Here is a 189,401-nt window from a genome sequence, read left to right on the forward strand (position 1 = left end):
CCACCAGGCCGGCAGCACCATGGGCGAGATCGTCGCCTCGGTGCAGCGCGTCACCGACATCATGGCCGAGATTTCCGCTGCTTCGCAGGAACAGAGCGCGGGCATCGAGCAGGTCAACCAGACCGTGGTGCAGATGGACGAGACCACCCAGCAGAACGCCGCACTGGTGGAGGAAGCCACCGCCGCCGCACGTGCGATGGAAGACCAGGCCGCACAGCTTGCAGATGCCGTGGCGATCTTCCGGCTCGACAACCAGGTCTCGGCCGCGATGCAGGCCGTTGCCGCGCGGGTCGAGCCGGCGAGAGTCACCACCGTGGCACCTCCGCAGCCAAGCCGTGCGGCAGCACCTGCACCGATACCGCCACGTCGCAGCAGCAACGCCAGCACCTTCGCCGCCAGCGACAGCGACTGGCAGGAATTCTGAGACCCACCCGCGGCGGCTTCGGCCGCCGCCCCCGCCGATGGACACGTCCCCCGTGCAAAGTCCTACCCCCATCGTCACCGGCCCGCGCGAATTCGAGTTCGCCGACCGCGATTTCCGCCGCGTCTGCGACCTGATCTACCAGCGCGTGGGCATCGCCCTCGCCCCTGCAAAACGCGACATGGTCTATGGCCGCCTGTCGCGCCGCCTGCGCACGCTGGGCATGCGCAGCTTCCAGCAGTACCTGGACCATCTGGAGCAGGAAGATGGTGACGAGTGGCAGGCGTTCACCAACGCGCTGACCACCAACCTGACCTCGTTCTTCCGCGAACCGCACCACTTCGACAAGCTGCGCGAAGAACTGCAGCAGCGCTCCAGCCGCACGCCGTTGCTGCTGTGGTCGTGCGCGGCGTCCACGGGTGAAGAGCCCTACTCGATGGCGATCACCGCGTGCGAGGCCTTTGGCACCCTGAAGCCGCCGGTGCGCATCATTGCCACCGACGTCGATACACAGGTGCTGGCCACCGCCGGCCGCGGCGTCTACAACATCGATCGCGTCGCCAGCCTCGATCCGGACCTGCGCCGCCGCTACTTCCAGCGTGGCAGCGGCCCCAACGAGGGCCAGTGCCGCGTGCTGCCTGCGCTGCGCGAGCTGATCGAATTCCGCCCATTGAACCTGCTCGCCCCGCGCTACGACGTCGGTGGCCCGTTCGATGCGTTGTTCTGCCGCAACGTGATGATCTACTTCGACAAGCCAACCCAGCGCGCGATCCTCGGCCGGCTGGTACAGCACCTGGCCGATGACGGCCTGCTTTACACCGGACACTCGGAGAACTACCTGCACGCCGCCGACCTGATCCAGCCCTGCGGCCGCACCCTTTACCGCCGTGCGGCGAAGGCCGGCGCATGAATGCTTCGCTGCGTACCGACGATGTGATGCGCTACCAGGATGCGCGCTTCCAGACCATTGCCGCCAAGCTGCTGCCGACCCAGTACCTGGTGGTCGATGACACCACCGCGCTGACCACCACCCTGGGTTCGTGCGTGGCCGCCTGCCTGCGCGACCCGGTACTGAAGATCGGCGGCATGAACCACTTCCTGCTGCCGGAAGGCAACGCCGGCGACGGCGCACCTGCGCGTTACGGAAGCTACGCGATGGAACTGCTGATCAACGACATGCTCAAGCGCGGCGCACACCGCAAGCGCATCGAGGCCAAGGTGTTCGGCGGCGCCAACGTGCTCAAGGGCTTCACCAGCAATCCGGTCGGTACCCGCAACGCCGAGTTCGTGCGCCAGTACCTGCAGGCCGAGCATATTCCGATCATTGCCGAGGACCTGTGCGGCATCCATCCGCGCAAGATCTGGTTCTTCGCCGATACCGGCCGCGTGGTGGTGCAGCGCCTGCCGCATGCCCACGAAGCCGAAGTGGCTGCCACCGAATCGGCGGTGCGTGCACGTCTGTCCAAGGCCCCGGTCACCGGCGGCGTGGAGTTGTTCGAATGACCCTGACCGGCAACGCCCCCTGCCGGGTCCTGATCGTCGACGACTCTGCCGTCGTGCGGCAGATGCTCACGGAAATCCTGTCCAGCGACCCGGCCATCGACGTGGTCGGCACCGCGGCTGACCCGCTGTTGGCGCGCGAGAAGATCAAGCGCCTACTCCCGGACGTGATCACCCTGGACGTGGAAATGCCGCGCATGGACGGGCTGGCGTTCCTGGAAAACCTGATGCGCCTGCATCCGCTGCCGGTGGTGATGATTTCTTCGCTGACCGAACGCGGCGCCGACACCACGCTGCAGGCGCTGGCACTGGGCGCGGTGGACTTCGTCTCCAAGCCCAAGCTGGACGTCGCACGCGGCCTGCAGGGCTACGCCGACGAAATCATCGCCAAGGTGAAGATGGCGGCGCGCTCGCGGGTGCGACCGCTGGTGCGCGCGGCCGCCCCGAAGCTCACGCTGGACGCAGCGCCGGCAACGCGTGCTGCCTCGCCGCAGTTCCGTACCACCGACCGCCTGATCGCGATCGGCTCGTCAGCCGGTGGCACCGAAGCGCTGCGCGTGGTGCTGGAAGGCATGCCTGCCGACGCGCCCGCCGTGGTGATGACCCAGCACCTGCCGGCCAGCTTCAGCAGCGCCTTCGCCGAACGCCTGGACCGCCACTCGGCCATGGCTGTGCGCGAGGCCAGCGACGGCGAAGCGGTGCTGCCCGGCCATGCCTACCTGCCACCCGGCGGCAAGCACCTGCGCATCATCCGTGACGGTGCACGCTGGCGCTGCCGCGTCGACGACGGCCCAGCGGTGAACCGGCACAAGCCGGCGGTGGACGTGCTGTTCCGCTCGGTCGCGCAGAGCGCGGGTGGCAATGCCATCGGGGCCATCCTCACCGGCATGGGTGACGACGGCGCACGCGGCCTGCTGGAAATGCGCCAGGCCGGCGCGCCGACACTGGTGCAGGACGAGGCCACCAGCGTGGTCTGGGGCATGCCCGGTGCAGCGTTCAAACTCGGCGCCGCTGAGGAACAGGTGCCACTGGAACGGATTGCCGAGCGGCTGCTGGCGCTCGCTCGCGGCTGATAGCGCGCCCCGGCTCAAGGACTCCGCGGGCAGTAGATCCACGCCATGCGTGGATGACTTTGTAGAGTCGAGCCGCGCTCGACTCATCGCGCATCGCACGAACAGCAGCCAAGCATGGACTCGGCGCTACAGGCCATCAGGCAACAAGAAAAGGTGCCGGCTTTCATCGGGGTTCTTCGTTTCAAGGTGCCGGCTTTCATCGGGGTTCTTCGTTTCAACGCGCTACCCGCGTGTGTGCTTTGATAGCGGTATTGCACAAGGAATGCTGCACATGATCAAAGGCATATGGAAGGCCGCCCTGGCGGCCGTACTGCTTTCATTGCCACTGGCACCCGCCAGCGCCAGTGGCGATCTGTTCTACTTCGAGGCCAAGCAGGGTGATGTGTTCTTCATGCTGATGCTGGTGGGTCGCGAAGATCCCGGCGCGGTAAGCGTCAGCTGGAAAGGCCCGTCTATCCCGCCGTACCCCAACGTGCATCGCCGCTACTACATCGAATTCAACCGTGCAAAGCGCCAGGCCTACGTGCGTCCACTTGACCGTGATGGACTGCCTTGGTTCGAGATGGATGTCTCCGGTAAGAGCGGCAACGTGCTGATCGGCGGCCGTCGGCTGGAAGGCAGCGCAGACTGGACCGTGCAGTAGCGCCGGAAGCCTGAGCGTTGCGTTGTTTCCAACACGCCCAGATTTTCCATTTGGATCGCACCAGGCTCCAGCCATACCAGGCAGTCAATGGTCCGACTATTGGCTGGGACGAGGATGCAGACGCCCCAGAACGGTCCCGTCGAGCTTGATCAGCTCCAAGGTCTGATCTGTCTTCAACGTCTCAAACAGACCATCCGGTCGAGAATGAATCGATAGAAATCCCTGTTCGAACAGCGTCGTTTCTGTGTCCGGGTCAAGAAAATTAACCGTAATATCACCGGCACTGTTTCGCTCACGCACTGAAACCAGGCCTTTCGAAACATTCACGTAGCCGTAGCGGGGCGCCAGCCTCCACCGCCCCGACTCATCCAGAAGACCCCAACGGCCACGTAGTGAGAGCGCATAGACTCTTGTTCCATCCGCCAAAAAATCCGGTAAGGGATCATGCAGCGTGAAATCAGCCACCGCATTGCCACGCAGATCGAGTATGTGATACCCGGGGTCATATCCCGGCCGTTCGAATGCCGCGACCAGATTCGGACCCAATGGTCTTATTCGACGGTAGCGAGGAGGAATCAGCCAAGCACCCGTAGCATCTATTACACCCCATCCTCCATCGGCTTGGGCCAACAGCAGTTGGTCATCCAGTCCTTCCGCGGTTTGAAAAGGCGCAAGTCGGTAGTACAGGGAAGACGAGATGCTGCCATCTTCCAGCATCATGAAACGCACCCCCGCTTCGCCGGGCTTTTGATACTCGACGATCCTGCGGTTCAACGGATGCAGGCCTGCAGCGCGTTGCAGGGAGCGCAGCGACCCATCCAGGCCTACAACGTATTCATCATCTTCCGAACTGAAGATTACATACCCCACTCGTTCAGCGAACTCATCTGTCTTCATACAGTGGCCTGCAGGCGTCGGAAACATCAAACCCGCGCGCGTGAAATGCAGGCACTGGCCGTCTTCGGCTACCGCAGAAAGCAGGTACCCACCCCGACCAAACTTGAACCGATATCGACCCATGGGCGCCACTTGCACCCCGTGGGGATCCAGCACCGTGTCGTTCCCGCCCTGGGTGGCGAGCGCGAAACCCGAACTGTTGAAGGTCATCTGATCGTAGTCCTGGCGCCCTATGCCTGCCAGTGATCGATCAACCAGGCCAAAGTGGACACCATCGCGCGAAGCGATGGCCACTTCCCCCTCATGACCCACGGGACCAAAGCTACCAAAGACACTGAAAACGGGACCGGACCTGCCCTTTGCGTCAAGGAAGTGGGTCGTGCAGCGCCGCTTTTCACTGTTGCAGAGTTCTACAGCCGGGTTTCCTGCCCAGGACGCCGAGCGCAGGAGATCGATCTCGCCTTTCTCCTCAAACCGACGCACCAATCGGCCTCGTGCATTGAAGAAGTCGATTCGCGTGTACGCCTTGGGCGGGCTCCGCAGCAATACCTTGGCTTCGATCATCCCGTTGCCATGTACCTCAACCGAGTCGTAATGCGCTTCAAGGACGATACGCCCTTCTGAATTCATGACGCCCCTGTTCTCCCCCCTTTCGAAGACCGCCACCCCATTTTTGAAGGGGCGGAGGTATTGCATTCCCCGATGCTCGACCAGTTGCCGGCCCGTGCCATCCAGCACCACGCAGCGACCCTCATGACAGAGGCTGTGGCGTGTAGTCCTGTCGAGACGGGGCGGCGGCTTGATAGACAGCGGCATCGCAGACGCCGGCGTTGCGCCGACCGATGGCGCCATGGTCAGAAGTACGGAGGCCAGCAGAGTCCCGAAGGCCTGGGTGATGACGCTGCGGCGATGGGCAGGGCTGGGAGTCGTCAGCAGAAATGAATGGCGCATCTCAGGCAAGACCCGAATGGTGGGCATCCACGGTAGGCGCCATGCGTCGCCAGAGACATACAATTTGTCCGAAAGTGCCCTGTCCACAAAAAAACCCCCGGCTTTCACCGGGGGTTCTTCGTTTCAACGGGATGCCAGCCAGCGGCCGGCACTACCGCATCAGGCAGCGACCGTGCTGGCCACGTCCTGGTATTCCTCGATCTGGTCAAAGTTCATGTAGCGGTAGATCTCCGCACCATTGGCGTTGATCACGCCGATGTCCGCCATGTACTCCTCCTTGGTCGGGATGCGGCCCAGGCGCGAGCAGATCGCCGCCAGTTCCGCCGAACCCAGGTACACGTTGGTGTTGCGGCCCAGGCGGTTCGGGAAGTTGCGGGTCGAGGTCGACATCGCGGTGGAACCCTCGCGGATCTGCGCCTGGTTGCCCATGCACAGCGAGCAGCCCGGCATTTCCATGCGCGCGCCGGTAGCGCCGAAGGTGCCGTACACGCCTTCCTTGGTCAGCTCCGAGGCGTCCATCTTGGTCGGCGGGGCCACCCACAGGCGGGTCGGCAGGTCACGCTTGCCTTCCAGCAGCTTGGCAGCGGCGCGGAAGTGACCGATGTTGGTCATGCACGAACCGATGAACACTTCGTCGATCTTGGCACCGGCCACTTCGGACAGGGTCTTCACGTCGTCCGGGTCGTTCGGGCAGGCCACGATCGGCTCGTGGATGTCGGCCAGGTCGATCTCGATGACGGCGGCGTACTCGGCGTCCGCATCCGGCTCCAGCAGCTGCGGGTTGGCCAGCCACGCTTCCATCTTCTCGATGCGACGCTGCAGCGAACGCGGATCCTGGTAACCCTCGGCAATCATCCACTTCAGCAGGGTGATGTTGCTGGTCAGGTACTCGATGATCGGTTCCTTGTTCAGGCGCACCGAGCAACCGGCCGCCGAACGCTCGGCCGAGGCGTCGGACAGTTCGAACGCCTGTTCGACCTTCAGCTCCGGCAGGCCTTCGATTTCCAGGATGCGGCCGGAGAAGATGTTCTTCTTGCCCGCCTTGGCCACGGTCAGCAGGCCCGACTTGATCGCGTACAGCGGGATCGCGTTGACCAGGTCACGCAGGGTCACGCCCGGCTGCATCTTGCCCTTGAAGCGCACCAGCACCGACTCCGGCATGTCCAGCGGCATCACGCCGGTGGCCGCAGCGAAGGCGACCAGGCCCGAACCGGCCGGGAACGAAATACCCACCGGGAAACGGGTGTGCGAGTCACCACCGGTGCCGACGGTGTCCGGCAGCAGCATGCGGTTGAGCCAGCTGTGGATCACGCCGTCGCCCGGGCGCAGCGAAACGCCGCCACGGGTGGAGATGAACTCCGGCAGGGTGTGGTGGGTCTTCACGTCCACCGGCTTCGGGTACGCGGCGGTATGGCAGAACGACTGCATCACCAGGTCGGCCGAGAAGCCCAGGCACGCCAGGTCCTTCAGCTCGTCGCGGGTCATCGGGCCGGTGGTGTCCTGCGAGCCGACCGAGGTCATCTTCGGTTCGCAGTAGGTGCCCGGGCGCATGCCCTGGCCTTCCGGCAGGCCACAGGCGCGGCCGACCATCTTCTGCGCCAGCGAGAAGCCCTTGCCGGTATCGGCCGGCTGCACCGGCAGGCGGAACAGGTCGGTCGGGGCCAGGCCCAGCGCTTCGCGCGCCTTGCCGGTCAGGCCACGGCCGATGATCAGCGGAATGCGGCCGCCGGCACGCACTTCATCGAACAGCACGTCGGACTTGACCTGGAACTCGGCGATCACTTCGCCGTTCTTCAGCGCCTTGCCTTCGTACGGGCGCAGCTCGATGACGTCGCCGTGCTCCATCTTCGACACGTCCAGCTCGATCGGCAGCGCACCGGCATCTTCCATGGTGTTGTAGAAGATCGGCGCGATCTTGCCGCCCAGGCACACGCCACCGGCGCGCTTGTTCGGGATGTACGGAATGTCATCGCCGGTCCACCACAGCACGCTGTTGGTGGCCGACTTGCGCGAGGAACCGGTGCCGACCACGTCGCCGACGTAGGCCACCAGGTGACCCTTTTCCTTCAGCGACAGGATCTGCTGGATCGGGCCGCGCTTGCCGTCTTCTTCCGGGGTGAACGGCGCATCGTCGCGCTTGTTCTTCAGCATCGCCAGAGCGTGCATCGGAATGTCCGGGCGGGTGGTCGCGTCCGGTGCCGGCGACAGGTCATCGGTGTTGGTTTCGCCCGGCACCTTGAACACGGTGACGGTCAGGCTCTGCGGCACTTCCGGGTTGCTGGTGAACCACTCGGCATCGGCCCAGCTCTGCAGCACGGCCTGGGCGTTGGCGTTGCCGGCCTTGGCCTTTTCCTGCACGTCATGGAACGCATCGAACACCAGCAGGGTCTTCTTGAGGCCATTGGCGGCAATGGTGCCGACGCTGGCGTCGTCCAGCAGCTGCACCAGCGGCGCAACGTTGTAACCGCCGAGCATGGTGCCCAGCAGTTCGGTGCCGCGCTCGCGGCTGATCAGCGGGTTCTGCTCGCTGCCCAGGGCGATCGCCGCCAGGTACGACGCCTTGACCTTGGCCGCGTCATCGACGCCGGCCGGCACGCGGTGGGTCAGCAGGTCGAGCAGGAACTCGGCCTCGCCCTGCGGCGGGTTCTTCAGCAGTTCGATGACATCGGCCGTCTGCTGCGCGCTCAGCGGCAGCGGCGGGATGCCAAGCGCAGCGCGCTCGGCGACGTGGTGGCGGTAGGCTTCCAACATGACAACTCCCGGGTAATGCGTAGGTTGAAAAATCAAAAGTGGGCTCAGGCGTGCGGCACGATCAGCTTCAGGCCCTTGAAGTAGTCGCGGTAAAACGTATCGTTCCAGGTGATCAGGCCATCGCACTGCAGCAGTGCGTGGGCGCCGACCATGAATTCGTCCAGGCTGCGGCGGCTGCCGCCACGCTGGCGATGACGACGGTGCATCTCGCCGGCGCGCAGCGCCGACTTGGCCTCCATCGGGTTGAAGTGCACGCCCATCTCTTCCAGTGCTTCGAGCACTTCGGCACCGCCGCGCAGCGATGCGCACACTTCGGCGAGGGTTGCGCCACAGACCACCACGCGGCCACCGACCAGGCTCTGCCGGAGGATGGCTTCCACGGCATCGGCCTGCGGACCATTGCTGAGCAGCTCGACCAGCACCGGTGAATCGACGGCGATCATCACGGCTTACTCCTCGTCACGCACCGCGCGCACCGCCGCGTCGGATGACTCGAAGCCGTCCAGCGCGAACTTGCCGCGCGCCCGCGAAATGGCATCGTCAACACTCTTGCGCAGGATGATGCGGCTGCCGTCCAGCTCGACCTTCAGCAGCGTGCCCTTGGTCAGGCCGAGGGCATCACGCACCGCCTTGGGCAGGGTGATCTGTCCGCGTTCTGCAACAGTGGCTTCCATCGGTAGGCCCTCCAGAGTATGCACAAATTATACATACTTCCCCGGGCATACTTCCACCCTGAACAGGACCGGCGCCCCGCCAGCCCTTGCCTCGCAAAGGATCGGCCACAAACGTGACATACGCCATACACCTTCCCCTGTAGTCTGGAACCGATGCCGCAGGCCGGAGCCCGGCCCGGATGAATCCATTCAGTCTGGAGTTCATACTGGGACGACCGGGGCCGTCAGGCCCGCGGCGACCGCAAGCAGGCCCGCCCATGCGCGGGCCACTGCAAGCCATCCGCAAGAAGGAGTCATCCCGCATGAGCGATTCGTTCTCCACCCGCAGCCAGCTGAACGTCGGCGGCAAGACCTACGACTACTTCAGCCTGCCCACGCTGGGCCAGCGCTTCGATATCTCCCACCTGCCCTACTCGATGAAGATCCTGCTGGAGAACCTGCTCCGGCACGAGGACGGCGGCATCACCGTCGGCAAGGACCACATCGAGGCCGTGGCCCGCTGGAACCCGGCGGCCGAGCCGGACACCGAAATCGCGTTCATGCCCGCGCGCGTGGTGCTGCAGGACTTCACCGGCGTGCCCTGCGTGGTCGACCTGGCCGCGATGCGCGACGCCGTCGTCAAGCTTGGCGGCAAGCCGGAGCAGATCAATCCGCAGATTCCCTCCGAACTGGTCATCGACCACTCGGTGCAGGTCGATGTGTTCGGCAAGCCCGACGCGCTGGACCTCAACGGCAAGATCGAATTCCAGCGCAACCAGGAGCGCTATGGCTTCCTGCGCTGGGGCCAGAAGGCCTTCGACAACTTCAAGGTGGTGCCGCCCAACACCGGCATCGTCCACCAGGTGAACCTGGAAAACCTCGCCCGCGTGGTGATGACCGCGGACAAGGACGGCAAGGCGGTGGCCTATCCGGATACGGTGTTTGGTACCGACAGCCACACCACCATGATCAATGGCATCGGCGTGCTGGGCTGGGGCGTGGGCGGCATCGAAGCGGAGGCCGCCATGCTCGGCCAGCCGTCGTCGATGCTGATCCCGCAGGTGGTCGGCTTCAAGCTGACCGGCAAGCTGCCCGAGGGCGCCACCGCCACCGACCTGGTGCTGACCGTCACCCAGATGCTGCGCAAGCTGGGCGTGGTGGGCAAGTTCGTCGAGTTCTACGGTGACGGCCTGCAGCACCTGCCACTGGCCGACCGCGCCACCATCGGCAACATGGCCCCGGAATACGGCGCCACCTGCGGCATCTTCCCGATCGACGCCGAATCGCTGAACTACCTGCGCCTGTCGGGCCGCAGCGAAGAGCAGATCGATCTGGTCGAGGCCTATGCCAAGGCGCAGGGCCTGTGGCACGAGCCGAGCAGCCCGCACGCCCAGTACAGCACCACGCTGGAACTGGACATGGGCACGGTGAAGCCGTCGCTGGCCGGCCCTAAGCGTCCGCAGGACCGCGTGCTGCTGGAAGACGTGCAGAAGAACTACCGCGAAGCGCTGGTCGGCATGACCGCCAACCGTGACAAGCGCAACGAGGACGTTGCCACCTTCGTCAACGAAGGCGGCGGCGCCGCAGTCGGCAACGAGCAGCTGGCCAAGGGCTTCGCCGACATCGAGATCGAAGGCCGCAAGGTGCGGCTGAAGGATGGCGCAGTGGTCATCGCCGCCATCACCTCGTGCACCAACACCTCCAACCCGGCGGTGATGATCGGTGCCGGCCTGCTGGCCCGCAACGCGGCCGCCAAGGGCCTGAACCGCCAGCCGTGGGTCAAGACCTCGCTCGGCCCAGGCTCGCGCGTGGTCACCGACTACCTTGAAAAGGCCGGCGTGCTGAAGGAGCTGGAGAAGATCGGCTTCTACGTGGTCGGCTACGGCTGCACCACCTGCATCGGCAACTCCGGCCCGCTGCCAACCGAAGTCAGCGCCGGCATCGCAACCGGCGACCTGGTGGTGACCTCGGTGCTGTCGGGCAACCGCAACTTCGAGGGCCGCGTGCACCCCGAAGTAAAGATGAACTACCTGGCCAGCCCGCCGCTGGTGGTGGCCTACGCCATCGCCGGCACCACCGACATCGACCTGACCACCCAGCCGCTCGGCACCGGCAGCGACGGCCAGCCGGTGTTCCTGCGTGACATCTGGCCGAGCAACAAGGAAATCGGCGATGTCATCGCCGCCACCATCGGCCCGGAGATGTTCAAGCAGAACTACGCCGATGTGTTCAAGGGCGATACCCGCTGGAACACCATCGCCTCGCCGGACGGCAACCTGTACGAGTGGAGCGACGCCTCCACCTACATCAAGAACCCGCCCTACTTCGATGGCATGACCATGCAGACCGGCAGCATCGACGACGTGCACGGCGCACGCGTGATGGGCCTGTTCGGCGACTCGATCACCACCGACCACATCTCCCCGGCCGGCAACATCAAGAAGGACTCGCCGGCGGGCCGCTTCCTGCAGGAACGCGGCGTGCAGCCGGCCGACTTCAACAGCTACGGCAGCCGCCGCGGCAACGACGACGTCATGGTCCGCGGCACCTTCGCCAACATCCGCATCAAGAACCTGATGTTCGGTGGCGAGGAAGGCGGCAACACCCTGTACTACCCCGCCGGTGGTGGCCAGCCGGAGAAGCTGGCGATCTACGATGCGGCCATGAAGTACAAGGCCGACAAGGTGCCGCTGGTGGTGCTGGCCGGCAAGGAATACGGCACCGGTTCGTCGCGCGACTGGGCGGCCAAGGGCACCCTGCTGCTGGGGGTGAAGGCGGTCATCGCCGAAAGCTTCGAACGCATCCACCGCTCCAACCTGGTCGGCATGGGCGTGCTGCCGCTGCAGTTCCGCAACGGCGAGAACGCACAGACGCTGGGCCTGGACGGCTCGGAAGTGATCGACGTCACCGGCCTGCAGGACGGTGCAAGCAAGCGCGCCACGGTCACCGCTACCAGGGCCGACGGCACCAGGAAGACCTTCGAGGTGTCGGTGATGCTGCTGACCCCGAAGGAAGTCGAGTACTTCCGTCATGGCGGCCTGCTGCAGTACGTGCTGCGCCAGTTGGCCAGCAAGTAACGAAAAAAGGGCCGGATCCTTGCGGGTCCGGCCCTTTGCGTTTGCGATGCCCCCTTGTAGAGCCGAGCCTGCGCTCGGCTGCTTCTGCGCCAACAGCAGCCGAGCATGGGCTCGGCTCTACAGAAGCACTCAGCGGCGTGGCGCATCCGGGTCGGTGCGCAGCGCCTTCAACAGGCCCCACATGTAGAACGCCAGGGTGAACGAGAACGGCAGGCCGCACAGCACGACCGCCGTCTGCATCGCGCTGAAGTTGCCGGCCAGCAGCAGGCCGACGCTGGCCACGGTGATGCCGGCGGCCCAGAACACGCGCAGCCAGATCGGCGCGTCATGGCCATCTTCGACGCCATCGTCAACACGACGGGTGCACAGGTTGGCGATCATCAGCGTGCCCGAGTCGACCGGGGTCAGGAACAGCACGAAGCCGATCACCACCGCGGCACCGGCCACGTATGGCGCGCCGGGCAGGTATTCCAGCAGCTTGAACAGCGTCATCGCTGCATCGTGCTGGGCCACCTCACCCAGGATCGCCTGGCCATGGTTGAGCACCAGGTCGATGGCGGTGTTGCCGAAGATCGACAGCCAGGCCAGGGTGAAGCCGAGCGGGATCAGCAGCACGCCCATGATCACTTCGCGGATGGTGCGGCCGCGCGAGATGCGCGCCACGAAAAGGCCGACGAACGGCGCCCAGGCGATCCACCACGCCCAGTAGAACAGCGTCCACGACCCCATCCATTCACGGCCCTTGGGATCGTTGAGGTACATGTCGAAGCTCTTGCGCACGAACGCGCCGAGATAGTCGCCGGTGTTCTGGATCAGGCCGTCGAACAGGTGCAGGGTCGGGCCGGTGACCAGCACGAACAGCAGCAAGCCGCACAGCAGGCGCACGTTGAGGTTGGACAGCCAGGCAATGCCCTTTTCCACGCCGGCCACCACGCCGACGGTGGCCACCACCATCATCACCAGCACGATGGCCACCAGCACCTGCGGCGTATCCGGGATGTGGAACAGGTAGACCAGGCCGGACTGCACCACCAGCGCGCCGATGCCGAGGTTGGTCACCATCGAGATCAGCGTGGCCAGGATGCCGAAGCCATCGACCATGTCGCCGATGCGGCCATGGATGCGCTCACCGAAGATCGGGTACAGCGCCGAGCGCAGCGCCAGCGGCAGGTCCCGGCGGTAGGCGAAGTAGCCCAGTGCCACACCGACCAGCGCGTACAGCGCCCAGCCGTGCAGGCCCCAGTGCAGGAAGGTCAGCACCATCGCCTCGCGGCCGGCGGCCACGGTGCCGCCGGGTTGCCCGGGCGGATGCAGGAAGTGGTCCAGCGGCTCGTAGGCGCCGTAGTACAGCAGCGCGATGCCGATGCCGGCCGAGAACAGCATCGAGACCCAGGCGACGTAGCCGAAGGCCGGTGATTCCTCGTTGTGGCCCAGGCGGATGCGGCCATACGGCGAGAACGCCAGCCACAGCACGAAGCCCAGGCACAGCACGATCAGCAGCATGTACCACCAGCCGAACGCGGCCGACACCTCGGCCTGCGCCCATTGCAGCCAGTGCTCGCTGGCTTCGGGATAGAGAACGGTGAGCAGCCCGAGGATGCCGATCGACACCGAGGAGCTGAGAAAGACAAAACGGTTCAAGCGCAGGGGCGAACGCTTGGGATGAGCCAGGGAAGACATGGGGTCGTCTCATCAAGTCCGAGGGAGCACATGGGCGGGGCCGGACCGGTAAACCGGGCCCATGGCGTGGGGCGCGAGCGCATCCTAGGGTTTATTGATTGAACGTTCAATCAATAAAAAGCATAATGGCGGGCAGCCCGATCCTTCGGGTCGCAAACCGTGGAGAGACAATGCCGAAGAAAGGCGTGGAACCGGTACGGCGCGAACAGCTGATCCGGGCCACTTTCCAGACCATCGACGAGATCGGCATGGCCGATGCGACCGTCGCCACCATCGCGAAGAAGGCAGGGCTGTCCAGCGGCATCGTCGCCCACTACTTCGGCGACAAGGACGGCCTGCTCAATGCGGCAATGCGGCAGATCCTGCGCGAACTGAAGGACGCCGTCGCCCGCTACCGCGCCGAGGCCAGCGATGACCCGCGCGAGCAGCTGCGTGCCATCGTCGATGGCAACTTCGACGACAGCCAGATCAACGGTACCGCGATGCGCGTCTGGCTCACCTTCTGGGCCGCCAGCATGCATCAGCCGGAACTGGCCCGGTTGCAGCGCGCCAACGACCAGCGCCTGTTCTCCAACCTGTGCCACCAGTTCAACCGCCTGCTGCCCCATCCGCAGGCCCGCCTGGCCGCCCGTGGCCTGGCCGCGATGATCGACGGCCTGTGGCTGCGCGGCAGCCTGGTCGGCGGCCAGTTCAACGCCGAGAAGTCCCGGCGCATCGCTTACGGCTACATCGACTTCCAGTTGCAGGCTGCCGCGCTATAAGCGCTTCAGCACCCGCCCCCTTCCAAGGAGTACGCCCCATGACCACCCTGCCCGTCCAACAGCTCTACATCCACGGCCAGCGCGTCGATGCCACCAGCGGCAAGACCTTCAAGACCGTCAACCCGGCCACCGGTGAGGTGATTGCCGAAGTGCAGGTTGCCAGCCAGGCCGACGTCGAGCGCGCCGTGCAGAGCGCGGCCGAGGGCCAGAAGGTCTGGGCCGCGATGACCGCGATGGAGCGCTCGCGCATCCTGCGCCGCGCCGTCGAGATCCTGCGCGAGCGCAACGACGAACTGGCCCACCTGGAAACCCTGGACACCGGCAAGGCACTGGCCGAGACCACCACCGTGGACATCGTCACCGGCGCCGACGTGGTCGAGTACTACGCGGGACTGGCCACCGCCATCGAAGGCATCCAGCTGCCGCTGCGCGAATCGAGCTTCTTCTACACCCGCCGCGAACCGCTGGGCGTGGTGGCCGGCATCGGCGCCTGGAACTACCCGATCCAGATCGCCATGTGGAAGTCGGCCCCGGCCCTGGCCGCCGGCAACGCGATGGTGTTCAAGCCCTCCGAAGTCACCCCGCTGACCGCGATCAAGCTGGCCGAGATCTATACCGAAGCCGGCGTGCCGGCCGGCGTGTTCAACGTCGTGCAGGGCCCGGGCCGCGAGATCGGCCAGTGGCTGACCGAGCACCCGGTGATCGAGAAGATCTCCTTCACCGGCGGCGTCGCCACCGGCAAGAAGGTCATGGCCAGCGCCGCGTCCTCGTCGCTGAAGGAAGTGACCATGGAACTGGGCGGCAAGTCGCCGCTGGTGATCTGCGATGACGCCGATCTGGACCGCGCCGCCGACATCGCGGTGATGGCCAATTTCTTCAGCTCCGGCCAGGTCTGCACCAACGGCACCCGCGTGTTCGTGCCGCGCAGCATGCTGGCCGCATTCGAGGCGGCCGTGGTCGAGCGCGTCAAGCGCATCCGCATCGGCGACCCGATGGCCGCCGAGACCAACTTCGGCCCGCTGACCAGCTTCCCGCACATGGAAAACGTGCTGCGCTACATCGAGAGCGGCAAGGCCGAAGGCGCCCGCCTGCTGACCGGCGGCGGCCGTGCCACCGAAGGCGCGCTGGCCAACGGTGCCTACGTGCTGCCGACCGTGTTCTCCGACTGCCGCGATGACATGACCATCGTCAAGGAGGAGATCTTCGGGCCGGTGATGAGCATCCTCGCCTACGACGACGAAGACGAAGTGGTGCGTCGTGCCAACGACACCACCTTCGGCCTCGCCGCCGGCGTGGTCAGCAAGGACATCAGCCGCGCCCACCGCATCATCCATCGCCTGGAAGCCGGCATCTGCTGGATCAACACCTGGGGTGAATCGCCGGCCGAAATGCCGGTCGGTGGCTACAAGGAATCCGGCGTCGGCCGTGAGAACGGCATCTCCACCCTCGGCCACTACACCCGCATCAAGTCGGTGCAGGTCGAGCTGGGCGACTACGCCAGCGTGTTCTGACCGGCGCGCCGCCAGCCAGCACCCTCGTCCGGCCACCGCGCCGATCCGACATTCCGCCGCGACGCCTGCCCGCAGTGCGCCGCGGCCTGCAGGAGACACCCATGAGCACCCATAACGAGTACGACTACATCATCATCGGCGCAGGCTCGGCCGGCAACGTGCTGGCCACCCGCCTCACTGAAGATGCCGATGTCAGCGTGCTGCTGCTGGAAGCCGGTGGCCCGGACTACCGGTTCGACTTCCGTACCCAGATGCCGGCCGCACTGGCCTTCCCGCTGCAGGGCAAGCGCTACAACTGGGCGTACAAGACCGATCCGGAGCCCTTCATGAACAACCGCCGCATGGACTGCGGCCGCGGCAAGGGCCTGGGTGGCTCGTCGCTGATCAACGGCATGTGCTACATCCGTGGCAATGCGATGGACTACGACAACTGGGCCAGCATGCCCGGCCTGGAAGACTGGACCTACCTCGACTGCCTGCCCTACTTCCGCAAGGCCGAAACCCGCGACATCGGCCCCAACGACTACCACGGCGGTGACGGCCCGCTGCGCGTGACCACGCCCAAGGCCGGCAACAACGAACTGTTCGCTGCGATGGTCGAGGCCGGCGTGCAGGCCGGCTACCCGCGCACCGACGATCTCAACGGCTACCAGCAGGAAGGCTTCGGCCCGATGGACCGCACGGTGACCCCGAAGGGCCGTCGCTCCAGCACCGCCCGTGGTTACCTGGACCTGGCCAAGCCGCGCCCGAACCTGACCATCGTCACCCACGCGCTGACCGACCGCATCCTGTTCTCGGGCAAGCGTGCGGTAGGCGTGCAGTGGCTGCACAACGACCAGCCGCAGCGTGCCACCGCCCGCCGCGAGGTGCTGCTGTGCGGCGGCGCCATCGCCTCGCCGCAGATCCTGCAGCGCTCGGGCGTCGGCCCGGCCGACCTGCTGCGCAGTCTGGACATCGACCTGGTGCACCACCTGCCGGGCGTCGGCGCCAACCTGCAGGACCACCTTGAGATGTACCTGCAGTACGAGTGCAAGAAGCCGGTCTCGCTGGCTCCGGCGCTGAAGCTGTACAACCAGCCGGCGATCGGTGCCGAGTGGCTGTTCCTGGGCACCGGCATCGGCGCCAGCAACCAGTTCGAGGCCGGTGGCTTCATCCGCAGCGACGCCGAATTCGACTGGCCGAACCTGCAGTACCACTTCCTGCCGGTGGCGATCAATTACAACGGCTCCAACCCGATCAAGGCGCACAGCTTCCAGATGCACGTCGGCTCGATGCGCTCGCCCAGCCGTGGCCGCATCCACGTGCGCTCGAAGGATCCGCGCGAACATCCGAGCATCCTGTTCAACTACATGTCGCACGAGCAGGACTGGCGCGAATTCCGCGCGGCGATCCGCATCACCCGCGAAATCTTCGCGCAGCCGGCGCTGGCCCCGTACAGCGGCCGCGAGATCTCGCCGGGCAGTGCACTGCAGACCGACGCGCAGATCGATGCATTCGTGCGCGAGCATGCCGAGACCGCCTACCACCCGTCCTGCTCGAACAAGATGGGCCATGCCGACGACCCGATGGCGGTGGTCGATGGCCAGGGTCGCGTTCACGGGCTGGAAGGCCTGCGCATCGTCGATGCCTCGATCATGCCGCAGGTGGTGACCGGCAACCTCAACGCGCCGACCATCATGATGGCTGAGAAGCTTGCCGATGTGATCCGTGGCCGCACCCCGCTGGCCCGCAGCACCGCGCCGTACTACAAGGCCAACGGCGCACCGGTGCGAAAGCAGGGTTGACGCAGGCGGCCCGCTTGGGGCCACGGTAGTGCCGGCCGCTGGCCGGCATCCGCCGGATCGCCTATCGAGCGCAGATGCCGGCCAGCGGCCGGCACGACCCAGCAAAGAGGCCCTTCGGGGCCTCTTCGCGTTTTCCCTACGGCGGGGTATGCTGCAATGACCGGCCGTTGTCGATACGCTCAGGGTCGGAACCTAATACATCACGATTCCTGGAGGGGGAATATGAGTCTGGATCGTCCCTGGCTGCAGAGCTATCCGAAAGGCGTTCCCGCCGAAATCGACGTCAACGAGTTCCATTCGGTAGCTTCGGTCTTCGACGCTTCCGTCGCGAAGTTCCGCGACCGTCCTGCCTACTCCAGCTTCGGCAAGGTCCTCACCTATGGCGAGACCGACGCGCTGGTCAATCAGTTCGCGGCCTACCTGCTGGGAGAGCTCAAGCTCAAGAAGGGCGACCGCGTCGCCCTGATGATGCCCAACTGCCTGCAGTACCCGGTGGCCACCTTCGGCGTGCTGCGCGCCGGCCTGACCGTGGTCAACGTCAACCCGCTGTACACCGCGCGCGAGCTCAAGCACCAGCTGGTCGATGCCGGCGTGACCGCGCTGGTGGTGGTCGACAACTTCGGTGACACCGTCGAGCAGGTCATCGCCGATACGCCGGTCAAGCACGTGGTCACCACCGGCCTGGGCGACCTGCTTGGCGCCAAGGGCGTGATCGTCAACTTCGTGCTGAAGTACATCAAGAAGATGGTGCCCAACTACCATCTCAAGGGCGCGGTGCGCTTCCGCCAGGCGCTCAAGATCGGCAGCCGCCACAGCCTGCCCAAGGTCGAGATCGACCACGACGACATTGCGTTCCTGCAGTACACCGGCGGCACCACCGGCGTGGCCAAGGGCGCGATGCTGACCAACCGCAACCTGATCGCCAACATGCAGCAGGCCTCGGCCTGGATCAGTGCGTCGGGCATCGAGATGGGCAAGGAGTGGATCATCACCGCCCTGCCGCTGTACCACATCTTCGCACTGACCGCGAACGGGCTGGTCTTCATGAAGTTCGGTGGCTGCAACCACCTGATCACCAACCCGCGGGACATGAAGGGCTTCGTCAAGGAGCTCAAGTCGGTGCGTTTCACCGCCATCACCGGCGTCAACACGCTGTTCAATGGCCTGCTCAACACCCCCGGCTTCGACACGGTCGACTTTTCCTCGCTGAAGGTCACCCTGGGCGGTGGCATGGCGGTGCAGCGTGCCGTGGCCGAGCGCTGGAAGAAGGTCACCGGGGTGACCCTGGTCGAGGCCTATGGCCTGACCGAGACCTCACCGGCGGCCTGCATAAACCCGCTCACCCTGACCGAATACAACGGCTCGATCGGCTTGCCGATCCCGTCCACCGATGCCTGCATCAAGGACGACAACAGCGCCATCCTGCCGCTGGGCGAGGTCGGCGAGCTCTGCATCAAGGGCCCGCAGGTGATGAAGGGCTACTGGCAGCGCCCGGAGGAAACCGCCAAGGCGATCGATGCCGACGGCTGGCTGCATACCGGCGACATGGCGAAGATGGACGAACACGGCTTCTTCTACATCGTCGACCGCAAGAAGGACATGATCCTGGTGTCCGGCTTCAACGTGTACCCGAATGAAGTCGAGGACGTGATCGCGATGATGCCGGGCGTGCTGGAAGTGGCCGCGGTCGGTGTCCCGGACGACAAGTCCGGCGAGGTGGTGAAGGTGGTCATCGTGAAGAAGGACCCGAACCTGACCGCCGAAATGGTCAAGGAGCATGCCCGGGCCAACCTGACCGGCTACAAGCATCCCAAAATCGTTGAATTCCGAAAGGAGCTGCCGAAGACCAATGTCGGCAAGATCCTCCGTCGCGAACTCCGCGATACGCCCGCCCAGTAAGGGTTTTCGGCAATTTGAACGGCACCGGGCCCGGGGCGGAAACGTCCCGGGCCCTTTCGCATGCGACGCCCCTGGGGCGGTGTAGCATCGCCGCGTGTGTGGACCGTTCGGCCCGCCGGCCACCCACCTGACACTGCGGGCCGCATGCCGAGGACCCTTCCATGAGTACCATCGAAAAGCTGCCTTCAAGCGGCTCACCGTTCGCCACCATCCGTACCGAAGACAGCGCCGACGGCGCTGCCCACTGGCTGTTCATGCACGCCGATGCCGCCACCGGGATCCGCCCCTGCTGCCGCAAGGACATGCTCGACGAAATGTGGAGCTACATGGCGGCCATCACCCGCAGCCCTGCCGAACGCCACAACGGAACCTTGCGGCATTTCGTGCTGGCCTCCGATGCCGTCGCCTACAACCTGGGCGGCGACCTGGACCTGTTCACCCGCCTGATCCGCGAAGGCAACCGCGACCTCCTGCTGAACTACGCCCAGCGCTGCGTGGAGGGCGTGCACCACCTGCATACCGGGTTCGGCGGTGATGTCCGTTCGATCGCGCTGATCCAGGGCGACGCCCTCGGCGGTGGCCTGGAAATGGCCCTGGCCTGCCACACCATCGTCGCCGAGGAAGGCAGCGGACTGGGCCTGCCGGAGGTGCTGTTCGGCCTGTTCCCGGGCATGGGCGCCTATTCCTTCCTGTGCCGCCGGGTGTCGCCGCATCTGGCCGAGAAGATCATCCTCGACGGCCGGGTCTACAGCGCCGAGGAAATGCATGCGATGGGCGTGGTCGACGTACTGGTGAAGAAGGGCGAAGGCCGGGCCGCGGTGGAAGAACTGATCCGCCAGCAGCAGCGCACGCCGCAGTCCTATCTGGCGATGAACGCCGCACGCGCCATCGCCCAGCCGGTCAGCTACGACGAACTGCTGGAGATCACCAAGGTATGGGTCGATTCCGCCCTCGCACTCGGCGACCGCTCGCTGCGCACCATGGATCGCCTGATCAAGGCCCAGACCCGTCGCGCCAGCCTCGACGCAGCCTGATTCATCCCTCCCCCAGGATGGGTTCAAGCCCGGTTGGCCACCGGGCTTTTTTTATGGACCATGCCGTGGTTCAGCGCGCCTCGCCATCGTCGGCAGCGCCGCGCAGCCGGCGTTCGGCCCGTGCCTCCAGTGCACGCCGGCCTTCCTTGATCGCCTCCTGCAGGATGCCCAGGCGCGTGCGCCATTCGGTCTTCAGCTGCCAGTCGGCCATCCGCATCAGCTCGCCGGCACGGTTGGACGCGCGCATCAGGCCGAGGTTGCTGGCCACGCCCTTGATCGCGTGGGATTGTTCGCGGAACACATCCCACCGCGTGGCCTCACCGGCCTGCTCGGCCTTGCCCATGCAGCCCGCCACGTCCTCCAGGCATTGGCGGATGAACTCACGTTCGAAGCCCTCGCCCATGCCCAGCGAGGCCAGCTCGTCCAGCACGCTGCTGTCGAGCACCCCATCCTGCAGCGCCATCGGTCGCACCACCGGTGCGGCCATGGTCTTCAGCTGGGCGTTGCTGGCGATCTCCGCCAGCGTATCGAGCAGGCGCACCGCCACCACGGGCTTGGCCAGGAACGCATGCGCCCCAGCCTGGGTACAGCGCTGGATCGCCTCGGGCGTGACATCGGCGCTGAGCACCAGCACCGGCGTGCGCGGTCCGCCGCCGGCCTGCATCACCCGCAACTCCTTCAGCATGTCCAGCCCGCTCATGCCCGGCATGTGCAGGTCGACAATGACCGCGTCGAACTCACTGTCGGCCAGCGCATCCAGCACCGCCTCACCGCCATCCACGCACAGCACGCGATGCCCGGCCTTCTGCAGCAGGCGCTGCAGGACCATGCGGTTGGCCTCGTGGTCGTCGGCCACCAGGATCTGCATGCTGCGCACGCGGGCGCGATGGCGCAGGAACGGGTCGGCAAATGCGATCACGTTGCCGCCCGGCCCCACGTCTTCGTCGCCGGTCAGGCTCGGCACCGCACCCGGCACCTGCGGCTGCGGCGGCGCGAACGGCAGCTCGACCCAGAAGTGGCTGCCGCGAGGCGGGTTTTCCAGATAGCCGATATCGCCGTCCATTGCTTCGACCAGGCCCTTGGCGATGGTTGTGCCCAGCCCGGTGCCCTCGTGGCGACGCGCCATGCTGACGTCAGCCTGCTCGAAGGCATCGAACAGCCGCGCACGCATGGCCGGGGCCACGCCGATGCCGGTGTCGAGGATGTCGAAGCGCAGCCGCACCGCGCCACTGGTATCGGCCTGCACCACGCTGACACGGATTTCGACCCGGCCGTGATCGGTGAACTTGACCGCGTTGCCGGCCAGGTTCAGCAGGATCTGCCGCAGGTGCCCGACGTCTCCGCGCACGCGTGGCGGCACGCCATCGGCGACCTTCACCCGGTAATCCAGGCGCTTGGCCTTGGCCTGCGGCAACAGGATCAGCCCGATCGCCTGGATCACGTCGGCCACGGCGAAGTCTTCGGCCACCACGCGCAGCTTGCCGGCCTCGATGGCCGAGATGTCCAGCACTTCCTCCACCAGCGCCAGCAGGCTGCGCGACGACGCCTGGATGGTGTTGAGGCACTCGCGCTGCTCCTCGTCCAGGCGCGTGGTCGCCAGCACTTCGGTCATGCCGTTGAGGCCGTTCAACGGCGTGCGGAACTCGTGGCTCATGTTGGCCAGGAAACGGCTCTTGGCCTCGCTGGCACGGCGCGCCTCGGCCATCGCTTCGGTCAGCTGCCGCAGCAGTGTCGAGAAGTACAGCGGCACCGCCGCCAGGCCGAGCCAGAGGCCGATGGCCAGACGGAAATTCTGTTGCCAGTAAGGCGTCAGCAGCACCGTGCAACCGAAGCTCACCATCGCCATCGCCACCGCCACGTACAGGTAGTGGTTGCCGAAGCGCATGCCGTTGCCGACCGTCACCCACATCACCACGATGTAGACCCAGGCCAGGGGCTCGCCCATCTGCACCATGCCGGCAGCGATCAGGCCATAGTCGGCGAGCATGCCCAGCACGCGGCGGGGATCGGAACGCGCCGGCCGCCACAGCAGCCAGCCGAACAGCAGCAGCGACAGGCTCAGGCCGGTCAATACGATCGCCAGCACGCCCACGTACTGCGTGTGCGGCAGGTCGTGGCGCGGCGCCGGCAACAGCACATAGGCCAGGATCAGGCTGATCAGGACAATACGGACGATCTGCTGGCCGTGTTCGCTGTCCTGGCGCTGGGACAGGCGCAGCCGCAGCCGCGACAACAGCCGTTTCACGCGCCCAGCCCCGGGCGCGCGGACGCCATCGAATGCTCGGCGCAGATCTGGTCCAGCTGTTCGCGGCCGCGCAGCAGCGCGTCCACGCATCGGGGATCGAACAGCCGGCCACGCTGGGCGTAGAGATAAGCCAGGGTGGCTTCCATGGTCCATGCTTCCTTGTACGGACGGGGCGAAATCAGGGCGTCGAAGACATCGGCGACAGCCACGATGCGCGCTTCCAGCGGAATCGCATCGCCGACCAGCCCATCGGGATAGCCGCTGCCGTCGTAGCGCTCATGATGACGCAGTGCGATCAACGCGCCAACCTGGATGAAACGATTCTGGCTGCCGCTCAGCAGTTCATGGCCAATCCGCGGGTGCCGGCGCATGATCGCCAGCTCCTCCTCGTTGAGCTTGCCCTGCTTGAGCAGCACCGCATCGGGAATGGCAATCTTGCCCATGTCATGCAGCGGCGCAGCCATTTCGATCAGGCGCACCTCCTCCTCGGGCAGCCCGAGCTGTTCGGCAATCAGGCCGGCCACACGTGCCATGCGCTCCAGGTAGGCGCTGGTGCCGGCATCACGGAACTCGATCGCGCGCGCCAGCCGCGACAGCGTTTCGCGCTCCCGCTCTTCGACCTCATGCATGCTGGCCAGCAGGCGCTGCTCCAGCGACAGCGCCCGTTGCTTCACGTTCTCGGTCTGCTGGCGCAGCTGCAGCAGGTTGTAGCAGCGCGCACGCAGTTCGCGCGGGCGGATCGGCTTGACCAGGAAGTCGATGACCCCTGCTTCCAGTGCCGCCTGCCGGATCGGCTCGTCACCGACCACGGTGATCAGGATCACCGGAATGTCGCGGTGCTTGGGCAGCCGACGGAAACGACGAGCGAATTCCAGCCCGTCCATCTCCGGCATGCGGTAATCGAGCAGCAGCAGGTCGACCGGATGGGCTTCGCACCAGGCCAATGCGGTCAGCGGATCGCCGAAGTCATACACGCTCAGTTCCGGCGCGATGTCTTCGATGACGTGACGCAGCATCGTCCGGGCGGAAGTCTGGTCATCAACGATGACGATATTCAACGCGTACTCTGCCTGGTTTTTCGACCACGCTGGATCATCAGCAGGCGAGGATACTCTGCCGCTGCGAACGCTCGCACCCTGCATCGGCCTGACTCCCGTGTCGTGCATCCCGATTCATGATCGTCATCACAATGTGAAGCGGACTCCCCACACCGTGCCTTCCCCTGACGCCGATCAAGCCATAACAGGCGTCAAGGTAGTGCAATTACGATACGCCGAGTGCGGGACGCGTCAATCGCGCCGTCTCGTTTCGGGACGGCGCGCACAAACGGGAGTCAAAAAGGTGACTTACTGCTCCGGACGCATGTACGGGAACAGCAGCACATCGCGGATCGAGCTGCTGCCGGTCAGCAGCATCACCAGACGATCGACGCCGATGCCCAGGCCGCCGGTCGGGGCCATGCCGTACTCCAGCGCACGGATGTAGTCGGCGTCGTAGTGCATGGCCTCGTCGTCGCCACCTTCCTTCGCGGCCACCTGGGCCTGGAAGCGCTGGGCCTGGTCTTCCGGGTCGTTCAACTCGGAGAAGCCATTGGCCAGCTCCTTGCCGTTGACGAACAGCTCGAAGCGGTCGGTGTAGCCCGGATCATTGTCGTTGGCACGGGCCAGCGGCGAGACTTCCACCGGATGGTCGGTGATGAAGGTCGGCTGGATCAGGGTGTGCTCGACGGTGGCCTCGAAGATCTCAAGCAGCAGCTTGCCCCAGCCGTAGGACGGCTTGACGCGGATGTTCAAGCGCTCGCAATGGCGCAGCAGCGCGTCACGGTCGGTGCAGTCGGCAACCGAGATTTCCGGGTTGTGGTGGCGCACGGCTTCGTCCATGCGCCAGCGGCGGAACGCCGGGCCCAGGTCGATCTTCGCACCGTCCCACTCGACCTCGGTGCTGCCGTTGACCGTCTTGGCCACGTCACGGATCACGCCTTCGGTCAGGTCCATGATCTCGTTGTACGTGGCATAGGCCTCGTACAGCTCCATCATGGTGAATTCCGGATTGTGGCGGGTGCTGACGCCTTCGTTGCGGAAGTTGCGGTTGATCTCGTACACGCGCTCCAGGCCGCCCACGGTCAGTCGCTTGAGGTACAGCTCCGGCGCCACGCGCAGGTACAGGTCCAGGTCCAGCGCGTTGTGGTGGGTGGTGAACGGCTTGGCCGCCGCGCCGCCGGGGATGTAATGCATCATCGGCGTCTCGACTTCCAGGAAGTCGCGGTTGTCCAGCCACGCACGCATGGCGCGGATGATCTTCGAGCGCTTGATGAAGACCGCGCGCGACTCCGGGGTGACGATCAGGTCGACGTAACGCTGGCGGTAACGCTGCTCGACGTCGGCCAGGCCATGCCACTTGTCCGGCAGCGGGCGCAGCGACTTGGTCAGCAGGCGGATCGACTCGGCCTTGACCGACAGCTCGCCGGTCTTGGTGCGGGTCAGGCCGCCTTCGACGGCGATGATGTCGCCCACGTCCCAGCCCTTGAAGGCGGTGTAGGCATCGCCCAGCACGGCCCCCTGCAGGAACAGCTGGATGCGGCCGGACTCGTCCTGGATCTGCGCGAAGCTCGCCTTGCCCATGATGCGCTTGGCCATCAGGCGGCCGGCCATCTTCACCTGGCGGCCGTTGCCTTCCAGCGCCTCGGCGGTCCACTGTCCGGCATCGGCGAATTCTTCCTGCAGGCGGCCGGCGAAGTCCTCACGACGGAAATCGTTCGGGTACGCGATGCCCTGCCCACGCAGCGCTTTGAGTTTCTCACGGCGCTCGGCGATCAACTTGTTCTCGTCGACGGGGGGGGTATCGGTAGCTTCGCTCATGGATCTGCGGGAATCGTGTAGTGAGGGGGGATGCAGCGCCCGGCACAGCCGGTTGCCCAGCATACCAAAACCGCCCAGCCCCAGCCGGGAGAGGGGTCAGATCCCTCTGCTGCGCAAAGGGATCTGACCCCGCCCGGGCCCTCACCTGGACTCTGGATGTCTACCCGTTGCCGGGGAACGCCTGCCGCAGCTCGTCCACCAGCACCCGCTGGTTCTCCGAGTAATCGACCGGTACCGACACCAGGTGCACCCCGCCCTCGTTGAAGGCCGCCTGCAGGGTCGGGATGAACTGCTCGATGGCGGTCACCTCGTGGCCCTTGCAGCCGTAGGCCTCCGCGTACTTCACGAAATCCGGGTTGCTGAAGGTCATGCCGTAGTCGGTGAAGCCATCCACCGCCTGCTTCCAGCGGATCATGCCGTAGGCGCCGTCGTTGAGGATCAGCACCACCAGGTTCAGGCCCAGCCGGCGCGCTGTCTCCAGCTCCTGGCTGTTCATCATGAATCCACCGTCGCCACACACCGCCAGCACTCGTCGTTGCGGGTACAGGATCGAGGCCATGATCGCCGACGGCAGGCCCGCGCCCATGGTCGCCAGCGCGTTGTCCAGCAACAGCGTGTTGGCCACCTGGGTGCGGTAGTTGCGCGCAAACCAGATCTTGTACATGCCGTTGTCCAGCGCCACGATGCCGTCCGGCGGCATCACCTGGCGCACGTCGTGCACCAGCCGCTGCGGGGTGAACCGGGCCTCTTCGGCACGGTCGGCCAGGTGCTCGAGGATGGTCGCGCGCAGCGGCAGCAGCGCAGCGGCATTCGGCACCGCGCCTTCGATGCGGTCGGCCAGTTGGGTCAGCGAACGGCCGATGTCGCCGATCACCTCCACCTGCGGGAAGTACACCTGTTCCACCGCCGCCTGCGAGTAGCCGATATGGATCACGGTCGGCCCACCCGGGCGCATCACGAACGGCGGCTTCTCGGTGACCTCGTGGCCGATGGTCACGATCACGTCGGCCTGGTCGATCGCCATGTGCACGTAATCATGCTCGGTGAGCGCTGCGGTACCCATGTACAGGCCCGAGCCCCCGGCGACCGCGCCCTTGCCCATCTGCGTGGTGAAGAACGGAATGCCGGCGCGCAGCACGAACGCCGACAGCGCCTCGCTGGACTGCGGCCGCGACGCCGCCGAAGCGATCATCAGCAGCGGACGCCGGGCGTTGCGGATGGTCTCTGCCGCCCGATCCAGCGCTTCCGGGCTGGCGATGGGACGATCCACCGCGTGCGGCGGAACCAGCGCCACGCCTTCGACCTCATCGGCGGCGATGTCTTCGGGGAGTTCCAGCAGCACTGGGCCCGGGCGCTCTTCCTGGGCGACACGGAACGCCTCGCGGACGATGGTCGGGATGGTGCGTGCCGAGACGATCTGCCGCGCCTGCTTGGTCAGCGGCTTCATCGTGCCGACGATGTCGACGATCTGGAAGCGCGCCTGCTTGCTGGCGACGATGCCCTTCTGGCCAGTGATCATGATCACCGGCCACGCACCGAGCAGCGCATAGGCGGCGCCGGTGGTGAAGTTGAGCGCGCCCGGACCGAGCGTGGCCAGGCACACGCCCGGCTTGCCGGTCAGGCGGCCATAGGTGGCCGCCATGAACACCGCTGCCTGTTCGTGGCGGGTGATGACCAGCTCGATGCTGGAATGGCGGAGCGACTCGACCACGTCGAGGTTTTCTTCGCCGGGAATACCGAAAATGCGCTCGACGCCTTCGTTCTCAAGTGCGGCGACGAGCAGATCTGAACCCTTGGACATCGGATGCCGTCCTTTGTGCTGGACTGATGGTGGATCGTTGCAGGAGGAATGAGAGCCGCGCGTCAATGCTTGTCGAACCACACTGTCTGCGCGTTGACGAATTCACGGATGCCGAAGTGCGAGAGCTCGCGGCCGAAGCCGCTCTTCTTCACGCCGCCGATCGGCACGCGAGGGTCTGAAGCGGAGAAGCCGTTGACGAACACGCCGCCGGTCTGCAGCCGGCGTGCCAGCTGCATCGCTCGGGCGCGGTCGCCGGTCCAGAGGTTGCCGCTGAGGCCGAATTCGCTCTGGTTGGCCAGTTCCACCGCATGGTCGGCATCGCGGGCGCGGCTGATCGAGGCCACCGGCCCGAACGTTTCCGTATCAAAGGCCTGCATGCCCGGCTCCACGTCCGCCAGCACGGTGGGCGCATAGAACGCGCCCGGGCGATCGAGCTGATGGCCACCGACAAGCAGCTGCGCGCCTGCGTCGACCGAGGCGCGCACCTGCGCGTCCAACTGTTCCAGCAGGTCCTGGCGTGCCATCGGCCCGATGCGGTTGGCCGGGTCGCGGCCATCGCCGATGGTCAGTGCCTGCACCTTCTGGCAGAACTGCGCCACGAAACGATCGTAGACCGCGTCTTCGACGATGATGCGCTTTCCGGCGATGCAGACCTGCCCGGTGTTCTGGAAGCGCGAGGCCACCGCCGCATCAACGGCGGCGTCCAGATCGGCGTCGGCCAGCACGATGAACGGATCCGAGCCACCCAACTCCAGCACCACCTTCTTCAGCGCCTGCCCGGCCTGGGCCGCGATGCTGCGGCCTGCGGCCACGCTGCCGGTCAGGGTCACTGCGGCGATGCGGTCATCGGCGATCGCGCGGCTGGTGCCCTCGCGGCTGATGTTGGCGGCGATGAAGGTGCCTTCCGGCAGCCCGGCATCGCGCCAGGCCGCGTCGAGCAGCTGCGCGGTACCGACGATGTTCTCGGCCGGCTTCAGCAGGAAGCCGTTGCCGCCCATCAGGATCGGCACCGCCGCACGCATCACCTGCCAGTACGGGAAGTTCCACGGCATGATGCCCAGCACCACGCCCAGCGGCAGGTAGGACACGTAAGCCTTGTCGTCGGGCACCTGGGTCGGTTCGTCGCGCAGGAACTGCGCGCCGTGGTCCGCGTACCAGTCGCACAGCACGGCACATTTCTCGATTTCGGCCAGCGCTTCAGCCTGGACCTTGCCCATTTCGGCAGTGGCCAGCGCGGCCAGCTTCTCGCGGTCACGCCGCAGTACGGCGGCCATCGCTCGCAGTACGTCTGCGCGCTCTTCGAGGCTCTTGACGCTCCAGGCCGCAAAGCCGACCTGGCCGCGATCGAGGATTGTTTCCAGCTCGGCATCGGTGGCGAAGGGATGGCTGGCGATCTGCTGGCCGGTGGCCGGATCGCGGGAAATGGCGGTGGTGGGGGCAGCGGACATGCAGGGCTCCTGTTGTCTCGGCAACGGGCAGCGGCCCGTCTTCTGCACAGGAATGTGGACCCGATTGGCGGAGGCAACAAGGCGTCTGCTTATCCTGTGACTTGCACTTACCTGCCTGAATGGGGCTCTTGGCAGGGCTGCGCCCTGCACCCGCAGAGGCTTCAAGCCAAGCCAAGGCAACGGCAACGGCAGAAGCTGGCATTCCGTGGGTTGGCGGGGCGGGTCCGGTTGAGGGGGACGCTGCAAGTACATCCATGTAAGCTCGGTCGCCGCATCCATGCGGCTCACGCCCCCGCAACCGGACCCACCCCGCCTTCGACAGAGTTCTGCGATCTGTCGGGAATACTCTTGGGATCTGACCCCGGAATTTCTTTCGATATCTGACAGATGTGTCGACCAAGGTCGACACCTACCAACGGCCGCGCGAAATTTGTCTGAGGCGGGGCGGTGTGGGTTGGCAGGACCGTTGGCGCCATGGATGGCGCCATCGAGCCCCCATGGACGGGTTTACGGCGTGTCCTGCCAACCCACACCGCCCCGCCATCCCACCGAATGCCCGCCTTTGCTGTTGCCGTTGCTTCGGCCTCTGCGGGTGCAGGGCGCAGCCCTGCCGAACACCCCCTACTTCCGCGGCAGGTAGGTCACCAGGGACAGGTCATGCCGGCTCTCCGGCACCAGCGCCACGTACTGCAGGTCCAGCAACCCGCGCGTGGGGTGGTTCAGCTTCTTCGCCCCTTCATCGAACCGGCGCACGTCGTGCTCCGGCCACCACTGGCGGAACTCTTCGCTGTGCGCGGCGATGTCCTCCACCAGCGCCAGGAACGGCGCCTTGTCCGGCGCCTGCGCCATCGCCGCGCGGAAGCCGGCCAGCAGGCCGCGGGTCATTTCTTCCCAGTTGAGGATCAATGTGCGGTATGGCGGGTACAGGAACATCAGCCGCAGCGTGTTGCGCTCATGCGGCGCCAACTGGCTGTAGTCCACGAACAGATCGGCAATGGCCGGGTTCCAGGCCAGGATGTCAAAGCGGGTGTTGCGCACGTAGGCCGGGATCGGCTGCATCGCCTCCACCAACTGGCGCAGGCCATCGGTCACGCTCTCGTCCGGTGACTCCAGCGGCACGCCGTAGCCGGACAGCGCAAACGCATAGGCGCGCTCGTCGTCGCTCATGCGCAGCACCTGCGCCAGCCGCTCCAGCACCTCGGGCGAGGCGCGCACTTCACGGCCCTGCTCGATCCAGGTGTACCAGCTGACGCTGACCCCGATCGCCAGCGCGACTTCCTCGCGTTTCAGGCCCGGGGTACGCCGGCGCCCGGCCGGCAGGCCGAGCGTGGCGGGGTCGACACGGGCGCGGCAGGCCTTGAGGAAGCCGCCGAGTTCCTTGCGTTCACTTTCGCTGCGCATAATCGGCCCGTCCTACCCTTTGTAGCGTCGAGCCATGCTCGACGCGTCCGCCAGCTCGCGAAAAGCAGCCGAGCGTGGCTCGGCTCTACAAAAAACCAGTTCAGCCACCCTCGGCGTTGCGCGCGAGGGTGATGATCTCCACGCAGGCGCGTCGATCAGGCATCGACGCGCTTGGAGCCCACGGCCAGGCCGGCCTTCAGGCTGGCCTCGACGAACTCGTCCAGGTCGCCGTCCAGCACCTTCTGCGTATCCGAACGCTCGATGCCGGTACGCAGGTCCTTGATACGGCTCTGGTCGAGCACGTAGTTGCGGATCTGACTGCCCCAGCCGATGTCGGACTTGGTCGCTTCCACCGCGTCCTTCTCGGCGTTGCGCTTCTGGATCTCCAGCTCGTACAGCTTGGCCGCCAGCATCTTCATCGCGTTGTCGCGGTTCTGGTGCTGGCTGCGGCCGGTCTGGCAGGCCACGACGATGTTGGTCGGGATGTGGGTGATACGCACCGCCGACTCGGTCTTGTTGACGTGCTGGCCACCGGCACCGGACGAACGGTACACGTCGGTACGCAGGTCGGCCGGGTTGATGGTGATGTCGATGTTGTCATCGATCTCCGGCGACACGAACACCGAGGTGAAGCTGGTATGGCGGCGGTTGTCCGAGTCGAACGGCGACTTGCGGACCAGGCGGTGCACGCCGGTCTCGGTCTTCAGCCAGCCGTAGGCATAGTCGCCTTCCACGCGCAGCGTGGCGGACTTGATGCCGGCGACGTCGCCACCGGAGACTTCCATCAGCTCGGTCTTCCAGCCGCGCGACTCGCACCAGCGCAGGTACATGCGCAGCAGGATCTCGGCCCAGTCCTGGGCTTCGGTGCCACCGGCACCGGCCTGGATGTCGACGAACGCGGCCGCATTGTCCATCTCGCCGGAGAACATGCGCTGGAACTCCAGCTTCTCCACGTGCGCCTGGTGCTTGTCCAGATCGGCAACCACGGCCAGTGCGGTCTCCTCGTCCTGCTCGGACTCGGCCAGCTCCAGCAGTTCGGTGGCATCGTTCAGGCCATCGAGCACCGAGGCGATGCCGCCCACGGTCTTTTCCAGGCTGGAACGCTCGCGGCCCAGGTTCTGGGCGTACTCGGCGTTGTTCCAGACATCGGGGCTTTCCAGCTCCCGCGTTACTTCTTCAAGACGCTCTTTCTTGGCGTCGTAGTCAAAGATACCCCCGAAGCGACAGCACGCGATCAGTCAGATCGGTGATGCGCTGGCGGACAGGATTCAGTTCGATCATGTCGGCGGTTATGCATTCAAAAGATGACTGGTAATGATACCGCAGGCCGGGGATGCCCGGAATGAGGCCTCACCCTGCCCCCAGCGCCTGCCGCAGCAGCGGCAACTGGCGCCGGCTGCAGGGCACTTTCGCCCCGTCGGCCATGTGCAGCAGGGCCTCGCCACCGTCCAGCGGCTCGATCGAGCGCAGCTGGCCGCGGTGGATCAGCCAGCTGCGGTGCGGGCGCAGGAACTCGCCCGGGTCCAGCCGCTGCTCCAGCGCCGCCATGGTGATCCGCAGCGGATAATCGTGGCCGCGCACCCGCAGGTTCACGTAATTCCCCGCCGCCTGGGCGTACTCCACGTCGGCGGTGGCCACCAGGAATTCCTTGCCCAGCTTGCGCACCAGGAAGTGCTGGGGGCGCTCGACCGGCTCCACCGGCGGCCCGACGTCGGGCTCGGCCAGGAGGCTCGCCTCGCCCTGCCTGCGCCTGCCGAACCAGCTGGCAAAGTGCTCAAGCGCCACGAACATCGCGAACGTGCGCACATCCTTCAGGTACTCGTAGGCAAAACGCTCCAACAAACCGGCATCGTCCTGGTAGCGGTAGCCCAGCCACGCGTAGGCCACATGCCGCAGCAGGATCATCCCCGCCACATGCAGCAACGACCAGCCGACACTGGCCAACAGATACAGCGGCAGCCGCCGCGCCCAGGTGTCAGCATGCAGCGGCCAGCGCTCGCAGCCCCACCACAGCAGCGGCAGGGTCAACAGGACCAGGCCGAGGCTGCTGAACTCCCAGACCATTGGCTCCCACAGCCCGAGATCGGCGCCGCGGCGACTGGCGTCCATCACTTCCACCAGCGCATTGGTCACTGCCGAGGCCGACAGGATCGCCGCCCATACCAGCAGGCGGGTTGAAGTACGCCAGCGCGGTGGTCGGCCCTGGGTCATTGCTGCATCCATGTCGTTGCGGTGCTCCAGCCTGCCTCAAGGGACCAAGGGTAGCGGCTCCATTGGTCCCACCACCCCCGCCATTGGTCACTGCGCGGGTTCCGGCGGCCCCTCGGCAGTGGCTGCACGGGCCGGGCGGCGTCACCTTGGCTCGACCTTCCGGCACACCACCACCATGACCCGACGCCACGACATCGACGCCCTGCGCGTGTTCGCCTTCGCCCTGCTGATCCTCTACCACACCGCCATGGCCTACGTGGACGACTGGGGCTTTCACCTCAAGAGCGTGCATACCGCCGAATGGCTGCAGTGGCCGATGCTGTTCGTCAACCGCTGGCGGATGTCGCTGCTGTTCCTGATCTCGGGTATCGCCATCGCCCTGATGCGGCCGGAAGGCAGGTTGCTGCGCTTCGCCGCCCTGCGCACCTGGCGGCTGCTGCTGCCGCTGCTGTTCGGCATGTTCGTGATCGTGCCGATCCAGCCCTACTGCGAAGGCGTGGCCAACGGCCTCGTGGCGCCTGGCTTCGGCCACTTCCTGCTGCGCTACTGGCAGGTGCGGCCGTGGCCGGAAGGCAGCTTCGCCGGCTGGCAGTACGGCATCACCTGGAACCATCTGTGGTACCTGGCCTATCTTTGGAACTACACGCTGGCCTTGGCCCTGTTGATGCCATTGCTGGGAACGGCGGTGGTTCGCCGCGCGATGGCGCTCTGCGCAGCATCGCCTGTGCTGCTGATCGGCCTTCCGTCCGCCCTGCTGCTGGCCTGGGTGATCTGGCTGGAGCCGATCTACCCGTCCACCAACGCCCTGCTCAGCGACTGGTACCAGCACGCGAAGTACGCAACGGTATTCCTGGCGGGCTACCTGCTGGGTCGTGAGCCGGTGTTCTGGGAGCGCGTGGTCGCCCTGCGCCGCACCACGCTATGGCTGGCACTGGCTGCCGTTGGCTGGTATCTGGGGTTGCGCATCCTCGGCCAGGTGCTGCCCGCCGATTCCCCGCTGCGGCAATGGCCCGAACCGTTCTGGGACCTGCAGGGCCGGGCCAGCCAGTCGCTGTACGTCTGGACCGCGCTGCTGAGCATCCTCGGCTGGGGCAAAGTCTTCCTCGACCGCCCGTTCCACTGGCTGCCGTACTGCACCGAGGCGATCTATCCGTGGTACATGCTGCACCAGAGCCTGATCATCGCCCTGCTGTTCTGGCTCAAGCCACTTCAGTTGGGCCCATGGCTGGAACCGGCGCTGCTGCTGGGTGGCACCGTCGGCAGCTGCCTGCTGATCCATGAGCTGCTGATCCGCCGCGTGCGCTGGCTGCGGCCGCTGTTCGGCCTGCGTGCGAATCCGCCAGCGTCGCCGGTTGCACACGCTGCTCGGTTGTAGAGCCGAGCCCGCGCTCGGCTGCCTCTGCCATGAGCCGAGCATGGGCTCGGCTCCATACCAAAGCGGTCGAGCAGGCCTGACTCCACATACGTCCGGGATCGATCAACGCACCTCGAACTCGCCCACAAGCACGGTCTCCGCGCGGTCCTTCAGCCGCATCGTCACCATCTGATCCTTCTGCTTGGCCGTGCCCCAATGGGTGGTCAGGCGCAGCATCAGGGTCGTAGCACCGGTCACCAGCTGCTGGCGGCTGCCGAAATAGTTTGCCTCCACCTTGTACTTGCCGGGCTTGGCGTTGCGCAGCGAGAACTGCTCGGGGCCGTAGCCGCCGGTGAAGTCCTGCGACATCTGCCCGCCCTGGTAGGTCAGCCGGTTGCCGTAGTACGCGCGCTCGCCGTTCGGGTCGGTCACCCACAGGTCCATGTCGCTGTTGTCGGCGTCCCACGACAGCACCACGCGCAGGTCCAGCGGCATCGGCTGCAGCAGGCGCGGGTCGATGCCGGTGGTATCCAGCCGGGGCGTGCTGCCGGCCACCAGGTTGGTCAGCTCATCCAGTGCAATCAGGGCGATGCCATCGAAGCGGCTGTCCCACGGCCGCACCACCACCTGGTACAGCGGCGCCAGCGCCTGCTGTGGCTTGCCTGCCGCTGCCAGCGCCAGGCCCAGGTCGCGGAAGCTCTGCGGTTCTTCCTGGCCCATCGCCAGCACCTGCTCGAATACCGGCACCGCCAGTGCGGGCGCGTCGGCCTGCATCAGCCGGTAACCGAGCACGCGCAGCAGGTGGCGGTTGTCCAGATCCATCTCTGCCAGATTCGACAACACGCGCAGTGCCAGCTCGCGCTGGCCCTGCTCCAGCAGCAGGTCGGCAACATCGAGGAAGAACGCGCTGCTGTCGGCATGGGCATCGCGCTCGGCCAGATAGCGGCCATAGAGCTGCGACGGCGGCCCCTGGCGCAGGCGCCGGGCGATGGCCGAGTCCGGCTGCCAGGCCGCCAGCTGGATGCCGAGCTGGCCGTCGTTGGCGGCCAGCTCGGCATCGACCGTGCCGCCGGTGACCACAATCGCATCCAGTGCGTTCTCCGACGCGGGCGCCGGACGACGCGCGCGTGCGCTGCTGGCCTGCATGCGCTGTTCTGCCGCTGCGGCCATCGGTGCAGGCGCGGGCGGTGCCGCGGGCGCAGGGGCTGCCAGCATCGCCACGGGGGCGGATTCGGCTGCAGAGTCTGCGGATGCAACCTCCAGCACCATTTCCTTGGCCTGCGGCGGCGCATCCTTCGGCCAGCTACGGCTCCACCACTGCTGGCGCTCCTTCCAGCGGGCGGCCACTTCATCCAGGCGCTGGCGATCAGCAGCGGCGCGATCCCTTACCTGCACTGCAAACCTGGCGTCGTACTCGGCGCGCAGCCTGCCGGACGGACGGATCGCATAGCGCAGGTAGTCCTCCAGCGTCTCCAGCACGATCAGCGAGGTATCCGGCCCCACCACGCCAAACTGCTGGGACAGGCGCTGCATCGCCTCGCGGTTGCCACGGCGGTCGGCGGCCAGCTGCTGCAGGCGCGCCTGCGCCCACAGGCCGGACAGCAGCTCTCCGTCGTCGCTCTTCTGCGTGGCGGGCAGCGCCTGCCATTCGCCGCCACCCACGCGCACCCGCATCGGCACACCGTCGGCCGCCAGTCGTGCATGCAGCCACAGCCAGCCCTGGGCTTCACTGCGACGATCGATCACCACGTCCTGCACGCCGCGCCCCGCATCGACCTGCACATCCAGCGGCGACGACAGCAGCGCGCGCGCCGCCGAATCGACATCCTTGCCCAGCGCAACGAAGCGGCCGCCATGCGCCTCACTCCAACCACGCAGCCGCACGACATCAGTGCGCGCACCGGCACTGCTGACCGCAAACAGGCGCTGATCCGGCGCCATCGCCGGCAGCTGTTCCGGCCCATAGGTCAGCAGGCCATCGCTGACCAGCAGGTATTCCTTCACGCCCGGCTGCGGCTGCCACTGTGCCAGCGCGCTGGCACCGTCCGGGCGCACGGCCTGCAGGGCTGCGCGCAGTTCACTCCAGTTGCCGGCGCGGATGCGGAACCGGCGTACCGGCTCGGCGCGGTCGCGCAGCACGGTCAACGCCACGGTGCCGTCACCCAGCGCTGCGAAGTAACGGTCCAGCAGTGCGAACTCGCGCGTGCGATCGCGCTGGCCCGCCGAACCGGAGCCGTCCCACAGCAGGCCGATCTCCCTGGGCAACGTGCGCGGCGTGCTGCTGGCCGCCACCGGCAGCTGCGCCAGCAGGTAATGGCCGTCCTGCCAGGGCGCCACCTGCACCTGTGCCTGGCGGGCTGCCGGCAGGCTCCACTGCAGTTGCTTCGGCAGCTGCGCGCCCTTGCCTTGCCACTGCAGCTGGCCCGCGCTGATGCGGAACGGCGCCGTACCCGCAGCGGTCGCGTCGGGGGCCTGCAGTTTCAGTTCAACCGTGGCTGCAGCGGCGGCAAACTGCAGTGGCAGCGTCCACTGCCAGCCTTGGCCGGCGAAGGCCAACGGCTCGCGAATCACCAGCTGCACGCGCCGGCTACCGCCGGCCGGCAGCGGGTAGATGCGCAACCGGAACTGGTTGCCGGCGGTCTGTTCCAGCAGGCCCGGGTCGACGCCGCGGCGGGCGATCTCCTCGAACACCTGGCGGCCGCGGTCCTTGGGCACAGGCACCGCGTCACGCATCTCGCCGTTGATATCCAGCGCGAAGCCGGTGATCTGCTGGCCATCAGCCAGCGGGAACTGCAGCTCACCCTCCAGCACGCGCCGGTTGGGGTTGTGGAATTCCAGGGTGATCCGGGTCTGGGCGATGCCGGCCTGGACCTCGCCTTCGATGCGGGCGTGTCGTAATTGAACCGGCTGCTCAGCCGCCGGCGCGATCAGCAGCGGCGTGGCGGCCTGCGGCCGGGAGATCGTCGGCGACTGTGCGCCAACGGGCCAGGCCACAAGGGCCAGCAACAACACAGTGCAGCAACGGGCGAAGACCATGACCGGACTCCAGTGGGATCGTGGACCTTTGAACGCACCAGCAGCCGTAACGGGGTTGGGAAACCCAAAAAGGGGACGGAGGGGATTAAGTCGCAACTGGCAAACGAGGCAAAAGCGGCTTAATCCCCTCCGTCCCCTTTTTCTATGCGCTCAGGCAGTGCTCCACGATCAGCTGGATGGCGCTGCCGCCGCGATAGTCGTCGCAGGCGAGACGATAGGCCAGGTGGACGTGACGTGATGGCGCGTTGCCGTGCCAGCCGCCGAAGTGGATCGCGTTGATCGTGCCGGGCACGCCCGGCAGGCGCAGTTCCAGCTTCAGGTGACGCTCCTTCAGCACGCGCCAGTTGGCCACTTCGAAGTGGCCATCGAACAGTGGCTCGGGGAAACCCTGGCCCCACGGCCCGGCCAGGCGCAACGCATCGGCGTGGCGATGGTCCAGCTCGTCCGCGGCCAGTTCGCCGTCGCTGAGCACCTGCTGCTGCAGTGCCGCCGGATCGAGCATTTCCAGCACCACCGCGACGAAGGCGGCCTTGAAGTCATCGACGTGGTCACGCCGAAGGCTGAGCCCGGCCGCCATGGCGTGGCCACCGAAACGTTCGACCAGGCCCGGATGGCGCGCATCGACCAGCGCCAGGGCGTCACGGATGTGCAGGCCGGGAATGGAGCGCGCCGAGCCTCGCAGGGTGTCGGCGCCGGGTTCGGCCGGAGCGAAGGCGATCACCGGGCGATGCAGGCGATCCTTCATCTTCGACGCGACCAGGCCGACCACGCCCGGATGCCAGTCAGCATCGAACAGGCAGGCCGCCACCGGTCGCTGACCGGCCATGTCCAGCACCACCCGGGTCAACGCCTGCTCGGCGTCATCGGTCATCGACTGCTGCACGGCGCGCCGTTCCGAATTGATCTGCTCCAGCGTCTGCGCGATCTCGCGTGCCTGGCGCGGGTCTTCGGTCAGCAGCAGCGCGATGCCCAGCGCCATGTCTTCCAGCCGGCCCGCGGCATTCAGGCGCGGGCCGAGCGCGAAGCCGATGTCGGTGGCTGTGAGGCGCGCGGCATCACGGCCGCTGGCTTCGATCAGCGCACGCAGGCCGACACAGCCCTGCCCCGCGCGCAGGCGGCGCAGGCCCGCGCTGACCAGTGCGCGGTTGTTCGGATCCAGCGCCACCAGGTCGGCGACGGTGCCGACCGCCACCAGGTCCAGCAGCGTGGTCAGGTCCGGCCCCTTCCCATCGGCGAAGACGCCGGCCTCGCGCATCTGCCGGCGCAGCGCCATCAGCACGTAGAAGATCACGCCGACGCCGGCCAGCGACTTGCTGGGGAAGGCATCACCGTCGAGATTGGGATCGACGATGACATCGGCCGGCGGCAGCTGCGGCCCCGGCAGATGGTGGTCGGTGACCAGCACCTTCCAGCCGCGCGCCTTGGCCGCGGTGACACCGGCATGGCAGGCAATACCGTGGTCGACCGTGACCAGCAGGTCTGGCTGCAGCGTGGCCAGCTCTTCCACCAGCGACGGTGACAGGCCATAGCCATGCACCATGCGGTTCGGCACCGCGTGGAAGACGTGTTGCGCGCCGAGCATGCGCAGGCCACGCACGCCGACCGCACAGGCGGTGGCGCCATCGCAATCGAAATCGCCGACCACCAGGATGCGCTTGTCGTTGGCGATGGCCTCGATCAGCAGACCCACCGCATCATCGATGCCGGTCAGCAGCTCAGGCGCGTGCAGATTGCCCAGCTTCGGCTGCGCCAACTCCGGTGTAGCTGCGCCACGGCTGGCATAGAGCCGCGCCAGCAACGGCAGCGTGCCGTCCGGCCAATTGCCGGCTATTACCGCATCGCGGCGGCGGATCGTTGGCGTATCAGAGGCGGGCTGCGCAGCATCGGCGGCAAGGGACATCGGCATCGCCGGTTACGAAAGACCCGCACATCATAACGTGCACCGCTCCCCCGGTCGGCTGCCGCTGCTGACGAGGCACCTTGGCTCTCCGGCCAGCAGCATTTGGATTTCACGACCGCATCTTCCACGCTTGCCTGCCCTGGAACGGACTTCCATCCATGACCCGCACCCTGCTGACCGCGCTGATGGCACTCACCGTGGCCCCGGCCGCCCACTCCGCCACGCCTGAGCCCAGGCCCGGGGTCGAATTCGAACACAACGACTGGTCGCTGGCCTGTGACAACACCCGCACCTGTCGCGCCGCCGGCTACAGTCCGGAACAACCCGGCAATCTGCTCAGCCTGATGCTGGAACGCGCGGGCGGCCCGGGTACGAAGGTGCTCGCGCGGCTGCGCAATGGCGAGGATGGCGAAAGCGCGACGCCGGCCGGGGCGCTGCGCCTGCGCCTGAACGGCAAGGACCTGGGCCCGGTGCGCGACACGGGCGACGGGGACAAAGTGTTGTTGCAGCAGGCACAGACCGATGCACTGGTCGCCGCACTGCCGCGCCAGGCACGCATCGAGATCATCGACGGCAAGGGCAAGGCGTGGCCGATCTCCGACAGCGGTGCAGCGGCCGTACTGCTGAAGATGGACGAGGCACAGGGCCGGCTGGGCACGCCCGGGGCGCTGGTGCGGCGTGGCGACAAGCCCGAAGCGAACGTGCCTGCGCCCTTGCCGGTGCCGGTGATCATGCGCGGCACGCTGGTGGCACCGCGCGCCTCGGACGCGGCGCTGGCGAAGGCACCGGGCCTGCGCAAGGCGCTGATTGCCAGTCTGCCGAAGCCGGATGAGTGCGGTCGCCTGAGCGATGGCGAGGAAGATGAGATCGAGATCCAGCGGCTGGACGCCCAGCATGTGCTGGCAAGCACCCGCTGCTTCGTGGGTGCCTACAACATGAGCAACGCCTACTGGGTGGTGCGAGACAAATCGCCGTACCAGGCGACCTTTGTCACCAACCTGGCCGAAGATTTTGACCGCGATGACGCTACGCTGCGAGGCCGCTCCCGAGGCCGCGGTGTCGGCGATTGCATCTCCGCCAATGACTGGGTGTGGGACGGGGAGCGCTTCGTGAAGAGCAGCGATTTCACGACGGGCCAGTGTCGCAATATGCTCGGCGGGCACTGGACACTGCCGACGGTGGTCAGCGAGGTCCGTTGAGGCGCCGCTACCTGCGGTAGTGCCGGCCGCTGGTCGGCAACCCCGACAAACCCTGGGGGTCAGAGCCGTTTTCCGATGGAAAACGGATCCGACCCCGATCGGTCGACCCCGATCAATCGTGAAGCTGGCGCGGCTTCTTCCAGAACTGCCAGCGCTGGCCGCGGTCCAGCTGGAACTGCAGGCCGTCCTCGAAATCCAGCACCAGCCGCTGCAGCTCACCACGCTTCAGCGCAGCCAGCAGCGGACGGATCGCATCGTTGCCGAGCTGCTGCAGGGAACGCAGCTGGCGCAGATCGACCAGTGCATCCACCGCCTGCTCGCCATCCACGGCTACGCCAGCCGCCAGGGCCAGGCCCTGCAACAGCGCGTCGCGGCTGCGCACCTGCGCGTGTGGGGTGCTGACCGACACCGGCATCACGCCGCCGCCCCAGAACCACAGCGAATTGATCGGCTGCTGTCCCTGAGCGGCGCGCTGCTGGTTCCAGGAATGGTTGTGCAGCAGTACCTGCGCTTCGGTCATCAGCGCCCGCCAGCGACGGCCGCCCTCGCCCTCCGGCAGATGCGAGAACAGGTCATCGCCCAGCACCTCGTCCGGACTATTGAAGTCCGGCAGCACCAGGTCGATTGGAAGCCGCAGGTACCAGCGCGACGGGTCCGGTGCGTCAAGCACGAACCCGGCATCGGCAAACAAGGGCTGCAGCACCGGCAGCAGGGCCAGGCTGTCGGCCAGCGTCGGCCGCAGTGTTTCGCCGTAGGCCATCATCCGCGCGCCATGCATGTCCGGCACCATGCAGGCCGGATCGGCACGCAGCCAGCTGGCGCCGGCGGCATCGCCGACGTCGCGCTGGCGGGTCAGCGCGGCCACCGGCCAGTGCGGCGCGGCAACCGAGAAATGGCGTGCCAGCTGCGCGCGTTCGCCTGGCGCGACCTGCACCGTGGTGGCACGGCCGAGCGCACGTGCCACATCGTCCGGCAGCGCAGCCGCGGCAAAGCGGCTGCGTGCAGGCAACAGCAGGGTCGCCGTCGCCACGTGGTCAGTCCACGTAGCTGACGCTGACGATCTCGTACTCGCGCTGGCCGGCCGGGGCGTCGATCACGATCGAATCGCCTTCCAGCTTGCCGATCATCGCGCGCGCCACCGGCGAGGAAATCGCGATCAGGCCCTGCTTGATGTCCGCCTCCAGGTCACCGACGATCTGGTACTTCTTCTCTTCGTCGGTTTCCACGTCGGCCAGGGTCACGCTGGCGCCGAACACCACCTTGGAGCCGGCATTGAGCTTGCTCACGTCGATGATCTCGGCATGCGACAGCTCGCCTTCCAGCTGCTTGATGCGGCCCTCGATGAAGCCCTGTTCCTCGCGCGCGGCGTGGTACTCGGCGTTCTCCTTCAGGTCGCCATGCTCGCGCGCTTCGGCGATCGCGGCGATCACCTTCGGGCGCTTGACCGACTTCAGGTGATCCAGTTCGTCGCGCAGCTTCTGCGCGCCCTTCATGGTGATGGGGGCTCTCATGCATTCAACTCCTTGTGCAGCTCCTGCAGCGACCAGACGGGGCCGGTGCCGCGGAATTCCAGTGAATCCACCAGCGCCTTGGCGCCGGCAATGGTGGTCGAGTAGGTGACGCGATGCTGCAGCGCCTCGCGACGGATCGAGAACGAGTCGTTGATCGCTGAGCGACCTTCGGTCGTGTTGACGATGTAGACGATCTCGCCGTTCTTGATCGAATCGACGATGTGCGGACGGCCTTCCACCACCTTGTTGATGATCTCGCAGTCCATGCCGTGCTGCTGCAGCCACGCGGCGGTGCCACGGGTGGCAACCAGGCTGTAGCCACGCGCCAGCAGCGCCTTGGCCACCGGCAGCACGCGCTTCTTGTCCGGGTCGCGCACCGACACGAAGGCCTTGCCGACCGGCGGCGCCTTGATGCCGCCGGCTTCCTGCGCACGCGCGAAGGCGGCGTTGAAGGTGCGGCCCACGCCCATCACCTCACCGGTGGAGCGCATCTCCGGCCCGAGGATCGGATCGACGCCCTGGAACTTGGCGAACGGGAAGATCGCTTCCTTCACCGAGTAGTAGTCCGGCACGATTTCCTTGGTCGCACCCTGCTCGGCCAAGGTCTTGCCGGCCATGCAGCGGGCGGCGATCTTGGCCAGCGCCATGCCGGTGGCCTTGGACACGAACGGCACGGTGCGCGAGGCACGCGGGTTCACTTCCAGCAGGTAGACGGTGTCGGCACCTTCGTCGCTGGTCTGGATCGCGAACTGGGTGTTCATCAGGCCCACCACGTTCAGGGCCTTGGCCAGCTCCACCACCTGGCGGCGCAGTTCGGCCTGGGTTTCAGCCGACAGCGAGTACGGCGGCAGCGAGCACGAGGAATCGCCCGAGTGCACGCCGGCTTCTTCGATGTGCTCCATCACGCCACCGATCAGGACGTTGCCGTCCTTGTCGGCGATGATGTCGACGTCGCACTCGACGGCGTTGTCGAGGAAGCGGTCCAGCAGCACCGGCGAATCGTTGGACACCTTCACCGCGTCGCGCACGTAGCGGGCCAGGTCGGCTTCACCGTAGACGATTTCCATCGCACGGCCGCCCAGCACGTAGCTCGGGCGCACCACCAGCGGGTAGCCGATCTCGCGGGCCAGCAGCAGGGCTTCCTGGTCGTTGCGGGCGATGCGGTTCGGCGGCTGCTTCAGGCCCAGCGTGTCGACCAGCTGCTGGAAGCGCTCGCGGTCTTCGGCCAGATCGATCGAGTCCGGGCTGGTGCCGATCACCGGCACGCCGTTGGCTTCCAGCGCGCGCGCCAGCTTCAGCGGGGTCTGGCCGCCGTACTGCACGATCACGCCCTTCGGCTGTTCCAGTTCGACGATTTCCAGCACGTCTTCCAGGGTCAGCGGTTCGAAGTACAGGCGGTCGGAGGTGTCATAGTCGGTCGACACGGTCTCCGGGTTGCAGTTGACCATGATGGTTTCATAGCCATCCTCGCGCAGCGCCAGCGCCGCGTGCACGCAGCAGTAGTCGAACTCGATGCCCTGGCCGATGCGGTTCGGGCCACCACCCAGGATCATGATCTTGTCGCGGTTGCTCGGCGCGGCCTCGCACTCGTCCTCATAGGTCGAGTACAGGTAGGCGGTACCGGTGGAGAATTCACCGGCACAGGAGTCCACGCGCTTGTAGACCGGACGCACCTTGTGCGCACGGCGCAGCGCGCGGATGGCGGCTTCGTTGGTGCCGGTCAGCTGCGCCAGGCGCGCGTCGGAGAAGCCTGCGCGCTTCAGCCTGCGCAGGCGTGCGGCGTCCAGCGCGTCGATGCCACCGGCAGCAACCTCAGCTTCGGCAGCGATGATTTCCTCGATCTGGTCCAGGAACCAGTGATCGATGAACGACAGCGCGTAGATCTCTTCCACGCTCATGCCGGCGCGGAACGCATCGGCGACGAAGAACAAGCGCTCCGGGCCCGGCGCCTTCAGCTCGCGGCGCAGGGTCTGCAGGTCGTCTTCGCTGCCCAGGTCCAGGCCGGTCGGGTCGAAGCCGACCTTGCCGGTCTCCAGGCCACGCAGGGCCTTCTGCACCGACTCCTGGAAGGTGCGGCCCATCGCCATCACCTCGCCCACCGACTTCATCTGGGTGGTCAGGCGCGCATCGGCCGCCGGGAACTTCTCGAAGGCGAAGCGCGGGATCTTGGTGACGACGTAGTCGATGGACGGCTCGAACGAGGCCGGGGTCAGGCCGCCGGTGATTTCGTTCTTCAGTTCGTCCAGGGTGTAGCCGACGGCCAGCTTGGCGGCGACCTTGGCGATCGGGAAGCCGGTGGCCTTGGAAGCCAGCGCCGAGGAACGCGACACGCGCGGGTTCATCTCGATGACGACCACGCGGCCGGTCTTCGGGTTGATGCCGAACTGCACGTTCGAGCCACCGGTATCGACGCCGATCTTGCGCAGCACGGCGATGGAGGCATCGCGCAGGCGCTGGTATTCCTTGTCGGTCAGGGTCTGTGCCGGCGCCACGGTGATCGAGTCACCGGTGTGCACGCCCATCGGGTCCAGGTTCTCGATCGAGCAGACGATGATGCAGTTGTCCGCGGTATCGCGGACCACTTCCATCTCGAATTCCTTCCAGCCCAGCACCGACTCTTCCACCAGCACTTCGGTGGTCGGCGACAGCTCCAGGCCGCGGCTGACGATCTCGACCAGCTCTTCGCGGTTGTAGGCGATGCCACCACCGCTGCCGCCCAGGGTGAAGCTGGGGCGGATGATGGTCGGATAGCCGACGCGGGTCTGGATTTCAAGCGCTTCGTCCAGGGTGTGGGCGACGGCGGCGGTCGGGCACTCCAGGCCGATCTCACCCATGGCCACGCGGAACAGCTCGCGGTCTTCGGCCATGCGGATCGCTTCGCGCTTGGCGCCGATCAGTTCGACGTTGTACTTCTCCAGCACGCCGTTGTCGGCCAGGTCCAGCGCGCAGTTCAGCGCGGTCTGGCCACCCATGGTCGGCAGCAGCGCATCGGGCTTTTCCTTGGCGATGATCTTCTCGACCGTCTGCCAGTTGATCGGCTCGATGTAGACGGCGTCGGCCATTTCCGGGTCGGTCATGATCGTGGCCGGGTTGCTGTTGACCAGCACCACGCGGTAGCCCTCGTCGCGCAGGGCCTTGCAGGCCTGGGCGCCGGAGTAGTCGAACTCGCAGGCCTGGCCGATGACGATCGGGCCAGCACCGATGATGAGGATGGTCTTGAGGTCAGTGCGCTTGGGCATTTTCTTCTCTAAGTCAGTACAGCGTGACAAGGGGGAGTGATCGCACGCTGTCGATCAGGAATCTTGATCCGCAGCGCCGCGCCAGTGGCAGCAGCGATGCGGGGTTTACGGTCCATCGCGACGCCACCGGGGCCGGCGGCGTACTGATCACGCCTTGGCCTGCTCCATCAGCGCCACGAAACGGTCGAACAACGGACCGACGTCGTGCGGGCCCGGGGATGCTTCCGGGTGGCCCTGGAACGAGAACGCCGGCACGTCGGTGCGGGCGACGCCCTGGTTGGTGCCGTCGAACAGCGAACGGTGGGTCACGCGCAGGGTCGGCGGCAGGGTTGCTTCATCGATCGCGAAACCGTGGTTCTGCGAGGTGATCATCACCCGCCCGCTGTCCAGGTCCTGCACCGGGTGGTTGGCACCGTGGTGGCCGTGGCCCATCTTCATGGTCTGCGCGCCCGAGGCCAGGCCCAGCAGCTGGTGGCCCAGGCAGATGCCGAAGGTCGGGATCTTCACGTCGATGAAGGTCTTGATCGCGTCGATGGCGTAGTCGCACGGTTCCGGGTCACCCGGGCCGTTGGACAGGAACACGCCGTCCGGCTTCAGTGCCAGTACTTCGGCGGCCGGGGTCTGCGCCGGCACCACGGTCACTTCGCAGCCGCGCTCGGCCAGCATGCGCAGGATGTTGGTCTTCACGCCGAAGTCGTAGGCCACGACCTTGAACCGGGCCGGCACGCTGACGAAGGCATTGGCATCCAGGTCCAACTGGCCCTCGGTCCAGGTGTAGGTCTTCTCGGTAGTGACGACCTTGGCCAGATCCATGCCCTTCAGCCCCGGGAACTTGCGGGCGGCTTCCAGTGCCTTTTCCACGTCGATGTCGCCGGCCATAAGCGCACCGTTCTGCGCGCCCTTCTCGCGCAGGATGCGGGTCAGCTTGCGGGTGTCGATGCCGGCGATGGCGACCACGCCACGCTGGATCAGCCAGTCCTGCAGCGACACCTGGCTGCGCCAGTTGCTGGGACGGCGCGGAACGTCGCGCACGATCAGGCCGGCCGACCACACCTTGGACGCTTCATCGTCCTGGTCGGTCATGCCGGTGTTGCCGATATGCGGATAGGTCAGCGTGACCATCTGCCGGGCGTAGGACGGGTCGGTCAACACTTCCTGATAGCCGGTCATGGCGGTGTTGAACACCACTTCACCGACGGACAGGCCGGGCGCGCCTACGGATTCGCCCTCGAATACGGTGCCGTCTTCGAGGACGAGGATTGCGGCTTGGGTCACGGGAATCTCACTTTGGCTACCGAGGGGGCTGCCGAAGTCACGCCTGCGCTTCACGGAAATCCGGTTGCAAAAAAGCGCGGACGTACGGTCTGGGACCGGTCCGGCTTTCGTGATTCGGCGAGTGCGAATTGTAGCGCTGCCGGGGCGCTCGCGCCAGCGGTTATCGCGCTTCATGAACAGGCGATTGCGCATTCATTTCAATCCGGCCGCGTATGCGGCACCCGCTACCGGGTAGTGCCGGCCGCTGGCCGGCAATCCCTTTGGCGTCCCGTAACGCAAGGTTGCCGGCCAGCGGCCGGCACTACCGCCTCACGCCAGCAGGTCCCGCACCCGGTAGCTGCCGGGGGCCCGGCCCTGCAGTTGGCGGGCGGCAAACAGGGCGCCGCGGGCGAAGATGTCGCGGTTGGTGGCCCGGTGTACCAGCTCGATGCGCTCGCCCAGCCCGGTGAACTGCACCAGATGCTCGCCAACGATGTCGCCAGCACGCAGGCTGGCGTAATGCGGCTCCGCCCCGCCCCGCTGCGCGGCCGCGCCCAGGGTCAGCGCGGTGCCCGAAGGTGCGTCCTTCTTCTGCGTGTGGTGCGATTCGACGATATCGCAGTCCCAGCCGGCCAGCGCCTGTGCCGCACGCTCGACCAGCTCGTCCAGTACCGCCACGCCCAGGCTGAAGTTCGAGGCCCAGACCAGCGGAATCTTCGCCGCTGCCGCATCCAGCGCCTGGCGCTGCGTGCTGGAAATGCCGGTGGTACCCGACACCAGCCCTGCCCCGCGATCCACGCACAGCGCCAGCAGCGGGTCGAAGCCCTCCGGCAGGCTGAAGTCGATCGCCACGTCGAACACCGGCGCACCGGGCAGTTCGCTGGCCGCGAAGAACGGCACGCCGTCGACCACGCGCTGCGCCGGCGCACGGCCGGTCACCGCAGCCACGATCTGCAGGGTATCGGGATGTTCGGCGGCCAGCCGCAGCAGGGCCTGGCCCATGCGCCCGGAGGCGCCGTGAATGAGCAATCGCAGGGGGGTCTGGTTCATGCCTGAAGGCTAGCGGCAGCACGCCCGCTCCGGCAAGCGCCATCGCTGCGATGCTGCATGCCCCTCGCGCGATGGCGCGCATTCCTCGCGACGTGCGGCGTCATCTGCACGCCTCTGTCAGCCCGCGCGACACCGGCGGTGACGGGTTTGCCACTGGACGCGGCAACGCTCCCCTTCAAGTCTGTGGCCCTTCCCTCAGCCCGGGCAAAACCCATGAAATCCTCGACCGTCTTCAGCAAATGCGCCAGGAAGACCGGTTATGCCGGGACGTCGACCACGCGCTACCGCTTGCTGGATGCCGCCCTGCTTGTCGTGAATCACCAGCGCGCCAGCGAAAGCCGGGGCTTTTATGTGAATGCTGGACTCTACTTTCCAGAGCTGCTCGCGTATCCCCTCGCGCCTGACGATCTTGAAACGGCTTTCCGGTACCGCTCCAGCATTCCCACGCCGCATGTCGACTGGCGGATCGAAGAAACGCCGGGCCTGCGCCGGACCTTCATCCAGCAGGATCTTGATGACCTGCTGGAGGCCGGTAACCGCGACGCGTTGAAGGCCCTGCTGCTCGATGCCCTGGCCGACGTGGCGGGTTTCGCAGCAGCCCATGGAAACCGCGAATCGGTGCGGCGATTGAATCAGGACGGGAACTTCCGCGCGATCATCCGCAGAGAGGTCTGAACCCCGGCGCGTGCGAACCAGGGTTCGCACCCACAGGTGGAAAGTTCGCAGCCTCCGGACAGCCGCCGTCGAGCATGGCTCGACGCTACTTCTTGGTCGGCCCGCAGCTGTCGCAACCGCCACAGGCGCCACCACCTCCACTGGCCGGCGGCGCGACCCTGCGCCCCAGCGCCTGCAGCCAGGCCGCGCGCCCCGGCTTCAGCAGGGCCAGCGCCAGCGTCCCGCGCAGCGTGCGCACGGTGCCCGGGAACTGCTTCTTCAGCACCACCCAGGCACTGACCAGCACGGCCACCGCGATGATCAGGTACTGGATCAGCAGGCCGGTATCCATCAGCCGCCTCCCAGCGCCCTGGTCACCTGGTAGGTGATCAGCGCGGCCACGTAGGCCGCAGCAAACAGGTAGAACGCGGCAAAGCCCATCTGCTTCCACGAGTTGGTCTCGCGCTTGATGGTAGCCAGCGTCGAGATGCACATCGGGGCGTAGATGTACCAGACCAGCAGCGACAGGGCCGTGGCCAGCGACCAGCCATCGCTGATCAACGGGGTCAGCGCCTGGCTGGCGGCATCGTCATCGGCGGCCGACAGCGCATACACGGTGGCCAGCGACGACACCGCCACCTCACGCGCGGCCAGGCCCGGAATCAGCGCGATGCAGATCTGCCAGTTGAAGCCCAGCGGTGCGAAGAACACCGCCATCGCATGGCCGATCCGGCCGGCGTAGCTGTAGTCGATGGCCGGCATCGTGGCATCGGCCGGTGCCGCCGGGAACGACAGCAGCACCCACAGCAGGATGGTCAGCGCCAGGATGATGCCGCCGACACGCTTGAGGAAGATCATGCCGCGCTCATACAGGCCGACCGCCAGGTCACGCACGTGTGGCAGGCGGTACGACGGCAGCTCCAGCATCAGCGGATGCTCGCTTTTGTCGCGGCGCCACTTCTTCATGATCCAGGACATCGCCAGCGCACTGAGGATGCCGGCCGCGTACAGGCCGAACAGGACCAGGCCCTGCTGGTTGAACACGCCCCACACCGTCTTCTGCGGAATGAAGGCACCGATCAGCAGCGCGTACACCGGCAGGCGCGCCGAGCAGGTCATCAGCGGTGCGACCAGGATGGTGGCCAGGCGGTCGCGCGGGTCCTGGATGCTGCGCGTGGACATGATGCCAGGCACCGCGCAGGCGAAGCTGGACAGCAGCGGGATGAACGAGCGGCCGGACAGGCCGGCGGCGGCCATCATGCGGTCGAGCAGGAATGCCGCACGTGGCAGGTAGCCGGATTCCTCCAGCACCAGGATGAAGAAGAACAGGATCAGGATCTGCGGCAGGAACACCACCACGCCACCGACGCCGGCGATGATGCCGTCGGTCAGCAGGCTGGCCAGCGGACCCTCCGGCAACACGCTGCCAACGAGAGCACCGAGCCAGGCGAAGCCAGCCTCGATGCCATCCATCAACGGCGTCGCCCACGCGTACACCGCCTGGAAGATCAGGAACATCACCACCGCAAGGCTGATCAGCCCGAACACCGGGTGCAGCAGCCAGCGGTCCAGCGCGTCGTCGATCTTCGCGGTCCGCGCCGGCATCCGCACGGCGACCGACAGGATCTCGCGCACCTTGGCGTGGTAGTCGATGCCACCTTCCGGGCCCGGCACCGGCGCATCCAGGTGCGGCACCATCGCATCGAGGCGCTCGACCAGGGCCCTGGCACCCTGCTTGCGCACCGCCACGGTCTCCACCACCGGTACGCCCAGCTCGCGCTCCAGCGCGGCCACGTCCACCTGGATGCCACGGCGCTGGGCCGCATCGACCATGTTCAGGGCGACCACCATCGGCTTGCCCAGCTCGCGCAGTTCCAGCGCGAAGCGCAGGTGCAGGCGCAGGTTGGTGGCGTCGATCACGCACAGCAGCACATCCGGCGCGGCTTCGCCCGGGTAGAAGCCCCGGCACAGGTCACGGGTGATCGCCTCGTCCAGGCTGGCCGGATGCAGGCTGTAGGCGCCCGGAAGGTCGAGTACCGCGAACTCGCGGCCGGACGGCGCACGCAGGCGGCCTTCCTTGCGCTCTACGGTGACGCCGGTGTAGTTGGCGACCTTCTGCCGGCTGCCGGTCAGCTGGTTGAACAGCGCGGTCTTGCCGCTGTTGGGGTTCCCGACCAGCGCGATGCGCAGCGGTGCAGCGGAGACAGTAGCGGTCATGCACGTCGTTCCTGGCTGGCGGCGTCGACCACGACGCGCTTGGCTTCGCTGATCCGCAGCGCGAACCGGGTGAACCCGACCTGCACCAGCAGCGGTTCGCCTCCCACCGGGCCCTTGGCCACCAGGCGTACTTCCTCGCCATTCACGAAACCCAACTCGCGCAGGCGACGGGCAATGGCATCGTTGGCATGCAGGTCCTGCACGGACTCGACCACGGCCGAGGTGTGCAGCGGCAGTTCGGACAGCGTCATCTAGCGTGTTCTCTGCTGGATGTAAATGGTTCTCGATTCTAACATTCCCGCGTCGCGTCATGGCCCATGACCAATGGCCCGCTATGATCCATACAGGTATGGAGTGACCCTGGAATCCCATGAACGATGCTTTGCAGATCGAGCGCCGCGGCGCCGTCCTCACCCTCTGGCTGAACCGGCCGGAGCTGCACAACGCCTTCGATGCCAGCCTGATCGCGCGGCTGACCGCCGCGCTGGAGGCCGCCGGGCGCGACGATTCGATCCGGGCCGTGGTGGTGGCCGGTCACGGCGCCTCCTTCTCGGCCGGTGCCGACATGCAGTGGATGCGCGGCATGGCGGCGGCCAGCGAAGCCGACAACCGCGAGGACTCGCTGGCCCTTGCACGGCTGATGCGCACCCTGGACGAGCTGCCCAGACCGACCCTGGCCCGGGTCCACGGCGCGGCCTTCGGCGGCGGTGTCGGCCTGGTCGCCTGCTGCGACATCGCCATCGCCAGCACCTCGGCCCGCTTCGGCCTGACCGAAAGCCGCCTGGGCCTGCTGCCCGCCGTCATCTCGCCCTACGTGATCGAGGCCATCGGCCCCCGCCAGGCCCGTCGCTGGTTCGCCACCGGCGAGCACTTCGATGCCGATACCGCGCTGCGCATCGGCCTGGTCCATCAGCTGGTCGAGCCCGAGCGCCTGGACGAGGCGCTGGAACGCCAGCTGGCGCTGCTCGACAAGGCCGGCCCGATCGCCTCGTCCACCGCCAAGCAGCTGGTGCGGCAGGTCCGGGACAGCCATGACCGCGACGCCCTGGATCGCGATAACGCGGCCCTGATCGCGCGCCTGCGGGTGTCCGCCGAGGGCCAGGAAGGCCTGGGCGCCTTCCTCGACAAGCGCGCCCCCCATTGGGTCACGGAAGCCTGAACATGCTCGATCATCTTGGTTTGACCAGCGCCGACCTAGCGCGCAGCAAGACCTTCTTCCTGCAGGCGCTGGCGCCGCTGCAGATCGGCGTGGTGATGGAAGTGAGCGCCGAACAGACCGGCGACCACGACCACGTCGGCTTCGGCAGCGACGGCAAGCCGTTCTTCTGGCTCGGCAATGGCGGCACCGCCAGCCACGGCGTGCACGTGGCCTTCGCCTGCGCCCGCCGCGCGCAGGTGGACGCCTTCCACGCCGCTGCCCTCGCCGCCGGTGGCCGCGACAACGGCGCCCCGGGCCTGCGCCCGTGGTACCACCCGGATTACTACGCTGCCTTCGTGCTCGACCCGGACGGCAACAACATCGAAGCGGTCTGCCACCTCCCCGCCGCCGGGGTGGCCGCATGAGCGACTACGTCCGCATCGTCGAGGTCGGCCCGCGTGACGGCCTGCAGAACGAAAAGCAGTTGGTGTCCACCGCCGACAAGATCGAACTGATCAACCGCCTGTCGGCCACCGGCCTGCGCAGCATCGAGGCGACCAGCTTCGTCAGCCCGAAGTGGATTCCGCAGCTGGCCGATGCCGCCGAGGTCTACGCCGGCATCCAGCGCCGCCCCGGCATCCACTACCCGGTACTGGTGCCGAACGAACAGGGCTACGACCGCGCCCGAGCGGTCGGCGTCGAGGAGGTGGCGGTGTTCACTGCCGCGTCCGAGGCGTTCAACCGCACCAATACCAATGCCAGCATCGACGCGTCGCTGGCCCGGTTCGAGCCGATCCTGCGCCGCGCAGCCGCCGATGGCGTGCGCGTGCGCGGCTACGTCTCCACCGTGCTCGGTTGCCCCTACCAGGGCGAGGTGCCGCTGGCCGACGTGGTGCGCGTGGCGCGCGCGCTGCACCAGATGGGCTGTTACGAAATCTCGCTGGGCGACACCATCGGCGTCGGCACCCCGCGCAAGGCACGGGCGATGCTGCAGGCGGTGGCGGCCGAGATTCCGATGGAAGCCTTGGCCGTGCACTTCCACGACACCTACGGCCAGGCCATCGCCAACATCGCCACCTGCCTGGAAGAAGGCGTGCGCGTGGTCGACAGCGCCGTGTCCGGCGCCGGTGGCTGCCCGTATGCCAAGGGTGCCAGCGGCAACGTCGCCAGCGAAGACGTGGTCTACCTGCTGCAGGGCCTGGGCCTGGACAGCGGCGTGGACTTGCCGGCACTGGCCGAGACCGGCCGCTGGCTGGCTGGCCTGCTCGGTCGCGCCACCGCCAGCCGCACCGGCCAGGCGCTGGCCGCCGCAGGTTGACCGTCGCGCTGCGCCGCCCTGCTGCGGCGGCGCAGTGCACAACAGCGACGGTCGCCGCTTCCGTTAGAATCGGCGGTTCTCGAACCAGCAGGACCGTGCAATGCAGCTGTCTTCCGTACGTGCCGTGATCACTGGCGGCGTCTCCGGCCTCGGCCTGGCCGTGGCCCAGCACCTCGTCGCCCAGGGCGGCAAGGTGGCCCTGTTCGACCTCAACGACGACAAGGGTGCAGCTGCCGTTGCCGGGCTGGGTGCCGACAAGGCCCGCTATTTCAATGTCAACGTCAGCGATGAGGCGGCCGTGGCTGCAGCCATCGACCAGGCCCACGATTTCCTCGGCGGCCTGAACGTGGCGATGAACTGCGCCGGCATCCTCGGCGCCGGTCGCGTGCTCGGCAAGGAAGGCCCGATGCCGCTGGCCGGCTTCCAGGGCACGGTGATGGTCAACCTGGTCGGCAGCTTCAACGTCGCCAAGGCCGCGGCCAACCGCATGCAGCACAATGAAGCCGGCACCGACGGCGAGCGCGGCGTGATCATCAACACCGCCAGCATCGCCGCCTATGAAGGCCAGATCGGCCAGGCCGCGTATGCCGCCAGCAAGGGCGGCGTGGTGTCGATGACGCTGCCGATGGCACGCGAACTGTCGCGCTTCGGCATCCGCGTCAACACCATCGCCCCAGGCGTATTCTGGACGCCGATGGTCGATGGCATGCCCGAAGCCGTGCAGCAGTCGCTGGCCGCCTCGATCCCGTTCCCGCCGCGCCTGGGCAAGCCGGAAGACTTCGCCAGCCTGGTCGGCTTCATCCTTGGCAACACCTACCTCAATGGCGAGACCATCCGCCTGGACGGCGCTACCCGCCTCGCTCCGAAGTGATTCCCCCGGGCGCCGGGACGGCGCCCTCCCCCAACGACCTAGATCACCATGAAAGCCAACGACATCAAGAAGGGCAACGTCGTCGAGTACAACAACGGCGTGTACCAGATCCGCGACATCGAGCGCAGCTCGCCGCAGGGTCGCGGCGGCAACGTCCGCTTCCGCTTCATCATGTACAGCGTGCCGGGCGGCAACAAGCTCGACGCCAGCTTCGATGCCGACGACAACCTGGTCGAGGTCGAACTGCTGCGCCGCCAGTCCACCTATTCGTACAAGGACGGCGATGCCTTCGTGTTCCTCGATGACGAGGACTACACCCCGTACACCCTGGATGCGGACGTGATCGGCGACGACGCCGGTTACATCACCGACGGTCTGACCGGCATCTACGTGCAGGTGATCGACGAGCAGCCGGTGGCGATCCAGCTGCCGGCCTCCGTGGTGCTGGAAGTGATCGAGACGCCGCCGGAACTGAAGGGTGGCACCGCCACCAAGCGCCCGAAGCCGGCCAAGCTCAACACCGGCATCGAGATCATGGTGCCGGAGTACATCGTCAACGGCGAGCGCGTGCTGGTGAACACCGCCACCGGTGAATTCGCCGGCCGTGCCGACTGAGCACCCTGCGCCGATCGCCTGCCGCTCCCTGCCTGCGGCGTGTTCGCCGCAGGCAGCGGACGGATCATCGGTGGCAGCGGTTGTGTAGAGCCGAGCCCACGCTCGGCTGCTGTGGGCTGGACAGCTACTGCAGCCGAGCGTGGGCTCGGCTCTACAGGTAACTTACGGCTGTTTCGCACCGAAGTTGCCGCAGCCATGGTACTGGCGGGTACCGACAGTCAGCATCGCCTTGGCCTCGAATGTCTCGCCGCTCATGTCATCCTGGCAGGTGGTGCGCTGGAAGCTGAGCTTGACGTCGGTGCCGTCGGACGCCTTCCCGCTCCATCCATCAGCGCCCTGGGTGGGTTTGGCCACGTCGAAGCGGCGCTCGCCATAGTCAACTTCCACCTGCAGGCCCGGCATATCGCCATCGACGACTGCAAGCCATCCAGGTTCATTGCCGGTGGCACGGAACGCGGCATTGCCGGCGCTGCCATCGCCTTCGGTAGCTTCCACCGCATGGCACTCGCGATCCGGTTCGCCCTTCAGGCTCAGCAGGCCATCATTGCTGCCCCTGGTCCAGAAGCTGTTGCCAAGGCCATCGCTGTACTTGGCGCCGGATGCCGCGCGCTCGGAGGTCATGGCGAAGCTACGCTCGCCGATCACCAGCGTGGCAGCATCCTCGCCATTGAATGTCGCGCCCACACTCAGATCACCACACTGGTAGGCGGTCTCGCTGCCACCTTCCGTGTTGGCGCTCGGCTGCGGCGTGGCAGGCGGGGCGTCATTGCTGCCCGCCGCGGGTGCCTGGGCCGGCTGGCACGCGGCCAGGACCAACCCCAGGGAGGCTGCCAACAGACTGGGAACTACACGCATGGCTCGACTCCTTGTCGACACTACAGGAATGCTCGACCCTACCACCTCGTGGTGAGCGGGGCCTGAAAACGGCCTGACCGCACTCATGAGGCCAGCGCCGCCATCGACAGCAGCTGCGCGCCACTGCCGCCGGAACTGCAGGTCCAGACCCGCAACAGGCGCAGCTTCACTTCGCGCTCGCGGCCCTGCTGCCAGACCGACATCCGTACGTCGCTGGACAGCAGTGCCAGGCGACCACACAGCAGCGTTTCAGCTGCGTGCAATTGCAGGCCTCGCACCTGCAGGCTACCCGCCAGCCAATCGCCCAGCCACGGCAGCTCGAGCATGCGGCCGCCGTGGCCGTCCATCATGAACAAGGCCGGCGATACCAGCGCGGCCAGCGCATCGTGATTGTTCTCCAGCAGCGCTGCGCACAGGCGCTGCTCCAGCGCCAGCAACTGCTGCTCATGCAGATCTTCAACGATGTTCCGTTCCATCCACGGTTCCTCCCGGCATCGGCCGGCGCCTGCGCAGGCGTTGCGCGATCCACTGCCGCGCGCCCTGCACCACTACATAGAAGACCGGCACGAAGAACACGGCCAGCACGGTCGCACTGACCATGCCGCCGAACACACCGGTTCCAATCGCCTGCTGGGTTTCCTTCGACGCGCCCTGCGCCAGCATCAGCGGCACCACGCCCAGCGCGAATGCCAGCGAGGTCATCACGATCGGCCGCAGTCGCAGCCGCGCTGCCTCCAGCGCTGCTTCAACCAGGCCGCGACCCTGCTGCTGCAGCTGGCGCGCGAATTCGACGATGAGGATCGCGTTCTTCGCCGACAGCCCGATCACGGTGATCATCCCGACCTTGAAGAACACGTCGTTGGGCATGCCCCGCAACAGCACCGCGGCGACCGCGCCAAGCAGGCCCAGTGGCACCACCAGCAGCACCGCCAACGGAATCGACCAGCTCTCGTACAGTGCCGCCAGCACCAGGAACACCACCAGCATCGACAGCAGCAACAGCCACGGCGCCTGCGCCCCCGACTCACGCTCCTGCAGCGACTGGCTGGTCCACTGCAGGGCGAAGCCGGACGGCAGCTTCTCCGCCAACCGCTCCATCTCCGCCATGGCCTGGCCGGTCGATACGCCGGAGGCCGGTGCGCCGGACAGGTTCAATGCCGGGAAGCCGAGATAGCGCTGAAGCTGCAGCGGCGCCTCGGTCCAGTACGGCGTCACCAGTTCCGACAACGCCACCATGCCGCCCTCGCTGTTGCGCACGTACAGCTTCAGCACGTCTTCCAGCTCCATCCGGTGCGGCGCATCGGCCTGCAGGATCACCTGCTGCAGCCGCCCCTTGCTGGGGAAATCGTTGACGTACTGCGAGCCCATCGCCGCAGACAGCGTACTGCTGATCTGCTCGAACCCCACGCCCATCGCCTCGGCCTTGGCGCGGTCGATGTCCAGCCGCACGCTGGTACCTGCCGGCAGGCCATCGGCATGCACCTCCGACAGCAGCGGACTGGCCTCGGCCAGCTTCAGCAGCTGCTGCAGGGCCGCACGCAGTTCGGACTGGCTCTGCCCGGTGCGCGCCTGCAGGGCCAGCGAGAACCCGGACGAGCGCCCCAGGCTGTCGATGGCCGGCGGCATCACGCTCATCACCTCGCCCTCGGCAATCGTGGCCATCGCCTTCTGCGCGGCCTCCACCTCACCGGCCGCGGTTGCGCCTGCGCGCTCACCCCAGTCCTTCAGCATGGTGTAGGTCAGCGCCGCACTCGGGCCGGAACCGGAAAAGCTGTAGCCGAGGATCGACTGGTTGGAGCCGATGCCCGGGCGCGAGGCCACGTGCCGTTCGTAGGCTTCGACCACGGCCAGCGTACGCTCGGCCGTCGCCTCGGCCGGCAGCTGGATCGAGGTCATGAAGTAGCCCTGGTCTTCTTCCGGCAGAAATGCACCCGGCAGCCAGTGCAGGCCCAGCAGCAATGCCGCCACCAGTGCGGCGAACACGCCCATCACCCGCCCGCTCCGCTGCAGCAGCGACGCCACACCACGCTGGTAACGCCCGGTCATCCGCTCGAAGCCCCGGTTGAAGGCGCCGAACAGCCCGCCGCGACCGCGATGGCCGTGGGTGGCCTGGCGCAGCAGGGTCCCGCACAGCGCCGGCGTCAGGCTCAGGGCCAGCAGCGCCGAGAACAGGATCGACACCGTCATCGCCACGGTGAACTGGCGGTAGATCGCGCCCACCGAACCACTGGCGAACGCCATCGGGATGAACACCGCAGTCAGCACCAGGGTAATGCCGATCACTGCGCCGGTCAGTTCACGCATCGCCTTGATGGTGGCCTCGCGCGGCGGCAGGCCCTCCTCGGCCATGATCCGTTCCACGCCCTCAACCACCACGATCGCGTCGTCGACGATGATGCCGATCGCCAGCACCATGCCGAACATGGTCAGCACGTTGATCGAGAAGCCCAGGGCCAGCATCACCGCGAAGGTGCCCAGCAGTGCGATCGGTGCGACCAGCGCTGGAATCAGCGTGTAGCGCCAGTTCTGCAGGAACAGGTACATCACCGCGAACACCAGCAGCATCGCCTCCAGCAGCGTCTGCACCACCTTCTGGATCGAGATCTTCACGAACGGCGCGGTGTCGAACGGGATGCTCGCTTCCACCCCGCGCGGCAGCAGCGGTGCCAGCTCAGCCATGCGTTCACGCACCGCCGCAGCGGTACGCACCGCGTTCGCGCCCGGGCGCAGCTGCACGCCGGCGGCGGTGGCAGGATGACCATCCTCGCGGGTGCCCCAGGCATAGCTCTGCGCGCCCAGCTCGACGCGGGCGACATCACCCAGCACCACCCGTGAACCGTCGGCGCCGGCACGCAGTACGATCGCCGCGAACTGTTCCGGCGTAGACAACTGACCGTCGGCGCTGAGCGGCACGGTGATGCGCTGGCCTGGAACACCCGGCGAATCACCAATGCGTCCTGGCGAAATCTCCAGGTTCTGCTGCTCGATGGCGGTTGCCACATCGCCCATGGTCAGGCCGTAGCCGGTCAACCGGGTCGGGTCCAGCCACACGCGCATCGCCTGCTCGGCACCGAACAACTGCACGCGGCCGACGCCATCGATACGGCGCAGCTCTTCGATGATGTTGCGCGCCATGAAGTCGCCCAGCGCGGCCTCGCTGACGCTGGCATCGGGCGAACGCAGGCCGACCAGCATCAGGAAGCCGGAATCAGCGGCCTCCACGAACAGGCCGTTCTGGCGCACGCTGCGCGGCAGCCGTGGTTCGATCGCCTTGATCCGGTTCTGCACGTCCACCTGCGCCAGCTCCGGATTGGTGCCGGGCTTGAAGGTGGCAGTGATCGACGCTTCGCCGGACGTGTCCACCGACGACTCGAAGTACAGCAGGTGCTTGACACTGGACAGCTCGCGCTCGATCAGGCCAACCACTGCATCATTCAGCGTCTGCGGGCTGGCACCCGGGTAGCTGGCATAGATGCTGACGCTGGGCGGGGCGACTGCTGGATAGCGCTCCACCGCCAGCCGTGGGATCGCCAGCGCGCCGGCCAGGATGATGAAGATCGCCAGCACCCAGGCGAACACCGGGCGATCGATGAAGAAACGTGCCATGTTGGATTTTCCTGGAGGGACCGGCCCGGAACAGGCTCAGCCCTTGCTGCCGGCCTGCACTGCACCGGCGCTGGCAACCGGCGTCTGCCAGTCGCGCGCATCGACCACCACGCCTTCCTGCAGGCGTTCCTGGCCCTCGACCACCACCTTCTCGCCCGCCTTCAGGCCAGAACGCACCAGCCACTGGCGATCAACACTGCCCTCCACTTCCAGCGTGCGGATCACCGCCTTGCCGTCGGCGCCGATCACCCAGGCATAGGCCTGGCCACCGGCGCTGCGCAGCAGCGCCTGCTGTGGCACGGTCAATGCACTGGCCGGGGCACCGCGTGGCACTCTTGCACGCACATACATGCCGGGCAGCAGCTTCCGCTGCGGGTTGTCGACCAGGATGCGCAGGATGACATCACCGGTTCGCGCATCGACATTGATGCCGGAGAACAGCAGCTGGCCGCGTTCGGGCAGTGGCTTGCCGCTGGCACCGATGATCGTCACCGGCAGCTCGCCGCCACCGGCGGCACTCCGCTGCAGAGACTCCAGCTGCGCCGCCGGTTGGCGCACATCGACGTAGACCTGGTCGATCTGCTGCACCACTGCCATCGGCTCGGCATCGGCCACGCCGACCAGCGCACCTTCGGTCACCAGCGCCTGGTCGATACGGCCGGCAATCGGCGCACTGACCGTCGCATAGCGCAGGTCGAGCTGGCGACGCGACAGGATCGCGCGCGCTTCGTTGACTGCGGCGCGGGCCTGTTCGTATTCGGCGTGGGCGTCGTCGCGATGCTGCTGGCTGACGGCCTGCGCGGCGGCCAGCGCATGCAGGCGCTGCGACTGCACGCGGCTGCGGCCAAGCGCGGCCTCACTGCGCTGCAGGGCAGCCAGTGCCGAATCGACGTCGGCCCGGAACGCGGCCGGGTCGATCTGGAACAGGGCCTGGCCGGCGCTCACCTCGGCCCCCTGGTCGAACAGCCGGCGCTGCACGATGCCGCCCACCTGCGCACGGATCTGCGCGGTGCGCACGGCGGCCACGCGGCCGGGCAGTTCGTCGTCACGCTGCACCACCTGCGGGCCGACGGTGACCACGCTGACACGCGGTGCGGCTTCGGGAGTGGCTTCGGGAGTGGAGCAGGCCGTCATGGCCAGGGCGAGGGCCGCGATCAACGCGACCGGAGTCCTGAAGGTTCTCATTGCTGTGCACAATGCCGCGCGGGCGGCGGATAGGTTCTGAAGCGCGCAGTGTGCGTGGCGATGATGGGGTTTCGATGGAGGAACTGTGGAGATACGATGGAGACAAGCACCTTACGGCCCCGCCCCTGCATGCATGCCTCCCCCGCCCTCGCCGCTCTCGTCCTGATCGTCGAGGATGAGGCCGAGATCGCCGATATTCTCAGCGCCTACCTGCAACGCGAAGGACTGCGCACGCTGCGCGCGGCCGATGGCCATAGCGCGCTGGACCTGCATCGCAGCGCCCGCCCCGACCTGGTCCTGCTCGATGTACAGCTGCCACGCCTGGATGGCTGGAGCGTGCTGACCCAGCTGCGCCAGCGTGGTGAGACGCCGGTGATCATGCTGACTGCGCTGGACCAGGACCTGGACAAGCTGACCGCGCTGCGCATGGGTGCCGACGACTACGTGGTCAAGCCGTTCAACCCGGCCGAGGTGGCGGCGCGCGTGCGCGCGGTGCTGCGGCGTACGCTGCGCGCCTCGCGCGTGGACGCGCCCACTGCGCTGCGCGTCGGCCCGCTGCTGATCGACTCGGCCACCCACGCCGTGCACGTGGAGGGCGAAGGCTACAGTCACGAAGTGCTGCTCACGCTCACCGAGTTCAAGCTGCTGCACTGCATGGCGCTGGCGCCGACCCGCATCTTCAGCCGCAGCGAGCTGATGCACGAATGCCTGCCGGAAAGCGAAGCGCTGGAGCGTACCGTCGACAGCCATGTCAGCAAGCTGCGCCGCAAGCTGGACGAAGTGGGCATGGTCAATGTTCCGGCCAGCGTGCGCGGCGTCGGCTACCGGTTGATGGCTGACCGCTGATGGCCCGACTGCGCCGTTCCGGGCTCAGCCGCCACATCATCGTCTCGATGTCACTGATGGTGATCGGCGTCATCGTGATGATGATCCTCTCGTCGTGGCTGCTGTACGCGGTGCTGGTCGAGTTCTTCCCCGGAAGTACCGAAGAGCCGGAAAGCTGGCTGCCGACCGGGCCGGAGCTGGCATGGATGGTGGGCGTGATCCTGACTGGTCTGGCGCTGGCCATCGCCGCCTCGTTCCGCCTCGCCCACCGCATCCTGTCGCCGTTGAATTCGCTGGTGGACAGCGTGCGTGCGCTCGCCAGCGGTGACCTTGGGGCGCGCGCCAGCGTCGAGGAGAATTCGCCGGGCGAAGTGGCGACCCTGGTTGAAGACTTCAATGCGATGGCGCGCCGCCTGCAGCACATGGAGAGCGAGCGCGCGATGTGGCATGCGGCCATCGCACATGAGCTGCGTACTCCGGTGACGATCCTGCGCGGCCGCCTGCAGGGACTGGCCGAGGGCGTGTTCCAGCCGGACGAGTCGCAGTTCCGCAGCCTGCTCGCCCAGGTCGAAGGGCTGTCCCGCCTGATTGAAGATCTGCGCGTACTGAGCCTGTCCGACAACGCACGGCTGGACGTGCGTCGCGCACGCACCGACGTGGTGGCCGAGGTGCATTCGGTGATGACGCTGGTCGACCCGCAGTTCCGCGCTGCGGGCTTCGTGCTGGAACTGGAAACCAGCCGCGAGGAACACAACGCACACTGTGATCCCACGCGCCTGCGCCAGGCCCTGCTGGCGCTGCTGGAAAACGCGCGTCGCTATGCCAGCCCAGGCAAGGTGCGGATCGCCGTGCATGACACGCCGGGCCATGTGCAGGTGGCCATCGAGGATGAAGGCCCGGGCATTGATCCCGGACTGCACGCCGACATCTTCACTCCGTTCATGCGCGCCGACGGCTCACGTTCGCGCCAGGGCGGTGGCAGCGGGCTCGGCCTGGCGGTGGTCAAGGCCATCGCCGATGCACATGGTGGCCGTGCCTACTGCACACCCGGCAGCTGCGGCGGCAGCCGTTTCGTCATCGAACTGCCGCGCCAGTAGCCGGACCAGCGGCCTGCGTGCGCAGGTGTGCTCCCAGCGCGGCCAGATTGGCGTCGATCGCATCCATTTCCTCACGCTGCCGCGCCGGCAACTGCTGGCGAAGCTGCACACGCAATGCCTGCCATGCCGGTACCGCCTGCGCACTGGCAGTGGCCACGGCCGCAGACAGCAGCACCTGCTCGTCGCCCAGCGGCAACCCATAGCCGCCGTCCTGCAGCAGCGTCCCCGGGCGCAACCACTGCCCACTCTGCGCCAGCAGGCCGCGCAGGCTACGGGTTTCGGCGCTGTCCGCAGCAGCCAGCAACTGCCGCTTGAGCACATCGCGTGCTCGCAGCTCGGCACGCCGCTGTGCGGCCTGTTCCAGCAACAGCAGGCCGGCACTGGCGCGCAGGTCGCCCTTCAGCAGCCAGGGTGCCCGTTGTTCTGCCGGCAGCTTCAACCAGCCGCGCACATCGCGGGCGGGCAAGCTCAGCTGGGTCGCCGCCACTGTGAACAACTGCTGGTAGTGGTCGCGCGCGGAAGCGAAGTAATAGCCCTGTGACTGCGCTGCGTTGCGGTCCGTGAGTACCCGCTCGTCGAGCATGCCCAGCCGCGCCAGCCGGCGCTTGAGACCGCGCGGACTCAGCTGGGCCAGCCCGGCCTCGCCCAGCCGCGGCACTCCGGCCTGCAGCAGCTTGGCGGTCTCCACCGCACAGTTGTTGCTGACGAAGTAATAGCGCCCGTCATAGCTCCAGTGCACCTGGGCGGTGCGCTCGAGCAGGCTGGCGATCTCATCACGCTGCAGCCGCAATGGCAGCGACTGCAGGCCGCGCAGTTCGACCTTGGTGTACTCGTCCACCACCTGCTGCAGCGGCAGCACGAACAGCCGCGACGGGTAGCCGCCGGTCAAGCCGCGCCAGTTGGATATCTGTACGTCGCCCACGAACGCGCGGAAGGACAGCACGCGGTGGTATTCAAGATCCAGCCGGCAGTCCGGCCCCGGGGCACGCCCGGGCCTGCAGATCACCAATCGCAGCATGCTGTGGCCCCAGCGGCTCATCGGCTGTGCGCTGCCTTCGGCGAACAGGTAATCCACGGCGTAGACCCGCGCGGGGTCGAGCTGCAGCAGCGATGCCGCCCCCTCTTCCGATTCGGCCTGCAGCAATGGCAACGCGTTCGCGCAATGCGACTGCGGCAGCGATGGCGGCGTTCCGAAATGGGCCTGGTACCACTGCGCCAGTGCCGGGCGCCGGCAGGCAAACTCGCTGTCGAGCACGAAATGCTCGGCGTTCACTGCCAGGTACTCGGCCGGGCCCTTCAGTTCATACGCATCGGGACTGCGGTCACGGAAGTCGTTGTCACCACGGCCGAGATGCCAGGGCTTGCGCTGCCAACCCGCGAGGTCACGCCATCGCATGCTCTGCGACCAGTTCGCACCGCCACGGTCGGCGACGTGGGTCAGTTCATGCACCAATGCGCTGCGGCGCGCACGGCGGCTGCCGGGCATGCTGTCATCCAGCAGGTTACGGCGCAATGTGATGCGGCCGGCGAAAGCGCGGCCATGCACCTCGGCGGGAAGGTCATCACGCCAGCGCACCTGCACCTGAGGCGGCAAAGCGCGCCGCAGGCCCTCCGGCAGCAGTGACTGCACGTCGGCCAGGGTCTGGCTGGCGAGCTGCTGCTCTGCAGGGCTCAGCCCCGCCGGGTCGAGCTTCAGGCGATCGGCTGCGGGCGCGACGTGGGCGATCAGCAGTAGAGCCACGCCAAGCGTGGCGCCGTTCCGTGCAGATGTCATGGAGTTGCCGGCCAGCGGCCGGCACTACCCGAAGGCCGGATCAACGGGCCAGCAGCGCGCGGGCCAGTTCGAGGTCGCTCTGCTGCTGTGCGGTAGCGCTCTGCTCACGCAGGTGGACCAGCGCGGCCTGCAGGCGGGCGCCACGGATCTGGCCGTCGCTGGCGACGAACGCAGCGGCATCGTCGCGCGCAGCCTGCACCACCTTGTCGTCGCCCGAGCTGCTGCCCGAGGAGCCGGAGGAAGCACCGGTGGCCGAACCGGCCGAGGTGCCGGCGAAGCTGGAAGCAAAGCCGGCCAGCGGCAGGGACAGCAGGGCGAGCAGCAGAAGCGGACGGGTCATCGTTCGAAGCCGGTTGTGAGGATGCGTGGAGCGTAACGGGTGCGTGAAGGATTTGCCCGGCTCAGGCGTCGAACAGCTTGCCGGGATTCAGCCGCGCTTGGGGATCGAACGCGCGTTTGACCGCCTTCATGAGCGCGATCTCGGCGGGGCCGCGGGTGCTGTCCAGGTAGCCCTTCTTGACCAGTCCGATGCCGTGCTCGGCCGAGATGCTGCCATCGAAGCGGGCCAGCACCTGCGCCAGCAGCTTGGTCACCTGCTCGCACTGCGCCACGAAGTCGGCGTCGCTGGTGTCGTCCGGCTTGAGCACGTTGATGTGCAAGTTGCCGTCGCCGATGTGGCCGAACCAGACCACGTCGAAGTGCGGGTAGGCCTGCCCGATCAGTGCCTGGGTCTCGGCCAGGAACGCCGGCATCGCCGATATCCGCACCGAGACATCATTCTTGTAGGGCTTGTAGCGCGCCAGCGACTCGGTGATGCCTTCGCGCAGGCGCCACAGCTGGGCCGCCTGGGCGTCGCTGGCACTGATCACACCGTCGCTGACCCAACCGTTGCCCATGCAATCCTCGAAGGCCGCCATCGCCGCCGCTTCCTGCGCTTCGTCGTTGGCGGCGAACTCGGTAACCACATAGTACGGATGCACTTCGTCGAACGGCGCCTGCGCGCCGTGCGCCAGCACATGCTCCAGCGCCCGGTCGGTGAAGAACTCGAAGGCCTGCAGCTGCAGGCGCGCGCGGAACGCGGCGAACACCTGCATCAGCACTTCGAAGCTGGGCAGTGCCAGCAGCATCACGTTGCTGGCCGGCGGCGGATCGGTCAGCTTCACCGTCGCCTCGACGATCACCCCCAGCGTACCTTCCGAACCAATCAGCAGCTGGCGGAAGTCATAGCCGCTGGAATTCTTGATCAGGCCCTTGTTGAGCTCGAGCAGTTCGCCGCTGGCGGTGACCACCTTCAGCCCGGCAATCCACTCGCGGGTGTTGCCGTAGCGGATCACGCGGATGCCGCCGGCATTGGTGGCGATGTTGCCGCCGATCGTGCACGAGCCGCGCGCGGCGAAATCCACCGGGTAGATCAGGCCGTGGTCCAGCGCGGCGTTGTGCACGGCTTCCAGCGGCATGCCGGCCTGCACCACCAGCGTGCGATCGACCGCGTCGTAGGCCAGTGCCTTGTTCATCCGTTCCAGGCTGAGCACCAGCTCGCCGTTGGCGGCCACCGCGCCACCGGAAAGGCCGGTACGGCCGCCGGACGGCACCACGGCCACGCCCTCGCCTGCGCTCCAGCGCATCACCGCCTGCACTTCCTCGACCGTGGCCGGCAGTGCGACCGCCAGCGGTGCCGGCGTCCAGCGCCGGGTCCAGTCGCGCCCGTAATGCTCCAGGTCGGCCGGGTCGGTCTTCAGCTTCAGGCCGGGACAGGCCTGCTGCAGCGAGGCAATGCGGGAATCGGTCATGACGGTCCAGCGCGGTGCGTGAAGAACGGGCAAGCGTGCCAGCGGCACGCGCCAGCGTCCAGCCCCGCAGCCGGGCAGATAGCTACGGATGCAACCAATTGCGCACTGCACCATGGGCGTTGCGATCTGGCATAGTGGTCAGCCCCTGTCCCACTGGCCGTGTTGCCCCATGTCGCCGAAGAAGACCTCGTTCCCGAAGCAGGATATCCGCGTGCTGTTGCTGGAGGGGGTCAGCCAGACCGCCGTGGAGGTGTTCAGCGCCGCCGGCTACAGCCAGATCGAGGCGCACACCAAGGCGCTGCCCGAGGACGAACTGAAGGCGCGCATCGCCGAGGCGCACATCGTCGGCATCCGCTCGCGCACCCAGCTCAGCGCCGAGGTGCTGGCCGAGGCCAAGCGCCTGATCGCGGTGGGCTGCTTCTGCATCGGCACCAACCAGGTCGACCTGGATGCGGCCGAACTGGCCGGCATCCCGGTGTTCAATGCGCCCTATTCCAACACCCGCAGCGTGGCCGAGCTGGTGATCGCCGAGGCGATCATGCTGACCCGCGGCATCCCGCAGAAGAACGCCGAATGCCATCGCGGCGGCTGGTCGAAGTCGGCCAGCGGCAGCCATGAAGTGCGCGGCAAGACGCTGGGCATCATCGGTTATGGCCACATCGGCACCCAGGTCGGCGTGCTCGCCGAATCGCTGGGCATGCAGGTGATCTTCCACGACGTGGAAACCAAGCTGGCACTGGGTAACGCCCGTGCAGCGGCCAGCCTGGACGACCTGCTGGCACGCGCCGACATCGTCACCCTGCACGTGCCGGAGACGCCGTCCACGCAGTGGATGATCGGCAGCACCGAGCTGGCGAAGATGCGCAAGGGCGTGCACCTGATCAACGCCGCGCGCGGCACCGTGGTCGACATCGATGCGCTGGACGCGGCCCTGGCCAGCGGCCACGTCGGTGGCGCCGCGCTGGACGTGTTCCCGGTCGAGCCGAAGGGCAACGGCGATATCTTCGAATCACCGCTGACCCGCCACGACAACGTGATCCTCACCCCGCACGTCGGCGGCAGCACGCTGGAAGCGCAGGACAACATCGGCGTGGAAGTGGCGGCCAAGCTGGTGCGCTACAGCGATAACGGCAGCACCCTGTCGGCGGTCAACTTCCCGGAAGTGACCCTGCCCGAACACGAAGACAGCCTGCGCCTGCTGCACATCCACCAGAACGTGCCGGGCGTGCTGTCCAGGGTCAACGAGATCTTCTCGCGCCACAACGTCAACATCGACGGCCAGTTCCTGCGCACCGACCCGAAGGTGGGCTACGTGGTGATCGACATCACCGCCAGCGAGGCACAGGCCGCCGCCGTGCGCGACGAGCTGGCCGCGATTCCAGGCACGCTGCGGACGCGCATTCTGTATTGATGCGGATTCCGCCATGCGCTTGTAGAGCCGAGCCCATGCTCGGCTGCGGTTCCGGCCCGCATCGAGCCGAGCATCGGCTCGGCCTTACAGGTTGCTAGCGTGCCAACCAGCGGCGCGCCATGCGCTGCATGGACTCATCCGACTCCGGGTCGGCCGCGACCTCGGTCACCGGCCGCCAGGCCAGGTCCAGTGATTCCTCGCTGGGTACGAAGGCCTCGCCACCCAGCGCCCGGATCACGAAGCGCACGTCGTAGTGCCAGTGTCCCGGCACGTCCTTGCGCTCCGGAATCCAATGCTTGTCCAGATCGAAGATGGCCGGGTCTTCCAGCACCAGGCCGCTCAAGCCGGACTCTTCCTCGGCTTCCTTCAGCGCCACCCGGGCCAGGTCGCGGTCGCCGTCGGCGTGGCCGCCCAGCTGCAGCCAGCGCTGCAGCTTGCGATGGTGGGTCAGCAGCAGGCGCTGCTCATCGGCGCTGACCAGCCAGCAGCTGGCGGTGAAGTGGCCGGCCAGCCGCTCACGCCGGAACGGATCTTCCGGATCATCCAGCAATGTGCCGAATTCGGCAGCCAGGGCGTCGTGGGCGGGTTCGCGGTGCGCGTAGTCCCGGAGCAGGCCGCGCAGGCGATCGTCAAGCGCGGCAAGGGTTTCGGCGGTCTGGCTCATGAATGGGGGCGGTTCGGAAAAATACTGCTCATTATCGCCGTTCATTGTTGCGATTGCGCTTGTGCGTTGGCTTCAGCTTTGGCTAAGGTACAGCGGGCCGTTCGCACGGCCTTCACCATTCAAGGCAGCCGGCAACGTATCGGCCGCCCACCCCATCCGATCACTAGGAAGTACTGCATGCTGAAAGCTCTGTTGAGGGTCAAGCCGGTCGAGCCGGCCGGGCACGTCGATGCCGGCGAACCCATCGAAGGCAGCCTGGACGGCGAAGCCACGTTGAAACGGACCCTCACGGCTAAACACCTCATCCTGCTTGGCGTGGGTGCGGTGATCGGCGCTGGTATCTTCGTGCTGACCGGGCAGGCCGCAGCCAACCACGCGGGCCCGGCGGTCATGCTGTCGTTCGTGCTGGCCGGTTTCGCCTGTGCGCTGGCAGGCCTGTGCTATGCCGAGTTCGCGGCGATGATGCCGGTCTCCGGCAGTGCCTACTCCTATTCCTATGCCACCCTCGGCGAAGGCATGGCCTGGTTCATCGGCTGGTGCCTGGTGCTGGAGTACCTGTTCGCCTCGGCGTCGGTCGCGGTGGGCTGGTCGGCCTACCTGATCAGCTTCATCACCACCACGCTGCACATGCCCTTCCCGGACATGCTCAGCGCCGCGCCCATCGCCTGGACCGGCAGCGAGTTCGTCTCCTCCGGCAAGCTGTTCAACCTGCCGGCGGTGCTGATCGTGGCGGCGGTGTCCGGCCTGCTGTACGTGGGCGTAACCCAGTCGGCGTTCGTCAACGCCATCATCGTGGCGATCAAGGTCACCGTCATCTGCCTGTTCATCGGCATCGGCGCGGCCCACATCGACCCGGCCAACTGGCAGCCGTTCATCCCGGAAAACACCGGCGTGCCGGGTGAGTTCGGCTGGAGCGGCATCTTCCGCGCCGCCACCATCGTGTTCTTCGCCTACATCGGTTTCGATGCGGTCTCTACCGCCGCCGGTGAGACCAAGGATCCGCAGCGCAACATGCCGATCGGCCTGCTCGGCTCGCTGGCCGTATGCACCATCGTCTACATCATCGTCTGTGCGGTGCTGACCGGCATGATGCCGTACCACCTGCTGGGCACCGACAAGCCGGTGGCGACCGCGCTGGAGCCCTACCCGACCCTGTCCTGGCTCAAGACGTTCGTGGAAGTCGGCGCCATTGCCGGCCTGTCCTCGGTGGTGCTGGTGATGATGATGGGCCAGACCCGCATCGCCTACACCATCTCCCGCGACGGCCTGCTGCCGAAGTTCTTCGGCAAGGTCCACGCCCGCTTCCGCACCCCGTACTGGGCCACGATCGTCGTCGGCGTGATCGCCGCCGCACTGGCGGGCCTGGTGCCGCTGAACGTGCTGGGCGAACTGGTGTCGATGGGCACCCTGCTGGCCTTCGCCACCGTCTGCATCGGCGTGCTGGTGCTGCGCTATAGCAAGCCCGAACTCCATCGCCCGTTCCGCGTGCCGGCGGTGTGGATCATCTGCCCGCTTGGCGCCGCGGCCTGCCTGTTCCTGTTCTGGCAGGCGTTCGTGGTGCACTGGCACCTGTTCGTCGGCTGGACCGTGCTGGGCATGCTGATCTACCTCGGCTACGGCATGCGCAACAGCAAGCTCGCCAAGTCGCCCTGATCCGCCTCCGGGCCGGCCTCGCGCCGGCCCGTCCGTTTTCCCGTGCGCCGCTCATGGCGCGCTTCGACAAGACCACCACACATGTTCAAGCAACTGTGGGCCACCAAGCACCCGCATGCCGCCCATGAAGACGCCAACGGCCTGAGCCTGCGCCGCCATCTCGGTCCCTGGGGCCTGACCGCCCTGGGCATCGGCGCGGTGATCGGCGGCGGCATCTTCGTCATCACCGGCCAGGCCGCCGCCAACCACGCCGGCCCGGCGATCATGCTGTCGTTCGTGCTGGCCGCGATCTGCTGCGCCTTCTGCGCGCTGGCCTACGCCGAATTCGCCTCGATGGTGCCGGTTTCCGGCAGCGCCTACACCTATACCTACGCCACCTTCGGCGAGCTCTCGGCCTGGTTCATCGGCTGGATGCTGGTGCTCGAGTACGGCGTGTCCGCCTCGGCGGTCGCGGTCAGCTGGACCGGCTATTTCCTCAGCCTGCTCAGCCAGTTCGACATCCACCTACCGGCGGCCCTGGTCAGCGCCCCGCTCGACGCCCAGCTGCGCCCGACCGGCGCGATCGCCAACCTGCCGGCCGCCGCACTGGTGCTGCTGCTGACCTGGCTGTGCTACGTCGGCATCAGCAAGTCCTCGGCGATGAACATGGCGATGGTCGTGCTCAAGACCGGCCTGATCGTGCTGGTCATCGTGGTCGGCTGGAAGTACGTGGACACCAGCAACTGGACCCCGTTCATTCCGGCCAATGAAGGCCCGGGCAAGTACGGCATGGAAGGCGTGCTGCGTGGCGCGGCGATGGTCTTCTTCGCCTACATCGGTTTCGAGGCGGTATCGGTGGCGGCGCAGGAATCGAAGAACCCGCAGCGCGACATGCCGATCGGCATGATGCTGTCGCTGGTGATCTGCACCGTGTTGTATATCGCAATGGCCGCAGTGATGACCGGTCTGGTGCCGTTCCAGCTGCTGGGCACCGACGAGCCGGTGGTGACCGCAGTCGCGGCGCATCCGCAGCTGGGCTGGCTGCGCTGGGTGGTCGAGGTCGGCGCGCTGGTCGGCCTGTCCTCGGTGGTACTGGTGATGATCATCGGCCAGCCGCGCATCTTCATGATCATGGGCCGCGACGGCCTGCTGCCGCCGGTGTTCACCAGGATCCACCCGAAGTACCGCACCCCGCACATCAACACGGTGATCACCGGCATCGGCATCGCGCTGCTGGCGGCGCTGTTCCCGCTGGACATCCTCGGCGAGCTGACCTCGATGGGCACGCTGATCGCCTTTGCGGCGGTGTGCGCCGGCGTGCTGATCCTGCGCCGCACCCAGCCGGACCTGCCACGCCCGTTCCGCATGCCGATGGCGTGGCTGATCTGCAGTCTGGGGGTGCTCAGCTGCCTGGCGCTGCTGTCGGCGATGACGATGCACAACTGGATGCTGATGGGCGTATGGACCTTCGTCGGCTTCGTGATCTATTTCTGCTACGGCTTCAGGCACAGCCGCCTGCGGGGGAAGTAAGGGGTTTTGCATTGCAGGGCCTGCCGCCCTGCACCCGCCTTTGAAGCCGGAGCAACGGCAACAGCAACGGCAACAGCTGGGCTGAGGGCTTGGCGGGGAGGCATGGGTTCGCGGGGGACGCCGTGAATCCATCCCTGGAGGCTTGGCCGCGGCATCCATGCCGCGGACACCCCCGCGAACCCATGCCTCCCCGCCCCTGACAGTATCCCGGTGCGTCCGGTGGATCCACGCCATGCGTGGATGAAACGTTCTCATGAACGAATGCTCCGGAATGAATGATTCTGTAGAGCGGAGCCATGCTCCGCTCCGAGCAAGCGCAGCGAAGCGACCCGCTTTTCGCTTTTCCTTCTTCACTCCGTGGCCGGCCGTACACCGGAACCTGTCAGAGGCGGGGCGGGTGGGCCGTGCAGGGGCGTTGGCGCCATGGATGGCGCCATCGAGCTTACAGGGACGTACTTGCAGCGTCCCCTGCACGGCCCACCTGCCCCGCCCCGCCCATGAACCGCTCTATACGACCCGCCACGAGGGGCTCAGCCGTTGGCCGAATCCAGTAAAATCGCCGACATGAACGCCCCCACCTTCCCGTACGACACCGCGCGCCTGAGCGAACTGGCCCAGCTGCTGATCGACAACGTCCGCGAACTGGCCCACGCCGGCTGGACCCCGGCCACCAGCAGCAACTTCTCCCACCGCCTGGACGACCGCCACGCGGCGATCACCGTCTCGGGCAAGGACAAGGGCCGCCTGATCGAGGACGACATCATGGTGGTGGACTTCGACGGCCAGGCCGTCGGCCGTCCGCTGCGCCCGTCCGCCGAGACCCTGCTGCACACCCAGCTGTACCGCCGCTTCCCGGACGTCGGCTGCGTGCTGCATACGCACTCGCCGGTGCAGACCATCGCCTCGCGCCTGTACGCGCCGCAGGGTCATATCCGCCTGGAAGGCTACGAGCTGCTGAAGGCCTTCGCCGGCAACAGCACCCACGAGATGGCCATCGAGGTGCCGGTGTTCGCCAATACCCAGGACATGAACGTGCTGTCGAAGCAGGTCGATGACCTGCTCGACCGGCAGAACCTGTGGGGCTATCTGATCGATGGCCACGGCCTGTACGCCTGGGGCCGCGACATGGCCGAAGCACGTCGCCATCTGGAAGCGTTCGAGTTCCTGTTCCACTGCGAACTGGAACTGCGCAGGCTGCGCGGCTGAACCCGCGCGCAGGTGCAGATGCCGATCCGGAATCTGCATCCTGCGCCCACCCTGCTACCCTGTCCTCCCCCCGAGACGTTCAAGCTGCCGCCATGAGCCGACTGCGCATCTACGACGACATCCGCCCCGAATCGCCGCTGCTGGACACCCAGGACGGCGCGGTCATCGCTGCCGAGCTGCAGAAGATCGGCGTCACCTTCGAGCGCTGGCAGGCCACCGCACCGGTCGCACCGGGCGCCAGCCAGGAGGAAGTGTTCGCCGCCTACCGCGCCGACATCGACCGCCTGGTTGCCGAGCGCGGTTTCAAGAGCGTGGACGTGGCCTCGATCGCCCCGGACAACCCGAACCGCGCCGAGCTTCGGAAAAAGTTCCTCGACGAGCACTTCCACAAGGAAGACGAGGTGCGCTTCTTCGTCGCCGGCTCCGGCCTGTTCACCCTGCACGTGGGTGACAAGGTCTATGAGATCGAGTGCGTGAAGGACGACCTGATCGCCGTGCCCGATGGCACCACCCACTGGTTCGACATGGGCGAGGAACCCAGCTTCGTGGCGATCCGTTTCTTCACCGAGCCGGACGGCTGGGTCGGCCATTTCACCGGCACCGACATCGCGCAGAAGTTCCCTCGTTACGTACCCACCCAGGCGTCCTGATCCATGCAAGCCCGCGTCATCCTGACCGACATCGAAGGCACCACCAGCAGCATCTCGTTCGTCAAGAACGTGCTGTTCCCCTATGCGCGCAAGGCGTTGCCCGCGTTTGTCGCCGAGCATGGCCAGCAGCCGGACGTCCGCCGCTGGCTGGATGCGGTGGCTACGGAGATCGGCGGTGCCTGCCAGGACAGCCTGGTGGCCGAGACGCTGCAGGGCTGGATCGACCAGGACCGCAAGCACACCGCACTGAAGGCGCTGCAGGGACTGATCTGGGACGAAGGCTACCGCCGTGGCGACTACACCGCGCACTTCTACCCGGAAGTAGCGCCGGTGCTGAAGGGCTGGCACGCTTCCGGCCTGCCGCTGTACGTGTACTCCTCCGGTTCGGTGCCGGCGCAGAAGCTGTTCTTCGGTTTCAGCGATGCCGGTGACCTCAGCCCACTGGTGTCGGGCTGGTTCGATACCGAGATCGGCGGCAAGCGCGAGGCCGACAGCTACCGCCGCATCGTGCAGGCCATCGGCGTACCGGCCGGCGAGATCCTGTTCCTGTCCGATGTGGTGGAAGAACTGGATGCCGCCCGCGAAGCCGGGTTGCAGACCCGCCTGATCGATCGCCTGGATGATTACCCGATGCCGCGTACCGGCCAGGCCGCCAACGGCCACGAACGGGTCGAGAATTTCCAGCAGATCCAGCTGTAAAGCGCCGGGTAGATGCCAACCTTGGTTGGCACCTACCAAAGCGGGATACCCCTCAACGATCGTTGAGGGTCTTCACCTTCAGCGCTTCGCGCAGGGCAACCAGATCCACCGGGCCGCGCACTGCGATATCGCGGGTTTCGCCCGGCAACAGGTCCAGCAGATTGTCTTCGACCTGCACATCCAGCGCGCCGAAGTCGATCCACGCCGCGCGCACGTACGCCGCGCTTTCCAGCCGCAGACGATAGTGGTCCCCTTCGATGGACAACGTGGCCTTGAGTTTCTGCCGCGGCAACACCTGGTCCTTGGCCTCAACGAAACCGACCACCTGCCGCGCACTCACGTTGCCGTCCTGCAGCAACTCGAACACCGCCACCGTACGCGTGGGGTCGGCACCGGCCAGCAGCTCTGCATCGCTGAAATCGCGCATCGAGGTGACACCCGCCGCCGCCAACGTCACCGTTTCCTCGCGACGACGCAGCACCTTGCCCTCCACGTCCATCACCCGCAGACGCCAGCGTGCATCCAGTGCGGCACCGTCGTTGATCAGGCGCACCCGCGTGCTGCCCTCGTCGCGCAGCGCTGCCACGGTCACTGGCGCGAAGAAACGCCGCGCGGCGTAGTGCAGCGCCTTCCAGCGGCCGAAATAGTCCACGCTGGACCACGAGGCGCCGGGCCAGACATCGTTGAGCTGCCAGTACAGCGAGCCCATCGTGTACCGGCGCGAGGCGCGATGGTGCAGTGCCGCCAGAGCGATGCCATCGGCCTGCATGACCTGGCTGAGGTAGACGAAGTCCTCGAAGTCCTTCGGCGTACCGTAGCCCAGCTCGATGTAGTGCAGCAGGCGGCTGTTGCCCTCGCCAGCCATGAACTTCTGGTGCGCACGGATCACTGGACTGTCGATGCGCTGCTCGGCGCGGGTGGCGATCTGGTCCACCGTCGCCACCGACGGCCACGCCTGCAGCCCGTACTCGGACATGAAGCGCGGCGTCTCACGCAGGTAGGCCTGCACCGGCAGCGCCGGATTGCCCCAGACCTGCCAGTAGTGCTTGTCGCCGCGGGTCGAGTCGTTGGCCTTTTCGTCAAGATCGTTGCTCGGTGAACTGGACCAGTACGGCACGCCCAGCCCTTCCTCGCCCACCACCGCGCGCAGATCGTTGCCGAACAGGTCGACATAGCCCTGCCAGACCTTCGCTGCAAACGCCGGGTCGGCCGCCTTCAGGTCGCGACCATGGCCCCAGTCCTTCCAGGCGGTTTCTTCCTCGTTGTTGCCACACCACAGCACGATGCTGGGGTGGTGGCGCAGACGGCGCACGTTGTCGCGTGCTTCGGCCACCACGTTGGCACGAAACGCCGGATCGTAGCCCGGCTGCATGCCGCCGCCGAACATGAAGTCCTGCCACACCAGCAGGCCCAGTTCGTCGGCGATGTCGAAGAACGCGTCGTCCTCGTAGTAGCCGCCGCCCCAGTTGCGCAGCATGTTCATGTTGGCGTCGCGCGCGGCCGTCAGCACCTGGCGCAGGCGTGCGGCATCGACGCGCGCGGGAAAGGCGTCGAACGGAATGACGTTGGCGCCCTTGGCGAAGATCTCCACGCCGTTGATGACGAAGGCAAAGCCCTGCCCGCCCTTGCGGTCTTCCCCGCGGCGCAGTTCGACCGTGCGCAGCCCGATGCGCTGCTCGCGCGCCAGCTCCGGCGCGCCACCTTGGTCCAGGCGGGCCTGCACCGTGTAGCGGTCCTGCGCGCCGTGGCCGACTGGCCACCAGCGCCGCGGATCGGCCAGTTCAACCGGAACCTCGATGCTGTTCTGGCCGGGCTTCAGCAGCACCGTGCGCTGCACCTGGGCCACGGCGCGGCCCTGCGGATCCTGCACATCCACATTCACCACGGCCGAGCCCGCCGCCGCGCCCTGCTCCACTTGCAGCAGCACGGCCAGCTTCGCCTGCTCCGCGCTCAATGCATCCGTGCGCACCGCAAGATCGGTCAGGCGGTGCGCGTCCCAAGCCTGCAGATCGATTCCGCGCCAGACGCCGGCGGTGACATAGCGCGGACCCCAGTCCCAGCCGAAGTGGTAGGCCGGCTTGCGCGCGAAGTTGCCGACCATCGCGTCCTTCGGCTCATCGCCATACGGCGACGGGTAGTTGCCAGCGATCTTGTGCGGCATTGCCTGCACGCCCGGCAGCAGGGCGCGGATCGGCGAACGGAACACGATCTGCAGTTCATTGTTGCTCGCACGGAGGCGGCCTTCGACCCGGGCACGCCACGTGCGGTGTGCGTTGTCCGCGCGCAGCAGCGGCTTTCCGTTGAGGCTGACTTCGGCGTAGGTATCCAGCCCATCGAAGCGCAGTTCGGCATTGGGCCTGGACAGCGTCGCGGCATCGACGTCGAAGCGCGCGCGGTACTCCCAGGCAGCCAGGCCGATCCACTGCAGTTCGGCCTCGGGCGCACCGACATACGGATCACGGATCAATTCGTGAGCCAGCAGGTCGGTGTGCACGCTGCCCGGCACCGTCGCCGCCCGCCATTGCTGCAGACCTGGGTGGGCGGCGCCCTGCGCGTCGCCGGGCAGCATGCGGAACTCCCACTGTGCCTGCAGCGGCGCGGCAGCGACCGGAAAGGCGGACGCCGCGATCAGCAGCAGGAGCAGGCGGACAACGAGGGGAAAGCGATGCACGGGATGCTCCTGTTATTCCGCCGGGCTTGGCCCGGCGCTACCTGCAAGTCCAGCTCACGGCAGCACCGGGCCATGCCCGGCGCACCAACCTCAACGCACCACGTTCAACACTTCGTAACACGCACCCATGGTGTGGTAATCCACCTTGCCGGCCGGGCTCTTCTCGTCGCTGTACTTGCGATTGTCGGCATCGAGGATGCGGAACCAGGCGCCGTACCGGTGATCGACGAAGTGTTCCCACGAATACGCCCAGATACGCTGGTACCACTGCCAATAGCGGTCATCGCCGGTACGCTTGGCCATCAGTGCGGCGGTCGCCAGCGTCTCCGCCTGCACCCAGAAATACTTGTCGTCGTCGCAGACGAAACTGTCGCCACCGATCGGGGCGCCATCCATGCCCGGCTGCCGGCGCGATTCCGGCGCGAAACCGTAGTACAGGCCACCCCGCGCCTCGTCCCAGCTGCGCGCCACGGCCACGTCGAACAGGTGCTGCGCGGTCGGCACCAGCCAATCGGCCTGCACATGGCGGTCCAGGATCAACAGCAGCTTGGCCCATTCGGTCTGGTGGCCCGGCTGGAAGCCCCACGGGCGGAACAGGTGCTTGGGGTCATCCAGGTTGTAATCCCAGTCGATCTCCCAGTTGGAATCGTAGTGCTCCCACACCAGGCCACCGGCCTTGGCGGCCTGGCGGCGGGTCATGTTGTCGGCCAGCTGCAGCGCGCGCTCCACATAGCGCTGTTCGCCGCTGGCCTCGAAGGCGGCCAGCATCGCCTCGCACATGTGCATGTTGGCGTTCTGGCCACGGTAGCCGGTGAAATTCCACTGCCCATCGGCTTCGTCCTTGTAGAGGCCGTGCTGCGGCTCCCAGAAGCGCGCTTCCAGCAGCTGCCAGGTCTCGTCCATCCATGCGCGGGCCTGTTCGAGACCGGCCTTCAGTGCGCAGCTGTAGGCCAACAGCACGAACGCCACGCCGTAGCAGTGGTTCATGTCATCCTCGACCTTGCCATCGCGCAGGGTCCAGGCGTAACCGCCGGTGGCCGGGTTGCGGTGCACCTCGCGCAGGTAGCGCACGCCGTGCTCGACCGCCTCACGGTACTCGGCGTTGCCGAATTCGCGGTAGGCCATCGCGTAGTTGAAGACGAAACGCGTGCTGCTCACCAGATGGCGATGGTTGGCGTCGTAGATGCTGCCGTCGTCCCGGAAGTAGTGGAAGAAGCCACCGTTCGGATCGATGCAGCGCGGATGGTAGAAGGCCATCGTATCGGCGATGTGCCCGCGCAGGAACGCGGGCGAACGGAAGTCGGGGGAGGTGCTCATGCGGTAATGTCCTGGGCCTGCAGCAGCTGCTGCACTTCATCGAACGAGGGCATCGCGGCGAACGCGCCCTTGCGGGTAACAGCCAGCGCGCCGACGGCGGCGCCGAAGCGCAACGTGGCGGTGATCGCCTCCGGGTCCTGGCAGAAGGCGGCAAAACCGGCACCGGCGCCGCCGCGCTCCAGCAGCCCAACCAGCACGCCACCGACGAAAGCATCGCCAGCCGCCGTGGTGTCGACGGTAGCCACGCGGAAGCTGGTGACCGTGCCGTGGTTGTCGCGCGTGTACCAGTGCAGCGTGGCCGCACCGTCGGTGACGATCACCCAGCGCGCGCGAGCAGCGAGCAGGCGCCGCAGTACCGCTGCCTCGCCATCGGCACCCAGCGGCGCGGCCAGGTAGTCCAGCTCCTCGCGCGACAGCTTGACCAGGTCGGCGCGTTCCAGCGCCTGCCACAGGCGCGGTGTCGGGTCTTCGTTCGCCGGCCACAGCGCCGGACGCAGATTGAGGTCGAGGCTGACCACCGCACCAGCCGCACGCGCGCGATCCATGCCGGCGAGGGTCGCCTCGGCGATCGCCGCTTCGGTCAGGCTGTTGGAACAGACATGGAAGCACTGTGCGCTGTCGAAGCACGCAGCCTGGAAGTCGCTGTCACGGAACAGCAGGTCGGCTGCCGGCGGACGATAGAAGCTGAAGCTGCGCTCGCCGCTGGCATCCAGTGCGACGAAGGCCAGTGCGGTCTTGGCCGCATCGGTACGCACGATGTAGTCCGTGCCAACGCCGTGCGAGACCAGGCTGTCGGCCAGGAAGTCGCCGAACATGTCGCGGCCCAGCGTGCCGACGAACTGGGTCTTCGCACCCAGCCGTGCGGCGGCCACCGCGACATTGGCCGGCGCTCCGCCGGCGTACTGCAGGAACGCGCGCGGTGTATCGGCCGAGGCCGGCGGCTGCGCTAGTAGATCGATCAAAATCTCGCCGAAGCAAACGATGGCACCCATTCCGGACTCAGCCTCCCTGCGTTGCGGAAGCCGGCGTACGTGCGCCGACCAGTCCGTAGAAAATGATGTAGCCGTAGCACAGCAGCGGCAGGATGAAGCTGGCCTGGACACCGATGTGGTCGGCCAGGACGCCCTGCAGGTACGGCACCACGGCACCGCCGACGATGGCCATGATCAGCAGGCTGGAGCCCTTGTTGGTCAGCGGCCCCAGGCGCTCGATGCTCAGCGCGAAGATGGTCGGGAACATGATCGAGTTGAACAGGCCGATCGCCACCACCGAGTACAGCGCGATGCTGCCGGAGCTCAGCATGGTCGTGACCAGCAGCGCCACGTTGACCAGCGCGAAGATCGCCAGCAGGCGGCTGGGCGAGAAGCGCGCCAGCAGCGCGGAGCCCGCGAAGCGGCCGATCATCGCCATCGTCCAGTAGGCCGACACGTAGTGCGTGGCTTCCTGTTCGCTGAAGCCACCGATGTTGGGCATCGACAGGTAGTTGACCAGGAAGCTGCCGATCGACACCTCAGCGCCGACGTAGAAGAAGATGCCCAGCACGCCCAGCAGCAGGTGGCGCTTGCGCAGCGCATCCAGGTAGCTGTGGTGGTGGCCCTGGTCGGCCTGCTCGGTGGCGTCGCTCAGTGCCGGCAGGCGGAACAGGAACACGAACAGCGCCAGCAGCACCAGCGCCACCGCCAGACCCACGTACGGTCCCTGCACGGCCTGCGCCTCGGCGGCACGGTAGGCCAGCTGCTCGGCGGCCGGCAGCGCCGCGATGTCGTCAGCGCTCTTGACCGTGTTGGACAGGATCAGCATGCCGCCGAAGATCGGCGCGATGGCCGTGCCCAGCGAGTTCAGCGCCTGCGCCAGGGTCAGGCGACTGGAACTGGTCTGTTCCGGGCCCAGCAGCGCGACGTACGGGTTGGCGGCGACCTGCAGCACGGTAATGCCCGTGGCCAGTACGAACAACGCACCGAGGAAGGCGCCGTACACGCGCAGCTCGGCCGCCGGCCAGAAGCCCAGCGCGCCAATGCCGGCGATCACCAGGCCAGCCACGATGCCCTTCTTGTAGCCCAGCGCCGCCACCAGGCGGCCCGCCGGCAGCGACATCAGGAAGTAAGTACCGAAGAAGGTGAACTGCACCAGCATCGCCTTGGCGTAGTTCAGTTCGAACACCGCCTTCAGGTGCGGGATCAGGATGTCATTGAGGCAGGTCAGGAAGCCCCACATGAAGAAGATCGTGGTGACGACAGCCAACGCCTTGCCGTTGGTGACGGCGGGTGCGTTGCCCGAAGAACCCGATGGACGGGGCGTTGCGGAGATCGGCATGCGTTACGCGCCTCGATGCGCGGAAGGTCGTTGTTGCGTGGAAGGGGTATGCGGAAGGAATCAGTTCGGTCGTGCGGCACTGCTTTCGCGGATGCGCAACTGCACCGGCGCGACCGTGCGCCGGGGCGGCGCGTCGGGTTCGTCCAGCCGCTGCAGCAGCAGCGCGGCAGCCTGGCGGCCACGCTCGCGCGGGTCGGCGGTGAGCGTGGTCAACGGCGGCACCGCGACCGACGCCTCGGAAATATCATCGAAGCCGGTCACGGCGAAGTCGCCGCCCGGGCGGATGCCGCGCGAGTTCAAGCCCAGCATCAGGCCCAGCGCGACGGTGTCGTTGTAGCAGACCGCCGCACTCGGGCGATGGCCATCGGCAAACAGCTCATCGGTGCGCGCAGCGGCTTCCAGCCGGTTCGGCGCCGATTCGACCATCCAGCCCGGCGGCAGCGACAGACCGGCCTCGGCCAGCGCCTGCTGGAAACCCGCGCGGCGCTGGTGGCAGGAACTGGATGCGGCGTGGCCGCCGAAGAAGGCGATCTGGCGGTGGCCGCGCTCGATCAGGTGGCGCGTGGCCAGATAGGCGCCGTGCTGGTTGTCCAGGGTCAGGAAGTCCCAGTCGGCCCCGGCCAGTTCGCGGTTGAACAGCAGCACGTTGGCATTGGCACCCAGTGCCTGCCGCAGCTGTGCGGTATCGCTGCCCTCGGCCGGCGACAGGATCAGGCCGGCCGGGGTGTGCTCCATCAGCGTGGACAGCACCGCCTGCTGCCGCTCCGGCGATTCACCCGTACTGCCGAGCAGGGTCACGTAGCCACGCCCGCCCAACGCCTCGTCCACGCCCGATGCGAACTCGGCGAAGAACGGGTTGGAGAGATCGTTGATCACCAGCGCGATGCTCGACGAGGTGCGCCGGCGCAGGTTGGCCGCCGCACGGTTGTAGACATAGCGCTGGCGGCGCAGCTCGGCCTCGACCTTGGCCCGGGTATCGACGTTGACCAGCGGGCTGCCACGCAGCACCAGCGACACGGTTGCCCGTGACACGCCGATCGCACGCGCGATGTCGGTCACCGTCACCGCCTTGCCGGCGCGCTTGCTGGGACTGCTGCCGTTGTCGTTCATCGTCTTCCCGGACTCCGCTGGAGGCTCAAGCCTAATGGATCAGGGCCGTGTCGTGCCGTGCCGTTCGCTGGGTCACCGCGAACGGCACAGTCCGGCTCAGCGCAGCTGGCTGCCCGGTGCCGCGCACCAGGACACCGGCAGGTCCTTCACCGCGGTGCCCCAGCCCTGCTCCGGCGCCTTCGCGTCGAGTGCGAACTGCAGGCGCGGGCCCTGCTGCAGGCGGTCCCAGTCCAGCCACACCGGTGCATGCGCCTGGCCGTCGACCCGCACACCCTGCACGTATTGCAGGCGGCGGCCATCGGCACCCGGCGCGTCGATGCGCAGGGTGCGGCCATTGCCCATGTCCACTTCCACCTTGCTGAAGCGCGGCGTGTGCAGCAGGAACTGGCCGCTGCCCGGCACCGCCGGGTACACGCCGATGGCGCTGAACAGGTACCAGGCCGACATCGTGCCGAGGTCATCGTTGCCGGTCACGCCGTTGGGCGCATTGGTGAACAACTGCTGCGCGGCGCGCACCACGGCCGCGGTCTTCCACGGCTGGCCGATCAGCGTGTACAGCCACGGCGAGTGCAGGTCCGGCTCGTTGTTGGGGTTGTAGCGGAACTGGTTGTAGTAGCTGTACGGTCCGACCACCCACTCCTTGCGGGCGGCGTTGAGCGGGTCCGCCTGCAGCGCGTCCATCGCGAAGAAGGCATCGAGGCGGCGGCCGGCCTGTTCGCGGCCCTGCATCGCTTCGATCAGCCCCGGCACGTCCTGCTGCGCAAGCCACTGGTACTGCCACGCCGTGCCTTCATGGAAACCGTGGTGCGAACGCGGGCTGTAGTGGCCATCGGCCGGGGTGTACCACTGGCCATCCTCGGTGCGCGGGCGCGGGAAACCGGTGAAGCCGGTCTCGGCGTCGCGCACCTGCGGGTCCCACACCTTGCGCCAGTTGCGGCCGCGCTCACGCAGCGTCGCCGCGTCCTGCGCATGGCCGAGGCCATCGGCCATCTGCGAAAGCGCACAGTCGGCCAGTGCGTATTCCAAGGTAGCCGAACCGCCGTGGTGCGGATCGACGTCCATGCCCTTGGACGGGAACGCGCGGTCGTAGACCACGTAGCCCTTGTCCAGGTACGTCGGGTTGCCGGAGCGGCCAGCCATGCGCGAGTTCAGCGGCGGCGTGCCGAAGGCATTGCGGCGCAGCGCATCCCAGGCCTGCGATTCACGGCCCTTGAGCGCACCGAAGCGCCACAGGTCGACCATGAACGGGGTGACCGGATCGCCGGTCATGATGTTGGTCTCGAAGTTGGCATAGCCCCAGCGCGGCAGCCAGCCGCCCTGCTCGTCGATCGCCAGCAGGGTACGGCCGATGTCGCGCGCCACGTCCGGGCGGGTCAGCGCCAACCACTGGTTCTGCGCGCGGTAGGTATCCCACAGCGAGAAGTACTCGTAGTAGGTCCAGCCATCGGCACGGTGGATGCCATCGTCATAGCCGCGGTAGCGGCCGTCGGCGTCGTTGCCGGTCATCGGCTGCAGCAGCGCGTGGTAGACCGCGCTGTAGAACACCGCGCGGTCGTCGGCAGTGCCGCCCTGCACACGCACCCGGCCCAGCTGCTCGCGCCAGGACTGCTGGGACAGCGCACGCATGCGGTCGAAGCCGAGGAGCACCCCATTCTGCATGCCTTCTGCGCGCAGGTTGGTGCGCGCGCCTTCGGCGTCCACATGCGAGATGGCGCTGACCGCCGTCACCGACTGGCCCTTGGTCAGGTCGAAACTGAGCCAGGCGCCGTTCGGCTTCTGCTCGCCTTCCATGCTGTGGCGCGCGCCCGGCAGGCCACCGCCCTCCCCCCAGGTGCCATGCGCCTTGAACGGACGGTCGAACTCGATGCGGAACCAGGTGGTGTACTGGTGGCCGCCACAAAAGCTCTTGGTGACCAGTTTGCCTTCCACCACACGGTCGCCGACCACATCGACCACGCTGCCGATCACCGAATGGCGCTCGTTGGCCTGGCCGACATTGACGAGGACGTGGCCATCGCCGCTGCGCTGGCTGAAGGTGTAGCGCTCGGCCGCGGCACGGGTGCGCGCGGTGGCTTCCGCATCGATGCCGCCGTAGCTGGTCAGGCGTACCTTGTAGTAGCCGGCCTGTCCGATCTCGCCGTCATGGGTGTAGGTCGACGCGTAGGCCTTGTGGTCGAACTGCTTGGCATTGCCGGTATCGAGATCACCGCCCGGACCGATCGAGCCGGTCACCGGCAGCACCGACACCTGGCCGCCCTGTTCCCAGCAACCCGCGCCGGAGATGAAGGAGTGGCCGAACCCGCGGATCTTCTCATCGTCATAGCGCCAGCCCGAGTAGTGGCTGCCGATCGGGCTGACCTGGATCAGGCCGAACGGTGCCGACGCACCCGGGAACGTATTGCCGTCGTCCTTGCTGCCGATGAAGGTGTTGACCTCGCGCTCCAGCGCTGCCGGGGCAGCCTGCAACAGCATCGGCGTGGCCGACAGCGCAAGCAGGCAGGCCAGGCGCACCAGCGGGCGCGAGGATGATGGGACGGCGGGAGCGGACGGCACTGGACGCATGTCGGGTTCCTGTAGTCGATGGCGCGGAGGCAGACGGCCGGGGCCGTCCGGCAGCGTTCCACTGAGTCCCGCCGTGACTGGCAGAGAGCTCCCCCTGGAATGACGCCCGACCCGTGCGACCGTGAATTTAGATCGATTCAAGTAGAGCATGCGGGTTCAGCCGAATGCATTCTGCGGCGCAGCATGAGGGGGTTCGGCAGGGCTGCGCCCTGCACCCGGGTAGTGCCGGCCGCTGGCCGGCAACCTCAGAAGCAACAGCCGAAGCAACAGCAAAAGCCGGCGATCCGTGGGATGGCGGGGTAGGTCCGGTTGCGGGGGACGCCGTAAATCCCGCTCCGCGGTCCGGCCCAGCCGCTGGCGGCTATGCGTTCGGGCGCTTGCGAAGCAGTGCTTCGCAAGCAAAGCGCCCTCACCCATGTAGGCTCGGTCGCCGCTTGCTCGTGTGCGCAGTCCTGCGCACACGGCAAGACCGGGGTTGGGCGTCCTGCCCAACCCGCCCGAGGCATGCCTCGGGCCCATGCGGCTCACGCCCCCGCAACCGGACCCACCCCGCCTTCGACAGATCTCCGCGATCTGCGGTAGATCCACGCCAGGCGTGGATGAATCTCTGTCAGATAACGAAATCGATTGGGGTCAGATCCGTTTTCCAAAGGAAAACGGATCTGACCCCAGGACCCCATGTCGTTCCAGGATCAGTCCGACCGTCACCGGGAAACTGTCGAAGGCGGGGCGGTGTCGGATTGCGGGGTGTCCGCGGCATGGATGCCGCGGCCAAGCCCCCATGGACGGGTTTACGGCGTCCCCGCAATCCGACACCGCCCCGCCCAACCCACAGGAAACCAGAGCCGTTTTTGGCTTTGGTTTTCGCTGTTGCCGGCCAGCGGCCGGCACTACCCCACAGATGCAGGGCGCAGCCCTGCCGCCCACCCTCCCCTGCGCACGAAAACGATTTCACTGATTTCAGCAAACCGTCATCCCTTCGCCACGCCAGTACCATATTGCGGAGCAGCATGCGCCCACGGGCGACCCGTGCTAAAAATCGCCCGCCCATCGCTTAGATCGATCCAAGAACGACACTGCGATGGCCGGGAGTTGGGGGAGCAGCAACAGGACGTACCAGGCCACACGCGCGGCGCTACTGCCATTGCACGGCGACAGCCGCAAAGTCACTTCAAATTAGATCGATTCAAGTTGTCCGTGCCACGTCACCGGATCAATCCAGGAGAGAGGGAGAGATGGGAATGAAGCATTCAACACGTACGCACGGCCAGGACGCATTGTCGCTGGCCATCGCGCTGGCCCTGGCCGCCGCCGTCGTTCCGGCTGGCGCCGCCGCGCAACAGGCCACGTCCACCGGCGGGCAGGATGCCACCACCCTGGACAGCGTCCAGGTCACCGGCTACCGCTACGCCATTGAGAAGAGCCTCGAGCAGAAGCGCGACGCCAACGCCGTGGTCGAGGTGATCACCGCCGAAGACGTTGGCAAGTTCCCCGACAAGAACGTGGCCGACGCACTGCAGCGCGTGCCCGGCGTGGTCATCACCCGCAGCGGTGGCGAAGGCAAGAGTGTCAGCGTGCGCGGCCTCGCGCCGGACCTGACCCTGACCCAGTTGAACGGCAACTTCGTCGCCTCCTCGGAAACCAACAACGAAGCGACCCGCTCCTTCAACTACACCCTGCTGCCGTCGAACATGCTGTCGAGCGCCGAGCTGTTCAAGTCGCCGGAAGCGCGCATCGACGAAGGCGGCATCGGCGGCACGGTCATCCTGCATACCCGGCGTCCGCTGGACATGGAATCCAACTCCGGCTACGTGAACCTGGAGGGCACCACCTCCGACACCAGCCACGATGTCGATCCGCAGGTGTCGGCGCTGTACTCCTGGCACAGCAAGGACGAACGCTTCGGCGTGCTGGTCGGCGTCACCCAGCAGAACCGCACCACCCGCACCATGGAAGCCAGCACCGAGGACTACCAGTGGTACGGCAACGGCACCACCGCCCGCGATGCCAACGGCAATCTGCTGGAACAGGACGGCATCCACTACTGGTGGGGCCAGTCCGGCTTCAACAACCAGGCCGGCAAGAACTACAGCGAATTCTTCATGCCGACCTCGGTGAACTTCGCAGTGAAGGAAGAAAAGCGCGAGCGCAAGGGCGGCCAGCTGACCTTCCAGTTCAAGCCGGTCGACAACGTCACGATGACGGCCAACTACTTCCGCTTTGAACTGCAGGGTGACTACACCCAGAACATGCTGAAGGTGCCGGAGTGGAACCTGGCCCGCTACAACCAGGACGGCAACTGGGCCGGCGGCCGCCTGCTCAACGGCCTGGACTTCGACCCGAGTGGCAGCATCGTCACCGGCGCGCAGTACCAGAAGCTGGCCGGAAAGACCTACTACTGCAGCGAAGAAGAAGCGGCGGCCGCCGGCCTCAAGCCCGGCGGCTGGGGCCCGGACGACTGCACCATCCCCACTCCGCAGCTCACCGGTGGATACAGCAAGGAAAAGGCGCTGTCGCAGACCGCCGACCTGACCATCGACTGGGACATCAGCCCGCTCTGGAAAGCCTCGTTCACCGGCGGCCGCACCTGGTCCGAAGGCGGTCCGTCGATGAATTTCCGCATGTCGGCCAAGCCGCGCCGCAAGGTCGGCAACCAGTGGCAGTCCGGCAACCAGTACACCGCCTGGGACCTGACCGGCACGCCGTCGGTGCAGTTCTCGCCCGACCTGCAGCAGCAGTTGATGGCGGGCGTGGCCGAAGTCGATACCGGCTCGACCGATTCGTCGTGGATGCAGACCGAGGTCAAGCAGAACTACTTCCAGGCCGACGTCACCAAGCTGTTCGAGGCCGGCTGGCTGGATTCGATCCAGTTCGGCGCCAAGTACCGCGATGGCAAGGTCCACCGCAACACCGGCAACACCTATTGGGTGTGCCCGGGCCTGGATCCGTCCGACTATGACAACAATCGCTACCAGGCCGGTTGCGATCCGACCGCAGGCGATGCGCAGCCGGGCTTCTTCCTGTCCAACCCGATCAGCAACATCACCGGCGCGTTCAACGCCAACGTGTTCCCGGGCATCAACTACCCGGCCTACATCGACTACCTGAACAAGACCTACGGTGGCTCGCACAACCGCACCGAAGAAGACTTCGTATACGACGTCAACGAGAAGATCCATTCCGGCTACTTCCAGGCCAACTTCCGCACTGAGCGGGTACGCGGCAACATCGGCGTGCGCGTGGTGCGGACCAAGCAGTTCGCCCAGTCCAGCGATTCGGTCGAGCGCTTCAACGACTACTTCGTCGACAACGCCAGCGGCGCACCGATGAGCTGCGATGATCCGGCCGCCGACCCGAACCTGCGCTGCCAGGGTGGCTTCGTCCGCCTGCCCGACCCGCAGGTGCGCGACAAGGTGTATGCCCTGTCGTCGCTGGAAAAGACCTATACCGACGTGCTGCCCAGCTTCAACATTGCCTGGGACATCACCGACAACCTGGTGCTGCGTGGCGCGGCATCGAAGGTGGTCGCGCGCCCGAGCTACACCAGCATCGCCTATCCCGGTGGCCTGCGCTACATCAGCGAAGAGTACGCCAACGACCGCCGCGTCACCGGCGGCACCGACACGCCCGGCTGGTACGGCTCGGGCAGCAACAAGGCGCTGGAACCGTTCAAGGCGGTCCAGTTCGACCTGGGTCTGGAGTGGTACTTCAAGCCGGGCGCGGTCGCAGGTGTTTCGCTGTTCCGCAAGAACGTGGACAACTTCACCGTGCCGGTGGTGCGCGACCAGCAGATGAACGTCGGCGGGCAGTCGGTCACCGTGCAGAAGTACGAGACCCAGGCCAACGGCCGCGATGGCGTGTCGCAGGGCGTGGAACTGTATGGCCAGTACACGTTCGACTTCGGACTGGGCGTGCAGGCCAACTACACCTACAACGACACCAACCTGGCCTCGATCGTGCTGGATGGCGAGGAAATCGGCTCCTCGCCGCTGGTCGGCAGTGCCAAGAACCAGGCCAACGTTACGGTGTTCTACGAGAACGACAAGTTCCTGGCGCGCGCCTCGTACAACCGTCGTGGTGAAGTGGTCGGCGGCCTGAACAATGGCATGACCACCTACACCGAGCCTTACAGCCAGCTTGACCTGAACGTGGCCTACAACCTCACCCCGGACTGGACGGTGACCGCCGCCGTACTGAACGCCACCAAGTCCGAGCTGCGCAGCTACATCGGCAACGACAGCCAGGCTCGCCTGCTGTCAAACCTGTACGCCGGCCGCCAGCTGTACTTCGGCGTGAACTGGAAGTTCTGAGGCGGCGCCGGGCCTGCCCGGCGCAGTCTTGCCCGCCCCGGCGGAAATGGTCCTCCACGGCAGCCGCGCTGGTACAGGCGGGTGCCGTTTTCATTGGTGCCTGCGCCGCCGTTCAGCCATCTGCTTGACCCTGCCATCGTTGGAAGGTGCACACTGGTTCCACCTCACGAGCACCGAAGGAGCTACAGATGGAATTCCACGTTGACGGCATGACCTGTGGCGGCTGCGCGCGCAGCGTGACCCGCGCGATCCAGCAGATCGATCCGAACGCCAGTGTGGTGGCCGATCCGCCGACCGGCCTGGTCAAGGTGCAGACCACCGCATCACAGGAGCAGGTGTTCGCCGCGCTGAACGATGCGGGTTTCCCGCCGCGCACTGCCTGATCCCCTCTCTTCTGCCACAGCGAAGCCCGCCCCGTGCACTGTCACCGGGCGGTTTTTTTCTGCACGCGACATGGAAACTCAGCGCTTGCGCGCGCGCCGCCGCACCGCGCCGGTCTTCGCTACATCGACCGGCAGCGGGGCCTCATCGTCTTCACCCAACCGCTCCAGGATCGGGCACTCCGGCCGCTCGTCGCCCGCACAGCAACGGATCAGCGATTTCAACGTGTCGACCATCTGCCGCATGCTCTCGATGCGTTGTTCCAGGTCGGCGATGTGCTGCTCGGCCAGGTGCTTGACGTCGGCACTGTGCCGCGCGGTGTCGTTCCACAGGCCCAGCAGTTCACTGATTTCGGCCACCTGGAAGCCGAGATCGCGCGCGCGGCGGATGAAACGCAGGCGATGGATGTCCGCCTGAGAGTACGCCCGGTAGCCCGACTCGGTGCGATCGGCCGCAGGAATCAGGCCAATCTGTTCGTAGTAGCGGATCATTTTCGCCGACACACGGGAGGCCTTGGCGGCTTCACCGATGTTCATGTGGTGCTCCTTCAATGGGTCGTGGCGTGGGCATCCGCCATCGGCGGCTGGAAGCGGCGCAGGCGCAGCGCGTTGCCCAGCACGAACACGCTGGACAGCGCCATCGCACCGGCAGCGAACACCGGCGACAGCAGCACGCCCCAGACCGGGTACAGCACGCCAGCCGCCACCGGAATCAACGCCGTGTTGTAGGCGAAGGCCCAGAACAGGTTCTGGCGGATGTTGCCCAGTGTTGCCTTGGATAGTGCAATGGCATTGGGCACGCCCTGCAGGCTACCCGACATCAGCACCACGTCGGCCGACTCCACCGCGATATCGGTGCCGGTACCAATGGCCAGGCCGACATCAGCCTCAGCCAACGCAGGGGCATCGTTGATGCCGTCGCCGACGAAGGCGACGTGGCCATGCGTGGCCTTGAGGCGGCGCACGGCCTCGACCTTGCCTTCCGGCAGCACCTCGGCCACCACTTCATCGATGCCGAGCTGGCGCGCGATCGCCTGCGCGGTCCCGGCGTTGTCGCCGGTGATCATCGCCACCTTCAGGCCCAACCGATGCAGTGCCGCGATCGCTGCCGGGGTGCTCGGCTTGATCGGATCGGATACCGCGATGATCGCGGCCAGGCGTCCATCGATGGCCACGTACATCGGTGACTTGCCCTGCGTGCCAAGTTCCGCCGCCAATGCTGCGAATGCAGTGATGTCCACGCCCAGGTCGCGCATGAAGCGATCGGCACCGACCTCCACGCGTGCACCCTCGACACTGGCCCGCACGCCCATGCCGGTGACCGATTCGAAGTCGACCATGCCCGGCAACGCGATGCCCTGCCCGGTCGCGGCATCAACAATCGCGCGGGCAATGGGATGCTCCGAGCGCGACTCCACCGCGGCCACTGCCGCGAGCACTGCGCTGCGATCGAAACCGTCCGTGATCTCGAAGTCGGTCAGGCGCGGGCGGCCTTCGGTCAGCGTGCCGGTCTTGTCCACCGCCACCACCTGTGCATCCTTCAACAGCTGCAGCGCTTCACCCTTGCGGAACAGCACGCCCATTTCGGCGCCACGACCGGTTCCGACCATGATCGAGGTCGGCGTGGCCAGGCCCATCGCGCACGGGCAGGCAATGATCAGCACCGCCACCGCATTGACCAGCGCGAAGCTCAGTGCCGGCGAGGGCCCGAAGATCAACCAGACCGCGAAGGTCGCCACTGCGGCCAGCATCACCGCGGGCACAAACCACAACGTGACCTTGTCGACCACCGCCTGGATCGGCAGCTTCGAGCCCTGCGCCTGTTCGACCATTCGGATGATCTGCGCCAGCAGGGTCTGCGCGCCCACGGCCGTGGCTCGCACCGTCAGTGCGCCCTTCTGGTTGACCGTGCCACCCACCACGCTGCTGCCCGGCAGCTTCTCGACCGGAATCGGCTCGCCGCTGATCATCGATTCATCGATGTAGCTGCGGCCTTCAACCACCTCGCCGTCGACCGGGACGCGCTCGCCCGGGCGCACTTCCACCACGTCGCCGCTCTGCACTTCATTGACCGGGATGTCGACCACGCGGCCGTCACGGATCACATGGGCCACCTTGGCCTGCAGGTTGACCAGGCGCTTGATCGCTTCGGAGGTGCGGCCCTTGGCCCGGGCCTCCAGGAAGCGGCCGAGCAGGATCAGCGCGACGATCACCGCCGCCGCTTCGTAGTAGACGTTCACCGTACCGGCCGGCAGCAGCCTTGGCAGGAACGTCGCCACCACCGAATAGCCGAACGCCGCAGCGGTGCCCACCGCCACCAGTGAATTCATGTCCGGCGCACGGCGCAGCAATGCGGGGACGCCCTTCTGGTAGAAGCGACGCCCGGGGATGGCCAGCACCAGGAGCGTCAGTGCGAACTGCAGGTACCAGCTGGCCTGCATGCCGATCGTGGACATCACCCATGCGTGCATGCCGGGAATCAGGTGCGAGCCCATTTCCAGTACGAACACCGGCAGTGCCAGCGCGGTGGCCACGATCAGGTCGCGCTTCAGTTCGGCGCGCTCGACATCCTTCTTTTCCGCAGCCTGATCATCGGACTGCACATCCGCCTCGATCACACGTGCGTCATAGCCGGCCTTGTCGATCGCTGCGACCAGCGCAGCCACGTCCGCCATGCCACGCACCGTGGCCCGCTCGGTGGCCAGGTTGACGCTGGCCTGGCTGACGCCCGGCACGGCCAGCAGCGCGCGTTCGACACGGCCCACGCAGGAAGCGCAGGTCATCCCCTCGACCGCCAGTTCGGTGGTAGCCGCAGGCACGTCATAGCCCACCCGCTCCACCGCCCGGATAAGCGCCGCGCGATCCACCGGGCCCGACGGGCGAATGTCCGCCCGCTCGGTGGCCAGATTCACCGAGACACTGCCCACGCCCTCGACCCTGGACAGTGCTGCCTCGACCCGGCCCACGCAGCTGGCGCAGGTCATGCCCTCGATGGGCAGGCTGATGGTGGAGGGGCTGGCAGGGGCAGCAGCGGCGCGCGGCGTGCTCATGATCGGATTCCCGGGTTTCCTTCTGGATGCGGACAGGCTAAACCTTGCCATCGTGGGAAGGTCAAATCCAGCCTGTCCGCATGCCTGAAGGGGGCGCCGCCCCGGTGGTCCGCTTCCGCATCCACGCATGGCGTGGATCCAGCGGCGGAGGTCGGTCTCCTCAGAAGGTGAACACATACTCCAACGCGAACTCGCGGCCGACCGCGCTCAGCAACCGGGTCGGGGCGAAGTCATAATCCAGCTTGTACGGGTCCTTGTGGTTCCAGCTGGCCGAGTTGAACACGTTGTTGACGTAGACATTGACCTTGGCGTGCTCGGTCACCTGGTAGCCCACGTTGACGTTCCAGGTGATGAACGGCCCAACCCGGCCGAAGTAGCGCGAGGTCTGCTGGCCCGCGTTGGGGTTCGGATTCACCGAACCATCCGGCAGCCGCGCCGGTTCCAGGCAGTTCAGCGCGGGACTGTCACTGGGCACGTAGCCATCGGCGAACGGCAGGCAGCCGCCGGGATTGTCCAGGCGATCGGTGCCCCAGTGATAGCGCACGCCCGGCACCGAGCCCACGCGGTCGGCATAGACGTTGGCGTTCCAGTTGCCGCGCTGCCAGGCCAGGCTCGCGCGCAGCTTGCTGCGCAGGTCACGATCGCGGCGTTCCGGATTCGGGTCGTTGGCGTAGCGCTGCTCCTTGGTCGAGATCTGGTTGGTGTAGTTCAGGCCCAGCTGGAAGCTGCCCCACTGCGCGGTTTCCAGGCGATAGCGAGCAGTCAGGTCGATGCCGCGCACTTCCCGGCTGGCCAGGTTGAACGGGCCGCGCTCGATCGATACCAGGCGGCCGTTGCTGTCACGGTTCACGCGGGCCAGGATGCCGGCGCAATAATCGCCACCGGCCGGATTGGCCCACGGCGTGCCATCGATGTTCTTGCCGGTCAGGCAGCCGGCCTCGCTGGCCAGCACCTCGTCGGCGCCGACGTCGACGATCATGTCCTCCAGCTTGATCGCCCAGTAGTCGGCGCTGACCGACAGGTTGGGCATCACGTCCCAGACGAAGCCGACCGTCCACGAATCGCCGGTCTCCGAGCGCAGCAGCGGCGTGCCACGACGGTTCACGTCGAAGGTGTACCAGACATCGGTGTTGCCCACGCCACAGTTGTTGACCAGGTAGGCACCGCTCTGGATGCAGCGCAGGCGGTCATAGGTCTGCACTTCGGAACTGCTCGGCTGGCCCAGCAGGTAGTGCATGTCCGGCGCGTGGAAGCTGGTGGCGTACGAGCCACGCACCAGCAGCGATTCCACCGGGCGCCATTCCAGGCCGACGTTCCAGGTGGTCTCCTTCTGGCTGCCGATATCCAGCGCTTCACTGCTGTCATCGGCCTTGTAGTTGCCATAGCGGTCGTAGCGGGCGGCGGCGGTGGCCGTCACGCTCTCCAGCAGCGGGATCTTGAACTCGACGCCGGCCGAGTAACGGGTGCGCTCGCCGCCACCGCGATCGACGTTCTGCAGATCGAAGTCGACGCCGGCGCGCGGGTCCGGGCTGAGGTGATAGCCCTGCTGCGCGACTTCGGCCACGGCGGCGAACGAGATCGGGCCGGCCCAGCCCTGGAACAGCTCGCCGGTGATGTCCGCCGAGGCCTGGTTGACCCACGATGACGCGCGGTTCCTGGCCACTGTGCCCATCTGCCAGTACTGGTCAGGCGTCAGCGGGTTCCACCAGCGCGATTCGTTCAACGCGTAGATCGCCTCGCCATCGGCGGTGGTGCCCAGGCGCGGGCCGAGGAAGTAGTCATACGACTTCTGCTCGTCCACCACGTTCTGCCGTTCTTCCACGCGATAGTAGGAACGGCCCACCGTGGCGCTCCAGTCGAAGCGATCGGCAAGGCGGCCACGCAGGCCCGCGCTCCAGTCCCAGGACAGCTCACGGTTGGTGTTGCGCAGGGTGTCCAGGCCACCGACTTCGTTCGGAGTGAACTGGCGCACGCCCAGGATCGGGCGGTTGCGATTGGCATCCCAGTAATAGCCGTTGTCGTCGTCGATCAGCGAGACGCTGGGCGGGTTGGTGCCCCAGATTGCTTCGGAGCGGTACACCGCCAGGTTGGTCCAGGCCTGCAGGTCGCTGCTGAAATCGAAGGTGGCATAGAGGTTGCCGGACACGTTCTCGGCGCCACCGGTCAGCAGCCAGTTGGCGTAGTCGGCGCTCATGCCGCACAGGCGGCCGGTGTTGGTGATGCGGTTGGCGGCGTAGTTGTATACCAGTCGATCGGCCGTGTAGTACTCACCGTCGAACTTCTCGCAGGTACCGGTGGGCGGCGCCAGGCGCTGGCCCGTCGTCGGATCGATCAGCGCCAGCCCGGCCGTGGGACGGAAGCCGACCTTGCGCTGCTCCATGTTCCAGGACGCATACGGTGCATCATCGGCATCGTCCATCTGCGGGCGATCGCGGCCGAACAACGGATCGCGCTTGGTGTACTGCAACGCATAGGTCACGCTCCAGTTGTCCCCTGTCCTGCCGCCGGCCCAGGACAGGTCCCAGGTATCGCGTCCCCCTTCGGTGGAGGTGCCCCCGCGCACGCGCACTTCGTCACCGTCGTAGTCGGTTTTGAGGATGACGTTGACCACGCCGGCGATCGCATCCGAGCCGTAGATGGCCGAGGCGCCACCGGTCAGCACTTCGATCCGCTCCACCGCCGCGGCCGGAATGTTGCCGTAGTTGGAGAAGTTGGTTTCACCGCCGTATGGCAGCGGGTAATCGGCCACGCGGCGGCCATTGACCAGCAGCAGCGAGCGGTTCGGCCCCATCCCGCGCAGGTTCAGCCCGCTGGCGTTGGGCGTGTGCGAACCCCACTGCGAGGCGGCTTCGACGGTACCGGTCGCTTCGGTGAGCGTCTTCAGCGCGTCATACACGCTGACGAAGCCCTCTTTCTGGATCTGCTGCGCGGTGATCACGTTGACCGGGGCCGGGCCTTCGACCGCGGCGCGCTTGATGCGCGAACCGGTAACGGTGACCGCGTCGAGGTCCTTGGTAGACGAGCTTGAGGCTTGCTGCGCATTGGCAGCCAGGGGAAGCAGGGCCAGGATCAGGGCCTGGGACAGCAGGTGGCGACGCTTGTGGACGATCTGAGCCATGGGTGGTTGCTCTTCGAAGATGTGGACGCACGGGCGGACGGTGGCGCGGCACTACGACGGATCCAGGCGCCTGGATCGGTTCACGACCGATCTGGGCACCTCCCCTGTGGATCGATCCAAACTAAAGCACAGCTGAACCACGCCCGGCATGCGGCGGCGCAGCAACAGCCGGCGGTATGCCGCTAACGGCCGCCGGTATCCATAACAATCAAAGAGTTGCGACACATCGCTGAGAGAACGGCGCACGAAGTAGTGACACGATCACGACAACCGCGCGCGGAACGGTTTTGTCCGCCCTCAGCGATTCCCCTCACCCGATCGAGTCGGGACGAAGCGGTCATTTCGGAGCGCGTAGTGGCTCGACGTATCGCCTCCGGGTCCGATACCCGACCACTCGATGGTGAACCCGTCCCCCTGCCAGATGACCGAGGAAAAGTCGGATTCACTGTTGGATCGCCCGGAGTTCTGGCTCGCCGGAGACAGGGCTTCAAGGCAGCTGCTGATCAACACCCTGCCGCGCTCAATGGGCTTCGGTAGGGTCAATTCGTAGACGAACAGATGGATCTCGCGCCCAGCGCCGCAAAGGCCCATCGGGTTATCCGCGTTGGAATCGAATACCTGATACAGCGCGCGCAAACGCCTCGCCCCGATTCGATGTGCACGCGTGTCGAGGAACGCGCCCCGCGCGGTCGGCTCAAGCCTCACCCCAACCATTTCGGGGTCAACCTGCAGGTCCTTGTCGGCAGCCACCTCCCGCACCCACTCCGGTGCATGCCCTTCACGTGCGCCGATTGCAGTGGCTGGCACCGCGCAGACAAGCAGCAGGAACAGTCGAAACATGCGGGAATTCGTTGGCGAACGACGGTATGAACCACTATCGGCAATCACCGACTGCGCCGCCATGCGACGGCGCACCAGCGTATCCATTTCAACGACTTGGCCCGCCGCCCTAGCCGTTCGTACGTGCTGTAAGCGTCACTTCTTCGGCCGCAACGATGGGCAGGCCCAGGGTCGGAGCCATTCTGCGAAGGGATCCGACCCCGGGTCCAAAGAGCAGCCGAGCGTGGGCTCGGCTCTACAGAAGAAGCGGGCTACCTTGCGCCGTCCAGCGCCTGCCGCAGCGCGGCCACGGTGGCGGTGGCGGTCTGGCTCCAGTCCGGGTCCAGGCCGCGCAAAGCCGGGTTCTGGAACTGCATGGCCGAGCGCCGCAGGCCCTTGGCCGAGGCGTGCAGTTCGGTGCAGCCGGTCCGTCGCGCAACGGCGGCGATATTGGCCGGGCCCAGCCCCGCGCCGGCCATCACACTGATGCGTCCCTTCGCCTGGGTCACCAGGCCCGCCAGTACTTCGGCGCCGGCCTCGGCGCTGGCCTGGCCGCCCGAGGTCAGCACGCGCTGGCAACCCAGTCCGATCACCTGTTCCAGTGCCGCAGGCAGATCGCGGGCCGCATCGAACGCGCGATGGAAGGTCACCTGCAGCGGCCCGGCGGCCTGCACCAGTTCACGGCACAACGCGAGGTCGATGTCGCCCTGCACATCCAGCGCACCGATCACCACGCCATCGCAGCCCAGCGCGCGGCACTGCGCGATGTCACGCAGCATCAGTTCGGTTTCCACTGCGTCGTAGTGGAAGTCGCCCGGGCGCGGGCGCACCAGTACGAACAGCGGAATCGACAGGCGCTCGCGTGCGATCGCGATGCTGGCGAACGACGGCGTGGTGCCACCTTCGGCCAGGTTGTCGAACAGCTCGATGCGGTCGGCGCCGCCGGCCTGCGCGGCCAGCGCCGAGGCCAGCGAGTTGCTGGCGATTTCCAGAGTGAGCCGCGTGCTCACGCCTGGGTGCTCGTGTAGATCGACGGCGAGTCACGCAGGTCATCCTGGCGCTGCGCATCGCATACCGCATAGACGAAGCCGCGATGCAACGCGTAGGCGCCCACCTCGCCCTGCTTGTTCATCGCCAGGAAGCACACCTGCAATGTCCTGCTCGCCTCCGGCCGCTTGCGCACCACACGGTCGATTGCCTCGCGGCAGGCCTGCGCCGGCGAGCGCCCCTGGCGCATCAGCTCGACCACCAGGAACGAGGCGGCGTTGCGGATCATCTCCTCACCTACGCCCGAGGCGGTGGCCGCACCCACTTCGTTGTCGACGTACAGGCCGGCACCGATGATCGGGCTGTCGCCGACCCGGCCGTGCAGTTTCCAGGCCATGCCGCTGGTGGTGCAGGCGCCGGCCAGGTTACCGCGGGCATCCAGCGCCAGCATGCCGATGGTGTCGTGGTTGTCGCTGTTGCCAGGAATAGCACGGCGCTCGGCATTGATCTGCGGCTGGTATTTCTCGGTCTTCAGCCACTCGCGCCAGGCCGCTTCGGCCTGCGGCGTCAGCAGGTGCCTGCGCTCGAAACCCTGCTGCACCGCGAACTGCTGCGCGCCCTCGCCCACCAGCAGCACGTGCGGGCTGTTTTCCATCACTTTGCGGGCCACCGACACCGGATGCAGGATGTCGACCAGCGCGGCCACTGCGCCACAACGGCCATCGCCATCCATGATGCTCGCATCCAGGCTCAGCACGCCGTCGCGATCCGGGTTGCCGCAATGGCCGACGGTGGGGTTGCACAGCTCGCTCTCGGCCCAGCGTGCACCGGCTTCAACTGCATCCAGTGCGCTGCCACCCTGCGCCAGCACCTTCCACGCGGCCTGGTTGGCCGGCACGCCGAAGTCCCAGGTCGAAACCACCCTGGCCCCACCCTGCGTGCGCGCCTGCACGCCCGGCAAAGCCGCCATGCCGGCGGCCAGTGCGCCGGCCTGCAGGAACTGCCTGCGATCCACCATCTTCCCCTCCCAGTCTGCAATGCGCGGCCGGCCCGATGCCGGTCGCGGCGATCAGTCGTGCGTGGGCTGCCGCGCGGCATGCCAGACCGCCGCGCCGAGCACGCCCAGCTGGCCATGCTCTACGCGCCATACCGGCACCTGGCGCAGCACCTCGGTCAGCACGCCCTTGTTGAGGAAGCGCTCACGGAAGCGACCATCGGCCAGGAAATCCTGCACATGCGCGGAAATGCCCCCGGCCAGGTAAACCGAACGCGCACCCACCGCGATCGCTGCGTCGCCGGCCAGGCTGCCCAGCCAGGCACAGAACACCTGCAGCGTTTCCACGGCCAGCGCATCCTCACCGCTGCGCGCGGCACCGATCAGTGCTTCGGTACTGCTCCACACTGGAGTGACGCCACGCAGTTCGCACAGGCACGGATACAGGTTCATCAGGCCACTGCCGGACAGCACGCGCTCATTGTCCACATGCGACCAGCGCTGCAGCAGCTTGCCCAGCACCTGCAGCTCCAGCGCATTGCCGGCGCCGAGCGCGGCATGGCCGATTTCACTGGCCAGCACCGGGCGCTCGCCATCGGCAAAGCGCAGCGCGGCGCCGAGGCCGGTACCCGCACCCAGCACCAGCGCCGGGAACGCCTGCGCCGGGTCGGCATCGCCGTTCAACGGCACCAGCGTATCCGGCTGCAGGTAGGGAATGGCCAACGCCACCGCCTCAAAATCATTGATCAGCTGCAGCTCATGCAGCCCGGACTGCGCTCGGGTGGTCGACAGCGAGACCGTCCACGGCAGATTGGAATTGATCAGCACGTCGCCATCGAGCAGGCCGGCGATGGCGACCACCGCGGTCTGCACCGGCTGGCCGAGGCCAGCGGTGAAATCGGCCAGGATCGCGGCCAGGCTCGGATGCTCGGCGCAGGCATAGGTGCGATGGCTGCCCAGCAGGGGTGCCTGGCCGGGCTGCGTTTCAGCCAGCGCCAAACGGGCGAAAGTGCCGCCGACATCGGCGACAACGAGACTGCGCGGAAGACCGCCGCGGGCGGAGTCGGTGGAAACCGGGGACGCTGCTGCGATGGTCACGCTGGCCTGCTTGGATCGATTGAATCGCCCCGATTCTCAGGCATCGGGGCGGCTTTGCCTAGCGCGCCGGCGGTTCAGGTTGGCCTACATGCCTTCCTGTTCGGCTACCTGCACGCCATCCACCAGCACGCGCAGGCGCTGCGGGCGGAAGCCGGCGAACAACAGCGGCCGGGTGCGCTCGACCAGCACCTCATGGCCGGCGATGTGGCGCAGCCACGACTGTACCAGCGAGAACGAGAAGTGGGTGCCCGGATGCAGCGGGTGCTGCACCCAGACCTTCTCGGAGGCGCTCTGCAGCAGCATCGCGCCGGTGAACCAGTGGCGGCTGAGAGTGACCGGCGTGGTGCCGGCCATGAAACGGATATCCATGCGGGGTCCTTTCGCTGGAACGGTGGTGCGGGATCAGGGCTGGGCGGCCTGCAGGCTGTAGCGGGTGGTCGCGGTGAACACCGCGCCATCGGGCTGGGTGGAGCGTACCTCAACCTTGTGGCTGCCCACCGCCAGGTCGGTCGGCAGCGCACCGCGCCAGAGGTGCGGCGATGCGGTGGCCTCCGGTGAGCGGTCGTAGCCGCGCAGGGTGTCGGCCAGGTCGTCGGCCACGTTCTCCACCATCAGGCGCGGATCGGGCTGGCTGACCTGCTTCATCGGCTGCCAGGCGCCACCATCGACGCGGTACTCGACCATGCTGGCATCCTCACCCATATAGACGTTGGCATAGATGCCCCACGCCGGGTAGGCCCCCTGGCGCAGCACCTTGGGGGCATGCAGGCCGATCTGCTCGCTGGCCGGCTTGCCGGCCACGCGGTACTGCAGGCGATAGCTGCCGTTGCCGGCCACGTCGAGCAGTGCATAGCCCTTCGGCGTGCCGTCGCTCATGGTGCTGTCCGGCACACCAGCGGCATTCTTCACCCCCGACCAGAACGCACCGCAGTTGGCACCGACGTTGTATTCGTGCAGCGGCTTGTCACCGTTCCAGCCCTCGGCCTTGCCGTGGTAGACGTGCTGCTGGGTGTGGCTGTGGCCGCTGAGCACCAGCACGTTGCGGAAGTCCTTCAGCAGGTCGAACAGGCGCTGGCGGTCAGCATGACGGAAGGTCTCGCGCCCCGGCGCGGCGTCGAACAGCGGGATGTGCATGCCCAGCACCAGCAGACGGTCCTTGTGCAGGCCCTTCAGGTAGCCGGCAAGGAAGGCGAACTGGTCTTCGCGCAGGCCACCGACATACTTCGGCCTTGCGTTGGGGTCGTACACCACGTCGTCGAGGAACACGAAACTGGCACCGCCCTCTTCCACCGCGTAGGTGTCCGGCCCGTAGAAGTTGCGCCAGCTGTCCAGCGAATGCTCGTCGCTGGCTGCATCGAAATCGAGGTCGTGATTGCCCGGCACATGGAACCACGGCACGCCCAGCGACGTGGTGACCCTGTTGATTGCCGGATACAGGGTCAGATCGTCGCTGACGATGTCACCCAGGGTGGTGCCCATGCGCGCCCTGGTCTGGCCGACCAGTGGCGCCACGATCGACTGCTGGTAGTAGCCGATGTCCTTCAGGCTGGCGGTCTGGGAGTCGGTGAAGACCAGCATCTGGAAGCCGCGACGGCTGTCATGGCGATCCGACTGCAGCGCGAAATCCCAGTTGCGGGTGACATCGCTGGTGGCGGCGATGCCGCCGTACTTCAGCGCCGGCGAGCCGTTCGGGCGGAAGTGGCGCCAGAACGAAGGCAGGCCGTCTGCCGCCTTCGGGAACGAATACGCATCGGGCTTGATCACGAACACGGTCTGGCCATCGCGCACCGGCAGGCTGTAGCTGCCGTCGGCGGCGGTCTTGACGATGACCTCGCCGTTGGAGACCTGCACCCCGGCCAGGCCCGGATCGGTCGCACCGCGGCCCGGCTTGCCGTCACGCTCCAGATAGACCTTGCCGGTGACCACGGTGTCCGCAGCCCAGGCCGGCGAGGTCAGCAACAGGCAGCACAGCCAGGCGGCAGGCAGTTTCATGGGAGACATCCAGCAGAAAGAGACGCGGTATTGTAGAGCCCAGTTACGCTCGGCTGCATTGCCGGCGGGCATGCCGGCCGCTGGCCGGCACCCCCTCGATGCCCGAAGATGATGATGTTGCCGGCCAGCGGCCGGCACTACCACGCTTCAACGATGGCGTTTTTCCAGCACCGCCCGCGCATCGTCCAGCGACAGACCGCGCGCGCGCAGCAGTACCAGCAGGTGGTACAGCAGGTCCGAAGCCTCGCCGAGCAGCGCCTCGTCATCCTGCGCCACCGCCGCCAGCGCGGTCTCCACCCCCTCCTCACCCACCTTCTGTGCGATGCGGCGGATGCCGCCCTCGAACAGGCTGGTCGTATAGCTGCCCGGCGGGCGCTGCGACTCACGCATCGCCACCAACTGGCCCAGCCCGCCCAGGAAGTCCTTCGGCGCCTGGTCGAAACAGCTCTCCGCACCCGTGTGGCAGGTTGGTCCCGCCGGGCGTGCCATCACCAGCAGCGTGTCGGCATCGCAGTCGACGCTGATCGACTGCACCACCAGCACGTTGCCGGACTGCTCGCCCTTGGTCCACAACCGCTGCTTGCTGCGGCTGAAAAAGGTCATGTGGCCGATGGCCAGCGTGGCCGCCAGCGACTCTGCGCTGACATAGCCCAGCATCAGCACCTGCAGGGTATCGGCATCCTGCACCACGGCCGGCAGCAGGCCGTCGCCCTTGCCCCAGTCCAGCGCCTGCAATGCGTCCAACGACGGCCTGACTTCAATAGACATCCCGCACCTCGATCTGCTGTCCGCGCAGGTAGCGCTTCAATTCTGGAATAGCGATGGCGCCGCTGTGGAACACGCTCGCCGCCAGTGCACCATCGACGTCGGCCTGGTCGAAGGCTTCTGCGAAATGTTCCATCGCACCGGCGCCACCAGAGGCGATCAGCGGCACCTGGCACAGTGCCCGCGCCTGCTGCAACTGTGCGACATCGTAGCCGCGGCGCACGCCATCGCTGTCCATGCAGTTCAGCACGATCTCACCGGCGCCCCGACGTTGCGCCTCGACAATCCAGTCCAGGGTGCGCAGTGGCACCGCCTGGGTCTTGTCCGGGTCTCCGCTGAAACGGCGCACCCGCCATTGGCCATCCGCTTCGCGCACCGAATCGACACCGACCACCACGCATTGCACGCCGAACTCGTCGGCCAGTTCAGTGATCAGTTCGGGACGGCCCAGCGCGGGCGAGTTGATCGACACCTTGTCGGCACCGGCGAACAACACGCGGCGCGCGGTTTCCACGCTGTCGATGCCACCGGCCACGCAGAACGGAATGTCGATCAGCCGCGCGATGCGCTCGATCCAGGCAACGTCGACCGAACGCGCCTCGGGGCTGGCGCCGATGTCATAGAACACCAGCTCGTCGGCGCCCTGGTCGCGATAGCGCTGCGCCAACTCGGCGACGTCACCCATGTCGACGTGGTCGCGGAAGCGCACACCCTTGACCACCCGGCCATCGCGCACGTCAAGGCAGGGAATGATGCGGCGGCTCAACATGCCAGCGCCTCCGCCAGGTCCATGCGCTGTTCCAGCAGCGCCTTGCCGAGGATCGCACCGCCGCAACCCGCACTTCGCGCTTCAGCAACGTCGGCCACGTCACGGATGCCGCCGGACGCCTGCACCGCCACTCCCGGCAGCAATGCCGACAGGTGCTGGTAGAGGCCGATATTGGGCCCGGCCAGCATGCCGTCGCGGGCGATGTCGGTGCACAACAGGTGGCGCATGCCGGCGCGCGCGTAGCGCTGGGCCAGGTCATCCAGGGTCACCCCGGCGTTCTCGGTCCAGCCGTGCACCGGCAGCTGCCACTGCCCCTGTGCGTCCTGGCGGGCATCCAGCGCAATCGTGATGCGCTCGGCGCCGAATTCCTCCAGCCAGCCGACCACCTCATCGGGGCGACGCACCGCCAGCGAACCCACCACCACGCGGCCGGCGCCGGCATCGAGGATGCGCGCCACGTCGTCGCGGCCGCGCACGCCACCGCCGGTCTGCACCTGCAGCGGCGTGTGCGCGCGGATCGCCGCCAGCAGCGGCGCCAGCGTATAGCCACCGGCGCGTGCGGCATCCAGATCCACAAGGTGCATCCACTGCGCGCCCTGCGCGGCGAACGCCTGCGCGCGCGGCAGCGGATCGTCGCCGTAGGAGGTTTCCTGCGCGTAGTCGCCCTGGCGCAGCCGCACCACGCGGCCGTCGCGGATATCCAGCGCGGGGTAGACGATGAAACTCATGCAGCAGTGCCCTCGAGGAAATTGCGCAGCATCAGCGAGCCGGTCTCGCCGGAGCGCTCGGGATGGAACTGTGCGCCGTAGTAACGCCCCTGCTCCACCACGGCAGTGAACAGCCCGCCGTGGTCGCAGGCAGCGACGGTATGGGTATTGAGCGGCGCCGCATAGCTGTGCACGAAGTAGGCGCTGGCGCGTTCCGGCACACCCTGCAACAGCACCGACTCACGTAGCGGCAGCAGGCGGTTCCAGCCCATGTGCGGCACGCGGATGCCACAGGCCGGCACCAGCTTGCGCACCACGCCCGGAATCAGTCCCAGTGTCTCCACACCCGCTTCCTCGGAGCGTTCGAACAGCAGCTGCATGCCAAGGCAGATGCCCATCAGCGGCACCTCCAGCCGCTGCAACGGCTCGACCAGGCCCTGCGCGTGCAGGCGCTGCATGCCGGGACCGGCGGCGCCGACGCCGGGCAGGATCACCCGCTGCGCACCCACCAGGCCGTCCGCATCGCGCACCAGCCGCACCGTCGCGCCCAGCCGCTCCAGTGCGTAGCGCACCGAGCCCAGGTTGGCACCACCGGCATCGATCAGCGCAACATCGCTCACAGCGCCCCCTTGGTACTGGGCAACGCGGTGCCCTGCCTGGCCAGCGCCGGGCGCAGTGCGCGCGCCAGCGCCTTGAAGCAGGCCTCCACCTTGTGGTGATCGTTGTCGCCGCGCACCTGCAGGTTGAGGTTCAGGCCGCTGGCATCGCACAGCGAGCGGAAGAAATGCGGCACCAGCTCGGTCGGCATGTCCCCCACCCGCTCGCGCTTGAACTCGCCCTCGAACACGAAGTACGGGCGGCCGCTGAAGTCCAGCGCAGCACTGGCCAGCGTCTCGTCCATCGGCAGGGTGAAACCGTAGCGGCCGATGCCGCGCTTGTCGCCCAGCGCCTCGCGCAGGGCCTGGCCCAAGGCCAGCCCGGTGTCCTCGATGGTGTGGTGCTCATCGATGTGCAGGTCACCCTCGGCCTGGATGTCCAGCGCGAAGCCGCCGTGCTTGCCGATCTGTTCCAGCATGTGGTCGAAGAACGGCAGGCCGGTGGAGATGCGTGCATCACCGGCGCGATCCAGGTCCAGTTCGACGCGGATCTTGGTCTCCTTCGTGTTGCGCTGGACCACGGCGGTGCGCGGCGCGTCGGCCAGCGCGTGGGCAATGCCCGGCCAGTCCCACTCGCCCCCGAACTGCGCGGTGCGCAGCTGGAAGCCACGGATGTTGAGGTTGTCGGCGAACTGCAGGTCGGTGATGCGGTCGCCAACCATGGCCGAGCGTGCCCAGTCGATGCTGCGGTCCTGCAGGTAGGCGGTCATCAGGCCGATGCCCGGCTTGCGGGTCGTGGCGTTGTCCTGCGGCCAACTGCAGTCGATCAGCACGTCGCGGAAGGTGATGCCCTGGCTTTCGAAGATCTGCAGCATCAGCTCGTTGGGGCCATCGAAGCTGGCGCGCGGGTAGCTGTCGCTGCCCAGGCCGTCCTGGTTGGTGACGATCACGAACTGGTAGCCGGCGTCACGCAGCTTCAGCAGCGCCGGGATCACCTGCGGCACGAAGCGCAGCTTTTCGTAGGCGTCGATCTGGAAGTCGGACGGCTCCTCGATGAGGGTGCCGTCGCGGTCAATGAACAGGATCGGGGTCATGCTGCGGCCCTCCGCGCCGACAGGGCCGCAAGCACGCGGTCATTCTCTTCGGGGCTGCCAATGCTGATGCGCAGCGCATCACCCAGCTGCGGCGCGGCGCGCTGGTCGCGCACCACCACGCCCGCAGCCAGCAGCGTATCGAACGCGGCCTGGGCATCGGCGAAGCGAACCAGCAGGTAGTTGCCGGCCGAGCGGTAGACGCGACGCACGCCGGCCAGGCCCGGCAGCGCCACGCGCAGGCGTTCGCGCTCGGCAATCACCGTGGCTACGCGCTCGGCGGTCCGGGCCAGCGCGGCGGGTTGCAACGCCTGCACCGCCAGTTCCGCGCACGGCGTCGGCACCGGGTACGGCGCCTGGCAGCGGCGCAGCACGGCAATCAGCTCCGGGGCGGCCATCAGGGTGCCGATACGGGCAGCAGCCAGCGCGTGCGCCTTGGACAAGGTGCGCAGTACCGCCAGGTTGGCGTGTGCGGCCAGAAGCGTGGTGGCCGATGCGCGCCCCGCGTACTCCACATAGGCCTCGTCCACCACCACCAGCGCCTGCCCGCGCAGCGCAACCGCCACACGCTCGACCTCCTCCAGAGCGATGTCACTGCCGGCCGGGTTCGACGGTGCGCACAGGAACACCAGCTTGGCTCCCTGCGCCTTGGCCGCGTCGATCACCGCATCCAGATCGGCGCGCAGGCCATCCTCGCTGTCCACCAGCGGCACTTCAATCAATGCGGCGCCCTGCAGGCGTGCGCAGACGGCGTACATGCCGAACACCGGCGGCGTGACCAGCACGCCATCGCGACCGGGCACACACAGCGCGCGCACCAGCAGGTCGATGGCCTCGTCACTGCCGCGGCCGACCAGCAGCTGCTGTGGCGTCACGCCGTACAGCGCCGCCAGTTCCTCACGCAGCACCAGCGGTTGCGGTTCGGGATAGCGCCGGCTGCTGCCAGCCGCATCGGCCGGATTGGCCCAGGCCGACTCGTTGGCATTCAACCAGACCTCGCCCTGCACCACCGCACTGCGCGCCGAGCTGTAGCCGGCGAAGGCCTGCAGATCCGGGCGCACCAGTGCCAGCACGTCATCAATGGCGGCGCTCATGCGGCGGCCTCCATGCGCAATGCCACCGCACGTTCGTGGGCATCCAGGCCTTCGGCGCTGGCGATGATGCGTGCGCAGCCGCCGATCGCCGCCAGGCCGGCGGCGCTCGCGCTCTGCACGCTGATCAGGTTCTGGAAGCTGGCAACGCTGACGCCACTGTAGGCACGCGCGGCACCGGCGGTCGGCAGCACGTGGTTGGTGCCGCTGCAGTAGTCGCCCAGTGCTTCGGGGGTGTAATCCCCCAGGAACACCGAGCCGGCCGCCTGCACCTTGTCCAGCCACGCGCGCGGGTCGCGCAGGGCCAGGATCAGGTGCTCGGGCGCATAGCGGTTGCTGATCGCGAAGGCCTCGTCCAGCGAATCGACCTGGATCAGGCGCGAGGCCGACAAGGCCTGGCGCGCGATCTGCTGGCGCGGCAACACGGCCACCTGGCGCTCGACCTCGGCTTCGACCGCGGCCAGCATCGCGGCATCGTCGGTCAGCAGCAGTACCTGCGAATCCGGGCCATGCTCGGCCTGCGACAGCAGGTCGGCGGCGACGAATGCCGGATTGGCGCCGGCATCGGCAATCACCAGCACTTCCGAAGGACCGGCCGGCATGTCGATGGCGGCGGCGCCGTCCTGTGCGACCTGCTGCTTGGCTTCGGTAACGAAGCTGTTGCCCGGCCCGAACAGCTTGTCGCAGGCGGGAATGCTTGCGGTGCCATAGGCCATGGCAGCGATCGCCTGCGCGCCGCCCAGCTTGAACACGCGCTGCACGCCGGTCAGCCGCGCCGCCACCAGTACGGCCGGGTCTGCGCTGCCATCGGCTCGCGGCGGCGTGCACAGCACCACCTGCGGGCAGCCGGCCAGCTGTGCCGGAACACCCAGCATCAGCGCGGTGGACGGCAGCGGCGCGCTGCCGGCTGGCACGTACAGGCCCACCCGCCCGATCGGACGCAGCATGCGTTCGCAGACTACGCCCGGCGCGGTTTCAACTGCGTATCCCTTGCCCATGCCGGCGGCGTGGAAGCGGGCGATGCGCTCGGCCGCGTCCACCATGGCCTGGCGCAGTTCGCCGGGTACGGCGGCTTCGGCCGCAGCGTACTCGGCTTCGCTCACTGCAAAGGACGACAGTTCGACACCATCGAAGCGTGCGGTGATCGCACGCAGCGCGTCGTCGCCCTGCGCGCGCACCTGTGCAATCAGCGTCGCCACCGCGTCGCGGGTCTGCTGCGCCACGGTCTGCACCGGGCGGGTCAATGCCGCGCTGCGCGCGGCCTCATCAAGTCGGGACCAGATCAGACGGTTCATGCCAGCGACCGCTCCACGCTCAGTACCATCAGGCCCTGCGCACCCGCGCGCTCGAGTTCCTCCATGCGCTGCCAGCTCAGCGGGCCGGGGCACATGGTCTGCAGGCGCAGCGCACCGCCATCGGCCGGCAACCGCACCAGCGGCTCGGCATCGGCCAGCAACTGCGCCAGCGCGTCGACGCGATCCTCGCTGGCGCGGAACATCAGCAGCTTGCGGTCCTGGCGCTGCACCACGCCGTCGAGGCGGCGCAGCAGCATCGCGCGCAGCGATGCACGTGCATCATCCGGCACGCGCACCGCACCAGCCAGCACCGCCTCGCTGTCGAGCAGGTTGTGTACCGGGGTCAACTGGTTGGCACGCAGCGTGGCGCCGCTGGACACCAGATCGCAGATCAGGTCGGCGGTACCCAGGCGCGGGGCGATTTCCACCGACCCGGACAGCTCGACCACCTGCGCGTCCACGCCCTGCTCGGCCAGCCACTGCGTGAGGATGGCCGGGTAGCTGGTGGCGATGCGGGTGCCGGCCAGCTGCGCCGGGCCCTGCCACTGCCATTCCTCGGGCACCGCCAGCATCAGCCGGCACTGGCCGAAGCCCAGCCCGCGCAGCGCCTGGTAGGCGTCGGGCAGGCCGATCTGGCGACGTGCCGCGGCCTGCTCGTCCAGCTCGTTGCGGCCGACGATGCCGAGGTCGCAGACGCCGTCGGCGATCAGGCCGGGGATGTCGTCGTCGCGCACCAGCAGCAGGTCTACCGGCAGCGATTCGCCGTAGCAGAACAACTTGTCACGGCTTTCGCGCCAGCTCAGGCCACAGGCGCTGAGCAGGTTGCGGGCGGGCTCGGCCAGCCGGCCACTCTTCTGGATGGCGATACGCAGCCGGTCTCGTGCCGGCGCTGCCTGGGTTGCACTCATGGGGGAGGTCTCGAAGTTCGGAACGGGGCGCGGATCAGCGCGAAGCAAGGCGGTCGATGGCGGCGGCATAGCCCCGATGGCCATGCTCGAGCGTGCGCGCCACCCGTCCGGTGGTGGTCACGCTGACGCCGGTGCGCTCGTGGATCTCGCGGTACGGCACGCCCTGCTGCAGCAGCGGCACCACCTTCCAGCGGTCGGCCATGGCTTCCAGCTCGGCCGGAGTGCACAGGTCGCGCAGGAAGGCTTCCACCTGCTCCGGCTCGCGCAGGGCGGCAAAGGCCCGGGCCAGGGCTTCCAGGTCGGCCTTGGGGTCTTTGGCGGCAATATCGGGGCGGGCTTTCACGGGGCTGTTTCCATGCATCAATGTAATAGCGCGTTAGTACATTAGCGCATTCTTGCGCAGCGCGTCAAATCTGGGGGAGGCTGGGCGGCGCTGCCCCTGCGCCTGCTGCATGCGAAGCAAGGTCAAATGCCGGGTTGCAGAGGGTTGGCGGGGGCGGATCCGTTTCTGGAGGAAAACCGCCCTGACCCCAGGCAATGGCAAAAAAAAACGCCCACCGGGTGGCGGGCGTTTTCGTGGCGTGGTGGCGCGCGGCCAACCGGCCGTTACATCACCTTCGACTGCTCCAGCTCGACCTGCAGGGTGCTGGCCAGCTCGTCGCGGGAGACTTCGAACTGCTGCTCGCGCACCAGGTCCTTCACCGCCACCACGCCGCGCGCCAGCTCGTCCTCACCGGCCAGCACCACGAAGCGGATGCCGGCCTTGGCCGCGTACTGGAACTGCTTGCCGATCTTCTTCGGCTCCATCTGCACTTCGGTGTTGATGCCACCGGCGCGCAGGCGGCGGGCGATGTCCAGCGACTGCGCCATGCCCTGCTCGTCCATCAGCGCCACCAGCGCCTGCACGCTGCTGGCCTCGATGCCATCGATCAGGCCGGCTTCGCGCAGCTGCCAGAACAGGCGCGACAGGCCGATGGAGATGCCCACGCCCGGCAGCTTCGACTTGCTGTAGTGGCTGGCCAGGTCCTCGTAACGGCCGCCCGAACAGATCGAGCCGATCTGCGGGTGGTCGGTCAGCGTGGTCTCGTAGACGGTGCCGGTGTAATAGTCCAGGCCGCGCGCGATGGAGAAATTCAGGCAGTACGCGCTCTCCGGCACACCCAGTGCCTGCACCAGCTGCAGCACTTCGCGCAGCTCGGCGACGCCGGTGCGCAGGATTTCCGAAGAGCCGGCGTCGGCTTCAAGCGTGGCCAGCTGCGCCAGCGCATCGGCATGGCCCTGCGAACGCACGGCCACGAAGGCCAGGATCTTCTCGACCTGCTCGCCCGGGATGTTGAAGCCCTCGCCCACCAGCGTCTCGCGCACGTAATCGGCGCCGCGCTTGTCCAGCTTGTCCACTTCGCGCAGCACCGCCAGCTGGCGCTCGCCTTCGGCCACGCCCAGGCTTTCGAAGAAGCCGCGCATGAGCTTGCGGTTGTTCAGCTGGATGCTGAAGTCGCCGATGCGCAGCTCCGAGAACACGGCGTGGATGACCGCCAGCACTTCGGCATCATAGCGAACGCTCAGGCTGTCCTTGCCGATCACGTCGATGTCGCACTGGTAGAACTCACGGAAACGGCCGCGCTGGGCACGCTCGCCGCGGTACACGCGCTGCATCTGGTAGCGACGGAACGGGAAGGTGAGTTCGTGTTCGTGCTCGGCCACGTAGCGTGCCAGCGGCACGGTCAGGTCGAAGCGCAGCGCCATCTCCGGCAGCGAGCGGTCGCCCGATTCGGCCGCGTTGGCCAGCGCACCGGTGGACTGCACGAAGTACACCTGGCGCTCGGTCTCGCCGCCGGACTTGGTCAGCAGCACGTCGGACAGCTCGAACACCGGCGTCTCCACCGGCAGGAACCCGAAGCGCTCGTAGTTGCGGCGGATGACGTCCAGCATGCGCTGGAACGCAATCTGCTCGCGCGGCAGCAGTTCAAGGGTGCCGGGCGGGGTACGGGGCTTGATCACGGGCGGAACTCCTGCTGGAACGGGACGTGGGAGGGGGCGACATTCTAGCGCCCCCGCCTCGGGCAGGGTCGAACGGCCGCTTGAAGTATCATAAGGCCCTCCCCGCCCGCGATACGCCCCCGCACCATGTCACGGCCTTCCGGCGCTCCGCCGGCCACCAACGATCCCGCCTCGCCGTCCTGCACCACGCTGGACTGCCTGCACTGCTCGGTTCGCCATCTTGCGGTGTGCTCGGCGCTGTCGCCCGATGAAGTGCAGGCGCTGGAACAGGTCACCGTTTCGCAGCAGGTGAGCATGGGCAGCACGCTGGCCCGCACGGGTGAAGAGCGAGACCATGTCTATACACTGACTGCCGGCGCACTGCGCCTGGTACGCACCCTGGCCGACGGCCGCCGCCAGATCAACGGCTTCGTGCTGCCCGGCGACTACCTGGGCCTGAGCGGCAGCGACCACCATCGCTGCGACATCGAAGCCATCGCCGACAGCCGCGTGTGCCGCGTCGCGCTGCCACAGATGAAGCTGCTGCGCAGCCGCTTCCCTCATCTGGAGCGCAAGCTGCTGCAGCGTGCCTGCCAGGAACTGGATGCCGCGCAGGACGCCGCACTGGCCCTGGCACGCCTGCAGCCGGCCGAGAAGCTGGCCGATTTCCTGCTGCGCCTGGCCGCGCGTGAAGCCAGGCTGGGCGGCGACGGCCTGCGCGTGTCGCTGCCGATGGGCCGAGGCGACATTGCCGACCATCTGGGCCTGACCATGGAAACGGTCAGCCGCACCTTCACCAAGCTGCGCCAGCAGGGACTGATTGCCCTGCCCCACCTGAACGTAGTGGAGATCCTCGACGAGGACGGGCTGCGCGCACTGGCCGGTGAAGGGTTGATCTGACCGCACTGCGGCTGATGATGGGATTGCCTGCCAGCGGCCGGCACTACCGGAAGGATGCAACACAGGTAGTGCCGGCCGCTGGCCGGCCACCGCATCCCTCTCCGATCAACGCAACAACACCTCGCGCAACGCCGCGTAATCTGCCGCCAATGGTTCGGCGTGCGCCGGTCGCTGCAGCAACGCATCCAGCGCAGGCGGCACCGTCACCGTTTCACCGATCAACGGCTCGACCACGGCCTCGAACTTGGCCGGATGTGCGGTGGCCACCACCGCCCAGTCGCCCTTGGCACCGCGCGCGCGCAGATCCTGCAGCACCTTCACCGCCGTAGCCGTATGCGGGCAGAACAGCTCGCCACTGCTGGCATGGGCCGCCGCAATCGTCGCGCGGATGGTCACGTCATCCACCGCGAACGCGCGGAAAGCTGCACGCAGTTCCGCGTCGTCGCCGTGGTAGAGCCAGCGCAGTCGCTCGAAGTTGCTCGGCGCACCCACGTCCATTGCATTGGCCACGGTGGCCACACTGGCCTGCGGCTGGTAGTCGCCGCCACCGAAGTACGCGGGCAGCACGGCATTGGCATTGGTGGCCAGCACGATCTGCCCGATCGGCACCCCCAGTGCGCGCGCCAGCACCGCGGCCATCGCGTTGCCCAGGTTGCCGGTCGGCACCACCAGGTTGAGCCGGCGACGATGCAACGCGTAGTGGCTCAGTGCCGTATGTGCGTAATAACTCATCTGCGGCAGCAGGCGACCGAGGCTGATGCTGTTGGCCGAGCTCAGCGGCACCTGTGCCTGCAGTTCGCGGTCGGCCAGCGCCTGCTTGACCATGGCCTGGCAGTCGTCGAAGGCACCGGCCACGCGCAGCGCCTGGATGTTGTCACCGAAGCAGCCGAGCTGGTGCGCCTGGCGCGGTGACACGCGGCCATCCGGATACAGCACCACCACGCGTACGCCTGGCTGGCGATGGAAGGCCGCGGCAACGGCGGCGCCGGTATCGCCGGAGGTGGCGACGACGATGGTCAGATCACGGTCCTTGCCGGCCTGCAGCCGCGACAGCGTACCGGCCAGGAAACGCGCACCAATGTCCTTGAACGCCGCCGTCGGTCCATGGAACAGTTCCAGCACGTGGTCACCGTCGCCGAGCGCACGCAGCGGCACCGGGAAGTCGAACGCCTCGCGGCAGATCGACGGCAATGCGGCCTCCAGCGCATCCCCGGCGAAGAACGGTGCCAGTAGATCTGCAGCGGTATCGGCCAGGGCCGCACCGGCTTCCAGCTCACGTGGCGCCGGCAGTACCTGGGGCACGTACAGGCCACCATCGGGCGCCAAGCCTGCAGCGATGGCCGCACTGAGGCCAACGGCCGGGGACCGGCCGCGGGTCGAAACGAATTGCATGGGTTCAGTATCCAAAGAGGGAGAAGGATTCAGCACAACCGGGCTCCCGGCGCATCCAGCGGCGACACCCAGGCATCGCTGTCGAAGCCGGCAGCAGCGAATGCGGTCTGCACCGGCGCCGCGGCAGCGTGGGCCTGGTCGGCATCTTCGAACCAGGCGAACACGCTGGGGCCGGCACCGGAGATGCCTGCGCCCATTGCACGGGCTGACAACGCCGCATCGCGAGCCGCCTCGAAGCCGCCGATCAGTCCCGCCCGTCGCGGCTCCACCAGCACATCGCGCAGGCCAGCGCGCACCAGCGCCGCGTCGCTGCGATGGCAGCCGCTGAGCACCAACGCAAGATTCGCACTCTGCGCCACGAATTCACCCAGCGCATAGCTGCCTTGCAGCGCCTGGCGTGCCAGACGGGTTTCCAGCACCGCGTGCGGGTGCACCAGCAGGCTGTGCCAACTGGCTGGCACAGGGATCGGCAGCAGGCGGTCGGCCGTGCACAACGCCAGCCCGCCGAGCAGCAGCGGGCCCACGTTGTCGCCGTGGCGGCCCCCACTGGCCACGGCCTCGCCGTCCAGCGCGAACGGGTACAGCGCCTCGCGCGGTAGTGGCGCATCCAGCAATGCATTGGCAGCAACCAGCGCGGCGACGCACGACGCTGCCGAGCCGCCCATGCCCGAGCCGAATGGAATGCCCTTGTCGATCTCCACCGCGAAGCCGAAGTCCAGGTCCAGCCCTGCGCGCAGCGACATCAACGCCGCACCTGCGGTGTTTCCAGCCGCCTCCAGCGGCAGTTCGACCGCACTGCCACGGATCGCCTCGATGCGCACCACCGGCTCATCGATACGCCGCACGCTCACCGTATCGCCGACGCCTGCAATGGCATGCCCAAGAATGTCGAAGCCCACCGCCACGTTGGCCACCGAGGCGGGCGCAAATGCACGTGCGATCACAGGCGTGCCCCCTCGCCAGCGGCTACCCGCAGCAGGTCGGCGAACACGCCCGCCGCCGTCACTTCCGGTCCAGCGCCCGGTCCCTGCACCACCAGCGGGTTGTCGCAGTAGCGGCGGGTACGGAACTGCACCACGTTGTCGGTCAGCCGCAGGTTGGCGAAGGCATGGTCGGCCGGCAGCTCCTGCAGGCCCACCGAGGCGCCGTCGGCGCCCAGCCGTGCCACGTAGCGCAGCACCGCGCCACGCGCCCGCGCGTCCTGCAGGCGCTGCAGCAGGCTGGCATCGGACTCGCCCAGCCGCGCCATGAAGTCATCCACGCTGCCGTCGCGCAGCAGTGCCGGCACCAGGCTTTCCACCTGTACCTGCTCCAGGCTGAGCGCGTGACCGGCCTCTCGGGCAAGGATCACCAGCTTGCGTGCTACGTCCACCCCCGAAAGATCATCGCGCGGGTCCGGCTCGGTATATCCCATCGACCGCGCCTGCGCGACCAGCTGCGAGAACGGCTGACTGCCATCGAAGCGGTTGAACAGCCAGGCCAGCGTGCCGGAGAAGATGCCTTCAATCGCCAGCACTTCATCACCGGTATCGACCAGGTCGCGTAGCGTGGTGATCACCGGCAGGCCCGCGCCCACGGTGGCCTCGTAGCGGAAGCGCGCGCCACTGGCCGCTGCGGCGGCGCGGATGCGCTGGTAGCGCGGCAGCGGCCCGGCACCCGCCTGTTTGTTCGGGGTGACCACATGGATGCCCGCCGCCAGCCAGCCCTCGTAGCGCTCGGCCACCTCGGCACTGCCGCTGCAGTCGATCACCACCGCATGCGGCAGGTGCGCAGCCAGCAGGTGTTCGGTGAAACGATCAAGATCGCTGGATTCACCCGCGTCCCGCAGGGCCTCGCGCCAGTCCGCATGCAGGCCGTCCACTTCCAGGCGCATGCGCGAACGCGAGGCCAGCGCGCGCAGGCGAAGATCCACATTGGCCTTGGCCAGCAGCTGCGGGCGCGCGGCCAGCAACTGGTCCAGCAGTGCGGCGCCAACGTTGCCGGGCCCGATCACACCGACCGCGAAGGTCTGCGGCGATAGCCAGAAGCCTGCATGCGCCGCGCGCAGCGCACGGGTGGCATCGGCACTGTCCACTGCGACCGAGATGTTGCGCTCGGACGAGCCCTGCGCAATCGCCAGGATGTTCACCTGCGCACGCCCCAGTGCCTCGAACAGGCGCGCCGCCACGCCTGGCTGCCCGGCCATGCCATCACCGACCGCGGCCAGTACGCTGACGCCTTCACTGACCTGCACGCGCTGCACCTGTCCCGCTGACAACTCGTGCGCAAATGCGTGCAGCAGTGCATCGCGGCCACGGCCGGCTTCGGCAGCACGCACCACGCAGCAGATTGAATGTTCCGACGAACCCTGCGAGATCATCACCACCGACACCTGCGCCTGGCGCAGGGCGGCGAATACGCGCTCTGCAGTGCCGGGCACGCCGATCAGGCCGGTGCCTTCCAGGTTCAAAAGGGCCAGGCCCGGGCTCAGGGTCAGGCCCTTTACCGGCCCACGCGGCGAGCGCTCGGCACTGATGCGCGTACCCGGATGCGCCGGCTGGAACGTATTGCGGATGAAGATCGGCAGACCGAGGCGGATCGCCGGCGACATCGTCTGCGGGTGCACCACCTTGGCGCCGAAGTACGCCAGTTCGCAGGCCTCGTCGTAGCTCAGCGCTTCCAGCTGCACTGCCTCGGGCACCAGCCGTGGGTCCGCCGACAGCACGCCATCGACATCGGTCCAGATGTGCAGCTCGTCAGCGTTGAACAGCGCGGCAAAGATCGCACCGGAATAGTCGCTGCCGTTGCGGCCGAGGGTGGTGATGCGGTCATCGCGATCGCGTGCGACGAATCCGGTGGCGACCAGGCGCGACTGCGGATGCTGCAGGCGCCACTTGGCCAGGCGGTCGGCACTGGCTTCCCAGTCGACATCCACGCCGAGTTCGCCATGCCCGACCACCAGCACATCGCGCGCGTCGAGTACCGCGCAGTCTTCGCCCAGCGCGCGCAGATACTTGCCAAGCAGCTGTGCGGAAAACACTTCGCCCAAGCCCTGCACACGGTCCAGCACCTCGCGCGGCAGCTCGCCGATCACCGCCAGCGCGGCCAGCACTTCGGCCAACTGATCGAAGCGGGCGTCGATCCACTCGACCGTCTCGCCCACCTGCTCGCCCAGCAGCGCCACGGCAGCGCCGCGATGGCGTGCGCGCAGGGCATGCCAGGCCTCACGCCAGCCTTCATCGCCCTTGGCCGCCAGCTGGGCCAGTTCGATCAGCGCATCGGTGACGCCCTTCATCGCCGAGACGACAGTGACCTGCAACGATTCGGGACGGGCCAGCAGCAGGCCGCCCACATGGCGATAGCGTTCGGCATCGGCCACCGAGGTGCCGCCGAACTTGTGCACGACGGTGAACGGTGCAGCCAGGTCGGCCGGGGCAACGGAATGGGCGGGGGCGTGGGAAGACATGCAGACCTCGGTAGGAGGCCCCGTCGCATGCAGGTGTCGAGTTTCCCCGCCACCTGGATGGTGCGGGGCCGTGGTTTTCGGGAGTTACACGAAGACGACGGGCCGCACCAGGGCAGTGGTGACGGTGGTGGTGGTAATGGTGGTGATGGTCGCGACCGGCGCAGTCGAACGGCCCGCAGTGGCGGGGGCGATCAGGCTGGCGTGGGCGGCATCAAGGACCATGGCGCACAGAAAACACCGTGCGCCCGGCCGCTGTCAAGTGCTGCGATGCAGAAAACCGCTGCCGCGATCATCGGCCAACGTGCCGCCATTTGGTTGCAATTGAGACAAAGCCGGCATCAGCACGCTTGACGACTGCATTCAGCCGGCATGTTCGGCGATCGCCCGTGGTGTGCGATGCGCGTGCGCGCACAGCATCACGCCAGCCACCAGGAACACGATTGCCAACGCTTCCAGCAACGAGGGCCAACGCCGCTGCCAGGCAAACGCGTACAGCAGCGCGAACAGGGTTTCGAACACGATCATCTGGCCAGTCAGGGTCAGTGGCAGCAGGCGGCTGGCGCGGTTCCAGAATGCATTGCCGAGGATCGAGGCCACCACTGCCACGCCGGCGCTGATCGCCCAGAACCCGCCCCATTGCGCCGCCGTATGGCTGCCGGTGTGCCCGGTGAAGGCCATCGGCACCAGCAGCAGGGCCAGGCCGCCGGTGGTGACGCCGTTCAGCAGCGACCAGTCATGGCTGGACAGGTCCGGCCTGCGCGCCAGCCAGCGGCTGTTGCCGATCGAATACAGCGCCCACGAGAACAGCGCACCGAACGCGCACAGCAGCCCGATCAGGCGCTGCCGCCACGGGGTCGCCAGGTGCTCGGACATCAGCGCTTCCCAACCCACCAGGGCGACCCCCAGCACGCACAGCCCCAGTGCCGGCAACAGCTGCTTCAGTGGTACAGCGCCCTGCTCGCGCACGCCAACGAGGGTGACCACCACCGGAATCAGGCCAACGATCAGCGATGCCGCAGCGCCACCGGCCCACTGCACGGCGGTCGCCAGCAGCAGGAAATACACCAGGTTGCCTGCCAGGCTCAGCCACAGCAGGCCGATCCATTCGGCACGGCCCAGCCGCGGCGCCAGCCGTTTCCATCGCGGCAGCAGCAGGGCGACGGCAATCAGGCCATAGACCAGGTAGCGGCCGGCGGACAGTTGCAGCGCATTGAACGACCGAAGCACGGCAGGCGCGAGAAAGACCACGCCCCAGAGTGCGCCAGCGGCAACGCCATTGGCGATGCCCACGGCCATCGGGTTGTTGCGCATTCGGTTGTCCGGGGGGATGGAACGGGCCACGCAGTGTAAGCGCTGGCCTGCGCGGCACGCTTGACCGAGGCTACTGCGCTGCGCTGCCGCTGACCTGTGAGCCGAGCATCGGCTCGGCTCTACACGTCAGCCGGCACCCCTGCGCCACGCAGCGGGGGTCTGGCCACATTCGCGGCGCAGCGCACGGGTCAGTGCGCTCTGCTCGGAATAGCCTGCAGCCAGTGCGATATCGCTGATCGGCGCGGCAGTGGTGCGCAGCTGATGCTTGGCCCAACGCAAGCGGCACGCGCTTAGCCAGGCCTGCGGGCTCAGCCCGAACTCGCGCTGGAACAGCGCGTGCAAGCGGCTCTCGCTGACACCGACAAAGCCGGCCATCCGGGCAACCGGCCAGGCCCGGCCGGGATCGGCCTGCACCGCCGCGCACAGGCCCTGCATGCGCGCGCCACTGCCCGCCGGTGCAAATACCTGCAGCAACTGCGGCAGCAGCGCCGGCATCGGCTGCCCTGCCTGCACGTCGGCCAGGCGCTGCCGCAACGCCAGCGGCAGATGCAGCCAGCGCTGGCGGCACAGATGCTCCTGCGTGCCGTCATCAAGCACGCCTGCAGGACAATCAACGATCACGAAACCATTGGGGCCGTCCGCCATCTGGTCATGTGCTTCGCCGGCGGCGACAAATGCCCCCTGCAGCAGGTCCAGCCGGCCGCCGCGCCCTTCCATCTCGAACTGCAGTTCGCCCTGCAGCGGCAGCACCCATTGCGCGTAGTCATGGCGGTCCAGGCCGGTGGCCTGCCCGTAGTGCCGCAGATGGAAGATGGCGCCCATCCGGGCAGTGTGCGCGCGTAGCAACGGCCGTGCAAACCGCTGCTATAGTCGATCCGTCATCCAACGCAGGGAGTGCAGGTCATGACCCATCGGCAGCTGTCCCTGGTGCTTGCCACCAGCCTCGGCCTGGCGCTCACCGCCTCGGCCTCCGCGCAGGAACGTACCCCACCCGCCCCGCACTGCATGGACGCGGTCGGCGTCCAGGAAGTGGAGCAGGCGTCACCGCGTTCAATCGCCCTGCGGGCCGCTTCCGGCCAAGCTTATCGGATCGACTTCAGCGGGGAGTGTCCCGGCGTCCGCGGTGCCACCACGCTGAAGCTTGAGGCGCCCGCCGGCTGGGCCTGCGGTCGCCCCAGCGAGCGTGTGGTGGTCGATGGCCGCAGCTGCGCGATCAGCGCGGTGACCCCCGTGCAGGATCGCGACTACGCCAGCATGGCCCGCGACAGCGACCGCCTGCGCATGGCCACCCTGCCCGCCCTGACCATCCGCGAGCGCAGCGACATCCGCCGCAGTTTCGGTGGTTCGCCGTCGTACTGCTTTGCCACGCGCAACGTGCGCGCGTGGTCGTCCGACCCGCAGGGCATGCTGGTGGAGACCAATCCGCATCGCAATGGTGGCCACCGCTACTATCGCGTGGAGCTTGGCAGCCACTGCCGCCAGCTCGACCGTGCACCACACCTGAGCTTCCACTCCGGCATGCAGAACGGGCTGATCTGTGGCAATCCGGGCGATCGCATCCTCACCGCCGGATTCGAGAACGGTGACCTGCGCAACGACGCGCTGGCGCCGCTGCCGCAGTACACCCGCGGCGGCTGCACGATCCAGGCGGTCTATCCGGCTTCCAGCCAGGCGTCGAACTAACCGTCGACGCCGAGGAACGTGAACGGTGCGCTGGGCACGAAGTGGCCCAGCGCGTCGCCGGAAAAGGTATTGCGCTGGTCCGGACCGAGATCGAGCTTGAGCACCTTGCCGCCGAAATCGACCTTGTTCAGGTCGACCCAGAAGGTGTTCGGTGTCAGTGCCGATTCGAAGAAGTACAACCGCCGCTTGTGGTCGGCCACGGTGCGCCAGCGCGTGGATGAGATATTCGGTTCGCCGGGGGTGGTGATGCCATACGGTACCGAGGCGTTGCGGATCACGCTGAACACACTGGCCAGCGCCACTACCGGGTCTTCTGCCTTGGGAATGGCGTTGATGTAGAACGAGGCGCGCGCGAAACGGTCGGCTGAGCGGTTGGTACCCGGCAGCATCACCGTGCCGCCGATCTGCTGCCAGTAGCTGTTGAGTGCCAGCTGCTGCTCGAAGATCGGTGAGTTGGTCATCACCTGGTAGCGCCGGTCATGGTGGATCACCTGGCGACCGCCGATGTATTCGACGATGGCGCTGTCGCCACTGGCATCTGACAGCGACAGGTGCAGCGTGGCCTGGCGGTCTTCGCCCGGCACCTTGTCGGTGACGATCGAGTAGGGCTCGCGCTGCAGCGCCGCGACCGCCTCGTCTACGGTGGCGAAGTTGTCCAGCACATACTGCGCCCATAGTGAGATGGCCAGGCCCGGCTTGTTGCCACGCTGCTTCGGATACTCCGATTCGACCAGCCACAGCAGGTTGGCCACCAGGCCCTTCTCGTTCATGCCATCGGTGGTCGATACGTCGTAACCGGTGGCCACCACCGAGCCGTAGCGCGCCGTCCAGGCCAGCGACTTCGGCCCGGCCTGGCCGGTGCGCGCGATGCCGCGCGGCAGCACGTAGAGGTTGGTCGCCACATCGACCTTCCAGTCCATCGAGCGCGCGGTGATCACATCACCGTTGTCGCCCAGGTAGACCGCGCGCGTGCAGGCCAGCGCCGGTGCCACTGCGGCGGCCAGCGCGACCGCCAGCAGCGCCCTTTCCTTCCACTTCATCCGTGCCATGTCGTTGCGCTCCTTTCCCCGTGATCCGTGGATATGACCCGATTCAGGGTGACACAGCGGTGAAGCCCCGGCGAGCCAGGCGATCGTGCAGCCAGAAACCTGCAAGCATCGCCGGCACGAACCAAAGCGCTTCGCGCGATCCCACCGCCAGCCCGGCGATGGCAGGGCCCGGGCAATAGCCTGCCCAGCCCCAACCCATTCCGAACAATGCCGCGCCCAGCACCAGGCGCACATCGACAGCGCGCGCGGCGGGCAATTGGAAGCGCGTTGCGCATGACGGCCGCGGGCGCCGCACCGCCCAGTGCTGGCCGACCGCGCTGACCAGCAGTGCCGAGGCCAGCACCCAGGCCAAGGTGGGATCAAAATCGCCGGCGATGTCGAGGAAACCGAGGATGCGGCGCGGATCGGTCATGCCGGTCAGCGCCAGGCCCGCGCCGAACAGCGCCCCTGCCGCGCCGGCGGCCACCATCACGCGGCTCATGCGAAGCCCCCGCCATGGCGGATCAGGAATGTGGTCAGCATTGCGCAGGCCATGAACACCAGCGTCGCCAGCAGTGACCGCATTGAGCCGCGGGCCACGCCGCACACCCCATGACCACTGGTGCAGCCGTTACCCAACCGCGTACCGAATCCGACCAGCAAGCCGGCGCCAACCAGCTGCCACGCCGGCAAGGCGTCACGCAACAGGTTGCGGGGCGCTTGACCTGGCACGGTCTGCCAGTACAGCACACCCCCGGCAGCGGCAAGCAGGCCGAGCAGGAATGCCCAGCGCCAGCCGCGCTCGCCCGGTGTCGCGCGCACGCTGCCAGCGGCAATGCCGCTGATGCCGGCCACCCGGCCCGTGGTCGCCAGCAATACCACCGCCGCCGCACCGATCAACGCGCCCCCCGCGACGGCGGCCCACGGCACGGTCATGACCTGCCTCCACTTGTTCCGTTCATTCGCTTGCCTTTTGAATTAGCTTTTTCTAAATTAGCTTCTTCTAAAACAAAAGGTCAACCATGACCCGCATCGAGCTCGACAGTGCCGCGATGGCCGGGCATGCCGCCCAGGCCGCGGCGCTGCTCAAAAGCCTGGCCCATCCTGCGCGGCTGCGCGTGCTGTGCCGGCTGGTCGAAGGCGAGGCGCCAGTGCCGGAACTGCAGGCACTGACCGGGCTCAGCGCATCAGCGCTGTCCCAGCACCTGGCGGTGCTGCGCGGACTTGGCATCGTCGCGACCCGGCGCGAAGCGCAGGCGATCCACTACCGGGTAGTGGAAGGGCCGGCGCTGGGCGTATTGCAGGCATTGCACGCGGCGTACTGCGGAAGTACAGCGCGCTGAACCTTCCACGCAGGTTCAACCTGCGTGCAGCACCGGTTGCACGACCTGATCGAGCAGATCCACCGGGGTCGGTGCCGACAGGTCACCATGCAACGCGCGGGTAAAACCTGACCAGTCGCTGGAAGACAGTTGCCGCAGCAGCGCCTCCTCCACCGGCAACGCGCGCATCGACCAGTACGGAAACTGGCGCTGGCCGAGGCGGCCACGCGCCAGTTCGATGATGTCGATATGGCTACCGGCCTGCAGAATGCGTTCGTACACCGAATCGATACCATCCGGCGGCCCTTCGATGTACTGCAGGAATCGCGCGCCGTCATGCAGCAGCACACCGGTCACGCCCGCCAGCTTGTTGAAGCGGGCTGCATCATCGACCAGCGCCTGCAGCCGTTCAGCGGAAAGATCCGGCAGCGCCTGGCTGACGTAGGCGATGGCACGCAGTGGCATGGCGCTTCCTTGACAAGATGTACACCCACGGTAGCAGCTGCGGACGAGTCCGTCTCAGTGCCCGCGGGTATTTCCTGAAGAGTTCAGGTAGCGGCCGCCGGCAGCCCCTCTGCGCGTCTCGGCAACCGGGCTTCGAACACCACCTGGCCGGCTTCATTTCGCGCTGCGATGTGCCCGCCGTGCGCGCGCACGAACTGATCGACGATATACAGGCCCAACCCCAGGCCATTGCTGGGGTGGAAGCTGGCCTTGAACGGCTCGAACAGGCGCGGCAGCAGCGCGTCGTCGATCCGTCCCGCGTTGCTCACCCGCAGCAGCACGCTGCGCGGATCACGGCCGTCCACCTCCACCCTCGCCTCGCTGCCATGGGTGAGCGCATTGCCGATCAGGTTGGCGGCAACCTGACCCAGCCGATCCAGATCACCCTGCAGGCGGGTATCGCCCTGCATATCCAGATGCACCCGTGCGTGGCCGTGGGCGCTGCCCGCTTCGGCCACCACCGCACGCGTGACCTCGGCAAGATCACAGGCGCTGGCCTGCAGGCGCAGGCCGCCGCTGCGGATCCGCGAAAAGTCCAGCAGCTGCTCGACCATGCGCGCCATGCGCAGCGTGCTGGCCTCCAGGTGCTTCAGGGTCTGCTGCGCGCCGTCATTGCCCGCAGGTAGCTCCAGCGCCAGCTTGTCGGCACACAGCAGGATCGCCGACAGCGGCGTGCGCAGATCGTGGGTGAGCACCGCCGCCATCGTCTCGTTGAGCTTGAGCGAACGCTCCAGCGCCTCGTTGCGCGCCTTCAGCAGCTGACGCTGCTGGTACAGCTCGATGAAGACATTGACCTTGCTCAGGATCACCTGCGGCGCCACCGGCTTGTGCAGGAAGTCGACCGCGCCGGTTTCGTAGCCCTTGAACGCGCGCAGCGGGTCGTCCGGCGAGGCGGTCAGGAAGATGATCGGCACATCCCGGCTGCGGTGTGAACCGCGCATCAGCTCGGCCAGGGTGAAGCCATCGATCTCCGGCATGTGCACGTCCAGCAGGGCCAGCGCCACCTCATGCTCCAGCAGCAGTTCCAGCGCCTGTGCGCCCGACCCGGCCAGCAGCAGGTTCACGCCCTCGCGCTGCAGCAGCGCCTGCATGGCCACCAGGTTCTGCGGCACGTCATCGACGATCAGCAGGTTGACCGGGGTCTGCGACTGCGCAGGGTCCGGTGGCAGCAGGTTCATGCAAACAACTCCTTCAGGCGACGGCACATCAGTTCGAGGGGCAGCACGGCATCGGCGCCGGCGTGCTGCAGGGCGGAGGCCGGCATCATCGATGCCTCGGCCTCGTCGGGACATTGCAGCCAGGCGCGGCCACCGGCAGCGCGCACCGCGGCCACCCCTTCACTACCATCGCTGCTGGCACCGGTCAGCAGCAGGGCCAGCACCTGCGCGCCGAACACGGCCGCAGCCGACTCGAACAAGGGATCGATCGCCGGGCGCGAAAACAGCACCGGTGCGTCCACCGACAATGCCAGCGAACCGGCGTCTTCCACCAGCAGGTGATAGTCCGGTGGCGCAAAGGTCACCGTGCCAGGCTGCAGCGGCTGCTTGTCTTCGGCCTCGCGCACCGGCAGCGCACAGTACGGCGCCAGCACTTCGGCGATGCGGCTGCTGCGATCGCGCGGAAGGTGCAGCACTGCCAGCACCGGCGCCGGCAGAGCCGCGGGCAGCGCGCCGAGCACCGCCTGCAGCGCCGCGACCCCACCCGCAGAGGCCCCGATCACCAGCACGGCCGGTCGTGTCGGCAGTGCCATCAGGCAACCTTCCGGTACAGGCGATGCTCCCGCGAGCAGGTCTCGAACGCGCCGTGGTGGCGCCCGAACTGCAGCGACTCCTTGCTGCCCAGGCCAAGGAAGCCGCGATGCACCAGCGCTTCACGGAACAGGCCTACGGCGCGGTCCTGCAGATCGCGGTTGAAATAGATCAGCACATTGCGGCACGACACCAGGTGCACCTCGGAGAACACCGTGTCGGTGGCCAGGCTGTGGTCGGCGAACACCACGTTGCGGCGCAGCTGCCGATCGAATACCGCGCCATCGTAGGCCGTGGCGTAGTAGTCGGACAGCGAGGCGGTGCCACCGGCCGCCAGGTAGTTCCGGCTGAACTGGGCCATCCGGTCGATGCCATAGGCGCCGGCCTCGGCGGTGGCCAGGGCTGCCGGATTGATGTCGGTGGCGTAGACGATGCTGCGCTCCAGCAGGCCTTCCTCGTGCAACAGGATCGCCAGCGACCACACTTCCTCGCCGGTACTGCACCCGGCCACCCACAGCTTCACCGACGGGTAGGTGCGCAGCACCGGCACCACCTGCTCGCGCAGCTCACGGAAATAGGCCGGGTCACGGAACATCTCCGAGACCTGCACGGTGAAGAACTGCATCGCCTGCGCAAACAGGTCCGGCTCGTGCAGCAGGCGGTGCTGCAGGTCAGCCAGCCGCTCGCACTCATAGCGCTGCATGGCCTGGCGGATCCGCCGGCGCAGCGACGACACCGCATAACTGCGGAAATCGTAGTGATAGCGCTGGTAAAGCGCTTCCAGCAGCACCTTCAGCTCCAGGTCGAACAGGGCCTGCTCGTTCATTGCCGCGAGCACCAGACCCGGCACAGCGATACCAGCTTGTCGACGTCGATGGGTTTGGCGATGTAGTCGTTGGCGCCGGCCTGCAGGCAGCGCTCACGGTCGTCCGGCATGGCCTTGGCGGTCAGCGCGATGATCGGCAGGTCCTGCAGGTGGCGCTGCGCGCGGATTTCGCGCATCGCAGCAAGGCCATCCTTCTCCGGCATCATGATGTCCATCAGCACCAGGTCGACCTCGCGCTCAGCCAGCCGATCCACCGCTTCCTGGCCATTGCGCGCGATCTCCAGCGTGACGCCGAGGGGTTCGAGCACGCTGGACAGTGCGAAGATGTTGCGCACGTCGTCCTCGGCCAGCAGCACCGTCCGACCGTCGAGCACGGTGTCGCGACGGCGGGCCTCGCGCAGCAGGCGCTGCTGGTCGGTTGGCAGGCTGGCCTCCACGCTGTGCAGGAACAGGGTCACCTCGTCCAGCAGGCGCTCGGGCGAACGTGCGCCCTTGATGATGATGCTCTTGGAGTAGCGGCGCAGGCGCTGCTCTTCCTCGCGACTGAGTGCGCGACCGGTATAGACGATCACCGGCGGGAAACCGACATCGTCGTTGCCGGCCATGTGCTCGAGCAGGTCGTAGCCGCTGCCGTCGGGCAGCGACAGGTCCATCACCATGCAGTCGAACGTGACCGTACTGAGCTGTTCCAGTGCGCTGGCCAGGGTGCCTACAGCGACGATCTGCAGCTGGTCACGGCCCAGCAACAGTTCCAGGTTGTGGCGCAGCTCGTTGTCGTCTTCCACGATCAGCAGCCGCCGCATGTCGCGCTGGCTGGTCTGTTCCAGCTGTTCGATGGCCGTCACCAGCCGTTCGCGCGTGGTCGGCTTGATCGCAAAACCGATCGCGCCCAGCTCGCGCGCTACCTGGCTGCGGTCCGTGGCCGAGACCACATGCACCGGGATGTGGCGGGTGTCCGGGTTGCGCTTCAGGCGTTCCAGCACGCTCAGGCCCGACACGTCCGGCAGGCCGATATCGAGCAGGATGCCGTTCGGGCGCAGTTCGCTGGCCAGGGCCAGCGCCTCTTCCGCCGTGCCCGCTACCACGCAGTCGAAGTCCAGTTCATGGGCCAGCGCCACCAGCGCTTCGGCGAACGTGGCATCGTCCTCGACCGCCAGGATCAGGCGCCCGGCGCGCTGCCGGCGACCGCGGTCGTCGGCTACGCCGGCCATCGCAGTGACCGGCGCTGCTGCGGTCGCAGCGCGTACGGGCGCGGCCGGCAGCACGGCCGGCGCCGTCGGCGGCGCTGCCACGGGGACCTCGGCAGCGACGGCTGCGCTCGCCGCGGGCGCACCCTGCAACGGCAGCTCCAGGATGAAGCAGCTGCCGCGCCCGGGCTCGCTGTCGACCTGGATGCCGCCGCCCATGCGCTCGGCCAGATCGCGCGAGATCGACAGGCCCAGGCCGGTACCGCCGTAGCGACGGCGGGTGCTGCCATCGGCCTGGCGGAACGCTTCGAAGATGACATCCAGCTGCTCGCGGGCAATGCCGATGCCGGTGTCACAGACCTCGAACCGGATGCGGCCGTTGCCGCCGGCACGCACGTGCAGGCTGACCTTGCCATGCTCGGTGAACTTCACCGCGTTGGCCAGCAGGTTCTTCAGGATCTGCTGCAGCCGCTGGCTGTCAACCACCATCTGGGTCGGTGCCAGGGCGTCGGCTTCGATCTGCAGGGCCAGGCCCTTCTGCCGCGCCATCGGCTCGAACGTCTCGCGCAGGCGCTGCAGCGCGCTCTCGACCACCACCACTTCATCGGACAGTTCGACATGGCCGGCCTCGATGCGCGACAGGTCGAGGATGTCGTTGATCAGCGCCAGCAGGTCGTTGTTGGACGACAGGATCGCACGCGCGTACTTCACCTGTTCCTCGGTCAGGGTGCCGTCCTTGTTGTCGGCCAGCAGCTTGGCCAGGATCAGCGAGCTGTTCAGCGGCGTGCGCAGCTCATGCGACATGTTGGCCAGGAATTCGGACTTGTAGCGCGAGGTCGCCGCCAGCTCGTTGCTGTTGCGCACCAGCTGGCTCTGCGCGACCAGCAGTGCCTGCTTCTGCGCCTCCAGCTCGTGGGTGCGCTCTTCCAGCTGCACGTTGCTCTGTTCCAGCTCGGCCTGCTGTTCTTCCAGGTGGCTCTGCGACTGCAACAGGCTGCGGCTCTGCTCTTCCAGTTCCTCGTTGGCCACGCGCAGCTCTTCCTGCTGGGCCTGCAGCTCCTCGCCCTGGCGCTGCGACTCTTCCAGCAGCACCACCAGCTGCGCACGCAGCAGCGATGCGCGCAGTGCCATGCCGATGGTGTCGGCGCAGCGCTCAAGCAGCTCGCGATCCAGGTCACGCTGTTCACCCGCCCGCGCGCGGCCCAGCTCGATCACACCGACCACCGCACCATCGCTGCTGATCGGCGCCAGGATGCGCTCGCGCACCGGCAGCCGGCCCAGGCTGGTCTGCAGTTCGAGCACGGCAGCGTCTTCGCCGTGCAGGTGGCGGATGCGTTCGTCCCGGGCAACCTGCCCGGCCAGTCCTTCGTGCAGGGCCAGGGAGGCCGGCGTCCCAGCGGGCAGCGCCACGCCACCGGTCAGCTGCAGCCGGCCGCCGTCCAGGCGATAGACCGCACCGACCTCTGCATCCAGCTGCCCGGCCAGGCTTACTGCTGCCGCCTCGGCGATCTGCTCCGGCCCGAGGTCACCGCGCAGGCTCATCGCCACGGCGTTCTCGGCCTCCTGCAGCCAGAGCGCGCGCATCGCCTGGCGCCGGGCCTGGATCGCGCGCGAGACGATCAGTGCGATCATCAGGAAGGCGCAGCCACCGACGGTACGGTTGACAAGCGAGAACGACGAGTTGTTGCTGGCTGGCGCAACGTTGAAGCCGATCACCAGCAGGACACAGGCGATCACCGCGACCACGAACGGCGCGCGTGCACTGCGCTGGAACACCGTCACGCCGACCGCGAGGAAGTAGGCCAGCCATACCGCGTAGCCGAGCGGGACGACCAGTTCCAACGCGATGGTCGCGGCCAGCAGCACGGCGGACGTCATCCAGATCCAGCGGTCACGCGTAGTCGCACCAGGACGCATGCAGGTCGGTTCCAGAAGGCAAAGGGTGGAAGATGGTACTCCGTGTCGCATTCAGCCGCACAGGACCAATGGCACGTGTCAGGCGTGCACGCATCCTTCACACTTGAGTGCCTAGCTTCACGTCCCTCACAGGGGTAACACTTATTTACACGTGGACGCAGCCGCCTCTACGACGTCCGTGCTGACGGACCCTTCCCGACAACTGCGACTGCTGATCGACAGCGTGCGCGACCATGCGCTGTACCTGCTTGATCCTGAAGGCATCGTGTGCAGCTGGAACCCGGGCGCCGAACGTATCAAAGGCTATTCAGCCGATGAAGTGGTGGGAACGCACTTCAGCCGCTTCTACCTGGCCGCCGACCGCGAGGCCGGCGAACCGCAGCGCCTGCTTCGCGCCGCAGCGCAGCAGGGGCATGTCGCCAGTGAGGGCTGGCGCGTTCGCCGCGATGGCTCGTCGTTCCGCGCAAGCGTGGTCATCGAGCCGGTCTTGGAGGCCGGCGAACTGCTGGGCTTCGTCAAGATCACCCGTGACATCACCGAGCAGTGGCAGGCGCAGCGGCTGCTGCGCGATGCCCAGCGTGCGCTGCGCAATACCCAGCAGTTCGAGACGGTCGGTCGGCTCAGCCGCGGCCTGTCACACGAGTTCAACAACCTGCTGACCACCATCGGCAACGCACTGGACCTGCTGTCGCTGCGCGTCCGCGGTGACGATGCACGCGCGGCCGAGCTGCTGGATGCCGCGCAGGCAGCCACTGACCGCGGCGCGCTGTTGACCCGCCAGCTGCTGGCCTTCAGCACCGGCCAGACCCTGATCCGGGAATCGGTGGACATCAATGCGCTGGTACGGCAGTGGCTGCCGGACCTGCAACGCGCCTGCCCGCCCACGGTGGCACTGGATGCCCATCTCACCCCGGGCCTGCCGGAGGTGAGCACCGATGCGATGCAGCTCCAGACCGCCCTGGCGAACCTGGTGGCCAATGCCGTGGAGGCCACCGCCGATGGCGGTCGCATCCTGATCGGCACCGCGTTGGAACATCGCCTCGACCCGGATGCGGACACCACGCTGCAACGCGGCTATGTCACCCTCAGCGTCTGCGACGAAGGCCACGGCATGGCCGCCGACATCGCCGAGCGGGCCAGCGAGCCCTTCTTCACCACCAAGGACATCGGCAAGGGCAGCGGCCTGGGCCTGAGCCAGGTGTTCGGATTCACTACCCAGAGCGGCGGCTTCGTCGATGTGTCCACCACGCCCGGTGTCGGCACCACGGTCAGCCTGCTGCTCCCCGCAACCGAGGATGCAACCCATGACCGATGACCCGATCCGCGTACTGATGGTGGAGGACCAGAACGATCTGCGCGAGATGATCGGCATGGCCCTGCGCGATTTCGGCATCGAGGTGTCCACCACCGCCGACGGGCATGAAGCCGCTGCGTTGCTGAAGGGCGACGCACGCTTCGACGTGGTGTTCAGCGATGTCAGCATGCCCAATGGCATGTCCGGAATCGAACTCAGCGAGCACGTCGCGCGTGAGCAGCCGCATGCACGCATGATCCTGTCCTCCGGCTATGCGCGTTCGCAGCTGCCGCCGCTTCCGGAGCAGGTGGAGTTCCTGCCCAAGCCCTATCGCCTGCGCCAGCTGGTCGAGCTGCTCAAGCAGGACTGAAGGCGTACCGGCCTGCATGGCCATGCTCAGCGCCGGGCCTGCTGCATGAACAGCAGCGCCGGCGTAGATGCAGCGTCCACTGGCTCGAAGCCGAGCGAGCTGTACAACGCAACTGCAGCGGCATTGTCCCGATAGACCCGCAAGGTCAGCCGTTCAACGGCAGCAGCCTGGAACGCCTGCGCGATCAGCGCCTGCACCAACCCACGCCCGAGACCGCGGCCCCGCGCCTGCGGCGCAACCAGCAGGCGGCCCAGATGGACGGTGCCCGGCTGCGTGGACCAGGCCTGGCCGAAACCCACGCGCTGGTCGCTTGCGTCCAGCAGCACCCACCCCGGGCGTTCGCGCAACTGCAATACGTGCTCGAACCGATCGGGTCGCAATGGATAGGGCACGCCTGGCCCGGCCCAGCGCAGCGTGGCTGCGGCCGAATCCAGCCACCCGGCGATGCTCGCGTAGTCCTGGGGTTGCACGGGCTGCAGGCGGTGGTCCATGGCGGCCGGAAAGCGGGGCGAGGCGCCAGCATATCCGAGTGGCCTCGCGGGCAGCGCGCGGACGTCGCGCCGCAAACATGGTGACCCCGGCCCGATTCGAACGGGCGACCTTCCCCTTAGGAGTGCGGCGACGGCGGCAGCAGGAGTAGCAAAGGCTCAGGCACCGGCTGCCAAAGCTGTGCCAATCAGCTCGAAACTTGTGCCGCGCCGGACGCATTCGGATGATTCAGCTACTAGCTGGCCACGCAGACTATGCAACGACGGAGAAGTTCTAGGCTCACCTACGCCTACTGAAGATATGGCAGCTGTCTCCGCCCTCAAATTCTGACTCAGGAGCTTGAGAGTCAACTAAAACGGTTGGCCTACCACGCTCTCAGTCACCAGTCCGCGCTATCGATGATGTCATCCAACATCCGATCGATTCCAAACCTCTTCTCAGAAACAATTCGGAACAACTCATCAAACGATTCCACTGCTTCGCGAGTTCCGATGTCATCGGCAGAATAGAACACGTAATCAGCGAAAGATTCCCAATCATAGCCATCGAAATGCGCCAACTCACGCAGTTCACGATTGCCGGGATAGAACCAAAGCTTTACGCCTTCGCCATCTTGCTTGATAGACCAGTTGTACTTATCACCATATCTGAAGAAAACCTCCCCATTGCCACCAGGAATTACGTCGCCTATACGTTCAGAATTAGCAATCATAGCGTTTACGGCGGACACAATCTTCATCTTGCGGAATCTCCCATCGCGTCAGCAATGTTGGATACATCAGAGTGGCGAAGTTTCTCTCGCAGTTCACTTACCAACGCGCGCTTTTGGGGCTCCGTAAGAGTCAGTCGTCCACCGGCGTGCTTACGCACCTTCTTAGTTATCGCGTCGAAGTGATCCTTGAGCTTTGGATTTCCATCGATCTGTCCGCAAATGTCATGAAAGACACTCACGATCTCATCTTGGTCGTCATGCACCCGAAGCGATGCAATTACGTCGAGCTTTTGTCTTATTTCGCCAAGACTACCTTGATGTGCGAAGTTCGCTATAGCCCGGAGCATTGATCGAATTTCAGAACCCTTCGCAAGAAAAAGATAAAATGCGAGTCCCGACGCAGAAATTGTCGCAATGTCCGCCAGAATGGAAAGGATTTTTTCGAACACCTGCTACCCCCGGCACGGCTCCAATTCAACCCTCTCAAACCGGGATAGCCCATCGGCACGGTATTGCCCTGAGCCCATCCTGGCTTCCATGACAGCGCACCTCGATCCTGCTGTGCCAACTGTGCCAGCCAACGGCCGACAGTAGGCAATTCCTACCAAGCGCCCAACGCTACATCACGCCTAAGCAATTGATTTATGGTGACCCCGGCCCGATTCGAACGGGCGACCTTCCCCTTAGGAGGGGGACGCTCTATCCAGCTGAGCTACGGGGCCATGCAGCCGGGAAGTTTACAGCCAACGTGCCCTGCCCTCCAAGCATTCATGTCCGGCCCGGTTCGGCTGGCGCGTTGCACCATGGCCGGTCGGGGCGCTCTGCTACCATCGGCGATTCAGTTCATCGCGTCCCCCACCTGCCCGCGATGGCACCAAACAACGTAACGAAACACAGGAGTCTGCATGTCTTCCGAGCTGCTCAAGTCCCTTGGCCTGGACGCGATCAACGCTGGCACGTACCTGGGCAACGGGGAGTGGTCGAGCGCGACCAGCGGTGAGCTGATCACCCCGGTCAACCCGACCACCGGCGAGCCGATCGCGCAGGTCCGCGCCACCACCGAGGCCGAGTACGAGACCGTCGTCGCCCGCGCCCAGGAAGCCTTCAAGGTCTGGCGTACCACGCCGGCGCCGCGCCGCGGTGAAGCCGTGCGCCTGTGCGGTGAAGCACTGCGCAGGCACAAGGACGCCCTGGGTTCGCTGGTTGCCCTGGAAATGGGCAAGAGCAAGCCGGAAGGCGATGGCGAAGTACAGGAGATGATCGACATCGCCGATTTCGCCGTGGGCCAGAGCCGCATGCTGTACGGCTACACCATGCACTCCGAGCGCCCCGGGCACCGCATGTACGAGCAGTACCACCCGCTGGGCCTGGTCGGCATCATCTCGGCCTTCAACTTCCCGGTCGCGGTGTGGAGCTGGAATTCGTTCCTGGCCGCCATCTGTGGTGACGTGTGCATCTGGAAGCCGTCCAACAAGACGCCGCTGACCGCCATCGCCTCGCTGAAGATCTGCAACGACGCCCTGCGCGAAGCGGGCTTCCCGGACATCTTCTTCCTGATCAACGATGCCGGCACCGCGCTGTCGGAGAAGATGGTCGACGACCGCCGCGTGCCGCTGATCAGCTTCACCGGCTCGACCCAGGTCGGCCGCACCGTCAACGAGAAGGTCGCACGCCGCCTCGGCCGCTGCCTGCTGGAGCTCGGCGGCAACAACGCGATCATCCTGGACGAAACCGCCGACCTGAAGCTGGCCGTGCCGGGCATCGTGTTCGGCGCCGTGGGCACCGCCGGCCAGCGCTGCACCACCACCCGCCGCCTGATCGTGCACCGCTCGATCTACGCTGACGTGCTGTCCACCCTGGTCAAGGCCTACAAGCAGGTGGAAGGCAAGATCGGCGACCCGACCGATGCCGCCAACCTGATGGGCCCGCTGAACAGCGAAGGCGCCGTGCAGCAGTTCCTCGATGCCATCGCCCAGGCCAAGGCGGCCGGCGGCACCATCGAGACCGGCGGCACCCGCATCGACCGCGCCGGCAACTTCGTGCTGCCCGCAATCGTCACGGGCCTGAAGAACAGCGACGCCGTGGTCCAGCACGAGACCTTCGCACCGATCCTGTACGTGATGCCGTACGACAGCATCGACGAAGCCATCGACATGCAGAACGGCGTGCCGCAGGGCCTGTCCTCCTCGATCTTCACCCAGAACCTGAAGACCGCCGAGAAGTTCCTGTCGGCCGCCGGCAGCGACTGCGGTATCGCCAACATCAACATCGGCACGTCCGGTGCGGAGATCGGCGGCGCCTTCGGTGGCGAGAAGGACACCGGCGGTGGCCGCGAGTCCGGCTCGGATGCCTGGAAGGTCTACATGCGCCGCCAGACCAACACCATCAACTATTCGGATTCGCTGCCGCTGGCGCAGGGCATCAAGTTCGACCTGTAACGCTGTTTTGTAGTGCCGAGCCATGCTCGGCAGGACGGGCCATGAACACCGCAGGAAGTGCAGCCGAGCCTGGCTCGGCGCTACAGGCTGGCAAGCCGGTGATTGATTTCACCGGCCGCCGCGTGCTCATCGCCGGCGGCAGCAAGGGCATTGGTCGTGAAATGGCACTGGCCTTTGCCGGTGCCGGTGCGCAGGTCTCGGTCTGTGCGCGCGGCCAGGCCGGCCTGGAGGCCCTGTGCGCCGATGCACGGGCGCAGGGAACGCCATTGCATGCGTTTTCCACCGATCTGGCCGACCCCGGCCAGATCCAGGCCTGGCTGCAGGCCGCCGCCGATGCCTTCGGCGGTATCGACGTGCTGGTCAACAATGCCACCGGCTACGGCATGGCCGACAATGAGGAGGGCTGGGCCGCCAGCCTGCAGATCGACCTGATGGCGGCCGTGCGTGCCTCGCGCCTGGCACTGCCCTGGCTGCGTGCGTCCGGCGATGCCTGCATCCTCAATCTGTCGTCGATTGCCGCGCAGCAGCCGCGCCCCGGTGGCGCGCCGTATGCCGCTGCCAAGGCCGCGCTTTCGCACTACACCACCTCGCAGGCGCTGGCGCTGGCCAAGGACCGGATCCGGGTCAACGCCATCGCACCGGGCTCGATCGAGTTCGATGACGGGCTCTGGGACCGTCGCCGCATCGAGGATCCCGCGCTGTACCACGGCACCCTGGCGAAGATCCCGTTCGGCCGCTTCGGCCACCCGCGCGAGATCGCCGACGCCGCCTTGTTCCTGTGCTCGCCGCTGGCGCGCTGGGTGACCGGCAGCGTGCTCAACGTGGATGGCGGCCAGGTGTTGATGGGCTGACACCGGCCCGCCGGTCGCGGCCAACCCTGGTTGGCGCGTCCGCAACCGCTGGGCATGGGATTGCCCGGGCAGAGGCACTATCATGTGCACACTGCCAAGGAGGACCCGATGAGCGTGGCACCCCGACAGACAAGCGCCCTGGCCGTGGTCAGCCTGGTCATGGGCATCGCCAGCTGGACCGTCCTGCCCTTCGTAGCCAGCATCGTCGCCATCATCACCGGCCACATGGCCCGCGCCGAGATCCGCCGCCGCCCGCATGAACTGGAAGGCGATGGCATGGCACTCACCGGCCTTGTGCTGGGCTGGGTCATGGTCGGCGCCGTGCTTGCCGCCATCCTGGTCTTCATCCTGTTCTTCGGCGGCCTGGCATGGCTGGCGGCGGTGTCGAACTGACGCCATGACCGCCTCCGACAGCACTGAACGCTTCAGCAGCCGCGTCGCCGACTACGTCCGCTACCGGCCCGACTACCCGCCCGCACTGCTGGACTGGCTGCACGGCCCGATGGGCGTCAGCCACCAGGCCCGTGTCGCCGACATCGGCGCCGGCACCGGCATCTCCAGCCGCCCGTTTCTCGCCAGCGGTCATCCGCTGGTGGCGGTCGAGCCCAACGCTGCCATGCGCGCCGCCGCCGAACAGTGGCTGGCGCCGCAGTATCCGGACTTTTCCGCTGTCGATGGCCGTGCCGAGGCCACTGGCCTGGAGGACACCAGCATCGATCTGGTCAGCGTCGCGCAGGCCTTTCATTGGTTCGACACCGTGGCGGTGCGCGCCGAGTGGCAGCGCATCCTGCGCCCCGGTGGCCAGGCACTGATCTACTGGAACTCGCGCCTGCTCGATGCCAGCCCGTTCCTGATCGGCTACGAACAGCTGCTGCTGGACTACGGCACCGACTACACCGCCGTGGCCGAACGCTACCAGGACGATGCCACCATGCAGGCCTGGTTCGGCCCCGGGCTGCGCGGCAGGGTAGAGCTGCCGAACGTGCAGCATCTGGACTTCGACGCCCTGCGCGGGCGCCTGCTGTCCTCCTCCTACGCACCCCAATCCGGTCATCCTCGCCACGCGCCGATGATCGACGCTCTGCAGGACCTGTTCGCCGCCCATGCGGTGGACGGCCAGGTCGCTTTTGAATATCGAACCCGAGCCTTCCTCGGCACGCTGGACTGAACCGACGCATGTATTCGCTTGCCCGCCCCTTCCTGTTCTCGCTCGACGCCGAGCGCGCCCACGGCCTCGGCCTGTCCGCACTGGACCTGGCCTATCGCACCGGCACCACGCCGCTGCTGGCCGCACGCATCGCGCCGATGCCCAGCACGGTGTTCGGGCTGACCTTCCCCAATCCGGTCGGCCTGGCCGCCGGCCTGGACAAGAATGGCGAGCACATCGATGCACTGTTCGCGCTCGGCTTCGGCTTCGTCGAAATCGGCACCATCACCCCGCGCCCGCAGGCCGGCAATCCGCAACCGCGCCTGTTCCGGCTGCCGGAACACAACGCGATCATCAACCGCATGGGCTTCAACAACGCGGGCGTGGACACGCTGGTGCGCAACGTCGAGCGCGCGCGCAACCGCCGCGGCCTGCTCGGCATCAACATCGGCAAGAACAAGGACACCCCCAACGAACAGGCCGTGGACGATTACATCGCCTGCCTGGACAAGGTGTACCCGCTGGCCGATTACATCACCGTCAACATCTCCTCGCCCAACACCGCCGGCCTGCGTGAGCTGCAGGAAGAGACCGCGCTGCGCCAGCTGGTCAGCCAGCTGCGCGACCGCCAGGAAGACCTTGCTGCCCGCCACGGCCGACGCGTGCCGATGCTGGTGAAGGTGGCGCCGGACCTCAGCGAACGCGATATCGACGCCGCCGCCCGCGTGCTGGGCGAACTGCAGGTGGACGGCGTGATCGCCACCAACACCACCATCGACCACAGCAAGGTGGCCGGCGATCCGCTGGCCAATGAGGCTGGCGGCCTGTCCGGTGCACCGGTGCTGGAGCAGTCCACGCTCGTGCTGCGCCGCCTGCGCGCGCGCCTGCCCGAATCGGTGCCGCTGGTCGGCGTCGGCGGCATCCTGTCCGGCGCCGATGCGGTCGCCAAGATGGCGGCCGGTGCCGCACTGGTGCAGTGTTACAGCGGCCTGATCTTCCGTGGACCGGCGCTGGTTTCCGAATGCGTCGAGGCGATCCGTCGCCGCCGCGAAGCGCCGAGCCGCGGCGCGGTGGCCCCGCTGTGAGCGCGCCCATGGATACCATCGACGGCAACGCCCCGCTGCGCTGGACGCTCACCCGCAATGCGCCGCTGCAGGCGCTGAATACCTTCCACGTGCAGGCCAGCGCCGCGCAGCTGCTGGAACTGCACGATGCCGCGCTGCTGCCGGAGGTGCTGGCATTGCCCGAGGTGGCCAGCGACCCACTGCTGGTGCTGGGCAGCGGCAGCAACGTTCTGATCGCCGAGGACCTGCAGGGCACCGTACTGGTGTTCGGCAACCGTGACATCAGTTTCCTTGAACACCGCGCCGACCATGCCGTGATCCGTGCCGGCGCCGGCGTGCCGTGGCATGGCCTGGTGATGTGGTCGCTGCAGGAAGGCCTGTCCGGGCTGGAGAACCTGGCGCTGATTCCCGGCACCGCCGGTGCCGCGCCGATCCAGAACATCGGCGCCTATGGCGCGCAGGTCGGCGAGTTCATCCAGGCCGTCGAGGCCTGGGACTGCCAGCAACAGGCCTGGGTACGGCTGGACAACGAACAGTGTGGCTTCGCCTACCGCGACAGCGTGTTCAAGCAGCAACCCGATCGCTACCTGATCACCGCCATCGAACTGAAGCTGCCACTGCTGCACGATCTGCGCATGGACTACGCCGGCATCCGCGAGGAACTGCAGGCACAGGGCGTGGAGCTGCCGAGCGCAGTGGACGTGGCCAATGCCGTGATCGCGATCCGCCGCCGCAAGCTGCCCGACCCGGACGTGCTGGGCAATGCCGGCAGCTTCTTCAAGAACCCGGTGCTGCCGCTGGAACAGGTCGACGTGCTGCTGCAGCACTTCCCCGAGCTGCCGGTGTTCCCGGCCGAGCAGGACGGCAAGCGCAAGGTCTCGGCGGCCTGGATGATCGAGTCCTGCGGCTGGAAGGGCTTCCGCGAAGGTGATGCCGGTGTGGCGCCAAGCCACGCGTTGGTGCTGGTCAACCACGGCAATGCCAGCGGTGCTGAGCTGCTGGCGCTGGCGCGCCGCATCTCGGCCTCGGTGCTGGAGAAGTTCGGCGTGCCGATCGAACCGGAGCCCCGCCTGCTCGGCGCACAGTGGTGAACACTCCCGCCCTCTCCCCCGGCGCCACTCCGATGCGGGCGGCGCTGTTGATGCTCGGCAGTACGATGGCGTTCGGCCTGATGGCGGTAGCGATCCGCTATGCCACGCGCTACGTGCCGACCCAGGAAGTGGCGTTCTTCCGCAATGCCTTCGGCCTGCTGGCGTTGCTACCGATGCTGCTGCGGCCGGGCCGTGCGCCGCTGAAGACGCAGCAGCTGCCGCGCTATTTCGTGCGTAGTGCGATTGGCCTGGGCTCGATGCTGTGCGCGTTCTGGGCACTGGGCCACCTGCCGTTGGCGCAGGCGGTGTCGCTGTCGTACTCCACGCCGCTGTTCGTCACGATTGCCGCCGTGCTGTGGCTGGGTGAAACCGTGCGCGTGCGCCGCTGGGCCGCGGTCGTGGTCGGCTTCATCGGTGTGCTGGTGATCGTGCGACCCGGTACCGCCGGCTTCACCGCGGGCAGCCTGGTCGCCGTGGCCGCCGCGGTGCTCAGTTCGCTGGTGGCGATCCAGATCAAGCAGCTCACCCGCGTCGACAGCGCCGATACCGTGGTGCTCTACACCTACGTGTTCTGGGTGCCGCTGTCGCTGCTTCCGGCGCTGTTCGTCTGGGTCTGGCCGAGCGGCGTGGCCTGGCTGTGGCTGCTGGCCACCGGCGTGCTCGGCACCATCGGCCAGCTGTTGTGGACGCGGGCGCTGCGCCTGGGTGAAGTCTCGGCGCTGACCCCGATCAGCTTCCTGCAGCTGCCGCTGGTAACGCTGTTCGGCTGGCTGCTGTTCAACGAAAGCGTGGACCGCTGGACGATCATCGGCGCCGGCATCATCCTCGCCGCCAACGCCTACATTGCCCACCGCGAGGCCGTACTGTCGCGCCGCGCCGCCAGCGCAGCCGCCTCTGCAGCGGCCAAGCCCGCAGAGTAGATCCACACCCCGCGCAGACACCGCGCGCCCCTGTAGATTTGGGCCATGCCCGACCCGCCGCGCAGCGTGAGGGTTCATCGTAGGAAATGCCATCCACGCATGGCGTGGGATCTACAGCGCGCGATACACCCGCTCGGCCGCGTCGAATACATTGCCCGGTGCGAACTGCTCGCTCAGATAGTGCAGCGACTGCCGGCGCAGCTGCGGCGAACGATCCTCTCCATCGCTGCCCAGCAGGACCTGCTGGAACTCGATCAGGTCCTGCAGGATGCGCCAGTGACGGTACCAGGCAATCCAGCGAGGGTCGCCGCGGTCGCTGCCATAGCCCTCCTCGAATCCCAACGGATTCTCGCGGCCCCAGCGCCCGCCGACAGCGCCACCGATGAACATCAGGTCGCGCTCGCGCGGTGCCAGCGACAAGCCATCCCAGTCGATCAGGTGCAGGCCGCCGTCATTGCCCATCAGCAGATTGCCGGCATGAAGGTCGGTGTGGCACAGGTGCAGCCGCACCGGCACATCCTGCAACGCCGCGTGCAGCTGCAGTGCCTGCGCGTGCAGCGCCGCGATGCGCGCATGCTGCTGGTCCCAGACCGAGACGAAGGCACGGCCCAGCCCATCCTTGGCAGCCGCCAGGCCTTCGCCGGCCAGCCACTGCCCGACGGTCTCCAGCGCCGCGGTTTCCGTCCGGATGCTCGGCAGCGCTTCCTGCAGCGCCGGTGGCGGGCACGCCTCGTGCAGGCGCCGCAGCACCTCGCCCAACCGTTGCCACTGCGTGCGACTCAATGCCGCCTCGAAACCGGACTGGCCTTCCACATACGGGAACAGGGTGAACTGCAGGCCCCAGCGCTGCACCGATGCCCCGCCGGTCAGCGCCGGCCAGGGCGCAACGATTTCCTCGATACCCAGCGTGCCGCGCAGCCAATGCAGGGTGTCCCAGACGGCAGGGGCCACCTGGTAGCTGCGGCATTTCAACCACCACTGCCCGCGCCGTGCATCGATGCGATACACGCTGGCGTTGGCATCGGCGCCAACCGGGCGTGGCACCACGGCGGTCGCGGTGATGCCATAGGACTGCTGGAGGACTTCGCTGAGATGCTGCGCCGAAGCGAATGACATGGATGCAAGCGGAAAGTGTTATCTGCGACAACTATCGCAGATGTGCCCGCCACGACACAGACATGTCCGTCACAACATCGTGCCTGCGCGACCGACGTGCTAGCCGGCGACGCGCCGCATCACCGCTTCCAATGGCCCCCGCGTGAACCGCCACGACCACAGCCACGCTGCGCCCGTGGCCAGCATCAGGAACAACAGCGCCCACAGCAGCACGGTCGGTAGCGACGCGCTGCCATCGAGCAGGCCCAACCATTCCAGCGTACCCATGCCCAGCAGGATGTGGCCGACGTACAGGGTCAGGGTCATTCGCCCTGCTGCAGTCAGCGGTTCCAGCCAATCCCCCGGATGCCGGCGGCTGATCCAGAGGCACGCGGCAATCGCGCTGCAGGCTGCGCCCGCACCGGTCAACACGTAGGCCGGTCCCGGCGGCATCGGCTGCGTTGACAGCCACAGCTGCCAGGGCCTTCCCTGCGCAAGCTGCTGCACGGCCTGGCCTGCGCCGATCAGCAGCAGGCCCGCCAGCAGCAACGCACGCTGCACCCGCGCTTGTGACAACGGCAGGCGCGCCAGCAGCATGCCCAGCAGGAAGAAGCACATCCAGGGCAGCAAGGGATGGAAGCCGTTGAACAACAGGTTGCGCGCGGCGCCCGGCCATTGCCAGAGACCGGCATACTCCAGCGTCTGCCAGTTCCAGCCTTGGCTGTAGTTCCAGTGCAGCAGTGCCCAGAACGACCCGGCCGCGAGGCCGGCGATGCTGGCCAGCAGCACCCGTGGCGACGCACGCAGCCACAGCACCGCCAGCGCGAAATACACCGCGTAGTAGTGCAGGATGTCGGCCGGGAACAGGGTCAGGTTGAGCAGGCCCAGCACCAGCAGGAACAGCGCGCGCCGCCAGGTCTGCGCGCTGGCCGGCATCCAGCCAAGGCGCTGCGTGGCCAGTACCAGGCCAAGTCCGGCCAGGGCGACGAAGGTCGCAGAGGCCTTGCCTTCCAGAAAGTGGAAGACGACTGCCAACCATCCGGCGCCCTCTGCTGGCACGGCCATTGCCAGGCGGAAATTGACCAGCACCATGCCAGCCAGCGCCAGATACCGCGCCAGATCAAGGCCGTGTAATCGCCGGTCAACCGCGCTCATGCGCGTGCACCGAGCAGCAGCGCGAGCAGGCCAGGGTCCAGCGGAGCCTCATCGGTGCCACCGGCTTCGCCCAGCCCTCGACGCAGGGCATCGCTTTCGGTGGCATCCAGCAACACCTGCGCCTGCAGCGCCGGGGCCAGCACGGGACGCCGACGTTCACGCTTTGCCACCTGCTGCAGGGCTTCGGCCAGCACAGCCTGCAGTTGCCTGCGATTGGCCGCAAATGCCTCGGCCACGGCCCGATTGCGTGCGCTCTCGGCCAGCACTTCGACGGCGAGCGTCGCCCATTCCGGCTGGCTGCACAGCGCGTGGAAATCCTGCAGGAACGCCAGCACCTGCGTGCGATCACCGTCGGCCACGGCCAGTCGCTGCAGCAACGGCGCCAATTCTTCGCTCTCGGCCACTGCCACTGCAAGGATGATCGCCTCCTTGCCGGGGAAGTGGTTGTAGAGATTGCCCAGGCTGACGTCGGCCGCCTGCGCGATGTCACGCATGCTGGTCTGGTGGAATCCCTTGGCGAGGAAGCACTGCAGGGCGGCCTGCAGGATCTGCGCGTTGCGTTGCGCGTTGCGGTCGGCTCGGTTCATGACGCCAATAGTGAACGAACGTTCGTCCAACTGGAAGCTGGCAACCCGGCCACCAGCGAGCTCCGTTCAGCCGGCCCTTGACCTCAACTGCGGTTGAGGCCCGATGCTGCGCGGCCCGTTCCAAGCCCAACCTGGAGTGACTTCATGCCACGGATGATCACCGCCCTGCTCGACAGCCGCGTGCTGTGGTTCCTGGCCCGACTGCTGCTGGCCGTGGTGTTCCTGTCATCGGGTCTGGCCAAGCTGCTGGCGTGGGACAACAGCGTGGCCGAAATGCAGGCGGCCGGGCTGCAACCGCCTGTGCTGTTCAACCTCGCCAGTGCCGGGGTGCTGCTGGGCGGCTCGATGTGCCTGCTGCTCGACCGCCTGCTCTGGCTGGGGAGCGGCGCGCTGGCGGTGTTCATGCTGCTGACCATCGTCATCGTGCATACCTTCTGGACCAAGCACGGCGCGGAACAGCAGCTGGCGATGTTCTTCGCACTGGAGCACCTGAGCGTGGTCGGTGGCCTGATCTGCGCGGCCATCGCCAGCCGCGCGCGGGCTCAGAAGAACTCGTCGAGCAGCCGGTAGAACGCCAACCGGCACTCGTCGGCCACAGCGCCGTAGCGCTGGAACAACGGTGTGACCCAACGCGTATCACCGAAGTTGTGGACCAGGCTGCGCGCGGCCAGCGCCAGGTCCTGGTAGCGGTCGGCCACGCCCAGTCGCCCACAGTCGATGAACCCGCTGAAACGCCCCTCGGCCACCATCAGATTCGGAAGGCAGGCATCGCCATGGCTGACCACCAGATCTTCATGATCGGGCCGTGTGCTGCACAGTTGGGCGAAGACCTGCTGCGGACTCTGGCCCAGGCGTTCGTCATCGAAGTCATCGGCGTCCACCAACCCGGCCTCGACCCGCGCCTGCGCGGCCGGCAGGCGCGAGGCCAGCCGCTGATCGAACGGACAGGCTGCCACCGGCAACGCATGCAGCCCGCGCAGCGCGTCGGCCAGTATCTCCACCCGTTGCTGCGGTGCGAGTTCCGGCGACGAGGCCAGATCGCGGCCAGGCAGCGCGCTCATCAGCAACCAGCGCCGGCCCGCTTCTTCAGCCGTGGCAATCACCGTTGGCGCCGGCTGCCCCTGTGCCTGCAACCAGCGCAGGCGCGCGATCTCATCGCCCAGCTCACTGAAGGCGTCGATCAGTTCCGACTTGACGAAGGCATCGGGGCGGCCCGGCCGCAGCACGCGGGCAACGTCGGCCCGCGAAACACCCATCGACTGCCGCTCGATGCGCGCATCGGCCAACGCTTTCTGCCACGCCAACGGCAGCGGCATGCCATCAGGGGTGGCGTTGTGCTCGTCCATGCCAGGAGATTCCTGTTGCCGGTGACCCTGCGCATTCTCGCTCATCCTGGAGCACGTCGACCCGCGTGCGGCAGGCAGCCTGAGCGAGCTGACCGGACGGTCGGAGGCCATTACCTCCCAGCGCCTGCGTCAGCGACGGCAGTGGCCGCCCGGGAGTGGCGTTCGGCGCCTCGACGTTCGCCCTCAACGCATCGCCGATGCGCTGCGCGAGGGCTTCGGCGATCGCCGGCTGGCGGTGACCAGCCTGCAGTTGGGCTACCTCAACACCGACGACGCCTTGTCGGTGCCGGTGGCCGAGGCCGCAGCGCGCGGCGACGGTGGGCAGGTGCCGGTCCACGATGTCGTGGCCATGGCAAGCGCCCTGTTGCAGCAGTCATCCTCCGGCTTCGTGCGCGAACGGGTGCTGCCCGCCACCGCCGACCCGCGCTACTCCGCCGCAGGGCACCCTCGGTGGCCGCGCGCGCGGCCGTGGTTTACCCTGCTCGTCACTGGCCGTCGGTCACAGGCGGGAACCTGCTATGGATGCGCTTTCACGGGTCTCGGCCCAGGTCCTGGACAGCGCCCTGCCCAGCCTGCCGCTGTACCTGCTGCAGGCCACGGCAGTGATCGGCATGATCGGCGTACTGCTGATCGCCACCCGCCGCGGCGGGCACGCCATTGAAGGTCGTCGCCTGTATGTCGGCGTAGCGCTGGGCCTGATCTACCTGTTCAATTCCTGGTTCGTGGCCCGTTATTCCCAGGGTGTCGTCAAACTGCACCTGGGCTTCGACATCCTGCTGGTCAGTGGCCTGCTGGGCGGCTGGCGCGGCGGCCTGGCCTGCCTGGCTGCCGCCCTGCTGGCCCGCTACCAGTTCGTCGGTATCCCGTTCTTCCTGCCTGCCAGCCTTGAGGCCGTGTTGCAGACGGTGGCGGGCGTCTGGCTGCGCAGGCACCTGTACCCGCGCATGCTCAACGAGCTCTCGCCGCGCATGATCCTGCAGGCATGGTCCGTGCGTATCGGAGTAACCGCTCTGGGTTTGGCGCTGGGTGTGGCGATCATTGGCGCCGATCAACTGCCGGTGGCCGAGCTGGCGATCCAGCGCGTGCTGGCACTGCCGGTCTCACTGCTCGTGCTCGGCGCCGTGTTCGCGCTGGTCTACAACGATGCCCAGATCGATGCGCAACGCCAGCGCGAACAGGCCTGGCTGCGCATCGATCCGATCAGCGGGCTGCCCAACATGCGTGCGCTCGGTGAACGCCTGCAGCAGTACTGGCGGGACAACGACGGCACCGGCAGGGCCTGCCTGATCGTGGCCGAGATGGGCAACCTGCGCGATCTGCGCCTGCGCTACGGGCCGTTGCAGGACAACGGCCTGTGGCAGCGCGACAGCACCGAAGAAGTGCATCGGCTGCTGCCCTCGCTGTCGGCCGCGCAGCTGGAGATCTACCAGTTCGGTGATGCCGCGCTGGCGATCCTGGTGCGGGGCCTGACCTTGTCGACACTGCGCACGCAACCGCAGATCACCGAGCTGGCCAGCAACCTGGCCGATCGGGTCGGCCGCGATTGGCCGGGCTTCCGGCCGCTGTTCCGCTGTGCAGTGGTTGAATTGAAGCCCCCTGCTGATGCCGACGAAGGACATCTTCCGTTCCGCGCCATCACCGTGGCACTGAGCGCGATCGAGTCGGGCGTGGTGTTTTTCGATGACCCGATCCAGCGCGACAGCGAGATCGACGCCCTGATCGAGGTGGCCCTTGAGCACTGGCTGCAGCAGGGCAATGCGCCGCTGTGCTACCAGCCCAAGCATCGCCTGCAGGACCGCCAACTGGTCGGCGCTGAAGCACTGCTGCGCATGCGCGACGGCGAAGGCCGGTCGATTGCCCCGATGCGGGTGATCTCGCTGCTGCGCCGGCAGGGGCGGCTGGCAGACCTGGAATGGGCCACGCTGCGGTCGGCGGTGCACTTCCTGCAGCACTGCCGGCGGGACGGCGCGGCGCTGACCATTGCAGTCAATGTTTCAGCAGAATCGCTGCGCCTGCCCGACTTCGGCCTGCGCCTGCAGGAGCTGCTGCAGCTGCATGACATCCCCGGTGCGATGCTGCGCCTGGAGATCGTCGAATGGACCGAAATCGTCGAGCGCGACGCGGTCGATGCCAACATCGCACAGCTGCTGGCAGCCGGGGTCACCCTGTCGCTGGATGATTTCGGCGCCGGCTATTCAACCCTGATCCTGCTTTCGCAGCTGGCCATCGCCGAGGTCAAGATCGAGCAGGCACTGATCGCCACGCTGTCCGACGCCAAGTCACAGTCGATCGTTCGCTTCATCGTCGAAGTCGCGCACCGCTGCGGCGCGATCGTGGTGGCCGAGGGTACCGAGACCCTGGCCCAGGAACAGAAGCTGCGCGCACTCGGGGTGGATGTCGGCCAGGGCTACCTGTACTCGGCGGCGCTGCCGGCCGACGAGTTCCGTCGCTTCGCAGCCAGCTAGACCGCGTAGAACCCCAGGAACATCGCCACCGCCGATTCGGCCACGCGCGCACGTTCCTGCGCGGTCAACGGTGGTTGCCCCATCGTGACCTGCGGCCAGAACGCGAAGCTCTTCACCAGCCCATGCAACTGGTGGCCGGCAAAGTCCGGATCCACCTCGCGCAGGCGGCCATCGGCAATTGCTGCGCGGATCCAGGCACTCTCGCCACTTTCCTTCTCGCCCATGCGGCAGACGATGGCCTGCGCACGCTCCGGTGAATGGATGATCTCGGCCATCGCGACCCGCGCCAGATCGATGAAATTCCCATCGCTGAGCAGGTCCAGCTTCTGGCCCAGCAACTGCAGCAACTGCGTCTGCAGCGGCTGGTCAGCGCGGTATGGCAGTGCGTCGCTGGCCACGCTGCGCTCCCACAGCTCCTCCAGGATCATCGAGAACAGCGCTTCCTTGCTCGGGAAGTGGTTGTAGACGGTGCGCTTGGAGACCCCCGCCACCTCGGCGATGCGGTCCATGCTGGTCGCCTCGTAGCCCGATGCACGGAACTCCTCCACCGCCGCGCGCACGATGGCGTCGCGTTTGCGGTCGGTCAGGCGTTGCGGGGCACGGGACATGGCGGGAACCGGATAACTGAACGGATGCCTCCATTTTACACTCGGCGGTGTACTTTTGAAAAACACGAAACTACACTGTGCAGTGTACTCAGCGGACGTCACCCATGAAGCGCCTGCTCCTTGTCCTCCTGCTCGGAATCCTCGCCGTGACCGCCTACACCTTCTGCAAATCCTGGTCCCTCCCCGACTTCCCCGATTCGCCGCAGTACCGTGATGGCAAGTTCCACAATGCCCTGCCCCGTCCGGCGATGGGCCTGCGGGCCGGCGCGGAGATCTGGTGGACGTTTCTGTTCAACAAGCCCAAGGGGACCGTGCCCGCGCACCCGATTCCGGTGAAGCCGCTGGACCGCGCCACGCTGGACGCCGCACCGGACCGCAGCCTGTTCCGGCTGGGGCACTCCACGATCCTGCTGAAGCTGCGTGGCCAGTACTGGCTGACCGATCCGGTGTTCTCCGAGCGGGCCTCGCCGGTGCAGTGGATGGGGCCGGCACGCTTCCATGCACCGCCGATCAGCATCGACGCGCTGCCGCCGATCGCCGGTGTGATCCTCTCGCACAACCACTATGACCACCTGGACCATGCCGCGGTCATGCAGCTGGCCGGCAAGACCGCGCGCTTCATTGCACCGCTTGGCGTCGGCGACCAGCTGATCGCGTGGGGAGTGGATGCGCGCAAGGTCGAACAGCTGGACTGGTGGCAATCCACCGAGGCCAATGGCCTGCGCCTGACAGCCACCCCGGGCCAGCATTTTTCCGGCCGCGGCCTGGGCGACAGCGACCGCAGCCTGTGGGCCTCGTGGGTGATCCAGGACGGTGACTTCCGCATCTTCTTCAGCGGCGACACCGGCTACTTCGACGGCTTCAAGGCCATCGGCGAGAAATACGGTCCGTTCAACCTGACCATGATCGAGACCGGCGCCTATGATCCCCGCTGGGCATTCGTGCACATGCAGCCGGAACAGACGCTGCAGGCGCACCTGGACCTGCGCGGCAAGTGGCTGCTGCCGATCCACAACGGCACCTTCGATCTGGCCCTGCACGCATGGCAGCAGCCGTTCGAGCGCATCACCGCATTGGCGGCCGCAAAAAATGTACCGGTGGCCACGCCGATGATGGGCGAAGCGCTGGACATGCAGGCGCCGCAGGCGGGTACGCGCTGGTGGGAGACGGTGGAGCTGTAACAGGCGGGCGCTGACCTCCCGGGAACCATGTAGAGCCGAGCCCTGCTCGGCTGCGTCGACCACAGAAACGGTCTGCGCCGCTGCAGTGCGTCATGTAACCGATTACATCCCTTGCTAGCGTAGCGCTCGCCCGATTCCGGCCGAACCTGCGAGGCAGTCCTTAATGACGTTGCGCGCCGAACGCTCCAAGGTCTCCACCCTGCTTTTCCCGTTGCGCCCTGCCGCCGCCCTGCTGCTCGTCGCCCTGGCGTCCTCCGCACAGGCCCAGACGCTCCCGCCGCGCAGCCAATGGCAGGCCAGCAGTTCCTCGCAGCAGGTACCGGCGATGGCGATCAGCCACCTGATCGACGGCGACCCGAAGACCGTCACCGGCGGTGCATTCAGTCCGGGCCACTGGTTCCAGATCGATCTGGGCGCGCCGGCGATGCTGGCGGGCGCACGGCTCACCTGGGATGTCTCCAACCCAGAGGGCTATTCACTGCAGACCTCGCTGGACGGCAGGCAGTGGCAGACCGCGTACACCATGGCCGATTCGCTGGGCGATGTGGAAACGCTGTACTTCGCGCCGCGGCAGGCGCGCTACCTGCGGCTGGCCAGCCCGCAGCGCACGTCCGACTGGGGCGTGTCGATCTTCGAGATGGAGCCTCTGGACAGCACGCTCAGCGCACGCCTCAGCGGTATCGATGCAGCGCAGGCGGCGGCGCTCTGGCAGGGCGGCGGCACCGTCGCGATTCCGGCCGGAAAAGGTGGATCCCATACGCTCGAGATCCTGCTGCCTCGCGCCCAGTCCACGGCCGGTCTGGCGGTCGACTGGGCCGATGGCGAGCGCGGCGCCGCCCGCTTGCAGGTGCAGGACGCACAGGGCCGCTGGCAGGACCTCGCACACGATGCACAGGCGGCCAATCATCGGCAGAGTTGGCTGGCTGCTGACACGGCACAACCTCTACGTGCTTTCCGCCTGAGCGTGGACGGCGCTGCGCCGCAGATCGCACGCCTGCGCGTGCTCGGTCCGAAAGCCGTGATGACGCCGATGAAGCGGTATCAGATCGTTGCCAGCGGCGCCCATCGCGCGTTGTTCCCGGCCTCGCTGCAGATGCAGCAGACCTACTGGACGGCCGTGGGTGTGCATGCAGGACGACAGAAATCGATCTTCGACGAGTACGGCAACCTGGAAGCCTTCAAGGGCGCACCGCTGGTGCAGCCCGTCTGGCGCAGTGCTGATGGCCTGCCCGCCGGCGCCGCCGGGCAGGCCATGCAGCATGCCCTGCGCGACGGCTGGAAGCCGATGCCCTCCGCCACCTGGTCACCGCAACCCGGCCTGCAGCTGCGCAGTGAAGCATTCGCCATCGAGCGCGGTGGCCAGCCGGTGACCTTCCTGCGGCATCGCCTGCAGAACACGGGAAGCGCGAAGATCGAGGGCACGCTCAGCCTCGTGGTGCGCCCGATGCAGATGAATCCGCCGTGGCAGAACGGCGGGTTGTCCCCGATCCGCGAGGTGACCATCGATGGGCAGGCCCTGCGTATCAATGGCCGCACGCTGCTGCAGTCGCTCACGCCGGTGGCTGCGTCGGGCGCGGCGCCATTCGGCAAGGATGGCACAACGGAGATCACCGCGACCCTCGCTGCCGGCCAGCTGCCTTCCACGCAACAGGCGCGCGACGACCACGGGCTTGCCTCGGCTGCATTGAACTACCGCGTCTCGTTGGCGCCGGGAACCAGTGATGCCATCGTGGTCGCGTTCCCGTTGGGAACCGCCGCCGCCGATGCCAATGGCGTGCTGCCCGAAGCGCCTGCGCTGGATCTGACCACGCTGCCCCGCGATGCCAATGCGGCGTTTGATTCACTGGCCACGCAGGCGTCTGCGGACTGGCAGGCACGGCTGGGTCAGGTCGGCCTGCGCCTGCCCGATCCGTCGCTGGTGGACATGCTGCGCGCGCAGGCCGCCTATATGCTGATCAACCAGACCGGCCCGGCCATGCAGCCGGGGCCGCGCAACTACAACCGCTCCTTCATCCGCGACGGCATGGCCACCTCGGCGGTGCTGCTGCGCATGGGTGAAGCGCGTGTCGCGCGCGATTACCTGGCCTGGTACAGCGAACACGGCGTGCATGCCAACGGCCTGGTCTCGCCGATCCTCAACGACGATGGCAGCGTCAACACCGGCTTCGGCTCGGACATCGAGTACGACAGCCAGGGCCAGTACGTCGCTCTGGTGGCCGACGTTGCACGCCTGGATGGTGGGCCAGAAACAGTGCGCGCCTACCTGCCCAAGGTAAAAGCCGCGCTGCGCTTCCTGCAGGAACTGCGCGAACGCACGCTGGTGCCCGGTTACAAGGCTGACCAGCCTTCGCCGGAACGGTTCGCGGGCATCCTTGCGCCGTCGATCAGCCATGAGGGCTATCCATCACCCACCCACAGCTATTGGGATGACTATTGGGGCCTGAAGGGCTGGCACGACGGCGCCTGGCTGGCTGAATCGCTGGGCGACCACCAGACCGCAGCCTGGGCGCGCGAACAATACACGCTGCTCTACGACGCACTGCATGCCTCGATCCGGGCGACGATGGCGTGGAAGGGCATCGACTTCATTCCGTCGTCGGCCGATCTTGGCGATGGTGACCCCACCGGCGTCTCGATTGCATTGGACCCGACCGGCGCGCAGAGCGTACTGCCGGCCGAGGCACTGCGGACCACCTTTGCGCGTTATCTGGAGGACGTGCGCAAGCGCAGCCAGCCCGGTGCGCTGTACGCCTACACCCCGTACGAGATCCGCAACGTGCTGAGTTACGTACACCTGGGCCAGCCGCAGGTCGCCGATGAGCTGCTGCAGGGGCTGCTGCATGACCGGCGCCCGCTTCAGTGGCAGGTGCTGGCCGAGGTCGTGCACTCGCGCCTGCGCTTCCCGCGCTACCTGGGCGACATGCCGCACACCTGGATCGGCGCCGAATACGGCCGCACGCTGTTCGGCATGCTGATGCGCGAAGACGATGATGCGCTCTCGCTGCTGCCGGGCACGCCCCCCTCGTGGGTGGCCGGCGATGGATTGGCGGTGGAACGCCTGCCAACCGCGTATGGCACGTTGCAGATGCAGGCGCGGCAGCAGGACGGCACGCTATCGATCACGCTGGGCAAGGGCCTGCGCAGTGGGACGGCGGTGAAGGTCTGGTGGCCGGCGCGCACGATGCCGAAGACGGTGCGTGTGGATGGGCGCGACGTTACCGCGTTCGATGCGGAGGGCGTGCGGTTGTCGAAGCCGTTCAAGACGCTGGAAGCGCGTTGGTAGAGCAGCCGAGCATGGCGCGGCTTTACAGAAGGCAGACTCCGCCTGTAGATCCATGCCATGCGTGGATGCTCCTGTAGCATCAGAGCGTCGGCAGCCCCGGCGGATTGGTCTGCGACTGCGGCACCGCCTCCTCGGCCACGTTCCAGCGCTTCAGCGCCTGCGCGTAGGTGCCGCTGCCGATCTGGGTGTTCAACGCCTGCGTCACCGCATCGGCCAGGCCGCTGCCCTTGCGCGTGGTCACCGAGATCGCCGCAGCGTTCGGCCAGCCACCGGGGAACAGGCCGACGCGCCGCACCTTGCCATCGCGTGCCGAGTAGGCGCCGGTGGCATTGGGCTCGAACGAGACATCGGCGCGGCCAGTGATCACCGCCAAGCGGCCGACCACGGCGTCATCGAAGTACTGGTACTCCACCGGTTTCAGGCCGGCCGCAATGTTCTGCCGGTCCCACTGCCGCAGGATCTGATCCTGGTTGGTGCTGGCGCCCACCACCACCTTCAGCCCGGCCACATCAGCGGGTTTTTCGATCTTCTGGATGGGCCCATCGCTGCGCGTGTAGATGCCCAGAAGATCGTAGCGGTAGCTGGAGAAGTCAAACTTCTTCTTGCGCTCTTCGGTCACCGTCACGTTCGACAGCACCGCATCGTACTTGCCCGATTCCAGCCCCAGCGGCCAGTCCGCCCACGCGACCGGCACGATCACCAGCTTCAGGCCCAACGCATCGGCGATCAGCCGCGCGATGTCCGGCTCGATGCCGACCACGTCCTTGCTGTCGGTGCCGTAGTCGGCAAGCGGCAGCTGCCCCGGATGGGTGGCTACGGTAAACGCACCAGGGGTGACGAACTGATAACCGGCGGGGATCAACGCCTGCGCCTTCGGGTCGAACGTGCCCTTCAGGACGGCCGTGTTCGCGCCGGCCAGGCTGGTCGCGGCCACGGTGCCTGCATCCGGTGCCTGGCGCACGCGCGAGTAGACGATACCGGCAATGCCGATGACCAGCACACCCACGATCAACAGGGTGCTGCGCGAGGGACGACGCGATGCTGCACGACTCATGGTGCTCCTTCCGGGGTTACAGGGTCCTGGCCAGGAAATCGGCCGTGCGTTGCTGGCGCGGCCGCTCGAATACGGCGTCGGGCGTGCCCTGCTCGATCACCCGCCCCTGGTCCATCATCACGACGTGGTCGGCCACGCGGCGGGCGAAGCTCAACTCATGGGTGACAATTACCAGCGTGGTGCCGGAGCGGGCCAGCTCCTCGATCACACTGAGCACTTCAGCCACCAGTTCCGGGTCCAGCGCAGAGGTGGGTTCGTCGAACAGCAGCACCTTCGGCTGCAGCGCCAGCGCGCGGGCAATCGCGATGCGCTGCTGCTGGCCACCGGACAGCTGGCGCGGGAACGCATCGGCCCTGTCGGCCAGACCGACCCGCTCCAGCAGCGTGCGCGCCTGTTGTTCGGCCTGCGCACGTGGCACGCCACGCACCGCGATCGGTGCCTCGATGATGTTCTCCAATGCGGTCAGGTGCGGGAACAGATTGAAGCCCTGGAACACCATGCCCACCTCGGCACGCCGACGGCGGATCTCACGCTCGGGCAGTTCGTACAGGGTGTCACCGTCACGGCGGTAGCCGATCAGCTGGCCGCCGACGGTCACGTAGCCGCTGTCGGCACGCTCCAGGTGGTTGATCAGCCGCAGCAGCGTGGACTTGCCGGCGCCCGATGGGCCGATCAACACCGTCACGCTGCCGGCGCGCAGGTCCAAATCCACATCCTCCAGCACCGGCTGGTCGCCAAACGCCTTGCTCACGCCATGCAGCGATAGCGCCGCGCCCTCGCCCGATTCGACCTGGGTGGCGATGCGCGGTCGGTGGATCAAGCGCGGCGCAGCATCGCTGTGCACGCGCAGCGGCGATGACACGCGCGATGCCGAGCGCTCGCGCTGCAGCTGGCCGCGCGCGAAGCGCTGCTCCACGCGCCGCTGCAGCAGTGAAAGTACGGTCAGGATCACCAGGTACCAGACCGTGGCCACCATCAGCAGCGGCACCACTTCCAGGTTACGGCGGTAGATCACCTGCACGGTGTAGAACAGCTCCGGCAACGCCAGCACGTAGACCACCGAAGTGCTCTTGGCCAGGCCGATCACATCGTTGAACGCGGCCGGCAGGATCGAGCGCATCGCCTGCGGCAGGATGATGCGGCGCACCTGGCGGCCCCGCGGCAGGCCCAGCGCGGCGGCGGCCTCGTACTGGCCGTGGTCAACCGACAGAATGCCGCCCCGGATCACTTCGGCCGAGAACGCGGCCTGGTTCAGGGTCAGGCCCAGCACCGCGGCAGTAAACACACCGATCAGCTGCGTGGTCGGGTACGAGAACAGGTTGATGCCGGTGAACGGCACGCCCAGCTCGATGGTGCTGTACAGGTAGCCCAGGTTGTTCAGCAGCAGCAACAGCACCAGCAGCGGGATCGAGCGGAACAGCCACACGTAGCCCCACGACACCGCCGACAGCAGCGGCGAACCGGAGACGCGGGCCAGCGCCAGCAAGGTGCCCAGCGCAAAACCGAGGCCGGTGCCGAGTGCGGTCAGCAGCAGCGTCCGGCCCAGGCCTTCCAGCACCGGGCGTGCGAAGAACCACTCGGCAAAAGTGCCCCAGCCCCAACGTGGATTGCCAAGGACTGATTGAAGGCCGATCAGGATCAGCGCGAGCGCCAGCACCGTACCAACCCCCTGCAGTGGATGCCGGGCCGGCACGATCTTCAATTCGGGCGTTGGCGCAGGACGCGCAGTGATTCCCTCAAGCGCAGACGACGGTGTACTCATGATGCATGGGCCCCGTGCAGCACGGCCTGCGATGGCGAAAGCACTGGCGCCGGTTGCCCAAGGTGCTTCTCGAAGGGCAGATGCGCGACGGCTTCCGGATCGGCATCCAGATCGAACAGCGCGGTGTAGCCATGGCTGAGGTAAAGGCCGACCGCCTCGGGCTGGCGGAAGCCGGTGGTCAGGAACACGCGCCGATAGCCCTGGCGTGCCGCCTGCTCTTCCAGTTCCTGAAGCACACGCCGCGCAATGCCCTGGCGGCGCACCCCCGGCAGCGTCCAGATGCGCTTGAATTCGGCGGTGTCGGGATCGCGGTGCGGCATGAAGGCACCGCCAGAGATCGCCACACCTTCGCGCAGCAGCAGCACAAACGCCCCTACCGGCGCGGCAAATGCCTGCGCCGGGTAGCGCTGCAGTTCCTCGCGGGCGCTGCCGCCGATGCGTCGGCGCACATCGGCGTAGCGACTGTCGTATTCCTGCTCCAGGCCATCGAACAGCGGCCGCGCCAGCGGGTCATCGACCGAGGTATAGAGGAAGCGTTCGTCGTGGCTCATGTCGCGTCCTTCACCAGGTAATCTTCGGCCAGTCGCGCCCACAGGCTGGCGGCGGGGGCAATGGCCGCGTCGTTGAACACATAGCGCGGGCTGTGCAGCGGTGCACTGTCACCGTTGCCGACGAACACGAAACTGCCCGGCCGCGCCTGCAGCAGGAACGCGAAATCCTCGCTGGCCGTGCGCGGCGCAAACTCGGGAACGATCTGTTCGGCACCGAAGCCCTGCACCGCTACTTCGCGGATGTAGGCGGTCTGCTGCGGGTGATTGATCACACTGGGAAAACCGCGCGGGAACTCGATCTCGGCGCGCGCGCCGAACGCGGCGGCGGTCTGCTCGGCAAGTTCAGTGACCCGCCGCCGCAGCGTGTCGCGCACTTCCGGCAGATAGGCGCGCACGGTCAGCTTCAGCTCGACCACGTCCGGAATCACGTTGGCGGCCTGCCCGCCGTGAATCGAGCCAACGGTAACCACGCCCATCTGCCGCGGGTCGACATTGCGCGACACCACACTCTGCAATGCGGTGACGATATGCGCCGCCGCCAGGATCGGGTCCACGCTGCCCTGCGGCTCGGCACCGTGGCCGCCCTTGCCGATCACCTTCAGCCGCGCCCAGTCGACCGACGCCATCGCCGGGCCATCGACGAAGCCGAAGTGACCCACCGGCACGCCCGGCCAGTTGTGCAGCCCATAGATCGCATCCACCGGGAAGCGCTCGAACAGGCCGTCGGCAATCATCTTCGATGCGCCCGAACCCGTCTCCTCTGCAGGCTGGAATACCAGCTGCAGGGTGCCGTCGATATTACCGTGATGGGCCAGGTAATGCGCGGCGGACAGCAGGATGGCGGTATGCCCATCGTGGCCGCAGGCATGCATCAGGCCCTGGGTCTGGCTGGCGTAGGCCAGGCCCGAGTCCTCGTGAATCGGCAGCGCATCGATGTCCGCACGCAGGCCAAGGCAACGACTGCCCTGCCCGCGCTGCAACGTGCCGACCACGCCGGTGCCGCCGAGACCGGTGGTCACCTCATAGCCCCACTGCTGCAGCAACTCGGCCACACGGGCGCTGGTGCGGTGCTCCTCGAAGGCCAGCTCCGGGTGGCGGTGCAGGTCATGGCGGATCGCGATGGTGGCCTCGGCGCGTGCCGCGATCTCCGGCAATATGCCGCTGGTTGGGGAAGTCCGCCCGGCGTGGCCCGGCGCTACCGCGGTTTCTCCGCTCATCGCCTTATCCTGCCTTCCGTGCCGGTTCGGCATCGGTCGCATAGCGGCTGGCCTTGTACGGCAGGCCCAGATGGTCGCGCAGGGTCTGCCCTTCCAACTCGCGCTGGTGGTAGCCGCGCGCCTGCAGGATCGGCAGTACCTGGGTCACGAAATCGTCCAGGCCCTCGCGCTGCGCGGCAAAGCCCAGGATGAAGCCGTCGCTGGCACCAGCATCGAACCAGCGGATCAACTCATCGGCCACGTGCTCCGGCGTACCGATGAAGTCCGGTCGCGGGCTCACCGCCTCCAATGCCACCTGGCGCAGGCTCAGCCCCTTTTCTCGCGCATCCTGCTTGATGCGATCGGTGGTGGAACGGAACGAGTTGCTGCCGATTCCACCCAGCTCCGGGAAGGCAGCATCCGGGTCGTACTGGCTGAAATCATGGTGGTCGAAGAAGCGGCCGAGATAGGCCAGCGCATCCTCCAGCGTGGCCAGCGCGGCAATCGCCTGGTACTTGGCTTCAGCCTCCTCGGCGGTACGGCCGACGATGGGGCCGATGCCCGGGAAGATCTTCACGTCGTTGCCGCTACGGCCATGCGCGATCGCCGAGTTCTTCACCTTCTGGGTGAACGCGCGGGTTTCTTCCAGCGACGGCGAATGGGTAAACACCGCGTCGGCATACTTGCCGGCCAGCGCGATGCCATCGTCGGACGAACCGGCCTGGAAGATCACCGGTTGGCCCTGTGGCGAACGCTGGATGTTGAGCGGCCCTTCCACCTGGAAGAAGCGGCCTTTGTGGTCGAGCCGGCGGAATTTTTCCGGTGCGAAGAACGTGCCGCTGTCGCGCTCGCGCACGAACGCGTCGTCATCCCACGAATCCCACAACCCCTGCACCACCTCCAGGTATTCGTCGGCGATCTGGTAGCGCAGCGCATGCTCCGGATGGGGGCGGCCGTAGTTGCGGCCGGAACCTTCCAGTGGCGAGGTCACCACGTTCCAGCCGGCGCGGCCGCCGCTGAGCAGGTCCAGCGAGGCGAACTGGCGGGCCACGGTGAACGGATCGCTGTAGGAGGTCGACAGCGTCCCGGCCAGGCCGATCTTCTTCGTTGCCGTGGCCAGCGCGGACAGCAGCGAGATCGGCTCGAAACGGTTGAGGAAATGCGGGATCGACTTCTCGTTGATATACAACCCGTCGGCCACGAAGCCGAAAGCGATGCCGTTGTCCTCGGCGGTGCGCGCGATGTCGATGTAGAACTGCAGGTTGACGCTGGCATCAGCCGGATTGGACGGATGCTTCCAGGCATGCATGTGGCTACCGGGACCCTGCAGCATGATGCCGAACGGAATGTGGCGGGGGGTCGTGCTCATGGGAATCGCTCCTGCAGGTCAGGCCACCGCCGCGCGCGGCGCGGGCGACACCAGTTCGAGGGATGTCAGGCGTGCGTCGAGGTCGGCCACCGGCGCGTCGAGAATGAACTCGCCTACGCCGAAACGCCGGTGCAGCGCGTCCAGTTCGCCGCGTACGTGCTGCGCATCACCGGACAGCACGCTGGGGCGCGTTTCCTCGATGCGGAAGTCGGCCACGCCCACCTGGCGCGCATACTCGGCAGCCGCCTCGGGGCTGGGCAGGTTCACCGCCTGCCCGGGACCAAGGTGCAGCTTGTAGACGCGCAGCGCACCGATATGCCGCGCAGCCGCTTCGGCCGTAGGTGCGGCGAAGGCCACCGTGGCCAGCAGCGGGGGCTGCGTAGCGGCACTGCGATAGGCATCGAACGCGGCCTCGATGTGCTTCGGCTCGCCATCGAAGTGCGCGGCATACACGAAGCGCCAGCCCAGTTCGGCTGCTTGCTTCGCGCTCTGTGGGCTGGCACCGAGCAGGAAGCGCTCCGGCGCCTGCTGTGGAATCGGGCGCGCCAGCGCGTCGGATGCGGCATCGGACAGATAGCCCTCCAGGTCGCGCAGCTGCTGGTCGAAATCTGCGAACGCCGGGCGCCCCGCCGCCAGCGCGGCGGTCGATGCCGGCAGGCCACCGGGCGCCTTGCCCACGCCCAGATCCACGCGCCCCGGCGCCAACGCCGCCAGCAGGTTGAAGTTCTCTGCAACCTTGTACGGCGCATAGTGGCGCAGCATCACCCCGCCACTGCCGATGCGGATGCGCCGGGTCTGCGCCAGCACCCAGGCCGCCAGCACTTCCGGCGCCGGGCTGGCAAGCGCCGGAGCGGCATGATGCTCGGCGAACCAGTACCGGTGATAGCCCAGCTGCTCGGCGCGCTGCGCCAACTGCAGGCTGTTGCGCAGCGCCTGCTCTGGCGAGGCGCCTTCGGCCACCGGGCTCTTGTCCAGGACGCTGATCAGATAGCTCATGGTCGTGTCCTCGCTCAGGGATGGGCCACGGGGATGCCAAGCAATCCGTTCAGCGCCGCCAGGATCGGCTCGGCACCGGAAACGTACTGGCGATCCTGGTGGGCACCACTGGCCAGCGCGCTGTGCACGCCCTGCGGCAGCACCAGCTTCGGCAGCGACTGGTCCTGCTCGCCAATCTCCGCGATCACCTCGCGACGCGGCCGTTCGAAGCCGATGCGACGTACGTCCAGCTGCGCGTCGAGGCCGTCGATGCTCGACAGCGCCCCTTCCAGCAGCAGGCTGTGCCGGCAGAAGAAGCGCTGGCCAGGAATCTGGCCATCCTCGAACTCGCGGTCGAGCAGGAACAGGATGGGTTTGCTTGCTGCGTCGAGCGTCATTGGGGGGTCCTCATCTGGGCCGGCAATGCGGTGCCGCTTCGATTTCGATGCTAGGGATGCCGGTGCTTGCGGTGGCGGTGCCAGGCGACAATCGGCGGTCAGATCCGGCCACGCAGATGCGCCTTGGCCATAAGCAAAGCGCCGCCGGTTATGGCATCAGGCGATGCGTCGCAGCGGCGCAGGTGCTGCCAGCGCCTGCGTAGCCAGATGCCCGGCCGCCCGCTCGGTCGCCAGCGCGATGCGGGCCTGCAACGCTGCACTGTTGATGTGCTCGCCATCGAAGTCAGCCGGTGTGGCATACACCCCGATCGGCAGCGTGTGGGCCTGCAGGAAACTGAACAATGGCCGCAACTGGTGGTCGATCACCAGTGCATGACGCTCGCTGCCACCGGTCGCCGCCAGCAGCACCGGTGTATCCACCAGCGCCTCCAGCTCGATGAAGTCGACCAGGTGCTTGAACAGCCCTGGGTACGAACCGCGATGCACCGGCGCGGCGACCACCAGCAGTTCGGCGGTCTCGATGGTCTGCAGCGCCTGTTCCACCGCCGGCTCCACTTCACTGCGCGACAGCGACTGCCCCACTGAGCGCGCGATCGGCGCCAGCTCCACCAGCTCCACGCTGGCGTGCACCCGCTGCTGCAGCGACGCCAACAGATGCCGCACCAGCAGCAACGTGCGCGACGTCGCCGAGCTGGTCGGTGACCCCACCACTGCAACCACCCTCAATGCAGAAGACATGAACTGCTCCTCGATGATGGCGGACCCTGTCCGGCCGCCTTTCGCGTTTTGTAGAGCCGAGTCATGCTCGGCTGCTCCACATCAGAACCGGTAATTGATCCGCCCGTACCAGAACGTCCCGATCCGGCTCAGCACGTCCCCCGAATCCCACGTCGTGTCGATGCTGGCCACATCGGTAGCACTGCGCGCGTACTCCGGCACCCTGCGGGTGCGCTTGTCGAACACGTTGTTGATGCCCAGCGCCGCGCTCCAGCCCGCACCCAGTTCCACGCCACCGGACAGGTTGGTCACCAGCACCGGCGGCTGCTTGTACTCCACGCCGTTGTTCAGGCGCTTGATCGGGCCGTAGTAGGTGAAGTCGACATTCGAGCGCCAGCGCCCGTTCTGCCAGCCCAGCCCGGCCACCTGCGTATAGCGGGGCGTGCGGAAGCGCAGCGCGTACTCGCTGCTCTTGGTCAGCAGGTTGATGTTGGGCAGCCCCTGCAGCGCCGCCGGAATATCACTGACCTTCCGGATCGTGGTGCGGCCGACGTTGGCCGCGTAGCTCCAGCGCAGCTTGCCCCACGCCGTTTCCTGGTTCGCTTCCAGGGTCAGCTCGACACCGCGGGTGCGGGTATTGCCCACATTGGTGAAGTAGCTGGCGTAGAACGCATCCCCCGGGAGGATGCTGATGCCGGCCGAACCCAGCAGCGCATCGATGGTGTTCTTCTGCGCCGCAGTCAGCACCGTGCCGCTGTTGTCGGTGATGCGCGCTGGATCCTGCGCGTTGTAGCCGACCTGGCTGGACTGGCCGAGCTGGCCACGGATGTCGATCTGGTACGCATCCACTGCCAAGTGGAACGCCGGGCTCGGATCCCAGGTCACGCCCAGGCTGTAGTTGGTGGCCTTTTCCGGCTTCAGCGGTGTGGCACCCAACGCAATCGCCGCCGGCGAAGACACCTGCGCCACCAGCGTGGTCCCGCACGGGCAGCTGCCGGTGGCCTGGTAGAACTGCGCGCCCAGGCTGGGGGCATGGAAGCCGTTGCTGGCCGTGGCGCGCACACCCAGCGCGTCAGTGAAGTCGAAGCGCGTGGTCAGGCGACCGGTGGAAACGCTGCCGAAGTCGGAATGGTCTTCCCAGCGCGCGGCGGCATCCAGGTACCAGCGCGAGGTGATGTTGGTGGCCGCACCCACGTACACTGCCTTGCTGTTGCGAGTAGCCTTCACCGCATCGGCAGTCGAATAGCCGACGAAGGCGGCGGCACCGAAGCCGGTGTACGACTCCCACTGCCCTGCCCCGCGCTCGTACTGTTCATGCTGGTACTCGGCGCCGGCGCTCACTTCCAGCGGCGAAGCGAATGCCGCCACCTCGAAGCCACGTCGCAGGTCCAGGTTGGCGATGCCCTGCTGGTAGTCCAGCTTGCCATCATAGAAATCGGTGGGCGAACCGGGGTACGGCAGCGAGTAGTTCACCGAATTGCGGGTATACGTGCGCACCGTGCTGCGGTTGCCGGTCAGGCTGGCGTCGTAGTCCCAACCTACGATCTGGCCTTTCACACCTGTAGTACCTGTGTACTGCTTCTCCTTGGTTTCCAGCACCGGCAGGAAGCCATCGGGAAATACGCTCAGCACGCCCGGCGCCTTGTAGGTGGTGAAGATGGTCGCCGGCAGGCGGAAGTTCTGGATCGCCTGCGCGGTGCGATCACTGGCGGTGGCATTGGCGTAGAACTGCGCGCTGTCGCCCAGGCCATGGCCCACGTTCACCGCAAACGCCTTCAACGCATACGATGGCGAACTGAGGATGGTGTTGGCCTCGGCATCGCGGCTGGCCTCGGCCGGGTTCGGCGATGCGCCGGCCGGCAACCGGTTGTTCGGACGCAGTGCGACCAGGTTACCGTTGGCATCCACCGCCGGATAGCTCAGATAGCCATCGATGTAACGGCGGGTACGGATCGCGTGGTGCTGCCGCGTGGTCTCGCCAGACAGGTTGACGAAGCCATCGGCGCCCCACGGCAGACCCACGTTGGCACGCACGCTGGTGCGCGAGCCATCGCCATCAATGCTCTGCCCGCTTTCCACGGCGAGCTCGCCACCGTGCGCCTGCGACTTCAGGATCACGTTGACCACGCCGGTGATCGCGTCCGAACCATAGATGGCCGACGCGCCATCGCGCAGCACTTCCACATGGTCGATGGCCGAGACCGGAATCAGCGCCAGGTCGGCCCAAGCATGGCCCGGGAAGCCGCCGCCGTTGGCACCGCTCACATAGGCACTGGCATTGCGGCGCTTGCCGTTCACCAGCACCAGCGTGTAACCCGGCGACAGATTGCGCAGCTGGTAGCCACGGATCAGGCTCTCCTGGTCGCTCTGGTAGCCACCGATCTGGCTCAGCGACGGCAGGCTGCGCTGCAATGCTTCCAGCAGGTTGCCCTGGCCGGTTGCAGCAAGATCCTCTGCGGAAATCACATCGATCGGTGTGGAGCTGTTCTTCACCGTGCGCGTGCTGGTGCGCGACCCGGTAACGACCACCGCATCCAGCGTGGACGCAGCCACGTTGGCTGTCGCGGCGGTCGCAGCGGGATCGGCATCGGCTTCAGCCGCGTGGCCAGGCGATGCGGCCAGAACGGTGGCGATCAGGACGGCGAGAGTGTTCAGCACAGGGGCATGGGCAGCAGGCATGGGGGCTCGTGGGAGTGGGCCGGAAACACGCTTCCATTCAAGGGCCTGTTCACCCGCGGCAACAGGCGGGATCGCGTCACCCTGCCGTAACATCCGGCCACCCACATGACCGCTGGTAATGACGTTAGACGGCCGCACCGGTGCGCTGCTGCCTGCAGGGCCGAGCCCACGCTCGGCTGCTCTTCGCGACGGCGTCAGATGCATCCCCCCGCAGGCACTGAGCCGAGCGTGGGCGCGGGTCTACAGGAAGGGAGCGACCGCTCCATATGCCTGCCCGGCATCACCTCATGCCCGCGCAGCACTCAGCGCCACGCACCGCCACCCGTAGCATCAAGCCATGCCCAGCCCACCCGCCGATCCCAGCGCACCGCTCGTCGCCATCGTTGCCTGCCACGGCCAGGGGCTGTTCGAGTTCGGCTGCGCGGTTGGCCTGTTCGCGCCGGTGCGGCCGGAACTCGGCGTGGCCTGGTACCGCACCCAGCTGTGCGCAGGCGAGCCCGGCGCGCTGCGCATGCTCGGTAATGCGCAGGTGCAGCTGCCCTACGATCTCAGCACGGTCGATGACGCCGACATCATCGTCATCCCCGGCTGGCGCGAGCCCAGCGAACGCCCGCCACAGGCGCTGCTCGATGCACTCGTCCGTGCGCATGCCCGTGGCGCGCGCATCACCTCGATCTGCTCCGGCGCCTTCGTGCTGGCCTGGGCCGGGCTGCTCGATGGCCGCCAGGCCACCACGCACTGGCGCCTCACCGAAGCACTCGCACGCGACTTCCCGCGCATCGACGTCCGCGAGGATGTGCTGTACGTGGATACCGGCAGCATCATCACTTCGGCCGGCTCGGCCACCGGCATGGACATGATGCTGCACATGGTGCGCAAGGATTACGGCGCGCGCGTGGCCAACCTGGTTGCCGAACGGCTGGTGCTGGCGCCGTGGCGCGACGCCGGGCGCAGCCAGCGCGTCAGCCGTGCCATTCCCAACGGCGAGCCCACGCGGCTGGCGAAACTGATGGAATGGATGCGCCGCAACCTGCGCGAGCCGCACTCGCTCGGCAGCCTCGCCGAGCAGGCGGCCCTCAGCCAGCGCACCCTGCAGCGGCAGTTCCTGGAGGCCACCGGCCTTTCGCCGATCGACTGGCTGATCCGCGAGCGCGTTGCGTTCGCCCGCGAGCTGCTGGAAACCACTGATCGGCCACTGCAGTGGATTGCCGAGCAGGCCGGCTTTGGTTCGCAGGAGTCGTTCCGCCGGCACTTCCGCGGCCAGGTCGACGCCAGTCCTGCCGAGTACCGCAACCAGCACCGCAGCGGTCTCGGTGCCGACCGCCTGGTGGGCTGTTGACCCGGTGCGCTGTGCCAGGCGTGGCGTGAGCAAAGCCTCACGACGGTGCGGGCTTGCGTGCGTATAGTGACGTGCGTCACAAGAAGCCCCTTCCATGCTCCATGCATTTGCTTACTCCAGCCGCATGTCGGCTGGGCTGTCCAATCAAGCCCTCCGCCAGATCATCTCGCAATCTGCCGCGTTCAATCGCCGGGTGGACATTACCGGTGCGCTGATCGTCGACGGGCAGCGGTTTTTCCAATACATCGAAGGCCCGCCCGACGGCCTGGCGGCGGTCAGGCGCCGTATCCAGGACAGCCGTTCGCACGCCGCCATCGCCCCCGTGCTGGACATGGCAATCGGCGCACGCGCCGTACCCTACTGGGCGATGACCTGCATCGAGACCGGACAGATCGTGGTATCCGGCCTGGTGAATGCGCGCTGGGACGAGTTCGGCCACGCCATCCCGGGCATGGACCAGCTCGTCGGCCTGCTGCGTCCGCATTTTCCACGCGTCGGCACCGTCGGCGCGACACGCGCAAACGCCTGATACACACTGAACCGTCGCCTTGCACGCGCACGCCGACGCGGCCGCGCGTTGCGTTCAGGCGTCATCATCCAGATTCCCCTTCCCATCGTCTGCGCCACGCCCATCGCATGCCCGTACCCGCCCACCCTGCAACGGAAACACGCGCATCGCCTGCCGACCTGTTCGAGATCATCGTCGTGCGTGCAGGCACCGCCCTGTTCGCCATCGACATCCAGGCTGCGGTCGAGATTCGCGGTCCGGAGAGATTCGGCCCTGCAGACCACCATGGCAGACCGACCCTGGAGGTCCGTGGGCAACCGTTACCCGTCGTCGACCTGCGCCGCATGACCGGCCAACCGGCATTCGAGGGTGGCAGCCCGGCCATGCTGTTGATCAACGCCGGCACCGCAACACTGGCGCTGGCCGTGGACGAAGTGCTGGAGATCGAGGCGCCCGACGCGACCGCACGCGTCCCCGAGCGTGCCGCAGGCCGATCGTTCGGCTTCTGCGGCGGGCACATTCGACTTGACCCGGCGCGCTCGGCTGCACTGATCGAACCGGTGGCACTGCTGGGCGCACTTGCGACGCAGGGGTGACCGGCGGCGTCTCAGGATCGTCCTGCCAAGCCACGGTTTCGCAGCCTCCAGCACTGCGCGGCGAAGCCGATCACAAACACCACCGCCAATCCCAGCAGCGTGTGCAGCACCACCGGGGCCATCGGCGCCGCCGCAATCGGGTGCGTGGCCGGCAGGCGGGTCAGCGTTTCATTGACGCCCGGCACCAGCGACAGCAGGAAGCTGAACGACAGTGCGAAGGTCGACAGGTAGCGCGCGGCGCGCCCCAGCCAGCGCAGCCGAGCGGCCAGCACGCCGCCGAATGCCACCAGCAGCACGACCACCCCGAACGCGTGGCCCGGATTGAGCCCCCCGGTGCTGGAGACCGTGAACGAGGTGGCCACCGACAGTACCAGTCCGGCCAGGTACAGCTTGCCCGCGCGCGTGGCGGGATCGATTGCGCGGTGGCGGATGAAGGCATACAGGCCGCTCAACACCGGGATCAGGCTGACAGCGGTATGGATCACGCCAAGCGTGGACAGAGGGTGCGACATGGGGATATCTCCGGGACAGTATGAACCTACTAGTAGGTAGGCATTGGACTCAAAAAGAAGGCCCGCGTCGCCGCAGGCCCACCACACATCGCTCAGGTCGCCGCGCTCACCCGCGCGATGGCCAGCCGTGCCAGCGCAGCGAAGGTCGCCGCGTCACCGAAACCGCGCGCGGCCAGCATCGCGCCATGCACCGATGACATGAAGGCTTTGGCCTCGTCCGCCGCTGAACCCTGCAGGCGCAACTGGCCTTGCGCCGCGCCCTTCTCCAGCGTCACCGTCAGCCAGCCGCTCAGATCCTCGAAATGCCCGCGCACTTCATCGGCAATCTCCGCAGGAATCATCGGCGCCTCTGCCGCCAGCATCGCGCAGATGCAGAACGAAGACGTCCCCCCGGCAATACAGCTGGACCAGTACTCCACATACGCGTTGAGTTCCTGCAGCGGGTCGTCGAGCTGGCGATCCAGCAGCGCCAGGCCCTCGCGCGCCTCGGCCCGGTACAGCTCAACCACCGTGCGCACCAGGTCCGCCTTGCTGGGGAAGTGGTGATGGATGCTGGCCTTGCTGATGTTCACCCGCGCCGACACGTCGGCGTAGCTGAAGCCGTTGTAGCCACCGGCTTCCAGCAGCGCACGGGCGTGGGCCAGGATTTCCTCAGCCTTGGGCGAGAGCGACTCTTTCATGCCGCCAACCTACTAGTAGGTTGGCCCGCTGTCAACTCCCCGCTGCGAGCTCAGCAGCATCTGGTAGTGCCGGCCGCTAGCCGGCAACTGCACGCCCCTCACTCCACCGGGATGCCGGCCAGCGGCCGGCACTACCAAACCCGGGCATTCGTGGCGGGATTTGACATGCAGGCATTTACCTGCATATAGTCCATCCAAGGGCGGCACCTGCCTGCCCACGCGAGGAACCTGCAGTGGTGGATATCGCACACCGGGTCGGCATCAAGGCCCCCGTAAGCCAGGTGTACCAGGCGTTGGCCACCCCCGAAGGCGTGGCGGCCTGGTGGGCTGAAGACACCCACGGCGACCGCAACGTCGGCGGCACCGTCAAGGTGCGTTTCACCAACAACGGCCAGGAAATCGGCGCCATGGAAATGAAGCTGGAACAGCTCATTCCCGGCGAGCGCGTGCTCTGGCAGTTCCTCGCCGGTCCTGCCGAATGGATCGGTACCCACGTGCGCTTCGCGCTGAAGCAGGAAGGCGACTACTGCATCGTGCTGTTCACCCACGAAGGCTGGAAGGAACGCGTCGAGTTCACCTCCCACTGCAGCACCAAGTGGGCGGTGTTCCTGATGAGCCTGAAGGCACTGCTGGAGACGGGCAAGGGCCAACCCAACCCGCACGACGTCAGGATCGACAACTGGAACTGAAGACGTCCCGCATGAATGCAGACAAGGTGTTCAAGGCCCTGGCCGACCCTACGCGCAGGACGCTGCTGGACCTGCTCTGCGAAGACAACGGCCAGACCCTGGGCCAGCTGTGCGAGCACCTGGACATGGCCCGGCAATCGGTCACCCAGCACCTCGGCCTGCTGGAAGACGCCAACCTGATCAGCACCGTGCGCCGTGGCCGCGAGAAGCTGCACTTCATCAACCCGGTGCCGCTGCATGAAGTCTACGAGCGCTGGGTACGCAAGTTCGAGCAGCAGCGCCTGAGCCTGCTGCATGACCTGAAACGCGAACTGGAAGGAGAATGACGATGTCCGCAGAGACTACCCGCTTCATCCACGTGATCTATATCGCCTCCACGCCGCAGAAGGTGTTCGAGGCCATCACCCGCCCCGAGATCGCCCGCCGCTACTGGGGCCATGAGAACGTCTCAGACTGGAAACCCGGCTCGCGCTGGCAGCACGTGCGCGCAAACGAAACGCGCTCTGTCGAGCTGGTCGGCGAAGTGGTGGAAAGCACCCCGCCCTCGCGGCTGGTCATCACCTGGGCCGCCGCCTCGCAGGCCGACAACCCGGACGCCTACAGCCGGGTAACCTTCGAGATCGTGCCCTACCAGGACATGGTGCGGCTGACGGTTACCCACGACGAGCTTGAACCCGGCAGTGGCATGGACACCGGCATCCGCCAGGGCTGGCCGATCGTGCTGTCCAGCCTGAAGTCGCTGTTGGAGACAGGCAAGGGGTTGGATGTGTTTGCGAAGCCGAGCTGAGTCGTGCCGCACTCGGCGGCGGAGCGCCATCCGCCGCCAGCGCTCCCTATCTGCTCAATCGCTCACTTGCGCGCGCGCCCGTATTGCCCGTGCACATCCTGCTTGATCCAATCAGCCAGCAGGCGCAGATAGCCGTCGGTGATCCGCGTCAACACGCGGTTGCCCTCGGCATCGGTGCGGAACTCGACCATGCCGTGATCGGTATCCGGGAACAGGTACGTCTCGATCGGCTGCCCCGACGCGCGCAGGCGCGACAGGATGCTGCGGGTGGCCGCAATCGGTGCGGCCCGGTCCTGTTCGGCCAGCACCCACAGCAACGGCACCTTCAGTCGCCGCAGCGCGGCCTCGGCGTCGTAGTCCCAGATCAGCTCCAGGTTGTCGAAGCGCGCGCGACCGATCCGGCGCAGGTCGGCGTCGCTCATGCGCAGCATGTCACCGCTGTATTCGCCGTTGATCGTCTTCGCCCATGGCGCGTCACCGATCTCCGCACGCACCTTGGCCAGCGCCTCGAAACCTTCACTGAAATGCGTGCGCATCAGCTGCGCCGTGGCGTCCGACAGCTGGCCGACCTGCTTCATGGCCGTCGCATCCAGTTGCAGGCGCTGCGCCTCGTCGAACAACTGCTCGCGGTCCTCCTCGATGGGCGACACCACCAGCCCGAACCCGATCGCCACGAAATCCGCCTGCGAGCGTGTCGCCGCCAATGGCGCGATCCAACCGCCCTGGCTGCCGCCGAAGTAGCCGGCACGGCCGAAGCGGCCTTTCGCCAGTTCACGTGCCTTCGCCAGCGCCGCCGCCGCATCGTCAGCCAACAGCTCGAAGTTCTGCGTGTACTCGCCTTCCGAATCGCCGGTGCCACGCTTCTGGTAGGCGAACACCGAAATGCCCTGGGCCACCAGCATGCGCTGGTAGATCGCCGCCACCGCCATCGTGCGTTCCGAGCCGTGCACCAGCACCACCAACGGCCGCTTGGGGTCGGCCGGGCCGGCCGGTTCGATCAACTGCCCGACCAGCTTGGTCCCCGCACTGATGAAAGTTGCATCGGTATCACGGGTCGGCAGGCGCTGCCAGCGCTGCGTGGCCCCCGCAGGCGACCTGAAGCTGACCACGTCGCCGCTGCAGCTCACCGGTGCGTTGGCATCGCCGGTGGCGCCACGTCGCCCGTCCAGCATCAGATAACGCTGCCCCGTGGCCGGCACGGCAGCGGGTGCGCCCAGCACCACGATGCTGCCCTGGCCGTCACCGTAGGCACTGGCCGTGCATAAGTCGGCGGCTGCTGCCGGAAGACCTGAACACACCAGCACCGCGCTCAACAACGAACGACTCTTCCACCCTTCCATGCCCGTCCCCATTGCAGTGAACCCGCGTCGCGCAGGCGCCGGGCGCAGCCTAGCGCGTTCGTTCGCCAGATTCATGCTGCAACCGCTCGCCGTCGCCCTCTTCCATGGCCATACTGGAAGGACGATACGGACTTCAGAGCGCCATGCACCCACACTTGGAACACATCGGCACCACCCGCATCCTGCGCGTCGACCCGCAGGGGCCGATGCTCGATGCCGGCGCCCTACGCGACCTGGTCGGCGATGCCCTTGGGCACCAGGCCGAGTGGATTGCCGTGCCGGTGCAACGCCTTTCGGCGGACTTCTTCGAGCTGCGCTCCGGCATGGCCGGGCAGTGGCTGCAGATGCTGGTGAACTACCGCCTGCGCTTCGCCGTACTGGGCGACGTCAGCGCCTACCGCGCACAAAGCGCGTCGCTGGATGCATGGATCACCGAGTGCAACCGCGGCCGCAACGGCTGCTTTGTCGCCGATTGGGACGCACTGTTGGCACGTCTTCCCGTGTCGGCCAGCTAGCGCGCCGTCCAGCCCCCATCCACCGGCAGCGCCGTGCCGGTGATCTGTGCCGCCGCGTCCGAAGCCAGGAACACCACCATCTCGCCCAGTTGCTCGGGCGTCACGAACTGCAGCGAAGGCTGCTTCTCGGCCAGCAGCGCGCGGGCGGCGGACTCCTGATCCGTGCCTTCCTTCTCCGCCAACGCGGTGATCTGCTGCTCGACCAGCGCCGTTCGCACCCAGCCCGGGCAGATGGCATTGGCGGTGATGCCGGTGCCCGCATTCTCCAGCGCGGTCACCTTGGTGAAGCCCACCACGCCATGCTTGGCCGCCACATAGGCCGACTTGTTCACCGAGCCCACCAGGCCGTGTACCGACGCGATGCTGATGATGCGACCAGCGCCCTGCTGCTTCATATGAGGCAAGGCCGCCGCCGTTGCATGGAACACCGCCGACAGGTTCAGCGCCAGGATCGCATCCCACTTCTCGACCGGGAATTCCTCGATCGATGCGGTGTGCTGGATGCCCGCGTTGTTCACCAGGATATCGATGCGCCCCATCGTCGCCACAACGTGGTCGATCATCCCGCGCACCGCTGCACCCCGCGACAGATCGGCGCCATCATGCGTCACCCGTACGCTGAACTCGGTTTCCAACCGGGAACGAATTTTTCTGATTTCCGCCGCGTCGCCGAAGCCATTCAGCACGATGTCGGCACCTTGCCGCGCCAGCGCGGTGGCGATGCCAAGACCGATACCGCTGGTGGAGCCGGTGACCACCGCAACCTTTCCAGAGAACATGGGCGAGCTTCCATCGGGCGTAGGTGGTCAGTGTAGCTTCACCGGTGCCCCCTTTAAGCGACGCTACCTTGGTCAATCAACGGTTAGAACGCGTTGGGCATCCGCCGAGGGAAGTGTCCAGCGTTCATTCAAAACGGACGGTACACCTCAGAGGGGGCGCAGCCGTGGCCTGCTGGCGATACTGTCCGACTCCCACAAGCGCAATGCATCCATGCTTTGCCCGGCGGATCGAACACGTCCGAAAATAGCTTCTGCGGCCGTTCTACTCCCCCCACCTCCAACCGGGCGGAGCGCCTTTCATCCAGCAGATAAGGACAAGGACCAACACTACGGCCCACGTGTAGAGCTGAAACGCGATGGGCTCGCGAAATGGAGAGAACAGAAACGGACCTGCCAGCAGCAGGCCGAATGCGACTGCGTACACAAGCCAGCCCTGCCACGCGCACGGCATCCCCCAACCCCATCCGTACATTTTCCTGGTAAACCAGTACTTCCTGCTGATCATTGCAATCTTCCTCGATGGCCGCCGGTCTCACGTACCTGATCCATGCATGCTTTGAGCTGTTCGTGAAGACGTCGGTCTAGAATCAAGTCAGTATCCCCTCTGGCTTTAACGAGAACAGAGCTACGCTCCGTGCGCAGCACGAAGACGTTGCGACCGCTGTGCATGCGGAACTTGCCAAGCTCAACGCCACCGGTGCTCGTTCCAAGTTGCCGGTGAGGCAGCGTGATCCTTGAAGCATCGGAAGCGTCCTGCCACGAGACACTGGAAAGCGGGAGCTGCAGTCGGACAAACGCTGCTGACCCAATCAGCTGGCCATCTGTAACGGCGATGTACGCTGTCCGCGCTTGATATACGAGGCCAAAGGCAACTACGGCAACAACGGCCAGCGCCGAGCCGAGCGCAATATTCCTGGCTGGCACCCCGCCAGAGCGGGGTGCCAGCCATACTGCGATCAGAACCACGGCTGCTGCCACGCATATGCCGAGAGGAAGCGCATAGGCATGAATCAGGGAGACGTCCAGCGTGGATCGGCACATCATCATGAACTACTCCGCAGAGATTGACCGCATGCCGTAAACGTAAGTCGCTTCGACAATCGTCTCAAATGCATCTTCTTCATAGGTGACAAGGCCGACGTTTCGCATCGCGCGCAGGAACGAGCGAACCTCGTTCTTTATTACGAGTTTTGCGTGTTCGTCGTAAAGGCCGGGGGCTCCCAGGATGGAAGCTGCACGATGTGCAACGTCGCAACTGTCGCAGATGTCACCGTCCAGCCGACTCAGCTGGCCGTTGAACACATGATTGTATGACGGTATCTGGGTCTCGTTTCCGGCAACCACTACCTGGTTCACAACGGCAACCATGGTGAATGCAGCCACGGCTACGGTCACACCAACAATGGCGTCAACAGCCGCAACCACAATCACAGCCGCGCCAACAACCGCTTGACCAGGGGCTGTCCGCAGAAGCTCCGCCACACTGGCGAGGGCCGCGAGGTCTGCCGTTGTAGGAGGCTTGTCAGTAGCTTTGATGAAAGCGAGTACCGATTCGGCATCGGGAGACTCGTCCCCAGAAAGCTCCATCACGCCGCGGATCATGTCTATATTGCTCTGGAGTGCGTGCTGCATCTTCATGGTGAGCACGTCTTCCTTTGGACGCGCCAACGCACCAGATGCCTGGAGATAGTTCAACATTTGCGTATAGTCACGACGTTTGGCCGCGTCTTGTACATCCCTATCCGACAGAGCAACCAGCAGAGCCAGAGATGGTGCGTTCAGTGTCTCTTTGCTGGTGTCGAACCCAAGCGCGGAAAGATATCGACCAGGATTGGTGTTGAAGAGCGAACGCTTCTTCTCGTCAGAAAACATATCGACAGCAGCGGCACTCAACTTTGACCAGTGATCCCAGCCGGCTGCAGGCATGCCGCTACGCGAGAGTGGAAGAAGCATTCGTGTTGCGTTGACATCCGTGCCGCCGGTAAGGCTCGCAGGTGTGCCGAACACCCTCTTGTCGCCCGCGGCAGCCGCCGCCCCGGAAATTGATGCAGCAGCACTGGCCGCGAGTGTGGACTGGATGAACTTCCGCCGCTTCATTTGAACGCTCCTTGTTGCCGGGAAAGGGTGTCTACTGCCTTACCGAGTGCGTGGCGACTCATTACCTCTGGAATGAACTTCTGGTAATCCGATTCAAGTCTTGCGCGCACTTCACTGTTCTTGTGAAGCACTGCGCAGTCGTGGCACATGTGCACCGATCCATTCAGTAGTTCATCGGCTTTCTCTTCGCCCATCACGCGCCTGATGATCTCCGCAGGGCCGTCCACTCTGATCCAGAACTTGAGGAAATCGTCCGTTTGAGAGAGATAGGCGTTGCTGACGCCATCCTCGAGACGCCCAACTTTCATCTCTGGGATGTGCTCAAGTGTCAGTCCACAACAGGCAGCGACTTCCTTGTAGGGCGTGACAACGATGTTGTCATGAATCTGGTGGCACGGGGCTATTCGCAGGTGCTGTGGAACCGTATTCTCTCGCTTGACCTGATCGCTTTTGAACTCCATCCAGCTGTTTGACTGCAGTTGCAAGCCCTTCTTCAGAAGCATCCGTATTGTCGAATCCTCGGCGAAGGTCGCCATTGTTCGACCGTCTTCCGTGTCTGCCTCCACCGTCACGAGAACGTGCAGCCCCGCAGTGAGGCCGGCCTCGGCAGCATTGACCACGGAAGAATGAGGTACCCACTCCTGATGATCTTTGCCGGAGCTGATATTGAGTTCTTTCAATCCTGCGGTTGAAAGCTTTTCAGCCCAACGCTTCGCGGTGGATCGGGTCTTCGCCCAGGAGCCATTCGATACCATCCGCGTGCCGAGCCCTAGCGATGTCGCTTCGGCTATCACACTGATCAAATCGTCTTTGAGAAGTGTCGCCTCGCCGCCGGTGAAGACGATGACAGACAGCGAGGGGAAGGAGCCTTTGGCATCATGAAGCGCTGTGATCATCTCATCGCGACTGAGCCTTCCTTTGACCGTCGGGCTCGACTCGAAACAGCACTGAACGCATGCCGCAGTGCAGCGATAGGTTGTGATAAACGTCAGCGTCCTGGGCGATAGCACCTGGGTAGCGCATAAATCCATTTTTGCTTCTCCATGTTACTGGCAAGGGCCAGTCCGGGCCGCCTGTGGACACTACGGCGGGTCCAAACAGCAGATCCACCATAAGTGATATTTCGGAAGATTAAAACCCCGCAGATCTTCGATTGCATATTTGACGTGAGAACGCCTACGGGCGCTCATGGCCCGACAGCCTCATTACTTCTGGGCTTTAAGCCAACGTGCGAGATCGCTGATCATTACCGGGTCCACGTTTCCGGGCTGCATGTATTCTTGGGGGGAAGCCGGGCCATTACCTGCAATGCCGAGGTGGTTGAGTGCGGAATACTCTCTCAGTTGCACTTCCTGCTGCCCCTCCAGCGATTCGTTCCACATGCGCCAGTCAATCGCTGTTACCTGAAAATCGCGGCCACCATGCAATAGAAGCAATGGTTTCCGGAGTGACCTGGCGTCGCCGCGCGCGTCAACTGCTTCGATGCTCTTCCAGAAGGATTGGGGTGCACCCAGCGGGAGCTTGCTGGCCTCAACTTCCTGATCACCCAAAGCAGCCGCGATTTGTGTATCCAGCATGGCCAGCTGCTCTTCCGCTTTTGGCCCAAGCTGCCCGTCTACCGAAAGGAGGCGGCGGGTCTGCTCTGGAATAATCTGCAACAGGCTTCGCGCGGGTGCGGCCCATAGGACTACCCCTCTCACTTCAGGTGATCGCTGGGCGATGCGCGGCGCCAGCATCGCGCCTTGGCTATGGCCCAGCACAAATAGACGCTTGCCATCTATGCTTCGATCAGCGCCCAACGCCGTGAGCGCGGCAACCGCATCGTCGGTTGTTTCATCATCAATGCTGAAGTCGCCATTAAGATCCTGGGGGCGCGCACGGCTTCGCTTGTCGTATCGAAGTACTGCGATACCCTGCGCGGCGAGACCGCGCGCGACGTCCAGGAAGGGCCGATTGGGTCCAACGGTTTCGTCACGATCCTGCGGTCCTGAGCCATGCACCAGCACAACGGCGGGAAATGGGCCTTCTCCTTTGGGAAGCGATAGCGTGCCTGGAAGCGCACCGCGTGCCTGTGGAACGACGAAATCGATCTCATGGTAGCTGGCATTGGCCGGGGCCGGCGCCGCTTGTTCGGGCGCGGCGGGCCGCAACATTAACCCGGCGACTTTCTCCTGTTTGTCGACCACCACTTGTGCAACAAATCGACCGTTGCTGAACTGCAATGGCACCAACACCAGCTGCATGCCTTCATGAGTGCTGATCGCTGCCAGGCCACGACTCTTCAAAGTCCCCAATGAGTTCCACAGGGTGCTGAGAGATTCCGCCGGCACCGCTTCGGCCATTTGTGGAGTGAACATTGCTTCGGCTTCAGCGATGCGCCCAGCCTCCAGGTGATCGAGCAAGCGGGCTACGACTTGCTCAGGCTCTGCTGCGACCGCTGAATGAACAAGCATCGTTAGCGACAAGATCAACATCCCAATGCGCTACTTCAATGTTATAGCTCCATCTTGACGCTGCCCAACAGAGGTAGTCAGCGTCGACGTGATAGCGCTCACCAACCCAGTTCTGGCGGATTCGTTGAGTCGAGGCAGCGCATACGCAGTTCATCCTGAATGACGCCATCATGGATGCATGCGGGTACGGAGGTCAACGTGTGCTAGAGGTGGCTGCGATTCTTGGTTGGAGATGGGTCGCAAGCAAGCGGGGATATTCGTCTAGAGCGCGCTACGAACTTTGAAGCAGATATACCCCTCGCTGACACAGGCCGGCTTCACAGCCTGACCGGTCACATGCTGGACCTTCCGAGCCAGAGTGCCAACCTGCGCGCGCTCCTGCTCATTCGCCAGCACGGGCAATATATGGCCGAGCGTGTCCACGGCAATGTGAAACTTGCTTCCATTCTTGCGTTTATTGTCGTCATAGCCTGCGCGCGGGCCACCCCCGCACGTCGATTGCGCAACAAACGCCCATTTCTCATCGATCACATCGGTCGAACAGGGGCTGCGCGCTGTGATGCCATTGCAGTGACACTGTTCATACCGAACTTCAAACACGCTCTAGAAGATGACGCTTGCCCGATCAACGGTCGCCAGCGGATTGGCCTTCCGCACCGCCTCAAGGAACAGCAGGAAATCCCGATTGAACAGCGTCAGGTTGTTGGTGAACGTCACGCACTTTCTGCCCGATGCTTTGCTGAAGCACACCTGCCAGACATAGCGCCCGTAGATCCTGTCAGACGTTCGTGTGACTGAGGTGATCTGCGAGAGCGGAACCGCCGTGGGCACCGGTCCCCGCCGCAGGTAGAAAGCTTCCGTATCAAAGAAGTAGTGCTCCCGATCCTCTTTCCCATCCACCATCACCAAGGTCATGGACCTGCCGGAAATCCGGCGCGGGGGATGCAAATGCAGCCCCGATTTCACGGACGAGCGAGCAGTTGCCGACATTCGCCGAAGGATGAGCCAAAGGATCACCAACGGAAGCGCCGCAACGACAATGAAGCCTACAGTCTTCAAAACAGTTTCCAGCGTGCTGGGCACACAGATCTCCAGGATGAACTTTCAGGCGATACCCAAGTAGATCCACGTCACGCGTGGATGGCTCTCCCTCAACGCCTTTTCACTTCCAGTGATCCGGCCCCAGGAACGGCAGGCTCAACACAAACACCGGAACCGCCACAGGGATCAGCGCCGCGCCGAGCACCTTGCCCGCCGCCGAACCCACACCCGGCTTGTCCTCCCTCTCCGGCAGGATCCGCTGCGCCCGCGCATTGATCGGCTGTGCCAGCTTCCCCTTCTCCGCCAGTGCTGCAGCATCCGGCAACTGCACCTGCTCGCCGTCGCCCTCGAACAGCGCGCTGTAATAGCTGCCGCCCTTCCTTGAAAGATTGCAGGCCCGGTCAAACGCCAGCGCGTAGCGGGTCCGGTCCATCGGCAGGTAGTAGCGCGCCCGCTCCTCCACGGCCTTGGCCTCACGCGGGGCGACCTCAATCCGCTCCAGCTTGAACTGCGCGGCCTGTTCCGGCGTCACCTGCTCCGGCCGCAGCAGCAGCGCATAGCTGCCGTGCACCTTGGCCTTGTTGGCCGGGTCGCGCCAATCCTCATGGAAGTACATCTGCGCGCAGGCCAGCGCCTCGCGCAGCGGGCTGTCCATCAGCGCCCGGTACTCGCGGAACGGTGCAGCATTGAAGCGCATCGGCTCGTCATAGCGCGGCAGCAGGTACAACTGGCCGTCGTCGGCCACGAACGCACTGGTGATCTCGCGGCTTGAAACGTGCTCCTCCGGGCCACTGGCACAGCCAGACAGCAAGCCAAGGCACAGGGCGGAGAGAATGAAGAGGGGCGTTCGCATGTCGTGTTCGAGGGCTTGCTTGGGAAAACGGCCCCGCCCGGAGGGACGAGGCAAGCCCTTCATGGTGCCATGGCGGCCCCGCCCTGCCCAATCGAACGACTGGAGATCGAACGCCTTCGGGCGGCTCGCGCTGATCAGCCGCGACCAGGGCCGCGTACAGCACGCGCGCGCTCCGGCAGGATGATCGCGCGGGTCCCGCGTGCTATATTGAGTCGGCCTGAGCATCCATTTTCTGTGACGTCCTTGGATTGAGCCAGGACCGAGCGCGACAGGTATATCCCCGTTCGGCCTATCCGTAGCACTGGGGATTATCCACTCACCAGCGCGCCAGATTGATCCTTGGTTGGCGAAGTTGGCCAGCGCTACGGGCCGTGCGTCCTGGCCAAGGGCCAGGTCAGCCACCCGGCAGGCCTTTGAAGAAGCGCCGCGACATAAGCCGCATTTCCAGCATGCCGATTACGGCATCCGTGGGTCGCCGCCCCCTTCAGCCGTGCCGGCGCAGTCGGCATCGCGATTGCCGCCATGTCTGTCGCAATCGCCAAACACTTTGCCCCGCTACTGGGGAACCGATGAAGAAGAAAGCCCACTCTTGAGAGGAGAGCGCGTAAATGAACGCTGATGATGTGAAGTCAATACCGATGATGGACCCGCTCGCGAACCGGCACACCGGTGGATCGAGTGCATCCAGACGCACCATCTACGTAGATCTTGATGGCGTAATGGCCGACTTCGACGCGGCATTTCCCGCCCTGTTTGGCCTGGACCATCGCTTGCTTACCGACGATGAAATGTGGGGGCACATCAACAACCACCCGTCGTTCTTCCGCGACCTACCGCCGATGCACGGTGCAGTGGAGTTCTTCCACAGCATCCACCACTTGAACCCGGTGATTCTCACTGCCTGCCCGAAATCGAACTATCCACTCGCTGCGATGCAGAAGCGGCAGTGGGTCCGCGAACACCTGTCAGCAACCTGCCTGGTGTTGCCTGTGCTCGGCGGCAGGCACAAGCCTCTCTTCATGCACCAGCCGGGCGATGTTCTGATCGACGATTTCGAAGCGAACTGTGATGCCTGGACAGCGGCCGGAGGCGTGGCGATCAGGCACGCCGGCGATTGGACCGCGACGCGTCACGCCCTTTCCCGGATTGAAAATCTGTCAGGAGCAGCGCTCGCGAAGGGCTGATGCCCTCTCTGCCGACCACGCTGGCACTTCCACAGACAGGCCGAGGTGCTGGCCCCTCGGCCCACAAGGCTGGCAGCCTGCTGTGCAGACCCCGCCTTACTTCAACCGCTCCACCAACCGCTGCCCCACCTCCAGCGCCGACGCCGGGTTCTGCCCGGTAATCAGCTCGCGGTCCACCACCACATGCCCGGTCCACGGTGTGGTGTTACTGCTGAACTTCGCACCCGCCCGCTGCAGCGCGGTCTGCGGGTAGAACTTCATCTCACCGCCGCCCAGCATCGGCTTGGCCTGCTCTTCTTCCTGGTTGCTGATCACCGTCATCTGGTAGCCGCGGTAGATCCACTTCGGCGTGGCCGGCGTCGCACCCGCCTCCAGCTGTGCCACGAAACCTGCCGCATCCGGCAGCGTGGACAGCAGCGCGATCGGCCCGTGGCAGACCAGTGCGGTGGTCTTGTTGCGCTGGTGGAAGTCGGCCAGCAGCCGGCCCAGCGCCGGGCTCTTCAGCAGGTCCTGCATCGGTGCGTGGCCACCGGGAATGTAGACCGCGTCGAAACGCCCGTAGCCCTGCTGCTCGACGCGCGCCAGGCTGACCACCGGCGAGGCGGTCGGCGAGGTCAGCGCCAGCTTCTCCAGCAGGTCCTTGTGCAGCGTCAGCTGCGCGGCATCATTGCCGAAGTACGCCGGCGTCACCGAGGACGCATCCACCGTCGGCGCCCGCCCCTGCGGCGTGGCGAAGGTCACCTCGTGGCCCGCGTCCAGCAGCAGCTTGACCGGCTGCATCAACTCGTTGAGATAGAAGCCGGTGGACAGCACCTTGCCGTCCTTCAGGTCCAGGTGGTTTTCGTCGGACAGCACCACCAGCACGTTGGCGGCATGCGCACCGCTGGCGGCCAAGGTCAGGGCCAGCGCTGCGGCCAGCCGGGTCATCAGGTTCATTGGGAGCTCCTATTGGGAATGGCGGCCACTTTATTCACCGCCCCAGCGGCGATAAATTGGCCCCATCGCAAAACATCTGTTCCCCGGAGAGCCAAATGAGCCGTAAGTTCGACTACCTGGGCGATGTAGAGGTGTTCCTGGCGGTGGTCGAGCACGGCTCGTTCACCGCCGGCGCGGTGGCGCTGTCCACCACGCCCTCGGTGCTGAGCCGCGCGGTCACCCGCCTGGAAGCGCGGCTGGGCCGGCAGCTGCTGCAGCGGACCACCCGCCGCGTGGGCCTGACCGACGCCGGGCGGCTCTATCTGGAACAGGTGCGCACCGCCTTCGGGCTGCTGGACGACGCCGAGCGCGACGTACTGGCCCAGGACGGTGCGCTGGCCGGCCGCGTGCGCCTGAGCGTGCCCACCACCTATGGCCACTACCGGCTGCCGCCCGTGCTGGCGCGCTTTGCGCAGCAGTACCCGCAGGTGCAGGTGGAACTGAACATCACCAACCGCAACGTGGACCTGGTGGCCGAAGGCTTCGACCTGGCCATCCGCCTGGGCCAGCTGCCGGACAGCGGGCTGGTGGGGCGGAAGCTGGAGGATGCGCCTTTGGTGCTGGTGGCTTCGCCGGACTACCTGCAGCGCCGCGGCACGCCGCAGACGCTGGACGACCTGCAGCAGCACCTGTGCCTGCCGTTCGTGATGCCGCGCACCGGGCGGCTCGCGCCGTGGATCTTCCGCGACGGCGGGCGTGACGTGGACTGGCTGCCGCGTTCGTCCATCGAGACTTCCGACGATGTGCTGGGCGTGGTGTCGCTGGCCGAACAAGGGATCGGCATCTGCCAGAGCTATGAGTTCATCGTGCGCGAGCGGTTGCAGCGTGGGCAGCTGGTAGAAGTGCTGCCGCAGCTGCGAGGGCGGTCAAGGCCGTTCTCGGTGATCTATGCGCCGCATCGACGGCAGTCGGCGGCGGCAAGGGCGATGATTGAGTTGCTGGTGGGGAATACGGCCGAGGATCGCGTTAGTTGAAGCTGCGAGGCTGGTTAACGGTGTCGTGTTTGAACCGCTTTTCAAGGTGTGCGGTAGATCGGGCTCCGTTGCCTCCCGAGGTGGAGTAAGAACTATTGCAAAGAAGGCCGTCGCGCTATTCGCTTGTGGCATGGGCGATTGCGCCACTTTGATTCGCCATCAGCAGAGCAGCTACGCGAATGCGTCTGCTGGCGTCGCGTGCTGCACGATTGGCGCGTGCAACAATAGTTCTTCGCTCTCGGATTCGGCGATTCGTTCGCGAATTTCTATTGGCATTCGAAGCGGCTACGTAAACACCATGGCGCGCCACCGACAACGGGTGGCAGCGGGCGTCCAAACCCGAGACAGATAGTTGTTTACGCTTGCCCGTCGGCACCGTCCTTAACCGGTGCCGGCGGGCAATCCGTCGGCCTTTATGGCGGGCGGTGCGTGGGGGTCTTCGGACCCGCCGGTTATTGACAACTGTCTGTCCCGGTTTGGAACCCGCACCGTCCGCCACCCCTTCGCGGTGGCGCTGTTAAGCACAGCCACGGAAGCCGACGCCATGAACGAATCCGACACCTTCTCTTCGTACACCGTTGTTGAACCCATCAACGACGACACTCCCCTGCCCGACCTGAACTCCCTGCTCGGCATCCTAAAGCGCATGCGCGGCTGTGAGGCTGCTGATGGGCATCCCTGGCCAGAAACCGATGTGTCACCCGGCCGTCGCGTGAGTCTGGCCAGGAGCGAGCGCGCGATGGTGGGCGCGCTGACGGTGCTCGAGCTGCTACACGCGGCAGACCGCTGCCGGGTGGCTGCTGACCCGGAGCGGCATTTGGATGAGGGGGTTGTGGATGGGTTGTTTCTGGCTTGTAGGGGGTTGGTTGAATGGGGTTGTCATGAGGTGAGGCCGGAATGACCTCCGCTAGGCGCGCGGGTGCCCGTATGTCAGTTTGCAGTCCGAGATGGATGTTTCCAGCTTGTCCTGCCTCGCTCATCCTTCTAAGAGTGACACTCAGAACGGGATCGCATGGATCTTGCACCGCAACGAAGTCGCATTGACGCCCCCCCGGGTACCGCGTCGCCGCTTGCAACACAGTTGAGCTCACGATGTTGGCTGATCGGGATCTTCCTTTGCGAAAGGCGCCGGACAAAGTACTTCACAAGTAATCAGCTCTCCCTGCGATTGAGTCCGCAACTGGTTGGGCAGGAATCGCATCAACATCGAAGCAACCCTTTCCACCACACCTGTGTCAAAAGAGAGGATGCCCAAAGGAACCGGAAAACCGCGGTTGGTGCCAATCGGCGCATGCACAAGCACTGCAACCACGCTACTGGGGATTATTAGCACTTCCAGAGTGGCTGGAAGCTCACAGCGAGAGGGCAGTTCAACCAAGGTTGGAAATGCCCGACGCACGTGAGTCGGCGGCCTTCCGGTAACTAGTCCTATCACGTGGTCACTCTGCAGGCAGCTGTCCGCGCCGCGCAGGCGCCTGCGTAGTTGCTCGAGGACGCTGGGAAGGCCACGTGAGGCGCCCCACAGTGACGATTGCGGCGCAAGCCAAACAGCAGGACCTGCTGGTGGCCCACGGCGCGCCGCATGGTCCATGGCCTCCGCCAGATGACTTATGTTGCTGCTGCCATAGAGCGGCCCGACTAGGCCAATCGTCTGCCGGTCGATGCGGAACTCACCGGCGCGTGCGGCCGTTTCCGCACAGTATCGTGCAACGCTCAATCCGGAGCGCGTGATGAACTCCTTCAAGTAGTCCGGAGCAACTTCGACGAGCAAATCATACGCAGCCGCGGAATCGCCACTGACTGCCTGCTGCTGACGATCAAGGAACGCAGCGACGGCATGAGCCACGGCGGCGCGATCGTCGAGCTCATGCCCGGCCCTCCAGCCATCCAGCATCGGGCTCGCTTCGCTTGGTCGTTTCGCATGAGCAGTGGCGACAAACGGCACGACTGCAGAGAATCGTTCGTCAGGCGTCACTCCGTCGACTGAGTATAGAGACTTTCTTATGCCACCCTCGCGCTCCCGCTTGGCCACCAACTCGACGAAGTGCTTTCGAAACGCATCGGGAACCAACTTCGAAGCATTCGCAACGACCTCGGCGTCTTTCAGTTCCAATTCTGGCAGGGCAAGCTCGAAATCAGGTAGGTACTCGCGTTCTGCCGGAGCAAGGGAGATCAAGTCGAACGCTGCCCGCTCCGTGCACTTCTCCACCTCGTAGATCTGTGGTTTGTCGGAGTCTGCAAACAAATTCCGACCATACTCACTGAGGCGCAACAGCGCCCGCTGGCGCTCAATGTATGCCTTGGCTTCCGCCTCTTTAAGCACAAACGCCATTTCGGGCTCGGAGAATCCGAAGAACTTCTGCGCATCGCGCTCGGATATTGTTTCCACTGAGAATAACAAGCGCAGCAGGAACTCGGTCGTCAATGAAACTTGGCCGACGACGGCCACCTTGTGTCGCACATTGAACTGACGGCAAGGCAGTAACACATCGAACTGCCCAACCACGATGGACAGATCCTCGGGTGCCGGCTTCGCTGCGGTAGCCCTCGCGCCGAGCGTCAGGACAGCACGCTTTCTCTCGGTCATGCGGGGTCTCCCGCCGCGGCGCGCGATTTCGCGAAGCGCTTTGACCGGATATTCCGCCCCTGTTCGGCAATCTCTGAAACCGCGACGACACGTGCACTGCCGTTTGTCTGTTCCACGTCAAAGGCCTCGATTAACGCGTTCATGCGTCCACCGTCTGGCCAACGATCCTTCGCTCCTACAATCACCAGGCGATCCATGCCCCGGCTGACGGCGACATTGAGCCGATTCTTGCGCCCAAGGAAGCCGGGGCGGATTCCTGGCCTGCCGTCCGACAATCTCTGCTCTGCATTGTTCCTCACCAGTGAAACGATCACAATCCGGTTCTCCTTACCCTGATAGCTGTCGATCGTGTCAACCTTGAGCGATCGCCTTAGCTCATCTGGAAGATTGGCGCTATTAAGCCGTTTTCGCACCAAATCGCGCTGACCGGAATACGCGCAGATTATGCCAATGGCTTGATCGCCGGGTTCACGCGACTTCAACCAAGCGAGAAATTTCTCATGCATGGCCCACTGGTGCAGCAACGATACAATCGCATCTGCCTCGATCGGATTAATTAGACTCCCTCGGCGAGAGTCGTCCTCACGCTGAAAAGCCTTCGCTCCAGACGAGTCGGTCTCCAACCAAAGTAGCGGCGCACCAAGGCTTTGCGGCCAGACATCATCGGCTACAACTGATAGCCCTCGACCATGCTTCAGTGCCTTGGAGTAGAAGCCTGCCGAGACGACGCGACCAATAGGTGGGAGCATGCGGTACTGCGTATCCAGTCGCGCGGACGCTTGCTTTCCATACGGCGATAGGAATGCCCGCTCGAAGTCGCTACGCATAATCTCGTCGCGAGACATTCCCAGTTCGTCCGCAAGAGACTTCACCACCTCAGGCAGGTGTGACGGCTCGAGTTGCGCGTGATCGCCCACAAGAACGACCCATTTACCGGCCTGGATGGGTACCGCTAATTCGCTGGCAGTGCATCGTGCGGCTTCGTCGACGATGACCAGATCAAATGTAGTTTTGGTTAGCCCAAGCGCTGTGCGCCCCAACCCCACGCACGTCCCCGCCACTACCTGCCTAGTACCGGCTAAGAATGTCTCGAAGCTCCGTTGCCAAGTCGACACGCTGCCAACAATGTCACGCCCCAACTGGACGACATGGCGGAGCTTCTCGACCTTCGCTGCTTGCCGTCTTCCGGTAGCGCCTAGCAGGGCTGCAAGGGTCACTTCTTCTAGATCCTCGATCTCGACTCCAAGCAACGGTATCGTCGCCTGGCGCGAGGTCATCAGTTGCTCGATTGTTTCCAAAAGCGAGTCCGCTCGTGGACCAATAGCTTGGGACTCGCCCGCCAACTCCTGTAGCCTAATAATGACGGGCATCACACTGTCTTCGAACCAGAGTACGGAATCGGCCAGCGTCGAATCTAAACCAATGGCCTTGGCGGCTATTCGCATCCGCTCCCGGAAAGTGGCGGCGAAGCGATCCTTGTAGGCAACTTCCGCCTTCGCGGCATGGAAGGGGCGCAAAGGCTCGGAGACGACGCCTTCATGCCCAACGCGAATCAAGCTTACCGAGTCCCGTTGATCTCCCAGCAGACGTAGGACCGCCTCGGCAGCAGTATTGACAGCTTCATGTGACTGGCTCGCCAGCAGAACGTTCCGTGCGAGACCATGCGTCAAAGCGTAGTGCACTAGGGCACCGATAAACTTGGTCTTTCCCGTTCCCGGAGGACCCTGTAGCAGGCCAAGCGGACGACACGTAGCCAAACGGGCGAAAGCGCTTGCCTGAGTATCGTTTAGGCCATAGTGCGCCTTCACAAGCTCTTCGTCGACGGCATGCGGCGAGAAGCTTGGACTCTTTGTCTGAGTGGGATCGAAGTAATCGATTAGCGTTGGAAGCGCAGCGCCGCCCCCGACCAGCCTAATGGTGGCATCTGATCGGCGCTCACGACTGGTGTTCTCGTATCGACTCTGAAAGCGGAGTGTCGATCCGTCGGCGACGAGCGGGCCTCTCGCCGCGTCGAGACGCGATTCAATCGCGATGAAAACGTCCGACGAACTTGCGATATCCAGCACCCCGATCCGGACAACCCTTGAAGATTCCACTCGCTCAACCACGACGGTGTCATTGCGATCAAACCCGAACTCGCCAACGGTCATCTGGATGGGGACAACATGACGCCCAGCTTCGCGGCGATACGAGCTCTCCCCGACAGCGAAGGCTTCCGAGATTAGCTCAGATTCACGTTCTACCAAACGTCGCCATAGGCGACGAATCTCCAATCCCGTTGGGAGCGACCTCTCAAGCTGCGCCTCTTCAGCTAGCTCGTCTTTGGCGCGCTCGTGCGAATGCACGGTACCCGACTCTCCGTCGCCAGCGTCGGACTCAACAGGCGGCCCTGCCAGCGCCGCTCGGACTTCTGGATGGTCCAGAACCTGGACGATCTCTCCAAGGTGCAAGGTGTCTCCTGTCACCCGAATCTGACCAGAAAAACTAGCCCTTTCATGGCGCTTCGCGCGAGCTATTTGACCCTGTGAAACAGCTGACCTCTTCGCATGTTTTGGGACGTCCCTTTCATCGAGACGGACTTCTAGCTGTTCGTTAGCCCCGCGGATAACCAACTGCCGAGAGAAGCGGCTAACCCAGTAGTGACCTTCGTCCGCCAACAGGATACCCGGGACTGCGTCAGGCAAACCGATGGTAATCGACAGACCGCCGTCATTCGGCACCGGCGGAGTCAGCAGCGTCGCGAGCGCATCCGCAAGTGGCGAGAGGGAACCGTTGGCAGGAGGACCTTCTCGACATCGGTCGATGGCCGAAGCGAGACTTGCTTGCTGCGAATGCAGCAACGAGCCGTTTGGAAATAGCTCCTCAACCAGCTTCGTTACGGCAAAACGGTCTCGCTCGAAACGTCCGCCGAATGGAGGCGAGTATTGTGTATTAGCTCGATCACCGTCGGTTGCAGGCGAGAAGTCCAACAGATCAATGAGGACTGGCCGCCAAGTGATCGCCCCGTCCACTTCATCTTGACACAAATGGATATTCTCGGGCTTCAAATCGCCATGTGCGACCAGCCTGCCATGCATACGCTCGACAACATCCGTTAGTGCCTGCGCAAAGGCCACGGCACTGGGCGCTCCCCCATCCAAGCCACCACTGGCCAGGACGGCTGCCAAGCTCGATGCAGTCACGAACTCTTGCACTAACGCGATGGCATCGCCTGTCCAGTAAGCCCCCAGCAGCCGTGCGGTCCCGGGAATCGGCGCCTCGACCAACTCCTTCGCCTGTTGCAAAAAAGACAGAATCCGCGACGCCTCGGCAGCGAGGTCGCCAATCCCCGAGGCTTTCCACAACTTAACCACCACACTGCGCCCTTCAACGTTTGAGCGCCAAACGTCAACTCGGTCGTCCTCCGCAAGCATCTCATCCACTGGAAAGCTTCTGGCAAGTTGCAGCTGCGATTTGAACTGCCGAAAATGCTCAAGACCTTCGACCGTGCTCTGTCGATCGGGCAAAGATGCCAATGCCGCATTGAATGCCTCCAACATCTCTGCCGCGTGAGCGAAGCGCTCGGTGGCATCGAGATCAAGAGAGCGGGAAAACCAGGGGTGAAGGTGCGAGTGGTTGCCGTCCGCGTCCACCGCGGGATTCCATTCAGCCGGCTCTCCCTCAGGAGCGGACCCGAACAAAAGCATATGCGCTGCACAGGCCAGAGAATAGATATCTTTGCGCAGCGCGATTACTGGAACGCCCAAGATCTCCTCAGGCGAGCTGCCGCTGGAGAGAAACTGGTAACGAGTCTGGCCTAGAGTCTTAACTTGTGGATACGACGCAGCCATCAGGTGCGAGAACTTTGCGGTAGTGGGCATCTCAAGCCATATGCTGTGTGGCCCGATATCCAAATGCGCCGCTTGAAGGTCGTGCATTGTCTTGGCTGCGGCAAGCACTTGCCGCGTCAGCTCCAGGCGCTCCTGTACGGTTAGGCGCGACAACTCGGTGCCACAAAAGTCCGATAGTCGCCTCATATGCCGGCGGCGCTCGTAAACCTCCCAGTACTGAGTACCACGCTCCTGATCCTCGGAACGTTGCTTGAGTATTGCCTGGCCGCATTTCGCGCTTCGGTCGTCAAGCCAAGCAATTACTTCTTTCTCACGCCCAGCAATCAATGCTCTTCCTTCCTCGGTCTGAAAGCGGGGCTCAGCCTTGCTGAAGTCCCAGCGACGCAAGAATCCGGAGGAATTAGGAACACCTACCTCTGCCACATCGAACTCGTAGAACAGCTCGCCAGGATGCGCGAATGTTGGACTATCGCCATTGGCGCGAAAGCCGCCATAAGACCGTGAAGCGGCTCTAAAATTCTCGTTGGACGCATTGAAGAAGCGCCTAAAGCGCTTGATCCACTCTGGCTTCGTGTAGTCTTCGCCCCGAACTGAAACCGAGCCCAACTGCGCATCTCGCTCTTTAGGATTGCGCAGCATTTTCATGAACTGATCAATTCCGAAGACTCGAGAAATCTCAGCAGCGGCAATACCAGTTCGGTCGACGGTGCGGGTCAGCACTACTGCCGCGTCAACCAGCGGATACGGCAGCTTCGTGCCGACACCCTCCCTCCGAGATTGTTCCGCTAGGAACGCCTTCAGCAAGGTAGATACTGAGCGAGTGTGCTCGCCCAACTTCTGAACGGGTGATCTCCCACAATCCTTGGTGCCGTTGAACCAACTGGCATCGCGACTGCTGATCGGACCTTTCCAGTCCTTGAGATCTATCAGCAGCACTCTGTCATCCAGGATCATGATCAGATCAATCTCTCGCAACCCCTTCCCAGGAATGGCGAGGTCGAGATTGCTAAAAGCCAACCAGTTGTCGGGAAGCGCACGCAACTTTTCGAGACCATCAACCTCCCGTTGGTGGACTCCACGACCGCAATTTACGATATTCATGAGTTACTCCTTCAACTGTTACGCGCGCAAAATCCGATGGCGCCCCAACCATCCTACCAACTCCAGACCGTGACAAAGCGGTAGTGCAGCAGCCTGAGAACGGAGTAGTAGGTAACCAAAGCAGATACTGAGCTGCCCACCACCACATACCCCGGACCTAATGGGCTACGCAAGCGACAGCTATAGCCTACGTCAAGCGCCCTGCATCCATCACCCCTATCACGAATTGAGCTGGCAGCGCAATTGGCGTCGTCTTTGCTACCTGCCGCACGAATTCCCTCAATGGGCTTCCCAATCATCGACCGTACCTAGTGTCTACCTTCGGCTAGATGCGGACCTTGATAAGGATCTGATTTGAATCGAGCCCCACAGTGGGCGTGCATGCAAACGATTACTAGGCATCACACGAACTGGCAGCCCCAGTATTCTAGTCATCGCATTTAGCCCCCCCCCCTGAAGGGGATGCCCCACCGCACGCCCGATCATGAGGCGCGAAAGTTGATCCCAGATGGCGAAATTCAATTACAAACTCCAACAACAAGGGCGCCTCTCGGCGCCCTCGTTCTTTCAACTCATTCCCACTCAATGGTCGCCGGCGGCTTCCCCGAGATGTCATAAACCACCCGCGACACCCCCCGCAACTCGTTGATGATCCGGTTGCTCACCGTCCCCAGGAACTCATACGGCAGATGCGCCCAGTGCGCCGTCATGAAGTCAATCGTCTCCACGGCCCGCAGCGCAATCACCCACTCATAAGCGCGCGCATCACCCACCACGCCCACCGACTTCACCGGCAGGAACACGGCAAACGCCTGGCTGGTCTTGTCGTACAGATCCGCCTTGCGCAGCTCATCAATGAAGATGGCATCGGCCCTGGCCAGCAGCTCGGCGTATTCGCGCTTCACTTCACCCAGGATACGCACGCCCAGGCCCGGGCCCGGGAACGGATGGCGGTAGACCATGGTGCGCGGCAGGCCCAGTTCAACGCCCAGGCGGCGCACTTCGTCCTTGAACAGCTCGCGCAGCGGCTCCACCAGGCCCAGCTTCATGTGTTCCGGCAGGCCGCCCACGTTGTGGTGGCTCTTGATCACATGCGCCTTGCCGGTCTTGCTGCCGGCCGACTCGATCACGTCCGGGTAGATGGTGCCCTGCGCCAGCCACTTGGCGTTCTTCAGCTTGTTCGACTCTTCATCGAAGATCTCAACGAACAGGTTGCCGATGATCTTGCGCTTGGCTTCCGGGTCGCTCACGCCTTCCAGCGCGGCGAAGTAACGGTCGGCGGCATTCACGCGAACGACCTTTACGCCCATGTGCTCGGCGAACATCGCCATCACCTGGTCGCCTTCCTGCCAGCGCAGCAGGCCGGTATCCACGAATACGCAGGTCAGCTTCTCGCCGATGGCCTTGTGCAGCAGCGCGGCCACCACGGACGAATCGACGCCGCCGGACAGGCCCAGGATCACTTCGTCATCGCCCACCTGTTCGCGCACACGGGCGATCTGGTCGTCGATGATGTTGGCGGCGGTCCACAGGGTCTGGCAGCCGCACACGTCCACCACGAAGCGGCGCAACAGCGCCTGGCCCTGCAGGGTGTGGGTCACTTCCGGGTGGAACTGCACGCCGTACCAGCGCTTTTCTTCGTTGGCCATGGCGGCCACCGGAATGCGGTCGGTGGTAGCGGTGATGGTGAAGCCCGGCGGTGCAACGGAGACGTGGTCGCCGTGACTCATCCAGACATTCAGCTTCGGCTCGCCGCCGTGGTCGCTCAGGCCCTTGAACAGTGCATCGGGGTTGATCACGTTCACTTCGGCGTGGCCGAACTCGCGCTGGTCAGCGGCTTCGGTGGCACCGCCCAGCTGGGCAGCAAGGGTCTGCATGCCGTAGCAGATGCCGAAGATCGGCAGGCCGCTGTCGAACACTTCCTGCGGCGCGGCCGGGGCACCCGGCAGCGTGGTCGATTCCGGGCCACCGGACAGGATGATGCCCTTGGCGCCAAACGCCGCGATCTCGGCCGGGTTGTGGTCCCACGCCCAGATTTCGCAGTAGACGCCCAGCTCGCGGATGCGGCGGGCGATCAGCTGCGTGTACTGCGCGCCGAAATCGAGGATGAGGATCTTGTCGTTATGGATGTTGGTCATGGTGCCGTTCCAGTGGTGTTTTTCGCAGCGCCCGGCGCTTCAAGGCTCTGCGTCAGCGTGGCGATGAACGCCTCGCGTTGTTGAATATGTGAGGGGTCTTCCTCGTCCCAGCGCAGCATCAGCAGGCTGTGCGGTGCGTTGGGGTTGGCGCGGTCGGCGCGCGGCAGTTCGGCGATTTCCTGCACTTCGGTGCCGGGCACGATGCGCCGTTGAAAGGCGTGCATCGGGTAACCGGAATCCACGGCGTTGCCCCAGAACGCGGACTGCGCGCTCATCCGTTTCGGCTCCAGCGGCCCCAGCTCGGCGGTGACCACAGGATCTTCAAGCCTGTCACCCAGATCGGTAACGCACCGCAGGATGACCTGCAGCGGGCGCTCGCCGGTGCCTTTCAACAGCCAGCGCTGTTCGCCAGCGGCCTGCACCTGCCAGCCCTTCGGCAGCGAGAATGCGTTCTGGCAGGCCTGCACGTCCTGCAATTGCGAAACCGCCGCGCCCGGAGACCCGGAGCGCGGCGGCGGTTCGGACAACGAACAGCCTGCCATCAGCAGGCTGCCCGTGATCGCAAGAGCAGTTCGCAAGCGCATCAGGCGCGGTAGTTCGGCGGCTCTTTGGTGATCGTCACGTCGTGGACGTGGCTCTCACGCTGCCCGGCGCCGCTGATCTTCACGAACTTGGGCTTGCTGCGCATCTCGTCGATGGTGGCGCAGCCCACGTAGCCCATGGTGGCGCGCAGGCCGCCCATCAGCTGGTGGATGATGCCGCCCACCGGGCCGCGGTACGGCACGCGGCCTTCGATGCCTTCCGGCACCAGCTTGTCGGCGGTGGCGGCGTCCTGGAAGTAGCGGTCCTTCGACCCCTTCTCCATCGCAGCCAGCGAACCCATGCCGCGGTAGCTCTTGTACGAACGGCCCTGGTACAGCTCGGTCTCGCCCGGCGATTCCTCGGTACCGGCCAGCAGGCCACCGACCATGATGGTCGAGGCACCGGCGGCCAGCGCCTTGCCGATGTCGCCCGAGTAGCGGATGCCACCGTCGGCGATCAGCGGGATGCGGTCCTGCAGGGCTTCGGCCACCAGGTCGATGGCGGTGACCTGCGGCACGCCGACGCCGGCGACGACGCGGGTGGTGCAGATCGAGCCCGGGCCGATGCCCACCTTCACTGCGTCCGCGCCGCTGTCCAGCAGCGCCAGTGCGGCTTCGCCGGTGCAGATGTTGCCACCGATGACCTGCACGTTCGGGAAGTTCTTCTTGACCCAGCTGACGCGGTCCAGCACGCCCTGCGAGTGGCCGTGCGCGGTATCGACCACGATCACGTCCACGCCGGCGGCGACCAGCGCTTCCACGCGGCGATCGGTGTCGCCACCCACGCCGACGGCCGCGCCGACCAGCAGGCGGGTCGACAGATCCTTGGCAGCGTTCGGGAAGTCGGTGTTCTTCTGGATGTCCTTGACGGTGATCAGGCCACGCAGTTCGAACGAATCATTGACCACCAGCACCTTTTCGATGCGGTTGCGGTGCAGCAGCTGCAGCACTTCGTCGGACGCGGCGCCTTCCTTGACCGTGATCAGGCGATCCTTCTTGGTCATGATGTGGCGGACCGGATCGTCCAGCTCGGTCTCGAAGCGCATGTCGCGATGGGTCACGATGCCGGCCAGCTGGCCGTCACTGCCCACCACCGGCACGCCGGAGATGTTGTGCGCCTGGGTCAGGGCGAGCACGTCGCGGATGGTGGTTTCCGGGCCGACGGTGATCGGGTCGCGGATGACACCGGCCTCGAACTTCTTGACCTTGGCCACTTCCGCGGCCTGCTGTTCCAGGCTGAGATTCTTGTGGATGATGCCCATGCCGCCGAGCTGGGCCATGGCGATGGCCAGGCGGGCTTCGGTGACGGTATCCATGGCTGCGGACAGGATCGGAAGCTTCAGCTTCAGGTCTCGGGTCAACCGCGTTTCGAGGTTGACGTCCTTGGGCAGGATGGTCGAGTGGGCGGGGACGAGCGAGACGTCGTCGTAAGTGAGTGCTTCAGCCTGGATGCGCAGCATCGGCATACCCGAGATGTGGGGAAGCGCGACATTTTACCCCTTTTCAGGGGCCAAGAACAGCATTTTTGGTAGCCAGAATTGGAACTTCGCGCGACACAGTGTCGCACCCGCTCACCTGTAGAGCCGAGCCCACGCTCGGCTGCTTTCCGCCAGACCGCGATGAGCCGAGCATAGGCTCGGCTCTACAGCAGGCCCAAGGCCCGGCGCCGCCCTTGGAGGGTGCCAACAGCAGGTCAGCTCAGCGCTTCCGCCGCTTCCAGGGTGTTCTGCATCAGCGTGGCCACGGTCATCGGGCCCACGCCACCCGGCACCGGGGTGATCCAGCTCGCTCGCTGGGCGGCGGCGTCGAACCCAACGTCGCCCACCAGGCGGCCGTCGTCCAACCGATTGATACCGACGTCGATCACCACCGCGCCCGGCTTCACCCACTCGCCCGGCACGATGCCCGGCCGGCCCACCGCCACCACCAGGATGTCGGCATTGCGCACGGCCTGTTCCAGCACGTCCTTGGGGGTGAACTTGTGGCAACTGGTCACGGTGCAGCCGGCAATCAGCAGTTCCAGGCCCATCGGGCGGCCGACGTGGTTGCTCACGCCCACGATGGTGGCGTTGCGGCCGCGCACCGGCTGGTCGGTGTGGCCCAGCAGCGTGGTGATGCCGCGCGGGGTGCAGGGGCGCAGGCCGAACTCGCGCAGGGCCAGGTGGCCGACGTTTTCCGGATGGAAGCCGTCCACGTCCTTGCGCGGGTCGATGCGCTGGATCAGCCGGCGCGCATCGGGGATGCCCGGCAGCGGCAGCTGGATCAGGATGCCGTTGATCTTCGGATCGGCGTTGAGCTGGTCGATCAGCTCGAGCAGCTCGGCCTCGGTGGTGCCAGCCGGCAGATCGTAGTCGTGTGCCTCGATGCCGACCTTCTCGGCGGCACGGCGCTTGTTGCGCACGTACACGGTCGAGGCCGGGTCGCCACCGACCAGCACCACAGCCAGGCCCGGACGGCTGCGACCGGCGGCCACGCGGGCGTCGACGCGCACCTTCAGGCTGTCGAGCAGGTCCTCGGCGATGCGGCGGCCATCAAGGATGCGGGCAGGATGCGGGGAGGCGGAATCGGTCATCGGGAGCGGGCGTGGGGCGGCGGGGACGCTATTGTCCCTGATTCAGGCCCCCTCGCCCACCGCCGGCTTCGGCGACCTCCCACCTGCCTGGTAGTGCCGGCCGCTGGCCGGCAACCCCATGACGCCGGAACGTTTCCGTATCTGCCGGCCAGCGGCCGGCACGACCAACCGCCGGCTTCGGCAATTCCCCACACGGCAGTGCCGGCCGCTGGCCGGCAACCTCATGACGTCGGAACGTTTCCGTATCTGCCGGCCAGCGGCCGGCACGACCAACCGCCGGCTTCGGCAATTCCCCACACGGTAGTGCCGGCCGCTGGCCGGCAACCTCATGACGCCGGAACGTTTCCGTATCTGCCGGCCAGCGGCCGGCACTACCAACCGCCGGCTTCGGCAATTCCCCACACGGTA

At 66.3% G+C, this 189,401-nt stretch carries 158 protein-coding genes, 1 tRNA gene and 2 pseudogenes; 56 read left to right on the top strand and 105 right to left on the bottom strand.

All coding sequences use genetic code 11. The features are described 5' to 3' along the window. From AC5P66_RS13910 to AC5P66_RS13930, 5 genes are all read left to right on the top strand, one after another. Positions 1-424: methyl-accepting chemotaxis protein (locus AC5P66_RS13910; RefSeq protein ID WP_262222797.1), on the top strand; the 424-nt coding region annotated here is incomplete at its 5' end. Positions 425-461: 37 nt separating this feature from the next. Beyond that, positions 462-1,331 carry a CheR family methyltransferase gene (locus AC5P66_RS13915; protein ID WP_049416359.1) on the top strand — a complete coding sequence of 290 codons (870 nt, stop codon included), beginning with the start codon at positions 462-464 and terminating at the stop codon, positions 1,329-1,331. Next, the gene (gene cheD, locus AC5P66_RS13920) at positions 1,328-1,924 is read left to right on the top strand and encodes a chemoreceptor glutamine deamidase CheD (RefSeq protein ID WP_014037083.1); all 597 of its coding nucleotides are present in this window, start codon (positions 1,328-1,330) and stop codon (positions 1,922-1,924) included. The genes AC5P66_RS13915 and cheD overlap by 4 nt, the downstream gene beginning before the upstream one ends. Continuing rightward, positions 1,921-2,994, top strand: coding sequence for a protein-glutamate methylesterase/protein-glutamine glutaminase (locus AC5P66_RS13925; protein ID WP_099495842.1), 1,074 nt, complete (start codon positions 1,921-1,923; stop codon positions 2,992-2,994). The genes cheD and AC5P66_RS13925 overlap by 4 nt, the downstream gene beginning before the upstream one ends. A 271-nt stretch (positions 2,995-3,265) precedes the next feature. Further along, positions 3,266-3,637, top strand: a complete 372-nt coding sequence (locus AC5P66_RS13930; protein ID WP_134731698.1) for a hypothetical protein — start codon at positions 3,266-3,268, stop codon at positions 3,635-3,637. 96 nt (positions 3,638-3,733) lie between these two features. Here AC5P66_RS13930 and AC5P66_RS13935 read toward each other — a convergent pair whose 3' ends face one another. The 4 genes from AC5P66_RS13935 to AC5P66_RS13950 form a co-directional block, all read right to left on the bottom strand. Then, positions 3,734-5,512, bottom strand: coding sequence for a WG repeat-containing protein (locus AC5P66_RS13935; RefSeq protein WP_111096381.1), 1,779 nt, complete (start codon positions 5,510-5,512; stop codon positions 3,734-3,736). Between the two features lie 132 nt (positions 5,513-5,644). Continuing rightward, entirely contained in the window at positions 5,645-8,236 is a 2,592-nt protein-coding gene (gene acnB, locus AC5P66_RS13940) for a bifunctional aconitate hydratase 2/2-methylisocitrate dehydratase (protein WP_099495844.1), read from the bottom strand. Positions 8,237-8,280: 44 nt separating this feature from the next. Beyond that, on the bottom strand, positions 8,281-8,679 hold the full coding sequence (locus tag AC5P66_RS13945; RefSeq protein ID WP_005416402.1) for a type II toxin-antitoxin system VapC family toxin: 399 nt from the start codon (positions 8,677-8,679) through the stop codon (positions 8,281-8,283). A gap of 6 nt (positions 8,680-8,685) precedes the next feature. Then, positions 8,686-8,910 (bottom strand): AbrB/MazE/SpoVT family DNA-binding domain-containing protein, encoded by a 225-nt coding sequence (locus tag AC5P66_RS13950; RefSeq protein WP_005409505.1) that lies wholly within the window; start codon positions 8,908-8,910, stop codon positions 8,686-8,688. 302 nt (positions 8,911-9,212) lie between these two features. Here AC5P66_RS13950 and acnA point away from each other — a divergent pair, with 302 nt between their 5' ends. Continuing rightward, positions 9,213-11,966, top strand: coding sequence for an aconitate hydratase AcnA (gene acnA, locus AC5P66_RS13955; protein ID WP_099495845.1), 2,754 nt, complete (start codon positions 9,213-9,215; stop codon positions 11,964-11,966). Between the two features lie 129 nt (positions 11,967-12,095). Here the strand turns inward: acnA and AC5P66_RS13960 are convergent, their stop codons facing one another. Continuing rightward, positions 12,096-13,646, bottom strand: a complete 1,551-nt coding sequence (locus AC5P66_RS13960) for a BCCT family transporter (RefSeq protein ID WP_099495846.1) — start codon at positions 13,644-13,646, stop codon at positions 12,096-12,098. Between the two features lie 170 nt (positions 13,647-13,816). Between AC5P66_RS13960 and betI the strand changes: the two genes are divergently transcribed. The 5 genes from betI (at position 13,817) to AC5P66_RS13985 (ending at position 20,635) form a co-directional block, all read left to right on the top strand. Continuing rightward, positions 13,817-14,407, top strand: a complete 591-nt coding sequence (betI, locus tag AC5P66_RS13965) for a transcriptional regulator BetI (protein ID WP_049413944.1) — start codon at positions 13,817-13,819, stop codon at positions 14,405-14,407. A gap of 38 nt (positions 14,408-14,445) precedes the next feature. Continuing rightward, the gene (gene betB / locus AC5P66_RS13970; protein ID WP_099495847.1) at positions 14,446-15,918 is read left to right on the top strand and encodes a betaine-aldehyde dehydrogenase; all 1,473 of its coding nucleotides are present in this window, start codon (positions 14,446-14,448) and stop codon (positions 15,916-15,918) included. Between the two features lie 101 nt (positions 15,919-16,019). Continuing rightward, the gene (betA, locus tag AC5P66_RS13975; RefSeq protein ID WP_021202070.1) at positions 16,020-17,702 is read left to right on the top strand and encodes a choline dehydrogenase; all 1,683 of its coding nucleotides are present in this window, start codon (positions 16,020-16,022) and stop codon (positions 17,700-17,702) included. 222 nt (positions 17,703-17,924) lie between these two features. Beyond that, positions 17,925-19,601, top strand: a complete 1,677-nt coding sequence (locus AC5P66_RS13980; protein ID WP_053499432.1) for a long-chain fatty acid--CoA ligase — start codon at positions 17,925-17,927, stop codon at positions 19,599-19,601. A 161-nt stretch (positions 19,602-19,762) separates the two neighbouring features. Continuing rightward, positions 19,763-20,635, top strand: coding sequence for a crotonase/enoyl-CoA hydratase family protein (locus AC5P66_RS13985; RefSeq protein ID WP_014647007.1), 873 nt, complete (start codon positions 19,763-19,765; stop codon positions 20,633-20,635). 70 nt (positions 20,636-20,705) lie between these two features. On the opposite strand, the gene AC5P66_RS13990 is transcribed toward AC5P66_RS13985, so the two are convergent. From AC5P66_RS13990 to AC5P66_RS14025, 8 genes are all read right to left on the bottom strand, one after another. Continuing rightward, positions 20,706-22,880: a response regulator gene (locus AC5P66_RS13990; protein WP_099495848.1), complete on the bottom strand. Its 2,175-nt coding sequence runs from the start codon at positions 22,878-22,880 to the stop codon at positions 20,706-20,708. Next, entirely contained in the window at positions 22,877-24,022 is a 1,146-nt protein-coding gene (gene rpfG, locus AC5P66_RS13995; protein WP_049435901.1) for a cyclic di-GMP phosphodiesterase response regulator RpfG, read from the bottom strand. Before rpfG ends, AC5P66_RS13990 begins: the two co-directional genes overlap by 4 nt. Positions 24,023-24,226: 204 nt before the next feature. After that, positions 24,227-25,738: a lysine--tRNA ligase gene (gene lysS, locus AC5P66_RS14000; RefSeq protein ID WP_099487662.1), complete on the bottom strand. Its 1,512-nt coding sequence runs from the start codon at positions 25,736-25,738 to the stop codon at positions 24,227-24,229. Between the two features lie 160 nt (positions 25,739-25,898). Beyond that, positions 25,899-27,539 (bottom strand): acetolactate synthase large subunit, encoded by a 1,641-nt coding sequence (locus tag AC5P66_RS14005; RefSeq protein WP_049441120.1) that lies wholly within the window; start codon positions 27,537-27,539, stop codon positions 25,899-25,901. A 62-nt stretch (positions 27,540-27,601) separates the two neighbouring features. Further along, a complete protein-coding gene (locus AC5P66_RS14010; RefSeq protein WP_049441118.1) occupies positions 27,602-28,987 on the bottom strand; it encodes an NAD-dependent succinate-semialdehyde dehydrogenase in 1,386 nt (461 codons plus the stop codon). Positions 28,988-29,608: 621 nt separating this feature from the next. Beyond that, positions 29,609-30,391 carry a helix-turn-helix transcriptional regulator gene (locus AC5P66_RS14015; protein ID WP_019661470.1) on the bottom strand — a complete coding sequence of 261 codons (783 nt, stop codon included), beginning with the start codon at positions 30,389-30,391 and terminating at the stop codon, positions 29,609-29,611. A 152-nt stretch (positions 30,392-30,543) separates the two neighbouring features. Continuing rightward, a protein-coding gene (prfB, locus tag AC5P66_RS14020) for a peptide chain release factor 2 (protein WP_099479803.1) occupies positions 30,544-31,669 on the bottom strand; the annotation gives its coding sequence in 2 pieces (ribosomal slippage) (positions 30,544-31,593 and positions 31,595-31,669; 1,125 coding nt in all). A 69-nt stretch (positions 31,670-31,738) separates the two neighbouring features. Continuing rightward, positions 31,739-32,599, bottom strand: coding sequence for a LytTR family DNA-binding domain-containing protein (locus tag AC5P66_RS14025; protein WP_495216431.1), 861 nt, complete (start codon positions 32,597-32,599; stop codon positions 31,739-31,741). A 175-nt stretch (positions 32,600-32,774) separates the two neighbouring features. On the opposite strand from AC5P66_RS14025, the gene AC5P66_RS14030 reads away from it, so the two are divergent. Then, on the top strand, positions 32,775-33,974 hold the full coding sequence (locus tag AC5P66_RS14030) for an acyltransferase family protein (RefSeq protein WP_495216432.1): 1,200 nt from the start codon (positions 32,775-32,777) through the stop codon (positions 33,972-33,974). A 102-nt stretch (positions 33,975-34,076) separates the two neighbouring features. Here AC5P66_RS14030 and AC5P66_RS14035 read toward each other — a convergent pair whose 3' ends face one another. Then, positions 34,077-36,989 (bottom strand): DUF2135 domain-containing protein, encoded by a 2,913-nt coding sequence (locus AC5P66_RS14035; protein WP_495216433.1) that lies wholly within the window; start codon positions 36,987-36,989, stop codon positions 34,077-34,079. A gap of 142 nt (positions 36,990-37,131) precedes the next feature. Continuing rightward, the gene (recJ, locus tag AC5P66_RS14040) at positions 37,132-38,889 is read right to left on the bottom strand and encodes a single-stranded-DNA-specific exonuclease RecJ (protein ID WP_495216434.1); all 1,758 of its coding nucleotides are present in this window, start codon (positions 38,887-38,889) and stop codon (positions 37,132-37,134) included. 158 nt (positions 38,890-39,047) lie between these two features. On the opposite strand from recJ, the gene AC5P66_RS14045 reads away from it, so the two are divergent. Further along, positions 39,048-40,088, top strand: a complete 1,041-nt coding sequence (locus AC5P66_RS14045; protein ID WP_495216435.1) for a DUF1176 domain-containing protein — start codon at positions 39,048-39,050, stop codon at positions 40,086-40,088. A gap of 112 nt (positions 40,089-40,200) precedes the next feature. On the opposite strand, the gene AC5P66_RS14050 is transcribed toward AC5P66_RS14045, so the two are convergent. The 5 genes from AC5P66_RS14050 to dapB form a co-directional block, all read right to left on the bottom strand. Then, positions 40,201-41,118 carry a phosphoglycerate mutase gene (locus AC5P66_RS14050; RefSeq protein WP_099495855.1) on the bottom strand — a complete coding sequence of 306 codons (918 nt, stop codon included), beginning with the start codon at positions 41,116-41,118 and terminating at the stop codon, positions 40,201-40,203. Positions 41,119-41,122: 4 nt separating this feature from the next. Continuing rightward, positions 41,123-41,587, bottom strand: coding sequence for a transcription elongation factor GreA (greA, locus tag AC5P66_RS14055; protein WP_181453298.1), 465 nt, complete (start codon positions 41,585-41,587; stop codon positions 41,123-41,125). 8 nt (positions 41,588-41,595) lie between these two features. After that, on the bottom strand, positions 41,596-44,838 hold the full coding sequence (carB, locus tag AC5P66_RS14060) for a carbamoyl-phosphate synthase large subunit (RefSeq protein WP_495216437.1): 3,243 nt from the start codon (positions 44,836-44,838) through the stop codon (positions 41,596-41,598). Positions 44,839-44,985: 147 nt separating this feature from the next. Continuing rightward, positions 44,986-46,113, bottom strand: a complete 1,128-nt coding sequence (carA, locus tag AC5P66_RS14065) for a glutamine-hydrolyzing carbamoyl-phosphate synthase small subunit (RefSeq protein ID WP_049441159.1) — start codon at positions 46,111-46,113, stop codon at positions 44,986-44,988. A gap of 309 nt (positions 46,114-46,422) precedes the next feature. Beyond that, positions 46,423-47,142: a 4-hydroxy-tetrahydrodipicolinate reductase gene (dapB, locus tag AC5P66_RS14070; RefSeq protein WP_099487494.1), complete on the bottom strand. Its 720-nt coding sequence runs from the start codon at positions 47,140-47,142 to the stop codon at positions 46,423-46,425. Positions 47,143-47,355: 213 nt separating this feature from the next. On the opposite strand from dapB, the gene AC5P66_RS14075 reads away from it, so the two are divergent. After that, the gene (locus AC5P66_RS14075) at positions 47,356-47,817 is read left to right on the top strand and encodes a DUF4304 domain-containing protein (RefSeq protein WP_049416279.1); all 462 of its coding nucleotides are present in this window, start codon (positions 47,356-47,358) and stop codon (positions 47,815-47,817) included. Between the two features lie 85 nt (positions 47,818-47,902). On the opposite strand, the gene AC5P66_RS14080 is transcribed toward AC5P66_RS14075, so the two are convergent. From AC5P66_RS14080 to AC5P66_RS14090, 3 genes are read right to left on the bottom strand one after another with little or no spacing between them, the layout of a single operon-like run. Continuing rightward, on the bottom strand, positions 47,903-48,148 hold the full coding sequence (locus tag AC5P66_RS14080) for a DUF6587 family protein (RefSeq protein WP_049416281.1): 246 nt from the start codon (positions 48,146-48,148) through the stop codon (positions 47,903-47,905). Continuing rightward, positions 48,148-50,013, bottom strand: a complete 1,866-nt coding sequence (gene feoB / locus AC5P66_RS14085) for a ferrous iron transporter B (RefSeq protein ID WP_049416282.1) — start codon at positions 50,011-50,013, stop codon at positions 48,148-48,150. Before feoB ends, AC5P66_RS14080 begins: the two co-directional genes overlap by 1 nt. After that, positions 50,010-50,264 carry a FeoA family protein gene (locus AC5P66_RS14090; RefSeq protein WP_005416370.1) on the bottom strand — a complete coding sequence of 85 codons (255 nt, stop codon included), beginning with the start codon at positions 50,262-50,264 and terminating at the stop codon, positions 50,010-50,012. The genes feoB and AC5P66_RS14090 overlap by 4 nt, the downstream gene beginning before the upstream one ends. Before the next feature lie 119 nt (positions 50,265-50,383). Between AC5P66_RS14090 and AC5P66_RS14095 the strand changes: the two genes are divergently transcribed. The 5 genes from AC5P66_RS14095 to yeiP all read left to right on the top strand — a co-directional run bounded on the left by AC5P66_RS14095 (position 50,384) and on the right by yeiP (position 53,955). After that, positions 50,384-51,172 (top strand): enoyl-CoA hydratase/isomerase family protein, encoded by a 789-nt coding sequence (locus AC5P66_RS14095; protein ID WP_150826554.1) that lies wholly within the window; start codon positions 50,384-50,386, stop codon positions 51,170-51,172. Between the two features lie 2 nt (positions 51,173-51,174). Continuing rightward, on the top strand, positions 51,175-51,576 hold the full coding sequence (locus AC5P66_RS14100) for a VOC family protein (protein WP_130768131.1): 402 nt from the start codon (positions 51,175-51,177) through the stop codon (positions 51,574-51,576). After that, a complete protein-coding gene (locus tag AC5P66_RS14105) occupies positions 51,573-52,469 on the top strand; it encodes a hydroxymethylglutaryl-CoA lyase (protein WP_263467636.1) in 897 nt (298 codons plus the stop codon). The genes AC5P66_RS14100 and AC5P66_RS14105 overlap by 4 nt, the downstream gene beginning before the upstream one ends. Before the next feature lie 100 nt (positions 52,470-52,569). Then, positions 52,570-53,340: an SDR family oxidoreductase gene (locus AC5P66_RS14110; protein ID WP_099487498.1), complete on the top strand. Its 771-nt coding sequence runs from the start codon at positions 52,570-52,572 to the stop codon at positions 53,338-53,340. A gap of 48 nt (positions 53,341-53,388) precedes the next feature. Further along, positions 53,389-53,955, top strand: coding sequence for an elongation factor P-like protein YeiP (yeiP, locus tag AC5P66_RS14115; RefSeq protein ID WP_005409468.1), 567 nt, complete (start codon positions 53,389-53,391; stop codon positions 53,953-53,955). 162 nt (positions 53,956-54,117) lie between these two features. Here the strand turns inward: yeiP and AC5P66_RS14120 are convergent, their stop codons facing one another. The 4 genes from AC5P66_RS14120 to AC5P66_RS14135 all read right to left on the bottom strand — a co-directional run bounded on the left by AC5P66_RS14120 (position 54,118) and on the right by AC5P66_RS14135 (position 59,601). Then, positions 54,118-54,810 (bottom strand): COG3650 family protein, encoded by a 693-nt coding sequence (locus tag AC5P66_RS14120; RefSeq protein ID WP_014646982.1) that lies wholly within the window; start codon positions 54,808-54,810, stop codon positions 54,118-54,120. Between the two features lie 83 nt (positions 54,811-54,893). Beyond that, a complete protein-coding gene (locus AC5P66_RS14125; RefSeq protein WP_099495860.1) occupies positions 54,894-55,286 on the bottom strand; it encodes a nuclear transport factor 2 family protein in 393 nt (130 codons plus the stop codon). Continuing rightward, positions 55,267-58,416, bottom strand: a complete 3,150-nt coding sequence (locus tag AC5P66_RS14130) for a multidrug efflux RND transporter permease subunit (protein ID WP_099495861.1) — start codon at positions 58,414-58,416, stop codon at positions 55,267-55,269. Before AC5P66_RS14130 ends, AC5P66_RS14125 begins: the two co-directional genes overlap by 20 nt. A gap of 36 nt (positions 58,417-58,452) precedes the next feature. Beyond that, positions 58,453-59,601: an efflux RND transporter periplasmic adaptor subunit gene (locus AC5P66_RS14135; protein WP_049413284.1), complete on the bottom strand. Its 1,149-nt coding sequence runs from the start codon at positions 59,599-59,601 to the stop codon at positions 58,453-58,455. Positions 59,602-59,730: 129 nt separating this feature from the next. Here AC5P66_RS14135 and AC5P66_RS14140 point away from each other — a divergent pair, with 129 nt between their 5' ends. Then, on the top strand, positions 59,731-60,447 hold the full coding sequence (locus tag AC5P66_RS14140) for a response regulator (RefSeq protein ID WP_099495370.1): 717 nt from the start codon (positions 59,731-59,733) through the stop codon (positions 60,445-60,447). Beyond that, positions 60,447-61,523: an ATP-binding protein gene (locus AC5P66_RS14145; RefSeq protein WP_049413288.1), complete on the top strand. Its 1,077-nt coding sequence runs from the start codon at positions 60,447-60,449 to the stop codon at positions 61,521-61,523. The genes AC5P66_RS14140 and AC5P66_RS14145 overlap by 1 nt, the downstream gene beginning before the upstream one ends. Here the strand turns inward: AC5P66_RS14145 and AC5P66_RS14150 are convergent. The 3 genes from AC5P66_RS14150 to AC5P66_RS14160 all read right to left on the bottom strand — a co-directional run bounded on the left by AC5P66_RS14150 (position 61,501) and on the right by AC5P66_RS14160 (position 65,087). Then, positions 61,501-63,297 carry a DUF7844 domain-containing protein gene (locus AC5P66_RS14150; protein WP_495216438.1) on the bottom strand — a complete coding sequence of 599 codons (1,797 nt, stop codon included), beginning with the start codon at positions 63,295-63,297 and terminating at the stop codon, positions 61,501-61,503. The two genes, AC5P66_RS14145 and AC5P66_RS14150, sit on opposite strands and share 23 nt — an antisense overlap. Positions 63,298-63,337: 40 nt before the next feature. Next, positions 63,338-63,637, bottom strand: coding sequence for a DUF2388 domain-containing protein (locus tag AC5P66_RS14155; RefSeq protein WP_099495369.1), 300 nt, complete (start codon positions 63,635-63,637; stop codon positions 63,338-63,340). A gap of 61 nt (positions 63,638-63,698) precedes the next feature. After that, positions 63,699-65,087, bottom strand: coding sequence for an FAD-binding oxidoreductase (locus AC5P66_RS14160; protein WP_049413293.1), 1,389 nt, complete (start codon positions 65,085-65,087; stop codon positions 63,699-63,701). Positions 65,088-65,256: 169 nt separating this feature from the next. Between AC5P66_RS14160 and serA the strand changes: the two genes are divergently transcribed. After that, positions 65,257-66,498 carry a phosphoglycerate dehydrogenase gene (serA, locus tag AC5P66_RS14165; RefSeq protein WP_049441186.1) on the top strand — a complete coding sequence of 414 codons (1,242 nt, stop codon included), beginning with the start codon at positions 65,257-65,259 and terminating at the stop codon, positions 66,496-66,498. Between the two features lie 94 nt (positions 66,499-66,592). Here the strand turns inward: serA and AC5P66_RS14170 are convergent, their stop codons facing one another. After that, positions 66,593-67,207 (bottom strand): NUDIX hydrolase, encoded by a 615-nt coding sequence (locus AC5P66_RS14170; protein WP_080352975.1) that lies wholly within the window; start codon positions 67,205-67,207, stop codon positions 66,593-66,595. A gap of 132 nt (positions 67,208-67,339) precedes the next feature. Between AC5P66_RS14170 and AC5P66_RS14175 the strand changes: the two genes are divergently transcribed. The 5 genes from AC5P66_RS14175 to mtnC all read left to right on the top strand — a co-directional run bounded on the left by AC5P66_RS14175 (position 67,340) and on the right by mtnC (position 72,879). Beyond that, a complete protein-coding gene (locus AC5P66_RS14175) occupies positions 67,340-68,815 on the top strand; it encodes an amino acid permease (protein WP_099495368.1) in 1,476 nt (491 codons plus the stop codon). A gap of 81 nt (positions 68,816-68,896) precedes the next feature. After that, positions 68,897-70,324: an amino acid permease gene (locus AC5P66_RS14180; RefSeq protein ID WP_021204531.1), complete on the top strand. Its 1,428-nt coding sequence runs from the start codon at positions 68,897-68,899 to the stop codon at positions 70,322-70,324. Between the two features lie 564 nt (positions 70,325-70,888). Continuing rightward, positions 70,889-71,530, top strand: a complete 642-nt coding sequence (locus AC5P66_RS14185; RefSeq protein WP_049439933.1) for a methylthioribulose 1-phosphate dehydratase — start codon at positions 70,889-70,891, stop codon at positions 71,528-71,530. A gap of 92 nt (positions 71,531-71,622) precedes the next feature. Next, positions 71,623-72,180: a 1,2-dihydroxy-3-keto-5-methylthiopentene dioxygenase gene (locus AC5P66_RS14190; RefSeq protein WP_049402829.1), complete on the top strand. Its 558-nt coding sequence runs from the start codon at positions 71,623-71,625 to the stop codon at positions 72,178-72,180. 3 nt (positions 72,181-72,183) lie between these two features. Further along, complete coding sequence (mtnC, locus tag AC5P66_RS14195; RefSeq protein WP_049415198.1) at positions 72,184-72,879, top strand: acireductone synthase; 696 nt, start codon at positions 72,184-72,186, stop codon at positions 72,877-72,879. A 52-nt stretch (positions 72,880-72,931) separates the two neighbouring features. On the opposite strand, the gene AC5P66_RS14200 is transcribed toward mtnC, so the two are convergent. The 6 genes from AC5P66_RS14200 to AC5P66_RS14225 all read right to left on the bottom strand — a co-directional run bounded on the left by AC5P66_RS14200 (position 72,932) and on the right by AC5P66_RS14225 (position 82,852). Beyond that, the gene (locus tag AC5P66_RS14200) at positions 72,932-75,550 is read right to left on the bottom strand and encodes a beta-mannosidase (protein WP_495216440.1); all 2,619 of its coding nucleotides are present in this window, start codon (positions 75,548-75,550) and stop codon (positions 72,932-72,934) included. A gap of 90 nt (positions 75,551-75,640) precedes the next feature. Beyond that, complete coding sequence (locus tag AC5P66_RS14205) at positions 75,641-76,867, bottom strand: AGE family epimerase/isomerase (protein WP_049415191.1); 1,227 nt, start codon at positions 76,865-76,867, stop codon at positions 75,641-75,643. Beyond that, a complete protein-coding gene (locus tag AC5P66_RS14210; RefSeq protein ID WP_049439928.1) occupies positions 76,864-77,859 on the bottom strand; it encodes a carbohydrate kinase family protein in 996 nt (331 codons plus the stop codon). Before AC5P66_RS14210 ends, AC5P66_RS14205 begins: the two co-directional genes overlap by 4 nt. A gap of 7 nt (positions 77,860-77,866) precedes the next feature. Next, positions 77,867-79,180 carry an L-fucose:H+ symporter permease gene (gene fucP, locus AC5P66_RS14215; protein WP_049415184.1) on the bottom strand — a complete coding sequence of 438 codons (1,314 nt, stop codon included), beginning with the start codon at positions 79,178-79,180 and terminating at the stop codon, positions 77,867-77,869. A 60-nt stretch (positions 79,181-79,240) separates the two neighbouring features. Beyond that, entirely contained in the window at positions 79,241-80,290 is a 1,050-nt protein-coding gene (locus tag AC5P66_RS14220; protein WP_099495725.1) for a LacI family DNA-binding transcriptional regulator, read from the bottom strand. Between the two features lie 96 nt (positions 80,291-80,386). Then, the gene (locus AC5P66_RS14225; RefSeq protein ID WP_495216441.1) at positions 80,387-82,852 is read right to left on the bottom strand and encodes a GH92 family glycosyl hydrolase; all 2,466 of its coding nucleotides are present in this window, start codon (positions 82,850-82,852) and stop codon (positions 80,387-80,389) included. Between the two features lie 1,235 nt (positions 82,853-84,087). Between AC5P66_RS14225 and AC5P66_RS14230 the strand changes: the two genes are divergently transcribed. Then, positions 84,088-87,162, top strand: coding sequence for a TonB-dependent receptor (locus AC5P66_RS14230; protein WP_495216442.1), 3,075 nt, complete (start codon positions 84,088-84,090; stop codon positions 87,160-87,162). Between the two features lie 188 nt (positions 87,163-87,350). Beyond that, positions 87,351-87,545: a heavy-metal-associated domain-containing protein gene (locus AC5P66_RS14235; protein WP_049438338.1), complete on the top strand. Its 195-nt coding sequence runs from the start codon at positions 87,351-87,353 to the stop codon at positions 87,543-87,545. 78 nt (positions 87,546-87,623) lie between these two features. On the opposite strand, the gene cueR is transcribed toward AC5P66_RS14235, so the two are convergent. The 19 genes from cueR to hisS all read right to left on the bottom strand — a co-directional run bounded on the left by cueR (position 87,624) and on the right by hisS (position 108,823). Next, a complete protein-coding gene (gene cueR, locus AC5P66_RS14240; protein ID WP_049438337.1) occupies positions 87,624-88,079 on the bottom strand; it encodes a Cu(I)-responsive transcriptional regulator in 456 nt (151 codons plus the stop codon). A gap of 11 nt (positions 88,080-88,090) precedes the next feature. Then, positions 88,091-90,592 (bottom strand): heavy metal translocating P-type ATPase, encoded by a 2,502-nt coding sequence (locus AC5P66_RS14245; RefSeq protein WP_495216443.1) that lies wholly within the window; start codon positions 90,590-90,592, stop codon positions 88,091-88,093. A gap of 160 nt (positions 90,593-90,752) precedes the next feature. Next, positions 90,753-93,710, bottom strand: a complete 2,958-nt coding sequence (locus tag AC5P66_RS14250; protein WP_495216444.1) for a TonB-dependent receptor plug domain-containing protein — start codon at positions 93,708-93,710, stop codon at positions 90,753-90,755. 297 nt (positions 93,711-94,007) lie between these two features. After that, a complete protein-coding gene (locus AC5P66_RS14255; RefSeq protein WP_448141005.1) occupies positions 94,008-94,637 on the bottom strand; it encodes a hypothetical protein in 630 nt (209 codons plus the stop codon). A 164-nt stretch (positions 94,638-94,801) separates the two neighbouring features. After that, positions 94,802-95,539: a copper homeostasis protein CutC gene (locus AC5P66_RS14260; protein ID WP_111190883.1), complete on the bottom strand. Its 738-nt coding sequence runs from the start codon at positions 95,537-95,539 to the stop codon at positions 94,802-94,804. Beyond that, positions 95,536-96,534 (bottom strand): glycosylasparaginase, encoded by a 999-nt coding sequence (locus tag AC5P66_RS14265; RefSeq protein ID WP_049438333.1) that lies wholly within the window; start codon positions 96,532-96,534, stop codon positions 95,536-95,538. Before AC5P66_RS14265 ends, AC5P66_RS14260 begins: the two co-directional genes overlap by 4 nt. Before the next feature lie 51 nt (positions 96,535-96,585). Continuing rightward, the gene (locus tag AC5P66_RS14270) at positions 96,586-97,608 is read right to left on the bottom strand and encodes a glucokinase family protein (RefSeq protein ID WP_049413782.1); all 1,023 of its coding nucleotides are present in this window, start codon (positions 97,606-97,608) and stop codon (positions 96,586-96,588) included. Positions 97,609-97,692: 84 nt separating this feature from the next. Continuing rightward, positions 97,693-97,977, bottom strand: a complete 285-nt coding sequence (locus AC5P66_RS14275) for a hypothetical protein (protein ID WP_065199045.1) — start codon at positions 97,975-97,977, stop codon at positions 97,693-97,695. A 33-nt stretch (positions 97,978-98,010) separates the two neighbouring features. Beyond that, positions 98,011-99,600, bottom strand: a complete 1,590-nt coding sequence (locus AC5P66_RS14280; RefSeq protein ID WP_263467995.1) for a calcineurin-like phosphoesterase C-terminal domain-containing protein — start codon at positions 99,598-99,600, stop codon at positions 98,011-98,013. 147 nt (positions 99,601-99,747) lie between these two features. Further along, positions 99,748-100,368 carry a bifunctional phosphoribosyl-AMP cyclohydrolase/phosphoribosyl-ATP diphosphatase HisIE gene (hisIE, locus tag AC5P66_RS14285; RefSeq protein ID WP_049413784.1) on the bottom strand — a complete coding sequence of 207 codons (621 nt, stop codon included), beginning with the start codon at positions 100,366-100,368 and terminating at the stop codon, positions 99,748-99,750. Next, positions 100,358-101,134 carry an imidazole glycerol phosphate synthase subunit HisF gene (gene hisF / locus AC5P66_RS14290; protein ID WP_099495183.1) on the bottom strand — a complete coding sequence of 259 codons (777 nt, stop codon included), beginning with the start codon at positions 101,132-101,134 and terminating at the stop codon, positions 100,358-100,360. The genes hisIE and hisF overlap by 11 nt, the downstream gene beginning before the upstream one ends. Further along, positions 101,128-101,862 carry a 1-(5-phosphoribosyl)-5-[(5-phosphoribosylamino)methylideneamino]imidazole-4-carboxamide isomerase gene (gene hisA / locus AC5P66_RS14295; protein ID WP_099495182.1) on the bottom strand — a complete coding sequence of 245 codons (735 nt, stop codon included), beginning with the start codon at positions 101,860-101,862 and terminating at the stop codon, positions 101,128-101,130. Before hisA ends, hisF begins: the two co-directional genes overlap by 7 nt. Then, on the bottom strand, positions 101,859-102,461 hold the full coding sequence (gene hisH / locus AC5P66_RS14300) for an imidazole glycerol phosphate synthase subunit HisH (RefSeq protein ID WP_049413788.1): 603 nt from the start codon (positions 102,459-102,461) through the stop codon (positions 101,859-101,861). The genes hisA and hisH overlap by 4 nt, the downstream gene beginning before the upstream one ends. Further along, complete coding sequence (hisB, locus tag AC5P66_RS14305) at positions 102,458-103,531, bottom strand: bifunctional histidinol-phosphatase/imidazoleglycerol-phosphate dehydratase HisB (RefSeq protein WP_049413790.1); 1,074 nt, start codon at positions 103,529-103,531, stop codon at positions 102,458-102,460. The genes hisH and hisB overlap by 4 nt, the downstream gene beginning before the upstream one ends. Further along, complete coding sequence (hisC, locus tag AC5P66_RS14310) at positions 103,528-104,622, bottom strand: histidinol-phosphate transaminase (RefSeq protein ID WP_099495181.1); 1,095 nt, start codon at positions 104,620-104,622, stop codon at positions 103,528-103,530. The genes hisB and hisC overlap by 4 nt, the downstream gene beginning before the upstream one ends. Continuing rightward, positions 104,619-105,914, bottom strand: coding sequence for a histidinol dehydrogenase (gene hisD / locus AC5P66_RS14315; protein ID WP_099495180.1), 1,296 nt, complete (start codon positions 105,912-105,914; stop codon positions 104,619-104,621). The genes hisC and hisD overlap by 4 nt, the downstream gene beginning before the upstream one ends. After that, positions 105,911-106,822 carry an ATP phosphoribosyltransferase gene (hisG, locus tag AC5P66_RS14320; RefSeq protein ID WP_049438529.1) on the bottom strand — a complete coding sequence of 304 codons (912 nt, stop codon included), beginning with the start codon at positions 106,820-106,822 and terminating at the stop codon, positions 105,911-105,913. The genes hisD and hisG overlap by 4 nt, the downstream gene beginning before the upstream one ends. A gap of 34 nt (positions 106,823-106,856) precedes the next feature. Further along, entirely contained in the window at positions 106,857-107,165 is a 309-nt protein-coding gene (locus AC5P66_RS14325; protein WP_049438528.1) for a YerC/YecD family TrpR-related protein, read from the bottom strand. A gap of 263 nt (positions 107,166-107,428) precedes the next feature. Further along, the gene (hisS, locus tag AC5P66_RS14330) at positions 107,429-108,823 is read right to left on the bottom strand and encodes a histidine--tRNA ligase (protein ID WP_049413795.1); all 1,395 of its coding nucleotides are present in this window, start codon (positions 108,821-108,823) and stop codon (positions 107,429-107,431) included. A gap of 126 nt (positions 108,824-108,949) precedes the next feature. Here hisS and AC5P66_RS14335 point away from each other — a divergent pair, with 126 nt between their 5' ends. Further along, positions 108,950-109,702 carry a Crp/Fnr family transcriptional regulator gene (locus tag AC5P66_RS14335; protein ID WP_099495177.1) on the top strand — a complete coding sequence of 251 codons (753 nt, stop codon included), beginning with the start codon at positions 108,950-108,952 and terminating at the stop codon, positions 109,700-109,702. Between the two features lie 105 nt (positions 109,703-109,807). Here the strand turns inward: AC5P66_RS14335 and thrC are convergent, their stop codons facing one another. The 6 genes from thrC to AC5P66_RS14365 form a co-directional block, all read right to left on the bottom strand. Beyond that, positions 109,808-111,094, bottom strand: coding sequence for a threonine synthase (gene thrC, locus AC5P66_RS14340; RefSeq protein ID WP_099495176.1), 1,287 nt, complete (start codon positions 111,092-111,094; stop codon positions 109,808-109,810). A 29-nt stretch (positions 111,095-111,123) separates the two neighbouring features. Further along, a complete protein-coding gene (locus tag AC5P66_RS14345; RefSeq protein ID WP_099487431.1) occupies positions 111,124-112,038 on the bottom strand; it encodes a homoserine kinase in 915 nt (304 codons plus the stop codon). Next, complete coding sequence (thrA, locus tag AC5P66_RS14350; protein WP_099495175.1) at positions 112,035-114,539, bottom strand: bifunctional aspartate kinase/homoserine dehydrogenase I; 2,505 nt, start codon at positions 114,537-114,539, stop codon at positions 112,035-112,037. The genes AC5P66_RS14345 and thrA overlap by 4 nt, the downstream gene beginning before the upstream one ends. A gap of 84 nt (positions 114,540-114,623) precedes the next feature. After that, complete coding sequence (locus tag AC5P66_RS14355; RefSeq protein ID WP_164283343.1) at positions 114,624-114,761, bottom strand: hypothetical protein; 138 nt, start codon at positions 114,759-114,761, stop codon at positions 114,624-114,626. A gap of 138 nt (positions 114,762-114,899) precedes the next feature. After that, entirely contained in the window at positions 114,900-115,850 is a 951-nt protein-coding gene (locus AC5P66_RS14360) for a DMT family transporter (protein ID WP_099495174.1), read from the bottom strand. Positions 115,851-115,976: 126 nt separating this feature from the next. Continuing rightward, the gene (locus AC5P66_RS14365; RefSeq protein WP_099495173.1) at positions 115,977-116,672 is read right to left on the bottom strand and encodes a helix-turn-helix transcriptional regulator; all 696 of its coding nucleotides are present in this window, start codon (positions 116,670-116,672) and stop codon (positions 115,977-115,979) included. Positions 116,673-116,753: 81 nt separating this feature from the next. Here AC5P66_RS14365 and AC5P66_RS14370 point away from each other — a divergent pair, with 81 nt between their 5' ends. Then, positions 116,754-117,533: a DUF6491 family protein gene (locus tag AC5P66_RS14370; RefSeq protein ID WP_099495172.1), complete on the top strand. Its 780-nt coding sequence runs from the start codon at positions 116,754-116,756 to the stop codon at positions 117,531-117,533. On the opposite strand, the gene AC5P66_RS14375 is transcribed toward AC5P66_RS14370, so the two are convergent. The 3 genes and pseudogenes from AC5P66_RS14375 to AC5P66_RS14385 all read right to left on the bottom strand — a co-directional run. Beyond that, complete coding sequence (locus AC5P66_RS14375; RefSeq protein WP_099495171.1) at positions 117,530-118,582, bottom strand: linear amide C-N hydrolase; 1,053 nt, start codon at positions 118,580-118,582, stop codon at positions 117,530-117,532. The two genes, AC5P66_RS14370 and AC5P66_RS14375, sit on opposite strands and share 4 nt — an antisense overlap. 43 nt (positions 118,583-118,625) lie before the next feature. Further along, positions 118,626-119,063: a DUF6691 family protein gene (locus tag AC5P66_RS14380; RefSeq protein WP_495216445.1), complete on the bottom strand. Its 438-nt coding sequence runs from the start codon at positions 119,061-119,063 to the stop codon at positions 118,626-118,628. Next, positions 119,060-119,503 (bottom strand): annotated as a pseudogene (locus AC5P66_RS14385) (YeeE/YedE family protein); the annotation flags it as partial. The gene AC5P66_RS14380 and the pseudogene AC5P66_RS14385, both read right to left, overlap by 4 nt. An 80-nt stretch (positions 119,504-119,583) precedes the next feature. Here AC5P66_RS14385 and AC5P66_RS14390 point away from each other — a divergent pair. Continuing rightward, complete coding sequence (locus tag AC5P66_RS14390; protein ID WP_049413812.1) at positions 119,584-119,904, top strand: ArsR/SmtB family transcription factor; 321 nt, start codon at positions 119,584-119,586, stop codon at positions 119,902-119,904. Between the two features lie 15 nt (positions 119,905-119,919). On the opposite strand, the gene AC5P66_RS14395 is transcribed toward AC5P66_RS14390, so the two are convergent. The 5 genes from AC5P66_RS14395 to AC5P66_RS14415 form a co-directional block, all read right to left on the bottom strand. Beyond that, entirely contained in the window at positions 119,920-120,348 is a 429-nt protein-coding gene (locus tag AC5P66_RS14395; RefSeq protein WP_099495169.1) for a BLUF domain-containing protein, read from the bottom strand. A gap of 83 nt (positions 120,349-120,431) precedes the next feature. Further along, positions 120,432-121,565, bottom strand: a complete 1,134-nt coding sequence (locus tag AC5P66_RS14400) for a hybrid sensor histidine kinase/response regulator (protein ID WP_049413814.1) — start codon at positions 121,563-121,565, stop codon at positions 120,432-120,434. Next, a complete protein-coding gene (locus AC5P66_RS14405; protein WP_049440472.1) occupies positions 121,562-122,137 on the bottom strand; it encodes a chemotaxis protein CheB in 576 nt (191 codons plus the stop codon). Before AC5P66_RS14405 ends, AC5P66_RS14400 begins: the two co-directional genes overlap by 4 nt. Continuing rightward, positions 122,137-122,961: a CheR family methyltransferase gene (locus tag AC5P66_RS14410; protein ID WP_005416310.1), complete on the bottom strand. Its 825-nt coding sequence runs from the start codon at positions 122,959-122,961 to the stop codon at positions 122,137-122,139. The genes AC5P66_RS14405 and AC5P66_RS14410 overlap by 1 nt, the downstream gene beginning before the upstream one ends. After that, positions 122,958-126,065: a response regulator gene (locus tag AC5P66_RS14415; RefSeq protein ID WP_049413817.1), complete on the bottom strand. Its 3,108-nt coding sequence runs from the start codon at positions 126,063-126,065 to the stop codon at positions 122,958-122,960. The genes AC5P66_RS14410 and AC5P66_RS14415 overlap by 4 nt, the downstream gene beginning before the upstream one ends. Before the next feature lie 151 nt (positions 126,066-126,216). Here AC5P66_RS14415 and AC5P66_RS14420 point away from each other — a divergent pair, with 151 nt between their 5' ends. Further along, a complete protein-coding gene (locus tag AC5P66_RS14420; protein WP_414715559.1) occupies positions 126,217-127,380 on the top strand; it encodes a two-component system sensor histidine kinase NtrB in 1,164 nt (387 codons plus the stop codon). Then, positions 127,370-127,729, top strand: coding sequence for a response regulator (locus AC5P66_RS14425; protein ID WP_049413819.1), 360 nt, complete (start codon positions 127,370-127,372; stop codon positions 127,727-127,729). Before AC5P66_RS14420 ends, AC5P66_RS14425 begins: the two co-directional genes overlap by 11 nt. A 26-nt stretch (positions 127,730-127,755) precedes the next feature. Here AC5P66_RS14425 and AC5P66_RS14430 read toward each other — a convergent pair whose 3' ends face one another. From AC5P66_RS14430 to AC5P66_RS14445, 4 genes are all read right to left on the bottom strand, one after another. Further along, on the bottom strand, positions 127,756-128,220 hold the full coding sequence (locus AC5P66_RS14430) for a GNAT family N-acetyltransferase (protein ID WP_495216446.1): 465 nt from the start codon (positions 128,218-128,220) through the stop codon (positions 127,756-127,758). A 377-nt stretch (positions 128,221-128,597) separates the two neighbouring features. Next, positions 128,598-128,957 carry a hypothetical protein gene (locus tag AC5P66_RS14435; protein ID WP_312559293.1) on the bottom strand — a complete coding sequence of 120 codons (360 nt, stop codon included), beginning with the start codon at positions 128,955-128,957 and terminating at the stop codon, positions 128,598-128,600. Continuing rightward, the gene (locus tag AC5P66_RS14440; RefSeq protein ID WP_312559294.1) at positions 128,954-129,379 is read right to left on the bottom strand and encodes a hypothetical protein; all 426 of its coding nucleotides are present in this window, start codon (positions 129,377-129,379) and stop codon (positions 128,954-128,956) included. Before AC5P66_RS14440 ends, AC5P66_RS14435 begins: the two co-directional genes overlap by 4 nt. A gap of 196 nt (positions 129,380-129,575) precedes the next feature. Continuing rightward, positions 129,576-129,652, bottom strand: a tRNA-Arg gene (locus AC5P66_RS14445). Between the two features lie 183 nt (positions 129,653-129,835). On the opposite strand from AC5P66_RS14445, the gene amaB reads away from it, so the two are divergent. The 7 genes from amaB to AC5P66_RS14480 all read left to right on the top strand — a co-directional run bounded on the left by amaB (position 129,836) and on the right by AC5P66_RS14480 (position 136,441). Further along, positions 129,836-131,368, top strand: a complete 1,533-nt coding sequence (gene amaB / locus AC5P66_RS14450; protein ID WP_049413822.1) for an L-piperidine-6-carboxylate dehydrogenase — start codon at positions 129,836-129,838, stop codon at positions 131,366-131,368. A 41-nt stretch (positions 131,369-131,409) separates the two neighbouring features. Then, positions 131,410-132,219 (top strand): SDR family NAD(P)-dependent oxidoreductase, encoded by an 810-nt coding sequence (locus AC5P66_RS14455; RefSeq protein ID WP_495216447.1) that lies wholly within the window; start codon positions 131,410-131,412, stop codon positions 132,217-132,219. A 108-nt stretch (positions 132,220-132,327) separates the two neighbouring features. Beyond that, the gene (locus tag AC5P66_RS14460; RefSeq protein WP_049440134.1) at positions 132,328-132,612 is read left to right on the top strand and encodes a DUF4190 domain-containing protein; all 285 of its coding nucleotides are present in this window, start codon (positions 132,328-132,330) and stop codon (positions 132,610-132,612) included. Positions 132,613-132,616: 4 nt separating this feature from the next. Beyond that, positions 132,617-133,387, top strand: a complete 771-nt coding sequence (locus AC5P66_RS14465; RefSeq protein ID WP_414485752.1) for a class I SAM-dependent methyltransferase — start codon at positions 132,617-132,619, stop codon at positions 133,385-133,387. A gap of 8 nt (positions 133,388-133,395) precedes the next feature. Then, positions 133,396-134,451 carry a quinone-dependent dihydroorotate dehydrogenase gene (locus tag AC5P66_RS14470; protein ID WP_049440130.1) on the top strand — a complete coding sequence of 352 codons (1,056 nt, stop codon included), beginning with the start codon at positions 133,396-133,398 and terminating at the stop codon, positions 134,449-134,451. Positions 134,452-134,459: 8 nt separating this feature from the next. Then, a complete protein-coding gene (gene murB, locus AC5P66_RS14475; RefSeq protein WP_495216448.1) occupies positions 134,460-135,521 on the top strand; it encodes a UDP-N-acetylmuramate dehydrogenase in 1,062 nt (353 codons plus the stop codon). A 32-nt stretch (positions 135,522-135,553) separates the two neighbouring features. Then, positions 135,554-136,441, top strand: a complete 888-nt coding sequence (locus AC5P66_RS14480) for a DMT family transporter (protein ID WP_014646917.1) — start codon at positions 135,554-135,556, stop codon at positions 136,439-136,441. Positions 136,442-136,552: 111 nt separating this feature from the next. Here AC5P66_RS14480 and AC5P66_RS14485 read toward each other — a convergent pair whose 3' ends face one another. The 3 genes from AC5P66_RS14485 to AC5P66_RS14495 all read right to left on the bottom strand — a co-directional run bounded on the left by AC5P66_RS14485 (position 136,553) and on the right by AC5P66_RS14495 (position 139,278). Further along, the gene (locus tag AC5P66_RS14485; protein ID WP_495216449.1) at positions 136,553-137,557 is read right to left on the bottom strand and encodes a phosphotransferase; all 1,005 of its coding nucleotides are present in this window, start codon (positions 137,555-137,557) and stop codon (positions 136,553-136,555) included. A 99-nt stretch (positions 137,558-137,656) separates the two neighbouring features. Continuing rightward, positions 137,657-138,691: a heparan-alpha-glucosaminide N-acetyltransferase domain-containing protein gene (locus AC5P66_RS14490; protein ID WP_495216450.1), complete on the bottom strand. Its 1,035-nt coding sequence runs from the start codon at positions 138,689-138,691 to the stop codon at positions 137,657-137,659. Further along, positions 138,688-139,278 (bottom strand): TetR/AcrR family transcriptional regulator, encoded by a 591-nt coding sequence (locus AC5P66_RS14495; protein WP_099495193.1) that lies wholly within the window; start codon positions 139,276-139,278, stop codon positions 138,688-138,690. The genes AC5P66_RS14490 and AC5P66_RS14495 overlap by 4 nt, the downstream gene beginning before the upstream one ends. 144 nt (positions 139,279-139,422) lie before the next feature. On the opposite strand from AC5P66_RS14495, the gene AC5P66_RS14500 reads away from it, so the two are divergent. Beyond that, positions 139,423-139,848, top strand: coding sequence for a DoxX family protein (locus AC5P66_RS14500; protein ID WP_049413833.1), 426 nt, complete (start codon positions 139,423-139,425; stop codon positions 139,846-139,848). Here the strand turns inward: AC5P66_RS14500 and AC5P66_RS14505 are convergent. Next, positions 139,821-140,624, bottom strand: coding sequence for an APH(3')-II family aminoglycoside O-phosphotransferase (locus AC5P66_RS14505; RefSeq protein ID WP_099495155.1), 804 nt, complete (start codon positions 140,622-140,624; stop codon positions 139,821-139,823). The genes AC5P66_RS14500 and AC5P66_RS14505 overlap by 28 nt on opposite strands. A gap of 140 nt (positions 140,625-140,764) precedes the next feature. Between AC5P66_RS14505 and AC5P66_RS14510 the strand changes: the two are divergent. Together AC5P66_RS14510 and AC5P66_RS14515 are read left to right on the top strand one after the other, a co-directional pair. Next, a pseudogene (locus tag AC5P66_RS14510) lies at positions 140,765-141,054 on the top strand (SDR family oxidoreductase); the annotation flags it as partial. A gap of 88 nt (positions 141,055-141,142) precedes the next feature. After that, positions 141,143-143,089 carry an EAL domain-containing protein gene (locus AC5P66_RS14515; RefSeq protein ID WP_099495154.1) on the top strand — a complete coding sequence of 649 codons (1,947 nt, stop codon included), beginning with the start codon at positions 141,143-141,145 and terminating at the stop codon, positions 143,087-143,089. Here AC5P66_RS14515 and AC5P66_RS14520 read toward each other — a convergent pair. Then, the gene (locus AC5P66_RS14520; protein ID WP_049413835.1) at positions 143,086-143,697 is read right to left on the bottom strand and encodes a TetR/AcrR family transcriptional regulator; all 612 of its coding nucleotides are present in this window, start codon (positions 143,695-143,697) and stop codon (positions 143,086-143,088) included. The two genes, AC5P66_RS14515 and AC5P66_RS14520, sit on opposite strands and share 4 nt — an antisense overlap. Before the next feature lie 104 nt (positions 143,698-143,801). Here AC5P66_RS14520 and AC5P66_RS14525 point away from each other — a divergent pair, with 104 nt between their 5' ends. Beyond that, positions 143,802-144,878, top strand: a complete 1,077-nt coding sequence (locus AC5P66_RS14525; RefSeq protein WP_099495153.1) for an MBL fold metallo-hydrolase — start codon at positions 143,802-143,804, stop codon at positions 144,876-144,878. Positions 144,879-145,041: 163 nt separating this feature from the next. Next, positions 145,042-148,161, top strand: coding sequence for a discoidin domain-containing protein (locus AC5P66_RS14530; protein WP_099495152.1), 3,120 nt, complete (start codon positions 145,042-145,044; stop codon positions 148,159-148,161). Positions 148,162-148,240: 79 nt separating this feature from the next. Here AC5P66_RS14530 and AC5P66_RS14535 read toward each other — a convergent pair whose 3' ends face one another. The 9 genes from AC5P66_RS14535 to AC5P66_RS14575 all read right to left on the bottom strand — a co-directional run bounded on the left by AC5P66_RS14535 (position 148,241) and on the right by AC5P66_RS14575 (position 158,862). Continuing rightward, complete coding sequence (locus tag AC5P66_RS14535; RefSeq protein WP_099495151.1) at positions 148,241-149,215, bottom strand: ABC transporter substrate-binding protein; 975 nt, start codon at positions 149,213-149,215, stop codon at positions 148,241-148,243. Between the two features lie 16 nt (positions 149,216-149,231). Then, on the bottom strand, positions 149,232-150,977 hold the full coding sequence (locus AC5P66_RS14540; RefSeq protein WP_495216451.1) for an amino acid ABC transporter permease/ATP-binding protein: 1,746 nt from the start codon (positions 150,975-150,977) through the stop codon (positions 149,232-149,234). Then, a complete protein-coding gene (locus AC5P66_RS14545; protein ID WP_099495149.1) occupies positions 150,974-151,528 on the bottom strand; it encodes a GNAT family N-acetyltransferase in 555 nt (184 codons plus the stop codon). The genes AC5P66_RS14540 and AC5P66_RS14545 overlap by 4 nt, the downstream gene beginning before the upstream one ends. Beyond that, a complete protein-coding gene (locus AC5P66_RS14550; protein WP_099495148.1) occupies positions 151,525-152,745 on the bottom strand; it encodes a M20 aminoacylase family protein in 1,221 nt (406 codons plus the stop codon). Before AC5P66_RS14550 ends, AC5P66_RS14545 begins: the two co-directional genes overlap by 4 nt. Positions 152,746-152,749: 4 nt before the next feature. Further along, the gene (locus tag AC5P66_RS14555) at positions 152,750-154,093 is read right to left on the bottom strand and encodes an LLM class flavin-dependent oxidoreductase (RefSeq protein WP_111096166.1); all 1,344 of its coding nucleotides are present in this window, start codon (positions 154,091-154,093) and stop codon (positions 152,750-152,752) included. Between the two features lie 18 nt (positions 154,094-154,111). Next, positions 154,112-155,089: an MsnO8 family LLM class oxidoreductase gene (locus tag AC5P66_RS14560; protein WP_099495146.1), complete on the bottom strand. Its 978-nt coding sequence runs from the start codon at positions 155,087-155,089 to the stop codon at positions 154,112-154,114. A gap of 14 nt (positions 155,090-155,103) precedes the next feature. Beyond that, entirely contained in the window at positions 155,104-155,466 is a 363-nt protein-coding gene (locus tag AC5P66_RS14565; RefSeq protein ID WP_099495145.1) for a DUF3088 family protein, read from the bottom strand. Positions 155,467-155,622: 156 nt separating this feature from the next. Then, positions 155,623-156,204 carry an FMN reductase gene (msuE, locus tag AC5P66_RS14570; RefSeq protein ID WP_099495144.1) on the bottom strand — a complete coding sequence of 194 codons (582 nt, stop codon included), beginning with the start codon at positions 156,202-156,204 and terminating at the stop codon, positions 155,623-155,625. Positions 156,205-156,285: 81 nt separating this feature from the next. Beyond that, positions 156,286-158,862 carry a TonB-dependent receptor plug domain-containing protein gene (locus AC5P66_RS14575; protein WP_099495143.1) on the bottom strand — a complete coding sequence of 859 codons (2,577 nt, stop codon included), beginning with the start codon at positions 158,860-158,862 and terminating at the stop codon, positions 156,286-156,288. Between the two features lie 337 nt (positions 158,863-159,199). Here AC5P66_RS14575 and ftrA point away from each other — a divergent pair, with 337 nt between their 5' ends. From ftrA to AC5P66_RS14590, 3 genes are all read left to right on the top strand, one after another. Then, positions 159,200-160,201 (top strand): transcriptional regulator FtrA, encoded by a 1,002-nt coding sequence (gene ftrA / locus AC5P66_RS14580; protein ID WP_099487385.1) that lies wholly within the window; start codon positions 159,200-159,202, stop codon positions 160,199-160,201. Between the two features lie 94 nt (positions 160,202-160,295). Beyond that, positions 160,296-160,730: a BLUF domain-containing protein gene (locus AC5P66_RS14585; protein WP_049438695.1), complete on the top strand. Its 435-nt coding sequence runs from the start codon at positions 160,296-160,298 to the stop codon at positions 160,728-160,730. A gap of 107 nt (positions 160,731-160,837) precedes the next feature. Next, on the top strand, positions 160,838-161,305 hold the full coding sequence (locus AC5P66_RS14590; protein WP_049413853.1) for a chemotaxis protein CheW: 468 nt from the start codon (positions 160,838-160,840) through the stop codon (positions 161,303-161,305). A gap of 11 nt (positions 161,306-161,316) precedes the next feature. Here AC5P66_RS14590 and AC5P66_RS14595 read toward each other — a convergent pair whose 3' ends face one another. Both AC5P66_RS14595 and AC5P66_RS14600 read right to left on the bottom strand, forming a co-directional pair. After that, positions 161,317-161,817: a hypothetical protein gene (locus tag AC5P66_RS14595; RefSeq protein ID WP_049413855.1), complete on the bottom strand. Its 501-nt coding sequence runs from the start codon at positions 161,815-161,817 to the stop codon at positions 161,317-161,319. A 92-nt stretch (positions 161,818-161,909) separates the two neighbouring features. Beyond that, entirely contained in the window at positions 161,910-162,497 is a 588-nt protein-coding gene (locus AC5P66_RS14600; protein WP_099495141.1) for a TetR/AcrR family transcriptional regulator, read from the bottom strand. 233 nt (positions 162,498-162,730) lie between these two features. Here AC5P66_RS14600 and AC5P66_RS14605 point away from each other — a divergent pair, with 233 nt between their 5' ends. From AC5P66_RS14605 to AC5P66_RS14615, 3 genes are read left to right on the top strand one after another with little or no spacing between them, the layout of a single operon-like run. Beyond that, positions 162,731-163,186, top strand: coding sequence for an SRPBCC family protein (locus AC5P66_RS14605; RefSeq protein WP_049413858.1), 456 nt, complete (start codon positions 162,731-162,733; stop codon positions 163,184-163,186). An 11-nt stretch (positions 163,187-163,197) separates the two neighbouring features. Further along, positions 163,198-163,512, top strand: coding sequence for an ArsR/SmtB family transcription factor (locus AC5P66_RS14610; protein WP_005416268.1), 315 nt, complete (start codon positions 163,198-163,200; stop codon positions 163,510-163,512). Positions 163,513-163,514: 2 nt separating this feature from the next. Continuing rightward, a complete protein-coding gene (locus tag AC5P66_RS14615; protein ID WP_065177483.1) occupies positions 163,515-163,973 on the top strand; it encodes an SRPBCC family protein in 459 nt (152 codons plus the stop codon). A gap of 62 nt (positions 163,974-164,035) precedes the next feature. Here AC5P66_RS14615 and AC5P66_RS14620 read toward each other — a convergent pair whose 3' ends face one another. Then, a complete protein-coding gene (locus AC5P66_RS14620; protein WP_495216452.1) occupies positions 164,036-165,313 on the bottom strand; it encodes an alpha/beta hydrolase family protein in 1,278 nt (425 codons plus the stop codon). Positions 165,314-165,456: 143 nt separating this feature from the next. On the opposite strand from AC5P66_RS14620, the gene AC5P66_RS14625 reads away from it, so the two are divergent. Then, positions 165,457-165,828, top strand: coding sequence for a DUF4180 domain-containing protein (locus AC5P66_RS14625; protein WP_448140975.1), 372 nt, complete (start codon positions 165,457-165,459; stop codon positions 165,826-165,828). Here AC5P66_RS14625 and AC5P66_RS14630 read toward each other — a convergent pair. From AC5P66_RS14630 to AC5P66_RS14660, 7 genes are all read right to left on the bottom strand, one after another. Continuing rightward, positions 165,825-166,607: a 3-hydroxybutyrate dehydrogenase gene (locus AC5P66_RS14630; RefSeq protein ID WP_495216453.1), complete on the bottom strand. Its 783-nt coding sequence runs from the start codon at positions 166,605-166,607 to the stop codon at positions 165,825-165,827. The genes AC5P66_RS14625 and AC5P66_RS14630 overlap by 4 nt on opposite strands. Before the next feature lie 501 nt (positions 166,608-167,108). Beyond that, positions 167,109-167,654, bottom strand: a complete 546-nt coding sequence (locus AC5P66_RS14635) for a hypothetical protein (RefSeq protein ID WP_495216454.1) — start codon at positions 167,652-167,654, stop codon at positions 167,109-167,111. Positions 167,655-167,657: 3 nt separating this feature from the next. Beyond that, a complete protein-coding gene (locus tag AC5P66_RS14640; RefSeq protein ID WP_495216455.1) occupies positions 167,658-168,704 on the bottom strand; it encodes a hypothetical protein in 1,047 nt (348 codons plus the stop codon). Beyond that, a complete protein-coding gene (locus AC5P66_RS14645) occupies positions 168,701-169,735 on the bottom strand; it encodes a radical SAM protein (protein WP_032129299.1) in 1,035 nt (344 codons plus the stop codon). The genes AC5P66_RS14640 and AC5P66_RS14645 overlap by 4 nt, the downstream gene beginning before the upstream one ends. Before the next feature lie 174 nt (positions 169,736-169,909). Then, positions 169,910-171,178 carry an alpha/beta hydrolase gene (locus AC5P66_RS14650; RefSeq protein ID WP_495216456.1) on the bottom strand — a complete coding sequence of 423 codons (1,269 nt, stop codon included), beginning with the start codon at positions 171,176-171,178 and terminating at the stop codon, positions 169,910-169,912. A gap of 582 nt (positions 171,179-171,760) precedes the next feature. Continuing rightward, positions 171,761-172,240 (bottom strand): hypothetical protein, encoded by a 480-nt coding sequence (locus tag AC5P66_RS14655; protein ID WP_495216457.1) that lies wholly within the window; start codon positions 172,238-172,240, stop codon positions 171,761-171,763. Positions 172,241-172,319: 79 nt separating this feature from the next. Further along, a complete protein-coding gene (locus AC5P66_RS14660; RefSeq protein WP_495216458.1) occupies positions 172,320-173,051 on the bottom strand; it encodes a hypothetical protein in 732 nt (243 codons plus the stop codon). 608 nt (positions 173,052-173,659) lie between these two features. Between AC5P66_RS14660 and AC5P66_RS14665 the strand changes: the two genes are divergently transcribed. After that, positions 173,660-174,235: a 5' nucleotidase, NT5C type gene (locus tag AC5P66_RS14665; protein ID WP_049413876.1), complete on the top strand. Its 576-nt coding sequence runs from the start codon at positions 173,660-173,662 to the stop codon at positions 174,233-174,235. Positions 174,236-174,331: 96 nt separating this feature from the next. Here the strand turns inward: AC5P66_RS14665 and AC5P66_RS14670 are convergent, their stop codons facing one another. Further along, on the bottom strand, positions 174,332-175,171 hold the full coding sequence (locus tag AC5P66_RS14670; RefSeq protein WP_495216459.1) for a type 1 glutamine amidotransferase domain-containing protein: 840 nt from the start codon (positions 175,169-175,171) through the stop codon (positions 174,332-174,334). A 95-nt stretch (positions 175,172-175,266) separates the two neighbouring features. Between AC5P66_RS14670 and AC5P66_RS14675 the strand changes: the two genes are divergently transcribed. Both AC5P66_RS14675 and AC5P66_RS14680 read left to right on the top strand, forming a co-directional pair. After that, positions 175,267-176,184: a LysR family transcriptional regulator gene (locus AC5P66_RS14675; RefSeq protein ID WP_495216460.1), complete on the top strand. Its 918-nt coding sequence runs from the start codon at positions 175,267-175,269 to the stop codon at positions 176,182-176,184. A gap of 544 nt (positions 176,185-176,728) precedes the next feature. Next, the gene (locus tag AC5P66_RS14680) at positions 176,729-177,085 is read left to right on the top strand and encodes a hypothetical protein (RefSeq protein WP_495216461.1); all 357 of its coding nucleotides are present in this window, start codon (positions 176,729-176,731) and stop codon (positions 177,083-177,085) included. A gap of 186 nt (positions 177,086-177,271) precedes the next feature. Here the strand turns inward: AC5P66_RS14680 and AC5P66_RS14685 are convergent, their stop codons facing one another. From AC5P66_RS14685 to folD, 6 genes are all read right to left on the bottom strand, one after another. Further along, positions 177,272-178,771 carry a hypothetical protein gene (locus AC5P66_RS14685; protein WP_495216462.1) on the bottom strand — a complete coding sequence of 500 codons (1,500 nt, stop codon included), beginning with the start codon at positions 178,769-178,771 and terminating at the stop codon, positions 177,272-177,274. Then, complete coding sequence (locus AC5P66_RS14690; RefSeq protein ID WP_495216463.1) at positions 178,768-183,702, bottom strand: AAA domain-containing protein; 4,935 nt, start codon at positions 183,700-183,702, stop codon at positions 178,768-178,770. The genes AC5P66_RS14685 and AC5P66_RS14690 overlap by 4 nt, the downstream gene beginning before the upstream one ends. Before the next feature lie 572 nt (positions 183,703-184,274). Continuing rightward, entirely contained in the window at positions 184,275-185,840 is a 1,566-nt protein-coding gene (gene guaA / locus AC5P66_RS14695; RefSeq protein ID WP_099487874.1) for a glutamine-hydrolyzing GMP synthase, read from the bottom strand. Further along, positions 185,837-186,316: a hypothetical protein gene (locus AC5P66_RS14700; RefSeq protein WP_495216465.1), complete on the bottom strand. Its 480-nt coding sequence runs from the start codon at positions 186,314-186,316 to the stop codon at positions 185,837-185,839. Before AC5P66_RS14700 ends, guaA begins: the two co-directional genes overlap by 4 nt. A 107-nt stretch (positions 186,317-186,423) precedes the next feature. Continuing rightward, positions 186,424-187,881, bottom strand: coding sequence for an IMP dehydrogenase (guaB, locus tag AC5P66_RS14705; RefSeq protein ID WP_032958143.1), 1,458 nt, complete (start codon positions 187,879-187,881; stop codon positions 186,424-186,426). Positions 187,882-188,114: 233 nt separating this feature from the next. Next, positions 188,115-188,993: a bifunctional methylenetetrahydrofolate dehydrogenase/methenyltetrahydrofolate cyclohydrolase FolD gene (gene folD, locus AC5P66_RS14710; RefSeq protein ID WP_495216464.1), complete on the bottom strand. Its 879-nt coding sequence runs from the start codon at positions 188,991-188,993 to the stop codon at positions 188,115-188,117. Positions 188,994-189,401 lie beyond the last annotated feature (408 nt).

The organism is Stenotrophomonas sp. YJH_SMC_122 (assembly GCF_059369535.1).

Bases quoted from the DNA above. Each gene is read 5' to 3' on its own strand.
- AC5P66_RS14530 (WP_099495152.1), top strand. From the start codon at position 145,042: ATGACGTTGCGCGCCGAACGCTCCAAGGTCTCCACCCTGCTTTTCCCG.
- AC5P66_RS14180 (WP_021204531.1), top strand. From the start codon at position 68,897: ATGTTCAAGCAACTGTGGGCCACCAAGCACCCGCATGCCGCCCATGAA.
- AC5P66_RS14245 (WP_495216443.1), bottom strand. From the start codon at position 90,592: ATGAGCACGCCGCGCGCCGCTGCTGCCCCTGCCAGCCCCTCCACCATC.
- AC5P66_RS13935 (WP_111096381.1), bottom strand. From the start codon at position 5,512: ATGCCCACCATTCGGGTCTTGCCTGAGATGCGCCATTCATTTCTGCTG.
- AC5P66_RS14150 (WP_495216438.1), bottom strand. From the start codon at position 63,297: ATGACATCTGCACGGAACGGCGCCACGCTTGGCGTGGCTCTACTGCTG.
- AC5P66_RS14495 (WP_099495193.1), bottom strand. From the start codon at position 139,278: ATGAACCGAGCCGACCGCAACGCGCAACGCAACGCGCAGATCCTGCAG.
- cueR (WP_049438337.1), bottom strand. From the start codon at position 88,079: ATGAACATCGGTGAAGCCGCCAAGGCCTCCCGTGTGTCGGCGAAAATG.
- thrC (WP_099495176.1), bottom strand. From the start codon at position 111,094: ATGCAATTCGTTTCGACCCGCGGCCGGTCCCCGGCCGTTGGCCTCAGT.
- AC5P66_RS14210 (WP_049439928.1), bottom strand. From the start codon at position 77,859: ATGGGTGCCATCGTTTGCTTCGGCGAGATTTTGATCGATCTACTAGCG.
- AC5P66_RS14550 (WP_099495148.1), bottom strand. From the start codon at position 152,745: ATGAGCGGAGAAACCGCGGTAGCGCCGGGCCACGCCGGGCGGACTTCC.
- acnA (WP_099495845.1), top strand. From the start codon at position 9,213: ATGAGCGATTCGTTCTCCACCCGCAGCCAGCTGAACGTCGGCGGCAAG.
- thrA (WP_099495175.1), bottom strand. From the start codon at position 114,539: ATGTCTTCCCACGCCCCCGCCCATTCCGTTGCCCCGGCCGACCTGGCT.
- AC5P66_RS14410 (WP_005416310.1), bottom strand. From the start codon at position 122,961: ATGAACGAGCAGGCCCTGTTCGACCTGGAGCTGAAGGTGCTGCTGGAA.
- AC5P66_RS14110 (WP_099487498.1), top strand. From the start codon at position 52,570: ATGCAGCTGTCTTCCGTACGTGCCGTGATCACTGGCGGCGTCTCCGGC.
- AC5P66_RS14610 (WP_005416268.1), top strand. From the start codon at position 163,198: ATGAATGCAGACAAGGTGTTCAAGGCCCTGGCCGACCCTACGCGCAGG.
- AC5P66_RS14225 (WP_495216441.1), bottom strand. From the start codon at position 82,852: ATGCGTCCAGTGCCGTCCGCTCCCGCCGTCCCATCATCCTCGCGCCCG.
- AC5P66_RS14425 (WP_049413819.1), top strand. From the start codon at position 127,370: ATGACCGATGACCCGATCCGCGTACTGATGGTGGAGGACCAGAACGAT.
- hisD (WP_099495180.1), bottom strand. From the start codon at position 105,914: ATGAACCGTCTGATCTGGTCCCGACTTGATGAGGCCGCGCGCAGCGCG.
- hisG (WP_049438529.1), bottom strand. From the start codon at position 106,822: ATGAGTGCAACCCAGGCAGCGCCGGCACGAGACCGGCTGCGTATCGCC.
- AC5P66_RS14625 (WP_448140975.1), top strand. From the start codon at position 165,457: ATGCACCCACACTTGGAACACATCGGCACCACCCGCATCCTGCGCGTC.
- AC5P66_RS14465 (WP_414485752.1), top strand. From the start codon at position 132,617: ATGACCGCCTCCGACAGCACTGAACGCTTCAGCAGCCGCGTCGCCGAC.
- AC5P66_RS14090 (WP_005416370.1), bottom strand. From the start codon at position 50,264: ATGACGCTGTCCGAACTGCCGCTGCACACCTCGGCCGTGGTCGAGTCC.
- AC5P66_RS14005 (WP_049441120.1), bottom strand. From the start codon at position 27,539: ATGTCCAAGGGTTCAGATCTGCTCGTCGCCGCACTTGAGAACGAAGGC.
- AC5P66_RS14395 (WP_099495169.1), bottom strand. From the start codon at position 120,348: ATGCCACTGCGTGCCATCGCCTACGTCAGCCAGGCGCTGCCGGATCTT.
- AC5P66_RS14045 (WP_495216435.1), top strand. From the start codon at position 39,048: ATGACCCGCACCCTGCTGACCGCGCTGATGGCACTCACCGTGGCCCCG.
- yeiP (WP_005409468.1), top strand. From the start codon at position 53,389: ATGAAAGCCAACGACATCAAGAAGGGCAACGTCGTCGAGTACAACAAC.
- AC5P66_RS14525 (WP_099495153.1), top strand. From the start codon at position 143,802: ATGAAGCGCCTGCTCCTTGTCCTCCTGCTCGGAATCCTCGCCGTGACC.
- mtnC (WP_049415198.1), top strand. From the start codon at position 72,184: ATGCAAGCCCGCGTCATCCTGACCGACATCGAAGGCACCACCAGCAGC.
- dapB (WP_099487494.1), bottom strand. From the start codon at position 47,142: ATGAACCAGACCCCCCTGCGATTGCTCATTCACGGCGCCTCCGGGCGC.
- AC5P66_RS14265 (WP_049438333.1), bottom strand. From the start codon at position 96,534: ATGGTGGATCGCAGGCAGTTCCTGCAGGCCGGCGCACTGGCCGCCGGC.
- hisA (WP_099495182.1), bottom strand. From the start codon at position 101,862: ATGAGTTTCATCGTCTACCCCGCGCTGGATATCCGCGACGGCCGCGTG.
- AC5P66_RS14235 (WP_049438338.1), top strand. From the start codon at position 87,351: ATGGAATTCCACGTTGACGGCATGACCTGTGGCGGCTGCGCGCGCAGC.
- AC5P66_RS14515 (WP_099495154.1), top strand. From the start codon at position 141,143: ATGGATGCGCTTTCACGGGTCTCGGCCCAGGTCCTGGACAGCGCCCTG.
- lysS (WP_099487662.1), bottom strand. From the start codon at position 25,738: ATGAGCGAAGCTACCGATACCCCCCCCGTCGACGAGAACAAGTTGATC.
- AC5P66_RS14255 (WP_448141005.1), bottom strand. From the start codon at position 94,637: ATGGATACGCTGGTGCGCCGTCGCATGGCGGCGCAGTCGGTGATTGCC.
- AC5P66_RS14080 (WP_049416281.1), bottom strand. From the start codon at position 48,148: ATGGATACCGGCCTGCTGATCCAGTACCTGATCATCGCGGTGGCCGTG.
- guaB (WP_032958143.1), bottom strand. From the start codon at position 187,881: ATGCTGCGCATCCAGGCTGAAGCACTCACTTACGACGACGTCTCGCTC.
- amaB (WP_049413822.1), top strand. From the start codon at position 129,836: ATGTCTTCCGAGCTGCTCAAGTCCCTTGGCCTGGACGCGATCAACGCT.
- AC5P66_RS14130 (WP_099495861.1), bottom strand. From the start codon at position 58,416: ATGGCACGTTTCTTCATCGATCGCCCGGTGTTCGCCTGGGTGCTGGCG.
- AC5P66_RS14035 (WP_495216433.1), bottom strand. From the start codon at position 36,989: ATGGTCTTCGCCCGTTGCTGCACTGTGTTGTTGCTGGCCCTTGTGGCC.
- AC5P66_RS14030 (WP_495216432.1), top strand. From the start codon at position 32,775: ATGACCCGACGCCACGACATCGACGCCCTGCGCGTGTTCGCCTTCGCC.
- AC5P66_RS14280 (WP_263467995.1), bottom strand. From the start codon at position 99,600: ATGAAACTGCCTGCCGCCTGGCTGTGCTGCCTGTTGCTGACCTCGCCG.
- AC5P66_RS14145 (WP_049413288.1), top strand. From the start codon at position 60,447: ATGGCCCGACTGCGCCGTTCCGGGCTCAGCCGCCACATCATCGTCTCG.
- AC5P66_RS14560 (WP_099495146.1), bottom strand. From the start codon at position 155,089: ATGAGCTATCTGATCAGCGTCCTGGACAAGAGCCCGGTGGCCGAAGGC.
- AC5P66_RS14370 (WP_099495172.1), top strand. From the start codon at position 116,754: ATGACCCATCGGCAGCTGTCCCTGGTGCTTGCCACCAGCCTCGGCCTG.
- AC5P66_RS14125 (WP_099495860.1), bottom strand. From the start codon at position 55,286: ATGGAACGGAACATCGTTGAAGATCTGCATGAGCAGCAGTTGCTGGCG.
- AC5P66_RS14220 (WP_099495725.1), bottom strand. From the start codon at position 80,290: ATGAACGACAACGGCAGCAGTCCCAGCAAGCGCGCCGGCAAGGCGGTG.
- rpfG (WP_049435901.1), bottom strand. From the start codon at position 24,022: ATGCAGGGTGCGAGCGTTCGCAGCGGCAGAGTATCCTCGCCTGCTGAT.
- AC5P66_RS14645 (WP_032129299.1), bottom strand. From the start codon at position 169,735: ATGGATTTATGCGCTACCCAGGTGCTATCGCCCAGGACGCTGACGTTT.
- AC5P66_RS14100 (WP_130768131.1), top strand. From the start codon at position 51,175: ATGCTCGATCATCTTGGTTTGACCAGCGCCGACCTAGCGCGCAGCAAG.
- AC5P66_RS14105 (WP_263467636.1), top strand. From the start codon at position 51,573: ATGAGCGACTACGTCCGCATCGTCGAGGTCGGCCCGCGTGACGGCCTG.
- AC5P66_RS14185 (WP_049439933.1), top strand. From the start codon at position 70,889: ATGAACGCCCCCACCTTCCCGTACGACACCGCGCGCCTGAGCGAACTG.
- AC5P66_RS14685 (WP_495216462.1), bottom strand. From the start codon at position 178,771: ATGACCGAGAGAAAGCGTGCTGTCCTGACGCTCGGCGCGAGGGCTACC.
- AC5P66_RS14690 (WP_495216463.1), bottom strand. From the start codon at position 183,702: ATGAATATCGTAAATTGCGGTCGTGGAGTCCACCAACGGGAGGTTGAT.
- feoB (WP_049416282.1), bottom strand. From the start codon at position 50,013: ATGACCGCTACTGTCTCCGCTGCACCGCTGCGCATCGCGCTGGTCGGG.
- AC5P66_RS14535 (WP_099495151.1), bottom strand. From the start codon at position 149,215: ATGAGTCGTGCAGCATCGCGTCGTCCCTCGCGCAGCACCCTGTTGATC.
- murB (WP_495216448.1), top strand. From the start codon at position 134,460: ATGGATACCATCGACGGCAACGCCCCGCTGCGCTGGACGCTCACCCGC.
- AC5P66_RS14595 (WP_049413855.1), bottom strand. From the start codon at position 161,817: ATGTCGCACCCTCTGTCCACGCTTGGCGTGATCCATACCGCTGTCAGC.
- AC5P66_RS14665 (WP_049413876.1), top strand. From the start codon at position 173,660: ATGAACGCTGATGATGTGAAGTCAATACCGATGATGGACCCGCTCGCG.
- AC5P66_RS14375 (WP_099495171.1), bottom strand. From the start codon at position 118,582: ATGGCACGGATGAAGTGGAAGGAAAGGGCGCTGCTGGCGGTCGCGCTG.
- AC5P66_RS14170 (WP_080352975.1), bottom strand. From the start codon at position 67,207: ATGAACGGCGATAATGAGCAGTATTTTTCCGAACCGCCCCCATTCATG.
- AC5P66_RS14460 (WP_049440134.1), top strand. From the start codon at position 132,328: ATGAGCGTGGCACCCCGACAGACAAGCGCCCTGGCCGTGGTCAGCCTG.
- AC5P66_RS14415 (WP_049413817.1), bottom strand. From the start codon at position 126,065: ATGCGTCCTGGTGCGACTACGCGTGACCGCTGGATCTGGATGACGTCC.
- AC5P66_RS14520 (WP_049413835.1), bottom strand. From the start codon at position 143,697: ATGTCCCGTGCCCCGCAACGCCTGACCGACCGCAAACGCGACGCCATC.
- AC5P66_RS14360 (WP_099495174.1), bottom strand. From the start codon at position 115,850: ATGCGCAACAACCCGATGGCCGTGGGCATCGCCAATGGCGTTGCCGCT.
- AC5P66_RS14205 (WP_049415191.1), bottom strand. From the start codon at position 76,867: ATGAGCACCTCCCCCGACTTCCGTTCGCCCGCGTTCCTGCGCGGGCAC.
- cheD (WP_014037083.1), top strand. From the start codon at position 1,328: ATGAATGCTTCGCTGCGTACCGACGATGTGATGCGCTACCAGGATGCG.
- AC5P66_RS14620 (WP_495216452.1), bottom strand. From the start codon at position 165,313: ATGGAAGGGTGGAAGAGTCGTTCGTTGTTGAGCGCGGTGCTGGTGTGT.
- AC5P66_RS14600 (WP_099495141.1), bottom strand. From the start codon at position 162,497: ATGAAAGAGTCGCTCTCGCCCAAGGCTGAGGAAATCCTGGCCCACGCC.
- guaA (WP_099487874.1), bottom strand. From the start codon at position 185,840: ATGACCAACATCCATAACGACAAGATCCTCATCCTCGATTTCGGCGCG.
- fucP (WP_049415184.1), bottom strand. From the start codon at position 79,180: ATGCCGATCTCCGCAACGCCCCGTCCATCGGGTTCTTCGGGCAACGCA.
- AC5P66_RS14135 (WP_049413284.1), bottom strand. From the start codon at position 59,601: ATGAGAACCTTCAGGACTCCGGTCGCGTTGATCGCGGCCCTCGCCCTG.
- AC5P66_RS14585 (WP_049438695.1), top strand. From the start codon at position 160,296: ATGCTCCATGCATTTGCTTACTCCAGCCGCATGTCGGCTGGGCTGTCC.
- AC5P66_RS14430 (WP_495216446.1), bottom strand. From the start codon at position 128,220: ATGGACCACCGCCTGCAGCCCGTGCAACCCCAGGACTACGCGAGCATC.
- AC5P66_RS14635 (WP_495216454.1), bottom strand. From the start codon at position 167,654: ATGATGATGTGCCGATCCACGCTGGACGTCTCCCTGATTCATGCCTAT.
- AC5P66_RS14490 (WP_495216450.1), bottom strand. From the start codon at position 138,691: ATGAGCGCGGTTGACCGGCGATTACACGGCCTTGATCTGGCGCGGTAT.
- AC5P66_RS13985 (WP_014647007.1), top strand. From the start codon at position 19,763: ATGAGTACCATCGAAAAGCTGCCTTCAAGCGGCTCACCGTTCGCCACC.
- AC5P66_RS13960 (WP_099495846.1), bottom strand. From the start codon at position 13,646: ATGTCTTCCCTGGCTCATCCCAAGCGTTCGCCCCTGCGCTTGAACCGT.
- AC5P66_RS14275 (WP_065199045.1), bottom strand. From the start codon at position 97,977: ATGGATATCCGTTTCATGGCCGGCACCACGCCGGTCACTCTCAGCCGC.
- AC5P66_RS14590 (WP_049413853.1), top strand. From the start codon at position 160,838: ATGCCCGTACCCGCCCACCCTGCAACGGAAACACGCGCATCGCCTGCC.
- hisB (WP_049413790.1), bottom strand. From the start codon at position 103,531: ATGACCCCGATCCTGTTCATTGACCGCGACGGCACCCTCATCGAGGAG.
- AC5P66_RS14405 (WP_049440472.1), bottom strand. From the start codon at position 122,137: ATGGCACTGCCGACACGACCGGCCGTGCTGGTGATCGGGGCCTCTGCG.
- AC5P66_RS13925 (WP_099495842.1), top strand. From the start codon at position 1,921: ATGACCCTGACCGGCAACGCCCCCTGCCGGGTCCTGATCGTCGACGAC.
- betB (WP_099495847.1), top strand. From the start codon at position 14,446: ATGACCACCCTGCCCGTCCAACAGCTCTACATCCACGGCCAGCGCGTC.
- AC5P66_RS14400 (WP_049413814.1), bottom strand. From the start codon at position 121,565: ATGAACCTGCTGCCACCGGACCCTGCGCAGTCGCAGACCCCGGTCAAC.
- hisIE (WP_049413784.1), bottom strand. From the start codon at position 100,368: ATGTCTATTGAAGTCAGGCCGTCGTTGGACGCATTGCAGGCGCTGGAC.
- AC5P66_RS14380 (WP_495216445.1), bottom strand. From the start codon at position 119,063: ATGAGCCGCGTGATGGTGGCCGCCGGCGCGGCAGGGGCGCTGTTCGGC.
- acnB (WP_099495844.1), bottom strand. From the start codon at position 8,236: ATGTTGGAAGCCTACCGCCACCACGTCGCCGAGCGCGCTGCGCTTGGC.
- folD (WP_495216464.1), bottom strand. From the start codon at position 188,993: ATGACCGATTCCGCCTCCCCGCATCCTGCCCGCATCCTTGATGGCCGC.
- AC5P66_RS13980 (WP_053499432.1), top strand. From the start codon at position 17,925: ATGAGTCTGGATCGTCCCTGGCTGCAGAGCTATCCGAAAGGCGTTCCC.
- AC5P66_RS14365 (WP_099495173.1), bottom strand. From the start codon at position 116,672: ATGGGCGCCATCTTCCATCTGCGGCACTACGGGCAGGCCACCGGCCTG.
- AC5P66_RS14435 (WP_312559293.1), bottom strand. From the start codon at position 128,957: ATGAAGATTGTGTCCGCCGTAAACGCTATGATTGCTAATTCTGAACGT.
- AC5P66_RS13915 (WP_049416359.1), top strand. From the start codon at position 462: ATGGACACGTCCCCCGTGCAAAGTCCTACCCCCATCGTCACCGGCCCG.
- carB (WP_495216437.1), bottom strand. From the start codon at position 44,838: ATGCCCAAGCGCACTGACCTCAAGACCATCCTCATCATCGGTGCTGGC.
- AC5P66_RS14470 (WP_049440130.1), top strand. From the start codon at position 133,396: ATGTATTCGCTTGCCCGCCCCTTCCTGTTCTCGCTCGACGCCGAGCGC.
- AC5P66_RS14120 (WP_014646982.1), bottom strand. From the start codon at position 54,810: ATGCGTGTAGTTCCCAGTCTGTTGGCAGCCTCCCTGGGGTTGGTCCTG.
- AC5P66_RS14025 (WP_495216431.1), bottom strand. From the start codon at position 32,599: ATGACCCAGGGCCGACCACCGCGCTGGCGTACTTCAACCCGCCTGCTG.
- AC5P66_RS14480 (WP_014646917.1), top strand. From the start codon at position 135,554: ATGCGGGCGGCGCTGTTGATGCTCGGCAGTACGATGGCGTTCGGCCTG.
- AC5P66_RS14555 (WP_111096166.1), bottom strand. From the start codon at position 154,093: ATGAGCACGACCCCCCGCCACATTCCGTTCGGCATCATGCTGCAGGGT.
- AC5P66_RS14095 (WP_150826554.1), top strand. From the start codon at position 50,384: ATGAACGATGCTTTGCAGATCGAGCGCCGCGGCGCCGTCCTCACCCTC.
- msuE (WP_099495144.1), bottom strand. From the start codon at position 156,204: ATGTCTTCTGCATTGAGGGTGGTTGCAGTGGTGGGGTCACCGACCAGC.
- AC5P66_RS14630 (WP_495216453.1), bottom strand. From the start codon at position 166,607: ATGTTCTCTGGAAAGGTTGCGGTGGTCACCGGCTCCACCAGCGGTATC.
- AC5P66_RS14230 (WP_495216442.1), top strand. From the start codon at position 84,088: ATGGGAATGAAGCATTCAACACGTACGCACGGCCAGGACGCATTGTCG.
- AC5P66_RS14010 (WP_049441118.1), bottom strand. From the start codon at position 28,987: ATGTCCGCTGCCCCCACCACCGCCATTTCCCGCGATCCGGCCACCGGC.
- hisC (WP_099495181.1), bottom strand. From the start codon at position 104,622: ATGAGCGCCGCCATTGATGACGTGCTGGCACTGGTGCGCCCGGATCTG.
- AC5P66_RS14640 (WP_495216455.1), bottom strand. From the start codon at position 168,704: ATGAAGCGGCGGAAGTTCATCCAGTCCACACTCGCGGCCAGTGCTGCT.
- AC5P66_RS14190 (WP_049402829.1), top strand. From the start codon at position 71,623: ATGAGCCGACTGCGCATCTACGACGACATCCGCCCCGAATCGCCGCTG.
- AC5P66_RS14540 (WP_495216451.1), bottom strand. From the start codon at position 150,977: ATGAGTACACCGTCGTCTGCGCTTGAGGGAATCACTGCGCGTCCTGCG.
- AC5P66_RS14140 (WP_099495370.1), top strand. From the start codon at position 59,731: ATGCATGCCTCCCCCGCCCTCGCCGCTCTCGTCCTGATCGTCGAGGAT.
- serA (WP_049441186.1), top strand. From the start codon at position 65,257: ATGTCGCCGAAGAAGACCTCGTTCCCGAAGCAGGATATCCGCGTGCTG.
- AC5P66_RS14660 (WP_495216458.1), bottom strand. From the start codon at position 173,051: ATGCGAACGCCCCTCTTCATTCTCTCCGCCCTGTGCCTTGGCTTGCTG.
- AC5P66_RS14670 (WP_495216459.1), bottom strand. From the start codon at position 175,171: ATGAACCTGATGACCCGGCTGGCCGCAGCGCTGGCCCTGACCTTGGCC.
- AC5P66_RS14565 (WP_099495145.1), bottom strand. From the start codon at position 155,466: ATGACGCTCGACGCAGCAAGCAAACCCATCCTGTTCCTGCTCGACCGC.
- AC5P66_RS14335 (WP_099495177.1), top strand. From the start codon at position 108,950: ATGTCACGGCCTTCCGGCGCTCCGCCGGCCACCAACGATCCCGCCTCG.
- betI (WP_049413944.1), top strand. From the start codon at position 13,817: ATGCCGAAGAAAGGCGTGGAACCGGTACGGCGCGAACAGCTGATCCGG.
- AC5P66_RS14390 (WP_049413812.1), top strand. From the start codon at position 119,584: ATGACCCGCATCGAGCTCGACAGTGCCGCGATGGCCGGGCATGCCGCC.
- AC5P66_RS14250 (WP_495216444.1), bottom strand. From the start codon at position 93,710: ATGGCTCAGATCGTCCACAAGCGTCGCCACCTGCTGTCCCAGGCCCTG.
- AC5P66_RS14155 (WP_099495369.1), bottom strand. From the start codon at position 63,637: ATGACCCGTCCGCTTCTGCTGCTCGCCCTGCTGTCCCTGCCGCTGGCC.
- AC5P66_RS13930 (WP_134731698.1), top strand. From the start codon at position 3,266: ATGATCAAAGGCATATGGAAGGCCGCCCTGGCGGCCGTACTGCTTTCA.
- AC5P66_RS14075 (WP_049416279.1), top strand. From the start codon at position 47,356: ATGAAATCCTCGACCGTCTTCAGCAAATGCGCCAGGAAGACCGGTTAT.
- AC5P66_RS14505 (WP_099495155.1), bottom strand. From the start codon at position 140,624: ATGGACGAGCACAACGCCACCCCTGATGGCATGCCGCTGCCGTTGGCG.
- AC5P66_RS14680 (WP_495216461.1), top strand. From the start codon at position 176,729: ATGAACGAATCCGACACCTTCTCTTCGTACACCGTTGTTGAACCCATC.
- AC5P66_RS14575 (WP_099495143.1), bottom strand. From the start codon at position 158,862: ATGCCTGCTGCCCATGCCCCTGTGCTGAACACTCTCGCCGTCCTGATC.
- AC5P66_RS14650 (WP_495216456.1), bottom strand. From the start codon at position 171,178: ATGTTGATCTTGTCGCTAACGATGCTTGTTCATTCAGCGGTCGCAGCA.
- AC5P66_RS14455 (WP_495216447.1), top strand. From the start codon at position 131,410: ATGAACACCGCAGGAAGTGCAGCCGAGCCTGGCTCGGCGCTACAGGCT.
- AC5P66_RS14175 (WP_099495368.1), top strand. From the start codon at position 67,340: ATGCTGAAAGCTCTGTTGAGGGTCAAGCCGGTCGAGCCGGCCGGGCAC.
- AC5P66_RS14500 (WP_049413833.1), top strand. From the start codon at position 139,423: ATGCCACGGATGATCACCGCCCTGCTCGACAGCCGCGTGCTGTGGTTC.
- AC5P66_RS14355 (WP_164283343.1), bottom strand. From the start codon at position 114,761: ATGGTCCTTGATGCCGCCCACGCCAGCCTGATCGCCCCCGCCACTGCG.
- AC5P66_RS13950 (WP_005409505.1), bottom strand. From the start codon at position 8,910: ATGGAAGCCACTGTTGCAGAACGCGGACAGATCACCCTGCCCAAGGCG.
- AC5P66_RS14160 (WP_049413293.1), bottom strand. From the start codon at position 65,087: ATGACCGATTCCCGCATTGCCTCGCTGCAGCAGGCCTGTCCCGGCCTG.
- recJ (WP_495216434.1), bottom strand. From the start codon at position 38,889: ATGTCCCTTGCCGCCGATGCTGCGCAGCCCGCCTCTGATACGCCAACG.
- AC5P66_RS14615 (WP_065177483.1), top strand. From the start codon at position 163,515: ATGTCCGCAGAGACTACCCGCTTCATCCACGTGATCTATATCGCCTCC.
- AC5P66_RS14675 (WP_495216460.1), top strand. From the start codon at position 175,267: ATGAGCCGTAAGTTCGACTACCTGGGCGATGTAGAGGTGTTCCTGGCG.
- AC5P66_RS13945 (WP_005416402.1), bottom strand. From the start codon at position 8,679: ATGATCGCCGTCGATTCACCGGTGCTGGTCGAGCTGCTCAGCAATGGT.
- ftrA (WP_099487385.1), top strand. From the start codon at position 159,200: ATGCCCAGCCCACCCGCCGATCCCAGCGCACCGCTCGTCGCCATCGTT.
- AC5P66_RS14485 (WP_495216449.1), bottom strand. From the start codon at position 137,557: ATGTCATTCGCTTCGGCGCAGCATCTCAGCGAAGTCCTCCAGCAGTCC.
- AC5P66_RS14545 (WP_099495149.1), bottom strand. From the start codon at position 151,528: ATGAGCCACGACGAACGCTTCCTCTATACCTCGGTCGATGACCCGCTG.
- hisF (WP_099495183.1), bottom strand. From the start codon at position 101,134: ATGTTGAGCCGCCGCATCATTCCCTGCCTTGACGTGCGCGATGGCCGG.
- betA (WP_021202070.1), top strand. From the start codon at position 16,020: ATGAGCACCCATAACGAGTACGACTACATCATCATCGGCGCAGGCTCG.